Here is a 224181-nt window from a genome sequence, read left to right on the forward strand (position 1 = left end):
TCCGGCACACAGATCAGCGCCCCGGGGCAGGTGATCTCGGTCGCGGAAATGATTTCGGGGATTTTGACGAGCAAGGACAAGCCGCTGGAGCGTGCAGTGATGGCATTGAAGATCATCCCCGGCGAACACCCGCGTGAACTGGTTTCTACCGTCTCGGCGGCGATGCACAAGGAACGCGAAGAATCCGGTGCCGACAAGGGTGAGGCAGGGATGCCGTCCGGCGAGGAAAAGCAGCGCGTGCAAGCCTTGTATTCGCACCTCGACGCGGTGTTGCAGGAAGAACAGAAGCTGCAGCAATCGGCCACGCTGCGCTCAAAAAAGGCAAGCCAGATTTTGTCCGCGGCACTGGAGCGCACCAGCTGCATCCAGCGCGCTATCAGCAGCACTGGCCTGGACGTCTGCCTGGAACAGGCCGCCGGCATGTTCGAATCTCGCAGCACTGAAATCCTGTTCGAGACGACAGTCGCAGTAAGCGAAATCGAATGGCGCATGCGCGACCTCGCGCGCGACGTCGCATTGCAGGCGTCATCGCTGGAAGCACAGGAAGCTGAAACCTTGCAAGCGCTGATTACGCTGCTGGACGGTGAGCATTAGGCTTTTTGGTTGTCCACGAAAGACACGAAAAACACGAAAGTGGAAATGATGTTTCTCGTGTCGTTCGCGGGCGCGCAATGGTGCTGGCTAGTGCTGGCACCTCAACCCGTCGTTCCCGCGCAGGCGGGAACCCATAGGTCGGTTGACATGCCTATATCCGGGTTCACATCACCTCAGAATGAGTTCCCGCCTGCGCGGGAACGACGATGTGAAAGGAGGGGGGATTCAACGCTGTCACGAGATTTTGCCCTCTGCCTAGCCAATCTTCCCGCATTCCGTTTGATAGCGCTCTTCCGCGCGGCGTGCTTTTCTCTTCGCAGTGGCCGCTGATTTTCCCGTGGCGGAGGCGGCGTCCTCATCAGCCCATTTCTTGTGCAACGCCAGCCTCGTGCAGGCCTTGTGCGCGGCGGCTTGCGCACGCGCCGCACTCCGGCGTTCCTTGTCTTCCTGCCGCTCGCTCTTGTGGCGGGCATCTTCGAGCTGCTTCAGTTTTTTCCTGTCCTGCAGGGCCTGCTGATGCGCGTCGGCGGCATCGGCAGGCGCAACGCCACGGATATTCAGCACCTTCGCATCGGGACAGGGCATGTCGCTGTAGCGCACGCTGCCATCCGATTCGCACTTATAGATGGCAAAGGCGGGCGCCGCACACGAGAGCACGGCAATGAACAGCAAAACCTGACGCACGAGTGATTTCTTCATACGACCTTCCCCGGATTCATCAAACCCAGGGGGTCGAGCGCCTGTTTGATCGTGCGCATCAGGTTCATTTCGAGTTCCGACTTGTACTGCATAATTTCATTGCGCTTCAACGCGCCCAGTCCATGCTCGGCCGAGATCGAGCCGCCGAAGCGATGCACGCTGTCGTGTACCACGCGATTGATTTCCGTCTGGTGCGCGATGAAGGCATCCGGAGATCCATGCTCCGGCGGTGAAACGTTGTAATGCAGGTTGCCGTCGCCGAGATGGCCGAAGGTCACCATGCGGCAGCCGGGAAAATTTTTCTCCAGTTCGACGTCGGTGGTGCGAATGAAATCGCCGATGCGCGAAATCGGCACCGAGATATCGTGCTTGATGTTCTTGCCTTCATCCGCCTGCGCCAGCGGAATGTGTTCGCGCAGGCTCCACAAGGCTTTCGACTGGGCGATCGACGAAGCAACGGCGGCGTCCTGGATCACGGCCTGTTCGAGTGCAACGGTGATCAGGTCTTCCAGCATCGCGTTGGCATGCTCTTCCGACTCGTTGTCGGAGAGTTCGAGCAGCACATACTGCGAATAATTCTGTGGGAAGGGCAGGCGCATGTGCGGATAGTGCTTGTTGACGAGCCGCAGGCAAAAATCGGACATCAATTCGAAACCGGTCAAGGCCGGGCCGCACTTTTCCTGCGCGATCGAGAGCAAGCGCAGTGCATCGTCCGGCGACGGCATTGCGGCCAGCGCCGTCAGTTGCGCCTTGGGCTGTGGGAAGACTTTCAATACAGCCGCGGTGATGATGCCAAGCGTCCCTTCCGCACCGATGAAGAGGTCGCGCAGGTCGTAGCCGGTGTTGTCCTTGCGCAGTCCGCGCAGGCCGTTCCACACCTCGCCTTGCGCGGTCACGACTTCCAGTCCGAGGCAGAGCTCGCGCGTATTGCCGTACCTGAGCACGGCGGTGCCGCCCGCATTGGTGGAAAGGTTGCCGCCGATCGTGCAGCTGCCTTCTGCCGCAAGCGATAGCGGGAACAGGCGCCCTGCATCGGACGCCGCGTTCTGGACCTGTTCGAGAATGCAGCCGGATTCCACCGTCATGGTGTTGTTGATCGTATCGACTGCGCGGATGCGGTTAAGCCGGGTCAATGACAGCACGATGGCGTTGCCGCTCTGGTCCGGTACGCTGCCCAGTACCAGGCCGGTGTTGCCGCCCTGCGGCACGACTGGTACGCGGAACTGGTTGCACAGGCGGACGACCGCAGCGACCTCTTCGGTCGAGCCGGGTTTGACAACGGCCAGCGCCTTGCCGGTGAAACGCTTGCGCCAGTCGGTGAGGTGCCCCGCCATGTCGGATGGATCGGTAATGACATGGGCGGCGCCGATCGTCGTGCGGCATTGCTGAAGGAAATCGTTCATTTCGATGCTTTTTGAATCGCCTGCTGCGCAATCTTTTTCGCAGCCTGCTTGAAGGGACGCAGATAGAAAATGGTGCAGAAGAAAAAGACACAGGTCAGCGCGACCTCGACCCATCCGAGCGTGGCGGACAGGCCCTTGTCGCTGGTGGCGCGCACGATGCCTTCCGTGAAGTAGAGCAGGATGAGCATGGACGACCATTGCATGGTGTAGATGTCGCGCTTGAGCACACCGCGCAGGGGCAGCAGTAGCGGAATCACTTTCAGCACCAGCCATGAGCCGCCCGGGCGCAAGGGATCGAGCACGAGTTCCCATGCCACGCAGAACAGGATCAGCAGCACGAGGCTGACGGCGGAGCCATAGTAAAGCGTTGTTTGCATGCGGTTTTGCATCATGCGCCTCTCAGTCTCGCAGCGGTTTCCGCAAGCCGGCGTCCCAGGGCGACCGCCAGCAGGTGCGTGTCGGGGGAGACAGCGTTCGTGCCGCTGCCGCCCGCCCAGTGGCTCGCGCCATAGGGTGTGCCGCCGCTGGTAGTGGTCATCAGTTCAGGATGCGTATAAGGCAGGCCGAGCAGCAACATGCCGTGATGCAGCAGGGGAAGCATCATCGACAGGAGCGTTGCTTCCTGCCCGCCATGAATGCTGCCGGTCGAGGTGAACACGCAGGCGGGCTTTCCGGCCAGCGATCCCGACAGCCATTGCGCGGAGGTGCCGTCCAAAAAATATTTCAGCGGTGCAGCCATGTTGCCGAAGCGCGTAGGCGATCCGAGCGCGACGGCGGCACATTCCTCCAGGTCGCGATGCTCGGCATAAGGCGCACCGTCCTTCGGAATGTCAGGTTCGATTGCCTCGGTGACCGTGGAAACGGCGGGGACGGTGCGCAGGCGCGCTTCGCAACCGGGGACGCTTTCGATTCCCCGAGCGATCAGCTCTGCCAGTTTGCGTGTTGATCCGGTGCGGGAATAATATAGGACAAGGATTGTGAGCTCAGGCGAATTCATGCTTGCTATTATAGGACGCTTTATGACCACTCCCGTCTGGCCACAATGAAGCCGCAGCCCGTTCGACCGATGTTTCCGTTCAACCTGGCGATCTTCCGCAACTTTCCGCTGGAAGATGTGCGCGGCCTGTTCCAGTTCGCGCGCCGCCGCCTGAACGAGGAACGCTTGCCGCAGGTGGCGGGCAGCCTTACCTTCACCACCGTGCTGGCGCTTGTGCCGATCCTCACCATTGCCTTCGCGATCTTCACCACTTTTCCGCTCTTCAATACCTTCCGTGCGTCGCTGGAGGCGTATTTCATCAAGAGCCTGATGCCGAGAACCATTGCCAGCACCATCCTCGGCTACCTGAACCAGTTCGCCAGCAAGGCAACGCGCCTGTCGGCGATCGGCGCGATAGGCCTGATCCTGACGGCAATCGTCATGATGCTGACCATCGACCGTGCCTTCAACCACATCTGGCGGGTGAAGGCGACGCGGCCTTTCATCCAGCGCCTTCTCATCTATTGGGCCGTGGTCACGCTCGGGCCGCTGCTGGTCGGCGTGTCGATCACGTTCACGTCGGAAATGTTTTCCGCGACCAGCGGCCTTGGCATGAATTTCCCGTTGATCGGCGCCATTTCTTATACGCTGGTTTCAGTCCTGCTGACAACAGGGGCATTCACCATGCTGTACATCGCGGTGCCCAACCGCTTCGTGGACTGGCGCGATGCGGCCTGCGGAGGATTCCTTGCCGCGGCCGCATTTGAAATCGCCAAGCGCATCTTCGTCATCTTCCTGACGAAATTTCCTACCTACACCATCATCTACGGCGCGCTGGCGGCGATGCCCATCTTCCTGCTGTGGCTTTACCTGTCGTGGCTGATCACGCTGATCGGTGCGGTGCTGGCGGCCGCGTTGCCGGTCGTGAAGTACGAACGCTGGTGGCACGTTCCCACGCCCGGCAGCGCCTTTGTGGATGCGATGGCCGTGCTGGAAGTCCTGTACGGCGCACGCAAGAACAACGCCAGTGCCGCCATCGACGCGCGCGCCATCCGCACCATAACGCGGCTCGGCTTCGACGAGTCCGAGGTCTTGCTGCAACGCATGCTGGAGGCGGGCTGGGTCGGGCGGATCAAGACCGAATCACCGAAGCGCGTGCAGTTCGGCAAGTGGATCCGGGAGGGGCTGGATACCTGGGTGCTGCTCGCCAATCCGGAGCAGTTGAAACTCGCTGACGTGTATCGGCTGTTCGTGTTCAACACGGCAAGCAATCCGACGCTCGCCAGGCAGGTGGAAAGCGCGATGGAGCAGGGCCTCGGGCAGACCCTGGCCTCCCATTTCTCTAGAACGACGCCTGTCCGGTCAGCATCTGCCAGTACATCAGCCAGTCAGCCATGAAGGAATAGATCGGGTGGCGCAGCGTCACGGGCTGGTTTTTGGCGAAGACGAAATGGCCGATCCAGGAAAAGCCGTAACCGCAGCCGAAGGCCCCGGCAAGCCACCACAGGTTGCCACTCAGGAGCAGTACGCCAAGGCAGAATATCGCGAGCGTTGAGCCGGTGAAGTGCAATTCGCGGCAGGCCCGGTTTGCATGCTCGTTCAGGTAGACCGGGTAGAACTCCCGGAACGACGCATATTCCTTCCGCAGGACGTTTGCCATGATGACCTCCTCCGAGACCGCTCGATTTCAGCTTAGTCTGAATATTGCCGAGATGCAACTAAAATCCCGTTGCGAAATTTGAGTTGCATCCCTTGATGGTGTCAGCGCCGCATGAAGTCGTACAAGGCATCCAGCACCGCATCCGGTTGCTCGGCCATCAGCGAGTGGCCGCAGTTGTCGATCTGGACAACCTGACAACCCGCAATGGCCTTCGTCAAGGTCGCCGTTGCCTTGGGCGGCGTCATCATGTCGCGCTTGCCGAGCAAGAGCAAGGTGGGGCAGGCCACTGAATGTGCCGCTGCTTCGCCGTTCGCATACGCATTGCAGGCGGAAAAATCGGTATAGAACACCTGTGCCGGATTTTTCCGCGCGATGTGCTGCATCAGACGCTGGCTACCGTTCATCACGTAGAAGCCGGGGCCGGGGCAGGACGGTTTCTGCGCGATCGAGGTGTGCGACCAGATGTTGACCATATCGATGGCCACCTGCTCCTGGTTTTTCGATGCGTCGAGCAGAGCATCGGACACCCTCATTGGATAGGCGGTGCCGACCAGCGCCAGGCGGCTGATGCGCTCCGGCGCACGGAATGCGGATTCCAGCGCGATCAGCGATCCCATGCTGTGGCCGACCAGCGATGCCTTTTGCACGCCGGCCGCATCCAGCAGCGCAAGCAGCCAGTCGGACATCGCCTCCACGCTTGGCAGGGGCGCGCCCTTGCTGCGGCCGTGACCGGGCAGATCCACTGCCAGCACGCCGAAACCGTGGTGTGCGAAATAACGCGTCTGCAGGATCCATACTGAATGGTCGTTCTGCGCGCCGTGGATGAAGACGACGGTGGGCAATTCCGGATTGAACGGCTTGCCGCCGGTATAGCAATACGCTTCCTGTCCCTGGACGTTGAGCAGCATGTCACGCTCCCTTCTGCGCGGCCTTGAGCCCGCGCTGCAGATCTTCGATCAGGTCATCCGGATCTTCCAGTCCGATCGACAGCCGCATCGTGCCTTCGGTAATGCCCGCAGCTGCGAGCTGATCGGTCGGCACGCGGAAGTGCGTGGTCGAGGCAGGATGGATCACCAGTGACTTGGCGTCGCCGACATTGGCCAGGTGCGAGAATAGCTTGAGCGATTCGACGAAGCGCCGTCCTGCGGCACGGTCGCCCTTGAGGCTGAAGGAAAACACCGCACCGCAGCCCTTCGGCAGCAATTGCTGCGCGAGCGCATGGTCGGGATGCGATTCGAGTTCCGGATAGGCAACCGCATCGACCGCCGGATGCGAGGACAGAAATTCCACGATCCTGCGCGTATTCGCCACATGCCTGTCCATGCGCAGGCTGAGTGTTTCGATGCCTTGCAGGATCGCGAAGGCGTTGTGCGGGCTCATGATGGCGCCGAAGTCGCGTACTCCTTCGCGCCGCGCGCGCAGGGAGAATGGCGCCACCGTCGATTCCTCGGTGAACACCATGCCGTGGAAGCCGTCATAGGGTTCGCACAATTCCGCGAAATGGCCGGTTTTTTCATAGGCAAGCTGCCAGTCGAAAGTGCCGCCGTCGACCAGCAGGCCGCCCATCGCTGTGCCGTGGCCACACAGGAATTTTGTCGCCGAGTGGAAGACCAGGTCGGCGCCGTGGTCGAAGGGGCGCAGCAGATAGGGCGTGGTGAAGGTGGAATCCACCATCAACGGCAGGTAGTGCTCATGCGCGATCTGCGCGAGCTTCGGTATGTCGAGCACATCGAGGCCGGGATTGCCCAGCGTTTCGCCGAACAGCACTTTCGTGTTCGGCCGGATGGCATTGCGCCAGGCATCGAGATCGCGCGGATCGACAAAGGTGGTGTCGATACCGAAGCGCTTCATCGTATAGGCGAGCAGGTTCTGCGAACCGCCATACAAGGCGCGCGAGGCGACCACGTGCGAACCGGCGCCGGCAATGGTTGCCAGCCCGAGGTGCAGCGCGGCCTGGCCGCTGGCCACGGCGATGCCGGCAACGCCGCCTTCGAGAGCGGCGATGCGTTCTTCGAGCACCGCATTGGTCGGGTTGGAGATGCGTGAATACACATGGCCGGCGCGCTCCATGTTGAACAGCGACGCGGCGTGGTCGGAATCCTTGAAGACGAATGACGTCGTCAGGTAAATCGGCGTGGCCCGCGCGCCAGTGGCGGGATCGGGTGCCGCGCCGGCATGCAGGGACAGGGTATCGAACCCTGGATATTGGGGGGCGCTCATTGGAATCGTCTCCGAAACTTGTCCTGGATCAGTTTTCTGTACAGCCTCTTGAAGCCTTGCAATCCTAGCACCGAACCGGCATTCGAGCTGTCATGGCGGCGACAGCGGTGCGCTGGATTTTTCGTGCCGCTTAGGCTACATTTCAAGGGCGACAACAACAACTCAACTGCTGGGACGACCTCATGAAAGTTTCCGAAATCCTGAAAGTCAAAGGCGACATTCTGTACACGGTCACGCCGGATAAAGCGATGGCGGAGGCCATCGAGATCATGGCCGAGAAAGACATCGGTTCGCTGGTCGTGATGGAGTTCGGCGAGCTGGTCGGCATGCTGACCTTCCGCGAAGTGATGCAGACCCTGTACAAGAACAAGGGAACGATCGGCGCCGATACCGTGCGCAAGCACATGGACGATCATCCGATCACCATTACCCCCGACACCGACGTCAACGAAGTGCGCCGCCTGATGCTGGAGCGGCATGCGCGCTATGTGCCGATCGTGGATGCGAAAACCCTGCTCGGCGTGATTTCCTTCTATGACGTCGCCAAGGCAGTGTTCGAAGCGCAGAGCTTCGAGAACAAGATGCTCAAGGCGTATATTCGCGACTGGCCTGCCGAGGGCGACGAATAAGCAGATCAGTGCATCATGCACGTGTTGCCGAGCCGTTCATGGAACAGACCATGAACGGCTTTTTCATTTTGATCCCACGTATTGCATCGCGACGGGCTTGCCTGCCGGGTGCGAGGAAAGGATAACCAGCATGCATATCGCCATCATCGGCGCCGGTTTGGCGGGATTGGTTTGCGCACAACGACTCCAGGCGCAAGGACACAGCATCGTTGTCTATGAACGCGACAACCATGTCGGCGGACGCATGGGAACGCGCCAGACCGAGCTGGGCGGATTCGATCACGGCACGCAGTACTTCACCGCATCCAGCGAACGCTTTCGCAAGGAAGTGGCAGGATGGCAAAAGGCTGGCTGGGTGCTGCCGTGGCAGGGCCGGCTGGCCGCAATCGAGAACGGGAAGGCGAAGCCTGCCGGACATGCGGATCGCCATCGACGCTTCGTTGCAGTGCCCGGCATGGCGGCGCTCGGCGAACATCTGGCGCAAGGGATCGATGTACGTACGGGGCAGAACATCCGGCGCGTCGAGCGTTACGGCGAGCAATGGCTGCTTGCCGTGCAATCCGACACGGTTCCCATCGATGCCAGCGCCGGCCCGTTCGATGCGGTGATCGTGGCCGCTCCTGCGGACCTCGCGCGACTGTTGCTGCAACCGGTATCGACGCTGGCCGAACGGATCGGCGAGGAGCACCTTGCACCGTGCTGGGCCTTGATCCTCAGCTTCGAGCAGGCCCTCGACCTTGGTTATGACGGTGCATGGATCAAAGGCTCGCGCCTGAAGTGGATCGCTCGTGACACCTCCAAACCGATGCGCCGCCCTGGCGAGCACTGGATCGGACATGCATCGCCGGAGTGGAGCGAGGAGCACCTGCACGACGACCCCGAGCGGGTCAAGGAGAAGCTGCTGCGCGCGTTCCATGAAGCGACCGGGTCGCTGGTGCAACCCGTATTCGCCGATGTGTATTGCTGGCGCCATGCGCAGGCAACCAGCACGCTGCCCGGCGATTGCCTGTGGGATGCCGCGGCACGCATCGGCGCCTGCGGCGACTGGTTCGCGGCCGGGCTGGACGGCGCAGGACGTGCCGAGAACGCTTGGCTGAGTGCCTCGGCGTTGGCGGATACGGCCGTGTAAGCTGCGGTATCATCTCGCGACTTTCCACAAAGCGCGCCCAAGCCAGCGGCACGCCGCGACACTTGCGCCATTCTTCGTACGGGCACCGGTGCGGCGTGCCCGCGCAGGAAGGCACGCTTTTCACAAAACGGTCAACGAGATGAGCCAACCCAGTCAATTTTTATTGCTTGCACAACGACGCTTCGGCCCGTTCTTCTTGACGCAGTTTTTCGGCGCGTTCAACGACAACGTCTTCAAGACCGCTCTGATCACCATCCTCACCTACGAGGCGCTCAACTGGACAACACTGGAACCGGCTCTGCTCAACAACCTCATTCCAGGCCTGTTCATCCTCCCCTTCGTGATGTTCTCCGCAACGGCCGGTCAGCTTGCCGACAAGTTCGAAAAGTCCGCGCTGGCGCGTTACGTCAAGCTGCTGGAAATCGCCATCATGGTCATCGCGGCATTCGGCTGGATGATGCACAACCTGTGGCTGCTGCTCGCTGCCGTAGCAGGCATGGGGATGCATTCCACACTGTTTGGTCCGGTCAAGTATGCGTATCTCCCTCAGCACCTGCATTCCGAAGAACTGGTCGGCGGCAACGGCGTGATTGAGATGGGCACCTTCGTCGGCATCCTGCTCGGCGAAGTGCTGGGTGCGATGCTCGTGGTGCACAAGCCCTGGGGCATCGAACTGGTGTCGTTCGGAACGGTCGCAATTGCGGTGGCCGGCTGGATGTTCAGCCGTCGTATTCCACTCTCGCCGGCACCCGAGCCGGGGCTGAAGATCAACTGGAACCCGCTGAGCGAAATGCTGCGCAACATCCGCTTCACGCGCCAGAACCGTCCGGTTTTCCTGTCGGTGCTCGGCAATTCCTGGTTCTGGTTCTACGGCGCGCTCATCCTCGCGCAATTCCCGGTGTACGCGAAAGACTATCTGCATGGCGACCACAGCATCTTCGTGCTGCTGCTCACCGTGTTCTCGCTCGGTATCGGTGCCGGATCGCTGCTGTGCGAACGGCTGTCGGGGCGCAAGGTGGAAATCGGCCTTGTGCCCTTTGGATCGATCGGCCTGTCAGTGTTCGGCGTCGATCTTTATTTCGCCAGCTTAAGTTATGCCAATTCGATACTGGTCGATGTCGCCGGCTTCCTCACACAGCACGGTAGCCTGCGTATCCTGTTCGACATCGTGATGATCGGTGTCTTCGGCGGCTTCTACATCGTGCCGCTATTCGCACTGATCCAGACGCGCTGCGACCGCAAGCATGTCTCGCGCACGATTGCCGGCATGAACATCATCAATGCCCTGTTCATGGTGGTCGCTGCGTTGTTCGCGATGGTCCTGCTGAAGATGGGCTACACCATCCCGCAGATCTTCATGGCGACCGCGCTGCTGAACGCAGTGGTTGCGGTCTACATCTTCTCGCTGGTGCCGGAATTCCTCATGCGCTTCCTGGCATGGCTGCTGATCCACACCATTCATCGAGTGCAGGCAGTCGACACCGATCGCATTCCGGAAGAGGGCGCCGCTGTGCTGGTCTGCAACCACGTCAGCTATGTCGATGCCATCGTCATCATGGCTGCCAGCCCACGACCGATTCGCTTCGTGATGGATCACCGCATCTTCAGGATCCCGCTGCTGTCCTGGATCTTCAGGACGGCAAAGGCGATCCCTATCGCGCCGGCCAAGGAAGACCCGTGGCTGATGGAGAAGGCGTTCATCGATATTGCGCAGGCGCTGCACGAAGGTGAACTGGTCTGCATCTTCCCCGAGGGGAAGCTCACCTCCACCGGCGAAATGAACGAGTTCAAGAGCGGCATCCGCAAGATCCTCGACCGCACGCCGGTGCCGGTGATCCCGATGGCCCTGCGCGGGCTGTGGGGAAGCCTCCTGACGCGCAGCCCCGGCAATCCCTTCGAACGCTCGTTCAGGCGCGGACCGTTCTCGCGGCTCTCGCTGGTGGTCGGCAATGCGGTGGAGCCGGCGCAGGCGACGCCGGAAATGCTCCATGAACAGGTGCGGGCGTTGCGAGGCGACTGGAAGTAAACCTACACCGAGGAGTAGTCCCGCGGCATGACGGAGCTGGGATAGGTAGGGAAATATTGCAAAAATAGCATCGTTCGGGGTAGCATTCGATGCAGTTTTGATAATTATTTCCCTGTCGTCACCCTTGCCCCGATTCCATGTCCAATCCCGAAATGACGGCCGCACCGCCGGGTTCGAATTCATCCTCCCTCTTCACCCAGCTCGCCGCTGTAACCGGACCCGGCCGGCAGGCTTTCCTGAACAGTCTTTCGCAACACGCGCGACTGATTTCGATGGATACGACGCTCGAAGCCGGCGCGTTCGTTGTCGAAAGTTTCTCGGGACGCGAGGCGATGTCCGCATTGTTCCGTTTCGATGTCAACTGCCTTGCCACCTCTGCCCATGTCGAACTCAAGACCTTGATCGGGCACGAAGCGGGCTTGCGCATCCTGCTCGCGGATGGCCGCAATCATGTCCTGCATGGCATCGTGAGCGAAGCCGCACACCTGGGCAGCGACGGTAGTCTCTCCAGTTATCGCCTCACGCTCGTGCCCTGGATGCACATGCTCACGTTGCGACGCGACAGCTTCGTATTCCAGGACAAGACCGTGCTGGAAATCCTTGAGGAGACCTTCAAGGATTACCCGAACGCCTGCTATCGCTTCGATGTCACGGCTGCGCTTCCCAGACGCTCGATCGCCATCCAGTATCGCGAAACGGATTTTGATTTCGTCGCGCGCTTGCTGGCGGAAGAGGGGTTGAATTTCTTCTTTGAACACGATGCCGCCCAGGCGCGTCACAGGCTGGTCGTCTTTGACGACAATGCCGTGCTGGAGCCATGCGGGCAGCAGGCGATCCGTTTTCATCGTGCCGATGCCACAGAGACATCCGATACCATCACGCACTTCACCGAGCGGCGCGAGGTGCACGCCAATGCAGTCACCCTCACGAGCTGGGATTACAAGGGTCTTGCCGCGATAGGGGCGGAAGACTCTGCTTCCTTCACCGCCGCAGCGATGCCTGCATTGGAAATCCATGAAGGTGCTGCCGCTTATCGTTTTCGCGATGCCGGCGAAAGCGTGCGGATCGCCCGGGCGCGGGCCGAATCGCTGGAACTCGCCCATCATGTCATTCGCGGCGAAGGCGCAGTGCGGCAGATCTCAGTCGGAACGTGGTTTGCCTTGCGCGGGCATCCCGATGCGGATGGCGAATACGTCGTGCTCTCGATCGAACACCGTGGCGCAAACAACTTTGGCAGCGGTGTTGCAGACTTCACGCAGGAAACCCGCATCGAGCACGGCACGTATCGCAACCAGTTCACCTGCATTCCACGCCTGACCTCTGTCCGGCCTGCCTATCACTTTCCAAAACCCATCGCGCCAGGCATGCAGACCGCTCTGGTGGTCGGCGTTCGCGGCGAGGAAATCACGACCGAGCGTGACCACCGCATCAAGATACAGTTCCCCTGGCAGCGCGGGGTACGGCCTTCCCCCGGCCAGTTCGAACATCCTTCAGCGTCGAATGCGCCCGGTGATGACACTGCTGGAACCTGGGTTCGTGTCGCGCAACCCGCCGCAGGCGCAAACTGGGGTGCGAGCTTCGTTCCCCGCATAGGACAGGAAGTGTGCGTGGATTTTATCGGTGGCGACATCGACAGGCCGGTTGTCATCGGCCAGTTGTACAACGGTGCCGACCTGCCGCCCTTTCACGGCGCGGACAACCATCCGGGCGCGCTGTCGGGGATCAGGACGAAGGAATATGCGGCGAGCGGTTTCAACCAATGGGTGACGGATGATACGCCGGGCCAGTTGCGCCAGAGCCTCGCCTCGACCTATGCCGCAAGTCAGCTGAACATCGGCTATCTGATCAGCCAGGATGGCAATTGTCGCGGCGCCTATCGCGGCATAGGTTTCGAACACGCCACCGATGCATGGTCAGTGCTACGTGCCAGGCGCGGGCTGTTTCTGACGACGGCGCCGCGCACCGGCGCCACATCCGCCCAACTGGATACGCAAGAAGCACAAGAAAAGCTTGCCGCCTCATGTGAGATGGCGAAAACGCTTGCGGACATGGCGAATCGCCATCATGCCTTGCCTCCCGCCATCGCAGAGAACTTGCAGCACTTTGCCAGCAATATCAACGGCATCGAAAGCATCGAAGGGCATCAGGCGCCGCGATTCGAGCAAGCCGTCGCACTGTTCGACAGCCAGACCGGTACCGGCATTGTGACGCCCGCTTCTTCCATCCTGAACGCGGGGCGCGACATGACCATGACAACCGCCTCATCCATGCGCGCCACCGCAGGGCAGGCTGTTTCCATTGTGGCAGCGAAGGCTGCTTCACTGTTTTCGCACGAAGGCGGGGCAAAGGTGATCGCGGCAAGGGAGAAGGTATCCGTGCAGGCTCACACCGGGCCGATGGACCTGCTAGCGGACCAGGAGCTGACGGTTACATCGAGCAACGGGAACATCAAGCTCCAGGCAAAAGAGGAAATCCTGCTGGCGTCGGGGGGCGGGTATATCCGGCTTGCGGGCACGAATATCGACATCCATTGCCCGGCGTCGGTGTCGGTAAAAGGTGTGACACATGAATTCCTCGGCGCCGGGAGCGTCGCTACTTCCTTCCAGAGCTTGCCGGATACACGAGCCAGGATGTTCGATGAATAATTCCGGGCTTTGGACAGAGTGACGGGCGCTCCGATTGCGGGGCTTCCCTACAGAATCAGAATGCCGAACGGGACGGTCTTGTCAGACACGACAGATGAGGATGGCCGAACCATGCATGTTGCCACGGCAGAGGCCGAGGCATTGCATCTGTTCTTCGACACGATTGCGGACGACGATTACTTATTGGATGAAAGCGACTGAAATGGCGCAGGAGAAACCTGTCATGACTGGGAAAACCAACAGCCGGCCAGAATCGATCGTGGACGTGCGGGTCAGCCCAAAGCGCAGAGTCACTTACGTTTTCAACATCGCAGCAACCAGCAAGGACTTGAACCTGCCGTATGCGGTTGCTGTGAATTCACATCAACCGCCAACAGCTGCGCGGCAGCGGTCCACAGTCAGGGAATGTCAGCGAGAACGAAAAGAGATTGTTCAAGGAATATGAGGCCGCGGAGACGGAGACAAAACGCAGCAAGGCCGGCCGCGCGGCAGCACAGAATGATTACTTGAAAGGGAAATCGGATCCGTCGCGGGTGAAGGACTTGAAGGAGCGCATGGACTCGGCAATGGAGCGCGAGAAAATCACAATCGGAACAGAACGGAAAGCCAAACGAGAGTGGAGCAAGGAGCGTGACTAGAATGAGCCTGTTGAGATGCGTACCTTACGTGCCCGGCTCGAGCAATCAAATGATGTCTTCCAGCTCTTCGACCCTTGGTATATGGACGCGAACACCCAAGATGCCATCCCGCCTGAGCCGAACGAACAGCGCAGTGCTAATGAAAAACTGCATGCGCATCATCTTCATATCACAGTGAATGAGCCGAAAATCCTATGAGATCCTGGATCCCTATCAAGGCACTTGCCGTGATGCTGCTTTTCCCTGTCTTTGTCTTCGGACAAGGCGTCGCGCCACCTAATGCCGACCCGGACTCGTCCCATGACTGGGTGGACCGCCCTTGGAATATTCGCTACTTTCTTTCGATAAGGCCGGAAAGCGACTTGCGAATTGCTGTCAAGATTGCAAGAGCAGAAGAAAATCCCTCCAACGAAAAGAGGGGGGCAATATATCGGCGCTACGAAACCATTTTCGGGGCGACATCGAACATACCAATGAAGGGGGAGGACGAAGGGCTGATGGCGATTGCGATTACATTCGATCGCAGCGGACAGGTACTTTCTCCGCATGAAGGCATGCAACCCTTGATCGGAAAGCGGAACCGGCTGAGAGAGATCGTCCTTGCGTCGCCTGGTACTGACAATCCTCTCCTATACGATCTTGGCTACTGGTTCATGGGCCTGCCCGGCGATCAACTCCTTTTCTCGCCGGCGCTGTGTTCGTTGTCCGACGACCACCGTTACCAAAAGCATTTCAGCCGCGACTTCGTCTCAAGGTACAGCAGCGACGGGAATTTCGGTTGCCGCGAATGGACCTATCAGCTCTATGATCATGACCGGCCTTACATCGATATGACCTCCTATCAAAAAGACGGAGCCTACATCAAGGAGCTCATTGGCTGGTCGCGTTTTGAAGACCCGCCCAAACCGGTGATAGGCAAACACGACAAGACCTGGTACTGCCTGTATGAATGTCCGAACGGCGAAGCGGCGGGCGTCATCCCGGACATTGCAGCCTGGTCGAAGCGGCATGGTTTTCCGCTACCGAAACGGCCCAGGAAGCAGCCGATGTTTCCCCATGCAGATTTCTCGCAGTATGTGAATGATTAAAAGCCCTCCGAAATGGGCTCCAGGGGGGCGGCGCCTACGCAGCCGAAGACTGCGCCCGCACTCTGTCATCCTCACCTTCCGCCAGCATCTGCGGCGCCACCATCGGCAGCGTCAGCACGAATTCGCTGCCCGCGCCCACCTCGCTCTGCACCCGGATCCGCCCGCCCAGCACGCCGGTCACGATGTTGTGTGTGATGTTCAATCCGAGGCCCGAGCCGCCCGCGCCAAGCTTGGTCGTGAAGAACGGATCGAAGATACGGTTCAGGTTGCCGGCGGGGATGCCGATGCCGTTGTCCCGCACCACCAGTTCCAGCCATCCGTCTTCTACCGCAACGCCGGTTACCGAAACGGTGCCGTCCTGGCGGCCTTCGAAACCATGCAGCAGGGCGTTGTTCACAAGGTTGGTGATCACCTGGCCGAGCGGCCCGGGGTAGCTGTCCATCACCAGGGAGTCGGGGATATTCTGCTTCACGATGAACGAGGTCTTCTTGAGCGTCGGCCACATGGTCAGCATGATTTCCGACACCACCTCGGCGACGGAAAATCTGCGACGCTGTGAACTTGTCTGATCGACCGCAACCTGCTTGAAGCTGTTCACGAGGTTGGCGGCACGTTGCAGGTTGCGCACCAGGATATCGCTCGCCTTGGCGGCATCGCTGATATAGCCCTCCAGTATGGAACGCTTCAGGCCATTTTCCTGATAGGTCGCACTCAATGCGTGAGTCTGGTTTGCCAGAGTGCTGGCCACCATCATGCTGTTGCCGATCGGCGTATTCAGTTCGTGCGCAATGCCCGCAACAAGCGAGCCGAGCGCGGCCAGCTTCTCGCTGCGCACCAGCTCTTCCTGTGCCTTGTTCAGCGTGTCCAGCGTGTACGCAAGTTCCTCGTTTGCCTGCTGCAGCGCCTCGGTACGCTCGATCACGCGCTGTTCCAGCGTGGCGTTCAGTTCGCGGATCTGGTTTTCGACACGGCGCTTGTCGGTCACGTCGACACAGGCGAGGATGCCGAACTTGTCGCCACCCAGAAAAAACGTGTGGCCGGAAAGCCGTACCAGCACCTTGCTGCCGTCGCCGCGAGTCATCCAGATGTCACGGCCGCTGTCCGTGGCGCCTGTTTCCTTCATTTCCGTGATGAGCAATGCACGGTCCGCGGTGTCGCAGTACAGACCAACTTCTTCGGTATTTCTCCCGATCACCTGTTCACGGTTGCGCAGGAACAGCTTTTCAAATGCCCGGTTGACGTCCTTGACAATGTAGTTGCCGCGTACCTGGGTGACGAGCATGGCGACAGGTGACGACTGGAAGATCGTGGAGAAGCGCAGTTCGCTGCTGCGCAATTCCTCCTCTGCGCGCTTGCGTTCGAGCTCGGCCGAGGCGCGCTCGCTGAAAATCTGTAGCAGCGATTTCACGAGGTCCGGATTGCCCAGCGCTTCAGAATGCATCACCGTCAGCACGCCGACAGCGTTTCCCGCAGCATCGCGCAGAGGAGCACTCGCACAACTCTCCCAGCGGTATTTGGACAGCAGGCCGTTGCCCGGAAAGTCGGCCTGCAGGCCGGCGGCAAAGACGCAGAGATTCCCTTCCAGCGAATATTGCGAGGGTGTTCCGAAGGCGACATAGTCGAAGTTGTCGGCAGTGCTTCCATGGATGTGGGCGGCAATGGTTCGGATCCGGTGCGGCGAATCCGGCATGGTCACGCCGATGAAGGCGCAATCGGTGCGCAGGGCGGACGCGAGGTCCGACACCAGCAATTCGAAGAAGGATTCGCCGGCAAGGTCGCGTGTGTCCTGCGCGAGCCGCAACAGGGCACGGTCGGCTTCCGCCTTTTGCGCCTCCAGCAGGCGCTGGTCGGTCACATCGCGCACGGTGCAGAGGATGTAACGTTCGCTGCCGGCGCTGAAAATCGTGGCATTGGACAGGCATTTGCGCAACTGGCCGCGCTTGTTCTGCATGTCCCACTCGAAGTTGCGCACGATCCTGCCACTTTGGAGGGCACGCAGCAGGGCCACGCGCTGCTTGTGGTCATGCCAGATAGCGAGCTCGACGGTCGTACGACCGATCGTCTCGTCGCGCGTATAGCCGGTGATGGCCTCGAACGTCTGGTTCATTTCGATCAGTTTGCCGTCACGCATGCGCGTGATCGTAATCGAGTCCGGATTGCACTGGAATGCGCCGGCGAATTTTGCTTCCGACAAGGTCAGCGCTTGCTCTCGTTCGTATAGCTCCCGTTCGACATGCTTGCGCTTGTCAATGTCCTGTTCCAGTTCGCGGTTCTTGCGTTCGAGTTCGTCGAACAGCTTGCGCAGGTCGAGGCGCGTCTCTTCCATGCGCTGGCTGAGCATGCCGATTTCATCCAGCCTGCGCCAGGTAAACGGTTCATCGAGCTGCCTGTTGGCCAGTCTGTGGGCACCGGCGCCAAGCTCCTGCAGTGGCCTGACCAGGCGCCGTTCAAGAAGGATCAGGATCAGCACGATCGACAGTGCCACCTGCGCGAGCACGGCGGCCATCGACTCCCACAGGCGTTTCATCATGATGGCTCGCAGGCGGGTGCTGCCGACTTCGATCCTGACAGCGCCGATCGGCTTGCCTTGAAATGCCACCGCTCTTTCCGCCACGGCGGTAAATCCCGTGCGGCGTTCCGGATGTTCCGCCGAGACGAACATGCCAAGATGGTTGCCGCGCACCTCGATGCTAACGATGTCCTCGTTGCGCCGGATCATCGTGGCGACCAGGGCACGTCCGCTTTCCCGGTTGATGTTCCACAGCGGCTCCTGCATGCCGCTGGCAAGGACGTCGGCATTGCGCTCAGAGAGTTCTTTTGTTTGCCTGCGTATGCCGTCGTAATAGCGCTGCAGCCAGGACGATCCGCTGATCAGCATTGTCGGGACGACCAGGCTCACGACGACGGCCAGCACGATGGCGCGTCGCAGTGTCAGGGGGCGCGTCGTCATGATCATGCTTCCTGGGCGCCTGGCATGAAGCCAGGTTCAGCGCCTGCCATTGTCCTGTAGCCAGGCAGCGAGCTGGCTGTCGGTCATCGGTCGTGCGAACAGGAAGCCCTGTGCCAGCGGGCAGCCGAGGCGCGACAGGATGTTTGCCTGGCGTTCGTCTTCCACGCCCTCGGCAATCACGGTGAGTCCGAGGTTATGCCCGAGCTGGATCACCATTTCTGCGATGCTGCTGCCGCGCATGGAGCTGGTGATTTCCTTGACGAAGCTGCGGTCGATCTTGATCCGGTCGGCACGCAGCCGTTGCAGGTAGCTCAGTGAGGAGAATCCGGTACCGAAGTCATCGATGGCGATACTCATGCCGATCCGCTTGATCTGGTCGAGCAGTTCGATCAACACATCCGGCTCTTCCATGGCAATCGATTCGGTGATCTCCAGTTCGATACGGGAAGGTGGCGCCCCGGTCGCGTCAAGCGCCGCACGCAGCATCTCGAGAAAATGCGGATGACGGAATTGCACTTGCGACACGTTGATCGACATCGTGAAATCACGGTAGCCCAGCTCCTGCAGGCGCACCAGCTCGCGACACGCTTCACGCATCACGTACTCACCGATATCGATGATCAGTCCCGAGTGTTCGGCAATCGGGATGAATCGGTCCGGAGGAATGAGGGTGCCATCCGGCGTTCTCCAGCGCAGCAGAGCCTCGGCACCAACTGCTTTCTTCGTCACGAGGTCGATCTGTGGCTGGAATACCAGGAACAGCTCGTTCTGTTCGAAGGCGTTGCGCAAGGCATGCATCATGCGAACGCGTTCGCGGACGTCGACGCCCATGGAGCGCGAAAAATAGAAATGGCCGGCCCGTTGTAGCAGCTTGGCGCGCTTGAGCGCGATATCGGCATCCTTCAGCGCATCGGCGCCCGATCCGTCGTAATCCATCAGGCGCACCAGGCCGACAGTCGCGGAGAGCTGGATTTCATGGCCGTCGATGTTGAAGGGCCGTGCAAATATATCGAGAAGCGCCGCTGGCTTGGCCAATGAGGTATTGCCCAGCACGCCGAACGCGTCGGCGCTGACACGGGCGATCGCCAGCTGCGTGTCCAGTTGCGATTTCAGGCGCGCGGCGACGCCGAGCAACAGCAGGTCGCCGAACTTGTGGCCGAGCGCATCGTTGGTCTCGGCGAAATGATCGATGTCCACCAGCGCGAGCGTGATGTCCTTGCGCGGCATCTCCGCGAGCACTTCCTCGACCAGTTCCTTCAGGCGGGTGCGGTTTGGCAGCTGCGTGAGGGTGTCGTAGTAAGCGAAGTCGTACAGGCGGTGCAGCAGCAGGACATTGTCGAGGCCCACAGCGATGTTTCGGCAGAAAACATCCAGCAGGCTCTGATCGATTTCATTGAGCGTCCGAGGGGTAGTGAAGTATGCAGTGAAGTGACGATTCGCGCTCCCGCCGAAATACAGCGTTGCCGAGTCCGCGCCGTAGATATTGCGCCGTTCATCGAGGGATCGCCTCAGGGCATCCTTCACCGACGGATCCGGGAGAATATCTGCCGGGCAGCGCAGTGCGTCGGCATAACGTCCGGATGCAGCGATCGTGAGCATGTCGTCTCGGCGGTTGTCGCGCCGTTCGCGCACGCAGAGCAATCCGTCGGCGTTCATGTCCAGCAGTTTCGCCACCTGGTCGATGATGCCAGCGGCAAAGCTGTCCAACCCGCGCAGAGCCATCAGCTCTGTACTGGCGCGCACGATCCTGTCGAGGCCGCGCCGGCTCGCATTGATCGCACAAATCTGCTCATAAGAACGGATTGCCGCGGTTACCGTGGTATAGAGCTTGATGCGCGTCAGCTCGGATTTCGTCTTGTAGTCGTTGATGTCAAAATCGCGGATCGCCTCGATCTCGGGCGCATAGCCCGGCTGGCCCGTGCGCAGGATGATGCGCACCTCCGTCAGCTGAAGCGATTCGCGGATATGGCGGACGAGCTGCAGGCCGGAGTCATCCAGTTCCATGACGACATCCAGCAGGATTACCGCAATCTCGGGCTGCCTTGCGAGCAGCTCGCGCGCTTGCGCGGCCGAGTAAGCATGCATGAACTCCAGCGGACGCTGCTGCATTTCCAGGTTACTGAGTGCGAACGTGGTGGCGCTGTGCACGTCAGCGTCGTCATCGACGATCATGATACGCCAGACGCTGCTGCCGGACGCACGCAGGGGGCGTTGCGAAGCGGGTGCTTCGTCGAGGAATACGAGGTCGTCGTCCAGCGACGCGCTCGATTTGCTCATCGTCCCCTCCAGATCGTCGGAATGCGTTTTTGAAAACAGTCATCAATTCAGCCGATGACCGTGGTGCATTTCATGTTGGAAGCCTGGCGCATCTGGCGTGGGGCAGGATTGCTCCCCTTCGCAGTGCTTAATTGTTGGTTACTGGATGGTGCACCAGATTTTGCCGATATGCAATCGTCCGCGGGTGCGACATAGTTGCAGGATGCACAACCTGTTGGGGCAGCGGTTGCGTTTTTTGCATGCTATGCAAAATATCCAGCAGATTTTCCGACGCCGGAGGGAAGGGGGGCATGATTAGCGGATCCGACAGGCGATACGCTAGAATCTACCCTTTCCTGATCAACTCAAGACCATCATGTCCGGCAACACCTTTGGCACGCTCTTCACCGTCACCACCTTTGGCGAATCGCACGGACCGGCAATCGGATGCGTCGTCGACGGTTGCCCGCCCGGCATGGAGCTGTCGGAAGCGGATATCCAGCCGGAGCTGGACCGCCGCAAGCCCGGCACATCCCGCCATGTCACGCAACGCCAGGAGCCGGACACCGTCGAGATCCTGTCCGGCGTGTTCGAAGGCAAGACCACCGGCACGCCGATTGCATTGCTGATCCGCAACCAGGACCAGCGCAGCAAGGATTACGGCAATATCATCGATACCTTCCGTCCCGGCCATGCCGACTATACCTACTGGCACAAGTACGGTATCCGTGATCCGCGCGGCGGTGGCCGCTCCTCGGCACGCCTGACCGCGCCGGTGGTAGGTGCGGCCGCCATTGCCAGGAAATGGCTGCACGAGCAATACGGCACGACCTTCAAGGGCTGCATGAGCCAGCTCGGCGAAATCGCGATCGCCTTTGAATCCTGGGATCACGTGCCGAACAATCCCTTTTTTGCAGCCAACGCCACCGTGATTCCGCAGCTGGAGGATTACATGGATCAGTTGCGCAAAGACGGCGATTCCTGCGGTGCCCGCATCGATGTGGTGGCGCAGAACGTTCCAGTCGGACTGGGCGAGCCGATCTACGACAAGCTCGACGCCGACATTGCCTACGCCATGATGGGCATCAATGCGGTCAAGGGCGTCGAAATCGGCGCCGGGTTCAAATCTGTCGCACAGAAGGGTACGGAGCACGGTGACGAGCTGACTCCGAAAGGCTTTGCGTCGAACAATGCGGGCGGCGTCCTTGGCGGTATCTCGACCGGCCAGGACATCACGGTATCGATTGCCATCAAGCCGACCTCCAGCATCCGCACGCCGCGCCGCTCGATCGACACGGCCGGCAATCCCATCAACGTTGAAACTTTCGGCCGGCACGATCCCTGCGTCGGCATTCGCGCCACGCCGATCGCCGAGGCAATGCTCGCGCTGGTACTGATGGATCATGCCTTGCGTCACCGGGCTCAATGCGGCGACGTCCGGGTGAACACTCCGAAGATTCCCGCGCGAATCAAATAACCTGTTGGACGACAACCCGGGCGCGCCCAGCTGCCCGGGAAGCGCGGTGCGCGGTTCGACGCATCCCGGCCATATTTCCCTGCACTGCCACCGGAAGATTTTTCGTGCATCGCTCCTCCTGGCCCAAACAATCCTTCAGTTTTTCCCTGTTCTTTTTCGCCTATTACGGTTACGTCGGCGTCTTTTCTCCGTATGCCAGCCTGTACTTTGCCGACAAGGGCATGACGGCAGCCGAAATCGGCGTGCTGATGTCGCTGATGCAGGTCATGCGGATTTTCGGGCCCAACCTTTGGGGCTGGGTTGCCGATCGTCACCAGCAGCGCGTTGGCGTGCTGCGTATTACCGCGATCGCGGCGGTGGCAGCATTTGGCGGTATGTTCTTCGGCCGCAGCTTCACGCAACTCCTGGTCGTGATGGCGGCCGTGAACCTCTTTACCAGCGCCCAGGGACCGCTGTCCGAGGCGCTGATGCTGTCGGAGATGCGCGGCGACCTGACCCATTACGGACGCCTACGCCTGTGGGGCTCGGTCGGGTTCATCATGACGGTGGCCGTGGCCGGTCCTCTGCTTGACCGTTACGGCATTCGCGTCATGCCATGGATTGCGCTGGCCTTGCTGGTGCTGGTGCTGGCCTCCACGGTCCGCATGCAGGAAACCACCCATGGCGATCTGCACCAGGACATGCCGTCGGTGCTGGCGCTGTTGCGCAGGCGCGAAGTGATCGCGTTCTTCAGCTCGACCTTCCTGATGATTGCTGCCCATGCGGCGCTGTACGTGTTCTATTCCTTGTATCTTGCTCAAATTGGCTACAACAACACGGTGATAGGCTTGATGTGGTCGCTGGGCGTCGTTGTCGAGATCGCCTTCTTCTTTTTCCAGGCGCCGATCTTCCGGCGTTTCGGTATCCGGAAGCTGATGATCGCAAGCTTGCTGATCGCCGTCGTCCGTTTCCTGCTGATCGGCTTCGGTGCGCAGTCGCTGGCCGTGCTGCTGCTGGCGCAAGTGTTGCATGCCGCGACCTTCGGCGTGCACCATTCGGCATCGGTCGCGACGCTGCAGCGCTGGTTCTCCGGGCCGCTGCAGGCTCGCGGCCAGGCGTTGTACACCAGCATTTCCTATGGGCTAGGAGGCACGCTGGGCGGCCTGGTTTTGGGGGGATTGTGGGATACATTCGGCTCGCAAACAGTCTATTTAATGGCAGCAATGTTCGCGCTGGCGGGCGCCGGTGCGGCAACATTGTCGTATCGCTGGCAGTCACATCATCGCGAGGAGAAACATGAAGCCGATCGTCAGTAGCCTGATCATGAGGAGAGTGTTCGTCGCGCTTGCAGTCGTACTGCTTGCAGCCTGCGAGACCGTGCAGACCACGCAGAGCGGTGCCGTCGGCATTACGCGCCCGCAGCATATGATCGTCTCGTCGGAAGCGATCGATGATGCGGCGCGCCAGGAATACACGGCATTGATTGCCGACGAGCGCAAGAAGGGGGAACTCAATCAGAATCCTGCAGAAGTCGCTCGCGTGCGTGCCATCGTCAATCGCCTCATTCCGACGACGGCAGCGTTCCGGCCGGATGCACTGAAGTGGAACTGGGAAGTGAACGTGATCAAATCGCCCGAGGTGAATGCGTGGTGCATGCCGGGCGGAAAAATTGCGGTATACACCGGCCTGATCGAAAAGCTTCACCTCACGGATGACGAACTCGCCGCCGTGCTGGGACATGAAATGGCGCACGCCTTGCGCGAACATGCGCGCGAAAGGGCTTCGGAACAGGCGGTTGCCAGCACAGCGATCTCCGTCGGCGCGGCAGTGCTTGGTATCGGCGACCTGGGGCAAAAGACGGCGGAATACGCGTACATGGGCCTGCTGGGCCTGCCGAATTCGCGTCGCCATGAAACCGAAGCAGACCGTATCGGTGTCGAACTCGCGGCGCGCGCCGGCTACGACCCACGAGCGGCGATTTCGCTCTGGCAAAAAATGGAGCAAGTCGGCAGTCCCGAAACCATCAAGTTCCTGTCCACCCACCCGCCGCGCGAAGAGCGTCTTGCCGATCTGACCAATTATTCGGCGCGCGTCATGCCCTTGTACGAGCAGGCCAAAAAGCAGCATTGATCGCCGCTGCGATTGCAAAAGAATCAATAAAACGCCCGCATTGCTGTCTGCGGGCGTTTTTCAATGGTGCGCGCGGCGCGGCGGCGCGGTATTGCGTCGCACAACTATGGCATAATCGAGAACTATTTTCACCGTATTGCGCCGCACAGCGCACATTTTTTGGCACGTTTTGAAACATGGCTCAAACGCTTTACGACAAACTCTGGGAATCGCACGTCGTTCATACCGAAGAAGATGGCACCTCCATCCTCTATATCGACCGGCACCTGCTGCATGAAGTCACCAGCCCGCAGGCATTCGAAGGCCTGAAGCTGGCCGGCCGCAAGCCGTGGCGCGTCTCCGCCAACCTGGTCGTGGCCGACCATAACGTGCCAACGACGGATCGCGCCAACGGCATCGCCGACCCGGTGTCCCGCCTGCAGGTTGAAACCCTGGATGCCAATGCGAGCGAATACGGCCTGACCTATTTCGGCATGCGCGACAAGCGCCAGGGTATCGTGCATGTGATCGGGCCGGAACAGGGGGCAACCCTGCCCGGCATGACCGTTGTCTGCGGCGATTCGCACACCTCCACGCACGGCGCGTTTGGCTGTCTCGCGCATGGCATCGGCACTTCCGAAGTGGAACACGTACTGGCAACCCAGACGCTGCTCGCGCGCAAGTCCAAATCCATGCTGGTGCAGGTCGACGGCACGTTGCCTTTCGGCGTCACTGCGAAGGATATCGTGCTGGCCATAATCGGCAAGATCGGCACGGCAGGCGGCACCGGCTATGCGATCGAGTTCGCTGGTTCCACCATCCGCGGACTGTCGATGGAAGGCCGCATGACGATTTGCAATATGGCGATCGAAGCAGGCGCACGCGCCGGCATGGTCGGCGTCGACGACACCACGATCAACTACGTGAAGGGACGGCCATTCTCCCCGGTCGGCCCGCACTGGGACCGTGCCGTCGAGTACTGGCGCACCCTGCATTCGGACGCGGGTGCGAAGTTCGACATGGTCGTCACACTGAACGCCGCCGAGATCAAGCCGCAAGTAACATGGGGTACCTCGCCTGAAATGGTGGTGCCTGTTGACGATCGCGTGCCCGATCCCGACAAGGAAAAGGATTCCGTCAAGCGCGATGCGATGGAAAAGGCATTGGTTTACATGGGCCTGAAGCCGAATACCGCAATCTCCGACATCCGCATCGACAAGGTCTTCATCGGCTCCTGCACCAATTCCCGCATTGAAGACCTGCGTGCCGCCGCCGCCGTCGTGCGCGGCAAGTACCGCGCTTCCAACGTCAAGCTGGCGATGGTGGTGCCGGGCTCCGGCCTCGTCAAGGAGCAGGCCGAGCGCGAAGGACTCGACAGGATTTTCAAGGATGCCGGATTCGAATGGCGTGAGCCGGGCTGCTCGATGTGCCTGGCGATGAATGCCGACCGGCTGGAGCCGGGTGAGCGCTGCGCGTCGACGTCCAACCGCAACTTTGAAGGTCGCCAGGGACAAGGCGGACGCACCCATCTGGTTTCACCAGCCATGGCTGCGGCAGCCGGCATCGCCGGGCATTTCGTCGACGTGCGCGCATTGCGCTAGCGTTTTTCAGGGAGAGAAAATAATGAAAACACTGTTCGCGCTCATCGTTTCCTCGCTTGTCCTCATGGGTTGCAACACCGTACAGGGCATCGGCAAGGATGTGAAGAAGGCTGGCGAAGTCGTCGAGAACGCAGCGAAAAAGTAATTGAAGTGCAGCCGCCCGCGAAAGACGGGCGGTTATTGAGATCAGGATCATGGATAAATTTACCGTACACGATGGCTTGGTCGCGCCGCTGGATCGCGCGAATGTCGATACCGACGCCATCATCCCGAAGCAGTTTCTGAAGTCGATCAAGCGCACCGGTTTCGGCCCCAACCTGTTCGACGAATGGCGTTATCTCGATCACGGCGAACCGGGCATGGATAACGAGAAGCGCCCGAAAAATCCGGACTTCGTGCTGAACCAGTCGCGCTACCAGGGTGCATCAATCCTGCTGGCGCGCAAGAATTTCGGCTGCGGCTCATCACGCGAGCACGCGCCCTGGGCGTTGCAGCAATACGGCTTCCGCGCGGTCATTGCACCGAGCTTCGCTGATATCTTTTTCAACAACTGCTTCAAGAACGGCGTGCTGCCGATCGTGCTGTCGGAAGCCCAGGTCGACCAGCTGTTCAATGAAGTGAAGGCGTTCCCCGGCTATCGCCTGGTGATCGACCTCGACAAGCAGGTTGTGTCCACCAGCAACGGCAGCGCGACCTTCCCGTTCGAAGTCGACGCGTTCCGCAAGTTTTGTCTGCTGAACGGACTGGACGACATCGGCCTCACGCTGCGCCATGCCGACAAGATCCGGGCCTTCGAAGAGCGGCACGTCGCGACGCAGCCCTGGCTCGCCAACACGATTTAATCTTGTTAAACCAGAAGACCAAATGAAAATCGCAATTCTGCCGGGCGACGGCATCGGCCCCGAAATCACCGAACAAGCAGTGCGGGTGCTGAGCGCGCTTGACGAAAAGTTTGAAATGGAAACCGTCCCGGTCGGCGGCGCGGGCTACGAAGCACACGGCCACCCGCTGCCGGAAGGCACGCTGAAGCTGGCCAAGGAGGCGGATGCCATCCTGTTCGGCGCGGTCGGCGATTGGAAATACGACAAGCTGGAACGCAGCCTGCGTCCCGAACAGGCGATCCTCGGCCTGCGCAAGAACCTGGGTCTGTTTGCCAATCTGCGCCCGGCGATCCTGTATCCGGAACTGGCAGGCGCGTCCACGCTCAAACCGGAGGTGGTGTCGGGCCTGGATATCTTGATCATTCGCGAACTGACCGGCGACATTTACTTCGGCCAGCCGCGCGGCGTGCGCGAATGCCCGGACGGCCCGTTCAAGGGCGCGCGTGAAGGTTTCGATACCATGCGTTATGCCGAGCCGGAAATCCGTCGCATCGCGCATGTCGCCTTCCAGGCCGCGCGCAAGCGCAGCAAGCGCCTGACCAGCGTCGACAAGGCCAACGTGCTGGAAACCTTCCAGTTCTGGAAGGACATCGTGACCGACGTCCACAAGGAATACCCGGATGTCGCACTCGAGCACATGTATGTCGACAACGCCGCGATGCAGCTGGTGCGCGCGCCGAAGAAATTTGACGTCATCGTGACCGGCAACATGTTCGGCGACATCCTGTCGGACGAGGCTTCCATGCTGACCGGCTCGATCGGCATGCTGCCGTCTGCGTCGCTGGATGCGAACAACAAGGGCTTGTACGAGCCGTCGCACGGCTCCGCGCCGGATATCGCGGGCAAGGGCATTGCCAATCCGCTGGCGACCATCCTGTCCGCCGCCATGATGCTGCGTTACTCGCTCAACAAGGCAGAGCAGGCGGATCGCGTGGAAGCTGCTGTGAAAAAGGTCTTGTCGCAGGGCCTGCGTACGCCGGATATCTTTGAGGAAGGCACGACGAAGGTCGGGACGAAGGAAATGGGCGATGCCGTCGTGAAGGCGTTAGCCGCGTAATCAGTTTTGAAGTGTACCTGAGGGAGAAAATCGTGAAGTTAGTCGGTCTGGTGGGTTGGCGTGGTATGGTGGGCTCGGTCCTGATGCAGCGCATGCAGGAAGAGGGCGATTTCGCTCATATCGAGCCGGTGTTCTTTTCGACATCGAATGCAGGCGGCAAAGCGCCGGCAATGGCGAAAAACGAAACCACGCTGAAAGACGCCAACAATATTGATGAGCTCAAGAAGTGCGACATCATTATTACCTGCCAGGGCGGCGACTACACGACGGAAATCTTCCCGCAGTTGCGCGCCGCGGGATGGAACGGCTACTGGATCGATGCAGCCTCCACGCTGCGCATGAAGGATGACGCCATCATCGTCCTCGACCCGGTCAACCTCGATGTCATCAAGGCTGCGCTGCGTCGCGGCGTGAAGAACTACATCGGTGGCAACTGCACGGTATCCTGCATGCTGGTGGGACTGGGCGGGTTGTTCCAGCACGATCTCGTCGAATGGATGACGTCGATGACCTATCAGGCGGCATCGGGCGGCGGCGCGCAGCACATGCGCGAATTGCTGACGCAGTTCGGTTCCATCAACGCCGAAGTCAAGTCCTTGCTCGACGATCCGGCTTCCGCGATCCTTGAAATTGACCGCAAGGTCCTCGCCAAGCAGCACGCGCTGACGGCCGACGAAACCAAACAGTTCGGTGTGCCGTTGGCCGGCAACCTGATTCCCTGGATCGACAAGGACCTCGGCAACGGCGTGTCGCGCGAAGAATGGAAGGGCGGCGCCGAAACCAACAAGATCCTCGGCCGCGGCCCGGCCTTCGGCGCGACCGCGAAGGCAGCGGTGCCGGTTGACGGCCTGTGCGTGCGCATCGGTGCGATGCGCTGCCACTCCCAAGCTCTGACCATCAAACTGAAAAAGGATGTTCCGCTGGATGAGATCGAAGGCATTATCGCCGCCACCAACCAGTGGGCCAAGGTCGTGCCGAACACGCGCGAGGCATCGATGAAAGATCTGACGCCGGCGGCAGTCACCGGCAGCCTGACCATTCCGGTCGGCCGCCTGCGCAAGATGCAGATGGGCGGGGAATACCTGTCGGCGTTCACGGTGGGCGACCAGTTGCTGTGGGGCGCCGCGGAACCGCTGCGCCGCATGCTGCGCATCGTGCTGGAAGACTGAGGCGACTGAAGCGTTAAACAAGGCTGGGGCCTGCCGGTGGTTGGTTCGTTGAACCGACAGCCGGCAGGCCCCAGTCACGTTGTCAATCCACAACAGTGTTATGGCTTCTTTCCTCTGCTATTCGTGTATATGCTGGCGCTGGACGGACTGTCGGTTTGGCGCCAGTTAGCAAGTTAGTTACACTTGCGTGCCTAAGTCCATGATGATATGGTGAAAGTTCCCTCGTTCAATGTTAAATTGGCGCGGTGATTGTGCTCACTTCAGATACACAAACGGAATGCCCCTTATGCCATCCAACATGCATTCAACCAAGTGCCCGGCCTCCGGCACGTTCCACTTGAAGACAATCAGTGCCGCGATCGCGACTGCACTGCTGTTTTCAAATGCGTCCGCCGCAGGCTTGGGAAAGCTGGCAGTCTTGTCGTCCCTCGGGCAACCTTTGCGGGCAGAGATCGAACTCACTTCCGTTTCGAAAGACGAAGTAGGCGCATTGGCTGCGAAACTGGCCTCGGGTGAAGCCTTCCGCCAGGCCAACATTGACTACAACCCGGCATTGATGTCCTTGCGGTTTTCGGTCGAGCAGCGGGGTGACCGACAGTTTGTTCGCGTCACTTCGGCACAACCCCTGAATGAACCATTTGTCGATATGCTGCTGGAATTGGCCGGCCCGAATGGCCGGTTGATTCGCGAATACACCTTCCTGCTGGATCCTCCCGACCTGCGCACTGCGCAGTCGGCACAGGTCGCACCCACCTCGAGCGCCGCCAAGGCGCCGCAACCAGCGCCTCAATACGAATCTGCTCCCCAGGCAGTCCCCGCACCTGGCGCGAAAGCGCAAGTAGAAGCCGCGCCGAAGGCGAGGCCTGCACCCCGGCGTGCTGCCGAAGCGGGAGGCGAAGCGCCTGGGGGCGAGTACCGCGTGCGCAACGGCGATACCCTGGCAGGAATTGCCGGTCAGGTGAAAGCAGGCGGCGTATCGCTAGACCAGATGCTGGTGGCGCTCTACCAGCAGAATCCGAAAGCATTTATCGGCCAGAACATGAACCGCCTCAAGGCGGGGCAGATCCTGACCGTGCCCAGCGCTGAGACCGCACGCAACATCAGCAACGCGGAAGCGCGTGGCATCGTCGTCGCCCAGGCCGCGGACTTCAATAATTACCGCAGCAGGCTGGCTGGCCAGGTGGCGAAATCAACTGCGCCGAAGTCGGCCGAAGCCAGGCAGAGCGCCGGTGGAAAGATTACCGCCAAGGTTGAAGAGAAGCCGACACCAGCCACCGAATCGAAGGACAAGCTGAAATTGTCCAATGCGACGGCGGCGCCGGGCGCGAATGCCGGCAAGCCCGCAACCGCACCGACCGCCGAGGACAAGATCGCGAAGGACAAGGCAGTCGCTGAGGCGAATTCGCGGGTGAAGGAGCTGGAAAAGAACGTCACGGAGCTGCAGAAGCTGCTTGAAGTCAAGAACAAGACCTTGGCGGAACAGCAGAAGCAGGCAAGCGCCGCGAAGGAAGATAACAAGCCGGAGCCTGCGTCAGCATCAGCACCGGCGCCGGCACCGGCCGCAGCGCCGGCGCCGGCAGCTGCAGATCAGCCAAAGACTGAAAAACCCGCAACGACCGCACCGACTGCATCAGCACCTCCGAAACCTGTCGCAAAACCAAAACCCATTGCGCCGCCACCTCCGCCGCCCGAGCCCGGTTTCTTCGACAGCCTCATGGATAACCCGTTTGCGCTGCCCGGCGTTGGCGCGCTGCTCGTCGCCCTGGGTGCCCTCGGTATTTACCGTGCGCGCCGCCAGAAGCAGAACAAGCCGTTCGAAGACAGCATCATCACCGATTCGAGCCTGAAGGCGAACTCGCTGTTCGGCTCGACCGGCGGCCAGAGCGTGGACACAAACAATAGCGTGTTCAATTCCAGCTTCTCTCCTTCCGCCAGCCAGATCGACAGCAACGAAGTCGATCCGGTGGCCGAGGCCGATGTGTACATCGCGTACGGGCGTGATGCACAGGCAGAGGAAATCCTGAAGGAAGCCCTGCGCACACAACCTGATCGCCACGCTGTACGCGTGAAGCTGCTGGAGATTTATTCGAATCGCAAGGACCTGCGCGCATTCGAAGTGCTGGCTACCGAGTTGTACGGTCTGACCAAGGGGCAGGGCGACGAATGGGCGCAAGCCGCCGCGATGGGACTCGCCATTGATCCGAACAACCCGCTGTATGCAAGCGGCAAGGAAAAGGGCGCGTCCGACATCTTGGTTGCGCCGACCCAGCCGCTGGATGAGCAGGGCCTGGCAACGCTGCTGTCGTCGCAGTCCGATGTGTCGCTGACGGACAACGAACCACTCGAGGGCGACACCGAATATTTCAGCAACACGGCTCTCGCAACCGAGAAGCCGATGGAGCCGGCACCGGAGGCGCAAGAGGAGCCGGAGCACAAGCCCTCGTCGAATGACTTGGAGTTCGACCTGGATGGCCTGAGCCCGGATGACGTCGAGGTGCCGAACACCATGCCGCGTCCCGCACCCGTGGAACCTTCACCCGAAATGGCGTCGATCGATTTCGACTTCCTCGATGAGCCGAAGATCGACGCGCCCGAGCAGACACCCGAGCCTGTCGCCGAGACTACGCCCGAGCCGGAAATGGCTGTGCCCGAGGAACCGGAGGTCGAGCCTCTGCCGCCAGTCGCCGATCTCGAATTCAAGCTGGAAGACCCCGCGCCGATCCAGGAGCCGATTCCGGATATTTCCCTCGACATGGACACGCCGCCCACCGACGTGCCTCCGCTGGAGATGGAAATTCCGGCCATTGACGACATCCCCGCACCCGCTTCGATGGAAGCAAAGCAGGAAACGAATGAGCCAATGGATTTCGATCTGTCCGCCATCAGCCTCGAGCTGAATCCCTCCGAGTCGAACGAAAGCCCGGATCTTGCGCTCGAATCGGAAGTGTCGCTCGACGACAGCGCCAGTACTGCCGAGATGGCGACCAAGCTCGACCTGGCGATTGCGTACCAGGAAATCGGCGACAAGGAAGGCGCGCGCGAATTGCTGGATGAAGTGCTCAAGGGCGGTACGCCGGAGCAAAGCGAGAAAGCGAAGTCCTTGCTGCTCGAACTCGCATAAGTGGCGGCTTTGCCAGCGACGGGCGCAGCGTGATGCTTGCGCCCGTTTTGTTTTTTAATGTTTTCGGTCAGGAGTGGAATTGAAGCGCATCGTCCTCGGCGTTCAGTATGACGGCAAGTCATGGCATGGCTGGCAGACACAGCCGACGGGGAATACCGTGCAGGATACGCTGGAAGCTGCGATGGAGCGCTTTGCGCTGGCCAGGCTTGCGACGACCTGCGCGGGCCGAACGGATGCCGGTGTGCATGCACTTGAGCAGGTTGTGCATTTCGATACGGACCTGGACCGTGAGATGTTTTCCTGGGTGCGCGGTGTAAATGCTTTCCTGCCTCCATCCATCGCGGTGCGCTGGGCTTGTGAAGTCCAGCATGAGCCTCAGGATGAATTCCATGCACGTTTCAGTGCGACGGCACGCACCTATCACTACGTCGTCTACAACCACCCGGTGCGATCGCCACTGCTCGCGGGCAAGGCTGGTTGGGTTTTCCGGCCGCTGGATGTCGAACCGATGCGCCTTGCTGCCCGTTTTCTTATCGGAACGCATGATTTTTCTGCATTCCGGGCGGCGGAATGCCAGGCAAAGTCACCGGTAAAGACCATGCAGGAGATTCGCATCGAGCGGCGCGGCGACATCATTATGTTTACGCTGACCGCCAGCGCATTCCTGCATCACATGGTCCGCAATATCGTGGGCTCGCTGATCGTGATCGGCAATGGCAACCAGCCGCCGCAGTGGCTTTCGGAAATCCTGGAAGCCCGTGATCGCAGCCGCGCGGCGCCGACCTTCATGCCCGACGGCCTGTATCTTGCAAAAATCACCTATGACGCCAGGTGGCGCCTGCCGCAGGAAAGCGTCAATCCATTACCGTGGGCCTGATGATCCCTCATACCTCAATTTTCGGTTTCAGTCGAAAATTCGACGGCGATTGCCCTGACATGAACGGTAAATCGAGGGACGATGGGCCACCGGGGTGCCTGGAGGCGGATAATAGTGCCCGGGACTCATTGAAATACAATCATGAACAAGCGTACCCGAATCAAGATTTGCGGCCTGACCAGGATCGATGACGTACAGGCGGCCGTTGCGGCTGGAGCCGATGCCATCGGTTTCGTCTTCTATCCAAAGAGCCCGCGCTACGTTTCTCCCGAGGCGGCAGCGCAGCTGCTCAGGGCCGTCCCGCCATTCGTGACAAGCGTTGGTCTGTTCGTCAATACTGACGCCGCAGAAGTGGAGGCGGTTGTCAGACAAGCACCGGTTTCCATGTTGCAATTTCATGGTGATGAAAGCATCGAACATTGCGTGGCGGTGGCGCGGTCGGTCAACCGGCCGTTCCTGCGGGCGGCACGGATTGGCGCGGCGACATCCGGTGCCGATTTGATAGAATACGAAGATAGTTATCGCGCTGCCAGTCACTTGTTCTCCGGTTTGCTGCTGGACACTCTTGTGGAGGGTTATGGCGGCGGTGGAAAGGTTTTCGATTGGTCTCTCATCCCAAAAGAGCTCGCGCCTCGGGTCGTTTTAAGTGGTGGCTTGAGCGTGCAAAACGTCGCTGAAGCCGTGCTTCGGGTGCGCCCTCACGCCGTTGACATCAGCAGCGGTGTTGAATTGTCGAAGGGAATCAAGGATCCCGCCAGGATAAACGCCTTCATCGAGGCAGTGCGCGCGGCGGACACGACACTGAGCAATACATCGAGAGAATGACCATGAAAGAACTGAATGCGCTGGGTAACTACCCCGAGCGCCAGCCTGCTCCAAGGGCGGCTGTCTACCAGGAGGCCCACTATAACCTGCCTGATGCTCGCGGGCATTTCGGCCAGTATGGCGGCACCTTCGTTTCCGAAACACTCACGCATGCGCTGACCGAATTGAAGGATGCGTACGCGCGTTACCGCAAGGATCCGAATTTCCTCGCCGAGTTCGAAGACGAGTTGAAGCATTTCGTCGGCCGTCCCAGTCCGATTTATCACGCGAAGCGCTGGTCGGAAATGATGGGCGGCGCGCAAATCTATTTCAAGCGCGAAGACCTCAATCACACGGGCGCCCACAAGATCAACAACGTGATCGGCCAGGCATTGCTGGCCAAGCGCATGGGCAAGCCGCGCGTGATTGCCGAGACGGGCGCAGGCCAGCATGGCGTTGCAACGGCTACCATCTGCGCGCGTTTCGGCCTTGAATGCGTGGTCTACATGGGCTCCGAAGACGTCAGGCGCCAGGTGCAGAACGTCTACCGGATGGAGCTGCTCGGCGCAAAGGTGGTGCCGGTCGAGTCCGGCTCGAAGACGTTGAAGGATGCGCTCAACGAAGCCATGCGCGACTGGGTCACTAACGTGGAAAACACGTTCTACATCATCGGCACGGTGGCCGGGCCGCATCCGTACCCGATGATGGTGCGCGACTTCCAGTCGGTGATCGGCAACGAATGCCTGGAGCAGATGCCCGAGATGACCGGCCGCCAGCCGGACTGTGTGGTTGCCTGCGTCGGCGGCGGTTCGAACGCAATGGGCATCTTCTATCCTTATATCGACTACAAGGATGTTCAGCTCATCGGCGTCGAAGCCGCCGGTGACGGACTGGAAACAGGCAGGCACTCCGCCTCCCTGATCGCCGGTTCTCCTGGCGTCCTGCACGGCAACCGTACCTACCTGCTGCAGGATGAAAACGGGCAGATCATCGAGACGCATTCGGTGTCGGCAGGCCTGGATTATCCCGGGGTCGGTCCCGAGCACGCATACCTGAAGGATATCGGCCGCGCGAAGTATGTGGCAATCACGGATGACGAGGCGCTGGCGGCATTCCACAATTGCTGCCGCATCGAGGGAATCATCCCGGCACTGGAATCGAGCCATGCCCTGGCGTATGCCGCCAAGCTTGCTGCAACCCTGCCGAAGGACAAGATCATTCTGGCTAACCTCTCCGGGCGCGGCGACAAGGATATGCACACCGTTGCCGAGCGGTCGAAGAAGAAACTCTGATATCGCAACCGGGGAAGACGAGCCTTGCAAGGCGCATGGCTCCGATGGCCTCCGGATCGACGGGATAACAACGAATACATCATCATGTCCAGAATTCAATCTACCTTGTCTGCGCTTGCAGCGAAAAGCAAAAAAGGCCTGATTCCTTTCATCACCGCCGGCGATCCGGCACCGGAGCTGACAGTACCGCTCATGCACGCCTTGGTGGCGGGCGGTGCCGACATCATCGAACTCGGCGTGCCTTTCTCCGATCCTATGGCTGATGGCCCCGTCATCCAGCGCGCATCCGAGCGTGCTCTGGCGAATGGCGTCGGCATGCACCAGGTATTGCAGTTCGTTACCGAATTTCGAAAGAGCAATCAGTCGACTCCGGTTGTCCTGATGGGCTATGCGAACCCGATCGAGCACATGGGGGAATCGACGTTCATCCAGAACGCGAAACAGGCGGGTGTCGACGGCGTGCTTGTCGTCGACTATCCACCCGAGGAGTGCCAGGACTTTGCGGCCTCGTTGAAGGAAGCCGGGCTTGATCCGATCTTCCTGCTCGCGCCGACCTCGACCGATGAACGCATCGAGGAGGTTGGAAAGATTGCATCGGGATACGTGTATTACGTATCGCTGAAAGGCGTGACCGGTTCGGGACATCTCGACTTGGGCGCGGTCGCATCGAAGATTCCGGCCATCAAGCAACATGTCAAGGTTCCGGTCGGCGTCGGCTTCGGTATCCGGGATGCTGCCACCGCAAAGGCAATCGCGTCGGTCTCCGATGCAGTCGTGATCGGCAGCCGTATCATCCAGGAACTGGAAAACACGCCGCGCGACAATGCAGTGCAGGCAGTGCAGGCATTTATCTCCGGCATCCGCAAGGCACTGGATGAATGACAGTTGTCAAACCTGCCAGTAGTGGCAGATTTGTAATCACCATCGCATATTGGCGCGCGTCAACTCGAGCGGTAAAATGCGGAACCGAAAAAATTGAGAAGAGGTCACGATGAGCTGGCTTGAAAAACTGCTTCCCCCGCGCATTCAGCGCTCCGAGTCCGCCACCCGCCGGTCGATTCCCGAAGGGCTCTGGGTCAAATGCCCTTCATGCGAAGCAGTGCTCTATCGTACCGACCTGGAGTCCAATCTCCACGTCTGCCCGAAATGCGATCACCACATGCGCATCCGCGCACGCGAGCGCCTTGACACGCTGCTCGACGCTGGCGGCCGTTATGAAATCGGCCAGGAAGCGTTGCCGGTCGATTCGCTGAAGTTCAAGGACAGCAAGAAATATCCGGATCGTTTGAAGGATGCGATCGATGCCACTGGCGAAACCGACGCCATGGTCGTCATGGGCGGATCGATCATGACGCTGCCGGTCGTGGTTGCCTGTTTCGAATTCGAATTCATGGGCGGTTCGATGGGTTCCGTTGTCGGCGAGCGCTTCGTGCGTGGTGCGCAGACCGCGCTGGAGCAGAAGGTGCCTTTCATCTGCATCACTGCCACCGGTGGTGCGCGTATGCAGGAAGGTTTGCTGTCTCTGATGCAGATGGCCAAGACCACCGCGATGCTGACCAAGCTGTCCGAGAAGAAATTGCCTTTCGTTTCAGTGCTGACCGATCCGACCATGGGCGGCGTGTCGGCTTCCTTCGCCTTCATGGGCGACGTCGTGATCGCGGAACCGAAAGCCCTGATCGGCTTTGCCGGACCGCGCGTGATCGAGAACACGGTGCGCGAGAAACTGCCGGAAGGTTTCCAGCGTGCAGAATTCCTGCTGCAGAAGGGTGCCATCGACATGATCGTCGATCGTCGCAAGATGCGCGAAGAGATTGCCCATGTGCTTGCCCTGCTGCAGAACCAGCCGGCCGAAGTACTGGCCTGATTATTGAATGAACACACCAAGCCCGGACTGACCCAAGTCCGGGCTTTTTTGCTTTGAAGTTCCCCATCATGAACAAGCTTCCCACTACACTCTCCGACTGGCTTGCCAAACTGGAAACGATGCACCCAAAAGCCATCGACATGGGCCTGGAGCGCGTCGCGCAGGTCAAGGATCGCCTCGGCATTCGCTTCGACTGCCCGGTCATCATCGTCGGCGGAACCAACGGCAAGGGGTCGACCTGCGCCATGCTGGAGTCGATCCTTCTGCAAGCCGGCTATCGCGTCGGTACATACACATCGCCACATCTGCTCGACTTCAATGAGCGCGCGCGCCTCAACGGCGAACTGGCTTCCGACGAGGCACTGATCGAGCAGTTCGCCGCCGTCGAGGCAGGCCGTGGAGAGGTGTCGCTGACCTATTTCGAATTCACGACGCTCGCCGTCATGCGGCTGTTCGCACAGGCGCGACCGGACGCTGTGATTTTCGAAGTCGGCCTGGGCGGTCGCCTTGATGCCGTCAACGTTCTCGATGCCGACGTCGCCATCGTCACCAGCGTGGACATCGACCACACCGATTACCTCGGCAGCACGCGCGAGGAGATCGGATTCGAGAAGGCTGGCATTTTCCGTCCTGGCAAGACAGCCATCTGCGGCGACCCGATACCACCGCAATCCCTGGTCGACCACGCGCAGGCCATCGGTGCCGACCTCTGGCTGTTCGGCCGCGATTACAACTATGCGGGAGACAAGCAGCAGTGGAACTACGGTGGCCGCGGACAACGGCGCAATTCGCTCGGCTATCCGGCATTGCGCGGCGCGAATCAGTTGCTCAATGCCGCGGCAGCGCTCGCCGCGCTGGAAGCCTTGCGCAATCGTTTGCCTGTCGGCGCGCAGGAAGTGCGCAACGGCCTCGTGATGGTGGATCTGCCCGGCCGGTTCCAGGTGCTGCCGGGGCGCCCGACGGTGATCCTCGACGTTGCGCATAATCCGCATGCCGCTGCGACGCTCGCACAGAACCTCAACCACATGGCTTTCCATCCTTATACCTATGCGGTATTCGGCGCGATGCAGGATAAGGACATCAGCGGCATCATCGCCCAGATCAAGGACAAGATCGACCACTGGTGCGTGACCGACCTCCCGCTGCCGCGCGCAGCGACGGCGGAGCAGATCAGGCAGAAACTGCTGGATGCAGGCGTTATTCCGGAGGCGAAGGCGGGCGCGGAGCGCACCATCCAGACCTTTTCCTCGCCCGCTGCCGCCTACGCGAATGCCCTCAGCAGGGCAGGGGAGAATGATAGAATTGCGGTTTTCGGATCCTTCCTTACCGTCGCCGGCGTGATGGAGGCCAGAAGGGCCGAGGGCTTGTCTTGATGGACATGCTGTTTTATCAAGACCGCTTCTGAATTCACCGATGGACTTCATTTTTATCGCATGAGCTTGTTCTCGTTCCTTCGTAAAAACAAGCAAGAACCGGCTTCCGACGACAGCGCGTTCTATTCGCGCGCGGAGGAGGAATCCAAGGCGGTCCGCAGCCGCACAAAGCAGCGCCGCAAGTCCAGCGAGAGCGGCCGGGGTGCCGATCCGGTCGATCCCGTCCTGCCGGAGAAAAAGCGTGCGCGCCGCCGCCTGATCGGGGCCGTGGCACTGGTCCTCGCGGCAGTGATCGGTTTGCCAATGATCCTCGATTCGGAACCGAAGCCGGTTGCCGATGACATCACGATCCAGATTCCGTCCAAGGACAAGATCACTTCTTCGAACACTGCCCATCCCACTGCAGCGCCGAAAATTGCCGCGGCTGATGCCCTCGATCCGAAGGAAGAAGTGATCGATCCGCCCGTCGCTCCGACGGAAGCCGCCGCGGCGACACCGGCCGATGCGAAGCATCCGGATGTGAAGGCTCCTGAAACGAAGGAATCCGGGAAGAAGCCGGAGACTGTTGCGACAGCGCCTGAAGCATCCAAGGCAAAGAGCCCGGCGAAGCATGAAGCGGAAGTGGTAAAGACGTCGATCGTCGAAAAGCCGGCAGCCGCAGCCGTTGCCCCGGCGCCGAAGACCGAGGCCAGGACTGATGCCAAAGCTGCAGAACATTCCAAGGATGCAGCACGCGCCAAGGCGCTGTTGGAAGGCAAAGCGGACCCGGCAAAGGCGGCCGAGAAGAGGCCAGGGAAATTCGTTATCCAGGTGGCAGCCCTCGCGAGCAAGGAAAAGGTCGACGAGCTTCAGTCCCGGCTCAAAGGCGCCGGCATCAAGTCCTATACGCAGAAGGTTGCGACGAGCTCGGGAGACCGCATCCGCATTCGGGTCGGTCCGTTCGCCAACAAGGAAGAGGCGGAAAAAGTTCGGGCCAAGGTCAACAAGCTCGGACTGAACGGCACGCTGGTGCCTGCTTGAATTCCGCCAGGTCGTGACGATATTCGATTATCTGGTACTGTTCGTTCTGGTCTGCTCGGTGGTCATCAGCACCTTGCGCGGGCTGGTCAAGGAGATACTGTCGCTGCTGGGCTGGATCGTTTCCTTTATCGTGGCGAACGCTTACAGCGAGGATCTCGCAGCCTTGCTGCCTGACATGATTCCCGGCAATGTCACGCGACTGATCGTGGCATTTATTGCACTGTTTATCGGAGTCAGGTTGCTGATGATGTTATTGACCATGGCCCTTGATGCTGTCATCAAGGCGAGCGGCCTGACATTGGCGGATCGCGGACTTGGCAGCCTGTTCGGATTGGCGCGCGGCCTGCTCATCGTGCTCGCGGCCGTCCTGGTATGCGGAATGACAGCCATTCCGCAGCAGCCATTCTGGAAGGAGGCCATGCTGAGCCCGCTGGCGGAGACTGCCGCTCGTACGGCCAAGCCCTTCCTGCCGGGCGATATCGCACGGCATGTACAGTTTTGAATTGTCTTAGTTGAGGAGTCCACCATGTGTGGCATAGTTGGCGTTGTTTCCCATAATCCGGTTAACCAGCTGATCTACGATGCGCTGCTGCTCCTGCAGCACCGCGGCCAAGATGCCGCAGGCATCGCAACCAATCACGGCAATACGTTCTCCATGCACAAGGCCAACGGCCTGGTGCGTGACGTTTTCCGTACGCGCAACATGCGTTCCCTGCCGGGCAATGCTGGCATCGGCCAGGTGCGTTATCCCACTGCCGGTTCCGACAGTGAGGAAGAGGCGCAGCCCTTCTACGTGAACGCGCCGTTCGGCATCATCCTCGCCCACAACGGTAACCTGACCAACTGGGAACAGCTCAAGATCGAGATGTTCAAGAACGATCGCCGCCACATCAACACCGACTCCGATTCTGAAGTCCTGCTGAACGTGCTGGCGCATGAGATCCAGCAGGTCACCACCGGCTACTCACTCGATCCATCTGCGTTGTTCAAGGCTGTCAGCGCGCTGCACAAGCGCGTGCGCGGTTCGTACGCGGTGGTGGCGCAGATCGCGGGTTATGGCTTGCTGGCGTTCCGTGATCCGTTCGGCATCCGCCCGCTCTGCATCGGCTTCAATGATACCGAGAAGGGACCGGAGTACATGCTGGCCAGCGAATCCGTTGCACTGGAAGGCCTTGGTTTCCGCTTCCTGCGTGATGTGATGCCGGGCGAGGCGATCTTCATCGACCTGGACGGCAAGCTGTACAACCAGCAGTGTGCAGAGAACCCGATATTGAGTCCCTGCGCGTTCGAATTCGTCTACCTCGCGCGCCCGGACTCGGTGATCGACGGCGCATCGGTCTACGCATCGCGCCTGAAGATGGGCGAATATTTGGCGGAGAAGATCAGGAAGCAGTTTCCGCTGGGTGATATCGACGTGGTGATGCCAATTCCCGATTCATCGCGTCCGGCGGCGATGGAACTGGCCTTGAAGCTGAACCTGGATTATCGCGAAGGCTTCATCAAGAACCGCTACATCGGCCGAACCTTCATCATGCCCGGCCAGGCAGAGCGCAAGAAGTCGGTGCGGCAGAAGCTCAATGCGATCAGCAGCGAGTTCAAGAGCAAGAGCGTGCTGCTGGTCGACGACTCGATCGTGCGCGGCACTACCAGCCGCGAGATCGTGCAGATGGCGCGCGACTCCGGCGCCAAGCGCGTGATCTTCGCATCCGCCGCGCCGCCGGTGAAATATCCGAACGTCTATGGTATCGATATGCCGACGCGCAACGAGCTGATTGCCCATGGACGTACCGAAGAGGAAGTGTGCCGGGAAATCACGGCCGATGCACTCGTCTATCAGGATGTCGAGGCACTCAAGCGTTCGATCTCCGACGTCAATCCGGCGCTCAAGCGCTTCGAGGCATCCTGCTTCGACGGTATCTACGTGACCGGCGATATCTCGCGTGACTATCTCGACCGCATCGAATATGTGCGCAACCATCCGAAGCCTTCCAGCGAGGATACGGTGCGTTCGCAACTGAACCTGAATCTCGCGCGCGTCGACTGAGCCTGCCAAGGTCGATGTATTCAAAAGCCCGCGGCCTTAATAGGCGCGGGCTTTTTGCCATCAGTGCAGGACGCGTCCTAGCAGCGACGCGAATTCGCGCGCGGGCAGAGGCTTGCTGAAAAAATATCCCTGCATCTCATCGCAATCGTGCCTGCGCAGGAACGCTACCTGCTCCTCCGTCTCGACACCTTCCGCGATCACTCTGAGGTTCAGGCTATGGCCAAGGGATATGACTGTGCTGGTAATGACAGCGTCGTCGGTATCGGTCGCGATGTCGCGCACGAAGGACTGGTCGATTTTCAGGTGGTGCAGCGGGAATCGCTTCAGGTAGCTGAGGCTGGAATAGCCTGTGCCGAAATCGTCGATCGACAGCTGTACCCCGAGCGCCTTGAGTTCTTTCATCTTGCTGATGAACAGTTCGGCGCTGCTCATAACGATGCTTTCCGTGAGTTCCAGTTCAAGATGACGTGCATCGAGCCCCATGTTGTCGAGCGCCATGGCCACCGAATCGACCAGGCCTTCCTGGCGGAACTGCCGCGCCGACAGGTTCACTGAAACGCTGATCGGAGGCAGCCCTGCGTCCTGCCACGCCTTGTTCTGCGCGCAGGCGGTATGCAGGACCCATTCGCCGATCGGCACGATCAGGCCGATTTCTTCGGCCATCGGGATGAAGCGAGTCGGCGGCACCAGCCCCAGCTCGGGGTGTCGCCAGCGGATAAGCGCTTCGGCGCCGATGATCCGGCTGCTGCGCGCGTCCACCTTGGGTTGGTAGAACAGCTCGAACTCGTCGCGATCGAGCGCCCGCCGCAGTGCGCTCTCCAGTTCTGCGCGTTCCAGCGCACGTGCGCTCATCTCCTGCGAATAGAACTGGAACGCATTGCCGTGCTCTTCCTTGGCGCGGTACATGGCATTGTCCGCATTGCGCAGCAGGGACTGCGTGTCGTCGCCGTCGTCCGGATACAGGGTGGCACCGATGCTGACCGTGATGAATACTTCGTTGCCTTCCACGTGGAAGGGCGCGGACAAGGCATCGAATATCTTCAGCACGACCGCGGAGACATCCTGCGGGCGTGGCAGGTCAGGCAGCAGGATGATGAATTCGTCGCCACCCTGGCGCGCCACCGTATCGCCGTCGCGCACGACCTTCGTGAGGCGCCGGGACACTTCGAGCAGCAATTTGTCCCCGAGCTTGTGTCCGAAGCTGTCGTTGATGCTCTTGAACCGGTTGAGGTCCAGGAACAGCACTGCCAGCAGCAAACCGTTGCGGCGCGCATGCGCCATCGCCTGCCCGATGCGGTCGCCGAGCAGGTTGCGGTTGGCAAGGCCGGTCAGGGCATCATGGTCGGCCAGGTATTCGATGCGCGCTTCATAATCCTTGCGTTCGCTGACGTCGACGGTGACACCATCGAAGCGCAACAGGCGGCCCTGCTGGTCGCGTATCGCCCGTGCGCGCTCTTCCACCCAGCGGGTTTCGCCGTCAGGGCGAATGATCCGGTATTCGCGCTTGAATGCGCCCGATTCGCCCAGCCGCGCATGCACCTTGCGCACCGCAGCCCGGTCCTCCGGGTGCACGGCCTCGAACCAGAGGTTTCGGTCGTCATAGAACTCCTGCAATGGCCTGCCGTAGATTCTCTCCACCATGGCGTTGAGGTAGATGAAGCCGGCGCTATTGGCCGACCAGACGGCATTGTCGATCGAATCGAGTATGCCCGAGAGCTTTTCTTCGGTAGCACGCAGGTCCTGCTCGGCCTTGTCGCGTGCCGCCCTGGTGCGCAGGCTCTTCACGCCGAACGCGATATCGGCAGCGAGGCCTTCGAACAGGGCAATCTGTTCGTTGTCGAAGGATTCCGGTTCGTCCTCATAGATCGTCAGGGCGCCGAATACATGGTCCTTGTTACGCAGGGGCAGGGATACCGCGAGCGTGTTTTCGGCGATCTCTCCGCTTGTCGCCTGCGGCGGCAACTCTGCAGGGGCGGCGGCAGCGGAATCCGTTGCCTGCCCGGCGCTCGCCACGCAGGTCATGCTGCCGTCTGCATTGGCATAGAGGATGCGCGCCATGCGATAGCCGCCGGCTTCGACAATCGTCCTGCACATGTCCTGCAGCAGGCTGGTCTCATCGGTGGCGTGCACCATGACATGATTACATTCCGCCATCACCGTCCGCGCGGAGAGCATGCGGCGCAATGCCTCCTGCGCCTGCTTGCGTTCGCTGACCTCCACCGTCAGCTGCGCATGCTGTTTCTGGATCTCCCCGTAGAGGGCGAGATTTTCATGGACAACCGCCAGTTGCGCGGCCACAGTGGATGCTGCGCGCTCGTCGATATCGGTGAATTCCTCGGAGCCCAGCTTGTCGATTAGGTACAGCCAGCCGAACAGCTTTTCCTTCGAGGCGATGGGTACGGCAAGCATGGAGTGGACCGGTGGATGCGCCGCGGGCAGGCCAACCAGCTGCGGGTCGCCATCCAGCCCGCTTACGCGTTTCGCGGCGCGTTCGATGAGTGTTGCGCCGAGCATGCCCTCGCGCGGGCGCGGTGTCGCGAGCCGGGCCAGTGCCGCGTCGTCCAGTCCGCGCGTGATGTAGCGCTCCAGGTGCTGGCCCCGACTGTCCAGCATGCCGACCGCCGCAAACTTCGCAAGGCAGATGTCCTGCAGGACGCGACAGGAGATTTCAAGCAGGTGCGTGGGGTCGCGCTCGGCCGCCAGGTCGATGCCGAGCTCGATCAAAGCCGTCGAGCGCAGGCTCACTGCTTGCAGGCGGGTCAATGCGCTCGAGAGTCGCTGCACGACTTCATGCAGTCCCCCTACATCGGAGTGCTCTCCGCCGCCACTGCGTGCCAGTTGCGACACCATGTCGCGGCTGTCCTCAAGCTCGCCCAGGTATTTCGTCATTTCGCTCTCAAGCCCCGCCGCCCTTGGAGGCTCTCTCTGCGCGGACTGCGCAGCCGTCTCGTGGGGCAAGGCAAGTGCTTCATGGATGGCCCTGAGAATGGTTTCCGGCGCCGATGGCTTGGCCAGGATCCAGCGCACGCCGCAGGCCGTCGCCATGATGCCCGCCTCGCGCTCGTGGTACGCGGCGGTATGGAAAATGACCGGAGTATCGGCCATGGACGGAATCTCGCGCAGGCGCGTGACGAATTCGTATCCGTCCATGTTGGGCATGAGGATGTCGGCGATGATGAGATCGGGGCGGTGGGCGCGGGCGATTCCGATCGCCTCCGCGCCATCCGTCGCCTCGAACACATGATGACCGCTTTGACCAAGCAGAACCATCAAGAACTGCCGGTTCAGCGCGTGGTCGTCAACGATCAGGATCGTTGCCATCTTCACTCCTTTGTTGTTGGTACCGATGCTTGCCCTGCTTTTCGCGGGGCAGGAAATGCTGTATCGATGCGATGAAGGCGTCAGGATCCGTCGCCTGGCAGACGTAGCCGTCGAAACCGGCAACTTTTAGCCGCTCTTCGTCATCTGGCACGACCGCAGTCATGGCGATGACGGGAATGTCCTGCAAGGCGGGATCCATGCTCAGGCGCCTTGCCAGGGCATAGCCGTCAAGGTGGGGCAGGTGCACGTCGCAGACGATCAGATCGGGACGGTCAAGCCCCGCCAATTCGAGGCCCTCGGTCTCGTCATGCGCATAGAAGGTGTCGAAGCCGCACGCCCTCAGCTGGTAGGCCATGAGTTCCATGCTGGCCGGGTCGTCTTCGATCAGGAGAATGCGTGCAGGCATCGGCAGGTACTCCTTCGCATCTGCAGCCATGCGCATGCGCCATGCGGTCATGCGCACCGTGTGTTTTCCATGGGCAGGGCCGCAATACGGCTCCGGTTTTGTTTGCTGCTCGGACAGCACCATCTTGCGCCTGTCATGCAGGCTGCTTCTTGACGGGGATAAAGGCGGGATCGGATTCCCGGTCGGTGCAGGATGTGTAAGGCCCTCTCGGGCAGGGCTTGCGAAGTCGGCTTGTCAAAATCTCTCTGCATGGTTTCATTGAATCTGCCGGCATCTGTCGGCGTATCTTGCCGGAAGGTAAGCAAGGCACCATTCCGGGCTGCGGACACTCATGGTTTTTGGCGCGGATACCTAAGATCACAATTGAATGAATTAGTGCAAAAATTTTTTGACAATGTTCGCCCCGCCCGTGGGGAAGCCATCGCTTGCGCGTGGAACGATTGAGCCTGCGAACGCTTCTGCCTGGCGCATTTTGAGATCGCCCCTTTTTGCGATAGGATAAAGCCCGCGCCGATTTGATTCTGCTTGCGGGCGCCGGAGCCGAGGCTCCGAACAAATGCTGCTAAAACGGATTACAGATTCGACATCAACCCGTTTTAGCCCGTGCTGAACGGGTTTTTTTTATTGCCATGACTGATACAAAAAAATACGGATTCACCACCACCATCCTGCATAGCGACCGCCAGAAACCGATCGAACACGGCTCGCTGCACAAGCCGATTCACACCTCAGTAGCGTTCGGTTACCGCGACGCGCGCCAGCTGGCCGAGGTGTTCCAGGGCAAGCAGCCAGGCTATCGCTACGGGCGGCAGGGCAATCCCACCGTCTCTGCACTGGAGGAAAAGGTCACGAAGATGGAACAAGGTCTTGCGACCATCTGCTTCTCGACGGGGATGGCGGCCATCGGCTCCATCGCGCAGGCGCTGCTGCGGAAGGGCGACCATGTCGTGTCGTCATCATTCCTCTTCGGCAATACCAACAGCCTGTGGCAAACCGTGGCCGGGCAGGGTGTCGATGTCACCATGGTCGATGCGACAGACGTGAAAAATGTCGCGGCCGCCATCACCCCGGCGACGCGCATCGTGTTCGTCGAGACCATCGCCAATCCGCGCACCCAGATCGCCGACCTGAAACGCATCGGCCAGCTTTGCCGCGACCGTGGCATCGTCTACGTGGTCGACAACACCATGACCTCGCCTTACCTGTTCCGTCCCCGCATGGTCGGCGCCAGCCTCGTGGTGAATGCGCTCACCAAATTCATCGGCGGCCATGGCATTGCGCTGGGCGGCAGCATCACCGACACCGGCCTGTACGACTGGACCCGATTCCCGAATATCTACGACAACTACAAGCGCTACGTGCCGGCGCAGTGGGGCATGGCGCAGATCCGCGCCAAGAGCCTGCGCGACTTCGGCGCCGCGCTTGGGCCGGAAGCGGCGCATCACATTGCCGTCGGCGCCGAGACCCTGGCATTGCGACTGGATCGGGAATGCACCAATGCGCTTGCCATTGCGCAGATGCTGGAAGCCGACGATCGCGTCGCCGCAGTACATTACCCGGGCCTCGCATCGCATCCGCAGCACAAGCTCGCCAGCGAACTGTTCAGCGGCTATGGCAGCCTGTTCAGCTTCGAGTTGAAGGAGGGCATCGACTGCTTCGATTACCTGAACCGCCTGAAGCTTGGCATTCCGGCCAGCAACCTGGGAGATACGCGCACGCTCGTCATCCCGGTTGCGCACACCATCTTCTACGAGATGGGATCAGAGCGCCGCGCCAGCATGGGGATTGCGGAAGCGTTGATCCGCGTGTCGGTCGGCATCGAGGATACGTCCGACCTGGTCGAGGACTTCAGGCAGGCGCTGGAAGGCTGAAAAGCGACAAACACCTGAATTTCCCAATAAAAACAATTCGCTGGAGAAAGTGGATTGTGGCTAAAATACGCGGATCATCCCCCTGCATGGAGCGCGTATGGCACGGCCGGAAAAGGTCCGCCTCGGTGAAATTTTGGTGCAGCAGAAGTTGCTTTCCGAAGAGCAACTTCAGTTCGCGCTAGGCGAGCAGAAGCGGACTGGCCGGAAGCTTGGACGTGTCTTCGTTGAGAACGGGCTGGTGACGGAAGAGCAGATTTCCGGTGCGCTCGCCCGCCAGCTCAGCATCCCCTACATCAACCTCAAGTTCTTCAACATCGATCCGGAAGTGGTGCGCTCGCTTCCGGAAACGCAGGCGCGGCGCTTCCGCGCCATCGCGCTGGAATCCCGTGGCAGTGCGTTGTTGATCGGGATGGCCGACCCCACCGACCTCTTCGCCTATGACGAGATTTCGCGCGTCGTCAAGCGGCCGATCGAACTCGCCGTCGTCAACGAGGGCGAGCTGCTGCAGACGATCGATCGCATCTATCGCCGCACTGAAGAGATCACCGATTTCGCCCGCGAGCTCGAACAGGATCTTGGCGACAGCTACGTCGACTTCGGCAGCCTCGGCGGGGCGTCCGGTATCGAAGAAGCGCCAGTCGTCAAGCTGCTGCAATCCGTGTTCGACGACGCGAGCCAGGTGCGGGCATCCGACATCCACATCGAGCCGCAGGAAAGCCGCCTGCAGATCCGCTTCCGCATCGACGGCGTGCTGCATCTGCAGACCGAAGCGGACAGCAAGATCGCCCAGGCGCTCGCCTTGCGCCTGAAGCTGATGTCCGGTCTCGACATATCAGAAAAACGCCTGCCGCAGGACGGGCGCTTCGCGATCAAGGTGAAGCAGCAGCAGGTAGACGTGCGTATCTCGACCATGCCGACGCAATACGGCGAATCGGTGGTCATGCGCTTGCTGAACCAGAGCGGCGGCATCCTCAAGCTCGATTCGATCGGCATGCCGCCATCGATGGTGAAAAAATTCCGCGCGATCCTGCAGCGCCCGAACGGCCTCGTGCTCGTGACCGGCCCCACCGGCAGCGGCAAGACCACCACGCTGTACGGCGCGCTGGCCGAGCTCAACAGCATGGAGCGCAAGCTGATCACGGTCGAAGACCCGGTCGAATACCGCCTGCCCGGCGTGAACCAGGTGCAGATCAACGAAAAGATCGACCTCACCTTTGCGCGCGTGTTGCGTTCCGCCTTGCGCCAGGATCCGGACGTGGTGCTGGTCGGCGAAATGCGCGACCAGGAAACGGCCCAGATCGGCATGCGCGCCGCGCTCACCGGCCACCTTGTGCTCTCCACACTGCACACCAACGACGCTGTCAGCACGCCGGTCCGCCTGCTCGACATGGGCGTGCCGCGCTACATGGTCGCGACATCGCTGCAGGCCGTTCTCGCGCAACGCCTCGTGCGCGTGATCTGCGAAAGCTGCGCCGAACCCTATGCGCTGAAACCGAGCGAGCAGGAATGGCTGAAGTTCGAACTTGGCGACACCGTCAGTGCCCGTAGATACCTGCACGGCCGCGGCTGCACGCACTGCAACGGCACCGGCTATCACGGACGCACCGGTGTGTACGAAATGCTTGAAATGAACGAGGCGGTGGCGACTGCGGCCAACCATCATGACCCGGCGCACTTCATGAAAGTCGCGCAGGAGCAGATGGCGGGGCAGACGTTGCGCCGGCACGCCGTGGCGCTGGTCGTCGCCGGCAAGACCACCGTATCGGAAGCAATGCGCATCAGTAACCAGTTCGACGATTAAGCAACGATTAAGCAACGATTAAGCCCTCCTGACCACGAGCCGACCCAGGAACCAACGTGCCGTACTTTGCCTACAAAGCCCGCAACGCCCGAGGAGAAATGCTGCAGGGCGTCCTCGAAGGCGCCGACAGCGGCGCGGTGGCGGACCAGCTGTTCAGCACCGGCGTCACGCCCGTGGAAATCTCCGTGACGAGCAAGCCGGTGACGGATGCCGCAGAAGGCTGGTGGGCAAAGCTGACCGAACAGAAGATCCGGTCGATCGACGTTCAGCTCTTCAGCCGCCAGCTCTATACCTTGTTAAAGGCCGGCGTCCCGATCATGCGCGGCCTGGCGGGATTGCAGGAATCGGCCATCAACAAGTCCTTCGCGCGTGTCGTGAAGGACTTGCGCGAATCGCTCGACGCCGGCCGCGAACTCTCGGCCGCCATGCGGCGCCATCCGGACGTGTTCTCGTCCTTCTTCCTGAGCATGGTGCGCGTGGGTGAAACCACGGGGCGTCTCGAAGAAATCTTCCTGCGCCTGTTCGACCACCTCGAATTCGAGCGGGACATGCGCGAGCGCGTCAAGACCGCCTTGCGTTATCCCATGTTCGTGGTCATCGCGATGCTGGTCGCCATTGCCATCATCAATCTGTTCGTCATCCCGGCCTTCGCCAAGGTCTACGCCGGATTCAACGCCAAGCTGCCGCTGATGACGCAGATCCTCATCAACACGTCCAATTTCACCATCCATTTTTGGCCGCTGATCCTGGCCGCGGCGGTCGGTGCAGCGATCGCATTCAAGATGTACATCGCGACTCCCGCAGGACGCTTCAAATGGGACAAGATCAAGCTGCGTTTCCCGATTGTCGGCAAGATCATTCTGAAGGCAGCGCTGGCGCGCTTCGCGCGCAGTTTCGCGCTCTCCAGCAAGAGCGGTGTGCCGATCGTGCAGGGATTGAATGTGGTGGCGCAGACTGTCGACAACGTCTACATCGCGAGCCGGGTCGAGCAGATGCGTGATGGTGTGGAGCGTGGTGAAAGCATCTTGCGTACGGCCGTGACGACTGGCGTGTTCACCCCGGTCGTGCTGCAGATGATCGCCATCGGCGAGGAGACCGGCGAAATCGACGACCTGATGGACGAGATCGCCGCGATGTACGAACGGGAAGTCGATTACGAGCTGAAAACGCTGTCGTCGCAGATCGAGCCGATCCTGATCGTCGGCCTCGGCATCCTGGTGCTGATCCTCGCGCTCGGTGTCTTCCTGCCGATCTGGGACCTGGGCAAGGCAGCCCTGCAGAAATGATGGGTAGGTGCATGCAAGCGGAAAGGGCAGCCGCATCTTCGCCGGCGGCCTGTGCCCTCATCCAATGAGAAGGGAGCGCGGCTTCTCGCTGCTGGAGTTGCTGGCAGCAGTTATCCTGATTTCGGTATTTGCGCTGTCCCTCATGGACCGCCTCAGGTTCTACCAGGAGCTGGCTGAAAAAGCCAACGCCGAATTCACGATCGCCCGCCTGAAAAGCGCGCTGCGAATCCAGATGGCCACCCTGATCGCCCAAGGTCGCACGCGTGAGTTTTCGTCGCTGGAACAGCAGAACCCCATGGACTGGCTGGAGGAGCGGCCTGGCAATTACCACGTCGTGTCAGGAAACGCTGGCCCGGAGCCGGGCTTCTGGCAATTCAACACGGATGACCGCGTGCTTACGTACTGGGTAACCCACGACGATTATTTCGAGCCTGACAAGTCCGGAAACAAGCGTATTCGCCTACGGGTAATAGCTGTGCGCGATACCTCCGGCTCGATCAGCGAAACACAAAACAGGGTTGTGACTGTTCGTCTCGAACTAGTGGAGCCTTACGTTTGGCTTAAATAATTCCTCATGGAAACAATTTGTTGCAAGTTGAGTCGGAAGACGTAAAGCGGGTGCAAAAAATTGATCTGGAGCGTGATTTTTTTCCGTGTGTCTATATAATTCCTGTTGACAATAGTGTTTCTGAATTGCATAACTGACCGAGCGAGATACATGCGAACGAGACAGGCTGGTTTCACCTTGATTGAACTGGTTGTCGTCATTAGCATCCTTGCGCTCCTGGCGGCATTCGCATTGCCACGGTTTGCCGCGCTGCAGACCGAAGCGCGCATTGCCAAGATGAATGCCGCGCTTGGATCGATCAAGGCAGCCGCGACACTCGCGCATGCGCTGCAGTTGGCGCAGAACCTTTCGCCATCGTCCCCGGTGACGATGGAAGGGCCAACCGGAAACATTGCAATGGCTTTGGGCTATCCGACGACTGACTTGCTGTCGATCGGACGCGCGGCTGGCCTTGTTGATGATTCGGGTAATGCGATTCAGGGGTATGTGCCGGTGAAGACCAGTGGAACAGTATTCACGGTCACACCGGATTCATCGCGCTCGAGCTGTTCGGTGACCTACACGGTGCCGGACGGAGCAGCAACGTTTGCACCTGCCTACAGCAACGCAAACATCACTACGGCAAATTGCCAATAACCGCACCATTCGATTTTGCATAAACAAGAAGTTAGAAAATTTTGTCCAGAGGAGGAAGTATGAACAAGCAGCAGTCCGGTTTTACCCTGATCGAATTGGTCGTGGTGATTGTGATCTTGGGTATTTTGGCGGCGACGGCGTTGCCGAAGTTTGTTGACCTTCAGTCTGATGCAAGAACTGCGGCGGTTCAGGGGGCAGCAGGTGCGTTGAGTTCGTATTCTGCTATCAATTACAGTGCATCGGTGGTCAGGGGAACAGGCGGATCTGACGTCATTCGCGTGACGAGTGCTAGTGGCGCCGCTGCTTTGACGGGGAATGTGACTGGCTGGGACTCTACAAAGTTTGTGATCGGGACCGAGGCCAGCTGCAGCGGCTCCAACGCCGGAGCAACCGCAAAGGCGACGCTCAGCTATAGCGGCGGTACTTCTGCAAATACCGCAACGGCGACAATCATTTGCACAGGCTGATTTTATTTGTCTTGTTTGTGGCGCCGGCCGGTTTCGGATCGGCGCCTTTGTATTTCAGGGGATAGCGTTGAGTAAAGCAGCGGATGCAGCGGTGGCACTGGAACAAGCCTTTATGCGCGCAGCGCCGCCCAGCAAGAACAAACGCATGAGCGAAGATGCATGGCTGAAGGCGCTCAATCAATTTCACGCTGAGGCGAGAGAAATCCGGCGCCGTCATTCGCTAGGATTCCTTGCACGCGCCAAGGCGGCCTATCTCTTGCAGCAGAAACTGATTGCAGCTGGAATTCATGCGGATATCGTCCGCAAGGTTGTCTTCTCGCTCATTCTTAGCGCCTTTTCAGGCGAAAAATGAGTTTTCTACGAGAATTCGCCGCGCGTTATGCGCACAGCTGGCTGGAACGCTTTCGTAATCGTCACGGATTGTCAATTCCGGCCCTGCAGGTGACTTCGCATGATGGCGTATTCCGAAGATCGGCTACTGGAAAAAAATTGCTCCTGCATGTTGGCTGCGGACATGCAACGATTGACCACATCGGCCTTTCGGGCTTCAGTCGGCCTACATGGAGTGAAATCAGACTTGACGCCGACGAAACGGTGGCGCCGGACATAGTAGGTTCTATGACTGAAATGCCGTCTGTACCGAGCAAATCCGTTGATGCAGTATTTTCATCGCATGGGATAGAACATCTCTATTGGCATGATGTGCCGCGTACTCTCGCGGAGTTCTTTCGAGTCCTGCGTGATGATGGTTTTCTCGTTGTGGCTTGCCCCGACTTGCAGGCGGCAGCGCAAATGATTTCCGAGGACAGAATGTTCGACACTGCGTATATGTCTGCTGCCGGCCCGATTACGCCATTCGACATGGTTTTCAGTTATCGTCCCTTTGTTGAGGCCAATCCGCAATGGATGTCGCATCACTGCGGATTCACGCTTTCCACATTGTTGGCGGCATTGCGTGAGGCGAGTTTTGCGTCCGTATATGGTATTCGTCGCCCAGACGGTTTTGATCTTTGGGTGTTGGGTAGTAAATCACCTCGCACTACGGAGGAAATAGCGGCGCTGGCGGCACAATATCTGCCGGTCGTCGCTTGAACTATTATGCCGTTTGAACGCGTGATGCGTTGGATCGCTCGCTGGTTGGAGAGTCGCGGGCTGAACGATGTGGCAAACACTATCGACACCCGCATCGCGCATTCAGGAGACATCGAGGCGATGCACGCTATAGCCCGGCGGGCGCTCGAACGTGGAAAGCTTGCCGAAGCGATATCTCAGCTGGAAACTGCGCTTCAATTCAAGCCTGATGACCCGAGTCTATGGTGTACGCTCGGCGCCGCATATCGTCAAAATGACGATTTTGAGCTTGCGCGTACATCCTATGAGCGGGCGGTCGCGTTAAAGCCGAAATACCCTCAGGCACTGAGCAATCTGGGTGAGCTGTGCATCGCGCAAAGTCGCGCCCAAGAAGCGCTTGAATGGTTTGATCGGGCACTTATTTGTACACCTGAGTTCTTCGAGGCCAGGCTAAACAAGGTTGCCGCCTTATTCGAGTTGGCCCGGTATAACGATGCTCGCAAAGCGGCTGAACAATTGATTGTAGACGAGCCTGATCGTGCCGAAGCTTACCTGAATCTCGGGAATATCCTCATCCACACCGGCAAGGCAAAACAGGGCATCAAACAGTACAAAAAAGCTCTGGAGCTTCGGCCGCGCTATGCTGAGGCACATTTTAATCTTGCCACACTCCTTGGATCACGGGATGATTTGATCAATGCGATCGGGTATCTAGAACGTCAGATCAAGGAGCGCGGCGAGACGGTTCACCATATGGGGCTGCTCGCTGCGGCGCACCAAGCTTCGGGCCACCTCGCCAAAGCCAAGGATCTGGCACGGCGAGTTCTGGACCGTCAACCGGACAACATCAATGCTTTGGTAACCTTGGCATCTTGCTTAAGTGCTAGTGGGAATGCCGCGGAAGCATTGAAGCTTTATGAACAGGTGGTTAGGCTCGACAATACCCAGACCGGGATGGCTTCGAATGTACTTTTTGAAAGCAACAATCTTTCAGGGCTCGAGCGGCATGAAGTTTTCCGCAAGCATCGAGAATGGGCAACCCGCTTTGAAACACCGCTACTGAAATCAGTAGATTTTTCTGCGCACGATCGTAATCCCTCACGTAAGTTGCGCATCGGTTACATATCCGGTGATTTCATTCGGCATCCTGTCGGATTTTTGTTAAGGGACGTGCTTCGCTATCACGACAAGGATAAATTTGAGGTCCACTGCTTCTCCATGGTGAGCCGCTCCGAAGATCTCCTGCCTGACCTTCGCGATGCGGTGGATAAGTGGGAGGATATCTTTTTCCTGAGTGACGAGGAGGTGGTCGACCTTATACGCAAAGCGGAAATCGACATCTTGGTCGATCTCTCAGGTCACACTGCTCACAATCGTCTACTTGTTTTCGCACGTCGGCCGGCGCCGGTGCAGGTTGAATGGATTGGCTACTTCCACTCTACTGGGCTTACGTCGATCGACTACTTCATTACCGACCCCTATACCACGCCGATTGGAAGCGGACAATTATTTTCCGAAACGCCGGTTTTTATGCCGCATACCCGCTTCTGTTACGGCCCCCCTGAATACACGCCTGATGTCGTACCACCGCCGCTACTGAAGTCCGGAAGGGTCACGTTCGGCTCGTTTAATCGCCTGTCCAAAATTACCGACGAGGTTGCCGAAGCATGGGCACAAATACTTCGTGCAGTGCCGGATAGTCGCCTTCTGCTAAAAGCGGGGGCTTTGGCTGATACGATGGTTACGGAGCTTGTGAGCGAGCGCTTTGCAAAGTTAGGTATCGACCCGGATAGAATAGAGTTGCGAGAGGGATCATCTCATAGTGAGATGTTCATGCAATACGGTGATGTCGATATTGCCCTCGACACCTTTCCTTTCAACGGGGGCATGACGACCTTGGAAGCCTTGTGGATGGGCGTGCCGGTGATAACCATTGCAGGTAATAGCGTGGTCGCACGGCAGACAATTTCTGCCTTGGCGAACATTGGATTAGCGGAGGAATTGGCATTCCAGGACATTAAGGCGTATATCGCCGGTGCGATAGCACTCGCGAGAAATCCATCACGTATTACCGAATTGCGCGACAGAATCCGCCCACTTATGGCTGGCAGTCCGCTGCGTCAAGCTGACCAATTTGTCGACGACCTTGAGGCGCTATACCGACGAATGTGGCAGGCCTGGTGCAAAGGCGAGAAGCTAGCAGACGAAAGTCTGTTGATGTTCGCGTAAAGCTCACCTCCACACTGATCGCGCCGACCGGCGGTAATGGCGGAACCTTCACAGGTTCATTCGGCACCTTCAATAGTGGAGTGGCGACCGACACTGCATTCAACTGGGATGAGGTTGGCATCATCAGCCTTCGCTCCAGCATCCTGGATGCTGACTACCTTGGCGCTGGCGACGTGATCGTCACAAGCGGAACTTATGACCAGTTTGTCGGCCGTTTCATCCCGGCCAGCTGCGGGTTCTTCTGATGTTCACCATCTGGACTTCGACGCAGGTGCCAATTCGGTGAATGAGCGCAAGCTTGTTTTTACGAGCAAGAGCCGTCTCGGGCGCCTGATCTTTTCCAGTGAATACGGTTCGGAATTGCTGCCGCTGCCGATCCATGTCAGCACACAATACTGGAACGGGAGCACGTATCTCACCAACTCTCTTGATGACGCCACGACGTTCGCGACGAGCGCCGTGAGCATCAGCAACCCGAAGAAGAACCTCGCCTTGAATGAAGTGGCTATCTCTCCAGCCACGCCAGTGGTATTCAATAATGGGACGGGCGTCTTCCGGCTGGCAAAGCCGAGCGGTGGCGACGGCAAATATGATGGCAGCGTAGACCTCACGACAACAACGTTTCCCTATTTGCCGGCAAATTCCGGCCGTGCCACCTTCGGCGTCTACAAGTCCGGCCCCGTCATTTATATCCGGGAGATGTACTAAAAAATTGTACGCAAGCCTATCCAAAACCATCCAAAAATTTGGTGGTAAATTGCCCCATGGAAATCGTTGTGGCTACAAGGGCCCGATCCGGGAAAAATGATTGACAGCAATAGGTTATTAACTTAACTTCAGTCAAATTCTCAGATGAAACACGGATATGGGGTTTTTCGCAAAAGCCAAGAAAACTGCCGGTTTGCTTGCCATTCGCCTGCAGAAAGAAGGCATCAGCGCAGCCTGTGTCAAACGTTCTCCTTCTGGCCCACCCTCGGTGGAACTGCTGGCCTTTTTTCCTCTCGAAAAAAATTCTGATTTGGTTGCTTTGGAGAAAGCCGCAAAGGACCTGCACGCGAATCGCTATCAATGTGCCAACTTGCTCGCGGCCGGCGAATACCAGATCCTTTCCGTCGATGCGCCGAATGTGCCGCCGGATGAACTGAAGACGGCGGTCCGTTGGCGGCTGAAGGACATGCTGGACTTCCATGTCGATGACGCCACCATCGACGTGCTGGATGTGCCCCTCGACAAGAACGCGCCTTCACGTAATCACTCGATGTACGCCGTTGCTGCGCGTAACCAGTTGGTAAGCCAGCGGCAGACCTTGTTCAGCGATGCGAAGATTCCGCTGAGCGTGATCGATATCCCCGAGATGGCGCAGCGTAATATCGCGGCGCTGCTGGAACCGGAAGGGCGCGGCCTCGCTTTCCTTTCGTTCGATGCGGAAGGCGGTCTGCTGACCGTGTCTTATGCGGGCGAGCTTTATCTCGCGCGCCGCATTGACGTTACGCCAGACCAGTTCGCGCAGCCGGACGCCGAGCAGAATGCCGCTGTGTTCGACCGTATCACCCTGGAGCTGCAGCGTTCGCTGGATCACTTCGACCGGCAATACCACTTCATCACCATCGCAAAACTCGTGCTGTCCCCGTCGCTGGCGGAGTCGGGCCTGCAGGCTTATCTTGCTTCGAACCTTTATCTGCCTGTGGAGGCATTGAACCTCGAAACGGTCCTGGATATTTCGAAGGCGGCCGAACTCAGGTCGCCGGAAGCGCAGCAGCGTCATTTCCTGACACTGGGGGCGGCGCTGCGCCATGAGGAGAAGGCGCTGTGAGTCAGCAGATCAATCTCTTCAATCCGATCTTCCTCAAGCAGAAAAAGTATTTTTCCGCTGTGACCATGATCCAGGCGCTTGGCATGATCCTGGGGGGGTGTCTGCTGGTGGGCGCCTATGCTTATTACCAGGTGAAGGCGCAGGAGAGGGAAGCGGCTTTGACGACGTCACAACTGGCGCTGGTCCAGGCGCAGCTGGCCAAGGTGAATGCGAGTTACGGGCCGGCGCAGAAGAGCAAGGCGCTGGAAGAGGAATTGCACCGGACGGAAACGGAAGTGAAATCGATGCAGCAGGTATTCGCGATCCTGCAGAAGGGCGAGTTCGGCAACACGAAGGGTTATGCGGAATACCTGCGTGCCTTCGCGCGCCAGATCGTGAATGGTTTGTGGCTGACAGGCTTCAGCATTGAGGGTGCCGGAAGCGAAATCGCGATTCGCGGACGTGCGCTGCAACCTGGCCTGGTGCCGGCCTATATCGGCAGGCTCAGGAACGAAGCTGTGCTGCAGGGAAAGTCGTTTGCTGCGCTCGATATGCGTTTGCCACCATCCGAACCGGGCGACAAGGAGAAAGTCGCAGCGGCATCCGCCACAGCGAAGCCACATCAGCCTGCGTATATCGAATTCAGCCTGCAATCCTCTGGCGCAATGAAGGACGGCAGGGCCGGCACTCCCGGAGCGGCGAACCAATGAAGCAGTACTGGCAACGCACCGCACTGAAGATCGACGCGCTGACGCTGCGCGAACGCGCGATCATTTTCATGATGTCGGCACTGATCCTGGTGGTGCTGGTCAATACGGCGCTGCTCGATCCGCAATACGCGAAGCAGAAGCAGCTCTCCGAGCGCATCAAACAGGAGCAGGGGAAGATCGCTGCGATGCAGGCCGAGATCCAGCAGAAGATGACCGCGCAAAGTGCCGATCCTGACAGGGAGAACAAGGCGCGGCTGCAGCAGTTGAAGCAGCAGCTGGTGCAGATGCAGTCGACGCTGCAGGGCGTGCAGAAGGGGCTTGTCCCGCCGGACAGGATGGCTGCGCTGCTGGAGGACATCCTGAAAAGGAATGGCAGGTTGCGTCTGGTGTCCCTGACCACACTGCCCGTCTCCGGCGTGACCGAAGCCCTGCCGCAGGCAAAAGCGGCGGTGGAAGAGAGCGCCGTCCGGTCCGCCAGCAAGCCAGCCGCTTCCGCTGCTGCGGAAAAACCTGCCGGGGAATCGATCTACCGGCACGGCGTAGAGATCGTGGTGCAGGGCGGGTACATGGACATGCTCGATTACCTTGCCCAGCTCGAATCCATGCCGTGGCAGCTGTTTTGGGGAAAGGCGAAGCTGGAGACAGATGAATATCCAAAGGCCACGCTGACCTTGACACTTTATACTTTGAGCCTGGACAAAAAATGGCTCAATATATAAACATGGCTGCCGGAAAAGCCGTCATTCGCAATTTGGCCGTGGCGCTGCTATGCGGCGGATCGCTGCAAGCCGCGGCACAGGCCTTGACCGACCCGACGCGTCCGCCGGCGGTGGTGAATGCCGACGCACAGGCAGGCGAAGTGGCCACGGGGCCGGTGTTGCAGTCGATCCTGATTTCGTCGCACCGGGCCGAGGCGATCATCAACGGCAGGACGGTGAAAGCGGGGGACAAGGTTGGCGAAGCAACGGTTGTCAGGATTACCGAAAGTGAGGTCTTGTTACGCAATGGCAGGGAGCAGCAGGCGCTGAAGCTTTTCCCGAATATCGAAAAGCAGCCCGGCCGCGGTGCAGCGACGCCGCAGCGGGCAAAAGGTGGTAACAAGGGCACATCCTAGAATGAAAAGAATTATATTAATTGCAATTGCGTCAAGTCTGCTCGGGTGCGAGTCTTCACCCAGGCGCGAGACTTACGACCTGATCTCCGCCGAAATGAAAAAGGCGACGGAAGAAGCGTCGAAGCAAGCGCAATCGCGCCCTGATGCCGTATCCGCCGCCCTGCTGCCGCCGATCAGCATCGAATTGCCGAAGCCGAAGAAACCGATGGAAGAGCGCTTCAGCCTGGCGCTCAACAATGTCCCCGCCGCCCAGTTCTTCATGGCGATCGCCTCCGGGACGCGCTACAGCATGCTCGTTCATCCGGACGTGACGGGTACGCTGTCAGCCAACCTGAAAGATGTCACCTTGTTCGAGGCGCTGGACGCCATCCGCGAACTGTACGGCTATGACTATCAGGTCGACGGAACGCGCATCTATGTCAAGCCGCTGACCCTGCAGACCCGCGTATTCACGGTCAATTACCTGACCGCCAACCGCAAGGGTACATCGGATATCCGCGTGACTTCGGGCTCGGTGAGCGATGCATCGACCTCCGGCGCCAGCCCCGCGCAGGCCGGTGGCCAGACCCTGCCGGCACCCGGTTCCGGCACTACCAGCCAGGCGCTCAACAGCAGCAAGATCAGCACCACGTCCAGCAGCGATTTCTGGAGCGAGTTGAAGGCATCGCTTGAGGCGATCGTCGGCAACAAGGAGGGACGCAGCGTCGTGGTCAGCCCGCAATCCGGCGTGGTGGTGGTGCGCGCAATGTGGGACGAGCTGAAGAGCGTCAATGCCTACCTGAAGGCCGCGCAGCTGGCCGTGGACCGCCAGGTGATCCTCGAGGCGAAGATTCTGGAAGTGCAGCTGAACGACAGCTTCCAGAACGGCATTAACTGGGCTTCATTCGCCTCGATCACGGGTATCGGCGACAACCGTGTCGCGACCGGCTTCCTGTCACCCGGAACCAGCCTTGCTTCTGCCGCACGACTGAATACGCTGACAACCACCGTCAACAGTACCAATCCGACTACCGGCGCTGTGGGCAATGCGACGGTTACAGCCAACACCGCGCTCGATCTTGGAGTCGCGGGCAGTGCAGCCGGATCACTGTTCGGACTCGCCTTCCAGACCAACAATTTCGCTGCGCTGATCTCCTTCCTCGAGACCCAAGGCTCAGTGCATGTGCTGTCGAGCCCGCGCATTGCCACGCTGAACAACCAGAAGGCGGTGCTCAAGGTCGGCAAGGATGAGTTCTTCGTTACCAACATCAGTTCGAGCACCGTTGCCACCGGCACCACGACGACGACCAGCCCAAGCGTGACAGTCCAGCCCTTCTTCTCCGGCGTAGCGCTGGACGTCACGCCGCAGATCGACGAAGACGGCAACATCATCCTGCACATCCATCCCTCGGTCAGTAACGTCACGACCGTGGACAAGCCGCTGAACCTGGGGACCGCGGGCTCTTTCAGCCTGCCCCTTGCTTCCAGCACCGTGTCGGAAACAGACAGCGTTGTGCGCGGCCAGGACGGGCAGATTGTGGCGATCGGTGGCCTGATGCGGCAAGCGTCGACGTCCGACCGCTCGCAGATCCCGGGAGCCGGCGACCTGCCGGTGCTCGGCGGCCTGTTCAGCAACAACAACCGGCTCACCCAGAAGCGCGAGCTGGTCATCCTGCTGAAGCCGACCATCGTTCAGGGCAGCAGCACCTGGGCGCAGGACATGGCCGAAAGCCAGCGGCGCATCCAGGCGCTGGAGCCGCGCGCCGGCATATCACTGGAAACAAGGTAGTCATGTACAAAGCGCACTTTGGCCTGCGTGAACTGCCATTCGGCATCACTCCCGACACCAGCTTCTTCTTCGCCTGCTCCAACTATCAGGAGGCGTTGAACACCTTGCTCGTCGCGACGAAGAATGGCGAGGGCTTCATCAAGATCACCGGCGAAGTCGGTGTCGGCAAGACGCTGTTGTGCCGCAAGTTCCTGTCGACGCTCGACAAGGCCTTCGTCACCGCCTACATACCCAATCCCTTCCTGGAGCCGCGCGCATTGATGCTCGCGCTGGCGGACGAACTCGAAATCCCGCAGGAAAAGGATGTCGACCAGCACCACCTGCTGAAGGCGATCAATCACCGCCTGCTAGTGCTCGCCCGCGAGGGCAAGCGCGTGGTGCTGTGTCTCGACGAAGCTCAGGCAATGCCGATCGAGACGCTGGAAGCATTGCGGCTGCTGACGAATCTTGAAACCGAAAAGCGCAAGCTGCTGCAGATCGTGATGTTTGGCCAGCCCGAGTTGAACAGGAAGCTGGAGCAGGAAGCCATTCGTCAGTTGAACCAGCGCATCGGCTTCCACTATCATCTGGGGCCGCTGACGAAGGATGACATGGAGTTTTACGTCGCGCACCGTCTCAGCGTGGCCGGATACGCGGGAAGCAGGCTGTTCAATCGCGGTGCCGTACGCGCGCTCCATGCCGCCAGCGGCGGGATTCCCCGGCTGGTGAACATCCTTTCCCACAAGTCGCTCATGCTTGCGTTTGGCGAAGGTAAACAGCAGATACAGACACGCCATGTGAAGGCGGCAGCAAGCGATACCGGGGCGGCAAAGAAGAGCATCTGGCCCTGGGTCTGGGCAGGCGGAGTGTTGTTGCTGCTCGCTGGCACCGGCGCAGGATGGGCTTATTTCAGATGAGTCTGATCAACCAGATGTTGCAGGAGCTGGATGCACGCCGCGTCGAGCCGGGCGGCACCAGCCCATTTGGCCAGCAGGTGAGGGCCGTTGCCGAGCGTCGTGGCATTCATCCGGCATGGTGGGTTGCGCTCGCGCTGGCTGGCGCGCTGGCGGGTGTGGTGGCGTGGGTTCTCCTTCGTTCACCGCCGCCAGTTCCTGCGCAAGCCGTGCGCCTGCCGCTCAAGCTGGATGCCAATATGGATGCACCGCCATCCGTGCCGGAAGCTACCACGCCGCAGCAGGCAACGGGCCAGGTTGGTGCTCCGGCTTCGTCGACAGCCGTGCCGGCCGAATCGAAAGAAGCGGAGCCACAACCACAACCACAACCACAACCACAGGAACAGCCGGCACCAGCCAGGGAAACCCCGGCTATGTCGAAGCAGCCTGAAAAGCAGGTGCCTGCGGGCCGCCCTGTCACAGTCAAAGAGCCGGTCAAGCCTGCGCCCTCCAATGCCGTTCCCGATGTTGCCAGGATCGTGCCGGTAGCGAAAAAGCTTGCCGATGCGCCCCCCGCCAGGGCGCCTGATGTGGCGCCGCCGGTGCAGAAACAGTTCAAGGAATTTACTGCGCAGCAGCGGGCAGAGAATGAATATCGCAAGGCAATCAATTTGCTCGAGCAGGGAAAGATGGCAGACGCGATTGCAGGACTTGAGCAGGCCTTGCAGATGGATGCGAATCACGCAGCCGCGCGTCAGGCGCTGATCGGCGCCCTGCTGGAGAACAAGCGGCAGGATGATGCCCTGAAAAAGGCGCGCGAAGGACTGGCACTCGATTCGGCCCAGCCCGGCCTCGCCATGATCGCCGCGCGCCTGCAACTGGACAAAGGTGAGCTGCGCCCCGCCATCGAAACGCTGGAACACAGCTTACCCTCCGGTGCCGAGCGGGCCGACTACCAGGCATTCCTGGCGGCGCTGCTGCAACGCGATGAACAGCACAAGAAGGCCATCGAGCACTACTTGCAGGCAGTGCAAAAGGCGCCGCAGAACGGCGTCTGGTGGATGGGCCTGGGGATTTCCCTGCAATCGGAACATCGTGTGCCCGAGGCACAGGAGGCGTTCCGGCGCGCCAAGGCAAGCAGCAGCCTGACAGCCGAGCTGCAGGCATTCGTCGAACGCAGGCTGATCCAGTTACAGCACTGACGGCCGCAGGATCATGTGGACCATTAGATTACCTTGCCTGCAGTTGCAGGATCCAGCAGCTTGTCGTAATACTGCGGCTTGAAGTCCTTGATCCGTTCGATCAGTGCCGCCGGCGTGGACTCGTGAATTAGCATGGAGGCCTGTTCCGCGCGCAGGAAGCGCTCGTTGACCACATGCTGCAGAAAAGCGATCAGGCCATCGTAGAACCCGTTCACGTTCAGCAGCCCGATCGCCTTGTTGTGAAACCCGAGCTGCGACCAGGTAAAGACCTCGAACAATTCCTCGAGGGTGCCGATACCGCCCGGCATCGCAATGAATCCACTGGACAGCTCCGCCATCAACGCCTTGCGCTCATGCATGTCCTTGACGATGTGCAGGCGCGTCAGCCCGATGTGGCCCACCTCCTTGTCCATCAGCGCCTTCGGGATCACGCCGGTGGCTTCGCCGCCGAGGCGCATCACTTCGTCGGCGATGACACCCATGAGACCGACGTTGCCGCCGCCGTAGACCAGTCCGATGTTGTCGTCGACCATCGCTTTGGCAAGCATGCGTGCGGCATCGGCATATTCCGGGGAGGCACCGACAGAGGAGCCGCAATAGACGCAGAGTGACTTCATGGGATTCCAGTGAAAATGCGAGTTAACAATGCGAGCTGGGCTCGCTTGCAGGAAGAGAAGTTTCGTTCGTTCCAATTATAAGAGCGCCCGGAAAAATGCGTTGAAGCGGTGCAATTTGCTGGGCGCACCGGAGGTGAAGAGGATGCCGGATGCGTCGAAGGCAGTCAGCCTTCCAGTTCGTCCTTCGCCAGTTCGACGTCGAGGCGTTCCATCGCATCCTTCGGCTCGCAGGCGACGGCTTCTTCATACAGTGCAATCGCCTCGTCCATCTTCTTCTTACCCTCAAGCATGACCATGCCGTTCGCATATTCGATGCGGGCGATGGCGGAGTCAGGGTTGAGCTTGAGCGCTGCCTTGAACAGCTTGATGCCTTCCTCCTTCTTCGCACCATAGGTCAGGCCGCCGATCATCGCGCCAACCTTGTCGATGATTTCAGCGTGGTAGGTGCCGAGGCCGATGTGCGCGTCGGCGTGCTTGGGTGCGAGCTTGATGGTCATGTCGAGGCTGTGCTTGACCTTGTTGCCGATACCCTGCGAAAGCGCCTTGACGATCGAGATACCCTGCGCATAGCGACCGAGGGAGTAGGCGTGCCAGTACCATGCCGCGGGATTCTTCGGCTGTTCCTTCTGCTGCTCCTCGCAGCGTTGCGCTACCTGCTCGAAGAGGGCCAGTTTCTTCTTTTCAGACTTCTCGAGATAGTTGGCATAGATCGCGGTCGCCTTGTTCGCGACCGCATAGCCGGCCATGCCTTGCTCGAGTCCGAGCTTGGCCGCTTTTTCAAATTCCCCCGCGTGGAACGCGATCCACGCATCGACCAGCGCCGCGTCCTTCGGAAACGGCTCCGCATCGCCGGCATGCAGCCGTGCCCATGCTTTCTTCAAGCTTGCCGGGCTGTAGGTGTATGCATCGTCGGGATAGGGGAATTTGCTCCACGCCATGGTGTTTTCCTTATTTAAGTTTTTTTAGATATTCCTCGGCGAGTTTCTCGAACAGCAGCTGCGTCTCGCCACGCAGGTAGGGGCCGATCAGAGCGAGTACCTGGTAGCAGCCGCGCGCCAGCGCATCGGCCATGGCCTCCTGCTCGGTATATTTGCGCGGATTGCGCACGTATTCATACGACAGCCAGTAAGTGCCGACGACGACGATATTGGTCGCCAGCGCGTCGATTTCCCTGTCGGTCGCCTCCAGCGCCTTGTCCTCTCGCAGCCCGATGCATAGCTCCCGTGCGACCTTGGTCTTGTGCGCCAGGATTTGCTTGAAATGCAATTCCAGCTTGCGGTTGCGCGACAACAGGTCACTCAGGTCACGGTAAAAGAAGCGGTAGCGCCACACCAGTTCGAAGCTCAGGTGCAGGTACAGCCATACGTCCTCCATGTTCGGGCGGCGGCCCTCCGGGATGGACAGCATGCGTCCGATCTCAGCCTCGAACTGCGCGAACAGCGAGTTGACGATGTCGTCCTTGTTGCGGAAGTGGTAGTACAGGTTGCCGGGGGAGATGTTCATTTCCTCGGCGATGACGGTGGTGGTGATGTTGGGCTCGCCAAACTCGTTGAACAGGCGAAGTGACAGTTCGAGGATGCGCTCGCGCGTGCGGCGAGGAGCCTTGTGTAGCATGCTAGTTGCCTCCCGGTGCTGTTTTGATTTTTCGACTAGCATATCACCGATAAAACATTCCACAAGTGCGAGTCATTAGCCCGCGACGATCTTCAGATGTCGCTCCAGGCTGTCGAGCGTGTCCGTCAAACGATTGATCCCGAAACGATCCTCCTTTTCATTTGTCGGCTTCTTGACCAGGGTCAGACTCGTGTCGCGCAGAACTGACAGCTTGAGCCTCAGTCCATGACGTTCCAGCATCGGGCCGATTTGCGTGCGTCGCTGCCACAGCATCATGCGCGTGTTCTGGTACGCGTTTTCACACATGCGGCGCCGGCTTGTATAGCTGAACAGGTTGGTGAAGAACATGTCCGCGTCTTCCGTGCTGGGCTCGATCAGGAGGATGTCGGAGCCCGGATATTTCACTGAATAGTTCGCCAGCCCGATTTCAACCCGCGAGTGAATGATGGCGCGCAGTGACTGGGACAGCACGGAGAGCAGACCGCCCTGTGCGACCTTGCCCGCCGGATGGAGCGAGCGGGCGTTATAGGGCACGATGGGATTCAGGCACAGGACGAGGTCGACTTCTTCATCCAGCGCGATCGACGCATGCAGCGTCTTGCGCAATGCGCCATCGACGAAATAGCGGCCGTCGATTTCCACCGGCGGGAATAACCCGGGTACGGCGGCGCTTGCCTGCGCGGCTTTGGAAATCGGCACATGATCGAAATCCGGATGGCCGAATCGGATCGGCTCACCGGAGTCGAGATCGGTTGCGACGATGACCAGCCGGTGCTTCAGTTTGCGGAAATCGTTGGTCCGCCCCTTGACGGAAAACGCCTTCTGCATGAATTCATGAATGCCTTCGCCTGACAGTATGCCCGTTGGCAGGGCGCTCTTGATGCGTTCCAGCGAATTGGCGATACTGGATTTTCCGCCCCGGCGGAGGTAATGGTAAAGACCGCTGATGAGCAGGATCGGAAAGGCCGCGACGCGGATACCGAACTCTTCCCAGGCCGGGCGGAGCAGGATTTCCGGCTTGAACAACTCCTCGTCGCCATGCCTGGTATCGCTTTCGACAAACAGCCTGCACATTTCATGCGGTGTGATGCCATTGGCAAGGCCGGCCGCAACGATGCCGCCGGCACTGATGCCGACGTAGATGGCGGCATCGTTCAGGTCGAGGCCTTCGATCGATTCCTCGAGCGCCGCCAGCGCCCCGATTTCATAGACAGCGCCGAGCGGGCCGCCACCGGCAAGCGCCAGCCCGACGCGCGGAGCCGGGCGGGTAGGGCCGCGTCGCGGAGCCGGGTGCGGGGAAAGTGTTCTGGAAGTTCGTTTGGCTGTCATATAACTCAGGTACGATGCTGATCTGGCAAGTCCATACCGCAATACGCGATATGACCCCTTTCAATCAAATGTAGTACCCATATCGCCGATTGCAACAGGCGTGAAAAAGGCTTGTGGTGTCACAAGCCTTCTGGATTGCGCTATCGGCGCAGAAGCGTCGCGGCAATTACTTCGCGGCTGCTTTTTTTGCCACTGCTTTTTTCCCCACTGCTCGGGTAGTCTTCTTCGCGGCAGGCTTGGCGGCAACTTTCCGGGTGGCAGTCTTGCTGGCGGTGCGGGAGGCGGCGGGTTTCTTGCCCGACAGCGCCGCGACAGCCTTGTTCAATTCTTCGACGCGCTTGGTCAGGGCCTGGATGTCCTTTTGTGTCGGAACGCCGAGGCTCTTCAGGGAGCGTGACACACGGTCTTCAAAGACCTTTTCCAGCTTGTCCCAGGAACCCGCTGCCTGCTTGCTGACGCTGTCGGCCATCTTGGATACGGTGTCGCTGACTTCGCCGACCTTGCCGTTTGCGAGCTGCTGGGTGCGCTTCTGCAGCGCCGTGCCTTCCTTGACGAGTTTCGCGAACACACGGCCGCCTTCTTCCTGCGCCTTGGCGAAGGCGCCGAGGCCGGCCTGCCAGATCTGCTGCGCAGAAGTGCGTACTGCGTCGGCCAGTTGGTTGTCATCAGAATTAGCCAGTGCCTTCAGTTTCTTTACCATCATGCTCTCCGTTCGTGAGTAAGCCGAGTCGCCGGTTCATCCGACGCGCTTTTTGATGAAAACAGTTTAAGAGGAAAAAATCGAGATGGCATTCTAAAGCCGTAGAGCACCCGTTCTAAATGATGGCGCCATGCCCGCGAGCCGCTTGCTAATGACAGTCCGGCCTGCAATGATGCAAGGCTTGTCAACACAGCATACAAGGGGATGAAGATGCAGTATTTCGTCACAGGCGCCACCGGGTTCATCGGCAAGCGGCTCGTCAAGAAACTCCTCGCCCGCAAAGGCAGCGTCGTGTACTTCCTCATGCGCGAAGAGAGCATGGGAAAGCTGCCTGACCTGCTTGAATACTGGGGCGTCTCGAAGTCGCGCGCCATCCCTGTCTGCGGCGACCTGCGCTCGCCAACGCTCGGTGTCTCACAGGAGGAGATCAGGAGCCTGTCCGGGCACATCGACCACTTCTTCCATCTCGCTGCCATCTACGACCTGAAGGCCGACGCCGATGAGCAAATGGCGATCAATATCGACGGTACGCGTAACACCATCGCCCTCGCTGCCGCCATCAATGCGGGCTGCCTGCACCACGTCAGCTCGATCGCCGCGGCCGGCCTGTTTGAAGGGATTTTCCGCGAGGACATGTTCGAGGAGGCGGAAAACCTCGACCATCCGTACTTCGCTTCCAAGCATGAATCCGAGAAGATCGTTCGCAGTGAATACAAGGGCGCATTCCGCATTTACCGCCCCGGTATGGTGGTGGGTGACTCGCACACTGGCGAGATGGACAAGGTCGACGGGCCGTACTACTTCTTCAAGCTGATCCAGCGCATTCGCCAGATCCTGCCGCCTTGGATGCCGACCATCGGGCTGGAAGGCGGGCGCATCAACATCGTCCCCGTCGATTATGTGGTCGATGCGATGGACTGCATCGCGCATCAGCCGGACCTGGACCGCAACTGCTTCCACCTGACCGATCCCGAGCCGATGCGCGTCGGCGATGTGCTCAATACCTTCGCACGCGCCGCCCATGCGCCCACCATGAGCCTGCGCATCAACGCGGCGCTGCTCGGCTTCATACCCAGGTCAGTCAAATCCGGCCTGATGGCGCTGACGCCGGTACGCCGCTTGCGCAACGCGATCATGAAGGACTTTGGCCTGCCAGACGACGTGCTGCAGTTCATCAACTATCCGACACGCTTCGACAATCGCGACGCAGTCGCTGCGCTCAAAGGCAGCGGCATCAAGTGCCCGCGCCTGGAAGACTACGCCTGTCGCATCTGGGACTACTGGGAACGCAACCTCGATCCGGACCTGTTCATCGATCGCACGCTACGCGGCCAGGTCGCCGGCAAAGTGGCGCTTGTTACGGGAGGATCATCGGGCATTGGACTGGCCGCTGCGCGCAAGCTGGCGGAAGCGGGTGCCATCACGATCATCTGTGGTCGCGATGAAGACAAGCTGGCGGCCGCGAAGAAGGAAATCAACGATCGCGGTTTCGATGTGGTCACCTATCGCATCGACGTGTCCGACATGACGGACTGCGATCGCTTCGTGCAGCGCTTGATCGAAGACCACGGTGGGGTCGATATCCTGGTGAACAACGCCGGCCGCTCCATCCGCCGCGGCATCGAGTCGAGCTTCGATCGCTTCCATGACTTCGAGCGCACCATGCAGCTGAACTATTTCGGTGCCTTGCGCCTGACCATGGGCCTGCTGCCGAAGATGATCGAGAAGAAGCGAGGGCATGTGATCAACATCTCCTCGATCGGCGTGCTGACCAATGCGCCGCGTTTTTCGGCCTATGTCGCATCAAAGGCAGCGCTGGATGCCTGGACGCGCTGCGCGGCATCCGAATTCGCCGACCTGAACATCAGGTTCACGACCATCAACATGCCGCTGGTGCGTACACCGATGATTGCGCCGACCAGCATTTACCAGAATGTCCCGACACTGTGTCCGGAGGATGCCGCCGACATGATTGCGCAGGCCATCGTCGACAAACCGGTACGCATCGCCACGCGCCTCGGCATCCTCGGTGAAGTCATGCATGCGTTGCTGCCGCGCGTGGCGCAGGTCATCATGAACACCAGCTTCCGCATGTTCCCGGATTCCAGCGCTGCCATACAGGACGGCAACAAGAAAGCGCCGCAGATGAGCGCCGACCAGATCGCTCTGCAGCAGTTGCTGCGCGGCGTGCACTTCTAAGACTGCGGGCGGACATCGTCCGCCCAATGCTGTTCTTCGGGCCCCCACCGTCTTTATTCAGACGGCAGAACGACCGTGTCAATTTCATGGATGACGCCATTGTCCGCGAGTACATCGCTTTGAATCACGTTGGCGTTGTCCACTGTCACCTTGCCGTTATCCGACGTCAATGTGAGTGAATCACCCTGGATTGTTTGCACCTTTCCCGGCTTGACGTCGGCAATCAGGACCTTGCCCGGAATCACATGATGGTTCAGCAGTTCAGCCAGCCTGGTCTTGTCTTTCATCAGCGCATCAAGCCTGTCCGGAGGCAATTTCTTGAACGCGGAATCGCCCGGCGCGAACACCGTGTACGGTCCCTGGCTTTTCAGTGTCTCGGCCAGGCCTGCCTTTTTGGCCGCCGCCAAGAAAGTCTTGAACGTGGCCGAGGCCGCAGCGGTCTCCATCAGGTCGGCTGCAAGGGCGGGGGACGCAGCCAGCGTCAATGCGAGGGCCGAGGCGATGGCAGCGAAGGAACGCTTCATGACGGACTCCTTGTCTCGGGAAAATAAGTAAGATTTTTGTATTGAGGAAGTGCAACGTTGTCGTGGCTTTCGCATGTGACAACGCTCTCCATGTCTGGTGTTCTCAGGCCGCAAAAGTTCAAATCGCGTTATGCTTGTCGCAATTCAATGTGATGCTGAAGATGAAGCGTCCGCTACGCATTGATGGCTGACAATCACGATGCGAGTCCGCCTGGAAACGGGCGATGCGCGACGACTATCCGGGGAAAACATTCATGCTGCTCAATTGCGTTGCATACCAGGACGGGAAAAGGCTGGCGGAAGTTCCGGCGCAGCAGATCGGCGAATTCCTGCACAAACCAGGATGCTTTGTCTGGGTGGCCTTGAAGGATGCGCAGCCGGATGAACTCAAGCAGATGCAGCAGCAGTTCGGGCTGCACGAGCTTGCAGTCGAGGATGCTCTGCACGGACACCAGCGACCCAAGCTCGAAGAGTATGGCGATTCTCTCTTCGCTGTTGTCCATACGGTCGAAATGAACGGTGGCGAACTTCTCGTCGGCGAACTGGACATCTTCGTCGAGGAAAACTATGTGCTGTCGGTCAGGAACAAGAGTAGGCAGGGTTTGCTCGACGTGCGGGCGCGCTGCGAGCGCGAACCGCATCTGCTGAAACAGGGCGCAGCGTTCGTTTTTTACGCATTGATCGACGCAGTGGTCGATCGCTATTTTCCAATCATCGATGCGCTGGAATCGGAGCTGGAAACCATCGAAGAGCAAATCTTTATCAAGGGATCCGAGCGCGCCAACATCGAACGGCTATACCAGCTCAAACGCAAAGTGACGATCCTGAAGCATGCGGTGAGCCCCTTGATGGAAGCCGTCGCGAAGCTGTACGGCGGGCGTGTTCCCCGCCTCTGCATGAATACGCAGGAATATTTCCGCGATGTGTATGACCACCTGTACCGCATCAATACTTCGATCGACAACATCCGTGACACCATCGCGACGGCAATCCAGGTCAATCTCTCGATGGTCACCATTGACGAGAGCGAGGTGAACAAGCGGCTGGCCGCGTGGGCTGCGATCTTCGCCGTGGCAACCGCCTTTTTCGGGGTCTGGGGCATGAATTTCGAGTACATGCCGGAACTGAAATGGCGCTATGGATATCCGGCTGCCATTTTTGTTGTGGCCGGAGTATGTGGCTACCTGTATCGGCGTTTCAGGCGCTCAGGCTGGCTGTGAAAGCCCGGTGACGGTGGCGGACGCATCACGTATCTCCCGGATTACCTGCGCCTGGACGCGCGGATCATAGCCCAGTGCGACATGGCCGACCGCATGGATTTCAATGTTCCTTGCGCCTTCCAGATGCGATGAAGTCTGGGGCGAAATGATGTTGTCCTGGTGCGAGTAGATCGACACGAACAACCGGTACACGGCGGGATCTTCGCTCGCCGCCAGCTTGAGCAGCCACTCGCTGGCGATGCCTTCCTGTTCGGTGGCAGTCCAGCGCATCTGGTGCGTATTCACGCCGACGCCGAAATGCGCCAGCGCCGTGCCGCGGTGCGGCGTGCCGAGGGTGATGACTCTCGCGACATGTTGCGAGCCGTGATCGCGCAGGTAAGCCCGGGCTGCGAGGCCGCCCATGCTGTGCGCAAGAATCACGATCTTGTCATGACCTGTTTCCTGGCGCAGCCGCTCGACGGCGCCGTGAATCAGCGGCACATATTCATCGATGCCGCCGACAATCGGCTCCAGATCCACCGCATGATGCAAGATGTTCGCCTTCAGCAATGCATTGCTCATGGGGCGCCAGTAACCGCTGTTGCAGCCGTACCCATGGATCAGCAATACCGGCAAGCCCTGTGGATGATCCGGGATGCGCCGCGAGAAGGTGCGAAATGGCATGGTCCATGACGAAGCCGTCATGGTCGCCCTGAATTCGCCGAGAAACAAGCGGAAGGCATCCCGCCAGCCGACGCGGAAATTCGGCGGCGTTTCGCTGCTGTAACGCGACGCGAGCAGGAAATTGTTACTGGTGATGGCCAGGCGCACGACGATGACGATAGCCAGGCTAAGCACCGCCGCGAAGGGGGCGGCGATGCCGTGGAACGACCGGATGATGACGAGGTAGATCCCGATGGCAATCAGGAACTGGATGAGCAGCAGCAGTCGCGTGATGCGTACGATCATCTCTTACATGGCACTGGGTCTCGGTGCTGGTTTCCCGGTCAGTTGCGTGGCGAGGCCGCTGGCGAGGCGCGCCGTGATGCCGTAAATCGACAGTTGCGGATTGGCGCCGATGGATGTCGGGAACAGCGATCCATCATGTACCGACAGGTTGCTCACACCATGGTAGCGCCCGTTGGAAGCCACCACGCCGCGTTTCGTATCATCCGACATGGTACACCCGCCCATCACGTGCGCAGAAACGACGCGCGTAGTGCGCGGTTTGTAAGGCAAGGCCTCGATCGCTTTCTTTGCTGCCGGCCAACTCGTATAGGCTTCGGCCATCTCGTGCACCGGCACCACGACCTGCGCGCCTGCAGCGAACTGGATTTCCGCCATGGTGAGCAAGGCGCGCCTGACACCGTCCCACACGAAATCGGAGATTGGGTAATCCAGCACCGGCGAGCCGTCATCCTTCAGTTGCACGGTGCCGCCAACGGATTCTTCATTGAAGCCGTCGCGCAGGAGTGCAAGCAAAGCATGCGCGTGGGCAAACTGTTTCATGGTCGCGGCATGCTGCGCGCCGAAACCAGCCATCGTGGTGGAGAACAGCAGGGGATGCAGCGGTGGCGCTTCCAGCTTGTAGCCGATCGCGCCATCAATCGGCTGGGTGCCGAGGAAGTGGTCCGAATACACGGTCTGCGGCGCGCCGGAGAAGCCCTCAACTTTTTGCGCGAACAGGGCCGACGAAATGACCGTCGGATGCAGGAAGGTCCTCTTTCCGAGCAGGCCGTTCGGATCGGGAGCCTGCGAGCGCAGCAGCAGCGCAGGTGAATTGATCGCGCCTCCCGCAACCACGTAATGGCGTGCCCGCACGTTGATCGTCGTGCCTGATGGGGCAAGTCCCGTCTCGTCGAGCGCAACGCAGGAAAGGCTGTCGACCTTGTCGCCCGAGAAAAGGAACTTCTCCGCGCGCGCGCGCGTGAGCAGCGTTGCGCCACGCGACAGGGCCGCGGGGATGGTCGTGATCAGCATCGACTGCTTGGCATTGGTCGGGCATCCCATGCCGCAGTAACCGAGGTTCCAGCACCCCTTTACATTGCGCCGTATGCCGGCAACAGGAATGCCAAGCTTGGTCGCGCCCTCTCTCAGCAGTTCATTGTTCCTGTTTGGCGGAAGCGGCCAGCTCTCGATGTTCAGGCGCCGCTCCATCATCGCGAACCAGGGCGCCATCAATTCGGTCGTGTAATCATGCAGGCCGAATGCTTCCTGCCAGTAATTCAAGGTGCTCTTGGGCGTACGGAAGCTGGAAGTCCAGTTAATGGTGGTCGATCCGCCGACCGCACGACCTTGAAGGATGTTAATGGCCTTGTCCTTCGTCTTGCGCGCCGCGGATTCCTGGTAGAGCGCGGGATAGGCCTGCGCTTCGCGCATCTTGAAGTCGCTGGAGGACTTGAGTGGGCCTTCCTCGATCAGTACGACATTCAAACCGGCCAGTGCGAGGATTTCCGCCGTCACGCCTCCACCCGCACCGGTGCCGATGATGGCGACATCAGCTTCGACGGTGCGCTTGTCTTTCAGTGTCGCTGCATCAATGACCTTCCAGCCATTGGCAAGGCCTGCCTGGATCGGGTCCGGGATTGGGCTTGTGGATGTATTTGTCATGGCGTCTTTCAGCTCAGTTCCTTGATCGGGCCGGGGTAACCGATGGCCGCCCACGTCGACTCGTCGCCATACCAGGCGCCGAGGATGAGGTCATGCAGTGCCTGGTAAGCGCTTTGCAGCAGGCCGAAACGGCTCAAGCGCCAGTTCTGCAGGAAGGCGGCGATGTCCTCCTGCCGGGCCTTCGGCCAGTCGTCGGGAATGCCTGCCAGGAATCGTCGCGCAGGACCGAGCGTCAGCAGACCGAACAAGTCCTGGATCTCCTTTTGCGTCGCGAACGGCAATCCACTGATCGCCACGTCCACGCGCGCCGTCGCTGCCTGGACCATGGCTGGCGTCGGATCGATCGCATCCTTCAGGACAACGGGAATCACCGCGCCGAGCACGGCCTTCGCCGCATCGTCCAGCACGAAGCGTTCAGGGGCGGCTGGTCGGCGCGTGGCACGATAGATGCCCCCGGCCGCCGCAAGCGCGAGTGCGCCAACCAGGCCGGCCTTCAAAAAGGAACGGCGGGTAAGGGTGGTTGCCATATCTCCTCGTTATGATGGTTTTTGTCCAGTGTAACCCAGCGTAAGTAGCGGTTACCTTCGCAAAATAGAGTTCTAGTTCTAGAACCGATTTGCGCAAGACCACTCTCTGTTGATCATTCAGAATAGTCGCCATCATCACTTTCGCTGGCCGGAATTCACAGTCCTTGATGTCAATGAACAAACCGGAAATTATCGCGAGGCTCCGCGGCGACCTGGAAGCCGTCATCGCCGAACGCAGCAAGGCCAAGGCGGATCCTGCCGTCAATGCGGCACGAATTGCATTAAGGGAGTTCCAGGCGCAGCGCATGGCCCGAACCCATGCCGATCTGTTGTCGGACCGCGCAACGGGCCCTGCGGCACGCTTTTTCCTGAGTGATCTTTATGGTCCGCATGACCTCACCCGGCGTGATGTCGACCTTGAACGCGTCCTGCCATCAATGGAGCGCCTGCTGCCGGTTGCAGCGCTGGAAGCCGTTGCCGAAGCGGTGGCGCTGGATGCCTTGTCTGAAAAGCTGGATGCCGGCATGGCGGAGCGGCTGGGGGAGGAGTTTACGGAAGACGACTACATCGCCGCGTACAGAAAGGTCGGCAAGCGTGGCGATCGCGAGCGTCAGCTGGCACAGGTTGAATCGGTCGGATCCGCGCTCTGCGAACTCGTGCGCGTGCCGCTGATCGGAAGTACGCTGGCCATGATGCGCGGGCCGGCGAAGCTCGCCGGGCTGACGGAGCTGCACAGCTTTCTTGAGCGGGGTTTCAAGGCATTCAAGGGAACGGGGCGCCCGCAGGATTTCGTCACTACGATTATCCAGCGCGAAAGGCGAATCATGGACGCGCTTTATGACGCCGGCAGCAAGCCTTTTTCGGTGTTCTCGACGAGCAACCAGCCATGCGTGGAGTCTGCCTGATACGAAGTGCTATTTCTTCGCACCGCCTTTGGCAGGAAGGTCCGGCATGCGAATGATGCGCGTACCCGCCATGCGGTCATGCAGGAACTGCCGCTGCGGATCGAGGTAAGCCGTCAGCGCCCAGAGCAGCACATTTGCCGAGGGAATCAACACCATCGTCCAGTTCCTTGCGCCAACCGCCCAAGCTGCAGCCAGCCCGGGAAGAATCCAGAGCCAGGAAAGCAGGTATCGTCCGATGGCACGCTTCACACCTACCGGCAATCCGTCCCGGGTTACCAGCCGGAGGCGCCATGTTTTCATCGCGAGCGTCTGGCCGCCGTGCGTCCAGAACCAGACGAAATAGAGGCCGATCACCACGAACAGCCAGTCCTGCATGGCGTTGCGCAGGTACAAGGCATGCCGTTGCTGCAGTAGCGTGGAAAAGAGATAGCCGGAAATGAACAGCACGCCGAACATCAGCATGGCTTCATAGACCATGCTGGCAAGCCGGCGCCTGAGTGAGGGTGTGGGTGTATTGTTCAACTGCAGGACTTATTGTTTTTCGGGTTGAGCGGATGGTTGAATGGGCGATTTTGCCGCCGCCTTTGGCGTGACGGACTGCTCCAGGACAGGCTTCGGTGCCGATTTGATCGGCGGTATTGTCTTGGCGTTCTTCCTTTGGGAAGACGGGGAGGGCAGCGTCGCGACGCGCTTCCGGGATGCCGCCGAAGCTGCGAGTTTCTTCTTCTGTTCCTCGGACAACTGCTGATATTCCTCCCAGTGCGCCGACTTCTGGTTCCTGTCGAGCTTCCTGGCGCGCGCATAATTCTCGCGGGCGATACGGCGCTGCTCAGGTGTCAGCTTGACCCAGTCGCGCATGCGTTCCTGCACGCGCTGCTGCTCATCGGGTTTCATTGTGGCGTACTTGTTGCCGATCGCCAGCCACTTCTTCTTGCGGAATGAATCGAGCCTGTCCCATTCCGGGGCGAGGGGCGCCAGCGCCTGCTGCTGCGCCGGTGTCAGTTCTGCCCAGAGCGGTTTCGACGTAACCTGCGGCTTTGATGCGGGTACATTGCGCGCCACGGTTGCGGCCGATGCTGCTGCCGCAGGCTGCGCATGTGCATCCAGCGCCGCGCTACTTAACGGTATGACAAGTGACAGGCATAAAATGACCACCGCCCGCGAAGTGCGGGCGGTGGTCGGGAAAAAGTCCATCATCATCTTACTCGCCTCGTTTGGCGAGGTAGGCATTGAAACCATGATCGAGGTATGCCGTCAGCGGCAATTCGTCCGACAGGACTTCGGCGTCGATGTCGGCAGTATCATTGATGCGGCGCTGCTGCTCGTAACGGTAAATGCCAGTCAGGCCCAAGACCAGGACAATCAGCGGCACCGCCACGCCCATGCGCGCAAACCAGGAAAGGCGTTCGCCGAACATGACGCCTGCCGGCCCGGCAATCAATCGCTGCGGCGCAAGCGCGTGCAGCGGCGATTCCTTTTTCTGGCGAGATAAGGCGATTCTGCGAGCAGAAGCCAGCCTATCTGTGGTTGATGCCGGCAGGTTGTCAAGATTTTCGTTGAGCGCGTGCCTTACCTTGTACGCGAAGTTCAGTTGGTTCGAATTCATAGTGTGATTCCTTTGGCTCTGAGCGCCTGAGCCAGGGTGTGTGTCGCGCGCGAGCAGTGGGTCTTTACGCTGCCCTCGGAACAACCCATCGCCGCAGCCGTTTCGGCTACATCCATGTCTTGCCAATAACGCATAAGGAAGGCTTCCCGTTGACGCGCCGGCAGTTTCTGTATCTCTTGCTCTATGGCAGCAAGCACCTGCTGGCGTTCGACCTTGTCGGCGCTGGATTCGGCGGCTTCCGTCCCGGCCTCGGCCTCATAGGTTTCCAGCAGGTCGAAGCCTTCGGGGTCGTCCTGCTCGCCGCCCAACCCGGAAAAGAGGCTGATCCAGGATCCGCGCACCTTCTCGCGACGGAAGTAATCATGGATCGTGTTCTGCAGGATCCGCTGAAACAGCAGCGGCAGTTCTGCCGCCGGTTTGTTGCCGTACTTTTCTGCGAGCTTGATCATTGCATCCTGAACAATGTCAAGCGCCGCCTCGTCCTTGCGAACTGCGTAGAGGGCCTGCTTGAAGGCGCGGCGTTCTACGTTTTCCAGAAAGTCGGACAGTTCTTTATCAGTGGCCATGCGATACGGCAGCTTGTATCCGGGCCGCCAGGGGAGTTGTGGATCGAGCGGAAAAGGTGCCTTCGGGCACCGCTTCCGCAAACTGTGCGCATGCTAGCAAAAAAGCTGTCAGCGTGCACACGCTTTGCAGAATATGCTTGATTTCTAAGGCTTTTACGAGAATTTAGCTTGACCAAAATGATGCGACGCATTAACTTATCAGTCCCTTCATATCCACGAAGGCACTTGTCTTTTCGCGCGGCCCATAATGCCGTCTTCCGAACAGACGCGCTTTAACATTTAAAAGCTGTTTGCTCTAACCCATGCCACAAGCGTGAGAAATACGCATTTGCACGGCAGTAATTCTGGCTGAACGAGTTGCGTTTAGCGTCGTTTTGAACCGCACCTACGGGTGTGCGACGAAGCGGCGTGACCGCACAAGGAAGGGAAGCCATTGCACTGTCGTTCCTCGCGGTTTCGCCAGGAGAGAGCATCCGATCAATTTCCAATGGACCTTGAAAGGAACCAAGCAATGAGTAACGAATTGACAGGCGCGGAAATCGTCGCGCGCTGCCTTGCCGAAGAAGGTGTTGAACATGTCTTCGGTTATCCCGGCGGCGCAGTGCTTTACATCTACGACGAAATCTTCAAGCAGAACAAATTCCAGCATATCCTGGTACGCCATGAGCAGGCAGCAGTTCATGCAGCCGATGCGTACTCGCGCAGCTCGAACAAGGTTGGCGTCGCCCTCGTGACCTCCGGTCCCGGCGTGACCAATGCGGTCACCGGCCTGGCGACAGCCTACATGGACTCGATCCCGATGGTGGTCATCACAGGTCAAGTGCCAACGCACGCGATCGGACAGGACGCATTCCAGGAGTGCGACACGGTTGGCATTACGCGCCCCTGCGTGAAGCACAACTTTCTCGTCAAGGACGTCAAAGATCTCGCGACGACGATCAAGAAAGCATTCTTCATCGCCACGACCGGCCGTCCGGGGCCGGTACTGGTCGATATTCCCAAGGACGTCACGATCCACAAGTGCGCGTACGAGTATCCGAAGGAACTCGAAATGCGCTCCTACAAGCCGGTCGACAAGGGTCATTCCGGCCAGATCCGCAAGGCCGTGCAGCTGCTGCTGACGGCAGAGCGTCCGATGATCTACACCGGCGGCGGCGTCATCCTGGCCAACGCCGCGCCCGAGCTGCAGAAGCTGGTAGACAAGCTCGGCTATCCCTGCACGAACACACTGATGGGCCTGGGCGCCTATCCCGCGTCGAGTGACAGGTTCGTTGGCATGCCCGGCATGCACGGTACCTATGAAGCGAATATGGCGATGCAGCACTGCGACGTGCTGATTGCCGTCGGTGCGCGCTTCGATGACCGCGTGATCGGCAACCCGAAGCACTTCACCACGCATCCGCGCAAGATCATCCACATCGACATCGATCCGTCTTCGATCTCCAAGCGCGTGAAGGTCGACATTCCGATCGTCGGTAATGTGAAGGACGTGCTGGTCGACCTGCTGTCCCAGCTCGACGCTGCAGAGACCAAGCCGAATGCGGCAGCCCTGGCAGCCTGGTGGCGCCAGATCAACGAGTGGCGCGGTCGCGAATGCCTGAAGTTTGCTACCTCCAAGGATGTCATCAAGCCACAGGAAGTCGTGCGCAAGCTGTGGGAGGTGACCAAGGGCGACGCCTTTATCACGTCCGACGTCGGCCAGCACCAGATGTGGGCAGCACAGTACTATGGATTCGACAAGCCGCGCCGCTGGATCAATTCCGGCGGGCTGGGCACCATGGGTGTCGGCCTGCCATACGCGATGGGCGTACAGATGGCCAATCCGGGTGCAACTGTCGCATGCATCACCGGCGAAGCCTCGATCCAGATGTGTATCCAGGAACTCGCCACCTGCAAGCAGTATCACCTCACGCCGAAGATCATCCTGCTGAACAACCGTTACCTCGGCATGGTGCGCCAGTGGCAGCAGATCGAGTATGGCTCGCGCTACTCTGAGTCGTACATGGAATCGCTTCCGGACTTCAACCTGCTGGCCGAGTCTTTCGGCCACGTCGGCATGAAAATCGAGAAACCGGGCGATGTCGAAGGCGCGCTGAAGGAAGCGTTCGGCATGAAGGACAAGCTGGTATTCATGAACTTCATTACGGATCAAACCGAAAATGTCTGGCCGATGGTGAAAGCCGGAAAGGGCTTGACTGAAATGCTTCTGGGTTCGGAGGATCTGTAATGCGACACATTATTTCTGTTTTGCTTGAGAATGAAGCAGGGGCGTTGTCGCGCGTGGTCGGCCTGTTTTCCGCGCGCGGCTACAATATCGAAACTTTGACCGTGGCGCCGACCGAAGATGCAACCCTGTCGCGCATGACGATCGTCACAACCGGTTCGGATGACGTGATCGAGCAGATCACCAAGCACCTGAACCGCCTGATCGAAGTCGTGAAAGTGGTCGACCTGACCGAAGGCTCACACATCGAGCGCGAGCTCATGCTCATCAAGGTGCGCGCTGTCGGCAAGGAACGCGAGGAAATGAAGCGTACCGCGGACATCTTCCGTGGCCGCATCATCGACGTCACTGAGAAGACTTACACGATCGAACTGACGGGGAACAAGTCGAAGCTCGACGCTTTCATCGATTCGATCGACCGCACGGCGATCCTCGAAACAGTCCGCACCGGCGGATCGGGTATCGGGCGCGGCGAGCGCATTCTCAAAGTTTAAAACCAGTATCAACAACACTATAAGTTAGGAAGATCAATGAAAGTTTTCTACGACAAGGACTGTGACCTGTCCCTGATCAAGGGCAAGAACGTCACCATCATCGGCTACGGTTCCCAAGGTCATGCACATGCTCAGAACCTGAACGATTCCGGCGTCAAGGTCACCGTTGGCCTGCGCAAAGGTGGCGCATCCTGGGAAAAGGCCAAGAACGCCGGACTGAACGTCGCTGAAGTCAATGAAGCAGTCAAGGCTGCCGACGTCATCATGATTTTGCTGCCTGACGAAAATATCGCCCAGGTCTACAACGAGAACGTTGCTCCGAACGCGAAGCAGGGCGCTGTGCTGGCATTTGCCCACGGCTTCAACGTCCACTACGGCCAGGTTGTGCCGCGCGCCGACCTCGACGTCATCATGGTTGCGCCCAAGGCTCCGGGCCACACGGTGCGCAGCACCTACACGCAAGGCGGCGGCGTGCCGCATCTGGTTGCCGTGTATCAGGACAAGTCCGGCAGCGCACGCGACATCGCCCTGTCCTACGCCATGGCAAACGGCGGTGGCCGTGCCGGCATCATCGAAACCAACTTCCGTGAAGAGACCGAGACCGACCTGTTCGGCGAGCAGGCCGTGCTGTGCGGCGGTACGGTTGAACTGATCAAGGCCGGTTTCGAGACACTGGTGGAAGCTGGCTATGCTCCGGAAATGGCATACTTCGAGTGTCTGCACGAACTGAAGCTGATCGTTGACCTGATCTACGAAGGCGGCATCGGCAACATGAATTACTCGATCTCGAACAACGCTGAGTATGGCGAATATGTCACCGGCCCGCGCGTCGTGACCGAAGACACCAAGAATGCGATGCGTCAATGCCTGAAGGATATCCAGACCGGTGAATACGCCAAGAGCTTCATCCTGGAAAACAAGGCTGGCGCTCCGACGCTGACTTCCCGCCGTCGGATCACTGCCGAGCACCAGATCGAGCAGGTCGGTGAGAAGCTGCGCGCGATGATGCCGTGGATCAAAAAGAACAAGCTGGTCGATCAATCGAAGAACTGATATCGATTCCATCCGGGCATCCTGCGGGTTGCGCTTGCATGCGCAACCCGCGCTCGGTCGAAAAGCCGTGCGCAGGCACGGCTTTTTTCATTTGGTTGGCGCAACAATGTGCAAAACCGACTCATTCCTTGAAACACGCCTTCGCCTGATCTCGGCCCTGAAGCAATCGCGGCCTGGTTGAGTAGAATGAATTGATTCCTGAGCTTGCTTACCGCAATCATTTTTTCTGGAGGTCGCAATGTCCCGACTCGCCATCAGTCTTGTCGCGCTGATCCTGTTCGCTGGCCTGGCAAGTGCCCGGGCGCAGACGCAATCCCCGGTCCAGACAACCGGAACCCTGGTTGTGGTTTCCGCCTCCGGAGATGTGAAACATCCAAACGATGAGGCGCACGCCACCCTCATGATCGAGGAGCAGGACAAGGATAAGGCGGCAGCAGCATCGCGTGTGAACCAGAAGATGAAGCAGGGAATGGAGATCGTCAGGCGAGAAGATCCGACGGCGTCATTGAAAACACGCAGCTATTACACCTATCCGGTCTATGGAAACGATCATGACCAGGCGCGCCAGGCCAATCGGCAGCGCCAGCCCGTGGGATGGCGTGTCGGTCAATTCCTCGATGTCACGACGCAGAATCTCAACGGCCTTCCCAAAACGATCGCTTCCGCGCAACGCGTGCTCGCGCTGAATGCCTTGTATTTTGGATTGACGGAAACTACCGCGAAGAAACTGGAGGAGCAGCGAATTGCCGCGGCGTACCAGAACCTGGCGGAGCGCATCGCTGCGATTGCAAAGGCGCTTGGGAAAAGCCCATCTGACGCCGTCCTCGAAACTCTGGACTTCGAAGGGCCGGCCATCTTCGTCCCGCAGCACGACGTGCGCGCGGCGAAAGCGATGGGTGCATCGCAATACGAGGTCCAGGTCGAAGAACCAAGCTTCGAACCAGGGGAAACGAGCCTGAGCATGCGTGTGGTGGGAAAATTTCGGTTCAAATAAGGCAGGCTGGCGTCCCGGCACCTGGGGCGAGGAAGTGGCAGGGGTTACATTTCATTGCCGCTCGTCTAGAATAGCCACGCATTTCTGCTTGTATCCGGAACACCATATTGGCCGCACGGTTACCGAACCCGCCTCGTATGCCACGTAACTTCAGCAAGGACCGTGAATCCGAGCTTGGGCTGCATCACGCGCGTGCGTACCTGTTTCGCTCCCATGCTCGCTTGTGCCGGCGTCCTTTCGTGACGTCAAAAGCGCGGGTAGGGGATAATGTGTCAGTCACGGAAACGATCCTTGCCGATCTGCGATCTTATTTGCACCATTATTAAAACGGACTCAGCATGGCAACCTTCAATCGTCGTAAAGCCAAGAGCAATGTCGGGGTATTTCCCAGGGCGGCGCGGCTGAACAAGCGGACTCCGCCGCAAGCAATGCCTCCCGGTGAAGAATTCCATCCGACCGAGCCCAAGATGCGTAGCCGGGGTATCTACCTGCTTCCAAACGCGTTTACGACAGCCAACCTTTTCTGCGGATTCTTTGCCATTGTGATGGCGATGAATCTCAAGTTCGATTACGCATCAGTGGCGATTTTCGCCGCCATGCTGCTCGATAGCGTCGATGGGCGCGTGGCGAGGCTGACCAATACCCAGAGCGAATTCGGCGCGCAGTACGACAGCCTGTCGGACATGCTGTCCTTCGGCGCGGCGCCCGCGTTGGTCGTGTATGAATGGTCCTTGAGGGGCATGGGCAAGCTCGGCTGGCTTGCCGCCTTTGTCTACTGCGCTGGTGCCGCACTGCGCCTGGCCCGCTTCAACACCAATATTGGAGTCGTGGACAAGCGGTATTTCCAGGGTTTGCCCAGCCCGGCGGCTGCGGCCCTGGTCACCGGTTTTGTCTGGCTGATGGACGATTTGCGCTATGTCGGCACGGAGCTGAGTTGGTTCTCCTGGACGATCACGCTGTATGCCGGGTTGACCATGGTGACCAACGTTCCATTCTACAGCTTCAAGGAAATCAACTTCCGCAAGTCGGTCCCGTTCATCGCTGTGTTCCTGATCGTTCTTGTATTCGTGCTGATCGCTGGCGACCCGCCGAAAGTGTTGTTCGGCCTGTTTGTGCTCTACGGACTCTCAGGCTACGTCGTGTATTTCTGGCGCCGGTCCAAGGGAAAGCCGGTAAGCATCGTCCAGACGACAGAAACGGATATCCCGGAAGGAAAAGAGTAGGTAGAGCGGCTGCATGATTCGCGAGGCGGAAGGCTGGCAGTGCGTTTGTCTCCCGTAATCGCCAGGATGAAAATTGGCGGTACTTCATCTAGTTGCACTTTTCCATAATTCCGCTTATAGTCTTTTGCATGTCCCGCGAAATCAACATTTCCGCCTCCGCTTTGAACAGCAACCCGCTACCGGGTCTGCTGCTGCCGCTGTTTCTACTAGTGCGTTAACGCGCGCTAAATCCCCTATCCCCACAATTTGTGCAGTTCCAGGCTCATGTCAATATGGCAAGAGCAGGTGAAAATGCATGTAAAGCGATACGATCACAGAATTTTCCTAAAGGAGTGCAGCATGGCCGACAAACTGATTATTTTCGACACTACCTTGCGAGATGGCGAGCAATCGCCCGGCGCATCGATGACCAAGGAGGAAAAGATCCGTATCGCGAAGCAGCTGGAGCGGCTGCGCGTGGACGTTATCGAAGCCGGTTTTGCGGCCGCATCTCCTGGCGACTTCGAAGCAATCAAGGCCATTGCCGGCGTGATTAAGGATTCGACGGTCTGTTCGCTTTCGCGCGCCAATGACCGCGATATCGCCCGTGCGGCAGAAGCACTTGAATCGGCAGCAAGGAAGCGTATCCACACCTTCATCGCAACTTCGCCGCTGCACATGGAAAAGAAGTTGCGCATGACACCCGACCAGGTATTCGAGCAGGCCAAGCTTGCGGTTCGTTTTGCACGGAAATTCACTGATGATATCGAATTCAGCACGGAGGACGGCAGCCGCTCCGAGATTGATTTCATGTGTCGCGTGATCGAGGCGGTGATTGCGGAAGGCGCCACGACGATCAACATCCCGGATACCGTTGGTTATGGTGTCCCCGAGTTGTATGGCAACATGATCAGGACCTTGCGCGAGCGCATCCCGAATTCCGATAAGGCGGTGTGGTCCGTGCATTGCCACAATGACCTCGGCATGGCCGTTGCCAACTCCCTGGCCGGCGTGGTGATCGGCGGCGTTCGCCAGGTCGAGTGCACCATCAACGGGCTTGGCGAGCGTGCCGGCAATACCGCGCTGGAAGAGGTCGTGATGGCGGTCAGGACGCGCAAGGATTATTTCAATCTCGATGTCGGCATCGATACCACGCAGATCGTTCCGGCATCCAAGCTTGTGTCGCAGATTACCGGCTTTGCCGTCCAGCCGAACAAGGCTGTGGTCGGCGCCAATGCCTTTGCTCATGCGTCCGGCATCCATCAGGACGGCGTGCTGAAGGCGCGCGATACCTATGAGATCATGCGCGCCGAAGATGTGGGCTGGACCGCCAACAAGATCGTGCTCGGCAAGCTTTCCGGCCGCAATGCATTCAAGCAGCGCCTCGAAGAACTCGGCATCGAGCTCGAGTCGGAAAGTGAAGTGAACGCCGCATTTGCCCGCTTCAAGGAATTGGCCGACCGCAAGGCAGATATCTTCGACGAAGACATTATCGCCGTGGTCTCCGATGAACAGCATTCACACGACAATGAATGCTACCGTTTCGTATCCCTGTCCCAGCATTCCGAAACCGGAGAGCGGCCGGCAGCTAAAGTTGTGTTCACCATGGAGGGCAAGGAGCTGTCCTGCTCGGGCGAGGGCAACGGCCCCGTGGATGCGACTGTCAATGCCATCGAGTCGCAGGCCAAGAGCGGCGCCGAGTTGCTGCTGTTCTCGGTGAACGCAATTACAACTGGAACGCAATCGCAGGGCGAAGTGACAATGCGCCTGTCCAAGGCAGGACGGATTGTTAACGGTGTTGGCGCGGATCCGGATATCGTGGTGGCGTCGGCCAAGGCCTATCTGTCTGCGCTGAACAAGCTGCAATCCAAAGTGGACAAGGTGAATCCGCAGCTGTAACACAAGGCTCTTGGTAGAAAAGGCGCCTGCCATGCGGGCGCCTTTTTCATTTGCGCGGGCGCAGTACGATCCTCGCAGTCTGCAAATGACTACAGCCCGCCAAACGGGAATCGGCGGTCCGGGTCAAACCGCATGTCTGGTCCGTTGAGCATCTTGCGCACAATGCCGTTCCTGTCGAAGTGAATGTGCATCACCGAATTCCACACCCCGCCTTCCTTGTATGGATAGGACCAGACCTCGAGATCCGTCAGCGAAAGGTAGGATGTTTCCACGGGTGCGCCAACAGTGTGGAGCACATCTTCTTTTGTCGACGTTCCCACCTTGATGCTGGCAAATTTCTCCGTCGTCAGAACTTGTTCAAAGGAAATAACCCTTCCGTCCGGGCCAATGCGCGCCATGTAGGTGCGCTGTCCCCACGGACCATAGGAATATTCCAGCAACTGGTCGTTGCCGTCCTGATAACGATGTTCCGGTTGACCTCGTCGGGCGATGACGTCTTGTTCGGAATCGCCTATATTGATCGGTGCCGGAAACAGGCCTGCACAAGCGGCCAGGGTTGCCACAAGGATAGCAAGAAGAGTGCGCACGGCAAATTTCATGATTTTCCCCTTGAAACCCTTTCAAAAACCGCTAAGTGTTTGAATGGCTGGCGTATTTCCTATATACTGCGCCTCTTGGTCGGTTTGACCAAGCATTTTTGTCAATTGTTCACGGTGCGTGGGGTTGCGACTCCGCATACCGCGTGTGAAAGGTATTCCATGTCAGTAGAAAACATCAACAAGGCCGCCATTATCGCGGAAAACGCTCGCGGCACGAACGACACAGGCTCTCCGGAAGTGCAGGTCGCCCTGCTGACCGCCCGTATCAACGAGCTCAACAACCACTTCAAGGCCCACGCCAAGGATCACCACTCCCGCCGCGGCCTGATCATGATGGTTAATCGTCGCAAGCGCCTGCTCTCCTACCTGAAGAACAAGGACGCAAACCGTTATCGTTCCCTGATTGAGAAACTCGGTCTGCGCAAGTAAGTTAGTTGCGACAATCGCCTGGGTGATAGACGAAATGCCTGCGTCAGTCTGCTGATGCAGGCATTTTGCCATTTTGCAGTATGCAATCCGGAGACGGTTCATGCAGTAAAGGTGGTAGGTCATGCGTGGCATGCCATCTGTGGTGAGGTGAACGACAGCGCCTGAAAATCTGTCGGCAAAAATAGAAAGGAAACACCGTGTTCAATAAAGTTACCAAGACCTTCCAGTACGGCCAGCACAAAGTGACGCTGGAAACTGGCGAAATCGCTCGCCAGGCGTCCGGTGCCGTGATGGTGTCGATCGAAGATACCGTCGTGCTTGCGACTGTCGTCGCGAAGAAGGACGTCAAGCCGGGCCAGGACTTTTTCCCGCTGACGGTCGACTATGTCGAGAAGAGCTATGCCGCCGGTCGTATTCCGGGTGGTTTCTTCAAGCGTGAGGGCCGCCCGTCGGAAAAGGAGACCCTGACCTCGCGTCTGATCGACAGACCGATTCGTCCGCTGTTCCCGGAAGGCTACCTGAACGAAGTGCAGGTCATCGTGCACGTCCTTTCCGTCAATCCTGAAATCGATCCGGACATCGCATCCATGATCGGCTCCTCGGCCGCCATCTGCGTTGCCGGTATTCCGTTCAATGGTCCGCTTGGCGCTGCGCGCGTCGGCTACATCGATGGACAATATGTGTTGAATCCGACCACTTCCCAGATGGCGAAGTCGCAGCTGGACCTCGTGGTCGCGGGTACCGAGCAAGCGGTGCTGATGGTTGAATCTGAAGCGAAGCAGCTGTCGGAGGAAGTTATGCTTGGCGCAGTGGTCTTCGGCCACGATCAGATGAAAGTCGTCATTGACGCTATTCATGACCTGGTGCGTGATGGCGGCAAGCCGGAAATGGCTTGGGCTCCGCCAGCAAAGAATGAAACGCTGATTGGTCGCGTTACCGGGCTGGCCGAGGCGAAGCTGCGCGAAGCCTACCAGACCAAGGACAAGCAGGCTCGCACCAGCAAGCTGAAAGACGTCAGTGCCGAAGTCAATGCGGCGCTCGCCGCCGAAGCTGAAGCCGCCGGTACCGCGGCACCCGACTCGGCTGAGGTCGGCAGCATCCTGTTCGATCTGGAAGCGAAAATCGTACGTTCCCAGATCCTCGAGGGCGAGCCACGTATCGACGGTCGCGACACGCGCACCGTGCGTCCGATCAGCATCCGCACCAGCGTACTGCCGCGCACCCACGGTTCGGCATTGTTCACTCGCGGTGAAACCCAGGCACTGGTCGTTGCCACACTCGGCACGGCACGCGACGAGCAGAAGATCGATGCGTTGATGGGTGAATACTCCGACCGCTTCATGCTCCACTACAACATGCCTCCGTTCGCAACTGGCGAAACCGGCCGCGTTGGTACGCCGAAGCGTCGCGAGATCGGCCACGGCCGCTTGGCAAAGCGCGCATTGCAGGCTGCGTTGCCGTCGGCGGAAGAGTTCAGCTACTCCGTGCGCCTCGTCTCCGAGATCACCGAATCGAACGGCTCTTCGTCGATGGCATCGGTGTGCGGCGGTTGCCTCGCACTGATGGACGCGGGTGTGCCGATGAAGGCGCACGTTGCCGGCATCGCGATGGGCCTGATCAAGGAAGGCAGCAAGTTTGCGGTACTGACCGATATCCTGGGCGACGAAGACCACTTGGGTGACATGGACTTCAAGGTGGCGGGTACTGCCAATGGTATTACCGCACTGCAGATGGATATCAAGATCCAGGGCATCACCAAGGAGATCATGCAAGTCGCGCTGGCGCAAGCCCAGGAAGGCCGCATGCACATCCTGGCAAAGATGCAGGAAGCCGTGCCATCCGGCAAGGCAGAGCTGTCGAATTTTGCTCCGCGCCTGATCACCATCAAGATCAATCCGGAGAAGATCCGTGACGTGATCGGCAAGGGCGGCGCTGTCATTCGCGCGCTGACCGAAGAAACGGGTACGCAGATCGATATCACCGATGAAGGCATCGTCACGATCGCTTCCGTTGATGCTGCGGCTGGCCAGGAAGCGAAGCGCCGCATCGAAGAGTTGACCGCCTCTGTCGAGATCGGCAAGATCTATGACGGCGTGGTGCTGAAGCTGCTTGATTTCGGTGCGATCGTTCAGGTCATGCCGGGCAAGGACGGCCTGCTGCACATTAGCCAGATTGCCAACGAGCGCGTCAACGCAGTGGCCGATTATCTGAAGGAAGGTCAGCAGGTGCGCGTCAAGGTTCTGGAGATGGATGACCGCGGCCGCCTGAAGCTGTCCATGAAGGCCGCTGCCGCAGAGGAGAGCACCGCCGCGGCACAGCCGCAGGAGTAATTGTCGGCGCAGTCTGGCTGCAATGAATGAAGCCGCCCGTAGCGTCATGCACGGGCGGCTTTTTTTTATGCTCCGGACGCGTCAGCGCGACGATTTTTCATGACAGTCGCATGGCGTCGAGATCGGGATGGCGCGCGCGGAGGTGATGTCCCGTCATCGTTATCCTGTTTTCAGCTTGGCCTTCGGCAAAGGAATGGAACTGGTAGCCATTTTTCCCCTTCTCCTTGGCCTGATACATCGCATGGTCGGCGCTTTTCAGCAAGGACTGTCCATCGGATCCATCATCGGGATAGACGCTGATGCCGATGCTGGCGCTTAGCGCACATTCACGGTCGCCGATACGCACCGGACGTGATGCCTCTTCCAGAAGCTTCTGCGCGACATCTGCGGCGTAGCGCCCATCGTTAAGGTCTTCGATCAGCACATAAAACTCATCGCCGCCCATGCGTGCAATCTTGTCCGTATGGCGCAGGCTTGCGCGCAGGCGCTTCGCGATTTCGCGCAAGACCATGTCGCCGGCGTCGTGGCCGAGCGTGTCATTGATCTCCTTGAACTTGTCCAGGTCCAGGAAGAACACGGCAAATTTCTTCCCGTGACGTCGCGCATTGCCGAGTGCGATCTCCAGATATTCCTTGAACAGGAAGCGGTTGGGCAGGGAGGTCAACCCATCATAGTGAGCGAGGTAGCGCATTCGCTCTTCCGATGCGCGGCTCTCGATGGCAATGCCGGAGAGATTCGCGCAAACCTCGATCAGTTGCTGTTCCACCAAAGACGGCGCGACCGCTTCCCGGAAATACACTGCGAATGTGCCCAGCACCTTCTTGTTGCGTCCGAACACAGGCCAGGCTGTGCATGCCTTCAAGTCGAACTGGAGCGCATGTTCGCGGCGTGCGGCCCACAAAGGATGGGACGCAATGCATGTCACCGTCACCGCTTGCGCGCGAAATGCGGCAGTGCCGGACGAACCATGGCAGTCCCCAACTTCAAGGTCTTCTGGCTGTGACATGCAGGCCGGCGGTAGGCTGGGGGCGATACGGTTGCACAAGGCATTGCCTTCGTCGTTCAACTGCTGGAGAAGGCACAGCCCGCGGCCAGACTGCTTCTCGAAGAAGCGGGCGATTTCGGTGAGAATTTCCGGCAATGCAACGCCAGTGGCAACCATGTTCAGGATGCGGTTCTGTCCCAGTTGAAGCGTTTCTGCGTGCTTGCGTTCGGAAATGTCGCGGATGAATGCGGTGAATATCGGATGCTCTTGCGCGCACAGCGGAACGACGGCGAGCTCGACCGGAAAGGTGAAGCGGTCGGCGCGTATCGCCGTCAGTTCCATGCGCTTGTTGAGGACAGAGCTCTCACCCGTCGCGAGAAAACGCTCGATGCCCAGGCGATGCAGCTCCTGCCAGTCGCTGGGAAGGATCAGATCAGCCAGCTTCTTGCCGAGCACGTCGTCGCAGCGATAGCCGAACGTGAGTTCGGCGGCATCGTTGAAACTGATGATTTCCCCCTCATGATTGATTGAAATGATGCAGTCCGGCGCAGCGGTCAGGATTGCGCTCTTGAACTTCTCGCTGTCCGCCAGCGCCGCCTCAATGGCTTTGCGTTCTGATTCGCGCTCGCGGTTGTCGATAGCGAATGAGATGTTGTCTACCATTTCCTTCAGCAGGTCGACAAGCTGTGCGTCGAAGCAATTCTCTTCCGTTGAATAGAGGTTCAGTGCCCCGAAGTGGCGGCCGGACAGCGCGAACGGGAAGCAGGCGATGGAGCGGATTCCTGCCTGAAGCAAATCGTTGTCGCCGGTCGAGGTAGGCAAAGATAATGTGTCGTTGCAGATCCAGGCCTGCTGGTTGCTCATGGACGACGCAACCGGATCGTGCTTTCCCAGCATGGCATTGTTGAGCCTCACTGCCGTCCCGGAGATGACCGTCGCATGCATTCCATGTGCTGCGACCGATGCCATTCGCATACCGTCATGACCATTGATGTCGATCCATGCCGTCTGAAAGCGACCTTGTTCAACAGCGATACGGCAGATTTCGGCAAACAGTTCATCGCGATCATTGATCCGGACGATGGCCTGGTTCACCTGACTGAGAACGACGTAGATGTCACGCAGGCGTGCGATCTTGCGCTCCGCACGCTTGCGGCCGTCGATATCCGAGAAGGTACCAACCATGCGTACGGCGCGCCCGTGCGCATCCCGATCCACGATCTTTCCGCTGATGGCCACCCAGCGCCAGTCATGATCCAGGTTCTTCAGGCGCAGTTCAATGTTATGGAAAGCGTCATCCCCGTGGTGCTTGCCCTTGAGTACGTCGCGCAAGGATGCGCGGAAACCTTCGCGGTCGTCGTCGTGGATGATCGACGGCAGTGCCCGCGAAGTCCGTGACGTCGTAATGTCGCGAAGTATGCGCTTGAGTTCGTTTGATGGTTTGCCGCTGAAATACAAGCGGTCATCCGGAATGTGCCAGTCAAACGCCACCTGACGGGAACTCTCGAGGGCGAGGCTGAGCCGGTCGTGCGTTGCCGACTGAGCCGGCTGTGGATGCGCCGGGTTCAGGGACGGAGGGTGAGCGGAGGAGTCACGCATGAGTTTGCCTGAAGTGAAATGGGTTGCCTGTTGGAAATGAAGGGAGCTTGATTAGTTCCCATCATTTTTGTAACCAAAACAACGTTGCTGGTTACAAATTTGCCATGGCGGCAGCAGATGCCTGAGTTTCGAGCCATGCAGGCGGTCCCAGTCTCGGATATCGATTTTTCCCTATCGCGCAACGTGAATGTTGCGATACGTCAACTTTTTGAGCCGCGGTGTCGCCACTCGAGCGGGATCAGCAGCGAATATTGGCTGTCGTACAATGTATTTTTTCTTTACGACGGAAGTGAGCGATGAGAGCGATTGAAATTACCCAGCCGGGTGCACCAGACGTGCTGAAAATGTGTGATCGGCCGACGCCGCAGCCCAAGGAGGGCGAGGTCTTGGTCAAGGTGCACGCAGCCGGCGTCAATCGACCCGATGTGTTCCAGCGCTTGGGAAACTATCCGGTTCCGCCGGGTGCATCGGATTTGCCCGGCCTCGAAATTGCCGGTGAAATCGTCGGAGGCGACCTGGCCGGCAGCGATTTCACAGTTGGCGACATGGTCTGCGCCCTGGTGCAGGGTGGTGGGTACGCGGAGTATTGCACCGCCCCTGTCAGGCAGTGCCTGCCCATCCCGAAGGGGCTGACCGCCACCGAGGCGGCTTCGCTGCCGGAGACGTTCTTTACGGTCTGGAGCAACGTTTTTGACCGCGCCCACCTCTCCGGATCGGAAAGTCTGCTGGTTCAGGGCGGCACTTCAGGAATTGGCGTGACAGCGATTCAAATGGCAAGCGCCTTGGGGCATCGTGTCTTTGCAACGGCGGGATCGGACGAGAAGTGTCGCGCTTGCGAAGAATTGGGTGCCGTGCGGGGCATCAATTATCGGACTGAGGATTTCGTCGATGTCATCAAGAAGGAGGGCGAGGCGAAAGGAGTTGACGTCATCCTCGATATGGTCGGCGGCACCTACCTTGGCCGGGAAATCGATTGCCTCGCGGACGACGGACGGCTCGTGCTGATCGCATTGCTTGGCGGTGCGAAGGCGACGGTCGATCTCGGGCAGGTGCTGCGGCGGCGTCTGACGATCACCGGGTCAACCCTGCGTCCGCGATCGGTCGAATTCAAAGCTGCCATTGCAGACAAGCTGCTGGCGCATGTCTGGCCATTGATTGAAGCACGCGCAATCAAGCCGGTGATCTACAAGGTCTTCCCTTTGGAGGAGGCCGTCACGGCGCATGAAATGATGGAGGCGAGCGTCCATATCGGCAAGATCGTCCTGCAGGTGTGCTGAACATTCAGACTGTGCGTCTGCTCTCAAAAAAGAATGGACTTGCGGAACATACGGACTGTAAGGCCGGTCATACACAGTCTGTCCGGTTTGACCAGTGAGCTCGCAGCAAGCTAGAATCAAGGGTTATCGAATTTTTAGGCCCATATGCGACGCAAACTTATCGCCGGAAACTGGAAAATGAACGGCAGCCTTGCTGCCAATGCCGCTTTGTTAAATGGGATCAAGGCTGACCTGGGGCAGCCGGCATGTGCCGTTGCAGTGTGTGTCCCTGCGCCGTATTTTGCCCAGTGCAAGGCCGCGCTGGCCGGCACTTCTGTCGCTTGGGGCGGCCAGGATCTCTCTGTTCATGAATCTGGCGCTTATACCGGTGAAGTATCCGGCGCAATGCTGCGGGATTTCGAGTGTACGTATGTCGTTGTTGGGCACTCTGAGCGTCGCACCTACCACGGCGAAAGCAATGAACTGGTTGCGCAAAAAACAGGCAGTGCAATCAAGGCTGGTCTGACACCGATAGTTTGTGTCGGCGAGTCGCTGGCGGAGCGCGAGGCTGGCCAGACCGAGGCAGTTGTCGGTGCGCAGATCGACACGGTGCTTGCGGCACTTGATGTCGACGATGTTGCCAGGATTGTCGTTGCATACGAGCCTGTATGGGCAATCGGCACAGGCAAGACGGCGACTCCCGAGATGGCGCAGGATGTGCATGCCATGTTGCGCGCGAAGCTCGCCAGCAGGAATGCTGCCGCTGCGGAGTCCGTACAAATTCTCTATGGCGGAAGCATGAAGCCCGACAACGCGCGTGAGCTTCTTGCGATGCCTGACATTGATGGTGGACTGATCGGCGGTGCGTCGCTGAAGGCTGCCGATTTTCTTGCCATTATCAAGGCGGCGTGAGCGGGTCGAAAAGACCGTCAGAGATTTAACCTAAGATTGGAAACCATTCAATGAACGCTTTGTTCACAGTCATCGTCGTAGTGCAAGTGCTGGCCGCGATTGCAATTATCGGCCTCGTGTTACTCCAGCATGGCAAGGGTGCCGACATGGGCGCAGCATTTGGCTCTGGTGCTTCGGGCAGCCTGTTCGGTGCGACAGGTTCGTCAAACTTTCTCTCGAAGTCTACCGGTGTGGCGGCTGCGATTTTTTTCAGCGCGACACTCGCGCTTGCATTCGTCGGCAACAAGCGCGGTGGCGTGAGTGCTGGTGTGATGGAACGACTGCCTGCAGCTCCGACTGCTCCTGCGACTCCTGCTCCCGCAAAGACTGATAACGCGCCTGAACAAGGTGCAGCCGCATCCACTGCGAATGCGCCTGCCGGCAGTGCGGGCCAGGCAAACCAGATACCAAAATAATTCAGAGCCGTTTTGATTTGGAGCAATTGTGCGTTGAACAAATGCGCCAAAGCAGAGTAGAATACGGGTCTCATTTAGCCGACGTGGTGAAATTGGTAGACACGCTATCTTGAGGGGGTAGTGGCGCAAGCTGTGCGAGTTCGAGTCTCGCCGTCGGCACCAACTGAACAAGGCCAGCAAGGGCATTCCCCAAGCTGGCTTTTTATCGAGGAATCTTGGTTTGATTTGCAAATCATTCAATTAACCAACATCCGGCCTACATCGTGAACCTCGAAAATTACTTCCCCGTCCTTATATTTATCCTTGTCGGTATCGGCGTCGGCGTCCTGCCGCAAATTCTGGGCCGCGTGCTGGCTCCGCATAAACCTGACCTCGACAAACTCTCGCCGTACGAATGCGGCTTCGAGGCGTTTGGCGATGCGCGCATGAAGTTCGACGTGCGCTACTACCTGATTGCGATCCTCTTCATTTTGTTCGATCTGGAAACTGCGTTTTTCTTCCCATGGGGCGTCGCAATGCGCGACCTCGGATGGCAGGGCTTCGTGACGATGATGGTGTTTATCGCCGAATTCGTCGTCGGGTTCTGGTACATCTGGAAGCGCGGTGCTCTGGATTGGGAGTAAGTCATGTCTATTGAAGGTGTACTGAACGAAGGCTTTGTCACGACCACGGCGGACAAGCTGATCAACTGGACTCGTACCGGATCCTTGTGGCCGATGACTTTTGGCCTGGCCTGCTGCGCGGTCGAAATGATGCACGCCGGCGCGTCGCGCTACGACCTCGACCGCTTCGGTGTTGTGTTTCGCCCGTCTCCACGTCAGTCCGACGTCATGATCGTCGCCGGTACGCTGTGCAACAAGATGGCGCCGGCGATGCGTAAGGTGTATGACCAGATGGCCGAGCCGCGCTGGGTCATTTCCATGGGTACCTGCGCGAATGGCGGCGGCTACTACCACTATTCCTACTCCGTTGTTCGCGGCTGCGACCGCATCGTGCCGGTCGATGTTTATGTCCCGGGATGTCCGCCCACCGCCGAAGCGCTTATCTACGGCATCATGCAGTTGCAGAACAAGATCAAGCGGACCAACACGATTGCGCGCTAAGCAGGTCGCTTAGAAAAAGATATGACCACAAAAATTGAAACTCTTGAGGCTGCCCTGCGTAGTACGCTCGGCAACCAAATCCGGAGCCTGACTGTCGCGTTGGGTGAAGTGACAGTGGTTGTTGGGGCGGCCGATTATCTGTCGGTGATGCGTGCATTGCGCGATCATGCCGACCTGCGTTTCGAAGAGCTGATCGACCTGTGCGGCGTCGACTATTCGACGTATGGCGACGGCATCTGGGAAGGGCCGCGCTTTGCAGCGGTGTCGCACCTCTTGTCGATCGCGCACAACTGGCGCGTTCGCGTACGAGTGTTTGCGCCAGATGATGAACTCCCCGTGATTCCGTCAGTCACAGATATCTGGCCCTCCGCTAACTGGTACGAGCGCGAAGCGTTCGACCTTTTCGGCATTCTGTTCGAAGGTCATAGCGACCTGCGCCGTATTCTCACTGATTACGGCTTCATCGGACATCCATTCCGCAAGGACTTCCCGGTTTCGGGTTATGTCGAAATGCGCTATGACCCTGAGCAGAAACGCGTCATCTACCAACCCGTGACGATCGAGCCGCGCGAAATTACTCCGCGGGTCATTCGCGAAGAGAAATACGGGATGAAATAATGGCTGAGATCAAGAACTACACTCTGAACTTCGGTCCGCAGCACCCTGCTGCGCACGGCGTGCTGCGACTCGTGCTCGAGCTGGATGGTGAAGTCATCCAGCGCGCGGATCCGCACATTGGACTGCTGCACCGCGCGACTGAAAAGTTGGCGGAGCAGAAGACGTTCCTGCAGTCCGTGCCTTACATGGATCGTCTCGACTACATGTCGATGATGTGCAATGAGCACGGCTACGTGTTGGCAATCGAGAAGATGCTCGGCATCGAAGTGCCGCTGCGCGCACAGTACATCCGTGTCATGTTCGATGAGATTACGCGCCTCCTGAACCACTTGCTGTGGATTGGTGCGCACGGACTTGACGTTGGCGCGATGGCGGTATTCCTGTACGCCTTCCGTGAGCGCGAGGACTTGATGGATTGCTATGAAGCGGTTTCCGGTGCGCGCATGCACGCTGCATACTATCGTCCGGGCGGTGTCTACCGCGACCTGCCGGATTCGATGCCGCAGTACAAGCCGTCACCCATTCGTAGCGAGAAGGCAACCAAACAGTTGAACGAGAGCCGCCAAGGCTCGCTGCTGGACTTCATTGAAGATTTTACCAACCGTTTCCCTGGTTATGTCGATGAATACGAAACCCTGCTGACCGATAACCGTATCTGGAAGCAGCGCCTCGTGGGTGTGGGCGTGGTCTCGCCGGAGTATGCGAAAGCGATGGGCTTCACCGGTCCGATGCTGCGCGGTTCAGGCATCGAGTGGGATTTGCGCAAGACGCAACCTTACGCAGTTTATGACCTGCTCGACTTCGACATTCCTGTCGGCGTGAATGGCGACTCCTATGACCGCTACCTCGTGCGCGTGGAAGAGTTGCGCCAGTCGAACCGCATCATCAAGCAATGCGTCGAATGGTTACGCAATAATCCGGGTCCGGTGATTACGGATAATCACAAGGTGGCGCCGCCGTCCCGCGTCAACATGAAATCCAACATGGAAGAGCTGATTCACCACTTCAAGCTTTTCTCTGAAGGGTTCCACGTGCCAGAAGGCGAAGCTTATGTCGGTATTGAACATCCGAAGGGTGAATTCGGGGTTTATCTGATCTCCGACGGTGCCAACAAGCCTTATCGAATGAAGATTCGCGCGCCTGGATTCGCACACTTGCAAGGCATGGATGGAATGGCGAGGGGCCACATGATCGCCGACGCAGTGACGATCATTGGTTCGCTGGACATTGTGTTTGGTGAGATTGACCGATAAACCGCGCGAAGCATCGCGCACGGATGGCTGACATCATGCTGTTAAGTCAAGAAGCTTACAAAAAAATCGATCGCGAACTCGCGAAATTCCCTGCGGATCAAAGGCAGTCTGCCGTCATGGCAGCACTCGCCATCGCGCAGGATGAAAAGGGCTGGCTTTCGCCAGAAGTCATGCAGGACGTCGCCGAGTATATCGGCATGCCGGCAATTGCCGTGCAAGAGGTGGCGACGTTCTACAACATGTACAACACCAAGCCCGCCGGCAAGCACAAGATTTCGGTCTGCACCAATTTGCCCTGTGCGCTGTCCGGCGGCGAACGTGCCGCGCACTACCTGAAGCAGAAGCTCGGCGTCGATTACAAGGAAACCACGGCTGACGGCCAGTTCACCTTGGTCGAAGGCGAGTGCATGGGCGCCTGCGGCGACGCACCCGTCATGCTGGTGAATAACAAGCGCATGTGCAGCCATATGTCGAACGAAAAGATCGATGCTCTGGTGGAGGAACTGAAGAAATGACCAGCCTGCACGATCGCCACATCAATCCGCTCATTCTTGCGGGTTTGGACGGTAACAACTGGCATCTGGCTGACTACGTCAAACGCGGCGGCTATGAGGCTCTCAAGCGCATTCTGAGCGAAAAGATTCCGCCGGAACAGGTCATCGCAGAGCTGAAGACGTCGTCGCTGCGTGGCCGTGGCGGCGCTGGCTTCCCGACCGGCCTGAAGTGGAGCTTCATGCCGCGCCAGTTCCCCGGGCAGAAATACCTCGTCTGTAACACTGACGAAGGCGAGCCGGGTACATTCAAGGACCGCGACATCATCCGCTACAACCCGCATGCGCTCATCGAGGGCATGACAATCGGTGCGTATGCAATGGGTATTACCCAAGGTTACAACTATATCCACGGCGAGATCTGGGCAGAATACGAACGCTTCGAGCAGGCGCTGGAAGAGGCCCGTGCCGCGGGCTTTCTGGGCAATAAGATCATGGACAGCGACTTCAACTTCCAGTTGCATGCTTTTCATGGTTTTGGTGCGTACATTTGCGGTGAAGAGACCGCGCTGCTCGAATCAATCGAAGGCAAGAAGGGGCAACCGCGCTTCAAGCCGCCGTTCCCCGCGAGCTTCGGTTTGTACGGCAAGCCAACCACGATCAACAACACCGAGACTTTCTCGGCAGTACCGTTCATCATGCGCATGGGCGGCGAGGCTTACGCAGCACTTGGCAAGCCCAACAATGGCGGAACCAAGATCTTCTCGATGTCGGGCGACGTAGCGCGACCGGGCAATTATGAAGTTCCGCTCGGCACGCCGTTCGCAAAGCTGCTCGAACTCGCTGGCGGCATGCGTGACGGCAAGAAGATCAAGGCAGTCATCCCGGGCGGTTCATCCATGCCGGTGCTGACGGGTGAAGTCATGATGAACACCGATATGGACTATGACTCGATCGCAAAAGCCGGATCGATGCTTGGGTCGGGTGCGGTCATCGTGATGGACGAGACCCGTTGCATGGTCAAGTCGCTGTTGCGTCTCTCGTATTTCTATTTCGAGGAATCCTGCGGCCAGTGCACGCCATGCCGCGAGGGTACGGGCTGGCTGTATCGGATGGTGCATCGCATCGAGCACGGCCAGGGGCGCGCCGACGATCTTGACATGCTGAACTCGATTGCGGACAACATTCAGGGGCGCACGATTTGCGCACTGGGCGATGCCGCCGCAATGCCGGTGCGCGCCTTCATCAAGAATTTCCGCAAAGAGTTCGAATACCACATCGAGCACAAGCGCTGCATCGTTCCTGCTTACGTTTAATAAATCCGGTGCGCATCGCGCACCCTACGGCAAAACACAGAGCCATGGTTGAAATCGAAATTGACGGCAAAAAAGTCGAGGTGCAAGAAGGCAGCATGGTGATGGACGCTGCCAACAAACTTGGCACCTACATCCCGCATTTTTGCTATCACAAGAAACTGTCCATTGCGGCCAACTGCCGCATGTGCCTGGTCGAAGTTGAAAAGGCACCGAAGCCGTTGCCTGCATGCGCAACCCCGGTGACCAACGGGATGATCGTCCGCACGCATAGTGACAAGGCCGTCAATGCGCAAAAAAGCGTCATGGAGTTCCTGCTGATCAACCACCCGCTTGATTGCCCGATCTGCGATCAGGGCGGCGAGTGCCAGTTGCAGGATCTCGCCGTCGGATATGGCGCGTCCGGATCGCGTTATGAAGAAGAAAAGCGCGTCGTCACACCCAAGGAAGTTGGCCCGCTGATCTCCACGAAAGAGATGACGCGCTGCATCCATTGCACGCGATGCGTCCGCTTCGGACAGGAAATTGCCGGTGTGATGGAACTCGGTATGCTTAACCGCGGCGAACACTCTGAGATCACCAGCTTTATCGGCAAGACCGTCGACTCCGAACTTTCAGGCAACATGATTGACCTGTGCCCGGTCGGCGCACTGACGTCCAAACCTTTCCGTTACAGCGCACGCACCTGGGAATTGTCCCGTCGCCGTTCGGTTAGCCCTCACGACGGTCTGGGCGCCAACCTGATTGTCCAGGTTAAGTCTGGCAAGGTCATGCGCGTCCTTCCGCTCGAAAACGAGGAAGTGAACGAATGCTGGCTGTCGGACAAGGATCGCTTCGCTTATGAAGGCCTAAACAGCGCAGAACGCCTGACCGTTCCGATGGTCAAGCAGGATGGCAAGTGGATTGAAACTGACTGGCAAACCGCGCTTGAATATGTCGCGCGCGGGCTGCTGGGTATCCGCAACGAACATGGCGCCGATGCGATTGCCGCGCTGGCTGCGCCATACTCCACTCTCGAAGAACTTTCCCTGCTGCAGAAGGTCGTTCGTGGTCTCGGTTCGGACAATGTGGACTTCCGTCTTCGCCAGTCTGATTTTGCTCTGGACGGCAAGATTACGCCGTGGCTCGGCATGTCGATCGAAGAATTTGGCCAGGCCAACCAGGCATTCGTTATCGGCTCCTTCCTGCGCAAGGACCATCCTTTGCTTGCAGCGCGTCTGCGCCAGGCGGTCAAGCGCGCGACCACCGTCAACATTCTGCACTCAACCGACGACGATCTGGCGATTCCGGTGACCAACCGGATGATCAAGGCGCCTTCGGAATGGCTGTCTGCACTCAGCGAAGTGGTCGTCGCCGTTGCTCAGGCCAAAGGCATTGCTGCCCCGGCCGGTTTCGAAGGAATCCAGCCTGGTGAAGTGGCTAAAGGCATTGCGGCAAGCCTGCTGTCCGGCGAGAAGAAAGCTGTTGTGCTAGGCAACGCCGCGACACAGCATCCGCAGGCCTCCCAATTGCATGCGGCGGCGCAGTGGATTGCCCAGAACACCGATGCGAAGTTTGGCTATCTGACCGAGGCGGCAAATACCGTCGGCGGTTATCTCGCCAACGCAGTGCCCGGCAAGGGCGCGAACGCTATCCAGGCTTTCGCGCAACCGCGCAAGGCTTATGTCCTGCTGCATGCCGAACCTGAGCTCGACAGCTACGATCCACAGGCAGCACGTTCCGCGCTGGACAAGGCCGACATGGTCGTGATCATGTCGCCGTTCAAGCATGGTGCGGACTACGCCGATGTGATGCTGCCGGTCGCGCCGTTCTCCGAAACCGCCGGCACCTTCGTCAATTGCGAAGGCCGCGCACAGGGATTCAACGGCACGGTAAAACCGCTCGGCGAAACGCGTCCGGCCTGGAAGGTGCTGCGCGTACTGGGCAACATGCTCGATCTCCCGGGCTTCAACTACGAAACCTCGGAAGAGATCAGGATCGAACTTCTTGGTACAAAGACCGCTGAGGAGGCGGACCTCAAGCCCCGCTTGAACAACATCGCCAACCTCCAGCCGCAGGCTGCGAAAGCTTCACAGACCGCGCAGCCCGAGCGCGTTGCAGATGTCCCGATCTACTTCACGGATGGCATCGTGCGCCGTGCCGCATCCTTGCAAGAGACTACCGATGCACACGCGCCGAAGGCCTCGCTGTCGATCATCCTTGCCGCACGACTCGGCGTCAGCCATGGTGACAAGGTGAAAATCACGCAAGGGCACGGAACGGCAGTGCTCGCCGTTGCGATCGATGCAAAGCTGCCGGAAAACGTGGTGCGGGTATCCGCCGGCCACCCGTCAACGGCGAAACTGGGTGGGATGTTCGGCGCAATTAGTGTGGAGAAAGCGTAATGGACCAAATGCTCCTGAACATCAACACGGGCGGACAAAATCTGTTCGGTGGGGCCTGGCTCCTTGTCTGGACCTTGATCAAGATCGTGGTGCTCGTTGCGCCACTGATGGGTCTGGTCGCATACCTCACTCTGTGGGAGCGCAAGCTGATCGGCTGGATGCATATCCGTCTCGGCCCGAATCGCGTCGGCCCGCTCGGCTTGCTGCAGCCGATTGCCGACGCAGTCAAGCTGCTGATGAAGGAAATCGTCGTTCCGACACGCGCCAACAAGGCTTTGTTTGTCATCGCTCCGGTCATGACGATCATGCCGTCTCTCGCCGCGTGGTCCGTGATTCCCTTCGGTCCGGAAACCGTTCTTGCCAATGTCAACGCCGGTCTGCTGCTCCTGATGGCGATCAGTTCGATGGAGGTCTACGGCGTCATCATCGCCGGTTGGGCATCCAACTCGAAGTATGCCTTCCTCGGTGCCATGCGCGCGTCGGCCCAGATGGTTTCCTATGAAATTGCGATGGGCTTCGCGCTGGTCATCGTGCTGATGGTTTCCGGCAGCCTGAACTTCACCGACATCGTGATGGCGCAAAGCAAGGGGTTCTTCTATGACAAGGGATGGAACATCCTTTCCTGGAACTGGTTGCCCCTGCTGCCGATATTCGTGATTTATGTTGTTTCGGGCATTGCCGAAACCAACCGGCATCCGTTCGACGTGGTGGAAGGCGAGTCCGAGATCGTTGCAGGGCACATGGTGGAATATTCCGGCATGTCGTTCGCGATGTTCTTCCTCGCAGAATACGCGAACATGATCCTGATCTCGATCGTTGCCTCGCTGATGTTCCTCGGCGGCTGGGCATCGCCTGTCTGGTTCCTCGACTGGATTCCGGGCTGGATCTGGCTCGGCATCAAGACCTTCTTCGTCGTATCGCTGTTCATCTGGGCACGTGCTTCTTTCCCGCGTTACCGCTATGACCAGATCATGCGTCTTGGCTGGAAAGTGTTTATCCCGCTGACGCTCGCTTATCTGGTGATCGTCGCGGCCTGGATCCAGTCACCGTGGAATATTTGGAAGTAAAGAATAGAGGCTGAACAAGATGGAAGCCATTAAAGATTTTTTCGGCAGCCTGATGCTCAAGGAGCTGCTCAAAGGCTTGGCCCTGACCGGCCGCTACATGTTCGAGCGCAAGATCACAGTGCAATATCCGGAAGAGAAAACGCCGATGTCGCCGCGTTTTCGCGGCCTGCACGCGCTGCGTCGTTATCCGAACGGAGAAGAGCGTTGTATTGCCTGCAAGCTGTGTGAAGCGGTTTGCCCAGCGATGGCGATCACGATCGAATCGGCGGAGCGCGAGGACGGTACGCGCCGCACCACGCGTTATGACATTGACTTGACCAAGTGCATTTTCTGCGGATTCTGCGAAGAATCCTGCCCGGTCGACTCGATTGTCGAAACCAACATCATGGAATACCACGGCGAAAAGCGCGGCGACCTCTACTATACGAAAGAGATGCTGCTCGCGATTGGCGACCGTTACGAAAAAGATATCGCCGCTGCTCGAGGCGCCGATGCGTCCTATCGTTGATTTTGCCTGATCTGGCCCGCATACCGCTGACTCACTTGGTCCATTATGGAATTTAAAACTGCCTTGTTCTACGCGTTTTCGGTGATCCTCGTGTTCGCCGCACTACGCGTCATCACAGACCGGAACCCGGTGCACGCTGCATTGTTCCTCGTCTTGTCCTTTTTCTCGGGCGCCGCAATCTGGCTGCTGCTGAAAGCCGAGTTCCTTGCGATCGTACTTGTGCTCGTCTATGTCGGCGCTGTTATGGTGCTGTTCCTGTTCGTCGTGATGATGCTTGAGATCGACATGGAAAAGCTGCGCCAGGGATTCTGGGGGTATTTGCCGCTCGCGGCCACCATCGGCGTGGTGATCGTGCTTGAAATGGCAGCGGTGCTGTTGCACGGGTTCTGGACGCCGGATGCGCAAGTGCCCGCAGCCGCGGCGAACATCGGCGACACCAAGGAACTCGGCAAGCTGATCTTCACGCAGTACATTTACGCGTTTGAAATTGCCGCGGTGGTTCTGCTGGTTGCAATCGTAGCCGCGGTGGCACTGACTTTGCGCCGTCGCAAGGACACCAAGTACTTCAGTCCGTCGGCCGCAGTCAAGGTCAAGCGCAATGACCGCCTGCGTATCGTCCACATGAAAGCCGAATCGGCGCGTGCGAACGGCGGTGCGCAACCAGCTGCGACCGCAGTCGAAAAATAACAAGGGGAAGCATCGTGGCTTTATCGCTCGCACATTACCTGATCCTGGGATCCATCCTGTTCGCGATCTCGATCGTCGGGATTTTCCTGAACCGCAAGAACATCATCGTGTTGCTGATGGCCATCGAATTGATGCTCCTCGCGGTCAACTTGAACTTCATCGCCTTTTCCCATTATCTGGGCGATGCAGCCGGGCAGATTTTCGTTTTCTTCATTCTTACTGTGGCAGCTGCGGAGTCCGCGATTGGTCTCGCCATCCTGGTGGTTCTGTTCCGTAACCTGGACACCATCAATGTCGAAGATCTCGATGCTCTCAAAGGTTAACCACGAAAATAACGACAAGGTCCATCATGGCGGGGCAACTCAACCCTAACGTATTACTGGCTGTGCCGTTGGCACCTCTCGCAGGCTCTGCAATCGCAGGCCTGTTCGGAACCAAGTTTTTCGGCAACAAGATCGGCCGCACCGCGTCGCATTCGGTGACGATACTGGGCGTACTGATCGCCTTCATCATATCCTTCCAGACGTTGCTCGCAGTGCTGGATGGCGCTTCGTATAACGGCACCATCTACAACTGGATGACGGTGATGGGCCTGAAGCTCGAGATCGGCTTTCTGATTGACAGCCTGACGGCGATGATGATGTGCGTCGTGACCTTCGTCTCCCTGATGGTGCATATCTACACCATCGGCTACATGGCAGAAGACGAGGGCTACAACCGCTTTTTCTCATATATCTCGCTGTTTACGTTTTCGATGCTCATGCTCGTCATGAGCAACAACTTCCTGCAACTGTTCTTCGGCTGGGAAGCGGTGGGTCTGGTTTCCTACCTGCTGATCGGTTTCTGGTATACACGTCCGACGGCAATCTACGCCAACATGAAGGCCTTCATGGTGAATCGCGTTGGCGACTTCGGCTTCATACTCGGCATTGGGCTGTTGCTGGCCTATGCCGGCTCTATGAACTACGGCGAAGTGTTCGCAAAGAAGGAAGAACTTGCAAAGCTGATGTTGCCCGGCACCGATTGGATGCTGCTCAGCGTCGCTTGCATCTGCCTTTTTATTGGTGCAATGGGCAAGTCGGCGCAATTCCCGCTGCACGTCTGGCTGCCTGACTCGATGGAAGGCCCGACCCCGATCTCGGCGCTGATCCACGCGGCAACCATGGTGACCGCCGGCATCTTCATGGTGACGCGCATGTCGCCGCTGTTCGAATTGTCTGATACCGCACTCTCCTTCATCCTGGTGATTGGCTCGATCACAGCCCTCTTCATGGGCTTCCTCGGCATCGTCCAGAATGACATCAAGCGGGTGGTCGCGTATTCCACCCTGTCGCAACTTGGCTATATGACGGTGGCGTTGGGCGCATCTGCCTACTCGGTCGCTGTATTCCACCTCATGACGCACGCCTTCTTCAAGGCCCTGCTGTTCCTTGGCGCAGGTGCGGTAATCATCGGCATGCACCATGACCAGGACATGCGCAATATGGGGGGGCTGCGCAAGTACATGCCGATTACCTGGATCACTTCGTTGCTGGGTTCGCTCGCGCTGATCGGCACGCCGTTCTTTTCCGGTTTCTATTCGAAGGACAGCATTATCGAAGCCGTCCACGCCTCGCATATTCCCGGCTCCGGCTTCGCATACTTTGCGGTGATCGCGGGTGTTTTCGTCACGGCGTTCTACTCCTTCCGGATGTACTTCCTCGTTTTCCATGGCGACGAGCGTTGGGGCAAGTCGCATCATGGCGAACATCAGAACCATAGCCATGACGAGCATGCCGGCGAGCACCATCACGGTCTGTCCGCGGGCCAGAAACCACACGAAGCACCATGGGTGGTGACCGTGCCGCTGATGCTGCTTGCCATTCCATCCGTCGTCATCGGCTTCATCACGATCGGGCCGATGCTGTTCGGCGACTTCTTCAAGGATGTGATATTCATCGGCGAGTCGCATGAGGCGATGAAGGAACTGGCGTCGGAATTCCATGGCGCTTGGGCCATGGGTCTGCATGCATTCACTTCACTGCCGTTCGCGCTGGCATTGGCCGGGGTTGTCTCGGCTTACTACTGCTACATGGTGAATCCGAAAGTGCCCGCCTGGTTCCAGGCCAAGTTCCATGGCATCTACACTATCCTCGACAACAAGTACTACATGGACAAGTTCAACGAGATCGTGTTCGGCAATGGAGCGCGGGTGGTCGGTAGCGGCTTGTGGAAAGTGGGCGATCGTGGCCTGATCGATGGCTTGATCGTCAACGGCAGCGCCAAGGTCGTCGGCTGGTTCGCGGCACTGACTCGCCACTTCCAGACTGGTTTCATTTACCACTACGCATTTGTAATGATTCTCGGCGTGCTGTTCTTCCTGATTTATTTCATGCCGTTCCCGACATTTGCCAAATAAGTTGGCGAAGTAAAGCAAAAAACAATCATGATGCAGTCAACTTTCCCTCTCCTGAGCCTCGCGATCTGGTGTCCTATCGCGTTTGGTCTGTTTGTCCTGGCTTTCGGCCGCGATGACAATCCCGGACTGGTGCGATCCGTTTCGCTACTGGGGTCCATCATCAGCTTCCTTGTAACACTGCCGTTGATCCAGCAGTTCGACAAGTCGGTGCACGGCATGCAGTTCGTCGAAAAGGCTGCCTGGATCGAACGCTTCAATGTCAATTACTTCCTCGGCATCGACGGTATCTCGATCTGGTTCATTCTGTTGACCGCCTTCATCACCGTGATCGTGGTCATCGCAGGTTGGGAAGTCATCGAGAAGCGCGTGGCACAGTACATGGGAGCGTTCCTGATCCTTTCCGGGCTCATGATTGGCGTGTTCTGCGCGCTGGACGGCCTGCTGTTCTACGTCTTCTTCGAGGCGACCCTGATTCCGATGTTCATCATCATTGGCGTCTGGGGCGGTCCGAACCGCGTTTATGCCGCAATCAAGTTCTTCCTGTACACCTTGCTGGGTTCGCTGCTCACGCTGGTCGCGCTCCTGTATCTCTACTTCAAGTCTGGCGGAAGCTTCGACATCCTGGCATGGCACAAGCTGCCGTTGCCGCTGAACGTCCAGATCATGATTTTCGTGGCCTTCCTGATGGCTTTCGCGGTCAAGGTGCCGATGTGGCCGGTACACACATGGCTGCCGGATGCGCACGTCGAAGCGCCGACCGGTGGCTCAGTCGTACTGGCGGCAATCATGCTGAAGCTCGGTGCTTACGGTTTTCTCAGGTTCTCCCTGCCGATCGCGCCGGACGCTAGCCATTCCATGTCCGCCTTCATCATCACCTTGTCGCTGATCGCGGTGATTTACATCGGCCTGGTGGCGCTCGTCCAGTCCGATATGAAGAAACTTGTCGCGTACTCGTCGATTGCCCACATGGGTTTCGTCACGCTCGGTTTCTTCGAGTTCAATGCGATGGCGGTGCAGGGCGGTATCGTGCAGATGATCTCGCACGGTTTTGTGTCTGCCGCCATGTTCCTTTGCATCGGCGTACTGTATGACCGCATGCATTCGCGCCAGATTGCGGATTACGGCGGAGTGATCAATACGATGCCGCGGTTCGCGACCTTCTTCGTGTTGTTCTCCCTGGCTAACTGCGGCCTGCCGGCAACTTCTGGTTTCGTCGGCGAATTCATGGTGATTCTCGGCTCGGTGAAATTCAACTTCTGGATTGGCATACTGGCTGCGACGGCATTGATCTGGGGCGCCGCATATTCACTGTGGCTGGTGAAGCGCGTCATCTTCGGCGCCGTGGCCAATGACCACGTGGCCAAGCTGAAGGATATCGGCACGCGCGAATTCGTCATGCTTGGACTGTTGGCAATCGCCGTACTCGTCATGGGTCTTTATCCGGCGCCGTTCACCGATGTGATGCAGGTGTCCGTCGACGATCTGCTCAAGCATGTCGCGATTTCCAAGTTGTAAACCGAATCGAAATACGTGGAGGCATTCCTCACCCCCGTCCATCTCCGCGATACGCGAGATGGACGATTGAACGGAAACTGCGCAGTCAGCTTCTGCGAGGCTTAAGAGTGACAACATGAACAACATGAACCTGGTGCCGGCTTATCCGGAAATTTTTCTGCTGATTGCAACCTCGGCCATTCTTCTGATCGATATGTTCGTATCAGATGCCAAGCGACATATCACGTACGGCCTCACGATCCTGACGCTGCTGGTCTGCATCGCATTGAACGTTGCCAATTTCAGCGGCGCGACGACCTACACGTTCCATAACATGTTCGTGTCGGATCCGATGTCGAGTCTGCTGAAAATCTTCTCGTACGTTGCCATCGGCATCACGCTCATCTACTCGCGCCAGTACGCGACCGACCGCGGCATGCTGGGTGGTACCATCGGCGGCGAATTCTACATACTTGGCCTGTTTTCCCTGCTTGGCCAGATGGTCATGATCTCGGGTAACAACTTCCTGATCATCTACCTTGGCCTCGAGTTGATGTCCCTGTCGCTGTATGCGCTGGTGGCTCTGCGCCGTGGCAATTCGGTGTCGACCGAAGCTTCGATGAAGTATTTCATTCTGGGTGCGCTCGCATCGGGCTTCCTGCTGTATGGACTGTCCATGCTTTATGGCGCCACCGGTTCGCTTGACCTCACGGAAGTTGCCAAGGCCACGGCATCGGGTACGGTCAACAAGACTGTCCTCGTGTTCGGTGTGGTGTTCGTCGTTGCCGGCCTTGCATTCAAGCTCGGCGTGGTTCCATTCCATATGTGGGTTCCCGACGTATATCAGGGCGCTCCGACGGCGGTAACCCTGCTTCTCGGCGGCGCACCGAAACTCGCAGCATTCGCCATCATGATCCGCCTACTGGTTGAAGGCCTGTTCCCACTGGCGATTGACTGGCAGCAGATGATTACTGTGCTGTCGATCCTGTCGATGGCGATCGGCAACATTACCGCGATCGTGCAGACCAATCTGAAGCGCATGCTGGCATACTCGACGATCGGCCAAATGGGCTTCATGCTGCTCGGCATGCTGTCGGGTGTCGTCAATGGAGATGTGTCGCCAGCGGGCAATGCTTATAGCTCGGCGTTGTTCTACTCGATCACCTATGTACTGACCACGCTGGGTACCTTTGGCGCGATCATGCTGCTAGCGCGCTCGGGCTTTGAAGCGGAAAACATCGATGACTTCAAAGGCCTGAACCAGCGCAGCCCCTGGTTTGCGTTCATGATGCTGATCCTGATGTTTTCTCTGGCAGGTATTCCGCCGACGGTCGGTTTCTACGCCAAGCTCGAAGTGCTGCAGGCCGTGCTGGGAACCGGGCAGGTCTGGCTGGCAGTACTGGCTGTGCTGCTTTCACTGATCGGTGCTTTCTACTACCTGCGTGTCGTCAAGGTAATGTACTTTGACGAACCGATCGATACAGCGAAGATTGTTGCTCCGGCGGACATGCGCCTTGCCCTGAGTGTGAATGGTCTGGCAGTCCTGATTCTTGGCATATTGCCGGGCCCGCTGATGGCCGTGTGCGCGACGACTATCGTGAAAACCCTCGCTGCCTGAGCGTCGGGGTAGATACAGCTCGCTGGCGGACGTTTCGCTTTCGAGCTGAACTGTAATCTTGTTGGCGGCTATTGCCGCCAACTTGCGTTTTCTGAATGAGCGGTTGATCGCCGCAACTCCATTGTTATGCGGGCGAACCGGCCAGGGTTGCCGCTTTTCGAACCCGTCCTGCTCTAATCTCTTCTTCTTGGTATGGCCAGGCTTGTTGAGCCTTGCACTGGCAATGCATTTCCCAACACCGGGCGTTCTACGCCATAACAGTATGCTTCTTCATTGTGCAGGCATATCCGGGTATCGTGCCGCTACTCGCGTACGCGGCACAATTGACATGCCGTCATGAAGAAGTCGCAGCAGGCAGTAAAATAAGTCTATTCAACCTTATGGAGCTTGCAAGTGGACCTGCATCTGAAAGAACACCAAGTAGATAGCGAACTTGCTTACGAAGGGCACTTCCTGAAAGTGCAGCGTGACACCGTGCGCCTGCCTGACGGAAATGACTCGAAAAGGGAGTACATCAAACATCCGGGGGCGGTGGTCATCCTTCCTTTGCAAGAGGACGGCACGGTGCTGCTGGAGCGACAATTCCGCTATCCCCTGAACCAGGTCTTCATCGAATTTCCTGCCGGGAAAATCGACCCTGACGAGGACCCTTTGGTATGCGCCAAGCGCGAACTGCAGGAAGAAACCGGCTACACCGCCACTGACTGGCAATATGTCTGCACCATCCACAATGCGATTGCGTATTCGAACGAACATCTGGATATCTTCCTCGCGCGCGGACTGACCGCGGGCGAGAGCAAGCTCGACGATGGCGAGTTTCTGGAAACCTTTACCACGACCGTGCCGGAAATGCTGGACTGGATCCGCGAGGGCAAGATCACGGACGTGAAGACCGTCATCGGCGCATTCTGGCTGGACAAGATCTTGAGTGGACAATGGAAGATGTAAGCGCCGGTTGCCCGGCTGCGTAAAAAGAAAAGAGCCGCGATTGCGGCTCTTTGTCTATCGGCACCCGGGGAATCACATACCCGAATAATTAGGACCGCCGCCACCTTCCGGCGTGACCCACACGATGTTCTGGGTCGGATCCTTGATGTCGCAGGTTTTGCAGTGCACGCAGTTCTGGGCATTGATCTGCAGGCGATCCTCGCCCGAGTCCGTCTTCACGAATTCATACACGCCAGCCGGGCAATAACGGCCTTCCGGACCTGCAAATTTCGCGAGGTTGATCTTCACCGGCACTGTCGGGTCTTTCAGTGTCAGGTGGGCGGGCTGGTTCTCCTCATGATTGGTATTGCTGACGAACACGCTGTTAAGGCGGTCGAAAGTCAGCTTGCCATCCGGCTTGGGATAGTCGATCTTCTGGCACTGGTCCGCCGGCTGAAGATAGGTATGGTCCGGCTTGTCGCGATGGAGCGTCCAAGGCGGATTCGTGATGCCGAGCTTCGGCAGCAGCCACTGTTCGATGCCGGTCATCAGCTGCCCGATCAGCGGGCCCTTTTTGAACCACAGCTTGAAGTTGCGGCTTTCGTTGAGCTCCTTCGCGAGCCAGCTGTTCTCATAGGCCTGCGGATACGCAGTCAGCTCGTCGCCGGCGCGGCCAGCGCCCACCGCCTCGAACACGGCATCTGCACACAGCATGCCGCTCTTGATCGCCGTGTGGCTCCCCTTGATGCGGGCGGCGTTCAGGAAGCCAGCGTCACAGCCCAACAGTGCGCCACCCGGGAAGATCGTCTTCGGCAAGGCCTGTGGTGTGCCATTGTTGATCGCACGGGCACCGTAGCTAAGACGTTTGCCGCCTTCGAGATGGGCGCGGATGGCCGGGTGTGTCTTCCAGCGCTGCATTTCCTCGAACGGACTCATCCACGTGTTCTTGTAATCGAGGCCAATCACGAAGCCGAGCGTGACCTTGTTGTCTTCCAGGTGATAGAGGAAGCCGCCGCCGAAAGTGTTGGGATCCATCGGCCAGCCCGCAGTGTGCACTACCAGGCCGGGCTTGGCTTTGGAAGGATCAACTTCCCACAGTTCCTTGATGCCGATCGCGAAGCTTTGCGGATCCTTTCCCGCATCAAGCCTGTATTTTGCAATCAGCTGCTTGCCGAGATGACCGCGCGCGCCTTCGGCAAACAGGGTGTACTTGCCCAGCAATTCCATGCCAAGCTGGAAGTTCTCGGTGGGTTCGCCATCCTTGCCGATGCCCATGTTACCCGTGGCGACACCCTTGACCGCACCCTTGTCGTCGTACAGTACTTCCGCCGCAGCGAAACCCGGGAAGATTTCGACACCGAGTGCTTCGGCCTGCTGCCCCAACCACTTGACCAGGTCGCCCAGCGCGACAACATAGTTGCCTTCGTTGTGGAAATTGCGCGGTACCAGCCAGTCAGGGAGGCGTTTGGCGCCCGTCTCGGTGAGGGTCAGGATGTCGTCTGCGGTGACGGGCTGGTTCAGCGGTGCACCCATTTCCTTCCACTTCGGGAACAGCTCATTCATCGCGATGGGATCCATCACGGCGCCGGATAGAATGTGCGCGCCGACTTCGCCGCCTTTTTCGAGTACGCAGACGGAAATCTCCCTGCCTTTTTCTGCCGCCAATTGTTTCAGCCGAATCGCGGCCGCCAAGCCTGCCGGGCCGGCGCCAACAATGACGACGTCATACTCCATCGCTTCGCGCGGGCCGTATTGTTCTATCAGATCTTGGGTCTGCGTCATGGTGTTCCCTACGGTAAAATAAAATATCGAACGAACGTGCTAATTGTCGTGGATTTTGGGTGAGAATGCTAGGTACGTCACTCTAATCATTGCACTTTCGTGTAATGATAATGTTTCTTCCGCTGGTCACACAGTCAATTGCAAGACAAAATCGGAGATATCGTGGGCATTGAAGTCAATTTTGAGGGGAAGATTGCGTTGATCACCGGAGCTTCGAGCGGCCTGGGCGCGCGGTTTGCGAAAGTGCTTGCCGAAGCGGGTGCGCAGGTGGTGCTGGCTTCGCGCCGTGTGGATCGGCTGAAGGAGTTGCGTGCGGAGATCGAGGCCGCGGGCGGCGCGGCGCATGTCGTGGCCCTGGATGTGACGGACTATTCCAGCATCAAGTCGGCGATCGCGCACGCGGAGACGGAGGCCGGACCGATCGATATCCTCGTGAACAATTCGGGGGTATCCACTACCCAGCGACTCGTCGACGTGACCCCGGAAGACTACGCGTTCGTGATGGACACCAATCAGCGTGGTGCGTTCTTCGTCGCACAGGAGACGGCCAAGCGCATGATCGCGCGTGCCAAAGGCGACCCGAAGAAGCAGCACAGGATCATCAACATTGCGTCGGTTGCCGGCCTGCGCGTTCTGCCGCAGATCGGGATCTACTGCATGAGCAAGGCGGCCGTGGTGCACATGACGAAATCGATGGCCGTCGAATGGGGACGCTACGGCATCAACGTGAACGCGATTTGCCCTGGCTATATCAGCACCGAAATCAATGCCGCGCACTTCGAAACGGAGCAGGGGCACAACCTCATCAACATGCTGCCGCGCAAGCGCCTCGGCAAGCCGGAAGACCTCGACGGCCTGCTGCTGTTGCTGGCGTCGGATGAATCGAATTTCATCAATGGCGCCATCGTCGCTGCCGACGACGGCATGAGCGCCTACTGAGCTTACCTATTTGCGCCGTCGTGCCAGTGGCGGCGCGTCGCTACTTCAGGTTTTCCATGACCCAGAAAAAACTTGTTCATACGTTGCGCATGCCCATCCGGTGGGGAGACATGGATGCGATGGGGCACGTGAACAATACGGTCTATTTCCGTTATCTCGAGCAGGCTCGCATCGACTGGTTCACTGAGGTCGGTTGCGGACCGGACGAAAGCGGGGAAGGGCCGGTGATTGTCAATGCGCACTGCTCTTTCCTGAAGCAGCTGAAATATCCGGGCGACATTGAAGTGCGCACCTATGTCGGCACGGCCGGACGCTCGAGCTTTGAAACGGTCCAGGAGATCCGGCGCATAGACCAGCCGGAAGTGTTGGCTGCCTCAGGTGGCGCCAAGGTGGTGTGGGTCAATTATTCGCTAGAGAAATCGGTGCCTTTGCCGGAGCGCGTCCTTCGTCTCCTTGCCACATGAGAGCAAGCGCGTCAGGCTGAGACGCCCATGAGGCGGTGCACCAGTTCGCTGGATGTCGCCGCCGAAAACTTTCGCATCAGTTTTGCGCGGTGCATTTCCACCGTGCGCGGGCTTAAGCCCACGTGCCGGGCAATCAGCTTGCTGGTTTTTCCCTCGACCAGCAGCGCGGCGATTTCCCGCTCGCGCGGCGTGAGCTCGGCGGTCACCGGGCGCTTCGCGCTCAGGTCTTCGAAAGTCCAGATTCCCGCCGCGTGCGGATCGTCATGGGTAAGGGAGCGGCCCGTAACATGGCACCAGAACAGTTCCTGATCGGCGCGCTTCATGATCCGCTCATCGGAATAATGCCCTCTGGCGCTCATGATCGGAACGATACGAGCGCCGGTGCGTTCAAACTCGTCGAGTGTCGGGTAGAGCACGCGGAAGGATTGGCCGATCAGATCGCTGGGTCGATAGCCGAACATTTCCGCAAGCGCATCATTGCATGCATGGATGACCCGGTGCTGGGATACGCACATGCCTACTGGCGCGTGTTGAAAGATCGTCTGGTAGTCTATCGTCAAGGAGGCGCTCATAGGCTATCCATAGGCCGTTTCGTCACAAAAATTCGTATTTTTACGGTATTGCACGGTCAAGTCCACCATCTTATGCTGACAGGCACATTACAACAGCCTTTTTTCGGGCAATTTACACAAGAAGAGGGTCGGTATGAATAAAGTTTATCCTGATGCCGCCAGTGCTCTGGCTGGCATTGTCAAGGACGGGCAGACGATTGCCGTCGGTGGTTTCGGCCTCTGTGGCATTCCTGAGGCACTGATCGAGGCCTTGCGTGATTCCGGCGTGAAGAACCTGACGGCAATTTCCAACAACGCCGGTGTTGATGGCTTCGGCCTTGGCCAGCTCCTGAGCACGCGCCAGATCAAGAAAATGATTGCCTCCTATGTGGGCGAGAACAAAGAATTCGAGCGTCAGTTCCTGGCAGGCGAGCTGGAGCTTGAATTCACTCCGCAAGGCACCCTTGCTGAGAAGCTGCGCGCGGGCGGCGCCGGTATCCCGGCATTCTTCACCAAGACTGGCGTCGGCACCATCGTTGCCGAAGGCAAGGAGCTGCGCGAATTCAACGGTGAGCAGTATGTAATGGAGCGTTCGCTGGTCGCGGACGTCTCGCTGGTGAAGGCCTATATGGCTGACAAGGTCGGCAACCTCGTATTCCGCAAGACCGCACGCAACTTCAATCCGAACGTTGCCATGGCGGGCAAGATCACGGTAGTCGAAGTCGAGAAGCTGGTGGAAGTCGGCGAAATCGATCCAGACCAAGTCCATACCCCGGGCATTTTCGTGCATCGCATTGTGCTCAATGCAACGCCCGAAAAACGCATCGAACAACGCACCACGCGTGCATCGTAATACGGAGAACGAACATGGCTTGGACTCGTGACGAAATGGCCGCACGTGCGGCAAAGGAATTGCAGGATGGCTTCTATGTGAACCTCGGTATCGGCTTGCCTACACTGGTGGCCAACTACGTTCCGAAGAACATCGAGGTATGGCTGCAGTCGGAAAACGGACTGCTTGGCATCGGACCGTTCCCGACCGAGGACGAAGTGGACGCTGATCTGATCAATGCCGGCAAGCAAACGGTGACAGCGCTGCGCGGCTCTTCGTTCTTCAGTTCGGCGGATTCGTTCGCCATGATCCGCGGCGGCAAGATCAATATCGCGATACTCGGCGCCATGCAGGTGAGCGAGAAGGGTGATCTGGCGAACTGGATGATTCCCGGCAAGATGGTCAAGGGGATGGGCGGCGCGATGGACCTGGTTGCAGGTGTCGGCCGTGTCGTAGTCTTGATGGAGCACGTCGCCAAGGCGAAGGATGGTACGACGTCGCACAAGATTCTCAAGAAGTGCGATCTTCCGTTGACCGGTGTTGGCGTCATCAATCGCATCATTACCGATCTCGGCGTGATCGATGTCACGGACAAGGGATTGAAACTCGTTGAACTTGCGCCTGGCGTGAGCAAGGAGGAAATCATCTCGAAGACCGGTGCGGAACTCGATGTGAGCGGCGTGCAGTAATACTGCTTTCCACTGCGAAAAAAACGGCGCTTTCGAGCGCCGTTTTTTATCTGCAAACTGTCGTACCCAACATCGGCCAGCAAAGATTTGGTGCCAGCCGATGCGCGTTGCGCAATTACTGCGCGACCCAGCCGCCATCCATGTTCCATGCTACGCCGCGTACCTGGCTTGCTGCGTCACTGGACAGGAAGAGGGCGAGTTCGCCCAGTTGTTCCGGCGTCACGAATTCACCGGAAGGTTGTTTCTCCACGAGCAGGCTCTTCTTCGCTTCCTCATTCGACATGTTTTGCTGCGCGGCGCGCGCATCGACCTGCTTTTGCACGAGCGGTGTGAGCACCCAACCTGGGCAGATGGCATTGCAGGTCACACCTGTATGTGCTGTTTCCAGTGCGGTAACCTTGGTGAACCCAACGATGCCATGCTTTGCGGCGACATAGGCCGACTTCTGCGCCGATCCGACCAGGCCGTGTACAGATGCGATATTGATGATGCGGCCCCAGTTCTTTGCCTTCATTGCCGGCAGCGCAAGGCGCGTGGTGTGAAAGGTAGAGCTCAGGTTGATGGCAATGATCGCGTCCCATTTCTCGACCGGAAAATCTTCGATGTTGGCCACATGCTGAATGCCGGCATTGTTGACAAGAATGTCAACGCCTCCGAAGCGTTCACCCGCGAATTTCATCATTGCCTCGATTTCGGCGGGTTTGGACATATCTGCATTGTGATAGGCAGTTTGCACGCCGAAATCATCTCTGACCTTTGCCTGCAGCGCCTCGATTTCCTTGGCGTCGCCGAAACCGTTGAAGACGATGTTCGCGCCTTGTGCAGCGAAGATCCGGGCGATTCCCAGACCGATGCCGGAAGTGGATCCGGTGACAAGCGCCGTCTTCCCTTTGTGCATATTGCCTTGCATGATGTCCCTCATCGAATGAAATTTGGAATTGCGACAAACTTAGATAGGATTTTAAGCGGAACGACCAGTAAAATGTGAGAATGACAATCGGATTTCCTGATGGCCGACAAAATGACGCAACACCTGATTAGAACCGTGCAATGTCTGTCTCCGGCGGGCCTGCATAAAATGGCTTACAAGGAATGGGGCGACGCGCGAAATCCGCGCGTACTGGTCTGCGTGCATGGCGTCACGCGCGTCTCGGATGATTTTGACACGCTTGCCTCGGAATTGTGCGGCGAATACCGCGTGGTGTGTCCTGATGTCGTCGGCCGCGGTCGTTCGGACTGGCTGCGCGATCCCCAGTACTACCAGATTCCGCAATATGTCAGCGACATGGTGACATTGCTCGCGCGCCTTGATGCGCAAACCGTAGACTGGGTCGGCACCTCAATGGGCGGGCTGATCGGCATGGGACTTGCCTCCCTCAAGGATAGTCCCGTCAGCAAGCTGGTCCTGAACGATGTGGGGCCATCGCTCAGCCCGAATGCGCTGACCCGGATCGGCAGTTACATCGGCGAGTCCATGCGTTTCGATACGTTCGAGGATGCAGTGCGCTACATCAGGGAAATCTCGCAGCCCTTCGGACTTCATGCGAATGAGGAATGGCGCAAGCTTGCCGCCGACGTCCTAAAACAAGACAAGGACGGGAAATGGATTCGGCATTATGACCCAGGCCTTGCAAGCACAATCAAGGCGCCTACGCCGGAGGGTCTGCAGCAGATGGAAGCGCTACTGTGGGCAACGTACGGCGCGATCACCTGCCCGACCCTTCTCGTGCGCGGTGCACAATCCGATTTGCTGACGCAGGAGACCGCGCAGGCCATGACGACGTGCGGTCCGAAGGCAAAGCTGGTCGAGGTGCCCGGCGTCGGGCATGCGCCGACGTTCATGCATCAGGACCAGATCGATATCGTGAAGTCGTTCCTGCTTGAGTAACACACTTCAGAAACGGAAAACCATGGACATCCAACGTTTGCATGTCGGGAAGACGCTCTCGGAAATCGCGATACATAACGGCACCGTGTATCTCGCAGGACAGGTTGCGGAAGACCTGACGCAGAACATCGCCGGCCAGACGCGGGAAGTGCTGGGCCATGTCGATCGCCTGCTGGCAGAGGCGGGCAGCGACAAGTCGCGTATCCTGATGTGCCAGATTTTCCTCGCCGATATGCAGGATTTCAGTGGCATGAACGCGGTGTGGAATGAATGGGTAGCCGATGGCAATTCGCCGCCGCGCGCGACGGTCGAGGCAAAGCTTGGAAAACCGGAGTGGCTGATCGAGGTGGTCGTCACCGCAGCACAGAGATAGTCGCCGAATGGTATCCGTTGCAGCAACTCAGAGCGAAACACACGTCCTGCTGGCCTCCGGATTAACGTCGGAGGACAGCGCACGTGTGATGGACGCGCTTGCCTTCATTGAGCCAATCTATCGCGGCAACAGCATGATCACCGGCCAGGATGCCTACGAATTTGCGCAAGGCATCGCCAGCGTACTCGCCTCGCTCAACACCGATGCGGACACGCGCATTGCTGGCCTGCTCACCGAATTGCCCGTCATTGATGCCAAGGTCGCCGAGAGCATCGAATCACGCTTCGGCAAGGATATCGCCGACCTGGTGAGTGGCATCCGGCAGTTGATGCGACTGCACATGCGGACCTTTGGCCAGCAGGAAGTGGGGCGCGGCAAGAACGCGCCGCAACAGGCTGCGGAACAGCTCGAGACATTGCGCAAGATGCTGCTCTCGATGGCGTCCGACATGCGTGCCGTCCTCGTCCGCCTCGCTTCCCGCGTCACGACATTGCGCTATTTCTCCGAACTGAAGCTGGAAAACGAGAGGACGCATCAGTACGCGCGCGAAACGCTCGATCTGTATGCCCCGCTGGCAAATCGTCTCGGCATCTGGCAATTGAAGTGGGAACTGGAAGACTTGGCATTCCGCTTTCTCGAACCGGCCACGTACAAGCGTATCGCCCGGATGCTCGAGGAAAAGCGCCTGGAGCGGGAGAGTTTTGTCGAAGGGGCGATCGGCCGGCTGAAATCGGAGCTGGCTGCAGCAGATATCAAGGCCGAGGTGTCCGGCCGGCCAAAACACATCTACAGCATCTGGAACAAGATGCGCGGCAAATCCCTCGACTTCTCCGAGCTGTACGATGTGCGCGCATTCCGCGTCATCGTCGACGATGTAAAGACGTGCTACACGGTGCTTGGTCTGGTGCACAACATCTGGACGCCGATCCCGGATGAGTTCGACGACTACATTTCACGGCCGAAGCCGAACGGATACCAGTCGCTCCATACGGTCGTCGTGGCCGAGGACGGGCGCGCGCTCGAGGTGCAGATACGCACGCATGAAATGCATCGCTTTGCCGAATATGGCGTGGCCGCGCACTGGCGTTACAAGGAGAGCGGAGGGTCGAGTTTTTCAGCGCAGAAGTACGATGAAAAGATCGCCTGGCTGCGCCAGCTTCTCGCGTGGAAGAGTGAAGTTGCCGATGCCGTCGTCGCACAGGAAGACATCCGCCGCGAATGGGTCGAGAAACTCAAGTCCGCCGCACTGGATGATCGCATCTACGTGCTGACACCGCAGGCGCGCGTCATCGAATTGCCGAACGGTGCCACGCCGATCGATTTTGCCTACCACCTACATACTGATGTCGGCCATCGCTGCCGCGGTGCGCGGGTCGATGGCGTGATGGTGCCGCTGAACACGCCGTTGAAGAACGGCCAGACCGTCGAAATCATCACGGCGCGGGGCGGCGCGGCAGCGGGCCCTTCACGCGATTGGCTCAGTCCCGGTTATGTGGTGAGTCCACGTACTCGCACCAAGGTTCGGGCATGGTTCAACGCCATCGAGCAGGAGGAGACGCTCGCGCATGGACGCAGCCTTGTAGAGAAGACCTTGCAACGCGAGGGCAAGACGGCGATCAATCTCGAGGAGCTGGCGCACAAGCTCGGATTCTCAAAGCTCGACGATTTGTTCCTCGCCGTCGGCAAGGAAGTGTTCAGCTTGCGCAATATTGAATACGCGCTGCATGAGGACGAGGAAAAGATTGCCGCGAAGGGCGCTGAAGAAGCAATTATCCCGAACAAGAGCCGCGCGTCCAGTGTTGCGCAAGGAGCGCGTTCCGGTGTTCTCGTAGTCGGTACGGACGGCTTAATGACCCAATTGGCCCGTTGCTGCAAGCCAGCACCGCCGGATGAAATCGTCGGCTTCATTACGCGTGGCAAGGGAGTGTCGATCCATCGCGCCAACTGCAAGAATCTGGCGCAAATGCGGATGAAGGCGCTGGAGCGTGTGATTCAGACGACCTGGGGTGACGCAGGAAGGGAGACGGTCTATCCCGTCGATATCTTCATCCTGGCAAACGACAGGCAAGGCCTGCTGCGCGACATCACCGAGGTATTCTCGCGAGAGAAGATCAACGTGATCGGTGTCAATACGCAGAGCGCGAAAGGCCAGGCCCGCATGTCCTTTACTGCAGAAATTTCCTCTACCGAGCAGTTGCAGAAGGCTTTGACGGTCATTCTGGATGTCGACGGCGTACTAGAAGCGATGCGGCAGTAACCCTAATCGCCGTTGACCATCCCGGGTAGTTCGGCCTGCAATGTCACATGGTCGATGCCATGTTTTTCGAGCAGCATCAGCTTGATCGCATGCAGCAGCGTCGGCCATTCGCCCATGCTGCGGATTTCGACATGTCCAATCAGTGCGGGCTGGCCGGGTGTCATTTCCCAGACGTGCAGATCGTGCACGGAAAGAACCCCGTCGATGGCGGCAAGATCCTCTCCGACCTGCAGATAGTCGATATGATGGGGCACGCCCTCCATCAGGAAGTGGTATGCATCACGCAATACGTCGACAGTAGATTTCAGGATCAATAGGGAGACGAGCAGCGACAGCAGAGGGTCGATAGTCATCCAGCCAGTGATATAGATGACTGCGCCGGCGACCAGTGCTGCCACCGAGCCGAGCAGATCGCCGATCACATGGACCAGGGCCGCCCGTGCATTGACGCTTTCCTTGTCATGCGAAAGCACCCATGCGACCATCAGGTTGATTAACAGTCCGATCAGCGCGACGACAAACACGGCCTTGCCTTGAACTGCCTGCGGCGCAGAAAACCGCTGGATTGCCTCGAAGACGATCCAGCCGACAATCGCCAGCATGGCGAGCGCATTGATGAATGCAGCCAGTGCCTCCGCGCGGCCGAATCCGAAGGAATGCTTTGGCGATGGGGGGCGTCGCGCAATCATTTGCGCGAGCAGCGCCAGTCCGAGTGCCGTGCTGTCGGTGACCATATGCCCGGCATCTGAAATCAGCGCCAGGGAATTCGACCAGAATCCAGCCAGCGCTTCGATTGCTGCAAAGGTGAGCGTAAGCAACACGGAGAATCCCAGGATCTTGGGGCTCCGTCCTTCCGCCACGTGATGATGGGAAGCGTCGCCTGCCCGATGGGCATGTAGTTGGCTAGGGGTGATGCTCTCGTGCTTGTTATGCATGGCTTCGGTATGACGGTCGGCCGCGATTCAACGATCGGAATGCCGGCTTATTGTTGTCGTCTGAGAATACGTTTTCAGTGTATCCGATTCACACCGGACATCGGCAGGAGCGGGAAGTTGCGGCCGATGTCCGCTATTTTGGATCTCCAGTGAAGTTGGAGTTTATTATCAAATTGATGTGCCGTTAAGCAAAAGCACTAGCAAACTGAAAAAATAGCCGCTATAATTTCGCTTCTTTAGGCTCGTAGCTCAGCTGGTTAGAGCACTACCTTGACATGGTAGGGGTCGTTGGTTCGAGTCCAATCGAGCCTACCAACGAACAAGCAGTACATTAGTAAGAGCGAGAAAGGCAATCCGGTTATGACACCGCGAACTACCATTGATATGGTTTGGGAGCGACGCTAGTCGGAAGTCTTTTTCGTCCTTGCAACAAGAAAAAGCGCGGCTAGTCCGCGTTTTTTTTCGCCCGTAGTTTTTGATATTCAATCTTCTAGCGTCAGTTTCAACCCAGTACTGACATGGAGCGCAAAATGGTTTCAGTCCGACTTCCCGACGGTTCGCAACGTCAATTTGATGGTCCGGTCAGCGTCGCTCAAGTCGCCGCCAGTATCGGTACAGGTCTCGCCAAGGCTGCGCTGGCGGGCAAGGTGAATGGCAAGGTCGTCGATACATCTTTCCTGATCGAGCAGGATGCCGACCTGTCAATCGTCACCGACAAAGACCCCGAAGGACTGGACGTGATCCGTCACTCGACGGCGCACCTGCTTGCCTATGCCGTGAAAGAGTTGTTCCCGGAAGCGCAAGTCACCATCGGTCCGGTGATTGAAAACGGCTTCTATTACGACTTTTCATACAAGCGCCCGTTTACACCGGAAGACCTGCAGGCGATCGAAAAAAAGATGGTCGAACTTGCGAAAAAGGACGAGCCTGTCGTGCGCAAGGTGTTGCCGCGTGATGAAGCGGTCACCTATTTCAAGTCGATTGGCGAGGCCTACAAGGCGGAAATCATCGAATCCATTCCGCAGGGTGAGGATGTGTCACTGTACGCCGAGGGCAAGTTTACCGACCTGTGCCGCGGTCCGCATGTCCCTTCAACCGGCAAGCTCAAAGTCTTCAAGCTGATGAAGTTGGCCGGTGCCTACTGGCGCGGCGACTCGAAGAACGAGATGCTGCAGCGCGTGTATGGCACCGCTTGGGCGAAGAAGGAAGAGCAGGATGCTTACCTGCACATGCTGGAAGAGGCGGAAAAGCGTGATCACCGCAAACTGGGTAAGGCGCTGGACCTGTTTCATTTCCAGGACGAGGCGCCGGGGCTGATCTTCTGGCATCCGAAAGGCTGGACGATCTGGCAGCAGGTCGAACAATACATGCGTCGCGTGTATCAGGAAAACGGGTATCAGGAAGTGAAGGCACCGCAAATTCTGGATCGCGCCTTGTGGGAGAAAACCGGTCACTGGGAAAATTATCGCGAAAACATGTTCGTGACCGAATCCGAGAACCGCAGCTACGCCCTCAAGCCGATGAATTGTCCGGGGCATGTGCAGATTTACAATTCGGACCTGCGTAGCTACCGTGATCTGCCGCTCCGTTTCGGCGAGTTCGGTCAGTGCCATCGTAATGAGGCGTCCGGTGCCTTGCACGGTCTGATGCGTGTGCGCGGCTTTACTCAGGATGATGGTCATATCTTCTGCACCGAAGAACAGATCGAAAGCGAAGTCACTTCCTTCCATCAGCAGGCAATGCAGGTGTACAAGGACTTCGGCTTCTCCGATATTTCGATCAAGATCGCACTGCGCCCGGATAACCGTATCGGATCGGATGAGACGTGGGATCGCGCAGAGGAAATGCTGCGCGCGGCCCTGCGCGCTTGCGGCGTGAGCTGGACGGAACTGCCTGGCGAGGGGGCTTTTTATGGTCCGAAGATCGAATACCATCTGAAGGATTCGCTCGGCCGGCCATGGCAGGTCGGGACGATGCAGGTCGATTTCTCGATGCCGGGACGACTTGGTTCGGAATATGTTGCGGAAGACAACACCCGCAAAGTACCGGTCATGTTGCACCGCGCCATCGTGGGTTCGCTGGAACGCTTTGTCGGCATCTTGATCGAAAATCATGCCGGGGCACTACCGCTCTGGCTCGCGCCGGTGCAGCTTGCCATCCTGAATATCTCAGATGCCCAAGCTGATTACGCTCAAAAAGTTGCACAAAACCTGAAAAAACAAGGATTTAGGGTGCGCCTCGATTTGCGTAATGAGAAAATAACCTATAAAATACGCGAGCATTCGGTTCAGAAGCTGCCTTATATCGTCGTTATCGGCGACAAGGAGCGGGATGCCAACACAGTGGCCGTGCGTGCGCGGGGCAACATCGACTTGGGGGTGATGTCGGTCGATGCACTGGTGGATCGACTCAAGAACGAGGTCGACACCAAAGCCTGATCGGGGAAGCCCGAAGCGCTTGAGCACGGCTTAGTCATTTAATTTTTAAAGGAAACTGCAATAGCTACGGAAAAGTCGCATCGCATCAACGGCGAAATTACTGTGCCGGAGTTGCGCCTCACTGGGGTCAATAACGAACCGCTTGGTATCGTAAGTCTGACTGAAGCCTTCCGTTTGGCGGAAGAAGCAAACGTGGATCTGGTGGAAATTGCGCCGACCGCGCATCCGCCCGTGTGCCGCCTGATGGATTATGGCAAGTTCAAGTATCAGGAACAGAAAAAGGCCCACGAAGCGAAGCTGAAGCAGAAAGTCATCCAGGTCAAGGAAGTCAAGTTCCGTCCGGGTACCGACGATGGCGATTACAACATCAAGCTGCGCAACCTGATGAAGTTTCTCGACGAGGGCGACAAGACCAAGATTACCTTGCGATTCCGTGGTCGCGAAATGGCGCACCAGGACATTGGCATGCGTATGCTGGAGCGACTGAAATTCGACCTGGAGCAGTACGGACAGGTCGAGCAGTTTCCAAAGATGGAAGGCCGCCAGATGGTGATGGTGCTGGCGCCGAAGAAAAAGAAATAAGAGATTTGCATGAAGGGCCCGCATCGGGCGGTTCATGTCAATAGCAGGGGGCTCGATCCCACTGCAAAACAAGTGAAAGCAGGCATCCAAGCGCAATGAAGTATTGCCACCTGCAATCATGCTAAAAACGGAGCTGTCCGAGAGGACAGATATTTCTATGCCTAAAATGAAGACGAAGAGCAGCGCGAAAAAGCGCTTCCGCGTACGTCCGGGCGGAACCGTCAAGCGCGGTCAAGCCTTCAAGCGTCACATCCTGACCAAGAAAACCACCAAGAACAAGCGCCAGCTGCGCGGTGCAGTGGACGTTCATGAGACAAACATGGACTCCATCCGCGCAATGATGCCGTTCGCCTAACCTCACACTAAGGAGCTAATATGCCTCGAGTAAAACGTGGGGTCACAGCGCGGGCCCGTCATAAGAAAGTCCTCGACCTGGCCAAAGGCTATCGTGGTCGCCGCGGTAATGTCTACCGCATCGCCAAGCAGGCGGTCATGCGTGCAGGCCAGTACGCATACCGCGACCGTCGCAACAAGAAGCGTGTATTCCGCGCACTGTGGATCACACGTATCAACGCGGCAACGCGCGCGCACGGTGTTACCTACAGCGTATTCATGAACGGTCTCAAGAAAGCCAATATCGGTCTCGATCGCAAGGTCCTGGCAGATATGGCCGTGATGGACAAGCCGGCATTTGCTGCGATTGTCAACCAGGTGAAGGCCAACATCGCCGCTTGAGTGTCGTGATCGTTTGTGCCGCCGAATAGCGGCACTGCATAAGCGGGGCAGAGGTCACACACCTGTGCCCCGTTTTATTTTGAATTGCCGCTTTTCTCGAGCGGACTCCTGTTTTCGATTTCTTTTCACGGGCGAAAAAGCCGCATGAATTCCCTCGATCAGATTGTCATCCAGGCGCAGGCCGACTTCGCTGAAGCAGAAGACGCCGCGGCACTGGAGAATGCGAAAGCCAAATACCTTGGCAAGACCGGCCAGATCACCGAACAGATGAAGGGCCTGGGCAAGCTGGCACCGGAGGATCGCAAGGTGCAAGGTGCGATCATTAACGCCGCCAAGGAAAAGATTGAAGCCGCATTGAATGCACGCCGCGAGGCGTTGGCTGATGCACAGATGCAGGCGCGCCTGAATGCCGAGGCGATCGACGTGACGCTGCCCGGACGCGGGCGCGGCAAGGGCGGCATCCACCCGGTCATGCGTACGTGGGAACGCATCGAGGCGATTTTCCGCTCCGTCGGTTTCGACGTTGCGGACGGGCCGGAGATCGAGAATGACTGGACCAATTTTACCGCGTTGAACAGCCCTGAGAACCATCCGGCGCGTTCGATGCAGGATACCTTCTACATTGAAGGCAACGATACCCAGGGCAAACCGCTGCTGCTGCGTACGCATACCAGTCCGATGCAGGTGCGGTATGCTCGCATGAACAAGCCGCCAATCAAGGTGATTGCTCCTGGGCGCACCTACCGCGTCGACAGCGATGCGACACACTCGCCGATGTTCCATCAGGTCGAGGGCTTGTGGATCGATGAAAACATCAGCTTTGCCGATCTCAAGGGCGTTTACCTGAATTTCGTGCGGGCATTCTTCGAAACAGACGACCTACAGGTGCGTTTCCGTCCCTCGTATTTTCCCTTCACCGAACCGTCAGCCGAGATCGATATTGCGTTCGGAAGCGGCCCGCTCAAGGGGCGCTGGCTGGAAGTATCGGGCGCCGGCCAGGTGCATCCAACCGTGGTGCGCAACTTCGGACTTGACCCTGAAAAGTACATCGGCTTCGCGTTCGGCTCCGGCCTTGAGCGTCTGACGATGCTGCGCTACGGAATCAATGACTTGCGCCTGTTCTACGAAGGCGATCTGCGCTTCCTGAAACAATTCAACTAAACACCGTCATGGAGCGCCGAGGCGCACAGCGCAGCGCTTCATGAAACTTGTGGCTGAAAGTCTGAACTATGCAATTTTCCGAGAACTGGCTCCGCACCCTGGTCGATCCGAAGATGACTTCGGACGAGTTGTCGCATCTGTTGACGATGTCCGGTCTTGAAGTCGAAGAGGTTGAACCGGTCGCGCCGCCATTTTCCAATGTCGTGGTTGCGAAGGTGATCGAGGTTGCCAAACATCCGAACGCCGATCGGCTGAATGTGTGCCAGGTAGACGCTGGCACGGGTACATTGCTGAACATTGTGTGCGGTGCACCGAATGTGCGCCCGGGCATGAAAGTACCCTGTGCAATGGCAGGTGCGAAGCTGCCGCCCGGCGAGGACGGCAAGCCTTTCGAGATCAAGGTTGGCAAATTGCGAGGTGTTGAATCGCAGGGGATGTTGTGTTCGGCCCGCGAATTGAAGCTGTCCGACGACCATGGCGGGTTGCTGGAGCTGCCGGACGATGCGCCGGTCGGGCAGAACTTCCGCGATTACTACCAGCTCAACGATCTGAAGTTCACCATCAAGCTGACGCCGAACAAGGCGGACTGCCTTTCTGTTCTCGGCATTGCACGCGAAGTGTCGGCCTTGACCGGAACACCGCTCCGGGCTCCAACCTTTAAGTCTGCACCAGTGACGATGCAGGAGAAATTGCCCGTAAAGATTTCCTCGCCCGATTTGTGCGGGCGCTTTTCGGGCCGCATCATTCGCGGCCTGAATGCGCGGGCGCAGACGCCGGACTGGATGAAGCGCCGGCTGGAGCGTAGCGGGCAGCGCCCGATTTCCGCGCTGGTCGACATTTCCAACTACGTGATGCTGGAACTCGGCCGTCCAACCCATGTGTTCGATCTCGACAAGATCCATGGTGGCCTTGACGTGCGCTGGGGGCGTGCGGGTGAATCGCTCAAGCTCCTGAACGGCAACACGGTGGAAGTTGATGGCTGGGTCGGAGTGATCGCGGACGAGAAGGAAATCGAATCGCTCGCCGGGATCATGGGTGGCGATTCCACGGCGGTGTCTCTCGATACGCAAAACATCTATCTCGAGGCAGCATTCTGGTGGCCGCAGGCGATCCAGGGACGCGCGCGTCGCTACAACTTCTCGACCGATGCAGCGCATCGCTTCGAACGCGGCGTCGACTACGCGACGACGGTCGAACATATTGAACGCATTACCGCGCTGATCGTCGAGATCTGCGGGGGCAAGGATACCGCGGTCGGCCCGGTGGACGATCAGGTCGTCAACCTTCCGCAACGCCAGCCGGTGTCGGTGCGCACCGCGCGCGCGACGAAGGTGATCGGCATTCCGGTATCGGATGAACAGATCTCTGACATTTTCACGCGGCTCGGACTCGAATTCAAGCAGGAGCCGGGTGTGTTCACCGTGATGCCGCCGTCATACCGCTTCGACATCGAGATCGAAGAAGATCTGATCGAGGAGATCGCGCGCGTCTACGGTTTTGAAAATATTCCAGCATTACCTCCGGTCGCTCCAAACACAATGCGCATTCCGCCGGAAAACACGCGCTCGCTGTTTGCGATCCGCCATCAGGCGGCCGACCTTGATTATCAGGAGGTGGTCAATTTCAGTTTCGTCGATGAAGCGTGGGAGCGCGATTTCGCAGCGAACACCAATCCGATCCGTCTGCTCAATCCGATCGCCAGCCAAATGAGCGTCATGCGCTCGTCGCTGATCGCCAGCCTCGTTTCGAATGTGCGCTACAACCTGAACCGGAAAATCGGGCGTGTGCGCCTGTTCGAAGTCGGCGCGGTGTACTTGCGCAATCAGGAAGTGCAGGATGGCCCGCTGTCCGTTGCCGGTTACGATCAGCCCAAGCGCGTTGCGGCGATTGCGTATGGTCCGGCGGCGGAAGAGCAGTGGGGGCTACCAAACAGGAATGTCGACTATTTCGATATCAAGGCGGACCTGGAGGCTTTGTTCGCGCCTAAGGTACTTCGCTTCGCCAAGACAGAGCACCCGGCCTTGCACCCCGGGCGTTCGGCACAGGTTCTGGTGGATGGCAAGCCTGTCGGCATCATTGGCGAACTGCATCCGCGCTGGCAGCAGAAGTATGACCTGCCGCTCGCACCCGTGGTCTTCGAAGTTGACGTCATGGCATTGCGCGAGCGTGACATTCCGCAATACGGCGAAATATCAAAATTCCCGGCTGTAACACGCGATGTCGCAGTGGTCGTCAAGCAATCGGTGCGCGCGCAGGATCTGCTCGATGCCTTCCTGGCGGAACGGCAGGCAACTGCGGCCTGTGCTATCATGCAAGCCATTGTTTTATTTGATGAATATCGCGGCAAGGGACTGGAAAATGACGAAAAAAGTCTTGCTTTCCGATTCACCTTGCAAGATACTCAAACTACCCTGCAAGACGACAAAGTGGATGCTGCGATGGCCGCATTCATCGAATCTGTCGAAAAGAAGCATGGCGCCAAGTTGCGTACATGAACGGACACGATAGCAGGGCAGGGACGACAACTACTATGAATGACGTGAACCCAGCCGAACTTCAATCCGTTTTGGCCGCTGACCTCAGTCGCGCCATGCAAGAGGCCAAGGCGCGTACCCAGGCTGAAAAAGAACTGCCAACGCTGACGAAGGCGGAGCTCGCCGAACTCCTCTTCGAGCAGGTGGGCCTGAACAAGCGTGAAGCCAAGGATATGGTCGAGACGTTTTTCGATGAAATCCGCAACGCGCTTGAGCGCGGCGAGTCCGTCAAGCTGTCCGGTTTCGGCAATTTCCAGCTGCGCGACAAGCCGCAGCGGCCGGGACGCAATCCGAAGACTGGTGAGGAAATTCCGATTACCGCGCGACGTGTTGTCACCTTCCATGCGAGCCAGAAGCTGAAGAGCATGGTGGAAGCCGCAAGCGGAAAACCCTTTGCACGCGTCGCCTGAGCTGACCGATCATGAACGAGCGCACCAACAAATCCGATGCGGTCGTTTTGCCACCGATTCCGGCGAAGCGGTATTTCACGATCGGCGAAGTGAGCGACCTCTGCGGCGTGAAGCCGCATGTGCTGCGTTACTGGGAGCAGGAGTTCACTCAGCTCAAGCCGGTCAAGCGCCGCGGCAACCGGCGTTACTACCAGCATCATGAAGTACTGCTGATTCGACGCATCCGGGAACTCTTGTACGAGCAGGGATTTACTATCAGTGGCGCGCGAAACAAGCTCGACAACCGCATGGCCAATGGTAATGGCAGCGGCAACGGTAATGGCGACGACGATCTCACAGCAGGCCTGCCGCCGCTCGAGGTGAATACGGTGGCGATTCGTAATGAGTTGTCGGAGATACTGAACCTGCTGAAACGCTGACGGGCATGCCCTAGCTTAGTCGGGGGAAGACTCGACTGCCTCGAGCAAGCATCATCAAGCCGCAGCAATGCGGCTTTTTTCATTTGTCGCTCCGGCGCCGGCGTCGAGTTCACAGGGAGAGAAGCGATGGCGCGTTGCGGCGGTCGCCTGGTCATGCAGCGGCAATGTCACCACGAACTCGTTGCTGTGTCAGAAGCCTGCGCCGTGGGCGCGCACACTCCCGCCGTGCAGCGTCTTGCAAATATTTCGCATGATCGCGCGGTGGGCGTTGCGTCGTGTCCGCCCATGCGCATCAGCTCGAGAAAATTCATGAACGGATCGAGTGGATTGCGCAGCTCATAACCGGGCATCGCCAGGACCTTGGCCTTGTGTCGGTCGATATCGGCTAGTTCATGCAGCTTCCTTCCCGATTTCTCCCCGAGTCGTACACGATCTGCCACGTCGCGCATCAGGGAGCACGTATCGATGAACTCTCCGTCCGTCACCGGTGCATTCGAGTGGATAAGCAAATGCTTGATCGCACCGTCCTTACAAGGCATCCTCGTCGGGTCATCGTGAAAGGTGCCGCCGCGCAGCAGCTTCGCAAGAATCTCGTCGACCTCGTCATGGCCGACATGGAATTCGGCGACGTAGTGGCCGAGATATTTTTCCTGCATAGCCGAGCAGTTCGAGTTCGGCACGATTTGCCCAGAGGATCGTACAGTTCGGGCCGACACGGTTCATGCCTTCCGGTGCGTTCTCGAGGAAATCGGACATCTCCTGTTCCCTATGCTGCAGCGCGCATTCGATCTCCTTGTGGCGCGCCACTGTGGATTCAAGCATATTCGCCTTTCGCCTTTTGCTGCAGCATCGCGGCGCTGCAATGCTTGTCGTCGCCATCCGGGTGCATTCGAAATGTGTTCGATGGGTTGCACATCGGTGTGCGCAGCACGGATTTCTTCAAATGTCTTGCTGTGCTCTTCGCCCCCGACCGCACGCATCGGATAAGCATGGAGCCGCACGCTTCTTCCGGTATCCGGGATCAAGCACGAAAAATATGGCAAGCGTTCGGCAAACGTTTCGCCCGACGAACATTTGTTCCAGCGCAGGAAGGGCATGGCGGCAGCCCATGAAAATGCAGCGTGTTGAACCGCTGAAGACAATGTTTCTCAAGAGCATCTATAATCGGTCAACATTGTTGCAACAGAACTGGTTTTCCCCAAGGTCATGATGGAGATGATATGAAAGCGTCTGTCGGTTCTTCCTGGGACGTGGACAGCTTCCTGCGGGTAGGCATGCAGTCTCTTCTCGACCTGTTCGATGATTCCTGCGAAGGAACCATGGCTGTCGATGACCAGGGACGCATTGCGTGGATCAACGACAAGTATGTGGCGTTCCTCGGACTCAAAGGCCCGGACGATGCGCTGGGCAAGCCGGTGGAGGAAGTGATTCCCAACAGCCGTATGCGGGAAGTTGTCCAGAATGGCAAGCCGATCCTGCTGGACATCATGATGATCCGCGACCAGCCTCTGGTGGTGATGCGGATCCCGATGAAAGACGAGACCGGCAAGATCATTGGAGCGCTCGGCTTCGCCTTGTACGACAGGTTGCAACGCCTCAAGCCGCTGGTATCGAAATTCGCCGAACTGCAATGGGCGCTTGCCAACACCAAGAAGGAGCTGGCGCAACTGCGCCACACCAAGTACTCCATTTCCAGCTTCATCGGCGTCAGCGCAGTTTCGCTTGAACTCAAGCACCGCGCGAGAAGAGCTGCGCAACTCGACACCACGGTGCTTCTGCTCGGCGAGACCGGAAGCGGCAAGGAGCTGCTTGCGCATGGCATCCATGCAGCATCTGGCCGCGCGGGGAAACCTTTTGTCGGCATCAACATCGCAGCGGTGCCCGAGTCTTTGCTGGAGGCAGAGTTCTTCGGCGTGGCGCCAGGTGCGTATACCGGTGCCGATCGCAAGGGGCGCGACGGCAAGTTCAAGATCGCTGATGGCGGAACCCTGTTTCTCGATGAAGTGGGCGATATGCCCTTGCAGGTGCAGGCCAAGTTGCTGCGCGTGCTGCAGGAACAGGAAATCGAGCCGCTTGGCTCGAACACGATCATCAAGGTGGATGTGCGTGTGATCGCTGCGACCAGCCACGATCTCAAACAATTGGTCGCTGACGGAAAGTTTCGCTCCGACTTGTACTACCGGTTGAATGTGCTGCCCATTGTGCTGCCGCCGTTGCGGGAGCGGCTCGGTGACCTCGACGCCTTGTGCGAACACCTGCTGGAGCAGATCGCGACCCGCACCGGAATGCCGCAACGGGAATTGACACCTTCGGCACGCGCCTTTCTTGCCTCATACGGCTGGCCCGGCAACGTGCGTGAGTTGCGCAATGCATTGGAGCAGGCCGGCATGTTGACGGACAGCATCACGCTGTCGGCCGAGGATTTCGCCACGATTCTTCCGATGGATTCGAGTGCATCTCCCCAGAATGGCGTCGCGGCGGACGGCGATTCCCGGGCGGCCATTCGTCCACTCGGCGAGACGGTGGCCGAGGTCGAAAAAAAGGCCATACAGGCAGCGCTGGAGAGCACCGGAGGCAACAAGGCACTGACTGCGCGCCTGCTTGGCATTTCGCGCGCAACCTTGTATCAGAAGATCACGGATTTCAAGTTGGTGTCTGATTAATGGACAGCTGTACAATCATTAGACATTTTTGAAACTCGTTATAATTCAAAGACATAACAAGATATAACTGAAATGTGTCTGAATACTGGGCACATTTTCCTTCCATCTCTTGCCGCAGTTCCTCGCATTTCTCTCCTTCTGTTTCTAATTTCGTTTTAAATCAATAGGTTACGTGATGTGGCACGGCAATTGCCATTAGTGGGTATTCGTTGATGAAGGCCCAGCCGGCACCGCCAGAACAAGAACGGCAAGTCTTCATCGTTGTGGAAGCTGATGATGGAGGCAGAGTGCGGCTCTCAAACAAGGTGGCGCTGATCACGGGCGCAAGTAAAGGTATCGGCAAGGCGACCGCGCTGAAATTTGCCAAAGAGGGTGCAAGGGTCGTTGTCTGCGACCTGGATGACTCAGTGGCGGAAACCGTGGCACAGATCCGCCTGCAGGGCGGACAGGCAATCGGCTTCAAGGTTGATGTCACCAAGTCGGACAGTATCGAGTCGATGGTGCGCAGCGCGCTGACTACCTTTGGCCACATCGACGTGCTCGTGAACAACGCCGGCATCGTCGCCGACGCGCAGCTGAAGAAGATGACCGACGAGCAGTTCGACAAGGTGATCGACGTCAACCTCAAGGGCACCTACAACTGCACTCGCGCAGTGGTGGATGCCATGATCGAAAGAAAGGCCGGCGTGGTGCTCAACGCATCGTCCATCGTCGGGATCTACGGCAATTTCGGGCAGACCAATTACGCGGCCAGCAAGTTCGGCGTGATCGGCATGGCAAAGACCTGGGCTCGCGAACTCGGCCGCCACGGCATTCGTGTCAATGCGGTCTGCCCCGGCTTCATTGAAACCTCGATCCTTAAAGCCATGCCGGAGAAAGTCATCCGCGACCTGGAAGAGCGCGTTCCGCTCGGCCGGCTCGGACGGCCTGAAGAAATCGCGAATACCTTCGCCTTCCTCGCATCGGATGAAGCGAGTTACATCAATGGTGCAGTTATCGAAGTCAGTGGAGGGATGACCCTGTAGGCGCAGGGAGCAGGACGTATCCGTTTTGTAGTGCGCAGTTCCAACAAAATCAACAAGCCCCGTCCCGAAGAGACGGGCAATTTCAAGGAGCGAGACGACATGGCAACACACAGGACATCAATACGCAGGACATGGATCTATTCTTCGCTGGCCGCAGCCGGCCTGCTGACTGCGTGCGGCGGCGGCGCTGATTCTTCCCCGATCGAGGTCGGCCGGATCAATACGCTGCCTTCCTTCGTGAAGGGCAGCGTCAGCAGCCAGGCCTATGACGGCAACAGTGATGATCTGTTGACCGCGGGACTGGGCGCCACCGGCCTGCAGGGCGCGGCACCGAGCTTCGCGAATCCTGCCAGCCCGACCGCTGCTGAACTGCGCAAATCCGCAATCTACAACAACTACCGCGCACTGGTGGACGTGAATGCCAATGGCGGCTACGGCACGCTGTTCGGCCCAAATGTGACCAAGGACGGTGTCGTTACGACCGGCTCCGGCAAGATCGCGGGCAAGGAATACATTGCCTACGCGGATGACGGCAGCGGGCAGCAGAACGTGGTGATGATGGTCCAGGTGCCAGACACCTTCAATGCCGCCAAGCCGTGCATCGTTACCGCAACCTCATCCGGCTCACGCGGTGTGTACGGCGCTATCGGCACCTCGGGCGAGTGGGGCCTCAAGCGCGGTTGCGCGGTCGCCTATACCGACAAAGGTACCGGCAATGGCTACCATGACCTGATGACCAACAAGGTCACGCTGATTACCGGCGTGCCCGCCGATGCGGCGACTGCCGGCACAGCGGCCCTCTTCAAGGCTGCCATTACCGATACGGCACGTGCTGCCTACAATGCGCTATTCCCGAATCGCGTCGCCTACAAGCACGCGCATTCGCAGCAGAATCCGGAGAAGGATTGGGGCAAGAATACGTTGCAGGCGGTCGAGTTCGCGTTCTACATCCTCAACGAACAGTACGGCAGTGCTTCCGGCAGCGCGAAGATCCGCACGATCGGGCCGTCCAACACCATCGTGATCGCATCAAGCGTTTCGAATGGTGCCGGTGCCGCAGTGATGGCAGCCGAGCAGGATACGGAAGGACTGATCGATGCAGTGGTGGTGACCGAACCTAATGCGCAGCCGAAGTCGACCACGGGTCTGACCATCAAGCGCGGCGGGACGGCGGTCAGCACGATCGGCAAGCCGCTGGTCGATTACTTCACCTTTGCCAATCTGTACCAGGGATGCGCATCGCTTGCTGTGCCGAACAGCCCCGGCTCCGCACTGCTGTCGACGACCAATGCCGGCAACCGTTGCGCAGCGCTGGCGGCCAAGGGCTTGCTCTCAGGGGCGACCACTGCGGACCAGGCAGCCGATGCGCTCGCAAAAATGCGCGCGTATGGCTGGGAACCGGAGCAGGACGTGCTGCATTCCTCGCACTATCGCCTCGCGACACCGTCGATCGCGATGACCTACACCAACGCGCTTGGCCGCTTCAGCGTGACGGATAACCTGTGCGGCTTCAGCTTCGCCGCAACCGATGCGAGCGGCAACGTGGCTGCGCAGAACCCGGCGGTACAAGCCGGCCTGTTCGGCTTCGGCAATGGTGTTCCGCCGACCAGCGGCGTCAATATCGTCTATAACGACTCCGTTGGGGGCGCGAAGCTCGACCTGGTATCCATCTCGCCCTCGACCAACCTGGCCGACTTTGCGCTGGACGGCGCACTATGCCAGCGCGCGCTCGTCACCGGCAAGGACCCGGTAACCGGTGCCGCCCTGACAGGCGACATGCTCGCCAAGTCGCAGCGCGTGCAGCAAGGCATCGCGGAGGTGCAGCTCAATGGCAACATGCGCAACAAGCCCGCACTGATCCTCGCGGGCCGCAGCGATGCACTGCTGCCGGTGAACCACACCTCACGTGCCTATTTCGGCACGCTGCAGATGTCGGGCAACGGCGGCAACGCGCGGTACATCGAAGTGGAGAATGCCAATCACTTCGACACCTTCATCGACAACCCGCTGCTGCCCGGCTACGACAGCCGCCTGATCCCGCTGCATTACTACCTGATCCAGGCGCTCGACAGGATGTGGGACTACCTGAACAACGGCACGCCGCTGCCCGGCAGCCAGGTGGTGCGCACCACGCCGCGTGGTGGTAATCCGGGTTCCGCCCCCGCGCTCACGGCCGCCAACATGCCGCCAATCTCGAGCACGCCGGCAGCCGCCAACGCAATTACCTTTGCAAACAACACGCTCCTGATTCCGAACTGACCGGAAACCGGAGCGCACATGCCCGGCCACGGCGCCGGCATGTGCGGACACCTGCGCCGGTCGCCGGCCGGCGCAGCAGGCAACACAGCAACATTGGAGAAACTGGATGGCAAGCGAAGTCATACTTGAGACGAAGAACCTGACCAAAGGCTTCAAAGGGTTCATCGCAGTGAATGACGTCAACTTCAAGGTCAAGCGCGGATCGATCCACGCCTTGATCGGCCCCAACGGCGCCGGGAAGACGACGTTCTTCAACCTGCTGACGAAATTCCTCACGCCCACCGCAGGTTCGATCCTGTACAACGGGGACGACATCACCGCACTTGCGCCGGAGCAGATTGCGCACCGCGGTGTGATCCGCTCGTTCCAGATTTCCGCTGTCTTCCCGCATCTCACCGTGCTGGAGAACGTGCGCATCGGCCTGCAGCGAGCGCTCGGCACTTCCTTCCATTTCTGGAAGAGCGAACGCACGCTGAACAAGTTGAACCAGCGTGCGCTCGAACTGCTCGCCGAAGTGGACCTGGAAAGCTTTGCCAACACGATGACTGTCGATCTTCCCTACGGCCGCAAGCGCGCGCTCGAGATTGCCACGACTCTGGCGATGGAGCCGGAACTCATGCTGCTCGACGAGCCGACGCAGGGCATGGGCCACGAAGACGTGCATCGCGTGACCGAGCTGATCAAGAAAGTGTCGCAGGGCCGCACCATCCTGATGGTGGAGCACAACATGAGCGTCGTCTCCGGGATCTGCGACAAGATTTCGGTGCTTCAGCGCGGCGCGCTGCTCGCCGAGGGCACCTACGAAGAAGTATCGAGCAATCCCCAGGTGATGGAAGCCTATATGGGCACCACCTCGGGCCAACTGGAAGGAGCGCACTGATGGCCGCGGCTGCACTGGAAATCAAGAATCTCAAGGCCTGGTACGGCGAGTCGCACATCCTGCATGACGTCAACCTTGCAGTACAGCCGGGCGAAGTCGTGACGCTGCTGGGACGCAACGGTGCTGGTCGCACCACGACCCTGCGCGCCATCATGGGACTGACCGGCACGCGCGAGGGATCCATCAAGGTGAACGGCGTCGAATCGGTTGGACTGCCGACGCATAAGGTTGCACATCTCGGTGTGGGCTATTGCCCGGAAGAGCGCGGCATTTTTTCATCGCTCTCGACAGAAGAAAACCTGATGCTGCCGCCGGTGGTATCGCGCGCATCCAAAGGCATGTCGGTCGAGGAAATCTACAAGATGTTTCCGAACCTTGAAGAACGCCGCAACAGCCAGGGCACGCGCCTGTCGGGCGGCGAGCAGCAGATGCTTGCAGTCGCGCGCATCCTGCGCACCGGCGCGAAGCTGCTGCTGCTCGATGAAATTTCCGAGGGCCTGGCGCCGGTGATCGTGCAAGCGCTGGCACGCATGATCACGACCCTGAAAGCGAAGGGCTACACGATCGTCATGGTGGAACAGAACTTCCGCTTCGCCGCACCCCTGGCGGATCGGTTTTATGTGATGGAGCATGGGCAGATTGTCGAGTCCTTCGCCGCATCGCAGCTGGAGTCAAAGATGCCTGTTTTGCACGAACTGCTGGGTGTCTGAGAAAAGAAGTGCCGTTGTAACACTACCTAAAACAGAGGAGAAATAATGAAACTCAAATCCAAAGTGATCACTCTTGCCGTTGCATCCGCTTTCGCCGCTTTCGGCAGCGCCGCCAACGCGCAGGTTTCCGGGGACACGATCAAGATCGGCTTCATCACCGACATGTCCGGCCTGTACGCGGACATCGACGGCCCGGCAGGTGCGGAGGCAATCAAGATGGCGATTGCCGACATGGGCGGTGCGATCAACGGCAAGAAAATCGAACTGGTCAGCGCTGACCATCAGAACAAGGCCGACATCGCTGCATCCAAGGCACGTGAATGGTTCGACCGCGAAGGCGTTGACGTGCTGATTGCCGGCACCAACTCCGCGACCAGCCTCTCGATGGCCAAAGTGGCTGCCGAGAAGAAGAAGCCCTTCATCGCGATTGGCGCCGGCACCGCCCGCCTGACCAATGAGGAATGCTCGCCGTACACCGTGCACTATGCGTACGACACCGTGGCGCTGGCCAAGGGCACCGGTTCCGCGGTCGTCAAGCAAGGTGGCAAGACCTGGTTCTTCCTGACCGCCGACTATGCTTTTGGCGCCTCGCTCGAAAACGATACTGCGGCAGTGGTGAAGGCCAATGGCGGCAAGGTGCTGGGCAGCGTGAAGCATCCGCTGTCGGCATCCGACTTCTCCTCCTTCCTGCTCCAGGCACAATCCTCCAAGGCACAGATCCTCGGCCTGGCCAACGCCGGTGGCGACACGGTCAACTCGATCAAGGCTGCGAATGAATTCGGCATCAACAAGTCGATGAAGCTGGCCGGCCTGCTGATGTTCATCAACGACATCCATTCGCTCGGTCTGAACCTGACGCAAGGCATGTATCTGACCGATAGCTGGTACTGGGACATGAATAACGATTCGCGCGCCTGGTCCAAGCGTTTCTTCGACAAGATCAAGCGTGAACCGTCCTCCCTGCAGGCTGCGGACTACTCGTCGGCGATGCACTACCTGCAGGCGGTGAAGGCCACTGGCACGGATGATTCGGAGAAGGTTCTGGCCCAGATGAAGAAGACCAAGGTCAACGACATGTATGCGAAGAACGGCGTGATCCGTCCGGACGGCCGCATGGTGCATGACATGTTCCTGATGGAAGTGAAGAAGCCTTCCGAGTCGAAGCATCCGTGGGACTACTACAAGGTCGCTCAGACCATCCCGGGTGACCAGGCCTTCACCACCAAGGCCGAATCGAAGTGCGCGCTCTGGAAGTAAGTTGAGACGGATCGGCGCGCCGGGGAGGGTGCGCCGGTCAAACAATTCTTCTACCCGATGCCGCAGGCGCTGTGGCGTTCATTTGCAAAGTCGTTATGGAAATTTTTGGCATACCCCTGCAAGCGATGTTGAGCCAGCTGTTATTGGGCCTGGTCAACGGATCGTTCTATGCGATGCTGTCGCTCGGCCTGGCCGTGATCTTCGGCCTGCTCAACGTGATCAACTTTGCGCACGGCGCGTTGTACATGATGGGCGCCTTCCTCGCCTGGATGGGCTTGAGCTACCTCGGACTGAATTACTGGGTCATGCTGATTGCCGCGCCAATCGTGGTCGGCATCTTCGGCATCATCATTGAAAAGACTATGCTGCGCTGGCTGTACAAGCTCGATCACCTGTACGGCCTGCTGCTCACCTTCGGCATCACGCTGATGGTTGAAGGTCTGTTCCGCTCCTTCTATGGCGTGTCCGGCCAACCGTACTCCGTGCCGGATGCGCTGACGGGAGCAAGCAATCTCGGCTTCATGATCCTGCCGAATTATCGGGCATGGGTGGTGGTTGCCTCCATCGTGGTCTGCCTCGCGACCTGGTTCGTCATCGAAAAGACCAAGCTTGGCGCCTACCTGCGCGCAGGCACGGAAAACCCGAAACTGGTGGAAGCCTTCGGCATCAACGTGCCGCTGATGGTCACAGCGACCTACGGCTTCGGCGTCGCGCTCGCAGCCTTTGCCGGCGTGCTCGCTGCTCCGGTGATCCAGGTGTCGCCATTGATGGGATCGAACCTGATCATCGTGGTGTTCGCGGTAGTGGTGATCGGCGGCATGGGCTCCATCATGGGCTCCATCGTCACCGGCCTCGGGCTTGGCGTGATCGAGGGCCTGACCCGAGTTTTTTATCCGGAAGCATCGGCAACTGTGGTCTTCATCATCATGGCAATCGTCCTGATGATTCGTCCTGCAGGCTTGTTTGGCAAAGAGAAATAAAAGGAGCGTGAGGATGAACAAGAAAGTCGGATATGCAATTGCGCTCGCAGCGGCGCTGGCGGCGCCGTTCGTGATCTACCCGGTATTCCTGATGAAGGTGTTGTGCTTTGCGCTGTTCGCCTGCGCCTTCAACCTGTTGATCGGCTTCACCGGACTGCTGTCCTTTGGCCATGCAGCATTCTTCGGCGCCGCAGGCTACGTGGCGGGCTATGTGATCAAGTCGATGGAGTTGCCGTTCGAACTCGGCGTGATTGGTGGCGTAGTAGTGGCTGCGCTGATCGGATTGGTGATGGGCATGCTGGCGATCCGCAGGCAGGGCATCTACTTCACCATGATTACGCTGGCGCTGGCGCAGATGCTGTTCTTCGTCTTCCTGCAGGCGCCGTTCACCGGCGGTGAAGATGGCCTGCAAGGTGTGCCGCGTGGAAAACTGCTCGGCATGATCTCGCTCGAGAATGACATGACCCTGTACTACGTGGTGCTGGCGATTTTCATTGTCGGCTTCGCACTGATCGTGCGCACCGTCCATTCACCCTTCGGGCAGGTGTTGAAAGCGGTGAAGGAGAACGAACCGCGCGCCATTTCGCTGGGCTATGACGTCGACAAATACAAGCTGCTCGCGTTCGTGCTGTCAGCAGCGCTGTCCGGCCTGGCCGGCGCGACCAAGACCGTGGTTCTCGGCTTCGAGACGTTGACCGACGTGCACTGGTCCATGTCGGGCCTCGTGGTCCTGATGACGCTGGTAGGCGGTCTCGGCACGCTGGCCGGTCCGGTCGTGGGCGCAATCGTCATCATCGCGCTGGAAAACAAGCTGGGCGATCTCGGGAACTGGCTGGCAACGCTGACCAGCATCGAATGGTTCCGCTCGATCGGCGAATCGGTCACGATCGTCACCGGCTTCATCTTCATCGTCTGCGTGCTCGCGTTCCGCCGCGGTATCGTCGGCGAACTGGTGGAGCTCGGCAAGAAGAAGGAAAAACCTGTTTCAACCCCTATGACTGCGACGGTGATCAAAACAATGGAGGGATAGCATGAACAAGCCGCTTGTCTGGTTGCGCCTGGCAGTAGCATGTCTTGGGACTTCGCTGGCCATGATGGCATGGGGTGCGGAGGACATCGTCATCGGACAAGTGGCTCCCTTGAGCGGAGTGCTGGCTGACACCGGCAAGGATATGGTCCTTGGAGCGAAGGTCTATTTCGATTACATCAATGAGCAGGGCGGCATCCATGCACGAAAGATCCGCCAGGTCGTGAAGGACGACGGCTACAAGATCGACGAGACAGTGCGCCACACCAGGGACCTGATCGACAAGGATAACGCCCTGGCGCTAATCGGCTTTGCAGGCACGGGCAATGTCGGCGAACTGCTGAAACAGAAGATCCTCGAGAAGGCAGACATTGCGCTGGTGGCGCCTTATACCGGCGGCGACATCCTGCGCACGCCCTTCAACCCGTACATCTTCCACATTCGGGCAGGATATGACGACGAGGCCGAGGGCATCGTCAACCAGCTCGTGATGCTGAACATGAAGCGCATCGGTGTGATGTACCAGGACGATCCATTTGGCAAGGCAGGACTGGCGGGCGTTGAGGCAGCATTGAAGCGACGTGGCCTGGAAATTGCAGGCACCGGAGCCTACGAAAAGAATACGGACAACGTGGCGCAGGCGGTGAAGGAGATTGCGAAGGCCAATCCGCAAGCAGTGGTGATGATCTCCGTGAACAAGAGCACGGCTGCTTTTAGCAAGGCGATCCGCTCTGTGTCGACGGTGGCGCAACTGGTGAACATTTCAGTGGTGAACCCGAAGGAGATCGCGCGGCTCATCGGTTACGACCACGCGCGCGGTATCGGCATCGCGCAGGTGATGCCTTTTCCCTATTCGGCGACGCTTCCGATCGTGAGGCAATACCAGCTGGCGATGAAGAAATACGCGCCGGCAGGAAGCGAGCTGTCTTATACGAGCTTCGAGGAATTCGTCGGTGCCAAGGTCCTGGTGGAAGGGCTGCGACGCGCCGGCCCGAACCCGACGCGGGAAAAGGTAATCCGCGCGCTCGAAACGCTGCATGCCTTCGATACTGGCGGGTTCACGGTGAACTTCGCGCCGAACAACCGTATCGGATCGCGCTTTGTCGAGATTACGGTGATCGGCAAGGACGGGCGCTTGTTGCGATAGTGCTTGACGTCCGATGGATTTCGGACAGGAAAACAGGATTCATATTCATCAACCAGAAAAGACGTATGCATATCGGAGATTTGATCACCCATCACGCACGTTATCGTCCGCACCAGACGGCGGTCGTGTTTGGTGAAACACGTTTGAGTTACAGAGACTTCAATCGCCGCGTCAACCGCCTCGCCAATGCCATGCAAGGCCTGGGCATTGAAAAAGGCCAGAAGATTGCCACGCTGCTGCCCAACTGCCTTGCGCTTCTTGAGATTTACTGGGCAGCCGCGAAGACGGGCGCCGTCGTTGTTCCCTTGTCGCCGATGCTGCTGGGCGCCGGGCTGGCCAGCTTGCTTGACGATTCCGATGCGGTGCTCCTGTTCAGCAACAATGCATTGCGTCCTGTGGTCGATGCGGCCCGACGGGGCATTACCCGACTGGCGGACAATCGTGTCGTACTGGTGGACGGCGCCGCGCCTGGCTACGTGGACTATGCAAGGTTCACGGCGGCCAGCGAGGAGGAACCGCGAGATGCCGGGCTGTCCGCGGATGACGTCTACAACATCATGTACACCAGCGGCACCACCGGCCTGCCGAAGGGCATCGTGCACACGCACCAGATCCGGGCGAACTACTGCACCCTGTTGGCCAATGCCTTTCGCATCAATCCGGAATCGGTCGTTCTGCATACCGGTTCGATCGTCTTCAACGGCGCGTTCACCACGCTGATGCCGGCCTTCTACAAGGGCGCGACCTACATCCTTCATCCGCAATTCGATGTCGAAGCGCTGATCGAAACCATCAAGCGCGACAAGGTAACGCATACCATGATGGTGCCGTCGCAGATCATCGCGATGATGGCATCGCCGCGCTTCGATCCGGAAGAAATGCAATCGCTGGAAATGATCCTCTCGCTCGGCGCACCGTTGCACAACGAGTACAAGGACGCCCTGAATCATTATCTCCCCGGGCGCTTCTACGAACTCTATGGCCTCACGGAGGGCTTTGTAACGATCCTCGATCGCAACGACGCCGTGCGCAAGCAGGGTTCGGTCGGCATTCCGATTCCTTTCTCGGACATGCGCATCGAGCTGGAAAACGGCAGCATTGCCGGACCGAACCAGATTGGCGAGATCGTCGGCCGCAGCCCCTTGTTGATGCCCGGCTATTTCAAGCGGCCGGACCTGACTGCGCAGGCAATGCGGGACGGCTGGCTGCGCACCGGCGACCTTGGGTACACCGATGAGGATGGTTACCTGTATCTCGTCGACCGCAAGAAGGAGATGATTGACAGCGGCGGCGTGAAGATTTACCCGCGCGACATCGAAGAGGTTCTTGTGCGGCATCCGGACGTGCAGGAAGTGGCCGTGTTTGGCGTGCCGCACGAGAAATGGGGTGAGACGCCGCTGGCCGCCGTCGTGTTGAAGCCATCACGTGCGGCGACGGCGGAGCAGCTCAAAGAGTGGACCAACCTGCGCGTCGCCGCACGCTACCAGCGCGTCAGCGATGTCGTCATCATGGACGCGTTTCCGCGCAACGCCGCCGGAAAGACGCTCAAGCGTGAACTGCGCGACCCCTACTGGCAGGGAAGGGGCGAAAAAATCTGAGTTCGCGCCAGGCAATGGTTTTGCAGGTGTAGTTGCTGTTGAAGTGTGTGGAAGGTAATCTTTTTTCCCCAGCAGTGTTGGAGGGTTGCGGATTCGTGACCCTCTTTTTTTTTATGCGGAGGATTTGCATCGACGCATGGTTGCGGCATCATCATGGAGTGCCCGCAACAGCCGTCTTTCCATGTCCCGATGCTGTACTACACTGGTCTGCATCAGGCTCGCGACCTGGAGTCGAAAGGGTTTCAGGCGGTGCCGGGCCGAAACGGCAACGAAAGGAGATATCGATGCAAAGGATTTCCGACGTCATGACACGCGATGTCAGCAGCATCGCTCCGCGCGAAAGCGTGCGGCGCGCTGCAGAAATGATGGACCAGCTGAATGTCGGTGCGCTACCCGTGTGCGACGACAAGCGTCTGATAGGCATGATTACCGACCGCGACATCACTATCCGCGCGACCTCGGCCGGGCTGGTGCCGGACCAGGTCGCCGTGGCGGATGTGATGACTGATCAGGTGCAATGGTGCTTCGAAGACCAGACCGTTGATGAAGTCATGCACAAGATGGGCGACGCGCAGATCCGTCGCATGCCGGTCGTGGATCACGACAGTCGTGAACTGATCGGTATCGTATCCCTCGGCGATCTTGCGACCAGGCATTCGGCGGAGGTCGATCATACGCTGGAGGAAATTTCATCTCCATCGCAACCGGATCGCAGCAAGCTGCACTGATCTGGCTGGAACACGCACATGCATAGCGAGGGATCAGCGGCATCCTGTGCCGGTGCGCGCACGAGTATAGCGACTGCATGACGAGCTGAAGAGCGGAAGCCGTGCGCTCGGCGAACAGAAATAATTACAAGTGAAGTCCTGCTTTTACATTCCTCCCAATGTATTCCTTTGAATAAAGGCTGCCATCGCGGTCGATGGGACGGGCAGGCGGCTCGTTTCGTTCGCTCTTGAACCGCAAGTATGCCGCAGGTACGTCTCTTGCAAATCACGGCTCCACCTTGTCCAGAATGTCCGGCCTGCGCTTGCAGGGCGGTGACAGCAAGCGTAAAGGAGCGCACTCATGTTCAAACCCGCGCGCCGCGAAGTGCTTCGCAGGATGGCACTCGTTGGCTCCACGACGATCCTGTCTTCGTGGTTCGCTGGAACAAAGGCATTTGCGCAAACGAATCCGCTGTTGCCGGATACGGATGATCCGCAAAGATATTCCTTCTTCACTGCAGACGAGCTTGCATTCATCAATGCAGCGCTCGACCGGCTGATACCTTCCGACGATCTGGGGCCAGGCGCACGTGCCGCCGGCGTTGCCTGGTTCATCGACCAGCAGATGGCCGGACCGTTCGGCCGCGCCGAGCACTGGTACATGCAAGGTCCGTGGCGCCAGGGCAGCGAGCAGCAAGGCTACCAGCTCAAGCTCACGCCGGCGCAGTTGTACCGGCAAGGGATACAGGCGGTCGACGCCTACTGCAAGGCGCATTACGGCAACAAGACGTTCGCCCAGCTCAACGCGAATCAGCAGGAGGATCTTTTGCATGCAATTGACGACGGCAAGATCCAGGCGCAGGAAGCTCCGCTCAAGGACTTCTTCGAGATGCTGCTGCAAAACACGCACGAGGGCTACCTCGCTGACCCGATATACGGCGGAAACCGTCAATTCGCTGGCTGGAAACTGATCGGCTTTCCGGGACCGCGCTACAACTACGTGCAGGAAATCACCCGGTACGGTAAGCGTTACGACCGACCGTACATCGGCCTGGGCGGCTACGATGGGCTGCCGGCGCTGAAGAAGAACAGAAAATAAGAAATGAGGAAAGTATGGCAACAAGACTTGATTCAGTCGATGTGGTGCTGGTCGGTTTCGGCTGGACAGCATCGATTCTCGCGCAGGAACTGACCGATGCGGGACTGCAGGTGCTGGCGCTGGAGCGCGGCGGCTTTCGCGACACGATTCCCGATTTTGCGCCTACCTATATCCAGGACGAATTGCGTTATGCGGTGCGCCACGAGATCTTCGAAGAACCGGCGCGCGAGACACTCACCTTCCGGAATTCCACCAATGAAGTGGCGCTTCCGATGCGTCACCTCGGGTCCTTCCTGCCCGGTACTGGGGTCGGCGGTGCAGGCGTGCACTGGAACGGACAGACATGGCGCTTCCTGCCGACCGATTTCAAGATCCGAAGCCATACGGAGCAGCGCTATGGCAAGAAATTCATCCCGGATGACATGACGATCCAGGACTGGGGCGTGACCTATGAGGAACTCGAGCCCTACTACGACAAGTTCGAGTACCTCTGTGGCATCTCCGGGCAGGCGGGCAATATCCAGGGGAAGATCCAGGCAGGCGGCAATCCTTTCGAAGGTGCGCGCAAGCGCGGCTATCCGAATCCGCCGCTCAAGCGCAGCTTCGCCACGGTGAAGTTCGACAAGGCAGCCCAGGAAGCCGGCTTCCATTCATTCCCCGCGCCGGCCGCCAACACCTCGCAGCCATACAAGAACCCGCTTGGCGTGCAGATGGGGCAGTGCACCTACTGCGGCTATTGCGAATGGTTCGGCTGCGGCAATTACTCGAAGGCGTCGCCGCAAACGACCATCCTGCCGGTGCTGCTGAAGAAGACGGGCTTCTCCTATCGCACCGGTTGCGAAGTGACACGGGTCAATCTCGATTCCTCGGGCAAGCAGGCCAGGAGCGTGACTTACGTCGATCGCCAGGGCAGGGAATTCGAGCAACCGGCCGAACTTGTCGTGCTCTGCGCCTACACGACGCACAACGTGCACCTGTTGCTGCTCTCCGTTATCGGCAAGCCCTACAACCCGATGACGAACGAAGGCGTGGTCGGCCGCAACTATGCGTATCAGATCACGTCCTCGGTCGATGTCTTCCTCAACGACATCGTCAATCCATTCATGGGTGCCGGTTCGCTCGGGCAGGCAGTGGATGATTTCAACGGCGACAATTTCGACCATGGCCCGCACGGCTTCATCGGCGGCGGATACATTGCATTGTGGACGACAGGCGGACGACCCATCCTGCAGCATCAGGTGCCGAAGGATACGCCCAAGTGGGGCTCGGCCTGGAAGAAGGCCATGTCGGAAAATTATCTGCGCAGCGCTTCCATTGCCACGCATGGCAGCGTCATGAGCTATCGCGGCAGCTACCTCGATCTTGACCCGACCTATCGCGATGCGTACGGCAACCCGCTGTTACGGCTGACATTCGATTTCCACGACAATGAACACAAGATGTCGGACTTCGTCACCGACAAGGCGGCCATGATCGCCAAGGCCATGAACCCGCGTTCCATCCACGTCAAGCAACGAAACGGCCATTACTCGATCGTGCCTTACCAGACCACGCACAACACGGGCGGCGCAATCATGGGCGACGATCCGAAAACCAGCGTGGTCAATCGCTACCTGCAATGCTGGGATGTGCCCAACCTGTTCGTGATGGGCGCCTGCGTCTTTCCGCAAAACGCCGGATACAACCCGACAGGCACCGTCGGCGCGCTCACCTATTGGGCGGCCGATGCCATCAGGAACAAGTACCTCAAGCAGCGCGGGCCATTGGTCCAGGTCTGACGGGAGCTGAAAATGCGTTCGACTATTTCCGCGCTTGCCATGGCAACCGGACTCATTCTGATCCCCATCGCTGCCCACGCCATGGTCGGCGATGCGTCATACACGCGTATCCAGCGCGGCCAGTACCTGGTGCGCGCCGCTGACTGCGCCGCATGCCACACCGACGCCGGCGGCAAGCCCTTCGCGGGAGGAAAGGCAATACCGACGCCCTTCGGCAAGATCTTTGCAACCAACATCACACCTGACAAGGAGACAGGCATTGGCAACTGGTCAGCAGACAACTTTTACCGTGCCATGCATGACGGCATCACGCGCGAGGGCGAACACCTGTACCCGGCGATGCCCTATCCCTGGTACACCAGGCTGACGCGAGATGATGTCGATGCGATCAAGGCCTATCTCGACACGCAGGAGCCGGTGCACAACGAGGTCAGGCGGCCCGAACTTCCCTGGCCGCTCAGCTGGCGCGGTGGAATGACGGTATGGAACGACATGTTCTTCAAGCCGGGTGAATACAAGGCAAACCCGAACAAATCCGCCCAATGGAATCGCGGCGCCTACCTGGTCGAGGGCGCCGGACATTGCGGCGCCTGCCATACTCCCAAGAACCGGCTCGGCGCAGTGAAGACCGGCGACAGGCTGGCGGGCGGCGATGCCGGCGAGCATTGGTACGCGTCGGATCTCACCAAAGATCTGCGTGATGGCCTCGGCAACTGGTCGGTCAACGATATCGCGGAATACCTGAAAACCGGCGCGACGAAAACCATTGCGGCGGCGGGGCCGATGGCGGAGGTCATCAAGGACTCCACGCAATACCTCAGTGATGGCGACTTGCACGCGATTGCCGTTTACCTGAAGGACGCGCCGCCGCCGAAGCATGAAGACAAGGAAGATCGCCGTGCCGGGAATGTCGACAGCCGACGCATGATGACCGGCGCCGCTCTCTACCAGGATCATTGCGCGGCATGCCACATGGAGAACGGCGAGGGCCAGGCGAATGTGTTTCCATCCCTGAAGAGCAACGCCTCCGTGCAATCCGCGAAACCGGATACGCTCGTGCATCTCGTCCTGCAGGGAGGCAGGAAGGCCGGCACGCCGGCTCGTCCAGTTGAATTCGGCATGCCTGCGTTCGAAAGCAAGCTGGATGACAAGCAGGTGGCGGATCTTGTCACCTATGTGCGTAATGCCTGGGGAAACCGGGCGGCGGCGGTGGGTGCGGATGCAGTGAAGAAGATGCGGAAGGACCTGGGGCGGTGAAAGGGCAGGCCCGCAAAAGAGAAAAGGGTTACAGACCGAAGTCTGTAACCCTTTGATTTCATTGGTCGGGGCGGCGGGATTCGAACTCGCGACCCCTTGCACCCCATGCAAGTGCGCTACCAGGCTGCGCTACGCCCCGACGAAGCTTCGCATTATAGCAGACTCGCGGGGCTTTTCACCATTGCAAGCCTGAACATGCACTTCCGGCTTTCGGGAAGCGTTCAAAAGCCGCAGAATAGCAGCCAGTAGCCATCACAAGCTTGCCACCGTTGCTGGTGCAAGACATGAACGAGACCGAGAGCATGACAATCAAGATCAGCGATCAATTCGATGCCGGCGCCATTGAAGTCGTCGACGCGAGCAATCCGGAGGCCATTACGCTGAACATCCGCAAGGATTCGCAGGCGAACTTCCTTCAGTGGTTCCATTTCAGACTGCAGGGCGCGCGCGACCAGCCATGCACGATGCGCTTCCTGAACGCGGGGAATGCGGCTTTCCCACAAGGCTGGAGCGATTATCGTGCCGTGGCCAGCTATGACAGGAAACACTGGTTCCGCGTGCCGACCAGTTACGACGGCAATGTGCTGACGGTGACGCACACACCGAAGCGCGACAGCGTCTACTACGCCTACTTCGAACCCTATTCGTGGGAACGTCACCTGGATCTGCTGGGCAGGGTGGAGAGTGCGCCGCACGGCCGTGTGCTGGACCTCGGCAGCACGATCGACGGACGCGACATGAACCTGGCCGTCATCGGCGATCCCGCCGCAGCGAAAAAGATCTGGGTGATTGCTCGCCAGCATCCGGGCGAATCCATGGCGGAGTGGTTCATTGAAGGGATGGTCGACGCCTTGCTCGACCGCAGCAACTCCATTGCGACGAAATTGCTTGCGCACGCAGTGTTTTATATCGTTCCGAACATGAATCCGGACGGCTCGGTGCGCGGTAACCTGCGCACCAATGCCGCCGGCGCGAACCTGAACCGCGAGTGGATGTCGCCATCGATGGAACGCAGCCCGGAAGTGTTTGTCGTCAGGAACAAGCTGCACGAGGTCGGCTGCGACCTGTTCCTGGACATCCACGGCGATGAAAGCCTGCCGTATGTATTTGTGGCAGGTTGCGAGATGCTGGAAGGATTCACCGCCGAACAGCAGGCGGAACAGCAGGCATTCATCGAGAGCTTCGCGCAGGCCAGCCCCGATTTTCAGACGAAGCGCGGTTATGAGGCTGGCAAGTACAAGGAAGAATTGCTGCAACTCGCCTCGAAGTATGTCGGACATACCTTCAAGTGCGTTTCGCTGACGCTGGAGATGCCGTTCAAGGACAATGCGAACCTGCCCGACGACCAAACGGGATGGAACGGCGCGCGCAGTGCACGACTCGGGCAGGCGATCCTGCAGCCGATCCTGCATAGCCTGCAGAAGGGGAAAGCGTGGGACTAGAAATCGAAAGGAAGTTCCTGGTTCGTAACGACGACTGGAAGTCGATGGGCAAGGGCGTCCTGCTGCGCCAGGGCTATTTGTCGTCGGCGCCGGATCGCACCGTACGTGTGCGCATCGAGGATGACAAGGCGATGCTGACCATCAAGGGCCGCAACCGCGGCGCCACGCGCACGGAATGGGAGTACCCGGTTCCCGTGGTCGATGCACAAGCCATGCTCGACACGCTGTGCGAACGGCCGGTGATCGAGAAATACCGTTATCGTATTTCCTGGCAAGGCATGATGTGGGAAGTCGATGAATTCCTGGGCGAGAATGCCGGGCTGGTGGTGGCAGAGATCGAGCTGGAATCGGAACAGCAGGAATTCGCAAGGCCGGAGTGGGTCGGCGAGGAGGTGACGCACGATCCGCGCTATTTCAACGCGAACCTGCTGCGTCATCCCTATTCACGCTGGTAGCGCCGCGGCTCGGGCGCGACTGCGTGCTCGCCTCAGTGGAAATGTCCAGTGCCGGTCGGTACATCTTCCGGCATTTCCGCATGCACCAGCTCAGCCTCGGCATCCGGATACAGGGGTGCGCCGCAATCGTCGCAGAATTCGAGCGGAAAGTGTTCGTTGTGACGCTTGATGTGCGTAATGCCGCAGGCGCGCAGCAGTGCGATGATTTCTTCCAACGGCGTACGCAGTTCGGTTTCGAGCACTTCCGGCGTCGTGAGTGATTCGAAGCTGGTGACAGCGGACTGGTCCGCGTCTTCCTGCCCGTACAGCGGCCACACCACACCGTAGATGACTTCAGGGTTCTGTCGGAGCGTGAAACTGATGCGGTATTCATCGACCCTCCCTGCCACCGGATCTTCGCTGAAGCTGCCGATGATTGCACGCAATCCATTCGGTTCGACGCTGAGCGTATTGGTCAGGAAATGCACCGCTGCGCGAATCGATGCGGGGCGGATCTGCTTGTCGGCTTCGCGGCAGGCGACGAAATAGGCTTCCGGCAGCAGCAGTTCGACACCGCATCCCGGCAACAGCGAGGTGATGTTCGGTGTTGCCTGCGTCCGCCACGCTTCAAGCGCCTGTGCACGATCGCCGGGATGCTGGGTCGCCTGCCAGCGGAACAGTGGAGCACCGACGGGTGCGGCGATTGCGGCAAGCAGGTAGCGCGTATCGGCAAGGAAGGGCGCCGTCTCCGGTGCATTGGATAACGGTCGAGCCTGGGTGCCGGCAATCGCCGACTTGGCGAGGCGTTGGGTCAGCGTGGATGTTTCGACGTGGTTGCGCGGCAACTGGTCGATGGAGTACAGGGTCGGAACCATGGCCAGCCGGACATCATCTGCCAGGAGATGCCCGTGCAGGTGCGCGCACAAGGTGTTGCGCATCTCCTCGTTGATCGTGCCCGATGAAATGGAATAACGCGTCCATGCGAGAATCGGCGCGGCAATCAGAAGCGCCTGATACTGGACGCCTTCATGCTCCACGATGCAGGATTCGCCACCGGCCTCGACGGCTTCCATCAGCACGTCATAAGCGTCGAGATCGTTCTTGAACAGATGCTCGAGCGCGGCATCGATGGTCGCCTGGTGTGCGCCTTTCAGTACCTTGTGGATTTGCGCATCCAGCGAGTGCTCCCACACGCGTTCTTCCACGCGGCTGGCAGCTTGCGCCATGCCTTGTGCAAGGGAAATCAGGCGTTGGCTGTCGGCGGACAGCTTGTTGGGAGAGCTTTTGGAGGGACGGCGCATGAGGGATCAAGAGTGGAGCCAGGGAATCCTGTATTGTAGTGGATTCGACAAGTACCTACCAAAGCACGTGCCAGGGGATCGCTGACCGGTATCGCCACTGCTTTGGGATCCTGCAGGAACCGGCATGCCGGTTCCGAAATCACGCAATAAGCTCAGTATATCCGCAAAAAACGAAAAAGCCGCATGGAAGTCCATGCGGCTCTATACGGCATGTCAAATTACTTGGCGGCCGGTGCAGATGCTTCCGACGTGGTCTGCGTGCCATGGCCAGCTTCGCCTTGCATGTCGACCTTGTCTCCGCCTTTCATGATGAACAACAGCGCGACGAGCGCAAAGGCAAAAAAGCCGACGAGAATCTTCCACATGTTAGGTCTCCAGGATGAAATTGGACAAAGAAAACGCCGGTCGAAACCGGCGTTTCTCATGTGGAAAGCATACCTGCGCATGCTTACGCCTTGCTTTCACAGACCGACTCTTCATCTATTGCCATGAAGGCGTGGCCTGCGTGCAACCCACGCGGCAGTCTGCTCAGGCAGCCAGCAATTGCCTGAGCACGAAGGGCAGGATACCGCCGTGCTTGTAGTAGTCAACCTCGATCGGTGTGTCGATGCGCAGCAGGACGTCCACTTCCTTCGTCTCGCCGTTGCCGCGATGAATCATCAGCTTCAGTTCCTGTTGCGGCTTGATGTCGCCCTCCAGGCCCGTCAGATCGAATGTTTCATTCCCGGTGATGCCCAGTGACTGTACGCTGTCGTCATTCAGGAACTGCAGCGGCAGGACGCCCATGCCGACCAGGTTGGAACGATGGATGCGCTCGAAGGAGCGTGCCACCACCGCTTTCACGCCGAGCAGTTGAGTTCCTTTCGCAGCCCAGTCGCGCGAGGATCCGGTGCCGTACTCTTCACCGGCGAAGATCATGGTCGGTACGCCATCGCTGATGTACTTCATGGCAGCATCATAGATCGACGTCTGCTCGCCACTCGGCTGATGAATGGTCAGGCCACCTTCGACGCGCGAACCGTCTTCCTTCGGCGGGATCATGAGGTTCTTGATACGCACATTGGCGAAGGTGCCACGCATCATGACTTCATGGTTGCCGCGGCGCGATCCGTATGAGTTGAAGTCCGCCTTCGTGACGCCATTTTCGATCAGCCACTTGCCGGCCGGACTGGTTTCCTTGATGGAACCGGCCGGCGAGATATGGTCAGTGGTGATCGAATCACCGAACACGCCAAGCGCCCGCGCACCAGTGATGCCGCTGGCGGCAGCCTTCGGTTGCATGGCGAAATCCTCGAAGAACGGCGGCTCCGCGATATAGGTCGATGTCGGCCAGTTGTAGACCTCGCCCGTGGCGACGCCCTTGATCTGTTCCCACAACTGCCCGGGTTGGTCCTTCACTTCGGCGTAGTTTTCCTTGAAGGTCTGCGCATTCATCGCAAACCGCATCAGCTTGCCGATTTCCGCCGACGTTGGCCAGATGTCGCCGAGGAAGATGTCTCGGCCGTTCTTGCCCTTGCCGACCGGTTCGGTCATCAGATCTTTCGTCATGGTGCCGGCAATCGCATAGGCGACCACCAGCGGCGGGGAGGCGAGGAAGTTGGCGCGGATGTTCGGATGGATGCGCGCCTCGAAATTGCGATTGCCCGACAGCACTGCAGCGGCAACGATATCGTTCTTCACGATCGCTTCGTTGATTTCCGGCGTCAGGTCGCCGGCATTGCCGATGCAGGTGGTGCATCCATAGGCAGCCACGCCAAAACCCAACTGCTCCAGGTAGGGCAGCAGGCCGGCGGCTTCCAGGTACTTGGTCACGACGCGCGATCCCGGCGCGAGCGAAGTCTTGATGTGCGGATCAACCGTAAGTCCGGCTTCCACCGCTTTCTTCGCCAGCAGGCCGGCGGCGAGCAACACGCTCGGATTGGAGGTATTGGTGCAGGAGGTAATCGCTGCAATCAGGACATCGCCGTTGCTGATCTTGATCCCGTTGGACGTTTCATACACCGCGCCAAGGTCTGCAGCCTTCTTGTTGAAGCCGTTTTCGGAAACCGGCTTCGAGAACAGTTCGGTGAAGGTGTTCTTGACGTGGCCGATCTCGATACGGTCCTGCGGACGCTTCGGGCCTGCGAGCGAAGGCGCCACGGTGCCGAGATCAAGCGTCACGACACTGCTGTAGTCGATCTCGCCGGCCTTCGGAATGCCGAACAGGTTCTGCGCCTTGAAATAGGCCTCGAACGCGTCGATTTCCTGTGTGCTGCGGCCAGTGCCGCGGAAGTATTCGATGGTGGCGTCGTCAACCGGGAAGAAACCCATGGTGGCGCCGTATTCCGGCGCCATGTTGCCGATGGTGGCGCGGTCGGTGGTCGACAGGGATTGTGTGCCTTTGCCGAAAAATTCGACAAACTTGCCCACAACCTTGTGCTTGCGTAGCAGTTCGGTGATGGTCAGGACGAGATCCGTTGCAGTCACGCCTTCGCGCAGCTTGCCGGTCAGGTTCACGCCGACCACGTCCGGTGTCAGGAAATACACCGGCTGGCCGAGCATGCCGGCTTCCGCTTCGATGCCGCCCACGCCCCAGCCGACCACGCCGATGCCGTTGATCATGGTCGTGTGGGAGTCAGTGCCGACCAGTGTGTCGGGATAGTACACGCCGTCCCTGCAATGCACACCACGCGCCAGGTATTCGAGATTAACCTGGTGCACGATGCCGAAGCCCGGGGGCACGACGCCGAAGGTATCGAACGCTTGCATGCCCCACTTCATGAACTGGTAACGTTCGTTGTTGCGCTGGAATTCCATCTTCATGTTCAGGGCGAGCGCGTTCTTGTCGCGGTAGTAATCGACCTGTACCGAATGGTCGACCACGAGGTCGACCGGAACCAGCGGTTCGATGTTCTTTGGTTTCTTGCCCATTTTCGCTGCCACGCCGCGCATGGCGGCGAGGTCGGCGAGGAGAGGAACGCCAGTGAAGTCCTGCAACACTACACGCGCCACGACAAAAGGAATCTCATCGACGCGCGCCGCGCTCGGGCCCCAGTTTGCAAGCTGCCTGACATGCTCTTCCGTCACTTTCTTGCCGTCGCAGTTGCGCAGCACCGACTCCAGCACGATGCGGATCGAAACCGGGAGGCGGGAGATGTTGACGCCGAGCGCCTTTTCGAGCGCCGGGAGCGAATGAAACTTGCCTTTCCTGGAGCCTGAAATGGTGAATTCCTTGAGCGTGTTCAGAGTGTTGCGGGACATGGCCTCTCCTTGATTATTCGGACTGAACTGATAACGAAAGAATCTCAAGCCGTGCATTCAGGATGTATGGGCGGCATCCTGAATGAAAAATGATCTCGTGCTCCCTTGTTGTGTTCCCTTTCAGCTTTTCTCTGCGACGTGCTGCGCTTCCTGCTCCGCGTTCTTGCATTCATTCGCAAGCTGGTGGCCATGCTTGGAATCGAGCAGCATGCCCTTGGCGGGAATGCCGATCCAGACCAGGCCACTTTGTGCGTTTTCAAAACGCTGCGCGCCGGTTGTCGTGGACACGCGCGTCATGAGATGCGTGTGCTTGTTCCAGTGCAGGGCGATCTGCTGGTCGTCGCTCGCCTTGCTGTAGATCGTGATCTTGTTGCCAAGTTCGCAATTGAACGCAGTCGGACGCAGGCCGGAGACGTCGGGCTCCTTTTCGTCCGTCGCCTGTGCCTCATGCTTGTGCGCCGCCTTCTTGGCGGTCGCTTTCTTGCCTGCGTGCCCGGCGGCGCTTTCCGCCATGACCGGCGACGCTCCGCAGGCAATGCCGGCGATCAAAAGAATAAATGCTGACAGTTTTTTCATGATGATGTTTCCTCTAATGTGCGCCGTTTTAATTCACTTCATGTTGCGCCGCAGTGTTTACAACAAACTCCCTGATGATTCTGGCAATGGCATACCGCTCGCTTTTGCTCGCTGCAGTATCGCCCAATAGTAACGGTAACTGGCGCGGTCGTGCAGCTTTCCGTGATGTTGTATCGGCCCCCATTGCGCGGCCTGCGCTTCAGCCAGGATCGCCACCGCTTCGCTCACTTCCGAGCTGCGCGGGGAGAGGGCCTTGAGTATCGGCTTGATCTGGTCGGGATGGATGCTCCACATCCGCGTATAGCCGAATTCCGCGCTCGCGCGATGCGCGTCGCTGGCGACGACCGATGTGTCCTTGATCTCTGTGGTGACGTTATGCGACGGCACCTTGCCATGCGCATGACAGGCGGCTGCGATGTCGAGTTTCGCGCGGGTGACCAGCGGATGGGTGAACTGGGCCGGCGAGCGCATCGCGTTGCCCGGAATGGCGCCGTAATGCGCAGAGACGAAATCCATGATGCCGAACGAAAGACATTCGACCTGCGGAATTGCCGCAATGGCATTGGCGTCGGCCAGCGCCCCGTGCGTTTCGATCAGGATATGGATCGACAGGGACTCGCGGCCATTTTTGCCGGCGTACGCGTTGATGATGCCAATGGCACGCGTCACTTCGTCCAGATTCTCGGGCTTCGGAACGACCAGGTAGGCGAGGCGTTCTGCAGCGCCACAGATAATGGCGACGTCTTGCTCGAAGCTGGGGTGGTTCAGGTCGTGGACACGGGCGCCGATGCGGCCGAACCTGTTGTCATCACTGGCGATGAGCGAGGCAACCAGGTTGGCGTGGGCTTCTTCGTTACCGGCGCTTGCGCCGTCTTCGCAGTCGAGGGTGATATCGAACAGGGGGCCGAGTTCTTGTTGCAAGGCAATCGACTTGCGCATCAGCTTTTCAGCGCCGGCATAGTGATCGCAGACCGGAATCGACACCGGTTTGTGCTTGCCCTGGAATAAGACCTCGGAAGGGTGCATGTTCAGTGCAATTGGAAAGGGCGTCGGCTGGAACGGCAGCCTGGTGCTGCCGTTCCTGTCCTTTCGGAGACTTGGGAGGTTTAGCCTACCAGGTGTTTCACGCCATCACGCTCGTCCATCAGTTCCTTCAGCGTGAGGTTGATGCGCTCTTGCGAGAATGCGTCAATTGCCAGGCCTTGCACGATCTTGTACTCGCCATTCTCGGTCGTGACTGGGAAACCGAACACGGTGCCTTCCGGAATGCCGTAGGAGCCGTCGGACGGAATGCCCATGGTGGTCCACTTGCCGTTCGTGCCGAGCACCCAGTCACGTACATGGTCGATGGCCGCATTCGCCGCGGAGGCAGCGGAGGACAGGCCGCGCGCTTCGATGATCGCTGCGCCGCGCTTGCCGACGGTCGGCAGGAACACGTTCTTGTTCCATTCTTCGTCGTTGATCATTTCCTTGACCGACTTGCCGTCGACGTTGGCAAAGCGATAGTCCGCGTACATGGTCGGGGAGTGGTTGCCCCACACGCACAGCTTTTCGATCGCGGAAACCGGCTTGCCGATCTTCTGGGCGACTTGCGTCAGGGCGCGGTTGTGGTCCAGGCGCAGCATCGCGGTGAAGTTCTTGGCCGGCAGATCCGGTGCCGACTTCATGGCGATGTAGGCGTTGGTATTGGCCGGATTGCCGACGACCAGTACCTTGACGTTACGGGAAGCGACGGCGTTCAGTGCCTTGCCTTGCACCGTGAAGATCTGAGCGTTGGCTTCGAGCAGGTCCTTGCGCTCCATGCCCGGGCCGCGCGGACGTGCGCCAACCAGCAGGGCAACGTCAGCATCCTTGAATGCGGTCATCGGGTCGCTGTGGGCGGTCATGCCGGCCAGCAGCGGGAACGCGCAGTCGTCGATTTCCATCATTACGCCCTTGAGTGCCTTCTGGGCCTTCTCGTCGGGGATTTCGAGCAGTTGCAGGATGACAGGCTGATCTTTGCCCAGCATATCGCCGTTGGCGATGCGGAACAGCAGGGAGTAGCCGATTTGACCGGCGGCGCCGGTAACGGCAACGCGCATAGGGGCTTTAGCCATGATGAATCTCCAAAGTGGAATGAAAGGGCGAAACTTTACGAATTCTTATGTAAGCCTGTAATCATACCGTCGAAAGCCTCCTCGGTCATGGCCGGAAGGGCATCTCATCAGGCATTTCATGCATGGCATTACCAGAACCTGTGAAAGGGCTTGCATCCTGCAAATGTTGCACGCGAGTGTAGGCTCACATGGGTAAGCTGTCAACGCCTATCTTATATCTTATATAAGACATATCACCTCATACTTTTTGCTGGACGGAAAAGGTCATTTTGTGGTGAAATCTCAGGTTATGAGTTCCGCTCCGGCCAATTTGACAACTATCGGCACCCTTGGTGCAGGGGGCGGAGTTTCCGCTCCGGGGAGCTCTCCTACCTTCAGTCCGCTATATCAGCAAATCAAGGCGCTCATCACGCAGAGCCTGCAGTCCGGCGAATGGAAGCCGGGCGAGCTGATTCCGAGCGAGGTCGAACTCGCCAACCGATTCAAAGTCAGTCAGGGTACGGTTCGCAAGGCGATCGACGAACTTGCGGCAGAAAACCTGGTGGTTCGCCGCCAAGGCAAGGGCACGTTTGTTGCGACACATCACGAGGCCCGCGCGCAATACCGTTTTCTGCGCCTGATGCCGGATTCCGGCGAGCCGCACAACCCCGACAACAAGATTCTGGAAGTCAAGCGCCTGCGGGCACCCGCTGAGGTTGCGCGCCTGCTCGATATCAAGTCCGGCGATTCGGTCATCTTCATCAGGCGCGTGCAGTCGTTCGACGGCGCACCAACGATCGTCGAAGAGCTCTGGTTGCCGGGTCTGATATTCAAGGGACTGACTGCGGAGCGCCTCGTAGAGTACAAGGGGCCGATGTACGGATTGTTCGAGACAGAGTTCGGAACGCGCATGATTCGTGCCACCGAACGGATCCGCGCAGTTACGGCGGATGAAGAGACGGCCGAATTGCTGAAGGTGGCGAAACAAACGCCGCTGCTCAGCGTGGAGCGGGTTTCCTTTACCTATGGTGACAAGCCAGTGGAAGTGCGGCGAGGCTTGTATCTGACGGATCGCCACCACTACCAGAATGAGTTGAGCTGAAGGCGCGGGCGCAAAGTACTGGCAATACGGGATAGCCCTCGCTTGACAAACAATGATTTCGGCAACGGTGAAGATTACTATTGGTGTGCTGCACAAAAATCGGCGAAAATTACGGGATTATCAAGTCTGGGAGGTGTTGTTATGTCGGAAGCCGTGAAAAAGGATCGGCGTCAGTTTGGTGTCATGACCTTTGCGCAAACCGTGCATTACCGGTTGCCGCTGGCAGGTATCGTATCGATTCTGCATCGCATCAGCGGCCTGCTGATGTTCGTTCTGTTACCCTTCGTGCTCTATCTGCTCGATCAGAGCCTGACATCCGAAATTTCCTTTGAACACTTCAGAGGATACACCTCTCATTTCCTGGTCAAGCTCGCGATCCTCGCACTGTGCTGGGCCTATCTCCATCACATCTGCGCAGGCGTCCGCCATCTCCTGATGGACCTGCACTGGGGCCTCGACAAGCTCAGCGCACGCAAATCGTCTGTTGCCGTTTTCTCTGTCAGCCTTCCGCTGACGGCACTGGTTGCATTGAAACTGTTCGGAGCTTTTTAAGATGGCAAACAACAATATCGGACCGAAGCGCCTGGTGGTCGGCGCACACTACGGCCTCCGCGACTGGCTTGCGCAACGCATGACAGCCGTCGTGATGGTCCTGTACACGATCATTCTCCTGATCGCGTTCTTGAGTGGAAAGAATTTCAGCTACGAAGGTTGGGCTGGCCTGTTCGCGCAGCAATGGTTCAAGATTGCGACCTTTGTCGCATTCCTGGCGCTGTTCTACCACGCCTGGGTCGGTGTGCGTGACATCCTGATGGATTACTGCACCAAGTCGGTCGGCCTTCGACTCGCATTGCAAATGGCCACAATCCTGTGGCTGGTCGGTTGTGCCGGTTGGGCGGCGCAGATTATCTGGAGAGCGTAATCGTGGTGGCAGTCAAACAATCCATTCCTACACGCCGCTTTGATGCGGTTATCGTCGGCGCCGGCGGTTCCGGCATGCGCGCATCGCTGCAGCTGGCCGAAGCCGGCCTGAACGTCGCTGTTCTGTCCAAGGTTTTCCCGACCCGTTCGCATACCGTTGCCGCGCAGGGTGGCATTGGCGCATCGCTCGGCAATATGTCCGAGGACAACTGGTACTGGCACATGTTCGACACCGTCAAGGGTGGCGACTATCTGGGCGACCAGGATGCCATCGAGTTCATGTGCCGCGAAGCACCGAAGGTCGTGTACGAACTCGAACACTTCGGCATGCCGTTCGACCGCAACCCCGACGGCACGATCTACCAGCGTCCGTTCGGTGGCCACACCGCCAATTTCGGCGAGAAGCCGGTGCAACGCGCCTGTGCCGCCGCTGACCGCACCGGCCATGCGCTGCTGCACACGCTGTACCAGCGCAACGTGCGTGCCCGGACCCACTTCTTCGTCGAGTGGATGGCGATTGACCTGATCCGCGACCAGGATGGCGACGTGCTCGGTGTCGTCGCGCTGGAAATGGAAACCGGCGACGTCATGATTCTCGAAGCGAAAACGACGATGTTCGCCACTGGCGGTGCCGGCCGGATCTTCGCTGCGTCGACCAACGCCTTCATCAACACCGGTGACGGCGCAGGTATGGCTGCGCGCGCAGGCCTGCCGCTGCAGGATATGGAGTTCTGGCAGTTCCACCCGACCGGCGTTTCCGGTGCGGGCGTGCTGATCACTGAAGGCGTGCGCGGCGAGGGCGGCATTCTGATCAACTCCAACGGCGAGCGTTTCATGGAGCGCTACGCGCCGACCCTGAAGGACCTGGCGCCGCGTGACTTCGTGTCGCGTTCCATGGACCAGGAAATCAAGGAAGGCCGTGGCTGCGGTCCGAACAAGGATCACGTGCTGCTGGATCTGCGTCACATCGGTGCCGACACCATCCGCAAGCGCCTGCCGTCGATTCTCGAAATCGGCCACAAGTTCGCCAACGTCGATGCCACCAAGGAGCCGATCCCGGTCGTTCCGACGATTCACTACCAGATGGGCGGCATCCCGACCAACATCCATGGCCAGGTCGTTGCACCGAAGAACGGCAATCCGGCTGAAGTCGTCAACGGCATGTACGCCATCGGCGAATGTGCCTGCGTTTCCGTTCACGGTGCGAACCGTCTCGGTACCAACTCGCTGCTCGATCTCGTCGTGTTCGGTCGTGCTGCAGGCAACCATATCGTTGCATCCAACCTGCAACAGAAGAGCCACAAGCCGCTCCCTGCCGATGCCGCTGACTTCGCGCTGTCGCGCATGGCTCAGCTGGAAAAGAGCAACGGTTCCGAGCGCGTGCAGGATGTGGCAAATGCAATCCGTACCACCATGCAGCAGTATTGCGGCGTGTTCCGCACCGACGAATTGCTGCAAACTGGCATGAAGAAAATCCTGGAACTCAATGAGCGTCGCAAGCACGTCTCGTTCAAGGACAAGTCGAAGGTGTTCAACACCGCGCGCGTCGAAGCGCTCGAACTGGACAACCTGATTGAAGTTGCAAAGGCGACCATCGTCTCGGCTGCGGCACGCAAGGAATCGCGCGGCGCGCACGCACATCGCGACTACGAGAAGCGTGACGACGAAAACTGGATGAAGCACACGCTGTGGTTCTCCGAAGGCAATCGCCTCGACTACAAACCGGTCACCACTAAACCACTGACCGTTGAAACCTTCAAGCCTAAGGCACGTACTTTCTAAGGTAGGAACATGGCACGTACTCTCAAATTTCAGATTTACCGTTACGACCCGGACAAGGATGAGAAGCCGTATATGCAGGATCTGACGGTGACCTTGCAGGACACCGACAAGATGCTGCTGGACGCGCTGCAACGCATCAAGGCCGACGTGGACGACTCGCTCGCATTGCGCCGTTCCTGCCGTGAAGGCGTGTGCGGTTCCGATGCAATGAACATCAACGGCAAGAACGGCCTGGCCTGCACGACCAACCTGAACGAACTGAGCGAGCCGATCGTGCTGCGCCCGCTGCCCGGTCTTCCGGTCATCCGCGACCTGATCGTGGACATGACCCAGTTCTTCAAGCAGTACCACTCGATCAAGCCGTACCTGATCAACGATACCCCGCCGCCGGAAAAGGAGCGTCTGCAATCGCCGGCTGAACGCGAAGAGCTCGATGGCCTGTACGAGTGCATCCTGTGCGCCTGCTGCTCGACATCCTGTCCGTCGTTCTGGTGGAATCCGGACAAGTTCGTCGGCCCGGCAGGCCTCTTGCAGGCTTATCGCTTCATCGCGGACAGCCGCGACCAGGCAACCAGCGAGCGTCTCGATAACCTCGAGGACCCGTATCGCCTGTTCCGCTGCCACTCGATCATGAACTGCGTCGACGTGTGTCCGAAGGGTCTGAACCCGAACAAGGCAATCGGCAAGATCAAGGAACTGCTGGTTCGCCGCGCAGTGTAAGTATCCAAGGGGCGGGAGCAAGCTTCCGCCTTATTTCACGAGCCTTCCGGATGGTTTCCGGAGGGTTCATGAAATAAACCGAATGAGGAATTATGTCTGCACCCCATCAAGCCGATCCGGTAAAGCGTGCGCGTTTGCGCTGGAGGGCGCGCCGTGGCTTGTTAGAGAACGATCTCCTGGTGACGCGTTTTCTCGACGCGAACGAGGAAACGCTGACGGATGAAGAGGTCGATGCATTTTCGCGCCTGATGGAGCTGGCTGACAACGAATTGATGGACCTGCTTCTGGGACGCAGGGAACCGTCAGGTGACGTAGACCTGCCGCACGTCCATGCGTTGCTGACTCGGATGCGCGCGGCCTGAGGCACCTCCATCAGCTTTTTGTTTTTCGCTTTTTTTTACCTCGACTCACCCGTCCTCATTTGAAGGAAGAGCCATGAACAACTCTGAGACCAAAGCAACGCTATCGTTCTCCGACGGTTCCCCGTCGCTGGAACTTCCCATCTACAAAGGCACGATTGGCCCGGATGTCATCGACATCCGCAAGTTGTACGGTGCGACAGGCAAGTTCACCTACGACCCGGGATTCATGTCCACCGCATCCTGCAATTCGTCGATCACGTATATCGACGGCGACAAGGGTGAGTTGCTGTATCGCGGCTATCCGATCGAGCAGCTTGCGGTCAACTGCGACTTCCTCGAAACCTGCTACCTGCTGCTCAACGGCGAGCTGCCGAACGCAGGACAGAAGCAGAAGTTCGTGGACACCGTGACCAACCACACCATGGTGCACGAGCAGATGCAGTTCTTCTTCCGCGGTTTCCGTCGCGATGCGCATCCGATGTCGGTCCTGGTTGGCACGGTCGGCGCACTGGCTTCCTTCTACCACGACTCGCTCGACATCAATTCGCCGACGCACCGTGAAGTATCGGCAATCCGCCTGATCGCGAAGATGCCGACGCTGGTTGCCATGGCATACAAGTACTCCATCGGCCAGCCGTTCGTGTATCCGCGCAACGACCTGTCTTACAGCGCGAACTTCATGCGCATGATGTTCGCAACGCCGTGCGCAGAATACAAGGTCAATGACGTGCTGGTGCGTGCGCTCGACCGCATCCTGATCCTGCATGCAGATCACGAGCAGAACGCTTCGACCTCGACCGTGCGTCTGGCTGGTTCGTCCGGTGCCAACCCGTTCGCCTGTATCGCTGCAGGTATCGCCTGCCTGTGGGGCCCGGCTCATGGCGGCGCGAACGAAGCAGCACTCAATATGCTGGAAGAAATCCAGCGCGACGGCGGCGTTGAACGCATCGGCGAATTCATTGCCAAGGTCAAGGACAAGAATTCGAACGTCAAGCTGATGGGCTTCGGCCACCGTGTCTACAAGAACTACGATCCGCGTGCGAAGCTGATGCGCGAAACCTGCTACGAAGTGCTGAACGAACTCGGCTTGCATGACGACCCGCTGTTCAAGCTGGCCATGGCCCTGGAAAAGATCGCTCTCGAAGACGATTACTTCGTGCAGCGCAAGCTCTATCCGAACGTCGACTTCTACTCGGGCATCGTGCAGCGCGCCCTCGGCATCCCGGTTTCGCTGTTTACCGGTATCTTCGCGATGGCTCGCACCGTCGGCTGGATCGCCCAGTGGAACGAGATGATCTCCGATCCGGAGCAGAAGATCGGTCGCCCTCGCCAGCTGTTCGTTGGCTCCGCCAAGCGCGACGTGGTTCCCTTGGCAAAGCGCGGTTGATACAACGCCAAAAAGAAAAGCGAGCCCCAGCGGCTCGCTTTTTTATTGGTCAAAATAAATATGCTATTCTATCGGTTCCAAAAATCTGGAACCCCACTTCAGGTCGTCACGTAGCCCTTCCCCACAACTTGATGTGCGATCCGCTAACCGGTCAGGCCGTGTCGCGGAAGGTTAACTAAACCCGCTAATCTCGCGAAACGCGAAGAAAGGTGAGCAAAATGATGCAGCAGTATTTCTCCAACTCATATTTGTTTGGAGGCAACGCTCCGTACGTTGAGGAATTGTACGAAGCGTATCTCAACAATCCCGGTTCAGTCCCTGATAACTGGCGCGCCTATTTCGATGCCATGCAGCACGTTCCCGCTGTTGACGGCACAAGCAGGCCCGACGTCGCCCATGCGCCCGTGATCGCGTCCTTCGCCGAGCGCGCCAAGCAGGGCCCGATCCGTACCGTGAGCGCGACTGCTGATGCAGAGATGGGTCGCAAGCGCGTCGCCGCAACACAACTGATCGCTGCACATCGCTTCCTTGGCAATCGCTGGGCCAATCTCGACCCGCTGCAACGTCAGGAACGCCCGAACATCCCCGAGCTGGAGCCCAGCTTTTACGGTTTCACCGATGCCGACATGGACATCGTGTTCAATATCAGCAACACGTACTTCGGCCCGGAAACCGCTTCGCTGCGCGATTTGCTCCAGTCATTGCGCGACACCTACTGCCGCTCGATCGGCGCTGAATTCATGTACATGAGCGATCCGGCACAGAAGCGCTGGATGCAGGAGCGCCTCGAATCCGTACGCTCCACGCCGAATTTCTCCACAGAGAAAAAGAAACATATCCTTGAGCGCCTGACAGCTGCCGAAGGTCTTGAGCGTTACCTGCACACTCGTTATGTCGGTCAGAAGCGCTTCTCACTCGAAGGCGGCGAAAGCTTCATCGCTTCGCTGGATGAGGCCATCCAGCGCGCTGGTGACAAAGGTATCCAGGAAATCGTGATCGGCATGGCGCATCGCGGCCGCCTGAATGTGCTGGTCAATACGCTAGGCAAGATGCCGCAGGATCTGTTTGCCGAGTTCGAAGGTCGCCATGCAGACGATCTTCCGGCCGGTGACGTAAAGTATCACCAAGGCTTTTCTTCCGATATATCTACCTCTGCCGGTCCGATCCATCTCTCGCTGGCCTTCAATCCGTCGCACCTCGAGATCGTCAATCCAGTCGTCGAAGGCTCGGTCAAGGCGCGCATGGAGCGCCGTGGCGACAAGGACGGCTCGCAAGTGATGCCGATCCTCGTGCACGGCGACGCTGCATTCGCCGGCCAGGGCGTCGTCATGGAAACTCTGAACCTCGCGCAGACCCGTGGCTACGGCACCGGCGGTACGCTGCACATCGTCATCAACAACCAAATCGGTTTCACCACCTCCGATCCGCGCGACACCCGTTCCACGCTGTACTGCTCCGACGTCGTCAAGATGATCGAGGCACCCGTACTGCACGTGAATGGCGATGATCCTGAAGCAGTCGTGCTGGCGACCCAGATCGCACTTGATTTCCGCCTCGAATTCAAGAAGGACGTTGTCGTCGACATCGTCTGCTTCCGCAAGCTCGGCCACAATGAGCAGGACACGCCTGCGCTGACACAGCCGCTGATGTACAAGAAGATCGGCCAGCATCCGGGCACACGGAAACTGTATGCGGACAAGCTCGTCACCCAGGGTGCGGTCACACCGGATACCGGCGACACCTTGGTGAAGGCCTTCCGTGATGCGATGGACGCCGGCAAGCATACCGTTGACCCGGTGATCTCGAACTTTAAGAGCAAGTACGCCGTCGACTGGATGCCGTTCCTGAATCGCAAATGGACCGATGCCGCCGACACCGCCGTTCCGATCGCGGAACTGAAGCGTCTGGCCGAGCGCATCACGACGGTTCCGGAAGGTTTCAAGGTGCACCCGCTGGTCGAAAAGGTCCTGGCTGACCGTGCGGCAATGGGCCGCGGTGAAGCCAACCTCGACTGGGGCATGGGCGAGCATCTCGCCTATGCGTCGCTCGTATCGTCGGGCTACGCTATTCGCCTGACCGGGCAGGACGCCGGCCGCGGCACTTTTACGCATCGCCATGCCGTGCTGCATGACCAGAAGCGTGAGCGCTGGGATGCGGGCAGCTTTATCCCGCTGCAGAACGTTTCCGAGAGCCAGGCTCCGTTCACGGTGATCGACTCCGTGCTGTCCGAAGAAGCCGTGCTCGGATTCGAATACGGCTACTCCACCGCCGAACCCAACACGCTGACCATCTGGGAAGCCCAGTTCGGTGACTTCGCCAACGGCGCGCAGGTCGTGATCGACCAGTTCATCAGCTCCGGCGAGGTCAAGTGGGGCCGTGCATCAGGCCTCGTGATGATGCTGCCGCACGGCTATGAGGGACAGGGTCCGGAACACTCATCCGCACGCATCGAGCGTTATCTGCAACTGTGCGCAGAAAACAATATGCAGGTAGTTCAGCCGACGACCGCCGCGCAGATCTTCCACCTGCTGCGTCGCCAGGTCATCCGCCTGTTCCGCAAGCCACTCGTTATCGCAACGCCGAAGTCCCTGCTGCGCAACAAGGACGCAGGCTCGCCGTTGTCCGAACTGGCGAAAGGTTCGTTCCAGACCGTCATCGGAGAGGTCGACGAGAAGATCGATCCGAAGAAGGTCAAGCGTGTCGTCGCATGCTCCGGCAAGGTGTATTACGACCTTGTTAACGCACGCAAGGAACGCGGCGCATCCGATGTCGCAATCATTCGCGTTGAGCAGCTGTATCCGTTCCCGCACAAGACGTTTGCAGCAGAACTGAAGAAGTTCCCGAACTTCACGGAGCTGGTGTGGGCGCAGGATGAGCCGCAGAACCAGGGCCCATGGTTCCAGATCCAGCACAACATTTTCGAGAATCTGGAAGAGGGGCAGAAACTGGCATACGCGGGCCGTCCGGCCAGCGCATCGCCTGCTGTCGGTTACTACGACAAGCACTATGCGCAGCAGAAGGCATTGATCGACACCGCATTCTCGAAGCTCAAGGGCTTCATCCTGACCAAATAAAGACCCGACGGCACGCTAGAAGCTGGCGTGCCGTCCGAACAAACCGAAACGGAGAGTTACATGGCTATTATCGAAGTGAAAGTTCCGCAACTGTCGGAATCCGTTGCAGAAGCAACGCTGCTGCAATGGCACAAGAAAGTGGGCGAAGCCGTCGCCCGTGACGAAAACCTGATTGATATCGAAACCGACAAGGTCGTGCTCGAACTGCCTGCACCCGACGCCGGCGTGCTGATCGAAGTGCTCAAGGGTGACGGCAGCACCGTCGTCGCCGGCGAAGTGATCGCCAAGCTCGATACCGAAGCCAAGGCCGGCGCGGTTGCGGCTCCTGCCGCAGCTGCTGCACCGGCACAAGCTGCCGCGCCGGTTGCCGCCGCAGCTGCTCCTGCCGCCGCTGCCGCAGGCAGTATCGCAATGCCGGCTGCTGCGAAGATGCTCGCTGACAACAACATGTCTGCCGCGCAAGTTGCCGGTACCGGCAAGGACGGCCGTGTCACCAAGGGCGATGTCATCAATGCCCTGCAGAACAAGCCTGCAGCACCCGCTCCTGCCGCCGCTGCTGCACCGAAACCCGCACTCCAGCAGGTGGCCGCGCCGGTAAAACTGGACCTGGCGAACCGCCCGGAAGAGCGCGTGCCGATGAGCCGCCTACGTGCACGTATCGCCGAGCGTCTGCTGCAATCGCAGGCCACCAACGCGATCCTGACCACGTTCAACGAAGTCAACATGCAGCCGGTCATGGACCTGCGCAATAAGTACAAGGACAAGTTCGAGAAGGAACACGGCGTCAAGCTGGGCTTCATGTCCTTCTTCGTGAAGGCAGCGGTCGCTGCACTCAAGAAGTACCCGATCATCAACGCTTCGGTGGACGGCAACGACATCGTCTACCATGGCTATTTTGACATTGGTATCGCTGTGGGTTCGCCGCGCGGCTTGGTGGTCCCGATCCTGCGTGATGTGGATCAGATGACCATCGCCGAAATAGAGAAGAAGATTGCCGAATTCGGCGTCAAGGCCAAGGACGGCAAGCTGACGCTGGAAGAGCTGACCGGTGGTACGTTCTCCATCTCGAATGGCGGCGTGTTCGGTTCCATGCTGTCGACGCCGATCATCAACCCGCCGCAATCCGCCATCCTCGGCGTGCACGCGACCAAGGATCGTGCCGTCGTCGAAAATGGCCAGATCGTGATCCGCCCGATGAACTACCTGGCCATGTCTTACGACCACCGCATCATTGACGGCCGCGAAGCAGTGCTCGGTCTCGTTGCAATGAAGGACGCGCTCGAAGATCCGGCGCGCCTGTTGCTCGACCTGTAAAAGCATCTCGCGTGACCCGCACGGAGCCGGATTGATCCCGCTCCGTGCGGGTTATCCATCCTGCGGCGAAACAGATTACGAAAAAGGTTAAGAAAATGTCGAAGAATTTTGATGTGGTTGTCATCGGCGGCGGACCCGGCGGATATGTCGCTGCGATCCGTGCTGCGCAGTTGGGCTTCAATACTGCGTGTATCGACGACTGGAAGAACGCCAAGGGCGGCGCGGCTCCGGGCGGTACCTGCACCAACGTCGGTTGCATTCCCTCCAAGGCATTGCTGCAATCCTCTGAACACTACGAGCATGCCGGCCATGCGTTTGCCGAGCACGGCATCGAGGTCAAGGGCTTGTCGATGAATGTGGGTCAGATGATCGCGCGCAAGGAAACGATCGTCAAACAGAACAACGATGGCATCCTGTACCTGTTCAAAAAGAACAAGGTTACGTTCTTCCATGGACATGGTTCGTTCGTGAAGGGTGATGCGTCCGGTTACGAAATCAAGGTGAGTGGCGCAGCAGAGGAAACCATCACCGGCAAGCACATCATCGTCGCCACCGGTTCCAACCCGCGCGCGCTCCCGAATGTCGCGTTCGACGAGAAGCTGATCCTGTCGAATACCGGCGCATTGGCCATCGATGCCGTGCCGGCAAAGCTCGGTGTGATCGGCGCTGGCGTCATCGGTCTGGAAATGGGCAGCGTCTGGCGCCGCGTCGGCGCAGAGGTCACGGTGCTGGAAGCGTTGCCGACCTTCCTTGGCGCTGTCGACGAGCAGATTGCGAAGGAAGCACAGAAGCTGTTCGCCAAGCAGGGACTGGCCGTCAGCCTGGGCGTCAAGATTGGCGCAATCACCGCTGGCAAGAAGGACGTGACGGTGGAGTACACCGACGACAAGGGCAATGCACAGAAGGCCGTGTTCGACAAGCTGATCGTATCGATCGGCCGCGTGCCGAATACGAACGGACTGAATGCCGAAGGCATCGGCCTGAAACTGGACGAGCGTGGTTTCGTCGTGGTCGACGGTGACTGCAAGACCAGCCTGCCCAACGTCTGGGCAGTCGGTGACGTGGTGCGCGGCCCCATGCTGGCGCACAAGGCGGAAGAAGAGGGCGTTGCGGTTGCTGAGCGCATTGCCGGTCAGCATGGTCATGTGAACTTCAACACAATTCCCTGGGTCATATATACGTCACCGGAAATCGCCTGGGTCGGCAAGACGGAGCAGCAGCTGAAGGCGGAAGGCGTAGCGTACAAGGCTGGCACGTTCCCGTTCATGGCCAACGGCCGCGCCCGCGCCCTCGGTGATACGTCGGGCATGGTGAAGTTCCTCGCTGATGCGAAGACCGACGAGATCCTTGGCGTGCACATCATCGGTCCTATGGCGTCCGAACTGATTTCCGAGGCAGTTGTTGCGATGGAATTCCGCGCTTCGTCGGAAGACATTGCCCGTATCTGCCACGCACATCCGTCCTTGTCGGAAGCTACCAAGGAAGCGGCGCTGGCAGTCGATAAGCGTTCGCTCAACTTCTAGGAGACTTCATGCGCCACTTGATCCTGTTGCTGTCTCTTGCACTTGCGGCGTGCGCCACGACAGGATCGAGCGGCGGCAGCATCTCTATTGACACGACTTCTGGCGGCAAGACCTTGCCGGGCGCCCGTTGCGCTGTCACTACCGGTGCCGGCAACTGGAATGTGACTACGCCGGCAACCGTCATGGTCGGAAACCCCAGCGGTGACCTGCGCATTGTCTGCAACAAGGAGGGTTACCGAACCTCGGAAGTCCTCTACAGGCCATCGAGCCCGGTCGGATCGAGCGTCGGCGTGGGTGCAGGCGGCGGTAGCGGACACGTCGGTATGGGCGTTGGACTGAGTTTCCCAATCAACCTCGGCGGCGGCACCTACCCATCGCGGGTGACAGTTGATATGAATCCCCAGTGATGTACTCTCGGGGCCTTGCACCGCTGAAAGCGCCCGGAATAGGCATAATCACTGGTGGTTGCATCCTTGTATCCGTTTTTCGTTTGATGGGCGAGCACGTCTCGCCCATTTTCATGCGAGCGAGGGCGGGTCGACTGGAATGATTGCACGGCAGGGATAAGCGAACTTACAAGATATGAATGTCAGGGAGTATTACGAGCACGCGCTTGCACAGCGCGGATACACATCGGACGAGGCGCAACTGAAGGCAGTGGTGCGGCTGCAGCAGGCATACGAGGAATGGGTTGCGTACAAATCGCAGCGCTCCAGCAAGATCAAGCGCCTGATCAGCCGCCCCGAGGTGCCGCGCGGCGTCTACATGTGGGGTGGCGTCGGGCGAGGTAAGTCCTTCCTGATGGACAGCTTCTATTCGGTTGTCCCGGTGGTCCGCAAGACCCGCTTGCATTTTCATGAGTTCATGCGGGGCGTGCATCGCCAGCTCGACGACCTGAAAGGCGTGGCTGATCCGCTCAATGAAGTGGCGAGGCGCATCGCCAGGAAATATCGGCTAATCTGCTTCGACGAATTCCATGTGTCCGACATCGCGGACGCGATGATCCTGTATAACCTGCTCAAGGCATTGTTCGACAATGGCGTATCGTTCGTCATGACGTCCAACTACATGCCCGACACCCTTTATCCGGATGGCCTGCACCGGGATCGCGTACTGCCGGCGATCACTCTGCTCAAGAGCAAGCTCGATGTGCTGAACGTCGATGCCGGCCGCGATTACCGCAAGAGGGCGCTGGAACAAGTGGAGATGTACCATACTCCGCTGGGAGCCGCTGCGGACCATGCGTTGCGCAACGCCTTTGCCAATATTGCAGAGACCGCGGACGAGGATCCGCGCATCCACATCGAGTCGCGCGAGATAAAGGCCTTGCGGCGTGCCGGCGGAGCCGTGTGGTTCGACTTCGCGACACTCTGCGGCGGCCCGCGCTCGCAAAATGATTACCTCGAAATCGCCAGCTGTTTTCACACCGTTATCCTTTCCGGCGTGCCGCGCATGTCGGCTTCGATGTCGTCCGAGGCGCGCCGGTTCACCTGGCTGATCGACGTCCTGTACGATCACAAGGTCAAGCTGCTCATGTCGGCGGAAGTGGAGCCGGAAGAGCTGTACACCGAGGGCATGCTGGCCAATGAATTCCATCGCACGGTCTCGCGCATCATCGAGATGCAATCGACCGAGTACATGATCAGCGAACGTCGCGACGTCATTGCCTCCATTGCATGACAATCGCCTGACGTGCGAAGAGGGAGGCACCATGAATCGTATCCTGCATAGTCTGAACCGTCGCGGCGTCTTTCGCCTCGGCTTTGCCTGCCTACTTCATGCCGCGGGCGCCATGCTGATTCTTCCTGTTGCACATGCCGGGCAAGAGGATACTTCCCCGTCAACGAATGTCGCAATGCGCTATCCGTCGGGTTCGATCCAGTCGGATGACATGGCGGATGCGGCAATCGCGGACGCGGCAAAGGAGCGTGCCGAGGTTCAGGCGCGCTACGCCGCTGAAGAGCAGGCCTGCCAATCCAGGTTCTTTGCGACCTCATGCATCGATGAAGCAAAAGAGCGGCGACGCAAGGCGCTGGCGACGGTGCGTGCGGTCGAGCTGGAAGCGGATACGTTCAAGCGGAAGGCGCGTGTTGCAGAGCGGGACAAGGCACTGGCTGACAGGCAGGCGCAGGAAGTGCGAAAGCAAGAGGAGGCTGAGCGACAGAAGATGGCTGCGCCCGACGGTGAAAACATGGCGAAGACACCGCAAGCTTCAAAGGCACCTGAACTGCCACGGAAGGGCCCGGCTTCCGACAATCGTACTGCGAAGCACGAAGCCAGGCTAAAGCAGATTCGCGCAAAAGAGGCAGCGGAGGCGAAAATGCGCGAGGAAAATGTCGCCGCTTACAAGAGAAAAGTTGAGGAAGCCAAAGAGCATCAGAAAGAGGTGGAGCTCAAGAAGGCGGAAAAAGAGCAAAAGCGCAAGGGCAGGCAAGACACGCAAGCGGGCCAGCAGCAACCAGGCCAGCAGCAATCAGGTCAACAATAAGCCGGTGCAGCGCCGTTCCGCTTCATCAGGCCGCGCCGCGTTCCTGGGAATTACACGGCGCGCTTCATCTTGCCGACTGTATAAGCTTTGGATTCCCGCGGCTGTTCCACCAGTCTTACAACGGCCAATGTGCAATTATCTCCCGTGCCATCCGTCGCCCGTTCGCGCGCCTTGTTGATCAGCATTTCCGACGCCTGGCGAGGTGAATTCATCGCGATTGCGGCGCCAAGTTCGGTATCCGAAAAATAGTGCCAGAGACCGTCGGTGCAAAGCAGGAATGAGTCACCCGCCTTGAGCCCGTCGTGACGCCCGATGGTGACGTCCGGCTCGCGTTCGTGCGATCCCAGGGCATTGACAAGAACGTTCGATAATTGATGGTTCTGCGCTTCCTCGCGCGGCAGCTTGCCTTCCTTGACCAGCATTTCGACGTAGGAGTGGTCGACGGTGCGCTCGGCACAGTTGGGGCCGTCGAAACGGTAAAGCCGTGAATCGCCGACATGCGCCCAGATCGCGCTTCGTTCCGGGGTGATGACGAGCGCAACCATCGTACTGTGGGGCTTTTTTTCGGACGAAATTGCGGTCAGCTTGATGATCGTGTGCGCATCATGCGCGATCGATTCCAGGATCTTCTCAACCTTATCGGTCTGCGGCGAGAAGAGATCGAATGCCAGTTTCGCGCTGCGAATGACTTGCTCCGCCGCAAGCGCTCCACCGCTGAGACCTCCCATACCGTCGGCGAGAATCGCCATGATGTAGCCGGGCGCCTTCGGCGCAGCAAACAATGCAGCGCGATCCTGCTGCTCCTTGCGATCGCCGATGTGCTGACCGGTGCCTGCTTCAATCTTGTATTGGCTCATGGATGTCGGTGGATTAAACTGCTGTGGGGCAAAAAATTATTACATGCACCAAAATCTTGTCGTGTACTTGTAGGTGTTTGTTACATCTTTTCATGTCATTTCGTGGGGATAAACAACATTTGAATGTTGCCCTGATGCATGATGGCTGCGTGCCGCGAACAGATCGGCAAAGGAGGAGGGCGATCGCATGCTATGCGCCCAACGCGTTCACTTTTAAAATATAGGCTAAACACTCATTTCCGAGACCATGATCCCACTGGAAGAAATACAACGAAGAATCGTCGAGCTGGAGGTAGAACATCGCGATCTCGATGCAGTCATAGAACTCTTGAGCCGCGATGTCCTGCACGACGAGCTTCAACTGCGCCGTTTGAAAAAGCGCAAGCTCCAGCTCAAGGATCATATAACATTGCTTAAAATGCAACTTATTCCCGATATTCCTGCCTGATTTTTCGGGGCATGGGAAACTGACCTCCCTGATTACCATCCGCTTTGACAGAACACTCCGCTTCACCGCCCGCACAGGGAAATCACGACGCCGACATCGAACAGCTGTTTGACGCGAACGGCTCGCTCAGCCACGCGGTTGCCGGTTTTCGTCCGCGCCAATCGCAAACCGAAATGGCGAAAGCTATCGCCGCAGCCATCGGCGGACAGAAGACACTGATCGCCGAAGCCGGCACGGGCACCGGAAAAACCTTCGCCTACCTCGTGCCGGCCCTGCTCTGGGGCGGTAAGGTCATTCTGTCCACCGGCACCAAGAACCTTCAGGACCAGCTCTATTTGCGTGATATTCCGACGGTGCGCAAGGCGCTCGGTGCGCCGGTATCGGTCGCGCTCCTGAAAGGCCGCGCCAACTACGTCTGTCACTTCCACCTCGAACGAACCTTGCAGAACGGCCGCCTCACCTCGCGTGAGGATGTCGGCTATCTCCGCGAAATCTCGCGCTTCATCAAGACCACAAGTTCGGGAGACAAGGCCGAGTTGTCCCGCGTGCCGGAGTCGGCGCCGGTGTGGAACCTCGTTACCTCGACGCGCGATACCTGCCTCGGCGCAGAATGCCAGTACTACCAGGACTGCTTCGTCATGAAGGCGCGCAAGGAAGCGCAGCAGGCTGACGTCGTCGTCGTCAATCACCATCTTTTTTTCGCCGACGTCGCGCTCAAGGACACCGGCGTGGCGGAGCTGCTGCCTTCGGCGAACACCATCATCTTCGACGAGGCGCACCAGCTTCCGGAGACGGCGACGCTGTTTTTTGGCGAAACTGTGTCAACGTCGCAAGTGCTTGAGCTGTGCCGCGACGTGCTGGCGGAAGGCCTGGCTCATGCGCGGGATGGCGCGGAATGGGCGAAGGTCGTTGCTCCGGTCGAGCGTGCCGCGCGCGACCTGCGCCTGGCGTTTCCCCAGGATGTCGTGCGCCTGGCAGTCAATCAGATTGCGACTTCCAGTCCGTTCTTCCCGGCGCTGGAGAAACTGAAGGATGAACTCGATGCGATGACCGCGGTGCTGGAGAAGCAGGCAGAGCGAGCGGAAACCATCGAGCAATGCCGGGTGCGGGCGATTGAGCTAGGCAACAAGCTGGAAGCATGGGCCAAGGCGCAAGCCGGCCATGGCGACGTCGAGGCCGGACAGGAGCGTGTGCTCTGGGTCGAAGCATTTTCCTCGTCCCTGCAATTGCACCAGACGCCGCTGTCCATTGCACCGGTTTTCAGCAAGCAGCGTGAAGGCTCACCGCGCGCATGGATTTTCACCTCGGCCACGCTGGCAGTGAAAAACGATTTCAGTCACTACATTTCGCAGATGGGCCTGTGGGATGAGCCGGCGCAGTCCTGGCCCAGTCCATTTGATTATGGCCGACAGGGACTGCTGTACGTTCCGGAACACCTGCCGGAACCGAACTCCTTTGACTATACCGACGCCGTGATCGATGCCGCATTGCCGGTGATCGAAGCGTCGGCAGGGCGCGCTTTCCTGTTGTGCACGACCATACGCGCGGTGAACCGCGCCGCGGAGCGCCTGCGGGAGGAATTCGACAAGCGCAAGCTGCCGTTTCCGCTTCTGGTGCAAGGCGAGGCGGGCCGAACCGAGCTGCTCGACCGTTTCCGCGCTGCGGGGAATGCGGTCCTGATCGGCAGCCAGAGTTTCTGGGAGGGCGTCGACGTGCGGGGCGAGGCGCTATCGCTCGTCATTATCGACAAGCTGCCGTTTTCGCCACCGGACGATCCGGTGCTCGCCGCGCGCATCGACGCGCTGGAAAAGAAAGGGCTGAACGGCTTCGTCCATCACCAGCTCCCGGAGACTATCATCAACCTGAAGCAGGGCGCCGGACGGCTGATTCGCGATGAAACCGACCGCGGCGTGCTGATGATTTGCGACCCACGTCTGATTTCAAAGCCGTACGGCCGTCGCATATGGCAGAGCCTCCCGCCGTTCAAGCGGACCCGCGAGCCGGCAGTTGTGCAGGCATTCTTTCGCGGCGAGCAGCAGGAAGACGGCGCACAGGCATCCTGATAGTAGCTATACTAGTCGTGCCCAAAATTCTGGCACGGGCCGCCGATCAGATTGTTTTGCATGAGGTTGAAAGGCTTGCATGGCTGACCCCGCTATTTCCTTGATTCCGGTACGCGCATCCGAACTGGCTGTCGGCAAACCGGTACCTCGTGCGGTATACGACTGGCACGGGAACCTCCTGCTGGCGTCAGGCTGCATCATCGAAAGCCAGAGCCAGTTGGACGGACTGACGACCAATGGGTTCGTCAACGATCCGAAGTGGGATCTTTATACGGGCGAGCGCAAGGCGCCAGCAGCCATTCCCCTCTCCAACAGAAGACCTGACCCTCCGGGCGAGGCTGTCATCGAGGACGCCGGCGCCGGCATCAAGGAAAGCCTGGTCGCCATGGACGACGTGCGCTGGTATGTCGGTGAAACGCTGTACTTGCAGCTGCTCGATAATCCCGCCATTCGCTACACGGTCCGTCTGATTGGCTTTGTAAAGAACAAGACGGTCCTGGTGACCGCGCCGGCGGTGGACGGCAAGTTTGAATTCATTCGCGATGGTCAGACCTTTGTGGTCCGTGCGTTTTCCGGAAAGAAGGCGTTTGCCTTCGTGGGATCGGCAGTGAAATCAGTACATTCGCCACATCCCTACCTGCACCTGTCGTATCCCAAGGAAGTACGCTGCGCGGTCGTACGACGCGGTGCTCGCGCCCAAGTCAGGATCATTGCCTCTGTTTCGCTTGGCCAGCCGGAACGGGTCGGGGCAGCGACACTGATCGACATGAGTATCGGTGGCACGTCGGGTGTCATGAAGCAGGCGTTTGGTGTGAAGGGGGATGAGGGGCAGATCAAGTTCAAGGTGCACGCGGCCGGCCAGGATGAATACCTGAACCTCAAGATGGCGCTGCGTTCAATCTCGCCGTCAGAGAACGGTGACGGCTACCGCCACGGCTTCGAGTTCCTCGACCTGCCCGTTCATGATCGCTTGATCCTGTCAGCGTTTGTCCACCAGACGCTTGCCGAGGGTTTCTAGAATCTATTGGCCTGCATCGGCGAGAGGCGGGCCACCTGACTTGCCGAACTGGTGCCCTCGCTCTTCCGGCAGGCTTGCCGCGTACCGAAAACGAGGGCTGCGCAATCACCGCTGCGGTTGAATGACGACTTTGCCGGTAACCTTGCGGGCTGCCATGTCGTTCAGCGCATGCGGTGTTTCGGCCAGAGCATATCGTCCCGAGATGTGCGGCCTGAGCTTGCCTTCGGCCATCCATTTCAGCAATTCCTGCATCGCCGCCTGGTTGGCTTTCGGTTCGCGCCGGGTAAATTCACCCCAGAACACGCCGACGATGGAAGCACCCTTCAGCAGCGGCAGGTTGAGCGGCAGCTTCGGAATTTCGCCGTTGGCAAAGCCGATCACCAGGTAACGCCCGCGCCATCCTATCGAGCGGAATGCCGGCTCCGCGTAGATGCCTCCAACGGGATCATAGATCACGTCCGGCCCCTTGCCGTCCGTCGCCGCCTTGATCGCTTCGCGCAGATCCTGGGTGCTGTAGTTGATGACGGCGTCCGCCCCATGCTCCTTGCAGATGGCGAGCTTTTCATCAGAGGATGCCGCGGCGATCACTCGCGCGCCGAGGGCTTTGCCAATTTCGATTGCTGCCAGGCCGACGCCGCCGGCGGCGCCGAGCACCAGCATGGTTTCGCCTGCCTTGAGCTGCGCGCGATCTGCCACCGCGTGATGCGATGTGCCGTAGGTCAAGGTGATCGCCGCAGCTGTGTCGAAATCGAGACCTGGCGGAATCGGCATCACTACCTTCTCACTCGCCGCGATCTGCTGCGCAAAGGCACCTTGGCTGACGAAGGCGAGCACCTTGTCGCCAGGCTTGAACTGCGTCACGCCTTCGCCGACTGCGCGCACGACACCCGCCAGTTCGCTGCCAGGCGTGAAGGGAAGCTCAGGCTTGAACTGGTACTTGCCCTGGATGATCAATACATCCGGAAAGTTGACGCCAGCGGCATAGACATCGATCGCAACCTGGCCAGGTCCGGGAACGATATCCGGCAGATCCTCTACAACCAGTGTGTCAGGCAGGCCCCATGATTTGCAGAGGATGGCTTTCATTGTGTCTCCTTGGAGGTTTTCTTGCGGGTTATAAAAACGAACGACCGTTTTATTTTAGGCATGTGCAGCAAAATGTCAACAACCGCAAGGGAGAGCGATATTGCTTCGGTTAAAATTCGACTATGAAAATTCTTATCAGTAACGATGATGGATATCTGGCGCCGGGAATTATCGCTCTTGCCGATGCATTGAAACCGATTGCCGAAATCATTGTCGTTGCCCCTGACAGCAATCGATCGGGCAGTTCGAATTCCCTTTCGCTGGACCGTCCGCTCTCCGTTTTTCGCGCCGATAACGGATCGTACTTTGTAAACGGTACACCCACCGATTGCGTCCACGTGGCATTGACCGGAGGCTTCTCATTCAAGCCCGACCTGATCGTCTCGGGGATCAACCAGGGCCAGAACATGGGCGACGATACGTTGTACTCCGGCACGGTTGCAGCCGCGACCGAAGGATATCTTTTCGGCATCCCGTCGATTGCATTTTCGCAAGTCCATAAAGGCTGGGAGCATCTGGATACGGCGGCACGCATTGCGCGCGAGATTGTTGAACGCGACTTCAAGATGCTGCAAAAGCCGTATTTGTTGAACATTAATGTTCCCAATCTGCCCTACGACCAGATCAAGGGGATCAGAGCGACTCGCCTTGGTAAGCGGCATGAATCCGAAGCAGTGATCAAGACGCAGGATCCGCATGGTCGCGAGATTTTCTGGATCGGGCCGGCAGGCAAGGAGAAAGATGCCGGTGAAGGAACCGACTTCCATGCAGTGGCAAATGGCTATGTCTCGATAACGCCGCTGCAGGTTGACCTGACCCACGTCGCCCAGCTGGATATGCTCGGGAAAGGATTGTCATGAGCGGCAAGGACCGGCGCTTCCCGTTACCTCTGTCTTCCGTTGTTGAAAAAAGTGCCCGTACGGCCGTGCCCGGTTCCGGGTCGGCCATCAGGATTGCGACACCTCAAACGGCGACACAAAATGCTGCGCAAAATGTGACTCGGGTCATGGAGCCTGGGGAAAACGGCGCGATACGGAGCATGCCGCCCTCAACGCCTTCGCGCTCGGCGCCGCTGGTTTCCGACGCAATCCGCCTTGCCATGGTCGCACGTGTCGCGAAGCAGGGTGTCAAGGATGCCAAAGTGCTGGCTGCGATGGAAGCGGTACCTCGCCACCTGTTCGTGCAGCCGGGACTTGTGAGCCAGGCCTACATCGACGCCTCCTTGCCGATCGGGCACCACCAGACAATTTCGCAGCCCTATATCGTGGCGCGAATGATCGAGGTCATGCGCGACAATGCCAACGGGCGAAGGCTAGACAAGGTCCTTGAGATCGGCACCGGATGCGGCTACCAGGCCGCCGTTCTTTCGCTTGTCGCGAATGAGGTTTATTCAATCGAACGCATCAAGCCTTTGCATGAACTTGCCAAAACCAACCTCCGTCCATTGCGGATTGCGAATATCCGTTTGCAGTATGGAGATGGTATGCTTGGGCTTCCGCAGGCGGCGCCATTCGACGGTATCATTCTGGCGGCCGCAGGTCTGGAAGTTCCGCAAACCCTATTGGATCAAATGAGTATTGGCGGCAGACTGGTCGCCCCGGTTGGTGCTCGCCACCAGGTCCTGCAACTTGTCGAACGCATCAGCAGGTTCGAATGGAGAAGCAGCACGCTGGAAGATTGCCATTTCGTTCCGCTGCGCCCTGGCGTCGTTTAGCGAGTGCCGGATCAGAGCGATGACTGGCACGCTGCCGCCACATGGTTGAATGTATGAGAATGAGAAAAGCACGTTTCGTATGCCTGGCACTTCTGCCGGCTTTTATCGCTGCATGTACCACCACGCCTCGCCAGGGTGCGCCCGTGGTGGAACGGACCGCGCCAGGCGCGAAGGCATCGGAAGCCGCGAAGGCAAGCCAGCCGGCAGCACCCAAGCAGGCGGACAGCCGCGGCTATTATGTAGTGAAAAAAGGCGATACGCTGATCCAGATCGCGCTCGACTTTGGTCAGAACTACCGCGACCTGGTGGCCTGGAACAATCTTGCCAACCCGAATGACATCAAGGTGGATCAACTGCTGCGCGTGCTCCCGCCGGAAGGTGGCGCGCAGACCGCGCCCGTCGCCACGTCTTCCGGCGTAGAGGTTCGCCCGCTGCCGTCATCGGCTGCTGCCAGTGCTGGCACGGGGATGCACAAGTCGTCGCCCCGTGGCGAAAAGCGCCCCTATTCCGAAAGTGCACTAGCGGAGATGCAGAAGCCGGATGCTCCAAACGGAAGCGCGCCGACGGTGGCGAAGACGGAGCCTGCAAAGCACATCGAGAAAACGCCCGAAACGCCGGCTCCTGCGATTCCCGAAGACGAGAACATCTCATGGATCTGGCCTGCGGATGGAAAGATCATTTCCGGCTTCAGTGACGGCAAGCGGGGTATCGATATTGCCGGCAAGATGGGACAGCCAGTCCTGGCGGCGGGATCGGGCAAAGTGCTGTATGCTGGCAGCGGAATACGCGGTTATGGCAATCTGGTTATTGTCAAGCATTCGAATAATTTGCTCTCGGCATATGCGCACAACAAAACCATCTTCGTAAAAGAGGATCAAAGTGTTAGCAAAGGCCAAAAGATTGCGGAAATGGGTAATTCGGATGCGGATGAAGTGAAGCTGCATTTCGAGATCCGCCAGCAAGGGAAGCCAGTCGATCCATCAAAATTTCTGCCCAGTCGCTAAATGAATCGCAATCCCCACGACCCCCTCGATGACGAATCCATACCGGACGAACTTGCGGACGGCATGCCTCTGAATGTCGCCGAGGAAGGTGATGGCGGATTGAACGAAGATAACGAAGCTTCGGCTGGCGGCGAGGGTGCGGCTACGCCGGCGGTCGATCCGGTGGAAGAGCTGAAGACAGTGCTCGCCGCTGAACTGTCGACCGACACGACCCAGCACTACCTGAACCAGATCGGCGCACGTCCGCTCCTGTCGGTCGAAGAAGAGATTCATTTTGCGACGCTGGCAAAGCACGGTAATTTTGAGGCGCGCCAGAAAATGATCGAGCACAACCTGCGCCTGGTCGTCTCGATTGCCAAGCATTACATCAATCGCGGTGTCGTCCTGCTCGACCTGATCGAAGAGGGCAACCTCGGCCTGATGCGCGCCATCGACAAGTTCGAGCCGGAGCGCGGATTTCGCTTCTCCACCTATGCCACATGGTGGATCCGCCAGAGCATCGAACGCGCGATCATGAACCAGGCCCGCACCGTGCGCCTGCCGGTCCACATGGTGCGTGAATTGAACCAGATCCTGCGCGCCAAATACCATTTGGAAGCGCAGCACCATGATGGCAAGGATGCGACCGCAGAGGACATTGCCCACCTGGTGGACAGGCCTGTCGAAGACGTGCAGGACATCCTTGCGTTGTCCGAGCACGCAACCTCGCTCGATGCGCCGCTCGACAACGATCCGCAGGCCAGCCTGATGGATATGTTGCCAGGCGACTTGGACGATGGCCCCGACTCGCGCGCCGAGCAGCATGAGATGACTATCCTGGTGCGCGACTGGTTGAAGAAGCTGCCTGACAAGCAGCGCATTGTCATCATCCGCCGCTTCGGGCTCGACAACGACGATCCGGCCACGCTGGAAGAACTGGCTGCCGAGATGAGCGTCACGCGCGAACGCGTGCGGCAGATCCAACAGGAAGCCCTTGTGAAGCTAAAGCGCGCCCTGACGGCGCGCGGCGTCGGCAAGGATGCGCTGCTGTGATTCCGGTCCTGGTATTTGACATCGAGACGATTCCCGATGTGGCTGGCTTGCGGGCATTGAATGGCTTGCCAGCATCCATGTCCGATGCCGAAGTCGCGGCCGCCGCATTCGCCGCGCGAAAGGAAAAAAGCGGTTCGGAATTTCTACAACACCATTTACACAGGGTCGCCGCGATCTCCTGTGTTTTTCGCGACAACGAAGGATTCCGCGTGCGCTCCCTGGGAAACCTTGAAGACCAGGAAGCAAAACTGGTATATGACTTTTTCCGCATCATTGACAGGTATACGCCGCAACTCGTGTCATGGAACGGCGGCGGATTTGACTTGCCGGTGCTTCACTATCGCGCCATGATCAATGGCGTGACCGCCTCCCGCTACTGGGAGATGGGTGACGAAGACCGCGACTTCAAGTGGAACAACTACCTGAGCCGGTATCACACCCGCCACCTGGACCTGATGGATCTGCTGGCTCTTTACACCGGGCGGGCGAACGCACCGTTGGACGATCTGGCCAAGCTGTGCGGTTTTCCCGGCAAGCTCGGCGTGGACGGCTCGCAGGTCTGGAACCTGTTCCAGGAAGGCCGGCTGCGCGAGATCCGCGACTATTGCGAGACCGATGTGGTGAACACCTATCTCGTGTACTGCCGGTTTCAGCTCATGCGCGGCATCCTTACGCAGACGGCTTACGAAGAAGAGGTGTCGCTGGTCCGGTCCTCGCTGGCCGCGCTTGATGCGCCGCAGTGGAAGGAATATCTCGCCGCATGGTAGCCTGACGCGGCTTCCGCGCTTGCGGCTTTTTTACACACCTCGGGCCAAGCAGGCCCGGCAATTCAATTCAGTCTTATGCAGCACACTATCATCGAAATCGAATCCCTCGACATGGAAGGCCGGGGCGTCGGCCATTTGCAGAATGAGGACGGCACCCCGGGCAAGGTGATTTTCGTGGAAGGCGCATTGCCGGGGGAGCGCGTCAGCTTCCAGTCGTTTCGCAAGAAGCCGAAATGGGAGGCGGCAACGCTGACGGAACTCCACCGCGAGTCTTTCCTGCGCGTCAGGCCGAAGTGCGTCTATTTCGGCACCTGCGGCGGCTGTGCCATGCAGCACCTGGAGCCTGCGGCCCAAGTCGCCATCAAGCAGCGCGTGCTGGAAGACAACCTGTGGCACATCGGCAAAGTGCGCCCCGAGATGATGATGCGTCCGATCTACGGACCGACCTGGGGGTATCGCTATCGCGCGCGCCTGTCGGTGCGCAACGTCCAGAAAAAGGGCGGAGTGCTCGTTGGTTTCCACGAAAGGAAGTCATCGTATATCGCGGACATGAAGACCTGCGAAATCCTGCCTCCTCATGTGTCAGCGATGCTGGTGCCCTTGCGCATGCTGGTGCAATCGCTGAGCATTTTCGAGCAGATGCCGCAAATCGAACTTGCTGTCGGTGAGGACGTCACCGCGCTGGTACTGCGCATCATGGCGCCGCTGACGGCGGAAGACGAGGATAGGCTGAAGGCGTTCGCGGATGAATACAAGGTGCAGTGGTGGCTACAGCCGAAGGGGCCTGACACGGTGTATCCCTTCTATCCGACCGATGTGCAACTGCACTATGTGTTGCCTGAATTCGGTGTGAAGATGCCGTTCAAGCCGACTGACTTTACCCAGGTGAATCACCACATCAACCGCGTGCTTGTAGCGAAAGCCTTGCGCTTGCTTGATACGCAACCGGATGAGCGGGTGGCCGACCTGTTCTGCGGCCTCGGCAACTTCACTTTGCCGCTTGCAACGCAGGCGCGCGAAGTTGTCGGTATCGAGGGAAGCACGGCGCTCACCGAGCGGGCGCTGGAAAATGCCAATGCGAACGGACTGGCTGAGAAGACGAAATTTTTCTGCCGCAACCTCTTCGAGGCGACATCCGAGGATTTTGAAGCGCTCGGCAAGTTCGACCGTATGCTGATCGACCCGCCACGCGAAGGCGCGATTGCCGTGTGCCAGGCAATCGTCGCGCTTGGGGAAAAACAGCCGGAAATGCGCCCGAAGCGCATTGTCTATGTGTCATGCAATCCGTCGACGCTCGCACGGGACGCCGGATTCCTCGTGCATCAGGGTGGGTACCTGTTGCGTCAGGCCGGTGTCGTCAACATGTTCCCGCATACGGCGCACGTCGAATCCATCGCGGTCTTTGAACTCGCATAATAGGGTCTTGGGCAACAAAAAAGCCGATCACGGATCGGCTTTTTGATGAGAGGGGGAACGGGAATCGAAAATCAGTCGCGATCACCACCAAAAATCCCCAGCAAGGCCAGCAAGTTGGTGAAAATGTTGTAGAGGTCGAGATAGATGGCGAGCGTCGCCGTGATGTAATTCGTCTCACCGCCGTTGATGATCTGCTGGACGTCGAACAGGATGTAGGCGGAAAAGATCACGATCGCAAGCACCGAAATCACAAGAAACAGTGCCGGCAGATGCAGGAAGGCATTGGCCAATGCTGCCACCAGGATCACCAGGACGCCCACGAACAGCCACTTGCCCAGACCGGAGAAATCCCTCTTGGAGACTGTTGCAATCGTTGCCATGCCGCCGAAAATTGCGGCAGTGCCGCCAAATGCCATCATGATCAGGGAAGCGCCATTCGAAAAGCCAAGCACCATTCCGACCAGGCGTGACAGCATCAGGCCCATGAAAAAGGTGAAGCCGAGCAAGACCGCCACGCCCAGGCCGGAATTCTTGGTTTTCTCGATGGCATAAAAGAAGCCGAACGCAATTGCCATGAATGCAATGAACCCGAGCGCGGGGCTGCCGGCAAAGAACGAAAACCTGAGTTGCACACCCAGCCAGGCGCCAAGCACCGTGGGAATCATCGAGATCGCGAGCAGCCAGTACGTGTTGCGCAGTACGCGATTGCGGACGAGAAGCGCTTCATTCGATGCGCCATAGGTTTGCTGCAGTTGTTGATCCATGCTGTTGCCTCCGTTTTGTGTCATGCGGAACAAGGTGGTGCAAGGATAGCATGCACCTTTGCCTTGTACGATAGCTTGAGTACGGTGAAGTTCGACCTGCGCGTGTCCGGCAGAATCGCCAAAGTCCAATTGGAAAAGGCTTTCATGCTACAATAGAAGGTTAGTTGATTTCTAAATTTTTAATCTTAACCCTTTATTTTTATTGGAGTTTTTACAGATGGCAATCGAACGCACCCTGTCGATCATCAAACCGGACGCAGTTGCAAAGAACGTGATCGGTCAGATTTACGCCCGTTTCGAAAACGCTGGCCTGAAGATTGTTGCGGCACGCATGGCGCAACTGTCTCGCTCCGAAGCCGAGGGCTTCTACGCCGTCCACCGCGAGCGTCCGTTCTTCAAGGATCTGGTTGATTTCATGGTTTCCGGCCCGGTCATGATCCAGGTGCTGGAAGGCGAGAGCGCGATTGCGAAGAACCGCGAACTGATGGGCGCCACCGATCCCAAGAAGGCTGACAAGGGCACGATCCGCGCCGACTTCGCCGACTCCATCGATGCCAACGCCGTGCATGGTTCCGACGCCCCGGAAACCGCCAAGGTTGAAATCGCTTATTTCTTCCCGGCCCTGAACGTTTATTCCCGCTAATTGCAATGCCGTTCTCCTTGATGATACTGTTACTTCAAGGATGAACGGCGACATGAAATACCACTATGACGGCTCTCACCAATCTGCTGGATCTCGATCCCGCACAACTCGTTGCTTACTGTGCCGAGTTGGGGGAGAAGCCGTTTCGCGCGAAGCAGTTGCAGCGCTGGATCCATCAATTCGGCGCCAGCGATTTCGACGCGATGACCGACCTGGCGAAATCGTTGCGCGACAAGCTCAAGAGCCGCGCAACGATTGCCGCACCGTCGGTGATTACCGATCACACCTCGGCTGACGGCACTCGCAAGTGGTTGCTGGATGTCGGCCAGGGCAACGCGGTTGAAACCGTATTCATCCCCGAAGAAAATCGCGGTACGCTCTGCATATCGACGCAGGCTGGTTGTGCCGTGAATTGCCGTTTCTGCTCGACCGGCAAGCAGGGCTTCAGTCGCAATCTCACCGTAGGTGAAATCATCGGCCAGCTCTGGATGGCAGAATTCGAGCTGCGCAAAACCAAAGGCATCGAACCAGGCCCCAAGGGCGAGCGACAGATCACTAACGTCGTGATGATGGGCATGGGCGAACCGCTGCTAAACTTCGAGCCGACCGTCACGGCGCTCAAGCTGATGCTGGACGATAACGCATACGGCCTCTCGCGCCGGCGGGTTACCGTTTCAACGAGCGGCGTCGTGCCGATGATCGACAAGCTGTCCCAGGAATGCCCGGTTGCGCTGGCCGTGTCGCTGCACGCTTCCAACGATGCCTTGCGCGACGGACTGGTCCCGCTGAACAGGAAGTATCCCCTCGCCGAGTTGATGGCGGCATGCCGGCGCTACCTTGCTTTTGCGCCGCGGGATTTCATCACCTTCGAATACTGCATGCTGGATGGCGTCAATGACAGTGACGCACATGCGCGCGAGCTCGTTGCCCTGGTGCAGAACGGCGAGGATTCCGTACCTTGCAAGTTCAACCTGATTCCATTCAACCCGTTCCCCGAGTCCGGCCTGAAGCGTTCCAACAACGCACGCATCAAGGCTTTCGCGCAGATCCTGATGGATGCCGGCATCGTCACTACCATCCGCAAGACGCGTGGGGATGATATCGATGCCGCATGCGGCCAGCTGGCGGGCGAGATCCAGGATCGCACCAAGGTTCAGGAGCGCATGCAGAAAATGGCGGAATACCAGAAAAAGTTCGGCAAGAATTTCGGCCGCATCGTAGAGGTGCCCAGGTGATCAGAAAAAGTATCTTGGCCAGGTTTGTTCCCGTCATTGCATCGGTCGTCCTCTTCACCGCGTGTGGTTCAAGCCCGACGGCAGGTTCGCAATCCGAGCTGCGCACGAGCTCCGATCAGACCGACAACCAGAGGCGGGCGCGCATTCGCCTGCAACTGGCGGTCGGCTATTACGAGCAGCGGCAGCTTCCGGTAGCGCTGGATGAAATCAAGCGGGCATTGCAGGCCGATCCGGATTTCGCCGAAGCTTATGACATGCGCGCCCTGATCTACATGGACATGGGCGAAACCAAACTTGCCGAAGACAATTTCCAGCAGGCGCTCAGACTTTCGCCTAATACGCCCGACTTCAACAACAACTACGGCTGGTTCCTTTGCCAGAACGGACGCGAGAAGCAATCGATCACCTATTTTGAGGCGGCACTGAAGAACCATACCTACCGGTCGCCGGCAAAGGCGCTGAACAATGCGGGCATCTGCAGCCTGAAGATGAAGGACAGGGTTGCCGCGGAACGCTATTTTTCGCAGGCCTTCCAGAATGACCCGTCCAATCCGTCCACCAATGCCAATCTCGCCAAGCTCTATTACGATCTGCATGATTATCAGCGTGCGCGTTTCTATATCGGCCGGGTGATCAAGGCTGAGGTATTGACGGCGGACGTCTTGTGGCTGGCGGTCAAGATCGAGCACAAGCTTGGCGATTCTGTGGCGGAGAACAGCCTGGCCACGCAATTGCGTCGCCGGCATGGCAGTTCTCCAGAGTATGCCGCGTACCAGCGTGGAGCCTTCGATGACTGAACCAGGGACGAATGATTCGCCTGCCGCACGTGGCGTGCAGGGGGAAGGGCAGCAACCCGTGGAGGGGCAGCGTATGGCTTCGCCGGGCGCGCAGCTTGCTGCCTGTCGAAAGGAGCGCGGCTGGACTGTGGAGCAGGTGGCAAGCCAGCTGAACCTGGCGCCGAGGCAGATTGTGGCCATTGAAAGCGATGATTATCCTGCGCTGCCCGGCATGCCCATTGTCCGTGGATTCATTCGTGCCTACGCCAAGCTGCTGAAGATAGATCCTGCGCCATTGCTGGCAACGCTCGGTGGCGAAACGGTGATGATGAATGAGCCGATTGCGCCGCGCAAAACCTTGTCGACGCCGTTTTCAGAAAGACGTTTGCCCGTGATGGGCGAACGGCCGGGCCTGTCATCCAAGTGGATAGTCGGCTTGCTGCTTCTCGTTCTGGCAGCAGTTGCGATCTGGGCGACGCAGATTGGCGGCGATTGGTTCTCACCCACGAAACTCGAGCCCTCTGCAGCAAAACCTGGCACGGAAGCCCCTCTGCCGAACGCGGGCGCGCCGGCACAGAAGCCAGCAGAGGCTGAATTGCCTCAGGCAGCCAGCCCGGCGGCTCCAGCTCCAGGTGCGACGCCCGAATCGGCGGTGCAAGCGGCGTCGCCTGCCAATACCGCGTCCCCGGCGCAGCCTGAAACTGCCAAGCCAGATGCTGCCGTGGCTCCCGCTGGAACAGCAACAACGCCGGCAACGGCGACGACAGGCAAGGATGCCCTGCAACTCAAGGTTAACGAGGACTCCTGGGTTCAAGTCCGGCGTGCAGGCGACAACAAGGTCCTGCTTTCGCGCGTGGTCAAGGCCGGAGAGACTGAAACCGTGGACGTGACCGAGCCGATTACGGTCGTGATTGGAAACGCGTCGGGCGTCGAAGCCAACTTGCGCGGTACGCCCCTGACATTGAAGGCAGGTCGTGGCAACGTCGCCCGATTGAATCTGAAATGAAGAATGCGATGGCAGCACCCAATTCTCCTATTGAATCCGGTCCACTCCAGCGGCACATAACCCGTGGTGTGATGGTTCGCTACGGCACGCGCGACGTTCTTGTCGGCGGTGGCGCGCCAGTTGTTGTGCAGTCGATGACGAACACGGATACCGCTGATGCGATTGCCACGGCGATCCAGGTCAAGGACCTTGCCCGTGCTGGCTCCGAACTCGTCCGCATTACGGTGAATACCCCGGAAGCTGCAGCGTCCGTGGCCGCGATCCGGGATCAGCTCGACAAGATGGGCATCGATGTGCCGCTGGTTGGTGATTTCCACTACAACGGCCACAAGCTGCTCAATGATTTTCCCGAGTGTGCGCAGGCGCTGTCCAAGTACCGGATCAACCCCGGCAACGTGGGGCAGGGCGCGAAGCGGGATACGCAGTTTGCGCAGATGATCGAGGTGGCCTGCCGCTATGACAAACCGGTACGCATCGGCGTGAACTGGGGCAGCCTCGACCAGGCACTGCTGGCGCGGATCATGGACGAGAACGCGCAACGCGCCCAGCCATGGGGGGCGCAACAAGTGATGTACGAAGCGCTGGTTACTTCCGCCATCGAAAACGCAAGTCGCGCCGAGGAACTGGGCTTGGCCGGCGACAAGATCATCCTGTCATGCAAGGTATCCGGCGTGCAGGACTTGATCGCCGTCTACCGCGAACTCGCACGGCGCTGCGATTACGCTCTGCATCTCGGCCTGACCGAGGCCGGCATGGGCAGCAAGGGAATCGTCGCATCGACGGCCGCCCTGTCCGTGCTCCTTCAGGAGGGAATCGGAGATACCATTCGCATTTCGCTGACGCCAGAACCTGGCGGCGATCGCACCAAGGAAGTCGTCGTGGCGCAGGAAATCCTGCAGACCATGGGGCTGCGCAAGTTCGCCCCGATGGTGATTGCCTGCCCTGGTTGCGGACGCACAACCTCGACCGTGTTCCAGGAGCTGGCCGACAGGATCCAGACCTATTTGCGTGACCAGATGCCGGTTTGGAAGAAGCAGTATCCCGGGGTGGAAAACATGAATGTTGCGGTGATGGGGTGTATCGTCAACGGTCCCGGCGAATCGAAGCATGCGAACATCGGTATCAGCCTGCCGGGCACCGGGGAATCTCCCGCGGCGCCTGTATTCATCGACGGTGAGAAGAAGGTTACCTTGCGCGGCGAACGCATTGCCGAAGAGTTCCAGGCCATTGTGCTGGATTACGTCAAAACCCGTTATGGTAAGGAAGCGGTCGAGAACTAGAACCAGTCAGATCGCGCATTGGATTCGAAGAGAATGTCAGAAAACAAGAAAGCTGAAAAGATCGTCGGCGTGAAAGGGATGAACGACATCCTGCCGGCCGACGCACCGCTGTGGGAGCTGTTCGAAAATACCGTGCAATCGGTATTGAAGAGTTACGGCTTCCAGCAGATCCGCACGCCGATCGTCGAGCCTACCGCGCTGTTTGCGCGCGGCCTCGGCGCAGTGACGGATATCGTCGAAAAGGAAATGTACTCGTTCGTCGATTCGATGAACGGCGATCAGCTGACCTTGCGCCCCGAGAGCACGGCCGGCGTGGTGCGCGCAGCGCTCGAGCACAACCTGACCTACGATGGACCGAAGCGTCTCTGGTATGCGGGACCGATGTTCCGCCATGAAAAGCCGCAGCGCGGACGCTATCGGCAGTTCCACCAGGTCGGCGCGGAGGCGATCGGTTTTACCGGCCCGGATATCGACGCCGAATTGATCATGCTGTGCCAGCGCCTGTGGGACGACCTCGGTCTGCAGGATATCAGGCTCGAACTGAACTCGATCGGCAACGCCGACGAACGCAACCGTCATCGCGCCGACCTCGTCGCCTATCTTGAGGCGCACAAGGATCTGCTTGATGCCGATGCGCAGCGCCGTCTGTACTCGAACCCCTTGCGCATCCTCGACACCAAGAACCCAACAATGCAAGAGATGGTCAATGCCGCGCCGAAGCTGCTCGATTACCTGGGCGAAGAATCGCGCGCGCATTTCGAGGGCGTGCAGAAGATCCTGCGTCACTACGGCATCCCGTTCACCATCAATCCGCGTCTCGTGCGCGGCATGGACTACTACAACCGCACTGTATTTGAGTGGGTAACGGAACAGCTTGGTTCGCAGGGTACCGTCTGCGGTGGTGGACGCTATGATCCGCTGGTCGAAATGTTCGGCGGCAAGCCGACGCCGGCATGCGGATTTGCGATCGGCGTCGAACGCCTGCTCGAACTGATGAAAGCCAGCGGTGAACAGTTTGAGCCGAACCAGTGCGACGTTTACGTCGTGCACCAGGGCGAGGCGGCGCAGTTCCAGGCCTTCGTAGTGGCGGAACGCCTGCGCGATGCCGGCCTTGATGTCGTGTTGAATTGCGCATCCGCTGCTGGCGGCAGCAGCTTCAAGTCGCAAATGAAACGCGCTGACGCAAGCGGTGCGAGCTACGCAGTGATCATCGGGGACGATGAGGTGGCCAAGGGCGTGGTGAATGTGAAGGCGCTGCGGTCAGCGGATCTCGAACATAACCAGACCACTGTCCCGTTTGACTCCGTGACGGATTACCTGATTGGCCAGATCACGTGCGGGGACAAGTGCGACGATCCGAATCATCACCATCATCATTAAGAGAATCAAGACATCATGGCATACGATCTCGAAGAACAAGAACAGCTAGCCACCCTTAAGGCATGGTGGAACCAGTACGGCAACCTGGTCACTTGGCTGCTGATCATTGCACTGGCGGGTTATTCAGCGTGGACCGGCTGGAATTATTACCATCGCAATCAGTCGGTGCAGGCCGCGCAGCTCTATGAGGAGTTGCAGAACGCGGTTTCCTCCAAGGATAACGCCAAGGTGCAGCGCGCTGCGTCCGATATTGAAGACAAGTTTGGCCGGACAGCCTATGCCCAGATGTCCGCATTGGTTGCGGCGAAGAGCGCATTCGACGCCAACGACCTGAAAGCCGCCAAGGCACAGTTGCAGTGGGCGGTCGACCACGGAAGTGATGAATACAAGGCGATCGCGAAAATCCGCCTGGCCGGCGTGCTGCTCGACGAGAAAGCCTATGACGAAGGGCTGAAGCTGCTCTCCGGCGACTTTCCTGCCGAGTTCAGCGGCGCTGTGGCGGATCGCAAGGGAGACATCCTTGCCGCACAGGGAAAAGCCGAGGAAGCGCGCAATGCCTACAAGGTGGCGCTTGAAAAGACCGACGAAAAGAACCCGGCCCGCCAGCTGATCCAGCTGAAAATGGATGCCATCAGTGGAGCGCCGGCAAAAGCCGCGGCCTGACCAGTCAAAGGGGAAGAGATGCGAATTGCCGAGAAGCTAACGTATGCCGCAGTGATCGCCGTCCTGGCCGGATGTGCTTCCTGGAACCCATTCTCCAGCAAGCACGCGCCGAAGAATCCACCGGCGCCGCTGGTCGAGTTCAAGCAGAGCCTGGCCGTACGTACCGCGTGGTCGACTTCGATCGGGCGCGCCGGTGCATTCGTGTTCACGCCCGCAGTGACGAGCGATAGCGTTTACGCTGCGTCAGCCGACGGCGGAATCGCCCGTGTCGACATCGATAGCGGCCGTGAGCGCTGGAGGATCAATGCGGGGGCACCATTGACTGCAGGGGTTGGCAGCGATGGCGCCACGATTGCCGTCGGTGCCGAAAAGGGTGTCCTGATGGCCTTCGACAGTGACGGAAAGCTGCGCTGGAAGACGCAGGCGTCCAGCGAGATTCTTTCCGCGCCGGCCGTCGGTCAGGGGCTCGTGGTGGTGCGCAGCGTCGATAACCGTATTGCTGCCTTTGACGTCGATACCGGTGTGCGCCGCTGGGTGGCGCAGCGCACGTCTCCACCGCTGACCTTGCGCAGCGCTCCCGGCATCGTGATTTCCGGGATGACTGCCTATGTCGCTTTGCCGGGCGGCAGACTTGCTGCCTTGGCGCTTTCCAACGGTGGCCCTCGCTGGGAGGTGGCAGTAGGTGATCCGAGAGGTACCACCGAACTTGAGCGGATCGCAGACCTTTCCGGTTCACCGGTCGTGACAGGCCGGGATGTCTGTGCCGTGGCATACCAGGGACGGGTGGCTTGTTTCGACGCTAATACCGGCGCAACCCGCTGGGCCAAGGAACTCTCCAGTGATGTGGGCGTGGGAGCGGATGACATGTACGTCTACGCGGCAGACGAGGGCGGTGTGGTGACGGCTTTTTCCCGCGATACGGGGTCTGGTGCATGGCGCAATAACAAGCTGGCAAATCGCCGCTTGTCGACGCCCGTGCCCGTGGGGCGCGCGGTAGCAGTTGGCGACGCCCAGGGATACATCCATTTCCTGTCACGCGATGACGGCGCACTTGTTGCGCGTGTCAATACCGATGGAAGCGCAGTGATCGCTGCAGTGCCGCTATCGACCAGGGCGGCCATTTTTCAAACACAAGCAGGTACGCTAATAGCGTTGGCAACCGAGTAAGAATTCAATGAAGCCGGTTATTGCATTAGTAGGCCGACCGAACGTCGGCAAATCCACATTGTTCAACCGGCTGACCCGGTCGCGCGATGCATTGGTCGCCGACCTTCCTGGGCTGACACGCGATCGTCACTATGGCGAAGGACGCGTTGGCGAACGTCCGTTCCTTGTCATCGATACCGGCGGTTTCGAACCGGTGGCCAAGGAAGGCATCATGGTCGAGATGGCCAAGCAGACCAAGCAGGCCGTCGCGGAAGCGGATGTCGTGATTTTCATCGTTGACGGCAGGCAGGGGCTCACGCCGCATGACAAGACGATCACCGACTTCCTTCGCAAGTCCGGTCGGCCAGTCCTGCTGGTCGTGAACAAGGCGGAGGGAATGAAGTACACCGCTGTCACAGCCGATTTCTACGAGCTCGGCCTGGGTGATCCGTATGTGATTTCGGCCGCACACGGCGATGGCGTCGCTGACCTGGTCAACGAATCCCTGGACATCGCGTTCGCACAACGGCCGGCCGAAGAAGTGCCGGCTGAAACCGGCATCAAAGGTATCAAGATTGCAATCATCGGGCGTCCGAATGTCGGAAAATCGACGCTTATCAATACGCTGCTGGGCGAGGATCGCGTCATTGCATTCGACATGCCCGGCACGACGCGCGATTCCATCGAGATCCCATTCGAGCGGGATGGCAAGCATTACACCCTGATCGACACGGCGGGCATACGGCGACGCGGAAAAGTATTCGAGGCGATAGAAAAATTCTCCGTCGTCAAAACACTGCAATCCATCTCCGAAGCCAATGTTGTCTTGCTGTTACTTGATGCGCAGCAAGATATTTCGGAGCAGGATGCGCACATCGCCGGGTTCGTGCTCGAGTCCGGCCGTGCACTCGTGGTCGGCGTGAACAAATGGGATGGACTGGAGAGCGACAGGCGCGACGAGATCAAGATGGATATTGAGCGCAAGTTGAGTTTCCTGTTTTTTGCGAAATTTCATTTCATTTCAGCGCTGAAAGGCACGGGTATCGGCCCCCTCATGAAATCGATCGATGCTGCCTATGCGGCAGCCATGGCGAAGCTATCGACTCCGCAACTCACGCGTGCGCTGATCGAGGCCGTTGAGCACCAGCAGCCGCGCCGCAAGGGCTCGATCCGGCCCAAGCTGAGGTATGCGCACCAGGGTGGACAGAACCCTCCGATCGTCGTTATTCACGGGAATGCGCTGGAAGCGATCGACGCCAACTACAAGCGCTATCTCGAGAAGCACTTCCGCGAAACTTTTTCCCTGGTCGGGACTCCATTACGTATCGAACTGCGTTCGGGTAAGAATCCTTTTGCCAGGCACGAAAAATAGTCATACGCTTGGCACGAAACGCAAAAATCGATTACATTCGTAATTCACTGTTAAAGGGGCACTTGAAAACCGTCAGGTTGTCTCCAACTCCACATCACAACAACATCATGGAGCCGTCATGAGCAATAAAGGGCAACTGTTACAAGACCCGTTCCTCAACGCCTTACGCAAAGAGCACGTACCGGTTTCGATATACCTAGTGAATGGCATCAAGCTTCAGGGTCACATCGAATCTTTCGATCAATATGTCGTTCTGTTGCGTAATACAGTAACGCAAATGGTCTACAAGCACGCCATCTCCACGGTCGTGCCGGCGCGCGCCGTCAACCTCAATCTTGAATCTGACGCGGAATAACGCATCGTTGATCTGTACTCCCATCTTATGCGCGCTGCTTTAGTCGGCGTTGATTTCGGCAAGGGCGACTTTGCTGCCAGTCTTGAGGAATTGTCCCTGCTGTCGAAATCGGCAGGGGCTCAACCCGCCGTAGTAATCACAGGAAAACGATCAAGTCCGGATGCCGCACTTTTCGTCGGTTCAGGCAAGGCCGACGAGATTGCGGATGCGGTTGTCCGCGACCAGCTGGATATCGTCATTTTCAACCATGCGTTGTCGCCTGCCCAGCAACGGAATCTCGAACGCCACCTGAAAGTCAGGGTGGTTGATCGCACCAGCCTTATCCTCGATATCTTTGCGCAGCGCGCGCAGAGCCACGAGGGCAAGGTTCAGGTGGAGCTGGCGCAGCTGCAGCATCTTGCGACGCGCCTGATTCGGGGCTGGACCCACCTTGAGCGCCAGAAGGGTGGCATCGGCTTGCGGGGGCCTGGCGAAACGCAGCTTGAGACCGACCGGCGTCTGCTGGGCGATCGGGTCAAAGCATTGCGCATTCGGCTGGACAAGTTGCAGCGCCAGCGCGAAACGCAGCGCCGCGCGCGTGGGCGCAACCGCACCTTTTCGGTGTCATTGGTCGGCTATACCAATGCCGGTAAGTCGACCCTGTTCAATGCGCTCACCAAGGCGCAGGCCTACGCGGCCGACCAGTTGTTTGCGACGTTGGACACCACCTCGCGTCGCATCTATCTTGGGGAGGCGGGCAATGTCGTCATTTCCGACACCGTGGGGTTCATCCGGGAGCTGCCTCACCAACTGGTGGCAGCCTTCAGAGCGACACTGGAAGAAACCATTCACGCCGATCTGCTACTGCATGTCGTCGATGCGGCCAGCCCGGTCAGGATGGAGCAGATCGAGCAGGTCAACGCAGTTCTGAGTGAAATCGGTGCTGACCATATTCCCCAGATTCTGGTCTGGAACAAGATTGACGCAGCAGGTCTGGAGCCGGCTTTGGAGCGTGATGAATATGATAAAATCCGGCGTGTTTTCCTTAGCGCCCAGACCGGGGCAGGATTGGATCTGCTTCGCGAAGCCATAGCCGAGTTTGCAAAAGAATATTCAGTGGCGCGTCTTGATCGTCTACCGGTTCCGGAGCAGCACGATGCGCGAGCATAGGCCTGTTTGAGAGGGCATCAAGAATAACTAGCGTTGCAACCCATTAACATAAGCCGGATAGCGAGAGAATGCCTGTTCCTCTAATCAAAAAAATCGGCCTGAAATTTTCGCTGAACGATCCTCGATGGGGGCGCGGTTCCCAAGACAATGGTCAGAACCAGAATCAGGATGGTAAGCGGCCGAGTGATGGTCCGCCTGATCTGGATCAATTATGGCGCGAGTTTAATCAGCGGCTGAACCGCCTGTTCGGCAATAAGGGGCGTGGCGAAGGTGACGGCGGCGGTGGCTTCAATCCTGACGCAAAAGGTGCCGGCATTGGCTTCGGACTGATTGCGACGATCCTTGTGTTCCTTTGGCTGGTCAGCGGCTTCTTCATCGTGCAGGAAGGGCAGACCGGTGTCGTCCTCACGTTCGGAAAATACAGTCACATGACCCCCGCCGGTTTTAACTGGCGCTGGCCCTATCCCATTCAGAGTCATGAAATCGTCAATGTGTCGCAAGTGCGCACGGTCGAGGTTGGCTATCGCTCGAACATCAGGAACAAGCAGGCCAAGGAAGCGCTGATGCTGACCGATGACGAGAACATCATCGACATCCAGTTCGCGGTTCAGTACAAGCTCAAGAATGCAGCAGAATGGCTGTTCAATAACCGTGACCAGGATGAACTGGTGCGGCAGGTCGCGGAAACGGCAATTCGCGAAATCGTCGGGCATAGCAAAATGGATTTCGTGCTGTATGAAGGCCGTGAAAAGGTGGCATTTGATGTCGGCCAGCTGATGCAGCAGATCACCGACCGTTACAAGGCGGGGATCCAGATCACGAACGTGACCATGCAGGCGGTGCAGCCACCCGAACAGGTGCAGGCCGCCTTCGATGATGCAGTCAAGGCAGGGCAGGATCGCGAACGACAGAAGAATGAAGGTCAGGCATATGCCAACGACGTGATTCCGCGAGCCCGTGGCGCAGCCTCCCGTCTGTTGCAGGAAGCCGAAGCGTATCGTGCCCGCGTCGTCGCAAACGCGCAGGGTGATGCTGCCCGCTTCAAGCAGGTGCTTGTTGAATACCAGAAGGCACCGGCTGTCACGCGTGACCGCATGTACCTGGATACCATGCAGCAGATCTTCGCGAGCACGACCAAGGTCATGGTCGACAGCAAGGGCAGCAGCAACCTCCTTTATCTGCCGCTGGAGAAGCTAATTTCACAATCGGCGGCTGAAGCATCTGCTTCCAGGGCGCCGGCTGCTCCGGCGGCGTCGCAATCGCCTTCAACCTCTTCATCGGCGAACGAGCCGCTGCAATCGATGGAAAACCAAAGACAGAAAGATTCGCGCAGCCGTGACGGACGCGAATCTCGCGAACGGGAGACCAGATAATGAGCCGTCTCGTCTCCTATGCCATCGCTGCGCTGATCGTCCTGTTTGTCCTGCTCTCGACCTTGTTCGTTGTGGACCAGCGGCAGTACGCAATCGTGTTCGCACTGGGTGAAGTCAAGAAAGTGATTAATGAGCCGGGTCTGCATTTCAAGCTGCCGCCGCCGTTCCAGAACGTGCTGTTCCTGGACAAGCGCATCCTGACGCTGGATACACCCGAAGCCGATCGGTTCATTACGGCCGAAAAGAAGAACATCCTCGTCGATGCCTACGTCAAGTGGCGTATCGTTGACCCGAGGCTGTATTTCATCAGCTTTACCGGCGATGAGCGCCGCGCACAGGATCGCATGCAGCAGGTCATCAAGGCCGCATTGAACGAAGAGATTACCAAGCGTACCGTACGCGAGGTGATTTCCGGCGAGCGCGGCAAGGTGATGAACGCGATTCAGAAGAAGGTTGCCGATGAAGCCAGGCAGATTGGCGTCGAGATCGTTGACGTGCGCCTCAAGCGTGTCGATTACGTCGAGCAGATCAACAATTCGGTGTACGACCGCATGAAAGCGGAGCGCGTGCGGGTGGCGAACGAATTGCGCTCCACGGGTGCGGCCGAATCCGAAAAGATCCGTGCCGATGCGGACCGCCAGCGTACCGTCATCCTTGCTGAAGCGTATCGCGATGCGGAGAACGTTCGTGGCGACGGCGACGCAAAGGCATCTCAGATTTATGCGCAGGCATTCGGTCAGAATCCCGAGTTCTACCGGTTCTATCGCAGCCTTGAAGCGTATCGTGCAAGCTTCAAGAATCGCAGCGACATGATGGTGGTCGACCCCAACTCCGAGTTCTTCAGGTATTTCAAAAATCCGGCTGCGGGCTCTTCGTCCGCTGCCAGGAAATGACGCAGGCGCGTCGTGGAATGCTCGTGGAGCGTTGCGTTCGGATTGGCACTGGGTTTGATGCTGCTGCTCGAGGGCGTCATTCCCTTGCTCTTTCCCAGGCGATGGCGCGACACCGTTAATCGCATCATCCAGCTATCGGACGGTCAGATTCGTTTCCTAGGCATGATTGCTCTGGTGTGCGGACTGGCGATTCTGGTACTGGTCAATTTTTATTCATAAAGCAGTCTTTCCTGTCATGCCAAACTGGCTTCTTCCTGAAAACATTGCCGACGTCTTGCCGTCCGAAGCACGCAAGATCGAAGATTTGCGCCGAGCCTTGCTCGACAACTTCCGCCTGTACGGATACGAGCTGGTCATGCCTCCTATGCTGGAATACCTCGAATCCTTGCTGACCGGCACCGGAAAGGACATGGATCTGCGCACCTTCAAGCTGGTGGACCAGCTCTCCGGCCGCACGATGGGCGTTCGGGCTGACATGACGACGCAAGTCGCGCGGATCGATGCGCATTTGCTGAATCGCTCCTCCGTGACACGCTTGTGTTATGCGGGAAGCGTGCTGCACACGCGTCCGTCAGGATTCCACGCTACGCGTGAGCCCCTGCAGATCGGTGCGGAAATCTATGGGCACGCCGGTCTGGAGGCCGATGCCGAGATCCAGGAATTGGCCTTGGCATCGCTGGCATTGGCTGGCATTTCGCGGGTACGGCTTGACCTTTGCCATGTCGGCGTATTGCGCGCAATCGTCGCGGACGATGCCCTTGCAAGAAAATGGGAGGCTGAATTGTTTGGCCTCCTCGAAGCCAAGGATGTGCCTGGCCTGAGGGAAATTACGAGGGACTTTGACCCAGTGACGAGGGAAGCTCTGCTGGCGCTTCCCTGCCTGTACGGCGATGCATCGACGATTGTTCGTGCGCGTCAGGTTCTTCCGAAAACGCAGGGAATCACGCGCGCGCTCGACGAGCTCGAGTTGCTGGTGAATAAGGGCGGCGCTGCAAGTATCACCGTGGATCTGGCTGATCTGCGCGGATATCACTATCACAGCGGCGTCATGTTTGCGGCGTACGTCCCCGGCTTGCCTAATGCGGTCGCACGGGGCGGACGTTATGACCAGGTGGGCGAAGCATTCGGGCGTGCCCGCCCGGCCACCGGTTTTTCCATGGATTTGCGGGAGCTGGCGCGCCTGATGCCCGGGGCGGAACGCATGTCGGCCGTCCGCGCGCCATGGGGTACCGAGCCGGCACTGAGGGAAAAGATCATTGAATTGCGGCAAGCGGGTGAAGTCGTGATCCAGACGATGCCCGGGCATGAAAACGATCAGGACGAATTCGATTGCGATCGAGCAGTCGTCTTCGAAAATGGAAACTGGATTCTTAAAAAACTAGGTTGATAGCATGGCAAAGAACGTCGTTGTCATCGGCACCCAATGGGGCGATGAGGGAAAAGGGAAGGTTGTCGATTGGCTGACCGATCACGCACAGGGCGTGGTGCGCTTTCAGGGGGGGCATAACGCCGGCCATACGCTCGTGATTGGCGGCCAGAAGACGGCACTGCAACTCATTCCGTCTGGCATCATGCGCCCCGGTGTTGCCTGCTATATCGGCAACGGTGTGGTGCTGTCGGTGCCCGACCTGCTGCGTGAAATCGACAAGCTGCAGGCGAGCGGCGTGGAGGTTGTGTCACGCCTGAAAGTCTCCGAAGCCTGCCCGATCATCCTGCCGTACCACACTGCGCTCGATAGCGCTCGCGAAACTGCGCGTGGCTCCGCCAAGATCGGTACGACCGGAAAAGGCATCGGCCCGGCTTATGAAGACAAGGTCGCGCGCAGGGCGATCCGGGTTGCGGACCTCCTCAACGAGAAGCGTTTCGCCGAGAAACTGCGGGAAAACCTCGACTATCACAATTTCGTCCTGACACAGTACCTGAAGGCGCAGCCGGTAGATTTCCAGAAGACGCTGGATGATGCGTTGGCGACTGTCCCGCGTATCGCGCCGATGGTGACTGATGTGTCGAGCGCTCTGTATGCTGCATCCAAGGCAGGCGCAAGCCTGCTGTTCGAAGGCGCGCAAGGGAGCTTGCTGGATGTCGATCATGGCACCTATCCGTTCGTCACCTCGAGCAACTGCGTCGCAGGCAATGCTGCGGCCGGATCCGGCGTGGGGCCGAACATGCTGCATTACATCCTTGGCATTACGAAGGCGTACACCACACGTGTCGGCTCGGGTCCATTCCCCTCGGAACTGCCGACGGACCAAGGTATCGGGAAGCATCTCGCGAGCGTTGGGCATGAATTCGGTACGGTGACCGGCCGTCCCCGTCGTTGTGGCTGGTTCGATGCGGCGCTGCTGCGCCGTTCCGTACAGATCAACGGCGTGACGGGCATGTGCCTGACCAAGCTCGACGTGCTCGACGGACTCGAGATGCTGCAGATCTGCACCGGCTACAAGCTCGATGGCAAGATCATTGATGTCTTCCCGGTGGGAGCTGAAGAAGCAGCCGGATGCGAGCCTATTTACGAAGAAATGCCGGGATGGTCGGATTCGACGGTTGGCGCCAAGTCCCTCTCTGCTTTGCCTGCGAATGCGCGCGCCTACATCAAGCGGATCGAGGAACTGGTCGGCACGCCGGTCGACATGGTCTCAACCGGTCCGGATCGTGAGGAAACGATCGTGTTGCGCCACCCGTTTGCATGATGGAACGGGGAGAAGCAATGAGTTCGACGAGCGACAAGGACCTCTGGGTTTCATGGGACGACTACAATCAGGCCGTTGTCGGCCTGGCACACCTCATTCACGAGTCGGGATGGAAATTTGACCAGGTCCTGTGCCTCGCGCGCGGCGGCTTGCGCCCTGGCGACATCTTTTCCCGGATCTTTGATGTTCCGCTGGCAATTCTCTCGACCAGTTCATATCGCGAAGAGGCGGGCACGGTGCAGGGCAACCTTGATATTGCGAAGCACATCACCGTGACCAAGGGCCCACTCGCCGGGAAGGTGCTGCTGCTGGATGACCTGGTGGATTCGGGTGTGACGCTGCAAAAGGTACAGAATCACATCAAGGAGAACTTCCCGGAGGTGACGGAGGTTCGTTCAGCGGTCATTTGGTATAAAGCCTGTTCCACGGTCCGGCCGGATTATTTCATGCACCACCTGTCCCATAATCCGTGGATTCATCAGCCATTCGAAGCTTATGACAGCCTGCGGCCACACCAGTTGGCAGCCTGGCTCAGAAAAGGCGACGCGAGCTGAGCAGAACTTGCTCTTTCGTTCAGAATCCAATGCAGGGAATCAGCGCAACGCCGCGCAGTGATTGAATGAAAAAACCCGTTGGGAAACCAACGGGTTTTTATTTGAGGCCGTGAAAGCTCTTGCACGATCGTCGGGAGTCCGCGCGAGACGGGGCCGAGGCGGGCCGGACATAGCCATCGGACGAATGCCGGCGTATCCTGTTTTTCGGGGCCCAAAAAGAAAAAGGTCCGCATTTTGCGGACCTTTTTAAACCTGGTGCCCAGAAGAGGACTCGAACCTCCACAGTGTTGCCACCGCTAGGACCTGAACCTAGTGCGTCTACCAATTCCGCCATCTGGGCGATGCGAAAGACCAGAATTATAGCGGAAAACTCGAATATGTCAATTCGTCGATGCAATGAACATCGCGTAAGATTCGGAACAAGTCGGGGGTTAGGTAAATACAACGGTACTCCGTTACACTAACCCCTGTAGTAACTTAATAAAAATGATTGAAGCACCCATTTGAACCAATATTCATACAGTATCCCCAGCCGAGAGGAGATTCTCGGTATCTTGCGCACCGCGGCGGAACCACAGGACGTGCACTCCATCGCCGCGGCACTCGACGTCAAACCTGAAGAACTGGACGGCCTCACGCGCCGCCTGAACGCGATGGAACGTGATGGTCAGATCAGGCCTACTCGCAATGGCCATTATCAGCTTGCGCATCAGCCGAACTTCATTGAAGGCCGCGTGGCCGGACACCGGGAAGGTTACGGCTTCCTGATTCCCGAGGATGGCAGCGAGGACATTTTCCTGCCCGAAAAGGAAATGCAGAAAGTCCTGCATGGTGATCGCGTCCAGGTACGGATCGTCGGCACCGATCGCCGTGGACGGCCAGAGGGCACGATCGTCGAAGTGGTCGAACGCGCCAATACGCACGTCATCGGTCGTCTGCTGAATGAAAACGGTGTCTGGATCGTCGCCCCTGAAGACAAGCGCATTGGCCAGGACATCCTGCTGTCAGGCTCACCCGGCAAGGCAAAGACCGGGCAGGTGGTCAGCGTCGAACTGATCGAGCAGCCATCGCGTTACACCCAGCCTGTCGGAAAAATCGTCGAGGTACTTGGCGACATCGATGACCCCGGCATGGAGATCGAGATTGCTGTGCGCAAGTACGGTGTCCCGCATGAGTTTTCCGAGGCTGCGAAGAAGCAGGCTGCCAAACTGCCGAATGAAGTCCGCCAGGCGGATCTCGCAGAGCGCGTCGACTTGCGCGACATCCCGCTGGTCACGATTGACGGTGAAGATGCGCGTGACTTCGACGATGCGGTGTACTGCGAACCGGTGAAGATCGGCCGCACCAAGGGCTTCCGCCTGATTGTGGCAATTGCCGATGTCAGCCAGTACGTGAAGCCGAACGATATGCTGGACGTCGACGCGCTGGAACGCAGCACGTCGGTGTATTTCCCGCGGCGCGTGATTCCCATGCTGCCGGAAAAGCTGTCCAATGGCTTGTGCTCGCTGAATCCCGATGTCGACCGGCTGACGCTCGTGTGCGATGCTGTGATCACCGCAAAAGGCGAGATCAAGGCATATCAGTTCTATCCGGCGGTAATGCACTCGGCCGCGCGGCTGACTTATACGGAAGTTGCCGCCATCCTCGAGAATACCAAGGGCCCCGAGGCCGCCAAACGTCCCGCACTGGTGCCGCACTTGCAGAATCTCTACGGGGTGTTCCAAGCCTTGCTGCAGGCAAGGCAGGCACGCGGTGCGATCGACTTCGAGACGACGGAGACCTACATTGTCTGCAATGCCGCCGGCAAGATCGAACAGATTCTGCCGCGCACGCGCAATGATGCGCACAGGCTGATCGAGGAATGCATGCTGGCGGCCAATGTCTGCGCCGCGGATCTGCTCGCGCGACACAAGCATCCGGGTGTCTATCGCGTCCACGCTGCGCCGTCCAAGGAGAAGTTGAACCAGGTGAGGACCTTCCTGAAGCAAATGGGCCTGCACCTCGGGGGCGGTGAGACGCCTGCCGCATCCGATTATGCTGAACTGATACCGAAGATTAAGCTGCGTCCGGACGCCGTGCTGATCCAGACCATGTTGCTGCGGTCGATGCAGCAGGCAGTGTACAGCCCGGAAAACATCGGGCACTTTGGCCTGGCCTATGAAGCCTATGCGCATTTCACCAGCCCGATTCGCCGTTACCCGGATCTGCTTACCCATCGCGCGATCAAGGCTATCATGCAGGGCAAGCGCTATGAACCGAAGGGAATCGATACTAGCCAACTGAACACGATGCTGTCGCCAGCCGCACGCAGGATGGCCGCGCAGGAAAAGGCCGAAGGCAAGAAGAGAAAAGAGGGCGAGCTCGCCATCTGGGAAGCGCTCGGCATCCACTGCTCGGCCAATGAGCGGCGCGCCGATGAGGCGTCCCGCGATGTCGAGGCATGGCTGAAGTGCTATTTTATCCGGGACAAGCTGGGCGAAGAATTCTCTGGCACGATTTCCGGCGTGGCACCGTTCGGTATTTTCGTGCAGCTCGACACCTTGTTCATCGAAGGCATGGTCCATGTCACCGAGCTGGGTGCGGATTACTTTCAGTACGACGAGGTGCGCCACGAATTGCGCGGCGAACGTACAGGCATTCGTTATCAGCTTACCGATCGTGTGACCGTGCAGGTAAGCAGGGTCGATCTCGACGCCCGCAAGATCGACTTGCGGCTCGTGCACCAGGCAGACATCAGGCCGGCGCTGAAAACTGAAGTGCGCCGTGCCGAATCCGCGCAGGCGCACGAAAAGAAACCCAGGAAGGCAGCTGCGCCCAGAAAAGCGGTAGCGGCCAAGACTGCCAGACCGAAGCGCGTCAAATCCGCTTCCGGAAGCGCAAAGACGACGCGTACAAGCAAGTCGCGTGCGAAGAATGGCAAAAAGAAAAGATAAGACATGAAAAGCAAAATGATTTTCGGCTTTCACGCCGTGACGGCGCGTCTGCGCCATGAAGCATCATCGGTGGAGGAAATTTACGTAGATGCAACCCGGCACGATCGCCGCATGCAGGAGTTGCTGCACGCGGCAGAGGCCGCCAAGGTGCGCATCATCCAGGTCGATGACCAGCGTTTGAACGGCATGGTTGGCACGCGGCGACACCAGGGTGTGGTTGCAAAGGCAGGCGAGCTGTCGCTGGCGCGCAATCTGGACGAATTGCTCGACGCGATCGAAGGGCCGCCACTGCTGTTGCTGCTCGACGGCGTGACCGATCCGCACAATCTCGGCGCATGCCTGCGCGTGGCCGATGGAGCTGGCGCGCATGCAGTGATTGCACCGAAGGACCGCGCGGTGGGGCTCAATGCGACGGCGGCCAAGGTGGCAAGCGGTGCGGCGGACACGGTGCCATACATTACCGTGACTAATCTCGCACGTACCATGCGCGAGCTCAAGGAGCGCGATGTCTGGCTGATCGGCACCACGGATGATGCCGAGAAAGGCCTTTACGAAGCGGACTTTACCGGCCCGGTCGCGATCGTCATGGGCTCGGAAGGCGAGGGCATGCGACGCCTGACGCGGGAGAATTGCGACGTCCTCGTCAGCATTCCCATGTACGGCGCGGTCGAAAGCCTGAATGTGTCGGTCGCGTCCGGCGTCTGCCTGTATGAAGCACGACGACAGCGGATCTCAGCGCGGTAACGTGTGCAGCGGGGTGCCGACTCGTCGAGCCGCGGATCGGGTAGGCAAGCGCGATGCAAGACGTTAACATTACGACTCAGAGCACTCATCGACATTTCTTATGTTCAGCCGCATTCGCGAAGATATCGTCAGTATTATCGACCGTGACCCGGCCGCGCGCACTGCATGGGAGGTGCTTACCTGCTATCCGGGTTTGCACGCCATCGCGATGCACCGTTGGGCACACTGGTGCTGGGTTCATGAACTGAAGTGGCTGGGGCGTTTTGTCTCGCATATTGCACGTGGGCTGACGGGGATTGAAATCCATCCCGGTGCGACGATAGGCCGGCGTGTATTCATCGATCATGGATTCGGCGTGGTCATCGGCGAGACAGCGGAAGTCGGCGATGATTGCACGATTTACCAAGGCGTGACCTTGGGCGGAACTTCGCTGCACAAGGGAACAAAGCGTCATCCGACGCTCGGGCGCGGCGTGATTATCGGCGCCGGCGCCAAGGTGCTCGGCGGTTTCACGGTTGGCGACGGCGCGAAGGTCGGGTCGAATGCCGTTGTGGTCAAGGAGGTGCCTCCTGGCGCGACTGCCGTCGGCAATCCGGCGCACATCATGCAAAAGGATGCGGGACGCCAGCGGGAGGAAGCGGCGGCGCGCGTCTTTGCCGCTTACGGTGTTACGCCCAATGCGGACGAAGATCCCTTGTCGATGGCATTGCACAAGCTGATCGATCGCGCAGTCTTGCAGGAGCAGCAGATCGAGAACATTCTCACCGCATTGAAGGCAGCGGGTGTCGGCTGCGAAGCGCTCCCGCAGATCGATCAGTTCGATGCAGAACAACTGAACAAACTGGTGGAATGAGGCAGCAAGGTGACTGAGCTGAATACGACGGATGCGCAAGGGCAGCGTGACGACATTCTTGATCCATTCGAAGTGCGCGTGCTGGCCGTGCTGGCGGAAAAAGAAGCGCTTACGCCGGACAACTATCCCTTGTCCCTCAATGCCCTGACAAATGGCTGCAACCAGTTGTCGAGCCGCGATCCTGTGATGTCCATTTCAGAAGACACTGTGCAGGATGTCTTGCAGCGCCTGATCCAGAAGAAGCTGGTTTCCGAGGTGCGGCAGGCCGGTGCACGGGTCGTAAAATACGAACATCGCATGCGGATGAAATGGTCGCTGGAACAGGACAAGCTCGCCGTATTAGCGATACTGATGCTGCGCGGAATCCAGACGCCCGGCGAAATCCGCTCGCGCAGCGGCCGCCTGCATGACTTTGGCTCTGTCGCAGACGTCGAAACCGGCCTGCAATTCCTGATCGACAAGTATCCGCCGCTGGTCGCACGGCTGGCGCGTGCCCCCGGAACCAAGGAGTCGCGTTATGTGCATCTTCTGTCGGGCGACGAGGTTCTCGAGCAGCAGGAGGTGGCTGCAAGCTTTTCCAGCGGCGTGGAGCTTCCGCGCCAGGATCGTGTGGCGCAGCTCGAAGCGGAGGTGGCGCGGTTGCGTAGCGAAGTCGATCGCCTGACCGAGCAGTTTGATGATTTCAGGAAGCAGTTCGACTAGCGCGGCTCAATCCTGCCGCACTACCATTCCATCCACATTGAAGCGTTTGAAGCGACCGTCTGCATCGATGGCAATCCAGCCACCGCGCATCGGTTGATGATCGCAATCCCAGTCCGGCAGAACATGACGGATGCATGTCCTTCCATTCACTTGATGCTCATGAGCGCCCGGGCGATGGGTGTGGCCATGAATCATGGTCGTGGCATCGGTTGCTTCGAAGAGTGAAGCGATTGCTTCCGGATTCACATCCATGATCTCGTAAGACTTTTCGCGCTGCGCTTCGCGGCTGCCGCTCCGCATCCGGTCGATGATTTCCTTGCGTTGGGCCAACGGCAGAATAAGAAAATTGCGTTGCCATTCCGGCTGGCGCACCTGTGCGCGAAACGCCATGTAACCGTGATCGTCTGTGCATTGCGCATCTCCATGCACCAACGTGATGCGGTGGCCCGCGATATCAGCGACATATGGCTCGGCGAGCAGTGTCATGCCGGCTGCACGGGCAAAGTCTTCGCCGACCAGAAAGTCACGATTGCCGCCTATCCAGAAGAGCTTCACCCCGGCATCGCTGATTGACTTGAGCGCATCGGCGATTCGCTGATTGTACGGGGTAACGATGTCGTCATCGCCGGCCCAATATTCGAACAGGTCACCCAGTACATACAACTGCTGGGCATGCGACGCGTGCCGATGCAGGAAGTCAAGGAAGGCCTGCGTCGTACGCGACAGCGACGGTTGCAGGTGTACGTCCGAAACAAAAAGCGCAACCGCCTGCGATTGCGCTTCTTTTTCTTGTGCATTCACGATTGATCCGGGCATGCGAGCACCGAGGCTGAATCAATCAGACGATTTCTGCTTTTTCGATCACGACGTTTTCAACCGGTATGTCGGAATGCATGCCGGTGCGCGTGGTTTTCACCGACTTGATCTTGTCGACGACGTCAGTTCCTTCGGTCACCTTGCCGAACACGCAATAGCCCCAACCGTCCTGGCCTGGATAATCGAGGAAGCTGTTGTTCTTGACGTTGATGAAGAACTGTGCGGATGCGGAATGCGGCGCCGAAGTGCGCGCCATGGCAATCGAGTAAGGCTCGTTCTTCAGGCCGTTCTTGGCTTCGTTTTCGATCGGTTCGTTGGTCGGCTTCTGCTTCATGCCGGGTTCGAAACCACCGCCCTGGATCATGAAACCGTCAATGACGCGATGGAAGATCGTGCCGTCGTAGTGACCGGATTTCACGTACGAGAGAAAATTTTCAACGGTCTTCGGCGCTTTTTCTGCATCGAGTTCCAGCTTGATCTTGCCGTAGTTGGTGGTGAGGATGACAGCCATGATAGTCCTTTGGAATGAATTGAATTATTTGACGATGGATGCGGATTCAATGACGACCGGTTTTACCGGAACATCCTGGAACATCCCTTTGCTGGTGGTTTCCACTGCCTTGATCTTGTCGACTACGTCAGTTCCCTTGACGACCTTGCCGAACACGCAATAACCCCAGCCATCCTGGCCAGGGTAGTCGAGGAAGCCGTTGTTCTTGACGTTGATGAAGAACTGCGCGGACGCGGAATGCGGCGCCGAAGTGCGCGCCATCGCCACCGTGTATGCCTCATTCTTCAATCCGTTCTTTGCTTCATTTTCAATAGGCGGATTGGTCGGTTTCTGCTTCATGTCCTTGTCAAAGCCGCCGCCCTGGACCATGAAGTTGTTGATCACACGATGGAAAATGGTGCCGTTGTAATGGCCGGATTTCACGTAAGACAAGAAATTGTCGACGGTCTTCGGCGCCTTGTCGGGATAGAGCTCCAGAACGATCTCGCCCATGCTGGTCTTCAGGGAAACATGCGGCGTGTCGGCAGCCATGGCGCCAAAGCCTGTGCCGGCCAGGGACAGCGCGGCGATCAGCTGCATGATATGTCGGCGGGAATGTTGCATTGCTGATTCCTTTGCTCTTTACAGGAAAAAGTTGTTTGTGTATCTTGCGTGTCCCCTTGCCGACCGCCATTCGGGCACACCAGGCGCAACGGTAGGGCAAGGCTTCAATGTTATACTGAAGCGGAACCGTGCATTTTATCAAAATAAGCATTACAAAAGGGTTCGGCCTCTCTGTTGCGCTACATCACACGCCGGTTTCCAAGGGATGGGAAACCTTCAGCGGGCGTGCCATGCGCTCCCGGCCGGAACGGAAAAATCGCCCATGACTGCCATCAAGATTTACAACACGCTTGCACGTGACAAGCAAACCTTTGTTCCCATGCAGGCCGGTAAAGTCCGCATGTATGTATGCGGAATGACGGTGTATGACTATTGTCACCTTGGACATGCGCGTGTCATGGTGGTGTTCGACATGGTGCAGCGCTGGTTGCGCGCATCCGGCCTGGATGTGACTTACGTGCGCAACATCACTGACATCGACGACAAGATCATCAGGCGCGCTGTCGAGAATGGCGAATCGATTTCGCAGCTGACGCAGCGCTTCATCGCAGCGATGGACGAAGATGCCGCCGCGCTCGGCGTGCAGAAGCCCGATCATGAACCGCGCGCGACACAATACGTGCCGCAGATGCTCGGCCTGATCGAAACGCTGGAGCAGAACGGATTGGCCTACAAGGCAGCCGACGGCGACGTGAATTATTCGGTGCGCGACTTCCCGAACTACGGCAAGCTTTCCGGCAAATCGCTGGACGACTTGCGCGCCGGCGAGCGCGTCGAGCTCAATACCGGCAAGCGCGATCCGCTCGATTTCGTGCTCTGGAAATCCGCCAAGGAGTCCGAGCCCGATGAGGTGAAGTGGGATTCGAAATGGGGCAAAGGCCGCCCGGGATGGCATATCGAGTGCTCTGCAATGAGCTGCGATCTGTTGGGCGAGCAGTTTGATATCCACGGTGGCGGCGAGGACCTGCAGTTTCCGCACCACGAGAACGAGATTGCGCAATCCGAAGGGGCATTCCGCCATGCTTTCGTCAATTACTGGATGCACAACGGATTCATCCGCGTGGACAACGAAAAGATGTCGAAGTCACTCGGCAACTTCTTCACCATCCGCGACGTACTGAAAAAATACGATGCCGAGGTTGTGCGCTTCTTCATCCTGCGCGCCCACTACCGCAGCCCGCTCAATTACTCCGACGCTCACCTGGACGATGCGAAGAATGCATTGACGCGTCTCTACACGGCATTGAAGGAAGTCGCGCCGGACGCGCTCCCGTTTGATCGGAACGAATCGCACGCGGTTCGCTTTGCGGACGCGATGAATGATGATTTCAATACGCCGGTTGCAATCTCCGTGCTGTTCGACCTGGCGAACGAAGTCAACAAGACGAGGTCGCCGGCGCTTGCGCGCCAGTTGAAGGCGCTTGGCGGAGTTATCGGGCTCTTGCAGCGTACGCCGCAGGTGTTCCTGCAGGGTGGGCCATCCACCTCAGCGCAGGCCCTTGATGAGACGGCGATCGCCGCACAGATCGAGGCCAGGGTGGCCGCGAAGAAGGCGAAGAATTTTGCAGAGGCGGACCGCATTCGCGCCGATCTCCTTGCCAAGGGCATTGTTCTCGAGGACAAGCCGGGCGGGATCACCGAGTGGAGAAGGGCTTGAAGGCATGTCGACATCTCGGCTGGGGAATGGGGCAATGATGGGAGTGCCGGTCTACTGGCAGGACGCCAAGGATGAACTGATGAAGCGTGACCGCATCATGCGCAAACTCATCCCGCAGTTCGGCGACATGCACCTGGTCGGGCGCGGTGAGGCATTCACCACGTTGACGCGGTCGGTCGTGGGACAGCAGATCTCGGTCAAGGCTGCGGACGCCGTCTGGGAGCGCTTCCTCGAAGTGTGCCCGAAATGCACGCCGGCGCAGGTGCTCAAGGCGGGGGCGGAAAAACTGGCGGCCTGTGGCTTGTCAAAAAGGAAAGCGGAGTATGTCATCGATCTCGCGGAGCATTTCAAGGCCAAGCGCGTCCATGCGGACAAATGGACGGAGATGGACGACGAAGAAGTCATCTCGGAACTGATCCAGATCCGGGGAATCGGACGCTGGACAGCAGAGATGTTTTTGATATTTAATCTGCTCCGGCCCAACATTTTGCCTTTGGACGACCTTGGGTTGCTCAAGGGCATAAGCATTAACTATTTTTCAGGTGAACCGGTTTCCCGTAGCGATGCGCGCGAAGTGGCCGCAAACTGGGAGCCGTGGCGCACTGTCGCGACGTGGTATCTCTGGCGCAGTCTCGATTCCGCGCCGATCATTGATTGATATCCGTCTCATCAACAAGGAGGCACGATGAGCAAGACAACTTTTCTCGGATTTGAGCAGCCGATTGCAGAACTCGAGGGAAAAATCGAAGAACTGCGTTTTGTGCAGGATGATTCTGCAGTCGACATCTCCGAAGAGATCGAACGTCTCTCCAAGAAAAGCCAGCAGCTCACGAAGGATATCTACGCAAAGCTGACGCCCTGGCAGGTGTCGCAGATCGCGCGTCACCCGCAACGTCCTTACACGATGGATTACGTGAACGAGATCTTCACGGATTTCCATGAACTGCACGGCGACCGCACGTATTCGGACGATTTGTCGATCGTCGGCGGCCTTGCCCGCTTCAATGGTCAGCCTTGCATGGTGATCGGTCATCAGAAGGGACGCGATACGAAGGAGCGTGCGATGCGCAACTTCGGCATGCCCAAACCGGAGGGCTATCGCAAGGCGATGCGCCTGATGAAGGTTGCCGAGAAGTTCGGTCTGCCGATCTTCACCTTTGTCGACACACCCGGCGCTTTTCCCGGCATCGATGCCGAAGAACGCGGCCAGTCCGAAGCCATTGGCCACAACCTGTATGTGATGGCCGAGCTTAAGGTGCCGCTGATCGCCACCATCATCGGTGAAGGCGGGTCGGGCGGCGCCTTGGCGATCGCAGTTGGCGATGTCGTCCTGATGCTGCAATACGCGACCTACTCCGTGATTTCGCCTGAAGGTTGCGCATCCATTCTCTGGAAGACTTCCGAGCGCGCCGCCGATGCGGCAGATGCCCTGGGTCTCACCGCTCATCGCCTGAAGGCACTGAACCTGGTGGACAAGATCGTCAATGAGCCGCTGGGAGGCGCGCATCGTGATCCGAAACAGATGGCTTCCTTGCTCAAGCGCGCACTGGCTGACTCGCTGCGCCAGGTACAGGGCATGAAACCGAAAGAACTAGTCGCCACAAGGCATGAGAAGCTGATGGCCTACGGCAAGTTCAAGGAAATCACGCCTTCGGAATAAGTTGTGCCGAATCCGCAGGCAGCGTCTATCATCGACGCCTTCGAACGCGCGCTGGGAGTGATCCGGGCGCGCGTTTTTGCTTTTTCTGAGAGTGGAACTACGCAACGGCTGGCAGTCGCCTACAGCGGTGGGCTGGATTCGGCGGCCTTGCTGCATCTCGCGCATGTGTATGCGAAGGCGCACGGCATCTCCCTGTTTGCATTTCATGTCCACCACGGCATCAGCCCGAATGCCGATGCATGGCTTGCCCATTGCGAGAAGGAGTGCGCGGCGTCCGGAATTCATTTCGATGCACGCCGCATGGTGCTGTCGGATCGTGAACGCGACGGCGTTGAGCAGGCCGCGAGGACCGCACGCTACGCAGCGCTGGGGGAATTATGCCGGCAGCATGAAGTGCCCTTGCTCCTGACTGCGCATCACCAGGACGATCAGGCTGAGACCGTGCTGCTGCAGTTATTGCGCGGTTCAGGTGTAACGGGAATGTGCGGTATGGATGCGCTCAATACTGCCCCCGATCTGCTTGGCGATGCGCGCACGCTGATCGGCCGTCCCTTGCTGGAGGTGACGCGCGCGGAGCTGGCGATGTTTGTGAGTCAGCACGGCATTGCATTCGTGGAAGACGAATCGAATACCGATCTTCGTTATGCCCGCAACGCCTTGCGGCACGGCGTCGTGCCCTCGCTCGACCGCTATTTCCCGGGCTTCCAGCGGCGCCTCGCGCGCGCCGCACAGCATGCCCGCTCGGCGCAAGGCATGCTCGACGAACTCGCAGAGCAGGACCTTGCCAGTTGTTGCGCCGGTGATGCCATCGATATCGCACGATTGCAAAAACTCGGCACCGACCGGATCGACAATCTGCTGCGCCACTGGTTTGCGCGGCACGGCATTCGCATGCCGTCCACGGCCTGGCTGGTGCAGATGCGTGGGCAGCTGTTCGAGGCACGGAAGGATGCGCTGGTTTGCGTGACGCATCCCGACTGCGAAATCCGGCGCCATCGCGGCATGATGCATCTGGTGCCGAGGATAATGAATGGCGGCGTGAGGTTGCCGCCGGTCGCATTCCGATGGAACGGCGAGGCAGAAATGCCGTTTCCCGCCTATGGCGGAAGCCTGCATTTCGATATCGTGGCGGAAGGCGTCGATGGCGTCTGGCTGCGCGCACAGGAACTGCACCTGCGCCACCGGAGTGGCGGCGAGAAATTGAAGCTTGCTGCGGATCGTCCGACGAAAAGCCTGAAACATCATTTCCAGGACCTCGATGTTCCTGCATGGGAGCGAACCCGTTTGCCGGTTGTTGTTACGGGCGACGGGAAGTTGCTGTATGCCGCGGGAATCGGGATGAATTGCCGCGATGTGCCAATGACGCGAGGGCAGGCCATCCGCTTGCGCTGGGAAGCCGGCGCCTCCTGACTTCGTGCAGGAAATTCAACTCTTGGCGACATTGCTTCAAGCCTCGGCACTTGCCTTCCTGCGTTGCAGCATGTAAAGTAAAGGGTTGATTTTTCTCACAATTCTTCATTTCTTCAGCGCAGCTTTTCACCCTTATGGCTTTAATCGTCCACAAATACGGCGGCACTTCCATGGGCTCGACAGAGCGCATCAAGAACGTCGCTAAGCGCGTCGCCAAATGGCATGACGCTGGTCATCAAATCGTGGTAGTGCCGTCCGCAATGTCGGGCGAGACCAACCGTCTGATCGCCCTGGCAAAGGAAATCATGCCGCAGCCGGATCCGCGCGAACTCGACATGCTGGCGTCGACCGGCGAGCAGGTGTCGGTCGCGCTGCTGTCGATGGCATTGCAGACCATTGGCAAGCAGGCGGTGTCCTATGCGGGCTGGCAGGTGCCGATCAAGACCGACTCGGCCTTTACCAAGGCGCGCATCCAGTCGATCGACGATGCCCGCGTGCGCAAGGATCTTGCCGCCGGAAAGATCGTGATCATCACCGGCTTCCAGGGGGTGGACGATGCTGGCAACATCACGACGCTCGGCCGCGGTGGTTCGGACACCTCCGCAGTAGCGGTTGCCGCCGCACTGAAGGCGCAGGAGTGCCTGATCTATACCGACGTCGACGGTGTGTACACGACCGATCCGCGCGTGGTATCGGAGGCGCGTCGCCTGAAGACGGTGACTTTCGAAGAAATGCTGGAACTGGCATCGCTCGGTTCCAAAGTGCTGCAGATCCGCTCGGTGGAATTTGCCGGCAATTACAAGGTGCCGACACGCGTGTTGTCGTCGCTGACCGATCCGCTCATGTCGCTGGAAGAAGAAGCCAACTCCGGCACCCTGATTTCGTTTGAGGAAGATACACACATGGAACAAGCCGTCATTTCCGGAATCGCGTTCAACCGCGATGAAGCGAAGATTACCGTGCTGGGCGTGCCCGACAGGCCTGGCATCGCCTATCAGATCCTGGGACCGGTCGCCGATGCCAACATCGAAGTCGACATGATCATCCAGAACCAGTCCGTCGAAGGCAAGACCGATTTCACGTTCACCGTGCCGCGTGGCGACTATGCGAAGGCGATGGACGTGCTGAACAAGAGTGTGAAGGAACACATCGCCGCTACCAGCATCATCGGCGATACGAAGGTCTCGAAGGTGTCAGTGGTTGGTGTGGGCATGCGCAGCCACGTCGGCATCGCATCGCAAATGTTCCGTACGCTGTCGGAAGAGGGCATCAACATCCAGATGATTTCCACGTCGGAGATCAAGATTTCTGTCCTGATCGACGAGAAGTATATGGAGCTTGCGGTGCGCGCGCTGCACAAGACATTCGACCTGGAAAAAGCTTGATCGTTTTCGAACTGACTGCATAGTTTCATTGACCAAGTCCGCGTGAGCAGCTATCATGCGTGACTTTACTGCGACGGGAGCCGTAACACCGTTGCGAGAGTGGAGACGTGGCCGAGTGGTCGAAGGCACTTCCCTGCTAAGGAAGCATACGGGCTTAAACCTGTATCGAGGGTTCGAATCCCTCCGTCTCCGCCAGAATGCAAAGAGCCCCGCAAGGGGCTTTTTTATTTTTAGCGAAAGATTGAGCCTGCACTGTGTGTCCGGCCTGGAATGGCGTGGTGGATAGTCGAGCCACCGACCGCAGCATGCGGGGAAATCTCGCCAGACTTCACCGGCGGACATGAAGCCCTTGGGTTTTTTGTTGTTCGCTTCAAATGCGGCACATCTACCGACGCCGTACTGTCGCTCCGCCGCCTCCGCTGCGCATTCGCGCCACCGATCCTCGTGGCATCACGCAATGGCCCCGTTCATGTCTGATACGCCAGCTTTCGGTGTCCGCACAATAATTGCATAAATTGCAACTTTCTTGCGGGGCGCGGGCGAGCATTCCAAAAAAATTTCCCGACAGCCCTAAATTTCCACCTTCCCGGTCCGATAAGTTCAAAAGCGAAACCGCGGCCAAAAAATTTTAAAAATTTTTGCGTGGAACCCTAAATTTGACCGAAATGCTGCCGATAAACAACAAAGCGGTATGACGAAGTGCTTGAGATAAACCGGCGAAAGCCATTTATTGCAATCCTGAACGCATATAAGAAAAACAAGTTTTCTAGACAATCTCCCCGGCCCGGACGGCTGAGCGACCGATCGTTGATCGGCCCGAAAGCCGCGCCAGAAGCCAATCTCCGTGCTTTTCCGGAAGTGCGGGAAGGATGTCGCTCGGCGCTTGTAAGACAAACGCCTACGGGCGGCGTTCGTGCGCGCCCTACGAAAAATATGGCGCGGTACCTATTTCCAGTAAGCAATCTCCAATTCAGAATTCATCTCAATGGGATTCCAAACGGAAACTATTTCCATAGGACAAGGGGATGAAAATGAACACGAATGACATGATGGCCGAGATTCGTGACGCCAATCTGAGCTACCTGATGCTTGCGCAGCAGATGATCCGTTCTGACAAGGCTTCTGCCGTTTTCCGTCTCGGAATCAGCGGTGAGATCGCAGATCTGATCGAGGGTTTGAATAACGCGCAAATCCTGAGGCTTGCCGGGACAAACATGATGCTGGCGCGTTTTCGTTTCGATGACGGGGCCATTCTCGGAATGTTGACGAGTTACAACAAGGAACGCGGACTGGCGCATTCCCATGCCGCGATCCTGATGGCGGGCCAGCAGGTCGAGGAAATTTCCTGAATTTTTGCAGCAGGCGTTGGAGACGAGACGAGGTCAACATGGCGAAGAAAAGCGTAGTCACGGAAGCGCAGGAAATCCAGCTCGCAATCGAGCTCATCAACCTCGGTGCGCGTCTTCAGCTCCTTGAATCCGAGACTTCCCTGTCGCGCGAGCGTCTCCTGAAGCTCTACAAGGAGCTCAAGGGCGTCTCCCCTCCGAAAGGCATGCTGCCGTTTTCCACTGACTGGTTCATTACCTGGCAACCGAACATTCATTCTTCGCTCTTCATCAATATCCACAAGTACCTGGTCGAGCATGCGCAGATTTCGGGTATTGAGGCAGTAATGAAGGCCTATAAGCTCTACCTGGAGCAGGTCGAACCCGATGCGAACGGCGAGCCGGTCCTGTCGCTGACCCGCGCGTGGACGCTGGTGCGCTTCTTCGAAAGCAAAATGCTCGAGACCGCGAGCTGCAGCAAGTGTGGCGGCGACTTCGTGGTGCATCGTCTGGACCTGCATACCGACTACACCTGCGGGCTGTGCCATATGCCGTCCCGCGCCGGCAAGACAAAGAGGGCGAAGGACGAAGCCGCCAGTGCCGCCGCCGTCTCATCGGCGCCGCACGCTTGATATCAAAAGGTTAATGATGTCTACCGGCCGTCCGGAGTCGGATTGGTCGAACTCCAGAGTCTTTCGCTTTAGCCCGGCAGTGCAGGCACTGCTGATTCAGACAATTTCATTTGTGCTGATCCTGGCTGTCGCGTACGCCATGCCGGTGCTGACAAACATCCAGCTCAGTCTTGGCATCGCGGCCGTCCTGCAAGGTGTGGTTGCCGCCGTGATTTCCCGCTGGCGCAACATGGCTCCGTGGTGGATGCCGCTCCAGCTTGTTTTCCCGTTCGCTGCGATCGCGGTCCACGCGATCCACCTGCCTGCCTGGATCTTCCTGGCCGCGTTCCTATTCCTGGCGGTCCTGTTCTGGACCACCTTCCGGACGCAGGTTCCTTACTATCCGTCCACGCCTGTCATATGGCAGGCCGTCGCCGACTCGCTCCCCCAGGAGCGTGCGCTGCGCATCATCGACCTCGGCAGCGGATTCGGCGGACTGACGATGCGCCTGGCGGCACTGCGACCGGACAGCGCTGTCGAGGGTGTCGAAGTGGCGCCATTGCCCTGGCTGGTCAGCGTGTTGCGCGCGTCCCTCGGGCGTAGCAAAGCTCGCTTCCGCCGTACTGACTACGAGCGCTTGCATTTGGGTGACTACGACATTGTGTTTGCGTATCTGTCGCCTGCTGCCATGCCAGCGCTGTGGCGCAAGGCGAGGGCGGAAATGCGCCCCGGGTCGCTCCTGTTGAGTTGCGAGTTCGATGTGCCGGGCGCGGCGCCGCATTTCGTCAGGCGGGCGAGCGCAACGGCCCGGCCGCTGTTTGGGTGGCGTTTCTGAGGTGTCCGGGCACGGCTTCGTGCGGTCCGTCACCGTGGCGCTTCTGTCTCAAGTTCCCTGCATTCGAGTCGTAACCCCAATTGAATGCCGTCTTTCGGGTACAGATTGGCCATAGTAAAAATTTACTGGTTGTTATCCTGAATGCGAATTGGCAAAATGTTGAAACGAGGAAATGCCTTCATGCACTCCCTTGTTCCACTTATAACGACCGGAGCATCTACCCTTGCTAGTCATAGTTGGTTACCTCATCGTTCTTGGCTCCGTCTTTGGTGGTTTTGCCATCGCTGGCGGACACCTGGCCGCACTGCTGCAGCCGGTTGAACTCCTGATGATTGGCGGTGCGGCGGTCGGCGCTTTCTTTGTTGGCAACAACGGCAAGGCGATCCGCGCCACGCTCAAGGCACTGCCGATGACGCTGAAAGGATCGAAGTACACCAAGGCTCTTTACATGGAGCTGATGACTCTGCTGTTCGAAATCCTCACCAAGGTGCGCAAGGAAGGCTTGATGTCCATCGAGGGCGACATCGACAAGCCGGAGGAGAGCGCCATCTTCACCAAATATCCCGGCATCCTGGCGGACCATCACATCATCGAATTCATGACCGATTACCTGCGCCTGATGGTCTCCGGGAATATGGACGCATTCCAGATCGAGAACCTGATGGACAACGAAATCGAGACGCACCATGCGGAAGGGGAAATCCCTGTGCACACCATTGCCAAGCTGGGCGACGGCATGCCTGCATTCGGTATCGTGGCCGCGGTGATGGGCGTGGTGCACACGATGGAATCGGTCGGCCTGCCGCCGGCGGAGCTCGGCCTGCTGATCGCCCATGCGCTGGTCGGCACCTTCCTCGGCATCCTGCTTGCCTATGGCTTCGTGGGGCCGCTGTCGGGTGTGCTTGAGCAGAAGCTGCATGAGTCGTCGAAGATGTTCCAGTGCGTCAAAGTGACATTGCTGGCGAGCCTGAATGGCTATGCGCCGGCGCTGGCAGTCGAGTTCGGCCGCAAGGTGCTGTTCTCGACGGAGCGTCCGTCGTTCATGGAGCTCGAAGAGCACATCAAGCAATCCAAGTCGAAATAAGATCGTTTATCGGGAGCGGAAGAGAACATGGCCGACGAAGGGCTGCGTCCCATCATCGTCAAGCGGGTGAACAAGGCAGGCGGCGGCCACCATGGCGGCGCGTGGAAGATCGCCTATGCGGACTTTGTCACCGCAATGATGGCTTTTTTTCTCCTGATGTGGCTCATGGGATCGACGGCGAAGGGCGACCTTCAGGGCATTGCCGAGTACTTCAAGACTCCGTTGAAGGTGGCCATGTCCGGCGGCAGTGGTGCAGGCGACAGCTCCAGCATCGTGCAGGGCGGCGGCAAGGACCTGACGCGCAAGGATGGGCAGATCAAGAAGGCGGACGATCCCGAAATCAAGAAGACCTATAACCTGCAGGCCGCGCACTTGCGCGACGTGGAAAAGGAGCTCGAGCGCCAGGAGAAGGAGCGCCTGATGAGCCTGAAGGCACGTATCGAGGAAGCGATCGAATCACGGCCGACGCTCCGGCAGTTCAAGAAGCAGCTCTTGATCGATATTACAACGGAGGGCTTGCGGATACAGATCGTGGACGAGCAAAATCGACCCATGTTCGCCCTGGCGAGCGCGGAGCTACAACCGTATACCAGGGAGATCCTGCTGGAGATCGGGCGTGCGCTGAATGATGTCCCCAACAGGGTGAGCCTGTCGGGGCATACTGATGCGAAGCCTTATGCGAATGGCGAGAAGGGCTACAGCAACTGGGAACTGTCTGCCGACCGGGCAAACGCTTCTCGCAGGGCACTGATTTCGGGCGGGATGGATGAGGCAAAGGTGCTGCGTGTGGTCGGATTGTCATCGGCCGTGCCGGCCGATACGAGCGATCCGTTCAACCCGATCAACCGGCGCATTAGCATCATCGTAATGAACAAGAGGACGGAAGAATCCGTGTCGAAGGACGGTGGGACGGTAGATGTGTCCAGCGAGGCACAAGCCAGGAAGCAGCTGGCCGGCGCTGCCGCTGCCCCCGGGAAGCAGTGATGTCACCCGACGTCAGCATGACTGGCCGGGTAGGGGCGGGATAATTTCATGACAAGAGAAAAACTGTTGGGCTCGCAAGTCAGGCACTTGTTATCCAACCTGTCGGATCACGGAACCCAGCATCTGACCGAGGTGGAGACAGACCTGGTGCAGACCAGTATCCTGCTCGGCGAGGCGATCGAAAAGCTCGGGGCCAGCTTCATGGCGATCCATGAGGCGATCAGTGCACAGCAGGAGGCGATCGATCTGCTGCTATCTGGTGCCAGGCCGACTCCTGAAATTGCCGAACAATTGAAAACCAGGCACCGGGAGATTGGTGAGCACGTCAACGCAGCCGTCACCGGGCTGCAATTCCAGGACATGACAAGCCAGCTCATCGGCCGCACCGTCAAGCGCGTGACAGGCCTGCGCGATGTCCTCGGCGGCATTGGGTCAGGCAGCTCGGGCATTTCCGAAGGCAACGCGGACGAAATCATCGACACCCTGAACGGCATCAACAAAGTGCTCGAAGAGCAGAGCCTGAAGCTGGAAAGCGCATTGTGGAAGGCGGTTTGCCAGACCCACATGGAAAGCGGTGATATCGAACTTTTCTAGCGCGACGAACAATCTGAATGCGGGTACGTCCCGGCAACGAAAACAGCAGGAGTTACAAAGATGGCAAAAACGATTCTGGCAGTGGATGATTCCGGTTCACTGAGGCAAATGGTGGTGTTCAGCCTGCGGGCGGCCGGCTACCAGGTCACCGAAGCCGTGGACGGGCAGGACGGCCTCGACAAGGCGAAAGGGCAGATCTTCGACCTGGTCCTCACGGATCAGAACATGCCGCGCATGGACGGGCTGACCCTGATCCGGTCGCTGCGTGGCCTGGCGACGTATCAGAAAGTGCCGATCCTGATGCTGACGACGGAATCGAGCGATGAAATGAAGTCGAAGGGGCGCGCTGCCGGCGCCAACGGATGGCTGGTCAAGCCCTTCGACCCGCAACGATTGACGGAAGTCGTGAAAAAAGTGATTGGCTGATGTTGCGCCAATGCGAACATGCAGAAGCACATGAAGTGTAGAGACGGAGTCCGATAATGACCATTGACATGAGCCAGTTCTTTCAGGTGTTCTTTGACGAGACTGAAGAACTTCTCGCTGAAATGGAAAAGCTGCTCCTTGCGATCGACGTGTCATCGCCAGACGAAGAGGACTTGAACGCGATCTTTCGCGCGGCGCATTCCATCAAAGGCGGTGCCGGGACTTTCGGGCTGACCGACCTGACCGACGTGACCCACGTGCTTGAGTCCCTGCTGGACAAGATCCGCAAGGGCGAAATGGCATTGTCGGCGGAGCATGTCGACGCTTTCCTCGTCGCGAAAGACGTACTCAAGATGCAGCTGGACGGGCATCGCTTCCAGTCCCCGGTGGATCAGGAGGCCATCGTCGACGCTCGCATGATGCTGCAGTCCTTGTCACAAGGCGATGTGCCGCAGGCCATGCCGGCCGCGTCCCTCGATGTGGCACCTGCAGTCGAGCAGCCGAAGCCGACCACCATGCAGGGTGGGGCGACACGCCAGTTCCGCGTCGAATTGCCGCCCGCAGCGGACAAGGATGTCGATGCGCTTGCGGCGGAAATGGGACTGCTCGGCGAGATAAGCAGAACAGCCGGCGAAGACGGGCACGCCATATTCACCCTCGTCACCTCCAGCAGCGCGGATGACATCATTGCCATTTGCTCGTTCATCCTCGATCCGAACGACCTGAAGATCACCGAAGAGGCGGCGCCCCGCGCGATGACACCGGAGGAGCTGAAGGCCGCGCAGGAGAACGCGCAGGGCTACGGATTCTTCGATCCGCTGCCGCAGCATGTGGCAGAAGATGCTGCCGCCGCACCGTCGATCGCAAAGGCCGCGCAGGAGGAAAAGCAAGGCTACGGATTCTTCGAACAGCCGTTTGAAACCCAGCGCATGAAAGACGCACGGGAGGGCGTGGTCAGGCCGGAGCAGCCGGTCGAACCGGTGCCCGCAGTCCAGGCGCAAGAAACGGTTTCCCATCCGGGGCCGGACAGGAAGTCGGCCAAGCGCGAAGATAGAAACGCACACCACAACCAGGAAACGACGTCGATCCGTGTCGGCATCGAGAAGGTTGACCAGCTCATCAACCTGGTCGGCGAACTCGTGATCACGCAGGCCATGATCGAGCAGCGTACCAGCACGCTCGATCCGATGCTGCATGAGCGCCTGCTCAACAGCGTCAGCCAGCTCACCCGCAACACGCGCGACTTGCAGGAAGCCGTGATGTCGATCCGCATGATTCCGATGGATTATGTGTTCTCGCGATTCCCGCGCATGGTGCGCGATCTTGCGACCAAGCTTGGCAAGCGCATCGAATTCATCACCCACGGCGCTGCGACCGAGCTGGACAAGGGCCTGATCGAACGCATCGTCGATCCTTTGACACACCTGGTGCGCAACAGCATCGACCATGGCATTGAAATGCCCGAGGTACGCAAGGCCGCGGGCAAGGGGGAGGTCGGCAAGCTTTCCCTTTCCGCCGGCCACCAGGGCGGTAATATCGTGATCGAAGTGAGCGATGACGGCGGCGGCCTGAATCGCGAAAAGATCCTGGCCAAGGCGAAATCACAGGGCATGGCCGTATCCGATTCGATGACCGATGCCGACGTGTGGCAGCTGATTTTTGCGCCGGGCTTTTCGACGGCGGAAATCGTGACCGACGTGTCGGGCCGCGGCGTCGGCATGGATGTGGTCAAGCGCAACATCACGGCAATGGGCGGCATCGTCGAGATTCGCTCGGCCAAGGGTTTCGGCACCACGATCTCGATCTCTCTGCCGCTCACGCTCGCGATCCTCGACGGCATGTCGATCAAGGTCGGCGAAGAAATCTACATCCTGCCGCTGGGCTATGTGGTCGAGTCCCTGCAGCCCGCTTCCGCCGATGTGAAGGAGATCACTGGCCAGGGACGTGTCATCAAGGTGCGCGGCGATTATCTTCCGCTCATCCCCTTGTACCAGATGTTCGGCATCGAGCCGCGCTTCACCGACCCCTCGCAGGGCATCGTCGTGATCCTCGAATCCGAAGGCAAGAAGGCCGCGCTGTTCATCGACGACCTCGTCGGGCAGCAGCAGGTCGTAGTGAAGAACCTCGAATCGAATTACCGCAAGGTGGCCGGCATTTCCGGCGCGACCATTCTCGGCGACGGCGGCGTCGCCCTGATTATCGACGTGGCAGCCTTGCTGCGTTCCAGCCGCCAGCTTACCGATGAATCCATTTTCTCCTGACAAGGACATCCGCCATGACACAAACCGCTAGCAACAACGTTCAGGCGATCGGCGAAAAGCCGGATCGCGACATCGCAGGTCGTGAATTCCTCGCCTTCACACTGGGCAAGGAGGAATATGGCATCGACATCCTGAAAGTGCAGGAAATCCGCGGCTACGAAACAGTGACGCGCATTGCGAATTCACCCGACTTCATCAAGGGTGTGGTCAACTTGCGCGGAATCATCGTCCCTATCGTGGACATGCGCATCAAATTCCATCTCGGCGAGCCGACCTATGACCAATTCACGGTGGTGATTATCCTGAACATCGCAGGGCGCGTTGTGGGCATGGTGGTGGACAGCGTATCGGACGTGACGACACTGTCGCCGGAGCAGATCAAGCCCGCTCCTGAAATGGGCACGGCGCTGAACACCGATTACCTGATCGGGCTGGGAACCATCGACCAGCGCATGCTGATCCTCGTCGATATCGACAAGCTGATGTCCAGCTCGGAGATGGGACTGATCGACAAGATCGCCGCATAAAGCTGGCAGCACAGGCAGTACCACGAGCGCCTCGCAGACGGCGCCGCACCACAAAAAGAAGTAACGCAGGTTCGTTGGCAACGTATCGACGAATCACGCCACCACAAAGGGACACAATCATGCTTGGCAACCTGACCATCAAATCACGACTGGTATTCGTGATCAGCTTTCTTTCACTCCTGCTGATCGGCAGCGGGGTAGTTGGCATTACAAGCCTGAGCTCGGCCAATGATTCGATGAAGGCAATGTATGAGGAACAACTCGTTCCGACGCAGCAGTTGAACCGGATTGCGCGCCTGATCGGCGATAACCGGGTTGCTGTGGCTGAGTCGATCAATGGCGATCCTGCTGTTGTCGTCAAGCGGATGGATGAGGTCATGAAACGGGTGGACGAGGCAAGCAAGCTGTGGGACGCCTACACTTCGCACCCGCTGCCCGCTGACGAAAAGGCCCTGGCAGCGAAGGCGCATACGCTGCGCACGAAGTTCCTCAATGATGGCCTGAAGCCGACGGTCGAGGCACTGCGCGGCGCCAACACCCAGCAGGCGATGGAACTGGAATCAGGACCGATGACCGCGACTTATGCGGTCTTCATGGAGAGCCTGGATGCGCTCATCAAGCTGCAGCGCGAGCAGGCGAAAAGTGCGTTTGAACACGGACAAGGCGCCTACGTCCTGGTGCGCAATATTTCATTCCTTGCGATCTTCGTCGGCGTCGCTCTGGCGGCACTCATCGGGACGTTGCTGGTCAGGGCAATTTCCGTACCGCTGAACGAAGCGGTGCGCATCGCCAGGGCGGTGTCGGAAGGAGACCTGTCGCAAAGGATTGAAATCACGTCGCGCGATGAAACGGGTCAGCTGCTTGCTGCGCTGAAGGTAATGAATGACAGCCTGTCACATACGGTCGGGCAGGTGCGCGCGGGGACCGAAACGATCGGCGTCGCATCGCGCGAGATCGCCGCAGGCAATGCAGACCTTTCTTCGCGCACCGAGTCCCAGGCCAGCTCGCTGGAGGAGACGGCATCGTCGATCGAGGAACTGACGTCGACCGTCAAACAGAACGCCGAGAATGCGCGTCAGGCCAACCAGCTGGTCGTGTCCGCTTCGGACGTCGCCTTGCGCGGCGGGAACGTCGTCGACCAGGTGGTGGAGACGATGGGCGCGATCAAGGACAGCTCACGCAAGATCGTGGACATCATCGGCGTGATCGACGGCATTGCCTTCCAGACCAACATCCTTGCGCTGAATGCGGCAGTGGAAGCGGCGCGTGCCGGCGAGCAGGGCCGTGGATTCGCCGTGGTGGCGGCCGAGGTGCGCAATCTGGCGCAACGTTCGGCAGGCGCGGCCAAGGAGATCAAGGCATTGATCGGCGACTCGGTGGAGAAAGTGGATGCGGGCAGCAAGCTGGTGGACGAGGCGGGCAAGACGATGGACGAGATCGTCACCTCGGTCAAGCATGTGGCCGACATCATGAACGAGATCAGTGCGGCGAGCCAGGAGCAGAGCGCAGGCATCGAGCAGGTCAACCTTGCCATCAACCAGATGGATGAAATGACGCAGCAGAATGCAGCGCTGGTGGAACAGGCAGCCGCCGCGGCAGACAGCATGCAGACACAGGCGGCAACGCTCGGCCAGGCGGTCGCGGTGTTCAAGCTGAACCATGCCAATCAGATGACCACGCTGGCGGCGCCTCAGCCGAATAAGGTTGCGGCGGCGCCAAAGGCGTCGTCGGCGAAGTCCGTGCAGGCAGCCAAGCCAACGGCCGTGAAATCCGCAACGGCACCAGCGCCACGAGCCCAGGCACTGCCTGCGGCGACAGGTGATGATTGGGAAGAGTTTTGAGCGAGAAGCCAATGACATCTCTTTTTCAATCGGAATAAGGAAGCATCATGTTCAAAATCTCTGATCTCAGGATTGGCACACGGCTGGCATTCGGATTTGGATTAGTGCTTCTCTGCGCAACCGCGCTGTTGGTGCTCGGTCTGTGGCGCTTGAGCGACCTCCATGCGACGACAAACCTGATTGTCAGCGAAAAAGTTGGCAGCCTGACGAGTGGCATGGAAATGCGCGAAGCCGGTATTGGGCTTGCCCTGTCGGTGCGCAAGATGGCGACGCCCACGGATGCCACCGAAGGCGAGCGTGAAATCAAGCACATTGCCAGCCTTCTGGATACTTACACGAAGGCCGAAGAAACCTTGAAGAAGTACTCGACCAGCGGCGACGCCAGAAAGCTGCTGGCGGCGGCCACTGAACAGAAGAAGGCGATTTTCCCCGTCATCGAGAAACTCAAGACACTTGCCACGAGCGGCAATTACTTCGACGCGGCGAACATGCTGAAAAGCGACTTTCTGCCCTTGCATGAAGCATGGATCGCCAGCCTGGTCGCGCTGGCTGACTACCAGCAGAAGTCAATGAAAGCGACCTATGAAGAATCGATGGAGAATTATCGCAATACGCGCCTGGGCATGCTGGCGATCGGCATCCTCACCCTCACGCTCGGTGCGTTCATCGCCATATTCATCACGCGGACAATCACGGCGCCGCTGCATGAGGCCGCATCGGTCGCAGACACGATTGCCAGCGGCGACCTGACCGCGCGTATCGAGGCAAGAAGCAAGGATGAAGCCGGACGGCTGGTCAGTTCGCTCAAGGTCATGCAGGGCAACCTGATCGATACGATCAACCACATCAAGCAAAGCACGGAAACGATTTCTGTCGCGTCCCGCGAAATCGCTGCGGGCAATGCTGATCTCTCCTCGCGCACCGAGTCCCAGGCCAGCTCGCTGGAGGAAACCGCCTCCTCGATGGAAGAACTGACTTCCACCGTCAAGCAGAACGCCGAGAATGCGCGCCAGGCCAACCAGCTGGTCGTGTCCGCTTCGGACTTCGCGCTCAAGGGCGGGAACGTCGTCGACCAGGTGGTGGAGACGATGGGTGCGATCAAGGACAGCTCGCGCAAGATCGTGGACATCATCGGCGTGATCGACGGCATCGCCTTCCAGACCAACATCCTTGCGCTGAATGCAGCAGTGGAAGCCGCACGTGCCGGCGAGCAGGGCCGTGGATTCGCCGTGGTG

The 224181-nt window shown here is 58.7% G+C and carries 209 protein-coding genes and 5 tRNA genes (1 of these 214 only partly in view); 168 read left to right on the forward strand and 46 right to left on the reverse strand.

Going from position 1 to position 224181, the window contains the following annotated elements:
- On the forward strand, positions 1 to 594 hold the final stretch of the coding sequence (locus tag VJ698_RS09025; protein ID WP_324102406.1) for an HD-GYP domain-containing protein. The gene continues 708 nt to the left of window position 1, outside the view; the window shows 594 of its 1302 coding nt (coding positions 709-1302); its start codon lies off the left edge, out of view; its stop codon occupies positions 592 to 594.
- A 255-nt stretch (positions 595 to 849) separates the two neighbouring features.
- Here the strand turns inward: VJ698_RS09025 and VJ698_RS09030 are convergent, their stop codons facing one another.
- From VJ698_RS09030 to wrbA, 4 genes are read right to left on the reverse strand one after another with little or no spacing between them, the layout of a single operon-like run.
- Positions 850 to 1293 carry a DUF4124 domain-containing protein gene (locus tag VJ698_RS09030; protein ID WP_324102407.1) on the reverse strand — a complete coding sequence of 148 codons (444 nt, stop codon included), beginning with the start codon at positions 1291 to 1293 and terminating at the stop codon, positions 850 to 852.
- Positions 1290 to 2696, reverse strand: a complete 1407-nt coding sequence (locus VJ698_RS09035; protein WP_324102408.1) for an FAD-binding oxidoreductase — start codon at positions 2694 to 2696, stop codon at positions 1290 to 1292. The genes VJ698_RS09030 and VJ698_RS09035 overlap by 4 nt, the downstream gene beginning before the upstream one ends.
- Positions 2693 to 3073 carry a DUF2069 domain-containing protein gene (locus tag VJ698_RS09040; RefSeq protein WP_324102409.1) on the reverse strand — a complete coding sequence of 127 codons (381 nt, stop codon included), beginning with the start codon at positions 3071 to 3073 and terminating at the stop codon, positions 2693 to 2695. Before VJ698_RS09040 ends, VJ698_RS09035 begins: the two co-directional genes overlap by 4 nt.
- A gap of 11 nt (positions 3074 to 3084) precedes the next feature.
- A complete protein-coding gene (gene wrbA / locus VJ698_RS09045) occupies positions 3085 to 3693 on the reverse strand; it encodes an NAD(P)H:quinone oxidoreductase (protein WP_324102410.1) in 609 nt (202 codons plus the stop codon).
- A gap of 69 nt (positions 3694 to 3762) precedes the next feature.
- Between wrbA and VJ698_RS09050 the strand changes: the two genes are divergently transcribed.
- Positions 3763 to 5070 carry a YihY family inner membrane protein gene (locus VJ698_RS09050; protein WP_324102411.1) on the forward strand — a complete coding sequence of 436 codons (1308 nt, stop codon included), beginning with the start codon at positions 3763 to 3765 and terminating at the stop codon, positions 5068 to 5070.
- On the opposite strand, the gene VJ698_RS09055 is transcribed toward VJ698_RS09050, so the two are convergent.
- The 3 genes from VJ698_RS09055 to VJ698_RS09065 form a co-directional block, all read right to left on the reverse strand.
- The gene (locus tag VJ698_RS09055; protein ID WP_324102412.1) at positions 5015 to 5332 is read right to left on the reverse strand and encodes a DUF962 domain-containing protein; all 318 of its coding nucleotides are present in this window, start codon (positions 5330 to 5332) and stop codon (positions 5015 to 5017) included. The genes VJ698_RS09050 and VJ698_RS09055 overlap by 56 nt on opposite strands.
- 101 nt (positions 5333 to 5433) lie before the next feature.
- On the reverse strand, positions 5434 to 6240 hold the full coding sequence (locus VJ698_RS09060; RefSeq protein ID WP_324102413.1) for an alpha/beta hydrolase: 807 nt from the start codon (positions 6238 to 6240) through the stop codon (positions 5434 to 5436).
- Position 6241: 1 nt separating this feature from the next.
- Complete coding sequence (locus tag VJ698_RS09065) at positions 6242 to 7552, reverse strand: O-acetylhomoserine aminocarboxypropyltransferase (protein WP_324102414.1); 1311 nt, start codon at positions 7550 to 7552, stop codon at positions 6242 to 6244.
- Positions 7553 to 7734: 182 nt separating this feature from the next.
- Here VJ698_RS09065 and VJ698_RS09070 point away from each other — a divergent pair, with 182 nt between their 5' ends.
- The 8 genes from VJ698_RS09070 to VJ698_RS09105 all read left to right on the forward strand — a co-directional run bounded on the left by VJ698_RS09070 (position 7735) and on the right by VJ698_RS09105 (position 15707).
- Entirely contained in the window at positions 7735 to 8181 is a 447-nt protein-coding gene (locus VJ698_RS09070; RefSeq protein WP_324102415.1) for a CBS domain-containing protein, read from the forward strand.
- A gap of 130 nt (positions 8182 to 8311) precedes the next feature.
- Positions 8312 to 9310 carry an NAD(P)/FAD-dependent oxidoreductase gene (locus tag VJ698_RS09075; RefSeq protein WP_324102416.1) on the forward strand — a complete coding sequence of 333 codons (999 nt, stop codon included), beginning with the start codon at positions 8312 to 8314 and terminating at the stop codon, positions 9308 to 9310.
- A gap of 139 nt (positions 9311 to 9449) precedes the next feature.
- Positions 9450 to 11336: an MFS transporter gene (locus tag VJ698_RS09080; protein WP_324102417.1), complete on the forward strand. Its 1887-nt coding sequence runs from the start codon at positions 9450 to 9452 to the stop codon at positions 11334 to 11336.
- 137 nt (positions 11337 to 11473) lie between these two features.
- Positions 11474 to 13981 carry a type VI secretion system Vgr family protein gene (locus VJ698_RS09085; protein WP_324102418.1) on the forward strand — a complete coding sequence of 836 codons (2508 nt, stop codon included), beginning with the start codon at positions 11474 to 11476 and terminating at the stop codon, positions 13979 to 13981.
- Positions 13982 to 14041: 60 nt separating this feature from the next.
- Entirely contained in the window at positions 14042 to 14182 is a 141-nt protein-coding gene (locus tag VJ698_RS09090) for a hypothetical protein (protein ID WP_324102419.1), read from the forward strand.
- Between the two features lie 227 nt (positions 14183 to 14409).
- Positions 14410 to 14619: a hypothetical protein gene (locus VJ698_RS09095; RefSeq protein WP_324102420.1), complete on the forward strand. Its 210-nt coding sequence runs from the start codon at positions 14410 to 14412 to the stop codon at positions 14617 to 14619.
- A 15-nt stretch (positions 14620 to 14634) separates the two neighbouring features.
- Positions 14635 to 14817, forward strand: a complete 183-nt coding sequence (locus tag VJ698_RS09100; RefSeq protein WP_324102421.1) for a hypothetical protein — start codon at positions 14635 to 14637, stop codon at positions 14815 to 14817.
- A complete protein-coding gene (locus VJ698_RS09105; RefSeq protein ID WP_324102422.1) occupies positions 14814 to 15707 on the forward strand; it encodes a hypothetical protein in 894 nt (297 codons plus the stop codon). Before VJ698_RS09100 ends, VJ698_RS09105 begins: the two co-directional genes overlap by 4 nt.
- A gap of 34 nt (positions 15708 to 15741) precedes the next feature.
- Here VJ698_RS09105 and VJ698_RS09110 read toward each other — a convergent pair whose 3' ends face one another.
- Both VJ698_RS09110 and VJ698_RS09115 read right to left on the reverse strand, forming a co-directional pair.
- A complete protein-coding gene (locus VJ698_RS09110) occupies positions 15742 to 18657 on the reverse strand; it encodes a PAS domain S-box protein (protein ID WP_324102423.1) in 2916 nt (971 codons plus the stop codon).
- Between the two features lie 36 nt (positions 18658 to 18693).
- Entirely contained in the window at positions 18694 to 20934 is a 2241-nt protein-coding gene (locus VJ698_RS09115) for a putative bifunctional diguanylate cyclase/phosphodiesterase (protein WP_324102424.1), read from the reverse strand.
- 355 nt (positions 20935 to 21289) lie between these two features.
- On the opposite strand from VJ698_RS09115, the gene aroC reads away from it, so the two are divergent.
- The 18 genes from aroC (at position 21290) to purF (ending at position 41581) form a co-directional block, all read left to right on the forward strand.
- Positions 21290 to 22390 carry a chorismate synthase gene (gene aroC / locus VJ698_RS09120; RefSeq protein ID WP_324102425.1) on the forward strand — a complete coding sequence of 367 codons (1101 nt, stop codon included), beginning with the start codon at positions 21290 to 21292 and terminating at the stop codon, positions 22388 to 22390.
- 104 nt (positions 22391 to 22494) lie between these two features.
- Positions 22495 to 23685 (forward strand): MFS transporter, encoded by a 1191-nt coding sequence (locus tag VJ698_RS09125; protein ID WP_324102426.1) that lies wholly within the window; start codon positions 22495 to 22497, stop codon positions 23683 to 23685.
- Positions 23666 to 24499: a M48 family metallopeptidase gene (locus tag VJ698_RS09130; protein ID WP_324102427.1), complete on the forward strand. Its 834-nt coding sequence runs from the start codon at positions 23666 to 23668 to the stop codon at positions 24497 to 24499. The genes VJ698_RS09125 and VJ698_RS09130 overlap by 20 nt, the downstream gene beginning before the upstream one ends.
- Positions 24500 to 24675: 176 nt before the next feature.
- Positions 24676 to 26079 (forward strand): 3-isopropylmalate dehydratase large subunit, encoded by a 1404-nt coding sequence (gene leuC / locus VJ698_RS09135; RefSeq protein ID WP_324102428.1) that lies wholly within the window; start codon positions 24676 to 24678, stop codon positions 26077 to 26079.
- Positions 26080 to 26101: 22 nt separating this feature from the next.
- Positions 26102 to 26224, forward strand: a complete 123-nt coding sequence (locus tag VJ698_RS09140) for an entericidin A/B family lipoprotein (protein WP_324102429.1) — start codon at positions 26102 to 26104, stop codon at positions 26222 to 26224.
- A gap of 49 nt (positions 26225 to 26273) precedes the next feature.
- Positions 26274 to 26921 (forward strand): 3-isopropylmalate dehydratase small subunit, encoded by a 648-nt coding sequence (leuD, locus tag VJ698_RS09145; RefSeq protein ID WP_324102430.1) that lies wholly within the window; start codon positions 26274 to 26276, stop codon positions 26919 to 26921.
- Between the two features lie 22 nt (positions 26922 to 26943).
- The gene (gene leuB / locus VJ698_RS09150) at positions 26944 to 28017 is read left to right on the forward strand and encodes a 3-isopropylmalate dehydrogenase (protein ID WP_324102431.1); all 1074 of its coding nucleotides are present in this window, start codon (positions 26944 to 26946) and stop codon (positions 28015 to 28017) included.
- A 32-nt stretch (positions 28018 to 28049) separates the two neighbouring features.
- Positions 28050 to 29186, forward strand: coding sequence for an aspartate-semialdehyde dehydrogenase (gene asd, locus VJ698_RS09155; RefSeq protein WP_324102432.1), 1137 nt, complete (start codon positions 28050 to 28052; stop codon positions 29184 to 29186).
- A 298-nt stretch (positions 29187 to 29484) separates the two neighbouring features.
- Positions 29485 to 32307: a FimV/HubP family polar landmark protein gene (locus VJ698_RS09160; RefSeq protein ID WP_324102433.1), complete on the forward strand. Its 2823-nt coding sequence runs from the start codon at positions 29485 to 29487 to the stop codon at positions 32305 to 32307.
- A 79-nt stretch (positions 32308 to 32386) separates the two neighbouring features.
- Positions 32387 to 33184 (forward strand): tRNA pseudouridine(38-40) synthase TruA, encoded by a 798-nt coding sequence (gene truA / locus VJ698_RS09165; protein WP_324102434.1) that lies wholly within the window; start codon positions 32387 to 32389, stop codon positions 33182 to 33184.
- A 141-nt stretch (positions 33185 to 33325) separates the two neighbouring features.
- The gene (locus tag VJ698_RS09170; protein WP_324102435.1) at positions 33326 to 34009 is read left to right on the forward strand and encodes a phosphoribosylanthranilate isomerase; all 684 of its coding nucleotides are present in this window, start codon (positions 33326 to 33328) and stop codon (positions 34007 to 34009) included.
- A gap of 2 nt (positions 34010 to 34011) precedes the next feature.
- A complete protein-coding gene (gene trpB, locus VJ698_RS09175) occupies positions 34012 to 35280 on the forward strand; it encodes a tryptophan synthase subunit beta (protein ID WP_324102436.1) in 1269 nt (422 codons plus the stop codon).
- 84 nt (positions 35281 to 35364) lie between these two features.
- Positions 35365 to 36162, forward strand: coding sequence for a tryptophan synthase subunit alpha (trpA, locus tag VJ698_RS09180; protein WP_324102437.1), 798 nt, complete (start codon positions 35365 to 35367; stop codon positions 36160 to 36162).
- Between the two features lie 109 nt (positions 36163 to 36271).
- Positions 36272 to 37144, forward strand: coding sequence for an acetyl-CoA carboxylase, carboxyltransferase subunit beta (gene accD / locus VJ698_RS09185; RefSeq protein WP_324102438.1), 873 nt, complete (start codon positions 36272 to 36274; stop codon positions 37142 to 37144).
- A 68-nt stretch (positions 37145 to 37212) separates the two neighbouring features.
- Positions 37213 to 38517, forward strand: a complete 1305-nt coding sequence (folC, locus tag VJ698_RS09190) for a bifunctional tetrahydrofolate synthase/dihydrofolate synthase (RefSeq protein ID WP_324102439.1) — start codon at positions 37213 to 37215, stop codon at positions 38515 to 38517.
- Between the two features lie 60 nt (positions 38518 to 38577).
- Positions 38578 to 39537: an SPOR domain-containing protein gene (locus tag VJ698_RS09195; protein WP_324102440.1), complete on the forward strand. Its 960-nt coding sequence runs from the start codon at positions 38578 to 38580 to the stop codon at positions 39535 to 39537.
- Between the two features lie 13 nt (positions 39538 to 39550).
- Positions 39551 to 40039: a CvpA family protein gene (locus VJ698_RS09200; RefSeq protein WP_324102441.1), complete on the forward strand. Its 489-nt coding sequence runs from the start codon at positions 39551 to 39553 to the stop codon at positions 40037 to 40039.
- A gap of 24 nt (positions 40040 to 40063) precedes the next feature.
- Positions 40064 to 41581 (forward strand): amidophosphoribosyltransferase, encoded by a 1518-nt coding sequence (gene purF / locus VJ698_RS09205; protein ID WP_324102442.1) that lies wholly within the window; start codon positions 40064 to 40066, stop codon positions 41579 to 41581.
- Positions 41582 to 41641: 60 nt separating this feature from the next.
- Here purF and VJ698_RS09210 read toward each other — a convergent pair whose 3' ends face one another.
- Complete coding sequence (locus VJ698_RS09210; RefSeq protein WP_324102443.1) at positions 41642 to 44902, reverse strand: EAL domain-containing protein; 3261 nt, start codon at positions 44900 to 44902, stop codon at positions 41642 to 41644.
- Positions 44880 to 45338 carry a response regulator gene (locus VJ698_RS09215; protein WP_324102444.1) on the reverse strand — a complete coding sequence of 153 codons (459 nt, stop codon included), beginning with the start codon at positions 45336 to 45338 and terminating at the stop codon, positions 44880 to 44882. The genes VJ698_RS09210 and VJ698_RS09215 overlap by 23 nt, the downstream gene beginning before the upstream one ends.
- Positions 45339 to 45937: 599 nt before the next feature.
- Between VJ698_RS09215 and VJ698_RS09220 the strand changes: the two genes are divergently transcribed.
- The 11 genes from VJ698_RS09220 to VJ698_RS09265 all read left to right on the forward strand — a co-directional run bounded on the left by VJ698_RS09220 (position 45938) and on the right by VJ698_RS09265 (position 55945).
- Positions 45938 to 47179: a cystathionine gamma-synthase family protein gene (locus VJ698_RS09220; RefSeq protein WP_324102445.1), complete on the forward strand. Its 1242-nt coding sequence runs from the start codon at positions 45938 to 45940 to the stop codon at positions 47177 to 47179.
- 97 nt (positions 47180 to 47276) lie between these two features.
- The gene (locus tag VJ698_RS09225) at positions 47277 to 48980 is read left to right on the forward strand and encodes a GspE/PulE family protein (protein ID WP_324102446.1); all 1704 of its coding nucleotides are present in this window, start codon (positions 47277 to 47279) and stop codon (positions 48978 to 48980) included.
- 56 nt (positions 48981 to 49036) lie between these two features.
- Positions 49037 to 50266, forward strand: a complete 1230-nt coding sequence (locus tag VJ698_RS09230; RefSeq protein ID WP_324102447.1) for a type II secretion system F family protein — start codon at positions 49037 to 49039, stop codon at positions 50264 to 50266.
- 7 nt (positions 50267 to 50273) lie between these two features.
- The gene (locus VJ698_RS09235; RefSeq protein WP_324102448.1) at positions 50274 to 50834 is read left to right on the forward strand and encodes a type II secretion system protein; all 561 of its coding nucleotides are present in this window, start codon (positions 50274 to 50276) and stop codon (positions 50832 to 50834) included.
- Positions 50835 to 50984: 150 nt separating this feature from the next.
- Positions 50985 to 51470, forward strand: coding sequence for a type II secretion system protein (locus VJ698_RS09240; protein WP_324102449.1), 486 nt, complete (start codon positions 50985 to 50987; stop codon positions 51468 to 51470).
- Between the two features lie 59 nt (positions 51471 to 51529).
- Positions 51530 to 51937, forward strand: a complete 408-nt coding sequence (locus VJ698_RS09245) for a type II secretion system protein (RefSeq protein ID WP_324102450.1) — start codon at positions 51530 to 51532, stop codon at positions 51935 to 51937.
- A 67-nt stretch (positions 51938 to 52004) separates the two neighbouring features.
- Positions 52005 to 52289, forward strand: coding sequence for a hypothetical protein (locus VJ698_RS09250; protein ID WP_324102451.1), 285 nt, complete (start codon positions 52005 to 52007; stop codon positions 52287 to 52289).
- The gene (locus VJ698_RS09255) at positions 52286 to 53029 is read left to right on the forward strand and encodes a class I SAM-dependent methyltransferase (RefSeq protein ID WP_324102452.1); all 744 of its coding nucleotides are present in this window, start codon (positions 52286 to 52288) and stop codon (positions 53027 to 53029) included. The genes VJ698_RS09250 and VJ698_RS09255 overlap by 4 nt, the downstream gene beginning before the upstream one ends.
- 6 nt (positions 53030 to 53035) lie before the next feature.
- Positions 53036 to 55237, forward strand: a complete 2202-nt coding sequence (locus VJ698_RS09260) for a tetratricopeptide repeat protein (RefSeq protein ID WP_324102453.1) — start codon at positions 53036 to 53038, stop codon at positions 55235 to 55237.
- Entirely contained in the window at positions 55189 to 55482 is a 294-nt protein-coding gene (locus tag VJ698_RS24595; protein ID WP_414691137.1) for a DUF6701 domain-containing protein, read from the forward strand. Before VJ698_RS09260 ends, VJ698_RS24595 begins: the two co-directional genes overlap by 49 nt.
- Positions 55433 to 55945, forward strand: a complete 513-nt coding sequence (locus VJ698_RS09265) for a DUF6701 domain-containing protein (protein ID WP_324102454.1) — start codon at positions 55433 to 55435, stop codon at positions 55943 to 55945. The genes VJ698_RS24595 and VJ698_RS09265 overlap by 50 nt, the downstream gene beginning before the upstream one ends.
- 16 nt (positions 55946 to 55961) lie before the next feature.
- Here VJ698_RS09265 and VJ698_RS09270 read toward each other — a convergent pair whose 3' ends face one another.
- Positions 55962 to 56426, reverse strand: a complete 465-nt coding sequence (locus tag VJ698_RS09270; protein ID WP_324102455.1) for a hypothetical protein — start codon at positions 56424 to 56426, stop codon at positions 55962 to 55964.
- Here VJ698_RS09270 and VJ698_RS09275 point away from each other — a divergent pair.
- From VJ698_RS09275 to VJ698_RS09305, 7 genes are read left to right on the forward strand one after another with little or no spacing between them, the layout of a single operon-like run.
- Positions 56412 to 57050 carry an agglutinin biogenesis protein MshI gene (locus tag VJ698_RS09275; RefSeq protein WP_324102456.1) on the forward strand — a complete coding sequence of 213 codons (639 nt, stop codon included), beginning with the start codon at positions 56412 to 56414 and terminating at the stop codon, positions 57048 to 57050. The two genes, VJ698_RS09270 and VJ698_RS09275, sit on opposite strands and share 15 nt — an antisense overlap.
- Positions 57047 to 57739 carry a PilN domain-containing protein gene (locus tag VJ698_RS09280; RefSeq protein WP_324102457.1) on the forward strand — a complete coding sequence of 231 codons (693 nt, stop codon included), beginning with the start codon at positions 57047 to 57049 and terminating at the stop codon, positions 57737 to 57739. Before VJ698_RS09275 ends, VJ698_RS09280 begins: the two co-directional genes overlap by 4 nt.
- Complete coding sequence (locus VJ698_RS09285; RefSeq protein WP_324102458.1) at positions 57736 to 58458, forward strand: MSHA biogenesis protein MshJ; 723 nt, start codon at positions 57736 to 57738, stop codon at positions 58456 to 58458. Before VJ698_RS09280 ends, VJ698_RS09285 begins: the two co-directional genes overlap by 4 nt.
- Positions 58443 to 58853 (forward strand): MSHA biogenesis protein MshK, encoded by a 411-nt coding sequence (locus VJ698_RS09290; RefSeq protein WP_324102459.1) that lies wholly within the window; start codon positions 58443 to 58445, stop codon positions 58851 to 58853. Before VJ698_RS09285 ends, VJ698_RS09290 begins: the two co-directional genes overlap by 16 nt.
- A gap of 1 nt (position 58854) precedes the next feature.
- A complete protein-coding gene (mshL, locus tag VJ698_RS09295; RefSeq protein ID WP_324102460.1) occupies positions 58855 to 60621 on the forward strand; it encodes a pilus (MSHA type) biogenesis protein MshL in 1767 nt (588 codons plus the stop codon).
- Between the two features lie 2 nt (positions 60622 to 60623).
- On the forward strand, positions 60624 to 61517 hold the full coding sequence (locus VJ698_RS09300; protein ID WP_324102461.1) for an ExeA family protein: 894 nt from the start codon (positions 60624 to 60626) through the stop codon (positions 61515 to 61517).
- Positions 61514 to 62695: a tetratricopeptide repeat protein gene (locus VJ698_RS09305; protein ID WP_324102462.1), complete on the forward strand. Its 1182-nt coding sequence runs from the start codon at positions 61514 to 61516 to the stop codon at positions 62693 to 62695. The genes VJ698_RS09300 and VJ698_RS09305 overlap by 4 nt, the downstream gene beginning before the upstream one ends.
- A gap of 23 nt (positions 62696 to 62718) precedes the next feature.
- Here the strand turns inward: VJ698_RS09305 and VJ698_RS09310 are convergent, their stop codons facing one another.
- From VJ698_RS09310 to VJ698_RS09330, 5 genes are all read right to left on the reverse strand, one after another.
- Positions 62719 to 63312, reverse strand: a complete 594-nt coding sequence (locus tag VJ698_RS09310) for a TIGR00730 family Rossman fold protein (RefSeq protein ID WP_324102463.1) — start codon at positions 63310 to 63312, stop codon at positions 62719 to 62721.
- 164 nt (positions 63313 to 63476) lie between these two features.
- Positions 63477 to 64250 (reverse strand): tetratricopeptide repeat protein, encoded by a 774-nt coding sequence (locus tag VJ698_RS09315; RefSeq protein ID WP_324102464.1) that lies wholly within the window; start codon positions 64248 to 64250, stop codon positions 63477 to 63479.
- A 10-nt stretch (positions 64251 to 64260) separates the two neighbouring features.
- Positions 64261 to 64926 (reverse strand): TetR/AcrR family transcriptional regulator, encoded by a 666-nt coding sequence (locus VJ698_RS09320; RefSeq protein WP_324102465.1) that lies wholly within the window; start codon positions 64924 to 64926, stop codon positions 64261 to 64263.
- A 75-nt stretch (positions 64927 to 65001) separates the two neighbouring features.
- Positions 65002 to 66255 carry a patatin-like phospholipase family protein gene (locus VJ698_RS09325; RefSeq protein ID WP_324102466.1) on the reverse strand — a complete coding sequence of 418 codons (1254 nt, stop codon included), beginning with the start codon at positions 66253 to 66255 and terminating at the stop codon, positions 65002 to 65004.
- A gap of 166 nt (positions 66256 to 66421) precedes the next feature.
- Positions 66422 to 66958, reverse strand: coding sequence for a phasin family protein (locus VJ698_RS09330; protein WP_324102467.1), 537 nt, complete (start codon positions 66956 to 66958; stop codon positions 66422 to 66424).
- A 207-nt stretch (positions 66959 to 67165) separates the two neighbouring features.
- On the opposite strand from VJ698_RS09330, the gene VJ698_RS09335 reads away from it, so the two are divergent.
- Entirely contained in the window at positions 67166 to 69154 is a 1989-nt protein-coding gene (locus VJ698_RS09335; RefSeq protein WP_324102468.1) for an SDR family oxidoreductase, read from the forward strand.
- Between the two features lie 53 nt (positions 69155 to 69207).
- Here the strand turns inward: VJ698_RS09335 and VJ698_RS09340 are convergent, their stop codons facing one another.
- Positions 69208 to 69678: a fasciclin domain-containing protein gene (locus tag VJ698_RS09340; protein ID WP_324102469.1), complete on the reverse strand. Its 471-nt coding sequence runs from the start codon at positions 69676 to 69678 to the stop codon at positions 69208 to 69210.
- Between the two features lie 254 nt (positions 69679 to 69932).
- Here VJ698_RS09340 and corA point away from each other — a divergent pair, with 254 nt between their 5' ends.
- Positions 69933 to 70898 carry a magnesium/cobalt transporter CorA gene (gene corA, locus VJ698_RS09345; protein WP_324102610.1) on the forward strand — a complete coding sequence of 322 codons (966 nt, stop codon included), beginning with the start codon at positions 69933 to 69935 and terminating at the stop codon, positions 70896 to 70898.
- Here the strand turns inward: corA and VJ698_RS09350 are convergent.
- The 3 genes from VJ698_RS09350 to VJ698_RS09360 are packed head-to-tail and all read right to left on the reverse strand — an operon-like array spanning position 70884 to position 74014.
- Entirely contained in the window at positions 70884 to 71846 is a 963-nt protein-coding gene (locus tag VJ698_RS09350; RefSeq protein WP_324102470.1) for an esterase/lipase family protein, read from the reverse strand. The two genes, corA and VJ698_RS09350, sit on opposite strands and share 15 nt — an antisense overlap.
- Before the next feature lie 3 nt (positions 71847 to 71849).
- On the reverse strand, positions 71850 to 73487 hold the full coding sequence (locus VJ698_RS09355; RefSeq protein ID WP_324102471.1) for a GMC family oxidoreductase: 1638 nt from the start codon (positions 73485 to 73487) through the stop codon (positions 71850 to 71852).
- An 8-nt stretch (positions 73488 to 73495) separates the two neighbouring features.
- Positions 73496 to 74014: a hypothetical protein gene (locus VJ698_RS09360; protein ID WP_324102472.1), complete on the reverse strand. Its 519-nt coding sequence runs from the start codon at positions 74012 to 74014 to the stop codon at positions 73496 to 73498.
- 173 nt (positions 74015 to 74187) lie between these two features.
- Between VJ698_RS09360 and VJ698_RS09365 the strand changes: the two genes are divergently transcribed.
- Positions 74188 to 74919, forward strand: coding sequence for an FFLEELY motif protein (locus tag VJ698_RS09365; protein ID WP_324102473.1), 732 nt, complete (start codon positions 74188 to 74190; stop codon positions 74917 to 74919).
- Between the two features lie 9 nt (positions 74920 to 74928).
- Here VJ698_RS09365 and VJ698_RS09370 read toward each other — a convergent pair whose 3' ends face one another.
- The 4 genes from VJ698_RS09370 to VJ698_RS09385 are packed head-to-tail and all read right to left on the reverse strand — an operon-like array spanning position 74929 to position 77091.
- Complete coding sequence (locus VJ698_RS09370; protein ID WP_324102474.1) at positions 74929 to 75441, reverse strand: RDD family protein; 513 nt, start codon at positions 75439 to 75441, stop codon at positions 74929 to 74931.
- A 9-nt stretch (positions 75442 to 75450) separates the two neighbouring features.
- Complete coding sequence (locus VJ698_RS09375; protein ID WP_324102475.1) at positions 75451 to 76119, reverse strand: DUF3106 domain-containing protein; 669 nt, start codon at positions 76117 to 76119, stop codon at positions 75451 to 75453.
- Position 76120: 1 nt separating this feature from the next.
- Positions 76121 to 76525, reverse strand: coding sequence for a DUF3619 family protein (locus tag VJ698_RS09380; protein ID WP_324102476.1), 405 nt, complete (start codon positions 76523 to 76525; stop codon positions 76121 to 76123).
- Complete coding sequence (locus VJ698_RS09385) at positions 76522 to 77091, reverse strand: RNA polymerase sigma factor (protein ID WP_324102477.1); 570 nt, start codon at positions 77089 to 77091, stop codon at positions 76522 to 76524. The genes VJ698_RS09380 and VJ698_RS09385 overlap by 4 nt, the downstream gene beginning before the upstream one ends.
- Before the next feature lie 511 nt (positions 77092 to 77602).
- Here VJ698_RS09385 and VJ698_RS09390 point away from each other — a divergent pair.
- From VJ698_RS09390 to VJ698_RS09415, 6 genes are all read left to right on the forward strand, one after another.
- Positions 77603 to 79318 carry an acetolactate synthase 3 catalytic subunit gene (locus VJ698_RS09390; protein WP_324102478.1) on the forward strand — a complete coding sequence of 572 codons (1716 nt, stop codon included), beginning with the start codon at positions 77603 to 77605 and terminating at the stop codon, positions 79316 to 79318.
- Positions 79318 to 79809: an acetolactate synthase small subunit gene (gene ilvN, locus VJ698_RS09395; protein WP_324102479.1), complete on the forward strand. Its 492-nt coding sequence runs from the start codon at positions 79318 to 79320 to the stop codon at positions 79807 to 79809. Before VJ698_RS09390 ends, ilvN begins: the two co-directional genes overlap by 1 nt.
- Positions 79810 to 79845: 36 nt before the next feature.
- On the forward strand, positions 79846 to 80862 hold the full coding sequence (gene ilvC / locus VJ698_RS09400) for a ketol-acid reductoisomerase (protein ID WP_324102480.1): 1017 nt from the start codon (positions 79846 to 79848) through the stop codon (positions 80860 to 80862).
- Positions 80863 to 81100: 238 nt separating this feature from the next.
- Positions 81101 to 81856: an SIMPL domain-containing protein gene (locus VJ698_RS09405; RefSeq protein WP_324102481.1), complete on the forward strand. Its 756-nt coding sequence runs from the start codon at positions 81101 to 81103 to the stop codon at positions 81854 to 81856.
- 338 nt (positions 81857 to 82194) lie between these two features.
- Positions 82195 to 83079: a CDP-diacylglycerol--serine O-phosphatidyltransferase gene (gene pssA, locus VJ698_RS09410; RefSeq protein ID WP_324102482.1), complete on the forward strand. Its 885-nt coding sequence runs from the start codon at positions 82195 to 82197 to the stop codon at positions 83077 to 83079.
- Between the two features lie 339 nt (positions 83080 to 83418).
- Positions 83419 to 84957, forward strand: coding sequence for a 2-isopropylmalate synthase (locus tag VJ698_RS09415; protein WP_324102483.1), 1539 nt, complete (start codon positions 83419 to 83421; stop codon positions 84955 to 84957).
- An 89-nt stretch (positions 84958 to 85046) separates the two neighbouring features.
- On the opposite strand, the gene bamE is transcribed toward VJ698_RS09415, so the two are convergent.
- Positions 85047 to 85556, reverse strand: a complete 510-nt coding sequence (gene bamE / locus VJ698_RS09420; RefSeq protein WP_324102484.1) for an outer membrane protein assembly factor BamE domain-containing protein — start codon at positions 85554 to 85556, stop codon at positions 85047 to 85049.
- A 159-nt stretch (positions 85557 to 85715) separates the two neighbouring features.
- Here bamE and rpsO point away from each other — a divergent pair, with 159 nt between their 5' ends.
- Both rpsO and pnp read left to right on the forward strand, forming a co-directional pair.
- A complete protein-coding gene (gene rpsO, locus VJ698_RS09425) occupies positions 85716 to 85985 on the forward strand; it encodes a 30S ribosomal protein S15 (protein WP_324102485.1) in 270 nt (89 codons plus the stop codon).
- Between the two features lie 197 nt (positions 85986 to 86182).
- Entirely contained in the window at positions 86183 to 88315 is a 2133-nt protein-coding gene (gene pnp, locus VJ698_RS09430; RefSeq protein ID WP_324102486.1) for a polyribonucleotide nucleotidyltransferase, read from the forward strand.
- Positions 88316 to 88412: 97 nt separating this feature from the next.
- On the opposite strand, the gene VJ698_RS09435 is transcribed toward pnp, so the two are convergent.
- Positions 88413 to 90899 carry a diguanylate cyclase domain-containing protein gene (locus VJ698_RS09435; RefSeq protein ID WP_324102487.1) on the reverse strand — a complete coding sequence of 829 codons (2487 nt, stop codon included), beginning with the start codon at positions 90897 to 90899 and terminating at the stop codon, positions 88413 to 88415.
- Between the two features lie 296 nt (positions 90900 to 91195).
- On the opposite strand from VJ698_RS09435, the gene VJ698_RS09440 reads away from it, so the two are divergent.
- From VJ698_RS09440 to VJ698_RS09530, 19 genes are all read left to right on the forward strand, one after another.
- Positions 91196 to 92176 (forward strand): NAD(P)H-quinone oxidoreductase, encoded by a 981-nt coding sequence (locus VJ698_RS09440; RefSeq protein ID WP_324102488.1) that lies wholly within the window; start codon positions 91196 to 91198, stop codon positions 92174 to 92176.
- A gap of 144 nt (positions 92177 to 92320) precedes the next feature.
- The gene (gene tpiA, locus VJ698_RS09445; protein WP_324102489.1) at positions 92321 to 93067 is read left to right on the forward strand and encodes a triose-phosphate isomerase; all 747 of its coding nucleotides are present in this window, start codon (positions 92321 to 92323) and stop codon (positions 93065 to 93067) included.
- 50 nt (positions 93068 to 93117) lie between these two features.
- Positions 93118 to 93522, forward strand: a complete 405-nt coding sequence (gene secG, locus VJ698_RS09450; RefSeq protein ID WP_324102490.1) for a preprotein translocase subunit SecG — start codon at positions 93118 to 93120, stop codon at positions 93520 to 93522.
- Positions 93523 to 93599: 77 nt separating this feature from the next.
- Positions 93600 to 93684, forward strand: a tRNA-Leu gene (locus tag VJ698_RS09455).
- A 101-nt stretch (positions 93685 to 93785) separates the two neighbouring features.
- Positions 93786 to 94145: an NADH-quinone oxidoreductase subunit A gene (locus VJ698_RS09460; protein WP_324102491.1), complete on the forward strand. Its 360-nt coding sequence runs from the start codon at positions 93786 to 93788 to the stop codon at positions 94143 to 94145.
- A 3-nt stretch (positions 94146 to 94148) separates the two neighbouring features.
- Positions 94149 to 94625 (forward strand): NuoB/complex I 20 kDa subunit family protein, encoded by a 477-nt coding sequence (locus VJ698_RS09465; protein ID WP_136418155.1) that lies wholly within the window; start codon positions 94149 to 94151, stop codon positions 94623 to 94625.
- Positions 94626 to 94646: 21 nt separating this feature from the next.
- The gene (locus VJ698_RS09470) at positions 94647 to 95243 is read left to right on the forward strand and encodes an NADH-quinone oxidoreductase subunit C (RefSeq protein WP_324102492.1); all 597 of its coding nucleotides are present in this window, start codon (positions 94647 to 94649) and stop codon (positions 95241 to 95243) included.
- Positions 95243 to 96496, forward strand: a complete 1254-nt coding sequence (locus VJ698_RS09475; RefSeq protein ID WP_324102493.1) for an NADH-quinone oxidoreductase subunit D — start codon at positions 95243 to 95245, stop codon at positions 96494 to 96496. The genes VJ698_RS09470 and VJ698_RS09475 overlap by 1 nt, the downstream gene beginning before the upstream one ends.
- A 23-nt stretch (positions 96497 to 96519) precedes the next feature.
- Entirely contained in the window at positions 96520 to 97011 is a 492-nt protein-coding gene (gene nuoE, locus VJ698_RS09480; RefSeq protein WP_324102494.1) for an NADH-quinone oxidoreductase subunit NuoE, read from the forward strand.
- On the forward strand, positions 97008 to 98303 hold the full coding sequence (gene nuoF / locus VJ698_RS09485) for an NADH-quinone oxidoreductase subunit NuoF (RefSeq protein ID WP_324102496.1): 1296 nt from the start codon (positions 97008 to 97010) through the stop codon (positions 98301 to 98303). Before nuoE ends, nuoF begins: the two co-directional genes overlap by 4 nt.
- A gap of 44 nt (positions 98304 to 98347) precedes the next feature.
- A complete protein-coding gene (gene nuoG, locus VJ698_RS09490) occupies positions 98348 to 100684 on the forward strand; it encodes an NADH-quinone oxidoreductase subunit NuoG (RefSeq protein ID WP_324102498.1) in 2337 nt (778 codons plus the stop codon).
- Positions 100684 to 101751, forward strand: a complete 1068-nt coding sequence (gene nuoH / locus VJ698_RS09495) for an NADH-quinone oxidoreductase subunit NuoH (protein ID WP_324102499.1) — start codon at positions 100684 to 100686, stop codon at positions 101749 to 101751. Before nuoG ends, nuoH begins: the two co-directional genes overlap by 1 nt.
- A gap of 19 nt (positions 101752 to 101770) precedes the next feature.
- Complete coding sequence (gene nuoI / locus VJ698_RS09500) at positions 101771 to 102259, forward strand: NADH-quinone oxidoreductase subunit NuoI (RefSeq protein ID WP_324102500.1); 489 nt, start codon at positions 101771 to 101773, stop codon at positions 102257 to 102259.
- Positions 102260 to 102304: 45 nt separating this feature from the next.
- A complete protein-coding gene (locus VJ698_RS09505; protein ID WP_324102501.1) occupies positions 102305 to 102946 on the forward strand; it encodes an NADH-quinone oxidoreductase subunit J in 642 nt (213 codons plus the stop codon).
- A gap of 11 nt (positions 102947 to 102957) precedes the next feature.
- Positions 102958 to 103269 carry an NADH-quinone oxidoreductase subunit NuoK gene (nuoK, locus tag VJ698_RS09510; protein WP_324102611.1) on the forward strand — a complete coding sequence of 104 codons (312 nt, stop codon included), beginning with the start codon at positions 102958 to 102960 and terminating at the stop codon, positions 103267 to 103269.
- Between the two features lie 26 nt (positions 103270 to 103295).
- Positions 103296 to 105344 carry an NADH-quinone oxidoreductase subunit L gene (nuoL, locus tag VJ698_RS09515; protein WP_324102502.1) on the forward strand — a complete coding sequence of 683 codons (2049 nt, stop codon included), beginning with the start codon at positions 103296 to 103298 and terminating at the stop codon, positions 105342 to 105344.
- Between the two features lie 27 nt (positions 105345 to 105371).
- A complete protein-coding gene (locus tag VJ698_RS09520; protein ID WP_324102503.1) occupies positions 105372 to 106859 on the forward strand; it encodes an NADH-quinone oxidoreductase subunit M in 1488 nt (495 codons plus the stop codon).
- Between the two features lie 115 nt (positions 106860 to 106974).
- Positions 106975 to 108456, forward strand: a complete 1482-nt coding sequence (gene nuoN / locus VJ698_RS09525; protein ID WP_324102504.1) for an NADH-quinone oxidoreductase subunit NuoN — start codon at positions 106975 to 106977, stop codon at positions 108454 to 108456.
- A 393-nt stretch (positions 108457 to 108849) separates the two neighbouring features.
- Complete coding sequence (locus tag VJ698_RS09530) at positions 108850 to 109404, forward strand: NUDIX hydrolase (protein ID WP_324102506.1); 555 nt, start codon at positions 108850 to 108852, stop codon at positions 109402 to 109404.
- A 72-nt stretch (positions 109405 to 109476) separates the two neighbouring features.
- Here the strand turns inward: VJ698_RS09530 and VJ698_RS09535 are convergent, their stop codons facing one another.
- Positions 109477 to 111165, reverse strand: coding sequence for an electron transfer flavoprotein-ubiquinone oxidoreductase (locus VJ698_RS09535; RefSeq protein ID WP_324102507.1), 1689 nt, complete (start codon positions 111163 to 111165; stop codon positions 109477 to 109479).
- Positions 111166 to 111327: 162 nt separating this feature from the next.
- On the opposite strand from VJ698_RS09535, the gene VJ698_RS09540 reads away from it, so the two are divergent.
- Together VJ698_RS09540 and VJ698_RS09545 are read left to right on the forward strand one after the other, a co-directional pair.
- Positions 111328 to 112104, forward strand: a complete 777-nt coding sequence (locus VJ698_RS09540) for an SDR family oxidoreductase (protein WP_324102508.1) — start codon at positions 111328 to 111330, stop codon at positions 112102 to 112104.
- Between the two features lie 56 nt (positions 112105 to 112160).
- A complete protein-coding gene (locus VJ698_RS09545; protein ID WP_324102509.1) occupies positions 112161 to 112568 on the forward strand; it encodes a thioesterase family protein in 408 nt (135 codons plus the stop codon).
- Between the two features lie 11 nt (positions 112569 to 112579).
- On the opposite strand, the gene VJ698_RS09550 is transcribed toward VJ698_RS09545, so the two are convergent.
- Positions 112580 to 113140 carry a PAS and helix-turn-helix domain-containing protein gene (locus VJ698_RS09550; RefSeq protein ID WP_324102510.1) on the reverse strand — a complete coding sequence of 187 codons (561 nt, stop codon included), beginning with the start codon at positions 113138 to 113140 and terminating at the stop codon, positions 112580 to 112582.
- Positions 113141 to 113273: 133 nt separating this feature from the next.
- Here VJ698_RS09550 and VJ698_RS09555 point away from each other — a divergent pair, with 133 nt between their 5' ends.
- Together VJ698_RS09555 and VJ698_RS09560 are read left to right on the forward strand one after the other, a co-directional pair.
- Entirely contained in the window at positions 113274 to 113972 is a 699-nt protein-coding gene (locus tag VJ698_RS09555) for a CoA transferase subunit A (protein WP_324102511.1), read from the forward strand.
- Positions 113973 to 113986: 14 nt separating this feature from the next.
- Positions 113987 to 114640 carry a 3-oxoacid CoA-transferase subunit B gene (locus VJ698_RS09560; RefSeq protein ID WP_324102512.1) on the forward strand — a complete coding sequence of 218 codons (654 nt, stop codon included), beginning with the start codon at positions 113987 to 113989 and terminating at the stop codon, positions 114638 to 114640.
- A gap of 115 nt (positions 114641 to 114755) precedes the next feature.
- Here VJ698_RS09560 and VJ698_RS09565 read toward each other — a convergent pair whose 3' ends face one another.
- Positions 114756 to 115550 carry a 3-hydroxybutyrate dehydrogenase gene (locus tag VJ698_RS09565; protein ID WP_324102513.1) on the reverse strand — a complete coding sequence of 265 codons (795 nt, stop codon included), beginning with the start codon at positions 115548 to 115550 and terminating at the stop codon, positions 114756 to 114758.
- Positions 115551 to 115661: 111 nt separating this feature from the next.
- Between VJ698_RS09565 and VJ698_RS09570 the strand changes: the two genes are divergently transcribed.
- The 3 genes from VJ698_RS09570 to VJ698_RS09580 are packed head-to-tail and all read left to right on the forward strand — an operon-like array spanning position 115662 to position 119158.
- Positions 115662 to 116528 (forward strand): alpha/beta hydrolase, encoded by an 867-nt coding sequence (locus VJ698_RS09570; protein ID WP_324102612.1) that lies wholly within the window; start codon positions 115662 to 115664, stop codon positions 116526 to 116528.
- A gap of 22 nt (positions 116529 to 116550) precedes the next feature.
- A complete protein-coding gene (locus VJ698_RS09575) occupies positions 116551 to 116901 on the forward strand; it encodes a RidA family protein (protein ID WP_324102514.1) in 351 nt (116 codons plus the stop codon).
- A gap of 7 nt (positions 116902 to 116908) precedes the next feature.
- The gene (locus tag VJ698_RS09580; RefSeq protein WP_324102515.1) at positions 116909 to 119158 is read left to right on the forward strand and encodes a bifunctional (p)ppGpp synthetase/guanosine-3',5'-bis(diphosphate) 3'-pyrophosphohydrolase; all 2250 of its coding nucleotides are present in this window, start codon (positions 116909 to 116911) and stop codon (positions 119156 to 119158) included.
- A 2-nt stretch (positions 119159 to 119160) separates the two neighbouring features.
- On the opposite strand, the gene VJ698_RS09585 is transcribed toward VJ698_RS09580, so the two are convergent.
- Entirely contained in the window at positions 119161 to 120093 is a 933-nt protein-coding gene (locus VJ698_RS09585) for a cation diffusion facilitator family transporter (protein WP_324102516.1), read from the reverse strand.
- Positions 120094 to 120331: 238 nt separating this feature from the next.
- Here VJ698_RS09585 and VJ698_RS09590 point away from each other — a divergent pair.
- The 9 genes from VJ698_RS09590 (at position 120332) to VJ698_RS09630 (ending at position 128372) form a co-directional block, all read left to right on the forward strand.
- A tRNA-Val gene (locus tag VJ698_RS09590) sits at positions 120332 to 120408 on the forward strand.
- Positions 120409 to 120623: 215 nt separating this feature from the next.
- Positions 120624 to 122531, forward strand: a complete 1908-nt coding sequence (thrS, locus tag VJ698_RS09595) for a threonine--tRNA ligase (protein WP_324102517.1) — start codon at positions 120624 to 120626, stop codon at positions 122529 to 122531.
- 60 nt (positions 122532 to 122591) lie between these two features.
- Complete coding sequence (gene infC / locus VJ698_RS09600; protein WP_324102613.1) at positions 122592 to 123113, forward strand: translation initiation factor IF-3; 522 nt, start codon at positions 122592 to 122594, stop codon at positions 123111 to 123113.
- Positions 123114 to 123270: 157 nt separating this feature from the next.
- On the forward strand, positions 123271 to 123468 hold the full coding sequence (gene rpmI / locus VJ698_RS09605) for a 50S ribosomal protein L35 (RefSeq protein WP_324102518.1): 198 nt from the start codon (positions 123271 to 123273) through the stop codon (positions 123466 to 123468).
- Between the two features lie 20 nt (positions 123469 to 123488).
- Positions 123489 to 123848 (forward strand): 50S ribosomal protein L20, encoded by a 360-nt coding sequence (rplT, locus tag VJ698_RS09610; RefSeq protein ID WP_146330037.1) that lies wholly within the window; start codon positions 123489 to 123491, stop codon positions 123846 to 123848.
- A gap of 144 nt (positions 123849 to 123992) precedes the next feature.
- Positions 123993 to 125009, forward strand: a complete 1017-nt coding sequence (gene pheS, locus VJ698_RS09615) for a phenylalanine--tRNA ligase subunit alpha (RefSeq protein WP_324102520.1) — start codon at positions 123993 to 123995, stop codon at positions 125007 to 125009.
- A 68-nt stretch (positions 125010 to 125077) separates the two neighbouring features.
- Positions 125078 to 127504 (forward strand): phenylalanine--tRNA ligase subunit beta, encoded by a 2427-nt coding sequence (gene pheT / locus VJ698_RS09620; RefSeq protein ID WP_324102521.1) that lies wholly within the window; start codon positions 125078 to 125080, stop codon positions 127502 to 127504.
- Between the two features lie 35 nt (positions 127505 to 127539).
- Positions 127540 to 127953, forward strand: a complete 414-nt coding sequence (locus VJ698_RS09625) for an integration host factor subunit alpha (RefSeq protein ID WP_324102522.1) — start codon at positions 127540 to 127542, stop codon at positions 127951 to 127953.
- A gap of 11 nt (positions 127954 to 127964) precedes the next feature.
- Positions 127965 to 128372 carry a MerR family transcriptional regulator gene (locus tag VJ698_RS09630; RefSeq protein WP_324102523.1) on the forward strand — a complete coding sequence of 136 codons (408 nt, stop codon included), beginning with the start codon at positions 127965 to 127967 and terminating at the stop codon, positions 128370 to 128372.
- A 167-nt stretch (positions 128373 to 128539) separates the two neighbouring features.
- Here VJ698_RS09630 and VJ698_RS09635 read toward each other — a convergent pair whose 3' ends face one another.
- Positions 128540 to 129052, reverse strand: coding sequence for a PAS domain-containing protein (locus tag VJ698_RS09635; RefSeq protein ID WP_324102524.1), 513 nt, complete (start codon positions 129050 to 129052; stop codon positions 128540 to 128542).
- A gap of 540 nt (positions 129053 to 129592) precedes the next feature.
- Between VJ698_RS09635 and VJ698_RS09640 the strand changes: the two genes are divergently transcribed.
- The 14 genes from VJ698_RS09640 to VJ698_RS09705 all read left to right on the forward strand — a co-directional run bounded on the left by VJ698_RS09640 (position 129593) and on the right by VJ698_RS09705 (position 146759).
- On the forward strand, positions 129593 to 131035 hold the full coding sequence (locus VJ698_RS09640) for a sigma-54 interaction domain-containing protein (RefSeq protein ID WP_324102525.1): 1443 nt from the start codon (positions 129593 to 129595) through the stop codon (positions 131033 to 131035).
- A 287-nt stretch (positions 131036 to 131322) separates the two neighbouring features.
- The gene (gene fabG / locus VJ698_RS09645) at positions 131323 to 132060 is read left to right on the forward strand and encodes a 3-oxoacyl-ACP reductase FabG (RefSeq protein WP_324102526.1); all 738 of its coding nucleotides are present in this window, start codon (positions 131323 to 131325) and stop codon (positions 132058 to 132060) included.
- A gap of 99 nt (positions 132061 to 132159) precedes the next feature.
- Positions 132160 to 134319, forward strand: a complete 2160-nt coding sequence (locus VJ698_RS09650; RefSeq protein ID WP_324102527.1) for a D-(-)-3-hydroxybutyrate oligomer hydrolase — start codon at positions 132160 to 132162, stop codon at positions 134317 to 134319.
- Positions 134320 to 134425: 106 nt separating this feature from the next.
- On the forward strand, positions 134426 to 135199 hold the full coding sequence (locus VJ698_RS09655) for an ABC transporter ATP-binding protein (protein WP_324102528.1): 774 nt from the start codon (positions 134426 to 134428) through the stop codon (positions 135197 to 135199).
- Positions 135199 to 135909, forward strand: a complete 711-nt coding sequence (locus VJ698_RS09660) for an ABC transporter ATP-binding protein (RefSeq protein ID WP_324102529.1) — start codon at positions 135199 to 135201, stop codon at positions 135907 to 135909. Before VJ698_RS09655 ends, VJ698_RS09660 begins: the two co-directional genes overlap by 1 nt.
- 45 nt (positions 135910 to 135954) lie before the next feature.
- Positions 135955 to 137166 (forward strand): ABC transporter substrate-binding protein, encoded by a 1212-nt coding sequence (locus tag VJ698_RS09665; protein ID WP_324102530.1) that lies wholly within the window; start codon positions 135955 to 135957, stop codon positions 137164 to 137166.
- A 95-nt stretch (positions 137167 to 137261) separates the two neighbouring features.
- A complete protein-coding gene (locus VJ698_RS09670; RefSeq protein WP_324102531.1) occupies positions 137262 to 138146 on the forward strand; it encodes a branched-chain amino acid ABC transporter permease in 885 nt (294 codons plus the stop codon).
- A 13-nt stretch (positions 138147 to 138159) separates the two neighbouring features.
- Positions 138160 to 139176: a branched-chain amino acid ABC transporter permease gene (locus tag VJ698_RS09675; protein WP_324102532.1), complete on the forward strand. Its 1017-nt coding sequence runs from the start codon at positions 138160 to 138162 to the stop codon at positions 139174 to 139176.
- 1 nt (position 139177) lies between these two features.
- Positions 139178 to 140320 carry an ABC transporter substrate-binding protein gene (locus tag VJ698_RS09680; RefSeq protein WP_324102533.1) on the forward strand — a complete coding sequence of 381 codons (1143 nt, stop codon included), beginning with the start codon at positions 139178 to 139180 and terminating at the stop codon, positions 140318 to 140320.
- 65 nt (positions 140321 to 140385) lie between these two features.
- Positions 140386 to 141918 carry a class I adenylate-forming enzyme family protein gene (locus VJ698_RS09685; protein ID WP_324102534.1) on the forward strand — a complete coding sequence of 511 codons (1533 nt, stop codon included), beginning with the start codon at positions 140386 to 140388 and terminating at the stop codon, positions 141916 to 141918.
- A 284-nt stretch (positions 141919 to 142202) separates the two neighbouring features.
- Positions 142203 to 142646 (forward strand): CBS domain-containing protein, encoded by a 444-nt coding sequence (locus tag VJ698_RS09690; protein WP_324102535.1) that lies wholly within the window; start codon positions 142203 to 142205, stop codon positions 142644 to 142646.
- Positions 142647 to 142986: 340 nt separating this feature from the next.
- On the forward strand, positions 142987 to 143724 hold the full coding sequence (locus VJ698_RS09695) for a gluconate 2-dehydrogenase subunit 3 family protein (protein WP_324102536.1): 738 nt from the start codon (positions 142987 to 142989) through the stop codon (positions 143722 to 143724).
- A 14-nt stretch (positions 143725 to 143738) separates the two neighbouring features.
- Positions 143739 to 145502, forward strand: coding sequence for a GMC family oxidoreductase (locus tag VJ698_RS09700; protein ID WP_324102537.1), 1764 nt, complete (start codon positions 143739 to 143741; stop codon positions 145500 to 145502).
- 12 nt (positions 145503 to 145514) lie between these two features.
- Positions 145515 to 146759, forward strand: coding sequence for a cytochrome c (locus VJ698_RS09705; RefSeq protein WP_324102538.1), 1245 nt, complete (start codon positions 145515 to 145517; stop codon positions 146757 to 146759).
- A 62-nt stretch (positions 146760 to 146821) separates the two neighbouring features.
- Here the strand turns inward: VJ698_RS09705 and VJ698_RS09710 are convergent.
- Positions 146822 to 146898, reverse strand: a tRNA-Pro gene (locus tag VJ698_RS09710).
- Between the two features lie 163 nt (positions 146899 to 147061).
- On the opposite strand from VJ698_RS09710, the gene VJ698_RS09715 reads away from it, so the two are divergent.
- Both VJ698_RS09715 and VJ698_RS09720 read left to right on the forward strand, forming a co-directional pair.
- Positions 147062 to 148201 carry a M14 family metallopeptidase gene (locus VJ698_RS09715; protein ID WP_324102614.1) on the forward strand — a complete coding sequence of 380 codons (1140 nt, stop codon included), beginning with the start codon at positions 147062 to 147064 and terminating at the stop codon, positions 148199 to 148201.
- Entirely contained in the window at positions 148192 to 148656 is a 465-nt protein-coding gene (locus VJ698_RS09720; RefSeq protein ID WP_324102539.1) for a CYTH domain-containing protein, read from the forward strand. Before VJ698_RS09715 ends, VJ698_RS09720 begins: the two co-directional genes overlap by 10 nt.
- Before the next feature lie 32 nt (positions 148657 to 148688).
- On the opposite strand, the gene VJ698_RS09725 is transcribed toward VJ698_RS09720, so the two are convergent.
- The 6 genes from VJ698_RS09725 to VJ698_RS09750 form a co-directional block, all read right to left on the reverse strand.
- On the reverse strand, positions 148689 to 149936 hold the full coding sequence (locus tag VJ698_RS09725; RefSeq protein ID WP_324102540.1) for a DUF2863 family protein: 1248 nt from the start codon (positions 149934 to 149936) through the stop codon (positions 148689 to 148691).
- Between the two features lie 218 nt (positions 149937 to 150154).
- Complete coding sequence (locus VJ698_RS09730; protein WP_324102541.1) at positions 150155 to 150301, reverse strand: hypothetical protein; 147 nt, start codon at positions 150299 to 150301, stop codon at positions 150155 to 150157.
- A gap of 163 nt (positions 150302 to 150464) precedes the next feature.
- Positions 150465 to 153176 carry an aconitate hydratase AcnA gene (acnA, locus tag VJ698_RS09735; RefSeq protein WP_324102542.1) on the reverse strand — a complete coding sequence of 904 codons (2712 nt, stop codon included), beginning with the start codon at positions 153174 to 153176 and terminating at the stop codon, positions 150465 to 150467.
- 120 nt (positions 153177 to 153296) lie between these two features.
- A complete protein-coding gene (locus VJ698_RS09740; RefSeq protein ID WP_324102543.1) occupies positions 153297 to 153752 on the reverse strand; it encodes a hypothetical protein in 456 nt (151 codons plus the stop codon).
- A 57-nt stretch (positions 153753 to 153809) separates the two neighbouring features.
- Positions 153810 to 154778 carry an HpcH/HpaI aldolase/citrate lyase family protein gene (locus tag VJ698_RS09745; protein WP_324102544.1) on the reverse strand — a complete coding sequence of 323 codons (969 nt, stop codon included), beginning with the start codon at positions 154776 to 154778 and terminating at the stop codon, positions 153810 to 153812.
- 80 nt (positions 154779 to 154858) lie between these two features.
- Positions 154859 to 155848, reverse strand: coding sequence for a malate dehydrogenase (locus VJ698_RS09750; protein ID WP_324102545.1), 990 nt, complete (start codon positions 155846 to 155848; stop codon positions 154859 to 154861).
- A 289-nt stretch (positions 155849 to 156137) separates the two neighbouring features.
- Between VJ698_RS09750 and VJ698_RS09755 the strand changes: the two genes are divergently transcribed.
- The 13 genes from VJ698_RS09755 to VJ698_RS09815 all read left to right on the forward strand — a co-directional run bounded on the left by VJ698_RS09755 (position 156138) and on the right by VJ698_RS09815 (position 170500).
- Positions 156138 to 156929, forward strand: coding sequence for a GntR family transcriptional regulator (locus VJ698_RS09755; RefSeq protein ID WP_324102615.1), 792 nt, complete (start codon positions 156138 to 156140; stop codon positions 156927 to 156929).
- 141 nt (positions 156930 to 157070) lie between these two features.
- Positions 157071 to 157481 (forward strand): succinate dehydrogenase, cytochrome b556 subunit, encoded by a 411-nt coding sequence (gene sdhC, locus VJ698_RS09760; protein ID WP_324102616.1) that lies wholly within the window; start codon positions 157071 to 157073, stop codon positions 157479 to 157481.
- 1 nt (position 157482) lies between these two features.
- Positions 157483 to 157851, forward strand: a complete 369-nt coding sequence (gene sdhD, locus VJ698_RS09765; RefSeq protein ID WP_324102546.1) for a succinate dehydrogenase, hydrophobic membrane anchor protein — start codon at positions 157483 to 157485, stop codon at positions 157849 to 157851.
- A 2-nt stretch (positions 157852 to 157853) separates the two neighbouring features.
- A complete protein-coding gene (sdhA, locus tag VJ698_RS09770; RefSeq protein WP_324102547.1) occupies positions 157854 to 159632 on the forward strand; it encodes a succinate dehydrogenase flavoprotein subunit in 1779 nt (592 codons plus the stop codon).
- Between the two features lie 9 nt (positions 159633 to 159641).
- Positions 159642 to 160352: a succinate dehydrogenase iron-sulfur subunit gene (locus tag VJ698_RS09775; RefSeq protein WP_324102548.1), complete on the forward strand. Its 711-nt coding sequence runs from the start codon at positions 159642 to 159644 to the stop codon at positions 160350 to 160352.
- A gap of 92 nt (positions 160353 to 160444) precedes the next feature.
- The gene (locus tag VJ698_RS09780) at positions 160445 to 160714 is read left to right on the forward strand and encodes a succinate dehydrogenase assembly factor 2 (RefSeq protein ID WP_324102549.1); all 270 of its coding nucleotides are present in this window, start codon (positions 160445 to 160447) and stop codon (positions 160712 to 160714) included.
- 73 nt (positions 160715 to 160787) lie between these two features.
- On the forward strand, positions 160788 to 162101 hold the full coding sequence (gltA, locus tag VJ698_RS09785; RefSeq protein WP_324102550.1) for a citrate synthase: 1314 nt from the start codon (positions 160788 to 160790) through the stop codon (positions 162099 to 162101).
- 218 nt (positions 162102 to 162319) lie between these two features.
- Positions 162320 to 165175, forward strand: a complete 2856-nt coding sequence (locus tag VJ698_RS09790; RefSeq protein WP_324102551.1) for a 2-oxoglutarate dehydrogenase E1 component — start codon at positions 162320 to 162322, stop codon at positions 165173 to 165175.
- A 60-nt stretch (positions 165176 to 165235) separates the two neighbouring features.
- The gene (gene odhB, locus VJ698_RS09795) at positions 165236 to 166489 is read left to right on the forward strand and encodes a 2-oxoglutarate dehydrogenase complex dihydrolipoyllysine-residue succinyltransferase (protein WP_324102552.1); all 1254 of its coding nucleotides are present in this window, start codon (positions 165236 to 165238) and stop codon (positions 166487 to 166489) included.
- 95 nt (positions 166490 to 166584) lie between these two features.
- A complete protein-coding gene (gene lpdA / locus VJ698_RS09800) occupies positions 166585 to 168012 on the forward strand; it encodes a dihydrolipoyl dehydrogenase (RefSeq protein ID WP_324102553.1) in 1428 nt (475 codons plus the stop codon).
- A gap of 8 nt (positions 168013 to 168020) precedes the next feature.
- Positions 168021 to 168419: a hypothetical protein gene (locus tag VJ698_RS09805; RefSeq protein WP_324102554.1), complete on the forward strand. Its 399-nt coding sequence runs from the start codon at positions 168021 to 168023 to the stop codon at positions 168417 to 168419.
- A 175-nt stretch (positions 168420 to 168594) separates the two neighbouring features.
- A complete protein-coding gene (zapE, locus tag VJ698_RS09810) occupies positions 168595 to 169692 on the forward strand; it encodes a cell division protein ZapE (protein ID WP_324102555.1) in 1098 nt (365 codons plus the stop codon).
- Between the two features lie 211 nt (positions 169693 to 169903).
- A complete protein-coding gene (locus tag VJ698_RS09815; RefSeq protein ID WP_324102556.1) occupies positions 169904 to 170500 on the forward strand; it encodes a hypothetical protein in 597 nt (198 codons plus the stop codon).
- A 50-nt stretch (positions 170501 to 170550) separates the two neighbouring features.
- On the opposite strand, the gene VJ698_RS09820 is transcribed toward VJ698_RS09815, so the two are convergent.
- A complete protein-coding gene (locus VJ698_RS09820) occupies positions 170551 to 171357 on the reverse strand; it encodes a PP2C family serine/threonine-protein phosphatase (protein ID WP_324102557.1) in 807 nt (268 codons plus the stop codon).
- 247 nt (positions 171358 to 171604) lie between these two features.
- Here VJ698_RS09820 and VJ698_RS09825 point away from each other — a divergent pair, with 247 nt between their 5' ends.
- From VJ698_RS09825 to VJ698_RS09835, 3 genes are all read left to right on the forward strand, one after another.
- A complete protein-coding gene (locus tag VJ698_RS09825; RefSeq protein WP_324102558.1) occupies positions 171605 to 171805 on the forward strand; it encodes a YdcH family protein in 201 nt (66 codons plus the stop codon).
- 44 nt (positions 171806 to 171849) lie between these two features.
- Positions 171850 to 173868 (forward strand): ATP-dependent DNA helicase, encoded by a 2019-nt coding sequence (locus VJ698_RS09830; protein WP_324102559.1) that lies wholly within the window; start codon positions 171850 to 171852, stop codon positions 173866 to 173868.
- A gap of 79 nt (positions 173869 to 173947) precedes the next feature.
- Complete coding sequence (locus VJ698_RS09835) at positions 173948 to 174886, forward strand: flagellar brake protein (protein WP_324102560.1); 939 nt, start codon at positions 173948 to 173950, stop codon at positions 174884 to 174886.
- A 105-nt stretch (positions 174887 to 174991) separates the two neighbouring features.
- Here VJ698_RS09835 and VJ698_RS09840 read toward each other — a convergent pair whose 3' ends face one another.
- Positions 174992 to 175972 carry an NADPH:quinone oxidoreductase family protein gene (locus tag VJ698_RS09840; RefSeq protein WP_324102561.1) on the reverse strand — a complete coding sequence of 327 codons (981 nt, stop codon included), beginning with the start codon at positions 175970 to 175972 and terminating at the stop codon, positions 174992 to 174994.
- 122 nt (positions 175973 to 176094) lie between these two features.
- Here VJ698_RS09840 and surE point away from each other — a divergent pair, with 122 nt between their 5' ends.
- From surE to rlmD, 6 genes are all read left to right on the forward strand, one after another.
- Complete coding sequence (surE, locus tag VJ698_RS09845; RefSeq protein WP_324102562.1) at positions 176095 to 176832, forward strand: 5'/3'-nucleotidase SurE; 738 nt, start codon at positions 176095 to 176097, stop codon at positions 176830 to 176832.
- Positions 176829 to 177686 (forward strand): protein-L-isoaspartate(D-aspartate) O-methyltransferase, encoded by an 858-nt coding sequence (locus VJ698_RS09850; protein WP_324102563.1) that lies wholly within the window; start codon positions 176829 to 176831, stop codon positions 177684 to 177686. The genes surE and VJ698_RS09850 overlap by 4 nt, the downstream gene beginning before the upstream one ends.
- A 59-nt stretch (positions 177687 to 177745) precedes the next feature.
- A complete protein-coding gene (locus tag VJ698_RS09855) occupies positions 177746 to 178690 on the forward strand; it encodes a peptidoglycan DD-metalloendopeptidase family protein (RefSeq protein ID WP_324102564.1) in 945 nt (314 codons plus the stop codon).
- Positions 178691 to 179722, forward strand: coding sequence for an RNA polymerase sigma factor RpoS (gene rpoS / locus VJ698_RS09860; protein WP_324102565.1), 1032 nt, complete (start codon positions 178691 to 178693; stop codon positions 179720 to 179722).
- Positions 179719 to 180489, forward strand: a complete 771-nt coding sequence (locus tag VJ698_RS09865; protein ID WP_324102566.1) for a 3'-5' exonuclease — start codon at positions 179719 to 179721, stop codon at positions 180487 to 180489. The genes rpoS and VJ698_RS09865 overlap by 4 nt, the downstream gene beginning before the upstream one ends.
- 75 nt (positions 180490 to 180564) lie before the next feature.
- The gene (gene rlmD / locus VJ698_RS09870; protein ID WP_324102567.1) at positions 180565 to 181905 is read left to right on the forward strand and encodes a 23S rRNA (uracil(1939)-C(5))-methyltransferase RlmD; all 1341 of its coding nucleotides are present in this window, start codon (positions 180565 to 180567) and stop codon (positions 181903 to 181905) included.
- Between the two features lie 71 nt (positions 181906 to 181976).
- Here rlmD and VJ698_RS09875 read toward each other — a convergent pair whose 3' ends face one another.
- Entirely contained in the window at positions 181977 to 182669 is a 693-nt protein-coding gene (locus VJ698_RS09875; RefSeq protein ID WP_324102568.1) for a Bax inhibitor-1/YccA family protein, read from the reverse strand.
- 217 nt (positions 182670 to 182886) lie between these two features.
- On the opposite strand from VJ698_RS09875, the gene ndk reads away from it, so the two are divergent.
- From ndk to VJ698_RS09960, 17 genes are all read left to right on the forward strand, one after another.
- Positions 182887 to 183312, forward strand: a complete 426-nt coding sequence (gene ndk / locus VJ698_RS09880; protein WP_324102569.1) for a nucleoside-diphosphate kinase — start codon at positions 182887 to 182889, stop codon at positions 183310 to 183312.
- Positions 183313 to 183377: 65 nt separating this feature from the next.
- A complete protein-coding gene (gene rlmN, locus VJ698_RS09885) occupies positions 183378 to 184547 on the forward strand; it encodes a 23S rRNA (adenine(2503)-C(2))-methyltransferase RlmN (protein ID WP_324102570.1) in 1170 nt (389 codons plus the stop codon).
- A gap of 14 nt (positions 184548 to 184561) precedes the next feature.
- Positions 184562 to 185344 (forward strand): type IV pilus biogenesis/stability protein PilW, encoded by a 783-nt coding sequence (gene pilW, locus VJ698_RS09890; RefSeq protein WP_414691138.1) that lies wholly within the window; start codon positions 184562 to 184564, stop codon positions 185342 to 185344.
- Positions 185345 to 185417: 73 nt separating this feature from the next.
- Positions 185418 to 186329, forward strand: coding sequence for a helix-turn-helix domain-containing protein (locus VJ698_RS09895; RefSeq protein ID WP_324102618.1), 912 nt, complete (start codon positions 185418 to 185420; stop codon positions 186327 to 186329).
- 8 nt (positions 186330 to 186337) lie between these two features.
- The gene (ispG, locus tag VJ698_RS09900; RefSeq protein ID WP_324102571.1) at positions 186338 to 187609 is read left to right on the forward strand and encodes a flavodoxin-dependent (E)-4-hydroxy-3-methylbut-2-enyl-diphosphate synthase; all 1272 of its coding nucleotides are present in this window, start codon (positions 186338 to 186340) and stop codon (positions 187607 to 187609) included.
- Between the two features lie 33 nt (positions 187610 to 187642).
- Positions 187643 to 188989: a histidine--tRNA ligase gene (hisS, locus tag VJ698_RS09905; RefSeq protein WP_324102572.1), complete on the forward strand. Its 1347-nt coding sequence runs from the start codon at positions 187643 to 187645 to the stop codon at positions 188987 to 188989.
- 15 nt (positions 188990 to 189004) lie between these two features.
- The gene (locus tag VJ698_RS09910) at positions 189005 to 189652 is read left to right on the forward strand and encodes a tetratricopeptide repeat protein (protein ID WP_324102573.1); all 648 of its coding nucleotides are present in this window, start codon (positions 189005 to 189007) and stop codon (positions 189650 to 189652) included.
- 18 nt (positions 189653 to 189670) lie between these two features.
- Positions 189671 to 190819, forward strand: a complete 1149-nt coding sequence (gene bamB, locus VJ698_RS09915) for an outer membrane protein assembly factor BamB (RefSeq protein WP_324102574.1) — start codon at positions 189671 to 189673, stop codon at positions 190817 to 190819.
- A gap of 7 nt (positions 190820 to 190826) precedes the next feature.
- Positions 190827 to 192170, forward strand: coding sequence for a ribosome biogenesis GTPase Der (gene der, locus VJ698_RS09920; protein ID WP_324102575.1), 1344 nt, complete (start codon positions 190827 to 190829; stop codon positions 192168 to 192170).
- A 118-nt stretch (positions 192171 to 192288) separates the two neighbouring features.
- Positions 192289 to 192525, forward strand: coding sequence for an RNA chaperone Hfq (hfq, locus tag VJ698_RS09925; protein WP_136418236.1), 237 nt, complete (start codon positions 192289 to 192291; stop codon positions 192523 to 192525).
- A gap of 12 nt (positions 192526 to 192537) precedes the next feature.
- On the forward strand, positions 192538 to 193674 hold the full coding sequence (gene hflX / locus VJ698_RS09930; protein ID WP_324102619.1) for a GTPase HflX: 1137 nt from the start codon (positions 192538 to 192540) through the stop codon (positions 193672 to 193674).
- Positions 193675 to 193742: 68 nt separating this feature from the next.
- Positions 193743 to 195047, forward strand: a complete 1305-nt coding sequence (gene hflK / locus VJ698_RS09935) for an FtsH protease activity modulator HflK (RefSeq protein WP_324102576.1) — start codon at positions 193743 to 193745, stop codon at positions 195045 to 195047.
- Positions 195047 to 195940 (forward strand): protease modulator HflC, encoded by an 894-nt coding sequence (gene hflC / locus VJ698_RS09940; RefSeq protein WP_324102577.1) that lies wholly within the window; start codon positions 195047 to 195049, stop codon positions 195938 to 195940. Before hflK ends, hflC begins: the two co-directional genes overlap by 1 nt.
- Before the next feature lie 12 nt (positions 195941 to 195952).
- Entirely contained in the window at positions 195953 to 196159 is a 207-nt protein-coding gene (locus VJ698_RS09945) for a DUF2065 domain-containing protein (RefSeq protein WP_324102578.1), read from the forward strand.
- 16 nt (positions 196160 to 196175) lie between these two features.
- On the forward strand, positions 196176 to 197327 hold the full coding sequence (locus VJ698_RS09950) for an ATP phosphoribosyltransferase regulatory subunit (protein ID WP_324102579.1): 1152 nt from the start codon (positions 196176 to 196178) through the stop codon (positions 197325 to 197327).
- A 4-nt stretch (positions 197328 to 197331) separates the two neighbouring features.
- Positions 197332 to 198630, forward strand: a complete 1299-nt coding sequence (locus VJ698_RS09955) for an adenylosuccinate synthase (RefSeq protein ID WP_324102580.1) — start codon at positions 197332 to 197334, stop codon at positions 198628 to 198630.
- 17 nt (positions 198631 to 198647) lie between these two features.
- On the forward strand, positions 198648 to 199184 hold the full coding sequence (locus VJ698_RS09960; protein ID WP_324102581.1) for a phosphoribosyltransferase: 537 nt from the start codon (positions 198648 to 198650) through the stop codon (positions 199182 to 199184).
- A 253-nt stretch (positions 199185 to 199437) separates the two neighbouring features.
- Here VJ698_RS09960 and VJ698_RS09965 read toward each other — a convergent pair.
- Positions 199438 to 199524: transfer RNA gene (locus tag VJ698_RS09965), tRNA-Leu, on the reverse strand.
- Between the two features lie 163 nt (positions 199525 to 199687).
- Here VJ698_RS09965 and rnr point away from each other — a divergent pair.
- The 4 genes from rnr to VJ698_RS09985 all read left to right on the forward strand — a co-directional run bounded on the left by rnr (position 199688) and on the right by VJ698_RS09985 (position 204416).
- A complete protein-coding gene (gene rnr / locus VJ698_RS09970) occupies positions 199688 to 202117 on the forward strand; it encodes a ribonuclease R (RefSeq protein ID WP_324102582.1) in 2430 nt (809 codons plus the stop codon).
- Positions 202118 to 202120: 3 nt separating this feature from the next.
- The gene (gene rlmB, locus VJ698_RS09975) at positions 202121 to 202861 is read left to right on the forward strand and encodes a 23S rRNA (guanosine(2251)-2'-O)-methyltransferase RlmB (protein WP_324102583.1); all 741 of its coding nucleotides are present in this window, start codon (positions 202121 to 202123) and stop codon (positions 202859 to 202861) included.
- A gap of 100 nt (positions 202862 to 202961) precedes the next feature.
- The gene (gene cysE / locus VJ698_RS09980) at positions 202962 to 203714 is read left to right on the forward strand and encodes a serine O-acetyltransferase (RefSeq protein WP_324102584.1); all 753 of its coding nucleotides are present in this window, start codon (positions 202962 to 202964) and stop codon (positions 203712 to 203714) included.
- Between the two features lie 9 nt (positions 203715 to 203723).
- Complete coding sequence (locus tag VJ698_RS09985) at positions 203724 to 204416, forward strand: YceH family protein (protein WP_414691139.1); 693 nt, start codon at positions 203724 to 203726, stop codon at positions 204414 to 204416.
- 6 nt (positions 204417 to 204422) lie between these two features.
- On the opposite strand, the gene VJ698_RS09990 is transcribed toward VJ698_RS09985, so the two are convergent.
- Genes VJ698_RS09990 through VJ698_RS10000 form a run of 3 tightly spaced genes read right to left on the reverse strand, consistent with a single transcriptional unit; the run spans position 204423 to position 206346 of the window.
- Positions 204423 to 205232, reverse strand: a complete 810-nt coding sequence (locus tag VJ698_RS09990) for a UDP-2,3-diacylglucosamine diphosphatase (protein ID WP_324102585.1) — start codon at positions 205230 to 205232, stop codon at positions 204423 to 204425.
- Positions 205233 to 205254: 22 nt separating this feature from the next.
- Complete coding sequence (locus VJ698_RS09995) at positions 205255 to 205743, reverse strand: peptidylprolyl isomerase (RefSeq protein WP_324102586.1); 489 nt, start codon at positions 205741 to 205743, stop codon at positions 205255 to 205257.
- A gap of 24 nt (positions 205744 to 205767) precedes the next feature.
- Positions 205768 to 206346: a peptidylprolyl isomerase gene (locus tag VJ698_RS10000; protein WP_324102587.1), complete on the reverse strand. Its 579-nt coding sequence runs from the start codon at positions 206344 to 206346 to the stop codon at positions 205768 to 205770.
- 262 nt (positions 206347 to 206608) lie between these two features.
- Between VJ698_RS10000 and cysS the strand changes: the two genes are divergently transcribed.
- The 17 genes from cysS to VJ698_RS10085 form a co-directional block, all read left to right on the forward strand.
- Entirely contained in the window at positions 206609 to 208003 is a 1395-nt protein-coding gene (gene cysS, locus VJ698_RS10005; RefSeq protein ID WP_324102588.1) for a cysteine--tRNA ligase, read from the forward strand.
- Between the two features lie 4 nt (positions 208004 to 208007).
- Entirely contained in the window at positions 208008 to 208661 is a 654-nt protein-coding gene (locus VJ698_RS10010; protein ID WP_324102589.1) for a DNA-3-methyladenine glycosylase, read from the forward strand.
- Between the two features lie 27 nt (positions 208662 to 208688).
- Entirely contained in the window at positions 208689 to 209663 is a 975-nt protein-coding gene (locus VJ698_RS10015; RefSeq protein WP_324102590.1) for an acetyl-CoA carboxylase carboxyltransferase subunit alpha, read from the forward strand.
- Between the two features lie 3 nt (positions 209664 to 209666).
- Complete coding sequence (gene tilS, locus VJ698_RS10020) at positions 209667 to 211073, forward strand: tRNA lysidine(34) synthetase TilS (RefSeq protein ID WP_324102591.1); 1407 nt, start codon at positions 209667 to 209669, stop codon at positions 211071 to 211073.
- Positions 211074 to 211207: 134 nt separating this feature from the next.
- Positions 211208 to 212458: an aspartate kinase gene (locus VJ698_RS10025; RefSeq protein WP_324102592.1), complete on the forward strand. Its 1251-nt coding sequence runs from the start codon at positions 211208 to 211210 to the stop codon at positions 212456 to 212458.
- A gap of 101 nt (positions 212459 to 212559) precedes the next feature.
- Positions 212560 to 212653 (forward strand) — tRNA-Ser (locus VJ698_RS10030).
- An 836-nt stretch (positions 212654 to 213489) separates the two neighbouring features.
- Complete coding sequence (gene flhD, locus VJ698_RS10035; RefSeq protein WP_324102593.1) at positions 213490 to 213807, forward strand: flagellar transcriptional regulator FlhD; 318 nt, start codon at positions 213490 to 213492, stop codon at positions 213805 to 213807.
- A gap of 38 nt (positions 213808 to 213845) precedes the next feature.
- Positions 213846 to 214415, forward strand: coding sequence for a flagellar transcriptional regulator FlhC (gene flhC / locus VJ698_RS10040; RefSeq protein ID WP_324102594.1), 570 nt, complete (start codon positions 213846 to 213848; stop codon positions 214413 to 214415).
- 139 nt (positions 214416 to 214554) lie between these two features.
- Positions 214555 to 215229, forward strand: a complete 675-nt coding sequence (locus VJ698_RS10045; RefSeq protein ID WP_324102595.1) for a class I SAM-dependent methyltransferase — start codon at positions 214555 to 214557, stop codon at positions 215227 to 215229.
- 223 nt (positions 215230 to 215452) lie between these two features.
- Positions 215453 to 216313 (forward strand): flagellar motor stator protein MotA, encoded by an 861-nt coding sequence (gene motA / locus VJ698_RS10050; RefSeq protein ID WP_324102596.1) that lies wholly within the window; start codon positions 215453 to 215455, stop codon positions 216311 to 216313.
- A 27-nt stretch (positions 216314 to 216340) separates the two neighbouring features.
- Positions 216341 to 217297, forward strand: a complete 957-nt coding sequence (motB, locus tag VJ698_RS10055) for a flagellar motor protein MotB (RefSeq protein ID WP_324102597.1) — start codon at positions 216341 to 216343, stop codon at positions 217295 to 217297.
- A 48-nt stretch (positions 217298 to 217345) separates the two neighbouring features.
- The gene (locus VJ698_RS10060) at positions 217346 to 217891 is read left to right on the forward strand and encodes a chemotaxis protein (protein ID WP_324102598.1); all 546 of its coding nucleotides are present in this window, start codon (positions 217346 to 217348) and stop codon (positions 217889 to 217891) included.
- Positions 217892 to 217951: 60 nt separating this feature from the next.
- On the forward strand, positions 217952 to 218317 hold the full coding sequence (locus VJ698_RS10065; protein WP_324102599.1) for a response regulator: 366 nt from the start codon (positions 217952 to 217954) through the stop codon (positions 218315 to 218317).
- Between the two features lie 56 nt (positions 218318 to 218373).
- On the forward strand, positions 218374 to 220578 hold the full coding sequence (cheA, locus tag VJ698_RS10070; RefSeq protein ID WP_324102600.1) for a chemotaxis protein CheA: 2205 nt from the start codon (positions 218374 to 218376) through the stop codon (positions 220576 to 220578).
- 14 nt (positions 220579 to 220592) lie between these two features.
- Positions 220593 to 221105 carry a chemotaxis protein CheW gene (locus tag VJ698_RS10075; RefSeq protein ID WP_324102601.1) on the forward strand — a complete coding sequence of 171 codons (513 nt, stop codon included), beginning with the start codon at positions 220593 to 220595 and terminating at the stop codon, positions 221103 to 221105.
- Positions 221106 to 221224: 119 nt separating this feature from the next.
- Positions 221225 to 222946, forward strand: a complete 1722-nt coding sequence (locus tag VJ698_RS10080) for a methyl-accepting chemotaxis protein (protein ID WP_324102602.1) — start codon at positions 221225 to 221227, stop codon at positions 222944 to 222946.
- A 47-nt stretch (positions 222947 to 222993) separates the two neighbouring features.
- The coding region (locus tag VJ698_RS10085; RefSeq protein WP_324102603.1) for a methyl-accepting chemotaxis protein at positions 222994 to 224181 on the forward strand (1188 nt) is incomplete at its 3' end.

Origin of the sequence: Noviherbaspirillum sp., assembly GCF_035254685.1 — a bacterium.
Taxonomy (GTDB): Bacteria; Pseudomonadota; Gammaproteobacteria; order Burkholderiales; family Burkholderiaceae_D; genus Noviherbaspirillum.

What these genes read in the sequence shown, in the direction of transcription:
- VJ698_RS09030 (WP_324102407.1), bottom strand. Translation starts at nt 1,293, where the DNA reads ATGAAGAAATCACTCGTGCGTCAGGTTTTGCTGTTCATTGCCGTGCTC.
- VJ698_RS09035 (WP_324102408.1), bottom strand. Translation starts at nt 2,696, where the DNA reads ATGAACGATTTCCTTCAGCAATGCCGCACGACGATCGGCGCCGCCCAT.
- VJ698_RS09040 (WP_324102409.1), bottom strand. Translation starts at nt 3,073, where the DNA reads ATGCAAACAACGCTTTACTATGGCTCCGCCGTCAGCCTCGTGCTGCTG.
- wrbA (WP_324102410.1), bottom strand. Translation starts at nt 3,693, where the DNA reads ATGAATTCGCCTGAGCTCACAATCCTTGTCCTATATTATTCCCGCACC.
- VJ698_RS09050 (WP_324102411.1), top strand. Translation starts at nt 3,763, where the DNA reads ATGTTTCCGTTCAACCTGGCGATCTTCCGCAACTTTCCGCTGGAAGAT.
- VJ698_RS09055 (WP_324102412.1), bottom strand. Translation starts at nt 5,332, where the DNA reads ATGGCAAACGTCCTGCGGAAGGAATATGCGTCGTTCCGGGAGTTCTAC.
- VJ698_RS09060 (WP_324102413.1), bottom strand. Translation starts at nt 6,240, where the DNA reads ATGCTGCTCAACGTCCAGGGACAGGAAGCGTATTGCTATACCGGCGGC.
- VJ698_RS09065 (WP_324102414.1), bottom strand. Translation starts at nt 7,552, where the DNA reads ATGAGCGCCCCCCAATATCCAGGGTTCGATACCCTGTCCCTGCATGCC.
- VJ698_RS09070 (WP_324102415.1), top strand. Translation starts at nt 7,735, where the DNA reads ATGAAAGTTTCCGAAATCCTGAAAGTCAAAGGCGACATTCTGTACACG.
- VJ698_RS09075 (WP_324102416.1), top strand. Translation starts at nt 8,312, where the DNA reads ATGCATATCGCCATCATCGGCGCCGGTTTGGCGGGATTGGTTTGCGCA.
- VJ698_RS09080 (WP_324102417.1), top strand. Translation starts at nt 9,450, where the DNA reads ATGAGCCAACCCAGTCAATTTTTATTGCTTGCACAACGACGCTTCGGC.
- VJ698_RS09085 (WP_324102418.1), top strand. Translation starts at nt 11,474, where the DNA reads ATGTCCAATCCCGAAATGACGGCCGCACCGCCGGGTTCGAATTCATCC.
- VJ698_RS09090 (WP_324102419.1), top strand. Translation starts at nt 14,042, where the DNA reads ATGCCGAACGGGACGGTCTTGTCAGACACGACAGATGAGGATGGCCGA.
- VJ698_RS09100 (WP_324102421.1), top strand. Translation starts at nt 14,635, where the DNA reads ATGCGTACCTTACGTGCCCGGCTCGAGCAATCAAATGATGTCTTCCAG.
- VJ698_RS09105 (WP_324102422.1), top strand. Translation starts at nt 14,814, where the DNA reads ATGAGATCCTGGATCCCTATCAAGGCACTTGCCGTGATGCTGCTTTTC.
- VJ698_RS09110 (WP_324102423.1), bottom strand. Translation starts at nt 18,657, where the DNA reads ATGACGACGCGCCCCCTGACACTGCGACGCGCCATCGTGCTGGCCGTC.
- VJ698_RS09115 (WP_324102424.1), bottom strand. Translation starts at nt 20,934, where the DNA reads ATGAGCAAATCGAGCGCGTCGCTGGACGACGACCTCGTATTCCTCGAC.
- aroC (WP_324102425.1), top strand. Translation starts at nt 21,290, where the DNA reads ATGTCCGGCAACACCTTTGGCACGCTCTTCACCGTCACCACCTTTGGC.
- VJ698_RS09130 (WP_324102427.1), top strand. Translation starts at nt 23,666, where the DNA reads ATGAAGCCGATCGTCAGTAGCCTGATCATGAGGAGAGTGTTCGTCGCG.
- leuC (WP_324102428.1), top strand. Translation starts at nt 24,676, where the DNA reads ATGGCTCAAACGCTTTACGACAAACTCTGGGAATCGCACGTCGTTCAT.
- VJ698_RS09140 (WP_324102429.1), top strand. Translation starts at nt 26,102, where the DNA reads ATGAAAACACTGTTCGCGCTCATCGTTTCCTCGCTTGTCCTCATGGGT.
- leuD (WP_324102430.1), top strand. Translation starts at nt 26,274, where the DNA reads ATGGATAAATTTACCGTACACGATGGCTTGGTCGCGCCGCTGGATCGC.
- leuB (WP_324102431.1), top strand. Translation starts at nt 26,944, where the DNA reads ATGAAAATCGCAATTCTGCCGGGCGACGGCATCGGCCCCGAAATCACC.
- VJ698_RS09160 (WP_324102433.1), top strand. Translation starts at nt 29,485, where the DNA reads ATGCATTCAACCAAGTGCCCGGCCTCCGGCACGTTCCACTTGAAGACA.
- VJ698_RS09170 (WP_324102435.1), top strand. Translation starts at nt 33,326, where the DNA reads ATGAACAAGCGTACCCGAATCAAGATTTGCGGCCTGACCAGGATCGAT.
- trpB (WP_324102436.1), top strand. Translation starts at nt 34,012, where the DNA reads ATGAAAGAACTGAATGCGCTGGGTAACTACCCCGAGCGCCAGCCTGCT.
- trpA (WP_324102437.1), top strand. Translation starts at nt 35,365, where the DNA reads ATGTCCAGAATTCAATCTACCTTGTCTGCGCTTGCAGCGAAAAGCAAA.
- accD (WP_324102438.1), top strand. Translation starts at nt 36,272, where the DNA reads ATGAGCTGGCTTGAAAAACTGCTTCCCCCGCGCATTCAGCGCTCCGAG.
- folC (WP_324102439.1), top strand. Translation starts at nt 37,213, where the DNA reads ATGAACAAGCTTCCCACTACACTCTCCGACTGGCTTGCCAAACTGGAA.
- VJ698_RS09195 (WP_324102440.1), top strand. Translation starts at nt 38,578, where the DNA reads ATGAGCTTGTTCTCGTTCCTTCGTAAAAACAAGCAAGAACCGGCTTCC.
- purF (WP_324102442.1), top strand. Translation starts at nt 40,064, where the DNA reads ATGTGTGGCATAGTTGGCGTTGTTTCCCATAATCCGGTTAACCAGCTG.
- VJ698_RS09210 (WP_324102443.1), bottom strand. Translation starts at nt 44,902, where the DNA reads ATGGCAACGATCCTGATCGTTGACGACCACGCGCTGAACCGGCAGTTC.
- VJ698_RS09215 (WP_324102444.1), bottom strand. Translation starts at nt 45,338, where the DNA reads ATGGCTGCAGATGCGAAGGAGTACCTGCCGATGCCTGCACGCATTCTC.
- VJ698_RS09220 (WP_324102445.1), top strand. Translation starts at nt 45,938, where the DNA reads ATGACTGATACAAAAAAATACGGATTCACCACCACCATCCTGCATAGC.
- VJ698_RS09225 (WP_324102446.1), top strand. Translation starts at nt 47,277, where the DNA reads ATGGCACGGCCGGAAAAGGTCCGCCTCGGTGAAATTTTGGTGCAGCAG.
- VJ698_RS09240 (WP_324102449.1), top strand. Translation starts at nt 50,985, where the DNA reads ATGCGAACGAGACAGGCTGGTTTCACCTTGATTGAACTGGTTGTCGTC.
- VJ698_RS09245 (WP_324102450.1), top strand. Translation starts at nt 51,530, where the DNA reads ATGAACAAGCAGCAGTCCGGTTTTACCCTGATCGAATTGGTCGTGGTG.
- VJ698_RS09255 (WP_324102452.1), top strand. Translation starts at nt 52,286, where the DNA reads ATGAGTTTTCTACGAGAATTCGCCGCGCGTTATGCGCACAGCTGGCTG.
- VJ698_RS09260 (WP_324102453.1), top strand. Translation starts at nt 53,036, where the DNA reads ATGCCGTTTGAACGCGTGATGCGTTGGATCGCTCGCTGGTTGGAGAGT.
- VJ698_RS09265 (WP_324102454.1), top strand. Translation starts at nt 55,433, where the DNA reads ATGACCAGTTTGTCGGCCGTTTCATCCCGGCCAGCTGCGGGTTCTTCT.
- VJ698_RS09275 (WP_324102456.1), top strand. Translation starts at nt 56,412, where the DNA reads ATGCTGGACTTCCATGTCGATGACGCCACCATCGACGTGCTGGATGTG.
- VJ698_RS09270 (WP_324102455.1), bottom strand. Translation starts at nt 56,426, where the DNA reads ATGGAAGTCCAGCATGTCCTTCAGCCGCCAACGGACCGCCGTCTTCAG.
- VJ698_RS09285 (WP_324102458.1), top strand. Translation starts at nt 57,736, where the DNA reads ATGAAGCAGTACTGGCAACGCACCGCACTGAAGATCGACGCGCTGACG.
- VJ698_RS09290 (WP_324102459.1), top strand. Translation starts at nt 58,443, where the DNA reads ATGGCTCAATATATAAACATGGCTGCCGGAAAAGCCGTCATTCGCAAT.
- mshL (WP_324102460.1), top strand. Translation starts at nt 58,855, where the DNA reads ATGAAAAGAATTATATTAATTGCAATTGCGTCAAGTCTGCTCGGGTGC.
- VJ698_RS09300 (WP_324102461.1), top strand. Translation starts at nt 60,624, where the DNA reads ATGTACAAAGCGCACTTTGGCCTGCGTGAACTGCCATTCGGCATCACT.
- VJ698_RS09305 (WP_324102462.1), top strand. Translation starts at nt 61,514, where the DNA reads ATGAGTCTGATCAACCAGATGTTGCAGGAGCTGGATGCACGCCGCGTC.
- VJ698_RS09310 (WP_324102463.1), bottom strand. Translation starts at nt 63,312, where the DNA reads ATGAAGTCACTCTGCGTCTATTGCGGCTCCTCTGTCGGTGCCTCCCCG.
- VJ698_RS09315 (WP_324102464.1), bottom strand. Translation starts at nt 64,250, where the DNA reads ATGGCGTGGAGCAAATTCCCCTATCCCGACGATGCATACACCTACAGC.
- VJ698_RS09320 (WP_324102465.1), bottom strand. Translation starts at nt 64,926, where the DNA reads ATGCTACACAAGGCTCCTCGCCGCACGCGCGAGCGCATCCTCGAACTG.
- VJ698_RS09325 (WP_324102466.1), bottom strand. Translation starts at nt 66,255, where the DNA reads ATGACAGCCAAACGAACTTCCAGAACACTTTCCCCGCACCCGGCTCCG.
- VJ698_RS09330 (WP_324102467.1), bottom strand. Translation starts at nt 66,958, where the DNA reads ATGATGGTAAAGAAACTGAAGGCACTGGCTAATTCTGATGACAACCAA.
- VJ698_RS09335 (WP_324102468.1), top strand. Translation starts at nt 67,166, where the DNA reads ATGCAGTATTTCGTCACAGGCGCCACCGGGTTCATCGGCAAGCGGCTC.
- VJ698_RS09340 (WP_324102469.1), bottom strand. Translation starts at nt 69,678, where the DNA reads ATGAAGCGTTCCTTCGCTGCCATCGCCTCGGCCCTCGCATTGACGCTG.
- corA (WP_324102610.1), top strand. Translation starts at nt 69,933, where the DNA reads ATGCTGCTCAATTGCGTTGCATACCAGGACGGGAAAAGGCTGGCGGAA.
- VJ698_RS09350 (WP_324102470.1), bottom strand. Translation starts at nt 71,846, where the DNA reads ATGATCGTACGCATCACGCGACTGCTGCTGCTCATCCAGTTCCTGATT.
- VJ698_RS09355 (WP_324102471.1), bottom strand. Translation starts at nt 73,487, where the DNA reads ATGACAAATACATCCACAAGCCCAATCCCGGACCCGATCCAGGCAGGC.
- VJ698_RS09360 (WP_324102472.1), bottom strand. Translation starts at nt 74,014, where the DNA reads ATGGCAACCACCCTTACCCGCCGTTCCTTTTTGAAGGCCGGCCTGGTT.
- VJ698_RS09365 (WP_324102473.1), top strand. Translation starts at nt 74,188, where the DNA reads ATGAACAAACCGGAAATTATCGCGAGGCTCCGCGGCGACCTGGAAGCC.
- VJ698_RS09375 (WP_324102475.1), bottom strand. Translation starts at nt 76,119, where the DNA reads ATGATGATGGACTTTTTCCCGACCACCGCCCGCACTTCGCGGGCGGTG.
- VJ698_RS09380 (WP_324102476.1), bottom strand. Translation starts at nt 76,525, where the DNA reads ATGAATTCGAACCAACTGAACTTCGCGTACAAGGTAAGGCACGCGCTC.
- VJ698_RS09385 (WP_324102477.1), bottom strand. Translation starts at nt 77,091, where the DNA reads ATGGCCACTGATAAAGAACTGTCCGACTTTCTGGAAAACGTAGAACGC.
- VJ698_RS09390 (WP_324102478.1), top strand. Translation starts at nt 77,603, where the DNA reads ATGAGTAACGAATTGACAGGCGCGGAAATCGTCGCGCGCTGCCTTGCC.
- ilvN (WP_324102479.1), top strand. Translation starts at nt 79,318, where the DNA reads ATGCGACACATTATTTCTGTTTTGCTTGAGAATGAAGCAGGGGCGTTG.
- ilvC (WP_324102480.1), top strand. Translation starts at nt 79,846, where the DNA reads ATGAAAGTTTTCTACGACAAGGACTGTGACCTGTCCCTGATCAAGGGC.
- VJ698_RS09405 (WP_324102481.1), top strand. Translation starts at nt 81,101, where the DNA reads ATGTCCCGACTCGCCATCAGTCTTGTCGCGCTGATCCTGTTCGCTGGC.
- pssA (WP_324102482.1), top strand. Translation starts at nt 82,195, where the DNA reads ATGGCAACCTTCAATCGTCGTAAAGCCAAGAGCAATGTCGGGGTATTT.
- VJ698_RS09415 (WP_324102483.1), top strand. Translation starts at nt 83,419, where the DNA reads ATGGCCGACAAACTGATTATTTTCGACACTACCTTGCGAGATGGCGAG.
- bamE (WP_324102484.1), bottom strand. Translation starts at nt 85,556, where the DNA reads ATGAAATTTGCCGTGCGCACTCTTCTTGCTATCCTTGTGGCAACCCTG.
- rpsO (WP_324102485.1), top strand. Translation starts at nt 85,716, where the DNA reads ATGTCAGTAGAAAACATCAACAAGGCCGCCATTATCGCGGAAAACGCT.
- VJ698_RS09435 (WP_324102487.1), bottom strand. Translation starts at nt 90,899, where the DNA reads ATGCGTGACTCCTCCGCTCACCCTCCGTCCCTGAACCCGGCGCATCCA.
- VJ698_RS09440 (WP_324102488.1), top strand. Translation starts at nt 91,196, where the DNA reads ATGAGAGCGATTGAAATTACCCAGCCGGGTGCACCAGACGTGCTGAAA.
- tpiA (WP_324102489.1), top strand. Translation starts at nt 92,321, where the DNA reads ATGCGACGCAAACTTATCGCCGGAAACTGGAAAATGAACGGCAGCCTT.
- secG (WP_324102490.1), top strand. Translation starts at nt 93,118, where the DNA reads ATGAACGCTTTGTTCACAGTCATCGTCGTAGTGCAAGTGCTGGCCGCG.
- VJ698_RS09465 (WP_136418155.1), top strand. Translation starts at nt 94,149, where the DNA reads ATGTCTATTGAAGGTGTACTGAACGAAGGCTTTGTCACGACCACGGCG.
- VJ698_RS09470 (WP_324102492.1), top strand. Translation starts at nt 94,647, where the DNA reads ATGACCACAAAAATTGAAACTCTTGAGGCTGCCCTGCGTAGTACGCTC.
- VJ698_RS09475 (WP_324102493.1), top strand. Translation starts at nt 95,243, where the DNA reads ATGGCTGAGATCAAGAACTACACTCTGAACTTCGGTCCGCAGCACCCT.
- nuoE (WP_324102494.1), top strand. Translation starts at nt 96,520, where the DNA reads ATGGCTGACATCATGCTGTTAAGTCAAGAAGCTTACAAAAAAATCGAT.
- nuoF (WP_324102496.1), top strand. Translation starts at nt 97,008, where the DNA reads ATGACCAGCCTGCACGATCGCCACATCAATCCGCTCATTCTTGCGGGT.
- nuoG (WP_324102498.1), top strand. Translation starts at nt 98,348, where the DNA reads ATGGTTGAAATCGAAATTGACGGCAAAAAAGTCGAGGTGCAAGAAGGC.
- nuoH (WP_324102499.1), top strand. Translation starts at nt 100,684, where the DNA reads ATGGACCAAATGCTCCTGAACATCAACACGGGCGGACAAAATCTGTTC.
- nuoI (WP_324102500.1), top strand. Translation starts at nt 101,771, where the DNA reads ATGGAAGCCATTAAAGATTTTTTCGGCAGCCTGATGCTCAAGGAGCTG.
- VJ698_RS09505 (WP_324102501.1), top strand. Translation starts at nt 102,305, where the DNA reads ATGGAATTTAAAACTGCCTTGTTCTACGCGTTTTCGGTGATCCTCGTG.
- nuoL (WP_324102502.1), top strand. Translation starts at nt 103,296, where the DNA reads ATGGCGGGGCAACTCAACCCTAACGTATTACTGGCTGTGCCGTTGGCA.
- VJ698_RS09520 (WP_324102503.1), top strand. Translation starts at nt 105,372, where the DNA reads ATGATGCAGTCAACTTTCCCTCTCCTGAGCCTCGCGATCTGGTGTCCT.
- nuoN (WP_324102504.1), top strand. Translation starts at nt 106,975, where the DNA reads ATGAACAACATGAACCTGGTGCCGGCTTATCCGGAAATTTTTCTGCTG.
- VJ698_RS09535 (WP_324102507.1), bottom strand. Translation starts at nt 111,165, where the DNA reads ATGACGCAGACCCAAGATCTGATAGAACAATACGGCCCGCGCGAAGCG.
- VJ698_RS09545 (WP_324102509.1), top strand. Translation starts at nt 112,161, where the DNA reads ATGACCCAGAAAAAACTTGTTCATACGTTGCGCATGCCCATCCGGTGG.
- VJ698_RS09550 (WP_324102510.1), bottom strand. Translation starts at nt 113,140, where the DNA reads ATGAGCGCCTCCTTGACGATAGACTACCAGACGATCTTTCAACACGCG.
- VJ698_RS09555 (WP_324102511.1), top strand. Translation starts at nt 113,274, where the DNA reads ATGAATAAAGTTTATCCTGATGCCGCCAGTGCTCTGGCTGGCATTGTC.
- VJ698_RS09560 (WP_324102512.1), top strand. Translation starts at nt 113,987, where the DNA reads ATGGCTTGGACTCGTGACGAAATGGCCGCACGTGCGGCAAAGGAATTG.
- VJ698_RS09565 (WP_324102513.1), bottom strand. Translation starts at nt 115,550, where the DNA reads ATGCAAGGCAATATGCACAAAGGGAAGACGGCGCTTGTCACCGGATCC.
- VJ698_RS09570 (WP_324102612.1), top strand. Translation starts at nt 115,662, where the DNA reads ATGACGCAACACCTGATTAGAACCGTGCAATGTCTGTCTCCGGCGGGC.
- VJ698_RS09575 (WP_324102514.1), top strand. Translation starts at nt 116,551, where the DNA reads ATGGACATCCAACGTTTGCATGTCGGGAAGACGCTCTCGGAAATCGCG.
- VJ698_RS09580 (WP_324102515.1), top strand. Translation starts at nt 116,909, where the DNA reads ATGGTATCCGTTGCAGCAACTCAGAGCGAAACACACGTCCTGCTGGCC.
- VJ698_RS09585 (WP_324102516.1), bottom strand. Translation starts at nt 120,093, where the DNA reads ATGCATAACAAGCACGAGAGCATCACCCCTAGCCAACTACATGCCCAT.
- thrS (WP_324102517.1), top strand. Translation starts at nt 120,624, where the DNA reads ATGGTTTCAGTCCGACTTCCCGACGGTTCGCAACGTCAATTTGATGGT.
- rpmI (WP_324102518.1), top strand. Translation starts at nt 123,271, where the DNA reads ATGCCTAAAATGAAGACGAAGAGCAGCGCGAAAAAGCGCTTCCGCGTA.
- rplT (WP_146330037.1), top strand. Translation starts at nt 123,489, where the DNA reads ATGCCTCGAGTAAAACGTGGGGTCACAGCGCGGGCCCGTCATAAGAAA.
- pheS (WP_324102520.1), top strand. Translation starts at nt 123,993, where the DNA reads ATGAATTCCCTCGATCAGATTGTCATCCAGGCGCAGGCCGACTTCGCT.
- pheT (WP_324102521.1), top strand. Translation starts at nt 125,078, where the DNA reads ATGCAATTTTCCGAGAACTGGCTCCGCACCCTGGTCGATCCGAAGATG.
- VJ698_RS09625 (WP_324102522.1), top strand. Translation starts at nt 127,540, where the DNA reads ATGAATGACGTGAACCCAGCCGAACTTCAATCCGTTTTGGCCGCTGAC.
- VJ698_RS09630 (WP_324102523.1), top strand. Translation starts at nt 127,965, where the DNA reads ATGAACGAGCGCACCAACAAATCCGATGCGGTCGTTTTGCCACCGATT.
- VJ698_RS09640 (WP_324102525.1), top strand. Translation starts at nt 129,593, where the DNA reads ATGAAAGCGTCTGTCGGTTCTTCCTGGGACGTGGACAGCTTCCTGCGG.
- VJ698_RS09650 (WP_324102527.1), top strand. Translation starts at nt 132,160, where the DNA reads ATGGCAACACACAGGACATCAATACGCAGGACATGGATCTATTCTTCG.
- VJ698_RS09655 (WP_324102528.1), top strand. Translation starts at nt 134,426, where the DNA reads ATGGCAAGCGAAGTCATACTTGAGACGAAGAACCTGACCAAAGGCTTC.
- VJ698_RS09660 (WP_324102529.1), top strand. Translation starts at nt 135,199, where the DNA reads ATGGCCGCGGCTGCACTGGAAATCAAGAATCTCAAGGCCTGGTACGGC.
- VJ698_RS09665 (WP_324102530.1), top strand. Translation starts at nt 135,955, where the DNA reads ATGAAACTCAAATCCAAAGTGATCACTCTTGCCGTTGCATCCGCTTTC.
- VJ698_RS09670 (WP_324102531.1), top strand. Translation starts at nt 137,262, where the DNA reads ATGGAAATTTTTGGCATACCCCTGCAAGCGATGTTGAGCCAGCTGTTA.
- VJ698_RS09675 (WP_324102532.1), top strand. Translation starts at nt 138,160, where the DNA reads ATGAACAAGAAAGTCGGATATGCAATTGCGCTCGCAGCGGCGCTGGCG.
- VJ698_RS09680 (WP_324102533.1), top strand. Translation starts at nt 139,178, where the DNA reads ATGAACAAGCCGCTTGTCTGGTTGCGCCTGGCAGTAGCATGTCTTGGG.
- VJ698_RS09685 (WP_324102534.1), top strand. Translation starts at nt 140,386, where the DNA reads ATGCATATCGGAGATTTGATCACCCATCACGCACGTTATCGTCCGCAC.
- VJ698_RS09690 (WP_324102535.1), top strand. Translation starts at nt 142,203, where the DNA reads ATGCAAAGGATTTCCGACGTCATGACACGCGATGTCAGCAGCATCGCT.
- VJ698_RS09695 (WP_324102536.1), top strand. Translation starts at nt 142,987, where the DNA reads ATGTTCAAACCCGCGCGCCGCGAAGTGCTTCGCAGGATGGCACTCGTT.
- VJ698_RS09700 (WP_324102537.1), top strand. Translation starts at nt 143,739, where the DNA reads ATGGCAACAAGACTTGATTCAGTCGATGTGGTGCTGGTCGGTTTCGGC.
- VJ698_RS09705 (WP_324102538.1), top strand. Translation starts at nt 145,515, where the DNA reads ATGCGTTCGACTATTTCCGCGCTTGCCATGGCAACCGGACTCATTCTG.
- VJ698_RS09715 (WP_324102614.1), top strand. Translation starts at nt 147,062, where the DNA reads ATGACAATCAAGATCAGCGATCAATTCGATGCCGGCGCCATTGAAGTC.
- VJ698_RS09725 (WP_324102540.1), bottom strand. Translation starts at nt 149,936, where the DNA reads ATGCGCCGTCCCTCCAAAAGCTCTCCCAACAAGCTGTCCGCCGACAGC.
- VJ698_RS09730 (WP_324102541.1), bottom strand. Translation starts at nt 150,301, where the DNA reads ATGTGGAAGATTCTCGTCGGCTTTTTTGCCTTTGCGCTCGTCGCGCTG.
- acnA (WP_324102542.1), bottom strand. Translation starts at nt 153,176, where the DNA reads ATGTCCCGCAACACTCTGAACACGCTCAAGGAATTCACCATTTCAGGC.
- VJ698_RS09740 (WP_324102543.1), bottom strand. Translation starts at nt 153,752, where the DNA reads ATGAAAAAACTGTCAGCATTTATTCTTTTGATCGCCGGCATTGCCTGC.
- VJ698_RS09745 (WP_324102544.1), bottom strand. Translation starts at nt 154,778, where the DNA reads ATGCACCCTTCCGAGGTCTTATTCCAGGGCAAGCACAAACCGGTGTCG.
- VJ698_RS09750 (WP_324102545.1), bottom strand. Translation starts at nt 155,848, where the DNA reads ATGGCTAAAGCCCCTATGCGCGTTGCCGTTACCGGCGCCGCCGGTCAA.
- VJ698_RS09755 (WP_324102615.1), top strand. Translation starts at nt 156,138, where the DNA reads ATGAGTTCCGCTCCGGCCAATTTGACAACTATCGGCACCCTTGGTGCA.
- sdhC (WP_324102616.1), top strand. Translation starts at nt 157,071, where the DNA reads ATGTCGGAAGCCGTGAAAAAGGATCGGCGTCAGTTTGGTGTCATGACC.
- sdhD (WP_324102546.1), top strand. Translation starts at nt 157,483, where the DNA reads ATGGCAAACAACAATATCGGACCGAAGCGCCTGGTGGTCGGCGCACAC.
- VJ698_RS09775 (WP_324102548.1), top strand. Translation starts at nt 159,642, where the DNA reads ATGGCACGTACTCTCAAATTTCAGATTTACCGTTACGACCCGGACAAG.
- VJ698_RS09780 (WP_324102549.1), top strand. Translation starts at nt 160,445, where the DNA reads ATGTCTGCACCCCATCAAGCCGATCCGGTAAAGCGTGCGCGTTTGCGC.
- gltA (WP_324102550.1), top strand. Translation starts at nt 160,788, where the DNA reads ATGAACAACTCTGAGACCAAAGCAACGCTATCGTTCTCCGACGGTTCC.
- VJ698_RS09790 (WP_324102551.1), top strand. Translation starts at nt 162,320, where the DNA reads ATGATGCAGCAGTATTTCTCCAACTCATATTTGTTTGGAGGCAACGCT.
- odhB (WP_324102552.1), top strand. Translation starts at nt 165,236, where the DNA reads ATGGCTATTATCGAAGTGAAAGTTCCGCAACTGTCGGAATCCGTTGCA.
- lpdA (WP_324102553.1), top strand. Translation starts at nt 166,585, where the DNA reads ATGTCGAAGAATTTTGATGTGGTTGTCATCGGCGGCGGACCCGGCGGA.
- VJ698_RS09805 (WP_324102554.1), top strand. Translation starts at nt 168,021, where the DNA reads ATGCGCCACTTGATCCTGTTGCTGTCTCTTGCACTTGCGGCGTGCGCC.
- zapE (WP_324102555.1), top strand. Translation starts at nt 168,595, where the DNA reads ATGAATGTCAGGGAGTATTACGAGCACGCGCTTGCACAGCGCGGATAC.
- VJ698_RS09815 (WP_324102556.1), top strand. Translation starts at nt 169,904, where the DNA reads ATGGCGGATGCGGCAATCGCGGACGCGGCAAAGGAGCGTGCCGAGGTT.
- VJ698_RS09820 (WP_324102557.1), bottom strand. Translation starts at nt 171,357, where the DNA reads ATGAGCCAATACAAGATTGAAGCAGGCACCGGTCAGCACATCGGCGAT.
- VJ698_RS09825 (WP_324102558.1), top strand. Translation starts at nt 171,605, where the DNA reads ATGATCCCACTGGAAGAAATACAACGAAGAATCGTCGAGCTGGAGGTA.
- VJ698_RS09835 (WP_324102560.1), top strand. Translation starts at nt 173,948, where the DNA reads ATGGCTGACCCCGCTATTTCCTTGATTCCGGTACGCGCATCCGAACTG.
- VJ698_RS09840 (WP_324102561.1), bottom strand. Translation starts at nt 175,972, where the DNA reads ATGAAAGCCATCCTCTGCAAATCATGGGGCCTGCCTGACACACTGGTT.
- surE (WP_324102562.1), top strand. Translation starts at nt 176,095, where the DNA reads ATGAAAATTCTTATCAGTAACGATGATGGATATCTGGCGCCGGGAATT.
- VJ698_RS09850 (WP_324102563.1), top strand. Translation starts at nt 176,829, where the DNA reads ATGAGCGGCAAGGACCGGCGCTTCCCGTTACCTCTGTCTTCCGTTGTT.
- VJ698_RS09855 (WP_324102564.1), top strand. Translation starts at nt 177,746, where the DNA reads ATGAGAAAAGCACGTTTCGTATGCCTGGCACTTCTGCCGGCTTTTATC.
- rpoS (WP_324102565.1), top strand. Translation starts at nt 178,691, where the DNA reads ATGAATCGCAATCCCCACGACCCCCTCGATGACGAATCCATACCGGAC.
- rlmD (WP_324102567.1), top strand. Translation starts at nt 180,565, where the DNA reads ATGCAGCACACTATCATCGAAATCGAATCCCTCGACATGGAAGGCCGG.
- VJ698_RS09875 (WP_324102568.1), bottom strand. Translation starts at nt 182,669, where the DNA reads ATGGATCAACAACTGCAGCAAACCTATGGCGCATCGAATGAAGCGCTT.
- ndk (WP_324102569.1), top strand. Translation starts at nt 182,887, where the DNA reads ATGGCAATCGAACGCACCCTGTCGATCATCAAACCGGACGCAGTTGCA.
- rlmN (WP_324102570.1), top strand. Translation starts at nt 183,378, where the DNA reads ATGACGGCTCTCACCAATCTGCTGGATCTCGATCCCGCACAACTCGTT.
- VJ698_RS09895 (WP_324102618.1), top strand. Translation starts at nt 185,418, where the DNA reads ATGGCTTCGCCGGGCGCGCAGCTTGCTGCCTGTCGAAAGGAGCGCGGC.
- ispG (WP_324102571.1), top strand. Translation starts at nt 186,338, where the DNA reads ATGGCAGCACCCAATTCTCCTATTGAATCCGGTCCACTCCAGCGGCAC.
- hisS (WP_324102572.1), top strand. Translation starts at nt 187,643, where the DNA reads ATGTCAGAAAACAAGAAAGCTGAAAAGATCGTCGGCGTGAAAGGGATG.
- VJ698_RS09910 (WP_324102573.1), top strand. Translation starts at nt 189,005, where the DNA reads ATGGCATACGATCTCGAAGAACAAGAACAGCTAGCCACCCTTAAGGCA.
- bamB (WP_324102574.1), top strand. Translation starts at nt 189,671, where the DNA reads ATGCGAATTGCCGAGAAGCTAACGTATGCCGCAGTGATCGCCGTCCTG.
- der (WP_324102575.1), top strand. Translation starts at nt 190,827, where the DNA reads ATGAAGCCGGTTATTGCATTAGTAGGCCGACCGAACGTCGGCAAATCC.
- hfq (WP_136418236.1), top strand. Translation starts at nt 192,289, where the DNA reads ATGAGCAATAAAGGGCAACTGTTACAAGACCCGTTCCTCAACGCCTTA.
- hflK (WP_324102576.1), top strand. Translation starts at nt 193,743, where the DNA reads ATGCCTGTTCCTCTAATCAAAAAAATCGGCCTGAAATTTTCGCTGAAC.
- hflC (WP_324102577.1), top strand. Translation starts at nt 195,047, where the DNA reads ATGAGCCGTCTCGTCTCCTATGCCATCGCTGCGCTGATCGTCCTGTTT.
- VJ698_RS09950 (WP_324102579.1), top strand. Translation starts at nt 196,176, where the DNA reads ATGCCAAACTGGCTTCTTCCTGAAAACATTGCCGACGTCTTGCCGTCC.
- VJ698_RS09955 (WP_324102580.1), top strand. Translation starts at nt 197,332, where the DNA reads ATGGCAAAGAACGTCGTTGTCATCGGCACCCAATGGGGCGATGAGGGA.
- VJ698_RS09960 (WP_324102581.1), top strand. Translation starts at nt 198,648, where the DNA reads ATGAGTTCGACGAGCGACAAGGACCTCTGGGTTTCATGGGACGACTAC.
- rlmB (WP_324102583.1), top strand. Translation starts at nt 202,121, where the DNA reads ATGAAAAGCAAAATGATTTTCGGCTTTCACGCCGTGACGGCGCGTCTG.
- cysE (WP_324102584.1), top strand. Translation starts at nt 202,962, where the DNA reads ATGTTCAGCCGCATTCGCGAAGATATCGTCAGTATTATCGACCGTGAC.
- VJ698_RS09990 (WP_324102585.1), bottom strand. Translation starts at nt 205,232, where the DNA reads ATGCCCGGATCAATCGTGAATGCACAAGAAAAAGAAGCGCAATCGCAG.
- VJ698_RS09995 (WP_324102586.1), bottom strand. Translation starts at nt 205,743, where the DNA reads ATGGCTGTCATCCTCACCACCAACTACGGCAAGATCAAGCTGGAACTC.
- VJ698_RS10000 (WP_324102587.1), bottom strand. Translation starts at nt 206,346, where the DNA reads ATGCAACATTCCCGCCGACATATCATGCAGCTGATCGCCGCGCTGTCC.
- cysS (WP_324102588.1), top strand. Translation starts at nt 206,609, where the DNA reads ATGACTGCCATCAAGATTTACAACACGCTTGCACGTGACAAGCAAACC.
- VJ698_RS10010 (WP_324102589.1), top strand. Translation starts at nt 208,008, where the DNA reads ATGTCGACATCTCGGCTGGGGAATGGGGCAATGATGGGAGTGCCGGTC.
- VJ698_RS10015 (WP_324102590.1), top strand. Translation starts at nt 208,689, where the DNA reads ATGAGCAAGACAACTTTTCTCGGATTTGAGCAGCCGATTGCAGAACTC.
- VJ698_RS10025 (WP_324102592.1), top strand. Translation starts at nt 211,208, where the DNA reads ATGGCTTTAATCGTCCACAAATACGGCGGCACTTCCATGGGCTCGACA.
- flhD (WP_324102593.1), top strand. Translation starts at nt 213,490, where the DNA reads ATGAACACGAATGACATGATGGCCGAGATTCGTGACGCCAATCTGAGC.
- flhC (WP_324102594.1), top strand. Translation starts at nt 213,846, where the DNA reads ATGGCGAAGAAAAGCGTAGTCACGGAAGCGCAGGAAATCCAGCTCGCA.
- VJ698_RS10045 (WP_324102595.1), top strand. Translation starts at nt 214,555, where the DNA reads ATGCCGGTGCTGACAAACATCCAGCTCAGTCTTGGCATCGCGGCCGTC.
- motB (WP_324102597.1), top strand. Translation starts at nt 216,341, where the DNA reads ATGGCCGACGAAGGGCTGCGTCCCATCATCGTCAAGCGGGTGAACAAG.
- VJ698_RS10060 (WP_324102598.1), top strand. Translation starts at nt 217,346, where the DNA reads ATGACAAGAGAAAAACTGTTGGGCTCGCAAGTCAGGCACTTGTTATCC.
- VJ698_RS10065 (WP_324102599.1), top strand. Translation starts at nt 217,952, where the DNA reads ATGGCAAAAACGATTCTGGCAGTGGATGATTCCGGTTCACTGAGGCAA.
- cheA (WP_324102600.1), top strand. Translation starts at nt 218,374, where the DNA reads ATGACCATTGACATGAGCCAGTTCTTTCAGGTGTTCTTTGACGAGACT.
- VJ698_RS10075 (WP_324102601.1), top strand. Translation starts at nt 220,593, where the DNA reads ATGACACAAACCGCTAGCAACAACGTTCAGGCGATCGGCGAAAAGCCG.
- VJ698_RS10080 (WP_324102602.1), top strand. Translation starts at nt 221,225, where the DNA reads ATGCTTGGCAACCTGACCATCAAATCACGACTGGTATTCGTGATCAGC.